Annotated in this window: 209 protein-coding genes, 1 tRNA gene, 1 other RNA gene and 2 pseudogenes (1 of these 213 only partly in view); 119 read left to right on the forward strand and 94 right to left on the reverse strand. The window is 69.5% G+C overall.

The window, feature by feature from the left end:
- Positions 1-167, forward strand: partial view of a 50S ribosomal protein L11 methyltransferase gene (locus ABLE93_RS00795; RefSeq protein WP_348837195.1) — the 3' end only. The gene continues 745 nt to the left of window position 1, outside the view; the window shows 167 of its 912 coding nt (coding positions 746-912); the start codon falls outside the window, past its left edge; it ends in the stop codon at positions 165-167.
- 12 nt (positions 168-179) lie between these two features.
- Here ABLE93_RS00795 and ABLE93_RS00800 read toward each other — a convergent pair whose 3' ends face one another.
- Positions 180-359: a hypothetical protein gene (locus tag ABLE93_RS00800; protein WP_348837196.1), complete on the reverse strand. Its 180-nt coding sequence runs from the start codon at positions 357-359 to the stop codon at positions 180-182.
- A gap of 216 nt (positions 360-575) precedes the next feature.
- Positions 576-1,085 carry a thioesterase family protein gene (locus ABLE93_RS00805; protein WP_348837198.1) on the reverse strand — a complete coding sequence of 170 codons (510 nt, stop codon included), beginning with the start codon at positions 1,083-1,085 and terminating at the stop codon, positions 576-578.
- A gap of 215 nt (positions 1,086-1,300) precedes the next feature.
- Here ABLE93_RS00805 and ABLE93_RS00810 point away from each other — a divergent pair, with 215 nt between their 5' ends.
- Complete coding sequence (locus ABLE93_RS00810) at positions 1,301-2,713, forward strand: FAD-binding oxidoreductase (RefSeq protein WP_348837199.1); 1,413 nt, start codon at positions 1,301-1,303, stop codon at positions 2,711-2,713.
- A 63-nt stretch (positions 2,714-2,776) separates the two neighbouring features.
- A complete protein-coding gene (locus tag ABLE93_RS00815) occupies positions 2,777-6,751 on the forward strand; it encodes an AsmA family protein (RefSeq protein ID WP_348837200.1) in 3,975 nt (1,324 codons plus the stop codon).
- 64 nt (positions 6,752-6,815) lie between these two features.
- Here ABLE93_RS00815 and ABLE93_RS00820 read toward each other — a convergent pair whose 3' ends face one another.
- The 6 genes from ABLE93_RS00820 to ygfZ form a co-directional block, all read right to left on the reverse strand.
- Complete coding sequence (locus ABLE93_RS00820; RefSeq protein ID WP_348837201.1) at positions 6,816-7,337, reverse strand: dihydrofolate reductase; 522 nt, start codon at positions 7,335-7,337, stop codon at positions 6,816-6,818.
- Positions 7,334-8,605, reverse strand: a complete 1,272-nt coding sequence (locus ABLE93_RS00825; protein ID WP_348837203.1) for a flavin monoamine oxidase family protein — start codon at positions 8,603-8,605, stop codon at positions 7,334-7,336. Before ABLE93_RS00825 ends, ABLE93_RS00820 begins: the two co-directional genes overlap by 4 nt.
- A gap of 19 nt (positions 8,606-8,624) precedes the next feature.
- Positions 8,625-9,203 carry an SspB family protein gene (locus ABLE93_RS00830; RefSeq protein ID WP_348837205.1) on the reverse strand — a complete coding sequence of 193 codons (579 nt, stop codon included), beginning with the start codon at positions 9,201-9,203 and terminating at the stop codon, positions 8,625-8,627.
- Positions 9,204-9,340: 137 nt separating this feature from the next.
- Positions 9,341-9,707: a transfer-messenger RNA gene (ssrA, locus tag ABLE93_RS00835) on the reverse strand.
- 99 nt (positions 9,708-9,806) lie between these two features.
- Positions 9,807-10,421, reverse strand: coding sequence for a DNA-3-methyladenine glycosylase I (locus tag ABLE93_RS00840; RefSeq protein ID WP_348837207.1), 615 nt, complete (start codon positions 10,419-10,421; stop codon positions 9,807-9,809).
- A 3-nt stretch (positions 10,422-10,424) separates the two neighbouring features.
- A complete protein-coding gene (ygfZ, locus tag ABLE93_RS00845) occupies positions 10,425-11,303 on the reverse strand; it encodes a CAF17-like 4Fe-4S cluster assembly/insertion protein YgfZ (RefSeq protein WP_348837209.1) in 879 nt (292 codons plus the stop codon).
- 76 nt (positions 11,304-11,379) lie between these two features.
- Here ygfZ and ABLE93_RS00850 point away from each other — a divergent pair, with 76 nt between their 5' ends.
- On the forward strand, positions 11,380-12,720 hold the full coding sequence (locus tag ABLE93_RS00850) for a dihydroorotase (RefSeq protein WP_348837210.1): 1,341 nt from the start codon (positions 11,380-11,382) through the stop codon (positions 12,718-12,720).
- Between the two features lie 849 nt (positions 12,721-13,569).
- Here the strand turns inward: ABLE93_RS00850 and ABLE93_RS00855 are convergent.
- A complete protein-coding gene (locus ABLE93_RS00855) occupies positions 13,570-13,791 on the reverse strand; it encodes a DUF2093 domain-containing protein (protein ID WP_348837212.1) in 222 nt (73 codons plus the stop codon).
- A gap of 75 nt (positions 13,792-13,866) precedes the next feature.
- Positions 13,867-15,309, reverse strand: coding sequence for an exodeoxyribonuclease VII large subunit (gene xseA / locus ABLE93_RS00860; RefSeq protein WP_348837214.1), 1,443 nt, complete (start codon positions 15,307-15,309; stop codon positions 13,867-13,869).
- A gap of 150 nt (positions 15,310-15,459) precedes the next feature.
- On the opposite strand from xseA, the gene purD reads away from it, so the two are divergent.
- The 4 genes from purD to ABLE93_RS00880 all read left to right on the forward strand — a co-directional run bounded on the left by purD (position 15,460) and on the right by ABLE93_RS00880 (position 18,475).
- Positions 15,460-16,725, forward strand: a complete 1,266-nt coding sequence (gene purD / locus ABLE93_RS00865; RefSeq protein WP_348837215.1) for a phosphoribosylamine--glycine ligase — start codon at positions 15,460-15,462, stop codon at positions 16,723-16,725.
- A complete protein-coding gene (locus ABLE93_RS00870; RefSeq protein WP_348837216.1) occupies positions 16,725-17,159 on the forward strand; it encodes an acyl-CoA thioesterase in 435 nt (144 codons plus the stop codon). The genes purD and ABLE93_RS00870 overlap by 1 nt, the downstream gene beginning before the upstream one ends.
- A gap of 69 nt (positions 17,160-17,228) precedes the next feature.
- Positions 17,229-17,804, forward strand: a complete 576-nt coding sequence (locus ABLE93_RS00875; protein ID WP_348837218.1) for a DUF1214 domain-containing protein — start codon at positions 17,229-17,231, stop codon at positions 17,802-17,804.
- Positions 17,801-18,475: a DUF1254 domain-containing protein gene (locus ABLE93_RS00880; RefSeq protein ID WP_348837220.1), complete on the forward strand. Its 675-nt coding sequence runs from the start codon at positions 17,801-17,803 to the stop codon at positions 18,473-18,475. Before ABLE93_RS00875 ends, ABLE93_RS00880 begins: the two co-directional genes overlap by 4 nt.
- Before the next feature lie 300 nt (positions 18,476-18,775).
- Here ABLE93_RS00880 and ABLE93_RS00885 read toward each other — a convergent pair whose 3' ends face one another.
- From ABLE93_RS00885 to ABLE93_RS00895, 3 genes are read right to left on the reverse strand one after another with little or no spacing between them, the layout of a single operon-like run.
- Positions 18,776-19,120: a DUF1491 family protein gene (locus ABLE93_RS00885; RefSeq protein ID WP_348837222.1), complete on the reverse strand. Its 345-nt coding sequence runs from the start codon at positions 19,118-19,120 to the stop codon at positions 18,776-18,778.
- Positions 19,121-19,133: 13 nt separating this feature from the next.
- A complete protein-coding gene (locus ABLE93_RS00890; RefSeq protein ID WP_348837223.1) occupies positions 19,134-19,829 on the reverse strand; it encodes a peptidoglycan-binding domain-containing protein in 696 nt (231 codons plus the stop codon).
- Entirely contained in the window at positions 19,826-21,292 is a 1,467-nt protein-coding gene (locus tag ABLE93_RS00895) for a sensor histidine kinase (RefSeq protein WP_348837226.1), read from the reverse strand. The genes ABLE93_RS00890 and ABLE93_RS00895 overlap by 4 nt, the downstream gene beginning before the upstream one ends.
- A 264-nt stretch (positions 21,293-21,556) precedes the next feature.
- On the opposite strand from ABLE93_RS00895, the gene ABLE93_RS00900 reads away from it, so the two are divergent.
- Together ABLE93_RS00900 and ABLE93_RS00905 are read left to right on the forward strand one after the other, a co-directional pair.
- Positions 21,557-22,048 (forward strand): DUF5330 domain-containing protein, encoded by a 492-nt coding sequence (locus ABLE93_RS00900; RefSeq protein WP_348837228.1) that lies wholly within the window; start codon positions 21,557-21,559, stop codon positions 22,046-22,048.
- Positions 22,049-22,184: 136 nt separating this feature from the next.
- A complete protein-coding gene (locus ABLE93_RS00905) occupies positions 22,185-22,607 on the forward strand; it encodes a SufE family protein (RefSeq protein WP_348837229.1) in 423 nt (140 codons plus the stop codon).
- Between the two features lie 32 nt (positions 22,608-22,639).
- On the opposite strand, the gene ABLE93_RS00910 is transcribed toward ABLE93_RS00905, so the two are convergent.
- The 3 genes from ABLE93_RS00910 to ABLE93_RS00920 all read right to left on the reverse strand — a co-directional run bounded on the left by ABLE93_RS00910 (position 22,640) and on the right by ABLE93_RS00920 (position 24,571).
- A complete protein-coding gene (locus ABLE93_RS00910; RefSeq protein ID WP_348837232.1) occupies positions 22,640-23,164 on the reverse strand; it encodes a hypothetical protein in 525 nt (174 codons plus the stop codon).
- Between the two features lie 87 nt (positions 23,165-23,251).
- Positions 23,252-23,380, reverse strand: a complete 129-nt coding sequence (locus tag ABLE93_RS00915) for a hypothetical protein (RefSeq protein ID WP_348837234.1) — start codon at positions 23,378-23,380, stop codon at positions 23,252-23,254.
- 192 nt (positions 23,381-23,572) lie between these two features.
- Positions 23,573-24,571 carry a GntR family transcriptional regulator gene (locus tag ABLE93_RS00920; RefSeq protein WP_348837235.1) on the reverse strand — a complete coding sequence of 333 codons (999 nt, stop codon included), beginning with the start codon at positions 24,569-24,571 and terminating at the stop codon, positions 23,573-23,575.
- A 279-nt stretch (positions 24,572-24,850) separates the two neighbouring features.
- Here ABLE93_RS00920 and ABLE93_RS00925 point away from each other — a divergent pair, with 279 nt between their 5' ends.
- Positions 24,851-25,921 carry an Ldh family oxidoreductase gene (locus ABLE93_RS00925; protein ID WP_348838444.1) on the forward strand — a complete coding sequence of 357 codons (1,071 nt, stop codon included), beginning with the start codon at positions 24,851-24,853 and terminating at the stop codon, positions 25,919-25,921.
- A gap of 197 nt (positions 25,922-26,118) precedes the next feature.
- Here ABLE93_RS00925 and ABLE93_RS00930 read toward each other — a convergent pair whose 3' ends face one another.
- Positions 26,119-26,913, reverse strand: coding sequence for an enoyl-CoA hydratase/isomerase family protein (locus tag ABLE93_RS00930; protein WP_348837238.1), 795 nt, complete (start codon positions 26,911-26,913; stop codon positions 26,119-26,121).
- 272 nt (positions 26,914-27,185) lie between these two features.
- On the opposite strand from ABLE93_RS00930, the gene ABLE93_RS00935 reads away from it, so the two are divergent.
- The 10 genes from ABLE93_RS00935 to ABLE93_RS00980 all read left to right on the forward strand — a co-directional run bounded on the left by ABLE93_RS00935 (position 27,186) and on the right by ABLE93_RS00980 (position 35,792).
- A complete protein-coding gene (locus ABLE93_RS00935; RefSeq protein ID WP_348837240.1) occupies positions 27,186-27,500 on the forward strand; it encodes a DUF2849 domain-containing protein in 315 nt (104 codons plus the stop codon).
- Positions 27,501-27,521: 21 nt separating this feature from the next.
- A complete protein-coding gene (locus ABLE93_RS00940) occupies positions 27,522-29,174 on the forward strand; it encodes a nitrite/sulfite reductase (RefSeq protein ID WP_348837241.1) in 1,653 nt (550 codons plus the stop codon).
- On the forward strand, positions 29,161-29,664 hold the full coding sequence (locus ABLE93_RS00945) for a DUF934 domain-containing protein (RefSeq protein ID WP_348837244.1): 504 nt from the start codon (positions 29,161-29,163) through the stop codon (positions 29,662-29,664). Before ABLE93_RS00940 ends, ABLE93_RS00945 begins: the two co-directional genes overlap by 14 nt.
- Before the next feature lie 5 nt (positions 29,665-29,669).
- Entirely contained in the window at positions 29,670-30,380 is a 711-nt protein-coding gene (locus ABLE93_RS00950; RefSeq protein ID WP_348837245.1) for a phosphoadenylyl-sulfate reductase, read from the forward strand.
- Between the two features lie 115 nt (positions 30,381-30,495).
- On the forward strand, positions 30,496-31,512 hold the full coding sequence (locus ABLE93_RS00955) for a sulfate ABC transporter substrate-binding protein (RefSeq protein WP_348837248.1): 1,017 nt from the start codon (positions 30,496-30,498) through the stop codon (positions 31,510-31,512).
- A 115-nt stretch (positions 31,513-31,627) separates the two neighbouring features.
- Positions 31,628-32,482 carry a sulfate ABC transporter permease subunit CysT gene (cysT, locus tag ABLE93_RS00960; protein ID WP_348837251.1) on the forward strand — a complete coding sequence of 285 codons (855 nt, stop codon included), beginning with the start codon at positions 31,628-31,630 and terminating at the stop codon, positions 32,480-32,482.
- Positions 32,479-33,402 carry a sulfate ABC transporter permease subunit CysW gene (cysW, locus tag ABLE93_RS00965; RefSeq protein ID WP_348837254.1) on the forward strand — a complete coding sequence of 308 codons (924 nt, stop codon included), beginning with the start codon at positions 32,479-32,481 and terminating at the stop codon, positions 33,400-33,402. Before cysT ends, cysW begins: the two co-directional genes overlap by 4 nt.
- Positions 33,399-34,442 (forward strand): sulfate/molybdate ABC transporter ATP-binding protein, encoded by a 1,044-nt coding sequence (locus ABLE93_RS00970; RefSeq protein ID WP_348837256.1) that lies wholly within the window; start codon positions 33,399-33,401, stop codon positions 34,440-34,442. Before cysW ends, ABLE93_RS00970 begins: the two co-directional genes overlap by 4 nt.
- Before the next feature lie 91 nt (positions 34,443-34,533).
- Positions 34,534-35,523: a patatin-like phospholipase family protein gene (locus tag ABLE93_RS00975; RefSeq protein WP_348837258.1), complete on the forward strand. Its 990-nt coding sequence runs from the start codon at positions 34,534-34,536 to the stop codon at positions 35,521-35,523.
- 83 nt (positions 35,524-35,606) lie between these two features.
- Positions 35,607-35,792: a hypothetical protein gene (locus ABLE93_RS00980; RefSeq protein ID WP_348837261.1), complete on the forward strand. Its 186-nt coding sequence runs from the start codon at positions 35,607-35,609 to the stop codon at positions 35,790-35,792.
- Between the two features lie 55 nt (positions 35,793-35,847).
- On the opposite strand, the gene ABLE93_RS00985 is transcribed toward ABLE93_RS00980, so the two are convergent.
- The gene (locus ABLE93_RS00985) at positions 35,848-36,831 is read right to left on the reverse strand and encodes a DMT family transporter (RefSeq protein ID WP_348837263.1); all 984 of its coding nucleotides are present in this window, start codon (positions 36,829-36,831) and stop codon (positions 35,848-35,850) included.
- Positions 36,832-37,090: 259 nt separating this feature from the next.
- Positions 37,091-38,125, reverse strand: coding sequence for a GTP 3',8-cyclase MoaA (moaA, locus tag ABLE93_RS00990; protein WP_348838447.1), 1,035 nt, complete (start codon positions 38,123-38,125; stop codon positions 37,091-37,093).
- Positions 38,126-38,330: 205 nt separating this feature from the next.
- On the opposite strand from moaA, the gene ABLE93_RS00995 reads away from it, so the two are divergent.
- The gene (locus ABLE93_RS00995) at positions 38,331-38,696 is read left to right on the forward strand and encodes a gamma-butyrobetaine hydroxylase family protein (RefSeq protein WP_348837265.1); all 366 of its coding nucleotides are present in this window, start codon (positions 38,331-38,333) and stop codon (positions 38,694-38,696) included.
- 89 nt (positions 38,697-38,785) lie between these two features.
- Here ABLE93_RS00995 and ABLE93_RS01000 read toward each other — a convergent pair whose 3' ends face one another.
- The 3 genes from ABLE93_RS01000 to ABLE93_RS01010 all read right to left on the reverse strand — a co-directional run bounded on the left by ABLE93_RS01000 (position 38,786) and on the right by ABLE93_RS01010 (position 43,568).
- Complete coding sequence (locus ABLE93_RS01000) at positions 38,786-39,958, reverse strand: acetyl-CoA acetyltransferase (RefSeq protein WP_348837267.1); 1,173 nt, start codon at positions 39,956-39,958, stop codon at positions 38,786-38,788.
- A gap of 65 nt (positions 39,959-40,023) precedes the next feature.
- A complete protein-coding gene (locus ABLE93_RS01005; protein WP_348837269.1) occupies positions 40,024-41,721 on the reverse strand; it encodes a formate--tetrahydrofolate ligase in 1,698 nt (565 codons plus the stop codon).
- Between the two features lie 107 nt (positions 41,722-41,828).
- Entirely contained in the window at positions 41,829-43,568 is a 1,740-nt protein-coding gene (locus ABLE93_RS01010; RefSeq protein WP_348837271.1) for a tetratricopeptide repeat protein, read from the reverse strand.
- Positions 43,569-43,769: 201 nt separating this feature from the next.
- On the opposite strand from ABLE93_RS01010, the gene ABLE93_RS01015 reads away from it, so the two are divergent.
- Positions 43,770-44,639 (forward strand): 4-(cytidine 5'-diphospho)-2-C-methyl-D-erythritol kinase, encoded by an 870-nt coding sequence (locus ABLE93_RS01015; protein ID WP_348837274.1) that lies wholly within the window; start codon positions 43,770-43,772, stop codon positions 44,637-44,639.
- A 22-nt stretch (positions 44,640-44,661) separates the two neighbouring features.
- Entirely contained in the window at positions 44,662-44,997 is a 336-nt protein-coding gene (locus ABLE93_RS01020) for a YnfA family protein (RefSeq protein ID WP_348838448.1), read from the forward strand.
- Between the two features lie 10 nt (positions 44,998-45,007).
- Here the strand turns inward: ABLE93_RS01020 and ABLE93_RS01025 are convergent, their stop codons facing one another.
- The 5 genes from ABLE93_RS01025 to ABLE93_RS01045 form a co-directional block, all read right to left on the reverse strand.
- Positions 45,008-47,725 (reverse strand): DUF2339 domain-containing protein, encoded by a 2,718-nt coding sequence (locus tag ABLE93_RS01025; protein ID WP_348837276.1) that lies wholly within the window; start codon positions 47,723-47,725, stop codon positions 45,008-45,010.
- Positions 47,726-47,890: 165 nt separating this feature from the next.
- On the reverse strand, positions 47,891-49,555 hold the full coding sequence (locus ABLE93_RS01030; RefSeq protein WP_348837279.1) for an NAD+ synthase: 1,665 nt from the start codon (positions 49,553-49,555) through the stop codon (positions 47,891-47,893).
- A 120-nt stretch (positions 49,556-49,675) separates the two neighbouring features.
- Positions 49,676-50,545 (reverse strand): S49 family peptidase, encoded by an 870-nt coding sequence (locus tag ABLE93_RS01035; RefSeq protein WP_348837281.1) that lies wholly within the window; start codon positions 50,543-50,545, stop codon positions 49,676-49,678.
- A 66-nt stretch (positions 50,546-50,611) separates the two neighbouring features.
- Positions 50,612-51,382, reverse strand: a complete 771-nt coding sequence (locus ABLE93_RS01040; RefSeq protein ID WP_348837282.1) for a tRNA1(Val) (adenine(37)-N6)-methyltransferase — start codon at positions 51,380-51,382, stop codon at positions 50,612-50,614.
- On the reverse strand, positions 51,372-51,590 hold the full coding sequence (locus ABLE93_RS01045) for a putative signal transducing protein (protein WP_510182955.1): 219 nt from the start codon (positions 51,588-51,590) through the stop codon (positions 51,372-51,374). Before ABLE93_RS01045 ends, ABLE93_RS01040 begins: the two co-directional genes overlap by 11 nt.
- Positions 51,591-51,736: 146 nt before the next feature.
- On the opposite strand from ABLE93_RS01045, the gene ABLE93_RS01050 reads away from it, so the two are divergent.
- Complete coding sequence (locus ABLE93_RS01050) at positions 51,737-52,744, forward strand: polyprenyl synthetase family protein (RefSeq protein ID WP_348837287.1); 1,008 nt, start codon at positions 51,737-51,739, stop codon at positions 52,742-52,744.
- Positions 52,745-52,822: 78 nt separating this feature from the next.
- Here ABLE93_RS01050 and ABLE93_RS01055 read toward each other — a convergent pair whose 3' ends face one another.
- Positions 52,823-53,248: a DoxX family protein gene (locus ABLE93_RS01055; protein ID WP_348837288.1), complete on the reverse strand. Its 426-nt coding sequence runs from the start codon at positions 53,246-53,248 to the stop codon at positions 52,823-52,825.
- A gap of 122 nt (positions 53,249-53,370) precedes the next feature.
- Here ABLE93_RS01055 and ABLE93_RS01060 point away from each other — a divergent pair, with 122 nt between their 5' ends.
- Positions 53,371-54,294, forward strand: coding sequence for a LysR family transcriptional regulator (locus ABLE93_RS01060; protein ID WP_348837290.1), 924 nt, complete (start codon positions 53,371-53,373; stop codon positions 54,292-54,294).
- 7 nt (positions 54,295-54,301) lie between these two features.
- On the opposite strand, the gene ABLE93_RS01065 is transcribed toward ABLE93_RS01060, so the two are convergent.
- From ABLE93_RS01065 to ABLE93_RS01080, 4 genes are all read right to left on the reverse strand, one after another.
- Complete coding sequence (locus tag ABLE93_RS01065) at positions 54,302-54,769, reverse strand: hypothetical protein (RefSeq protein ID WP_348837292.1); 468 nt, start codon at positions 54,767-54,769, stop codon at positions 54,302-54,304.
- A gap of 142 nt (positions 54,770-54,911) precedes the next feature.
- On the reverse strand, positions 54,912-56,153 hold the full coding sequence (locus ABLE93_RS01070; RefSeq protein WP_348837294.1) for an MFS transporter: 1,242 nt from the start codon (positions 56,151-56,153) through the stop codon (positions 54,912-54,914).
- Between the two features lie 221 nt (positions 56,154-56,374).
- Complete coding sequence (locus ABLE93_RS01075) at positions 56,375-56,908, reverse strand: Spy/CpxP family protein refolding chaperone (RefSeq protein WP_348837297.1); 534 nt, start codon at positions 56,906-56,908, stop codon at positions 56,375-56,377.
- A gap of 154 nt (positions 56,909-57,062) precedes the next feature.
- A complete protein-coding gene (locus ABLE93_RS01080) occupies positions 57,063-57,983 on the reverse strand; it encodes a metallophosphoesterase family protein (protein WP_348837300.1) in 921 nt (306 codons plus the stop codon).
- A gap of 214 nt (positions 57,984-58,197) precedes the next feature.
- On the opposite strand from ABLE93_RS01080, the gene ABLE93_RS01085 reads away from it, so the two are divergent.
- Together ABLE93_RS01085 and fae are read left to right on the forward strand one after the other, a co-directional pair.
- Positions 58,198-59,430, forward strand: a complete 1,233-nt coding sequence (locus ABLE93_RS01085) for a glycoside hydrolase family 2 TIM barrel-domain containing protein (protein WP_348837302.1) — start codon at positions 58,198-58,200, stop codon at positions 59,428-59,430.
- Between the two features lie 54 nt (positions 59,431-59,484).
- Positions 59,485-59,994, forward strand: a complete 510-nt coding sequence (gene fae / locus ABLE93_RS01090; RefSeq protein ID WP_348837303.1) for a formaldehyde-activating enzyme — start codon at positions 59,485-59,487, stop codon at positions 59,992-59,994.
- A 15-nt stretch (positions 59,995-60,009) separates the two neighbouring features.
- Here the strand turns inward: fae and ABLE93_RS01095 are convergent, their stop codons facing one another.
- Both ABLE93_RS01095 and ABLE93_RS01100 read right to left on the reverse strand, forming a co-directional pair.
- Positions 60,010-60,291 carry a hypothetical protein gene (locus tag ABLE93_RS01095; protein ID WP_348837304.1) on the reverse strand — a complete coding sequence of 94 codons (282 nt, stop codon included), beginning with the start codon at positions 60,289-60,291 and terminating at the stop codon, positions 60,010-60,012.
- A gap of 118 nt (positions 60,292-60,409) precedes the next feature.
- Entirely contained in the window at positions 60,410-61,732 is a 1,323-nt protein-coding gene (locus tag ABLE93_RS01100) for an MFS transporter (protein ID WP_348837305.1), read from the reverse strand.
- A gap of 221 nt (positions 61,733-61,953) precedes the next feature.
- Between ABLE93_RS01100 and fabI the strand changes: the two genes are divergently transcribed.
- Genes fabI through ABLE93_RS01125 form a run of 5 tightly spaced genes read left to right on the forward strand, consistent with a single transcriptional unit; the run spans position 61,954 to position 66,693 of the window.
- Positions 61,954-62,718 (forward strand): enoyl-ACP reductase FabI, encoded by a 765-nt coding sequence (gene fabI / locus ABLE93_RS01105; protein WP_348837308.1) that lies wholly within the window; start codon positions 61,954-61,956, stop codon positions 62,716-62,718.
- 49 nt (positions 62,719-62,767) lie between these two features.
- Positions 62,768-64,174, forward strand: a complete 1,407-nt coding sequence (locus ABLE93_RS01110) for a bifunctional enoyl-CoA hydratase/phosphate acetyltransferase (protein WP_348837310.1) — start codon at positions 62,768-62,770, stop codon at positions 64,172-64,174.
- Positions 64,171-65,370 carry an acetate/propionate family kinase gene (locus ABLE93_RS01115; RefSeq protein ID WP_348837311.1) on the forward strand — a complete coding sequence of 400 codons (1,200 nt, stop codon included), beginning with the start codon at positions 64,171-64,173 and terminating at the stop codon, positions 65,368-65,370. Before ABLE93_RS01110 ends, ABLE93_RS01115 begins: the two co-directional genes overlap by 4 nt.
- 10 nt (positions 65,371-65,380) lie before the next feature.
- Positions 65,381-66,034: a CoA transferase subunit A gene (locus tag ABLE93_RS01120; RefSeq protein ID WP_348837313.1), complete on the forward strand. Its 654-nt coding sequence runs from the start codon at positions 65,381-65,383 to the stop codon at positions 66,032-66,034.
- Between the two features lie 5 nt (positions 66,035-66,039).
- The gene (locus ABLE93_RS01125; protein WP_348838449.1) at positions 66,040-66,693 is read left to right on the forward strand and encodes a 3-oxoacid CoA-transferase subunit B; all 654 of its coding nucleotides are present in this window, start codon (positions 66,040-66,042) and stop codon (positions 66,691-66,693) included.
- 57 nt (positions 66,694-66,750) lie between these two features.
- Here ABLE93_RS01125 and ABLE93_RS01130 read toward each other — a convergent pair whose 3' ends face one another.
- Both ABLE93_RS01130 and ABLE93_RS01135 read right to left on the reverse strand, forming a co-directional pair.
- On the reverse strand, positions 66,751-69,168 hold the full coding sequence (locus ABLE93_RS01130) for a DUF3141 domain-containing protein (protein ID WP_510182956.1): 2,418 nt from the start codon (positions 69,166-69,168) through the stop codon (positions 66,751-66,753).
- Between the two features lie 169 nt (positions 69,169-69,337).
- A complete protein-coding gene (locus ABLE93_RS01135) occupies positions 69,338-70,225 on the reverse strand; it encodes a LysR substrate-binding domain-containing protein (RefSeq protein WP_348837314.1) in 888 nt (295 codons plus the stop codon).
- Between the two features lie 198 nt (positions 70,226-70,423).
- Between ABLE93_RS01135 and ABLE93_RS01140 the strand changes: the two genes are divergently transcribed.
- The 9 genes and pseudogenes from ABLE93_RS01140 to ABLE93_RS01180 all read left to right on the forward strand — a co-directional run.
- Positions 70,424-71,398 carry a TRAP transporter substrate-binding protein gene (locus ABLE93_RS01140; RefSeq protein ID WP_348837316.1) on the forward strand — a complete coding sequence of 325 codons (975 nt, stop codon included), beginning with the start codon at positions 70,424-70,426 and terminating at the stop codon, positions 71,396-71,398.
- A gap of 38 nt (positions 71,399-71,436) precedes the next feature.
- Complete coding sequence (locus tag ABLE93_RS01145; RefSeq protein WP_348837318.1) at positions 71,437-72,042, forward strand: TRAP transporter small permease; 606 nt, start codon at positions 71,437-71,439, stop codon at positions 72,040-72,042.
- Positions 72,039-73,301 (forward strand): TRAP transporter large permease, encoded by a 1,263-nt coding sequence (locus tag ABLE93_RS01150; RefSeq protein WP_348837319.1) that lies wholly within the window; start codon positions 72,039-72,041, stop codon positions 73,299-73,301. The genes ABLE93_RS01145 and ABLE93_RS01150 overlap by 4 nt, the downstream gene beginning before the upstream one ends.
- Positions 73,302-73,321: 20 nt before the next feature.
- Positions 73,322-74,695, forward strand: a complete 1,374-nt coding sequence (locus ABLE93_RS01155) for an NAD(P)H-dependent oxidoreductase (RefSeq protein ID WP_348837320.1) — start codon at positions 73,322-73,324, stop codon at positions 74,693-74,695.
- Positions 74,696-74,719: 24 nt separating this feature from the next.
- Positions 74,720-75,844, forward strand: a complete 1,125-nt coding sequence (gbd, locus tag ABLE93_RS01160) for a 4-hydroxybutyrate dehydrogenase (protein WP_348837322.1) — start codon at positions 74,720-74,722, stop codon at positions 75,842-75,844.
- A gap of 23 nt (positions 75,845-75,867) precedes the next feature.
- Positions 75,868-76,617, forward strand: a complete 750-nt coding sequence (locus ABLE93_RS01165; RefSeq protein WP_348837324.1) for an SDR family NAD(P)-dependent oxidoreductase — start codon at positions 75,868-75,870, stop codon at positions 76,615-76,617.
- A gap of 11 nt (positions 76,618-76,628) precedes the next feature.
- The gene (locus tag ABLE93_RS01170; protein ID WP_348837325.1) at positions 76,629-77,468 is read left to right on the forward strand and encodes a transketolase; all 840 of its coding nucleotides are present in this window, start codon (positions 76,629-76,631) and stop codon (positions 77,466-77,468) included.
- On the forward strand, positions 77,465-78,535 hold the full coding sequence (locus ABLE93_RS01175; protein ID WP_348837327.1) for a transketolase family protein: 1,071 nt from the start codon (positions 77,465-77,467) through the stop codon (positions 78,533-78,535). The genes ABLE93_RS01170 and ABLE93_RS01175 overlap by 4 nt, the downstream gene beginning before the upstream one ends.
- Positions 78,502-79,419 (forward strand): annotated as a pseudogene (locus tag ABLE93_RS01180) (NAD(P)-dependent oxidoreductase); the annotation flags it as partial. The gene ABLE93_RS01175 and the pseudogene ABLE93_RS01180, both read left to right, overlap by 34 nt.
- A gap of 60 nt (positions 79,420-79,479) precedes the next feature.
- Here the strand turns inward: ABLE93_RS01180 and ABLE93_RS01185 are convergent.
- Positions 79,480-79,662: a hypothetical protein gene (locus ABLE93_RS01185; protein ID WP_348837329.1), complete on the reverse strand. Its 183-nt coding sequence runs from the start codon at positions 79,660-79,662 to the stop codon at positions 79,480-79,482.
- Positions 79,663-79,812: 150 nt separating this feature from the next.
- Here ABLE93_RS01185 and ABLE93_RS01190 point away from each other — a divergent pair, with 150 nt between their 5' ends.
- Positions 79,813-80,184 carry a hypothetical protein gene (locus ABLE93_RS01190; protein ID WP_348837331.1) on the forward strand — a complete coding sequence of 124 codons (372 nt, stop codon included), beginning with the start codon at positions 79,813-79,815 and terminating at the stop codon, positions 80,182-80,184.
- A 28-nt stretch (positions 80,185-80,212) separates the two neighbouring features.
- Here ABLE93_RS01190 and rpsU read toward each other — a convergent pair whose 3' ends face one another.
- From rpsU to ABLE93_RS01210, 4 genes are all read right to left on the reverse strand, one after another.
- The gene (gene rpsU / locus ABLE93_RS01195) at positions 80,213-80,470 is read right to left on the reverse strand and encodes a 30S ribosomal protein S21 (RefSeq protein WP_348837333.1); all 258 of its coding nucleotides are present in this window, start codon (positions 80,468-80,470) and stop codon (positions 80,213-80,215) included.
- 224 nt (positions 80,471-80,694) lie between these two features.
- Entirely contained in the window at positions 80,695-81,201 is a 507-nt protein-coding gene (locus tag ABLE93_RS01200) for a YciE/YciF ferroxidase family protein (RefSeq protein WP_348837335.1), read from the reverse strand.
- Positions 81,202-81,279: 78 nt separating this feature from the next.
- Positions 81,280-81,678, reverse strand: a complete 399-nt coding sequence (locus ABLE93_RS01205; RefSeq protein ID WP_348837336.1) for a KGG domain-containing protein — start codon at positions 81,676-81,678, stop codon at positions 81,280-81,282.
- A 231-nt stretch (positions 81,679-81,909) separates the two neighbouring features.
- Positions 81,910-83,211, reverse strand: coding sequence for a hypothetical protein (locus ABLE93_RS01210; protein WP_348837339.1), 1,302 nt, complete (start codon positions 83,209-83,211; stop codon positions 81,910-81,912).
- A gap of 267 nt (positions 83,212-83,478) precedes the next feature.
- Here ABLE93_RS01210 and ABLE93_RS01215 point away from each other — a divergent pair, with 267 nt between their 5' ends.
- Together ABLE93_RS01215 and ABLE93_RS01220 are read left to right on the forward strand one after the other, a co-directional pair.
- The gene (locus ABLE93_RS01215; RefSeq protein WP_348837342.1) at positions 83,479-84,321 is read left to right on the forward strand and encodes an alpha/beta fold hydrolase; all 843 of its coding nucleotides are present in this window, start codon (positions 83,479-83,481) and stop codon (positions 84,319-84,321) included.
- 159 nt (positions 84,322-84,480) lie between these two features.
- Positions 84,481-85,065, forward strand: coding sequence for a L,D-transpeptidase (locus tag ABLE93_RS01220; RefSeq protein WP_348837344.1), 585 nt, complete (start codon positions 84,481-84,483; stop codon positions 85,063-85,065).
- A 91-nt stretch (positions 85,066-85,156) separates the two neighbouring features.
- Here the strand turns inward: ABLE93_RS01220 and ABLE93_RS01225 are convergent, their stop codons facing one another.
- The 5 genes from ABLE93_RS01225 to ABLE93_RS01245 form a co-directional block, all read right to left on the reverse strand.
- Complete coding sequence (locus tag ABLE93_RS01225; protein WP_348837346.1) at positions 85,157-85,363, reverse strand: cold-shock protein; 207 nt, start codon at positions 85,361-85,363, stop codon at positions 85,157-85,159.
- Between the two features lie 392 nt (positions 85,364-85,755).
- Positions 85,756-86,781 carry an ABC transporter substrate-binding protein gene (locus tag ABLE93_RS01230; protein WP_348837348.1) on the reverse strand — a complete coding sequence of 342 codons (1,026 nt, stop codon included), beginning with the start codon at positions 86,779-86,781 and terminating at the stop codon, positions 85,756-85,758.
- Positions 86,782-86,903: 122 nt separating this feature from the next.
- Positions 86,904-87,713, reverse strand: coding sequence for an ABC transporter permease (locus tag ABLE93_RS01235; RefSeq protein ID WP_348837349.1), 810 nt, complete (start codon positions 87,711-87,713; stop codon positions 86,904-86,906).
- A 2-nt stretch (positions 87,714-87,715) separates the two neighbouring features.
- The gene (locus ABLE93_RS01240; RefSeq protein WP_348837350.1) at positions 87,716-88,528 is read right to left on the reverse strand and encodes an ABC transporter ATP-binding protein; all 813 of its coding nucleotides are present in this window, start codon (positions 88,526-88,528) and stop codon (positions 87,716-87,718) included.
- 402 nt (positions 88,529-88,930) lie between these two features.
- Entirely contained in the window at positions 88,931-91,948 is a 3,018-nt protein-coding gene (locus ABLE93_RS01245) for a DNA translocase FtsK (protein WP_348837351.1), read from the reverse strand.
- Positions 91,949-92,213: 265 nt separating this feature from the next.
- Here ABLE93_RS01245 and ABLE93_RS01250 point away from each other — a divergent pair, with 265 nt between their 5' ends.
- The 6 genes from ABLE93_RS01250 (at position 92,214) to ABLE93_RS01275 (ending at position 100,666) form a co-directional block, all read left to right on the forward strand.
- A complete protein-coding gene (locus tag ABLE93_RS01250) occupies positions 92,214-93,041 on the forward strand; it encodes an ImuA family protein (protein WP_348837353.1) in 828 nt (275 codons plus the stop codon).
- A 52-nt stretch (positions 93,042-93,093) separates the two neighbouring features.
- Positions 93,094-94,530, forward strand: a complete 1,437-nt coding sequence (locus ABLE93_RS01255) for a DNA polymerase Y family protein (RefSeq protein WP_348838452.1) — start codon at positions 93,094-93,096, stop codon at positions 94,528-94,530.
- Complete coding sequence (locus ABLE93_RS01260; RefSeq protein ID WP_348837355.1) at positions 94,527-97,859, forward strand: error-prone DNA polymerase; 3,333 nt, start codon at positions 94,527-94,529, stop codon at positions 97,857-97,859. The genes ABLE93_RS01255 and ABLE93_RS01260 overlap by 4 nt, the downstream gene beginning before the upstream one ends.
- Positions 97,860-98,082: 223 nt before the next feature.
- Complete coding sequence (locus ABLE93_RS01265) at positions 98,083-99,123, forward strand: polysaccharide deacetylase family protein (RefSeq protein ID WP_348837356.1); 1,041 nt, start codon at positions 98,083-98,085, stop codon at positions 99,121-99,123.
- A 165-nt stretch (positions 99,124-99,288) separates the two neighbouring features.
- Positions 99,289-100,242 (forward strand): L-threonate dehydrogenase, encoded by a 954-nt coding sequence (gene ltnD, locus ABLE93_RS01270; RefSeq protein ID WP_348837358.1) that lies wholly within the window; start codon positions 99,289-99,291, stop codon positions 100,240-100,242.
- A gap of 127 nt (positions 100,243-100,369) precedes the next feature.
- Positions 100,370-100,666: a cysteine rich repeat-containing protein gene (locus ABLE93_RS01275; protein WP_348837360.1), complete on the forward strand. Its 297-nt coding sequence runs from the start codon at positions 100,370-100,372 to the stop codon at positions 100,664-100,666.
- A 6-nt stretch (positions 100,667-100,672) separates the two neighbouring features.
- Here the strand turns inward: ABLE93_RS01275 and putA are convergent, their stop codons facing one another.
- Positions 100,673-104,359: a bifunctional proline dehydrogenase/L-glutamate gamma-semialdehyde dehydrogenase PutA gene (putA, locus tag ABLE93_RS01280; RefSeq protein ID WP_510182957.1), complete on the reverse strand. Its 3,687-nt coding sequence runs from the start codon at positions 104,357-104,359 to the stop codon at positions 100,673-100,675.
- Positions 104,360-104,509: 150 nt separating this feature from the next.
- On the opposite strand from putA, the gene ABLE93_RS01285 reads away from it, so the two are divergent.
- The 3 genes from ABLE93_RS01285 to ABLE93_RS01295 all read left to right on the forward strand — a co-directional run bounded on the left by ABLE93_RS01285 (position 104,510) and on the right by ABLE93_RS01295 (position 109,764).
- The gene (locus ABLE93_RS01285; protein WP_348837362.1) at positions 104,510-104,995 is read left to right on the forward strand and encodes an Lrp/AsnC family transcriptional regulator; all 486 of its coding nucleotides are present in this window, start codon (positions 104,510-104,512) and stop codon (positions 104,993-104,995) included.
- Positions 104,996-105,923: 928 nt separating this feature from the next.
- Positions 105,924-107,774 carry a glutaminase A gene (glsA, locus tag ABLE93_RS01290; RefSeq protein ID WP_348837365.1) on the forward strand — a complete coding sequence of 617 codons (1,851 nt, stop codon included), beginning with the start codon at positions 105,924-105,926 and terminating at the stop codon, positions 107,772-107,774.
- A 1-nt stretch (position 107,775) separates the two neighbouring features.
- The gene (locus ABLE93_RS01295) at positions 107,776-109,764 is read left to right on the forward strand and encodes a CHASE2 domain-containing protein (RefSeq protein WP_348837367.1); all 1,989 of its coding nucleotides are present in this window, start codon (positions 107,776-107,778) and stop codon (positions 109,762-109,764) included.
- Between the two features lie 15 nt (positions 109,765-109,779).
- Here the strand turns inward: ABLE93_RS01295 and ABLE93_RS01300 are convergent, their stop codons facing one another.
- A complete protein-coding gene (locus ABLE93_RS01300; protein WP_348837369.1) occupies positions 109,780-110,460 on the reverse strand; it encodes a FecR family protein in 681 nt (226 codons plus the stop codon).
- Between the two features lie 194 nt (positions 110,461-110,654).
- Here ABLE93_RS01300 and ABLE93_RS01305 point away from each other — a divergent pair, with 194 nt between their 5' ends.
- Complete coding sequence (locus tag ABLE93_RS01305) at positions 110,655-111,452, forward strand: DUF2189 domain-containing protein (protein WP_348837372.1); 798 nt, start codon at positions 110,655-110,657, stop codon at positions 111,450-111,452.
- A gap of 15 nt (positions 111,453-111,467) precedes the next feature.
- Here ABLE93_RS01305 and ABLE93_RS01310 read toward each other — a convergent pair whose 3' ends face one another.
- Together ABLE93_RS01310 and ABLE93_RS01315 are read right to left on the reverse strand one after the other, a co-directional pair.
- Complete coding sequence (locus ABLE93_RS01310) at positions 111,468-112,661, reverse strand: NUDIX hydrolase (RefSeq protein WP_348837373.1); 1,194 nt, start codon at positions 112,659-112,661, stop codon at positions 111,468-111,470.
- A 196-nt stretch (positions 112,662-112,857) separates the two neighbouring features.
- A complete protein-coding gene (locus ABLE93_RS01315; protein WP_348837374.1) occupies positions 112,858-113,604 on the reverse strand; it encodes an SIMPL domain-containing protein in 747 nt (248 codons plus the stop codon).
- A gap of 156 nt (positions 113,605-113,760) precedes the next feature.
- Between ABLE93_RS01315 and ABLE93_RS01320 the strand changes: the two genes are divergently transcribed.
- Positions 113,761-113,836, forward strand: a tRNA-Ile gene (locus tag ABLE93_RS01320).
- 69 nt (positions 113,837-113,905) lie between these two features.
- On the opposite strand, the gene ABLE93_RS01325 is transcribed toward ABLE93_RS01320, so the two are convergent.
- The 3 genes from ABLE93_RS01325 to ABLE93_RS01335 form a co-directional block, all read right to left on the reverse strand.
- Positions 113,906-114,199, reverse strand: coding sequence for a GNAT family N-acetyltransferase (locus ABLE93_RS01325; RefSeq protein ID WP_348837376.1), 294 nt, complete (start codon positions 114,197-114,199; stop codon positions 113,906-113,908).
- A gap of 119 nt (positions 114,200-114,318) precedes the next feature.
- Positions 114,319-115,131 (reverse strand): glutathione S-transferase family protein, encoded by an 813-nt coding sequence (locus ABLE93_RS01330; protein WP_348837377.1) that lies wholly within the window; start codon positions 115,129-115,131, stop codon positions 114,319-114,321.
- Positions 115,132-115,275: 144 nt separating this feature from the next.
- Positions 115,276-116,217: a LysR family transcriptional regulator gene (locus tag ABLE93_RS01335; RefSeq protein ID WP_348837378.1), complete on the reverse strand. Its 942-nt coding sequence runs from the start codon at positions 116,215-116,217 to the stop codon at positions 115,276-115,278.
- Between the two features lie 125 nt (positions 116,218-116,342).
- On the opposite strand from ABLE93_RS01335, the gene ABLE93_RS01340 reads away from it, so the two are divergent.
- The 7 genes from ABLE93_RS01340 (at position 116,343) to ABLE93_RS01370 (ending at position 122,859) form a co-directional block, all read left to right on the forward strand.
- Complete coding sequence (locus ABLE93_RS01340; protein WP_348837380.1) at positions 116,343-117,398, forward strand: nitrilase-related carbon-nitrogen hydrolase; 1,056 nt, start codon at positions 116,343-116,345, stop codon at positions 117,396-117,398.
- Positions 117,399-117,512: 114 nt separating this feature from the next.
- A complete protein-coding gene (locus ABLE93_RS01345) occupies positions 117,513-118,259 on the forward strand; it encodes an ABC transporter permease (RefSeq protein WP_348837382.1) in 747 nt (248 codons plus the stop codon).
- Positions 118,256-119,098: an ABC transporter permease gene (locus ABLE93_RS01350; RefSeq protein ID WP_348837383.1), complete on the forward strand. Its 843-nt coding sequence runs from the start codon at positions 118,256-118,258 to the stop codon at positions 119,096-119,098. Before ABLE93_RS01345 ends, ABLE93_RS01350 begins: the two co-directional genes overlap by 4 nt.
- A complete protein-coding gene (locus tag ABLE93_RS01355) occupies positions 119,095-119,916 on the forward strand; it encodes an ABC transporter ATP-binding protein (protein WP_348837384.1) in 822 nt (273 codons plus the stop codon). The genes ABLE93_RS01350 and ABLE93_RS01355 overlap by 4 nt, the downstream gene beginning before the upstream one ends.
- A 47-nt stretch (positions 119,917-119,963) precedes the next feature.
- A complete protein-coding gene (locus ABLE93_RS01360) occupies positions 119,964-121,019 on the forward strand; it encodes an ABC transporter substrate-binding protein (protein WP_348837385.1) in 1,056 nt (351 codons plus the stop codon).
- 8 nt (positions 121,020-121,027) lie between these two features.
- Positions 121,028-122,086, forward strand: a complete 1,059-nt coding sequence (locus ABLE93_RS01365) for a phenylacetaldoxime dehydratase family protein (protein WP_348837387.1) — start codon at positions 121,028-121,030, stop codon at positions 122,084-122,086.
- 8 nt (positions 122,087-122,094) lie between these two features.
- Positions 122,095-122,859: a TSUP family transporter gene (locus ABLE93_RS01370; protein WP_348837389.1), complete on the forward strand. Its 765-nt coding sequence runs from the start codon at positions 122,095-122,097 to the stop codon at positions 122,857-122,859.
- 14 nt (positions 122,860-122,873) lie between these two features.
- Here ABLE93_RS01370 and ABLE93_RS01375 read toward each other — a convergent pair whose 3' ends face one another.
- The 4 genes and pseudogenes from ABLE93_RS01375 to ABLE93_RS01390 form a co-directional block, all read right to left on the reverse strand.
- Complete coding sequence (locus tag ABLE93_RS01375; protein ID WP_348837390.1) at positions 122,874-124,280, reverse strand: class I adenylate-forming enzyme family protein; 1,407 nt, start codon at positions 124,278-124,280, stop codon at positions 122,874-122,876.
- Positions 124,281-124,290: 10 nt separating this feature from the next.
- Positions 124,291-125,112: an enoyl-CoA hydratase/isomerase family protein gene (locus tag ABLE93_RS01380; protein ID WP_348837391.1), complete on the reverse strand. Its 822-nt coding sequence runs from the start codon at positions 125,110-125,112 to the stop codon at positions 124,291-124,293.
- Between the two features lie 20 nt (positions 125,113-125,132).
- Positions 125,133-126,365: an MFS transporter gene (locus ABLE93_RS01385; protein ID WP_348837392.1), complete on the reverse strand. Its 1,233-nt coding sequence runs from the start codon at positions 126,363-126,365 to the stop codon at positions 125,133-125,135.
- A 1-nt stretch (position 126,366) separates the two neighbouring features.
- Positions 126,367-127,578: pseudogene (locus ABLE93_RS01390) on the reverse strand (ABC transporter substrate-binding protein).
- A gap of 159 nt (positions 127,579-127,737) precedes the next feature.
- Between ABLE93_RS01390 and ABLE93_RS01395 the strand changes: the two are divergent.
- From ABLE93_RS01395 to ABLE93_RS01415, 5 genes are all read left to right on the forward strand, one after another.
- Positions 127,738-128,478, forward strand: a complete 741-nt coding sequence (locus ABLE93_RS01395; RefSeq protein WP_348837393.1) for a FadR/GntR family transcriptional regulator — start codon at positions 127,738-127,740, stop codon at positions 128,476-128,478.
- Between the two features lie 116 nt (positions 128,479-128,594).
- Positions 128,595-129,581, forward strand: a complete 987-nt coding sequence (gene acuI, locus ABLE93_RS01400) for an acrylyl-CoA reductase (NADPH) (RefSeq protein WP_348837394.1) — start codon at positions 128,595-128,597, stop codon at positions 129,579-129,581.
- A 335-nt stretch (positions 129,582-129,916) separates the two neighbouring features.
- A complete protein-coding gene (locus tag ABLE93_RS01405) occupies positions 129,917-130,525 on the forward strand; it encodes a nucleoside deaminase (protein WP_348837396.1) in 609 nt (202 codons plus the stop codon).
- A gap of 139 nt (positions 130,526-130,664) precedes the next feature.
- Entirely contained in the window at positions 130,665-131,984 is a 1,320-nt protein-coding gene (locus tag ABLE93_RS01410; protein ID WP_348837397.1) for a protease, read from the forward strand.
- A 128-nt stretch (positions 131,985-132,112) separates the two neighbouring features.
- Complete coding sequence (locus tag ABLE93_RS01415; protein WP_348837399.1) at positions 132,113-133,921, forward strand: amidohydrolase; 1,809 nt, start codon at positions 132,113-132,115, stop codon at positions 133,919-133,921.
- Positions 133,922-133,946: 25 nt separating this feature from the next.
- Here ABLE93_RS01415 and ABLE93_RS01420 read toward each other — a convergent pair whose 3' ends face one another.
- The 6 genes from ABLE93_RS01420 to ABLE93_RS01445 form a co-directional block, all read right to left on the reverse strand.
- Positions 133,947-134,210, reverse strand: a complete 264-nt coding sequence (locus ABLE93_RS01420) for a DUF1488 family protein (protein ID WP_348837401.1) — start codon at positions 134,208-134,210, stop codon at positions 133,947-133,949.
- A gap of 40 nt (positions 134,211-134,250) precedes the next feature.
- Positions 134,251-134,523, reverse strand: coding sequence for a hypothetical protein (locus ABLE93_RS01425; RefSeq protein WP_348837402.1), 273 nt, complete (start codon positions 134,521-134,523; stop codon positions 134,251-134,253).
- A 10-nt stretch (positions 134,524-134,533) separates the two neighbouring features.
- Complete coding sequence (locus tag ABLE93_RS01430; protein ID WP_348837403.1) at positions 134,534-134,659, reverse strand: hypothetical protein; 126 nt, start codon at positions 134,657-134,659, stop codon at positions 134,534-134,536.
- 202 nt (positions 134,660-134,861) lie between these two features.
- Positions 134,862-135,074 carry a cold-shock protein gene (locus ABLE93_RS01435; protein WP_348837405.1) on the reverse strand — a complete coding sequence of 71 codons (213 nt, stop codon included), beginning with the start codon at positions 135,072-135,074 and terminating at the stop codon, positions 134,862-134,864.
- A 275-nt stretch (positions 135,075-135,349) separates the two neighbouring features.
- Complete coding sequence (locus tag ABLE93_RS01440) at positions 135,350-136,870, reverse strand: aldehyde dehydrogenase (RefSeq protein WP_348837406.1); 1,521 nt, start codon at positions 136,868-136,870, stop codon at positions 135,350-135,352.
- A 19-nt stretch (positions 136,871-136,889) separates the two neighbouring features.
- Complete coding sequence (locus ABLE93_RS01445) at positions 136,890-137,543, reverse strand: GntR family transcriptional regulator (protein ID WP_348837407.1); 654 nt, start codon at positions 137,541-137,543, stop codon at positions 136,890-136,892.
- A 177-nt stretch (positions 137,544-137,720) separates the two neighbouring features.
- Here ABLE93_RS01445 and ABLE93_RS01450 point away from each other — a divergent pair, with 177 nt between their 5' ends.
- The 16 genes from ABLE93_RS01450 to ABLE93_RS01525 all read left to right on the forward strand — a co-directional run bounded on the left by ABLE93_RS01450 (position 137,721) and on the right by ABLE93_RS01525 (position 152,631).
- Positions 137,721-138,971 carry an ABC transporter substrate-binding protein gene (locus tag ABLE93_RS01450; protein WP_348837408.1) on the forward strand — a complete coding sequence of 417 codons (1,251 nt, stop codon included), beginning with the start codon at positions 137,721-137,723 and terminating at the stop codon, positions 138,969-138,971.
- Positions 138,972-139,208: 237 nt separating this feature from the next.
- The gene (locus ABLE93_RS01455) at positions 139,209-140,069 is read left to right on the forward strand and encodes a branched-chain amino acid ABC transporter permease (RefSeq protein ID WP_348837409.1); all 861 of its coding nucleotides are present in this window, start codon (positions 139,209-139,211) and stop codon (positions 140,067-140,069) included.
- Positions 140,066-141,058, forward strand: a complete 993-nt coding sequence (locus tag ABLE93_RS01460) for a branched-chain amino acid ABC transporter permease (protein ID WP_348837410.1) — start codon at positions 140,066-140,068, stop codon at positions 141,056-141,058. The genes ABLE93_RS01455 and ABLE93_RS01460 overlap by 4 nt, the downstream gene beginning before the upstream one ends.
- Positions 141,051-141,794: an ABC transporter ATP-binding protein gene (locus ABLE93_RS01465; protein ID WP_348837412.1), complete on the forward strand. Its 744-nt coding sequence runs from the start codon at positions 141,051-141,053 to the stop codon at positions 141,792-141,794. Before ABLE93_RS01460 ends, ABLE93_RS01465 begins: the two co-directional genes overlap by 8 nt.
- Positions 141,787-142,503, forward strand: a complete 717-nt coding sequence (locus ABLE93_RS01470; protein ID WP_348837414.1) for an ABC transporter ATP-binding protein — start codon at positions 141,787-141,789, stop codon at positions 142,501-142,503. The genes ABLE93_RS01465 and ABLE93_RS01470 overlap by 8 nt, the downstream gene beginning before the upstream one ends.
- Positions 142,503-143,324 carry an alpha/beta fold hydrolase gene (locus tag ABLE93_RS01475; RefSeq protein ID WP_348837416.1) on the forward strand — a complete coding sequence of 274 codons (822 nt, stop codon included), beginning with the start codon at positions 142,503-142,505 and terminating at the stop codon, positions 143,322-143,324. Before ABLE93_RS01470 ends, ABLE93_RS01475 begins: the two co-directional genes overlap by 1 nt.
- 96 nt (positions 143,325-143,420) lie before the next feature.
- A complete protein-coding gene (locus tag ABLE93_RS01480) occupies positions 143,421-143,621 on the forward strand; it encodes a hypothetical protein (RefSeq protein WP_348837419.1) in 201 nt (66 codons plus the stop codon).
- 478 nt (positions 143,622-144,099) lie between these two features.
- On the forward strand, positions 144,100-145,149 hold the full coding sequence (locus ABLE93_RS01485) for an ABC transporter substrate-binding protein (protein ID WP_348837421.1): 1,050 nt from the start codon (positions 144,100-144,102) through the stop codon (positions 145,147-145,149).
- A 14-nt stretch (positions 145,150-145,163) separates the two neighbouring features.
- Positions 145,164-145,955: an ABC transporter ATP-binding protein gene (locus ABLE93_RS01490; protein ID WP_348837423.1), complete on the forward strand. Its 792-nt coding sequence runs from the start codon at positions 145,164-145,166 to the stop codon at positions 145,953-145,955.
- Positions 145,955-146,722, forward strand: coding sequence for an ABC transporter permease (locus ABLE93_RS01495; RefSeq protein WP_348837426.1), 768 nt, complete (start codon positions 145,955-145,957; stop codon positions 146,720-146,722). The genes ABLE93_RS01490 and ABLE93_RS01495 overlap by 1 nt, the downstream gene beginning before the upstream one ends.
- A gap of 57 nt (positions 146,723-146,779) precedes the next feature.
- Positions 146,780-148,255 (forward strand): UbiD family decarboxylase, encoded by a 1,476-nt coding sequence (locus ABLE93_RS01500; RefSeq protein WP_348837429.1) that lies wholly within the window; start codon positions 146,780-146,782, stop codon positions 148,253-148,255.
- A gap of 37 nt (positions 148,256-148,292) precedes the next feature.
- Positions 148,293-148,823, forward strand: a complete 531-nt coding sequence (locus ABLE93_RS01505; RefSeq protein ID WP_348837431.1) for a TIGR02444 family protein — start codon at positions 148,293-148,295, stop codon at positions 148,821-148,823.
- A gap of 15 nt (positions 148,824-148,838) precedes the next feature.
- Positions 148,839-149,513 carry a UbiX family flavin prenyltransferase gene (locus ABLE93_RS01510; protein ID WP_510182968.1) on the forward strand — a complete coding sequence of 225 codons (675 nt, stop codon included), beginning with the start codon at positions 148,839-148,841 and terminating at the stop codon, positions 149,511-149,513.
- A 198-nt stretch (positions 149,514-149,711) separates the two neighbouring features.
- The gene (locus ABLE93_RS01515) at positions 149,712-150,863 is read left to right on the forward strand and encodes an FIST signal transduction protein (protein ID WP_348837437.1); all 1,152 of its coding nucleotides are present in this window, start codon (positions 149,712-149,714) and stop codon (positions 150,861-150,863) included.
- Positions 150,864-150,913: 50 nt separating this feature from the next.
- Positions 150,914-151,834 (forward strand): aldo/keto reductase family protein, encoded by a 921-nt coding sequence (locus tag ABLE93_RS01520; RefSeq protein ID WP_348837440.1) that lies wholly within the window; start codon positions 150,914-150,916, stop codon positions 151,832-151,834.
- 122 nt (positions 151,835-151,956) lie between these two features.
- Positions 151,957-152,631, forward strand: a complete 675-nt coding sequence (locus ABLE93_RS01525) for a VIT1/CCC1 transporter family protein (protein ID WP_348837443.1) — start codon at positions 151,957-151,959, stop codon at positions 152,629-152,631.
- Positions 152,632-152,648: 17 nt separating this feature from the next.
- On the opposite strand, the gene ABLE93_RS01530 is transcribed toward ABLE93_RS01525, so the two are convergent.
- The 8 genes from ABLE93_RS01530 to ABLE93_RS01565 form a co-directional block, all read right to left on the reverse strand.
- Positions 152,649-152,978: a 2Fe-2S iron-sulfur cluster-binding protein gene (locus ABLE93_RS01530; RefSeq protein ID WP_348837446.1), complete on the reverse strand. Its 330-nt coding sequence runs from the start codon at positions 152,976-152,978 to the stop codon at positions 152,649-152,651.
- A 23-nt stretch (positions 152,979-153,001) separates the two neighbouring features.
- On the reverse strand, positions 153,002-153,670 hold the full coding sequence (gene mtnC, locus ABLE93_RS01535; protein WP_348837449.1) for an acireductone synthase: 669 nt from the start codon (positions 153,668-153,670) through the stop codon (positions 153,002-153,004).
- A gap of 149 nt (positions 153,671-153,819) precedes the next feature.
- On the reverse strand, positions 153,820-155,643 hold the full coding sequence (locus ABLE93_RS01540) for a TRAP transporter large permease (protein WP_348838453.1): 1,824 nt from the start codon (positions 155,641-155,643) through the stop codon (positions 153,820-153,822).
- Between the two features lie 178 nt (positions 155,644-155,821).
- Positions 155,822-156,841, reverse strand: coding sequence for a TRAP transporter substrate-binding protein (locus ABLE93_RS01545; protein ID WP_348837452.1), 1,020 nt, complete (start codon positions 156,839-156,841; stop codon positions 155,822-155,824).
- A 28-nt stretch (positions 156,842-156,869) separates the two neighbouring features.
- Entirely contained in the window at positions 156,870-157,643 is a 774-nt protein-coding gene (locus ABLE93_RS01550) for an SDR family NAD(P)-dependent oxidoreductase (RefSeq protein WP_348837455.1), read from the reverse strand.
- 59 nt (positions 157,644-157,702) lie between these two features.
- Positions 157,703-159,103 (reverse strand): four-carbon acid sugar kinase family protein, encoded by a 1,401-nt coding sequence (locus tag ABLE93_RS01555; RefSeq protein ID WP_348837458.1) that lies wholly within the window; start codon positions 159,101-159,103, stop codon positions 157,703-157,705.
- The gene (locus ABLE93_RS01560) at positions 159,100-160,359 is read right to left on the reverse strand and encodes a ribulose-bisphosphate carboxylase large subunit family protein (RefSeq protein WP_348837461.1); all 1,260 of its coding nucleotides are present in this window, start codon (positions 160,357-160,359) and stop codon (positions 159,100-159,102) included. The genes ABLE93_RS01555 and ABLE93_RS01560 overlap by 4 nt, the downstream gene beginning before the upstream one ends.
- 35 nt (positions 160,360-160,394) lie before the next feature.
- The gene (locus ABLE93_RS01565; protein ID WP_348837464.1) at positions 160,395-161,189 is read right to left on the reverse strand and encodes an SDR family NAD(P)-dependent oxidoreductase; all 795 of its coding nucleotides are present in this window, start codon (positions 161,187-161,189) and stop codon (positions 160,395-160,397) included.
- A gap of 312 nt (positions 161,190-161,501) precedes the next feature.
- Between ABLE93_RS01565 and ABLE93_RS01570 the strand changes: the two genes are divergently transcribed.
- Complete coding sequence (locus tag ABLE93_RS01570) at positions 161,502-162,398, forward strand: LysR substrate-binding domain-containing protein (protein WP_348837467.1); 897 nt, start codon at positions 161,502-161,504, stop codon at positions 162,396-162,398.
- 35 nt (positions 162,399-162,433) lie between these two features.
- Here the strand turns inward: ABLE93_RS01570 and ABLE93_RS01575 are convergent, their stop codons facing one another.
- Genes ABLE93_RS01575 through ABLE93_RS01610 form a run of 8 tightly spaced genes read right to left on the reverse strand, consistent with a single transcriptional unit; the run spans position 162,434 to position 170,207 of the window.
- On the reverse strand, positions 162,434-163,369 hold the full coding sequence (locus ABLE93_RS01575; RefSeq protein WP_348837470.1) for a dihydrodipicolinate synthase family protein: 936 nt from the start codon (positions 163,367-163,369) through the stop codon (positions 162,434-162,436).
- A gap of 13 nt (positions 163,370-163,382) precedes the next feature.
- Positions 163,383-164,168 carry an SDR family oxidoreductase gene (locus ABLE93_RS01580; RefSeq protein ID WP_348837473.1) on the reverse strand — a complete coding sequence of 262 codons (786 nt, stop codon included), beginning with the start codon at positions 164,166-164,168 and terminating at the stop codon, positions 163,383-163,385.
- 28 nt (positions 164,169-164,196) lie between these two features.
- Entirely contained in the window at positions 164,197-164,898 is a 702-nt protein-coding gene (locus tag ABLE93_RS01585; protein WP_348837475.1) for a GntR family transcriptional regulator, read from the reverse strand.
- Complete coding sequence (locus tag ABLE93_RS01590) at positions 164,895-165,911, reverse strand: Gfo/Idh/MocA family protein (RefSeq protein WP_348837478.1); 1,017 nt, start codon at positions 165,909-165,911, stop codon at positions 164,895-164,897. Before ABLE93_RS01590 ends, ABLE93_RS01585 begins: the two co-directional genes overlap by 4 nt.
- Positions 165,911-167,062, reverse strand: a complete 1,152-nt coding sequence (locus ABLE93_RS01595) for an ABC transporter ATP-binding protein (protein ID WP_348837481.1) — start codon at positions 167,060-167,062, stop codon at positions 165,911-165,913. The genes ABLE93_RS01590 and ABLE93_RS01595 overlap by 1 nt, the downstream gene beginning before the upstream one ends.
- Before the next feature lie 7 nt (positions 167,063-167,069).
- Positions 167,070-167,951, reverse strand: a complete 882-nt coding sequence (locus ABLE93_RS01600; protein ID WP_348837484.1) for a carbohydrate ABC transporter permease — start codon at positions 167,949-167,951, stop codon at positions 167,070-167,072.
- Between the two features lies 1 nt (position 167,952).
- Entirely contained in the window at positions 167,953-168,906 is a 954-nt protein-coding gene (locus ABLE93_RS01605; protein WP_348837487.1) for a carbohydrate ABC transporter permease, read from the reverse strand.
- Positions 168,907-168,908: 2 nt separating this feature from the next.
- Positions 168,909-170,207, reverse strand: a complete 1,299-nt coding sequence (locus ABLE93_RS01610) for an ABC transporter substrate-binding protein (protein ID WP_348837489.1) — start codon at positions 170,205-170,207, stop codon at positions 168,909-168,911.
- A gap of 195 nt (positions 170,208-170,402) precedes the next feature.
- On the opposite strand from ABLE93_RS01610, the gene ABLE93_RS01615 reads away from it, so the two are divergent.
- Positions 170,403-172,112, forward strand: coding sequence for an IlvD/Edd family dehydratase (locus tag ABLE93_RS01615; protein ID WP_348837491.1), 1,710 nt, complete (start codon positions 170,403-170,405; stop codon positions 172,110-172,112).
- Complete coding sequence (locus ABLE93_RS01620) at positions 172,109-172,990, forward strand: amidohydrolase family protein (protein WP_348837492.1); 882 nt, start codon at positions 172,109-172,111, stop codon at positions 172,988-172,990. Before ABLE93_RS01615 ends, ABLE93_RS01620 begins: the two co-directional genes overlap by 4 nt.
- Here the strand turns inward: ABLE93_RS01620 and ABLE93_RS01625 are convergent.
- Positions 172,975-174,399, reverse strand: a complete 1,425-nt coding sequence (locus ABLE93_RS01625; RefSeq protein ID WP_348837493.1) for a mandelate racemase — start codon at positions 174,397-174,399, stop codon at positions 172,975-172,977. The genes ABLE93_RS01620 and ABLE93_RS01625 overlap by 16 nt on opposite strands.
- A gap of 28 nt (positions 174,400-174,427) precedes the next feature.
- Complete coding sequence (locus tag ABLE93_RS01630; RefSeq protein ID WP_348837494.1) at positions 174,428-175,282, reverse strand: IclR family transcriptional regulator; 855 nt, start codon at positions 175,280-175,282, stop codon at positions 174,428-174,430.
- 294 nt (positions 175,283-175,576) lie between these two features.
- Here ABLE93_RS01630 and ABLE93_RS01635 point away from each other — a divergent pair, with 294 nt between their 5' ends.
- The 6 genes from ABLE93_RS01635 (at position 175,577) to ABLE93_RS01660 (ending at position 181,107) form a co-directional block, all read left to right on the forward strand.
- Positions 175,577-176,620: an NAD-dependent epimerase/dehydratase family protein gene (locus tag ABLE93_RS01635; RefSeq protein ID WP_348837495.1), complete on the forward strand. Its 1,044-nt coding sequence runs from the start codon at positions 175,577-175,579 to the stop codon at positions 176,618-176,620.
- A gap of 12 nt (positions 176,621-176,632) precedes the next feature.
- The gene (locus ABLE93_RS01640; RefSeq protein WP_348837496.1) at positions 176,633-177,442 is read left to right on the forward strand and encodes a hypothetical protein; all 810 of its coding nucleotides are present in this window, start codon (positions 176,633-176,635) and stop codon (positions 177,440-177,442) included.
- Complete coding sequence (locus ABLE93_RS01645; RefSeq protein ID WP_348837497.1) at positions 177,439-178,278, forward strand: fumarylacetoacetate hydrolase family protein; 840 nt, start codon at positions 177,439-177,441, stop codon at positions 178,276-178,278. The genes ABLE93_RS01640 and ABLE93_RS01645 overlap by 4 nt, the downstream gene beginning before the upstream one ends.
- An 11-nt stretch (positions 178,279-178,289) precedes the next feature.
- Positions 178,290-179,114 (forward strand): ABC transporter permease, encoded by an 825-nt coding sequence (locus ABLE93_RS01650; RefSeq protein WP_348837498.1) that lies wholly within the window; start codon positions 178,290-178,292, stop codon positions 179,112-179,114.
- Positions 179,115-179,332: 218 nt separating this feature from the next.
- On the forward strand, positions 179,333-180,280 hold the full coding sequence (locus ABLE93_RS01655) for an ABC transporter substrate-binding protein (RefSeq protein ID WP_348837499.1): 948 nt from the start codon (positions 179,333-179,335) through the stop codon (positions 180,278-180,280).
- Positions 180,281-180,297: 17 nt separating this feature from the next.
- Positions 180,298-181,107 (forward strand): ABC transporter ATP-binding protein, encoded by an 810-nt coding sequence (locus ABLE93_RS01660; RefSeq protein WP_348838455.1) that lies wholly within the window; start codon positions 180,298-180,300, stop codon positions 181,105-181,107.
- A 500-nt stretch (positions 181,108-181,607) separates the two neighbouring features.
- Here the strand turns inward: ABLE93_RS01660 and paoC are convergent, their stop codons facing one another.
- From paoC to paoA, 3 genes are read right to left on the reverse strand one after another with little or no spacing between them, the layout of a single operon-like run.
- The gene (paoC, locus tag ABLE93_RS01665) at positions 181,608-183,821 is read right to left on the reverse strand and encodes an aldehyde oxidoreductase molybdenum-binding subunit PaoC (protein ID WP_348837501.1); all 2,214 of its coding nucleotides are present in this window, start codon (positions 183,819-183,821) and stop codon (positions 181,608-181,610) included.
- Positions 183,822-183,825: 4 nt separating this feature from the next.
- Positions 183,826-184,776, reverse strand: coding sequence for an FAD binding domain-containing protein (locus tag ABLE93_RS01670; RefSeq protein WP_348837503.1), 951 nt, complete (start codon positions 184,774-184,776; stop codon positions 183,826-183,828).
- A complete protein-coding gene (paoA, locus tag ABLE93_RS01675) occupies positions 184,773-185,465 on the reverse strand; it encodes an aldehyde dehydrogenase iron-sulfur subunit PaoA (protein ID WP_348837504.1) in 693 nt (230 codons plus the stop codon). Before paoA ends, ABLE93_RS01670 begins: the two co-directional genes overlap by 4 nt.
- 518 nt (positions 185,466-185,983) lie before the next feature.
- Here paoA and trxA point away from each other — a divergent pair.
- Together trxA and ABLE93_RS01685 are read left to right on the forward strand one after the other, a co-directional pair.
- Positions 185,984-186,472 (forward strand): thioredoxin, encoded by a 489-nt coding sequence (trxA, locus tag ABLE93_RS01680; RefSeq protein WP_348837506.1) that lies wholly within the window; start codon positions 185,984-185,986, stop codon positions 186,470-186,472.
- 123 nt (positions 186,473-186,595) lie between these two features.
- Positions 186,596-186,934: a Rieske 2Fe-2S domain-containing protein gene (locus ABLE93_RS01685; protein WP_348837507.1), complete on the forward strand. Its 339-nt coding sequence runs from the start codon at positions 186,596-186,598 to the stop codon at positions 186,932-186,934.
- 109 nt (positions 186,935-187,043) lie between these two features.
- On the opposite strand, the gene ABLE93_RS01690 is transcribed toward ABLE93_RS01685, so the two are convergent.
- Entirely contained in the window at positions 187,044-187,958 is a 915-nt protein-coding gene (locus ABLE93_RS01690; RefSeq protein WP_348837509.1) for a LysR family transcriptional regulator, read from the reverse strand.
- Positions 187,959-188,077: 119 nt separating this feature from the next.
- Between ABLE93_RS01690 and ABLE93_RS01695 the strand changes: the two genes are divergently transcribed.
- The 14 genes from ABLE93_RS01695 to ABLE93_RS01760 all read left to right on the forward strand — a co-directional run bounded on the left by ABLE93_RS01695 (position 188,078) and on the right by ABLE93_RS01760 (position 201,127).
- Positions 188,078-188,458 carry a Dabb family protein gene (locus tag ABLE93_RS01695; protein WP_348837510.1) on the forward strand — a complete coding sequence of 127 codons (381 nt, stop codon included), beginning with the start codon at positions 188,078-188,080 and terminating at the stop codon, positions 188,456-188,458.
- 37 nt (positions 188,459-188,495) lie between these two features.
- Positions 188,496-189,587 (forward strand): maleylacetate reductase, encoded by a 1,092-nt coding sequence (locus ABLE93_RS01700; RefSeq protein ID WP_348837511.1) that lies wholly within the window; start codon positions 188,496-188,498, stop codon positions 189,585-189,587.
- Between the two features lie 3 nt (positions 189,588-189,590).
- A complete protein-coding gene (locus ABLE93_RS01705) occupies positions 189,591-190,958 on the forward strand; it encodes an amidohydrolase family protein (protein ID WP_348837512.1) in 1,368 nt (455 codons plus the stop codon).
- A 9-nt stretch (positions 190,959-190,967) separates the two neighbouring features.
- Positions 190,968-191,885 (forward strand): NAD(P)-dependent oxidoreductase, encoded by a 918-nt coding sequence (locus ABLE93_RS01710; RefSeq protein ID WP_348837513.1) that lies wholly within the window; start codon positions 190,968-190,970, stop codon positions 191,883-191,885.
- Complete coding sequence (locus tag ABLE93_RS01715; RefSeq protein WP_348837515.1) at positions 191,882-192,763, forward strand: intradiol ring-cleavage dioxygenase; 882 nt, start codon at positions 191,882-191,884, stop codon at positions 192,761-192,763. The genes ABLE93_RS01710 and ABLE93_RS01715 overlap by 4 nt, the downstream gene beginning before the upstream one ends.
- An 80-nt stretch (positions 192,764-192,843) precedes the next feature.
- Positions 192,844-194,256: an FAD-linked oxidase C-terminal domain-containing protein gene (locus ABLE93_RS01720; protein ID WP_510182969.1), complete on the forward strand. Its 1,413-nt coding sequence runs from the start codon at positions 192,844-192,846 to the stop codon at positions 194,254-194,256.
- Positions 194,253-195,803 (forward strand): sugar ABC transporter ATP-binding protein, encoded by a 1,551-nt coding sequence (locus ABLE93_RS01725; RefSeq protein WP_510182958.1) that lies wholly within the window; start codon positions 194,253-194,255, stop codon positions 195,801-195,803. The genes ABLE93_RS01720 and ABLE93_RS01725 overlap by 4 nt, the downstream gene beginning before the upstream one ends.
- Positions 195,796-196,749 (forward strand): ABC transporter permease, encoded by a 954-nt coding sequence (locus ABLE93_RS01730; protein ID WP_348837517.1) that lies wholly within the window; start codon positions 195,796-195,798, stop codon positions 196,747-196,749. Before ABLE93_RS01725 ends, ABLE93_RS01730 begins: the two co-directional genes overlap by 8 nt.
- The gene (locus tag ABLE93_RS01735; protein WP_348837518.1) at positions 196,746-197,720 is read left to right on the forward strand and encodes an ABC transporter permease; all 975 of its coding nucleotides are present in this window, start codon (positions 196,746-196,748) and stop codon (positions 197,718-197,720) included. The genes ABLE93_RS01730 and ABLE93_RS01735 overlap by 4 nt, the downstream gene beginning before the upstream one ends.
- Before the next feature lie 98 nt (positions 197,721-197,818).
- The gene (locus ABLE93_RS01740) at positions 197,819-198,808 is read left to right on the forward strand and encodes a sugar ABC transporter substrate-binding protein (RefSeq protein ID WP_348837519.1); all 990 of its coding nucleotides are present in this window, start codon (positions 197,819-197,821) and stop codon (positions 198,806-198,808) included.
- A gap of 8 nt (positions 198,809-198,816) precedes the next feature.
- Positions 198,817-199,374 (forward strand): VOC family protein, encoded by a 558-nt coding sequence (locus ABLE93_RS01745; RefSeq protein ID WP_348837520.1) that lies wholly within the window; start codon positions 198,817-198,819, stop codon positions 199,372-199,374.
- A 19-nt stretch (positions 199,375-199,393) separates the two neighbouring features.
- Complete coding sequence (locus ABLE93_RS01750) at positions 199,394-199,681, forward strand: YciI family protein (protein WP_348837522.1); 288 nt, start codon at positions 199,394-199,396, stop codon at positions 199,679-199,681.
- Between the two features lie 36 nt (positions 199,682-199,717).
- Entirely contained in the window at positions 199,718-200,281 is a 564-nt protein-coding gene (locus ABLE93_RS01755; RefSeq protein ID WP_348837524.1) for an NADPH-dependent FMN reductase, read from the forward strand.
- Positions 200,282-200,491: 210 nt separating this feature from the next.
- The gene (locus tag ABLE93_RS01760) at positions 200,492-201,127 is read left to right on the forward strand and encodes a glutathione S-transferase family protein (RefSeq protein WP_348837525.1); all 636 of its coding nucleotides are present in this window, start codon (positions 200,492-200,494) and stop codon (positions 201,125-201,127) included.
- Positions 201,128-201,137: 10 nt separating this feature from the next.
- Here ABLE93_RS01760 and ABLE93_RS01765 read toward each other — a convergent pair whose 3' ends face one another.
- Both ABLE93_RS01765 and ABLE93_RS01770 read right to left on the reverse strand, forming a co-directional pair.
- Positions 201,138-201,887 carry a sulfite exporter TauE/SafE family protein gene (locus ABLE93_RS01765; protein WP_348837526.1) on the reverse strand — a complete coding sequence of 250 codons (750 nt, stop codon included), beginning with the start codon at positions 201,885-201,887 and terminating at the stop codon, positions 201,138-201,140.
- A gap of 84 nt (positions 201,888-201,971) precedes the next feature.
- Entirely contained in the window at positions 201,972-202,670 is a 699-nt protein-coding gene (locus ABLE93_RS01770) for an aspartate/glutamate racemase family protein (RefSeq protein WP_348837527.1), read from the reverse strand.
- Between the two features lie 350 nt (positions 202,671-203,020).
- Between ABLE93_RS01770 and ABLE93_RS01775 the strand changes: the two genes are divergently transcribed.
- The 9 genes from ABLE93_RS01775 (at position 203,021) to ABLE93_RS01815 (ending at position 212,621) form a co-directional block, all read left to right on the forward strand.
- On the forward strand, positions 203,021-204,634 hold the full coding sequence (locus tag ABLE93_RS01775; protein WP_348838457.1) for an ABC transporter substrate-binding protein: 1,614 nt from the start codon (positions 203,021-203,023) through the stop codon (positions 204,632-204,634).
- Positions 204,635-205,250: 616 nt separating this feature from the next.
- Positions 205,251-206,195: an ABC transporter permease gene (locus ABLE93_RS01780; RefSeq protein ID WP_348837528.1), complete on the forward strand. Its 945-nt coding sequence runs from the start codon at positions 205,251-205,253 to the stop codon at positions 206,193-206,195.
- 76 nt (positions 206,196-206,271) lie between these two features.
- Positions 206,272-207,159 (forward strand): ABC transporter permease, encoded by an 888-nt coding sequence (locus ABLE93_RS01785; RefSeq protein ID WP_348837530.1) that lies wholly within the window; start codon positions 206,272-206,274, stop codon positions 207,157-207,159.
- Positions 207,156-208,208: an ABC transporter ATP-binding protein gene (locus tag ABLE93_RS01790; protein WP_348837531.1), complete on the forward strand. Its 1,053-nt coding sequence runs from the start codon at positions 207,156-207,158 to the stop codon at positions 208,206-208,208. The genes ABLE93_RS01785 and ABLE93_RS01790 overlap by 4 nt, the downstream gene beginning before the upstream one ends.
- Positions 208,205-208,426 carry a hypothetical protein gene (locus tag ABLE93_RS01795; RefSeq protein ID WP_348837533.1) on the forward strand — a complete coding sequence of 74 codons (222 nt, stop codon included), beginning with the start codon at positions 208,205-208,207 and terminating at the stop codon, positions 208,424-208,426. The genes ABLE93_RS01790 and ABLE93_RS01795 overlap by 4 nt, the downstream gene beginning before the upstream one ends.
- Positions 208,423-209,865, forward strand: coding sequence for an amidase (locus ABLE93_RS01800; RefSeq protein WP_348837534.1), 1,443 nt, complete (start codon positions 208,423-208,425; stop codon positions 209,863-209,865). The genes ABLE93_RS01795 and ABLE93_RS01800 overlap by 4 nt, the downstream gene beginning before the upstream one ends.
- On the forward strand, positions 209,862-210,866 hold the full coding sequence (locus ABLE93_RS01805) for an ABC transporter ATP-binding protein (RefSeq protein WP_348837535.1): 1,005 nt from the start codon (positions 209,862-209,864) through the stop codon (positions 210,864-210,866). The genes ABLE93_RS01800 and ABLE93_RS01805 overlap by 4 nt, the downstream gene beginning before the upstream one ends.
- Positions 210,866-212,131, forward strand: a complete 1,266-nt coding sequence (locus ABLE93_RS01810) for a Zn-dependent hydrolase (protein WP_348837536.1) — start codon at positions 210,866-210,868, stop codon at positions 212,129-212,131. The genes ABLE93_RS01805 and ABLE93_RS01810 overlap by 1 nt, the downstream gene beginning before the upstream one ends.
- Positions 212,132-212,144: 13 nt before the next feature.
- Positions 212,145-212,621, forward strand: coding sequence for an ureidoglycolate lyase (locus ABLE93_RS01815; RefSeq protein ID WP_348837537.1), 477 nt, complete (start codon positions 212,145-212,147; stop codon positions 212,619-212,621).
- 587 nt (positions 212,622-213,208) lie between these two features.
- Here ABLE93_RS01815 and ABLE93_RS01820 read toward each other — a convergent pair.
- Both ABLE93_RS01820 and ABLE93_RS01825 read right to left on the reverse strand, forming a co-directional pair.
- Positions 213,209-214,429, reverse strand: coding sequence for an ABC transporter substrate-binding protein (locus ABLE93_RS01820; protein ID WP_348837538.1), 1,221 nt, complete (start codon positions 214,427-214,429; stop codon positions 213,209-213,211).
- A 41-nt stretch (positions 214,430-214,470) separates the two neighbouring features.
- Positions 214,471-215,757, reverse strand: coding sequence for a hydroxymethylglutaryl-CoA reductase, degradative (locus tag ABLE93_RS01825; RefSeq protein ID WP_510182959.1), 1,287 nt, complete (start codon positions 215,755-215,757; stop codon positions 214,471-214,473).
- Between the two features lie 225 nt (positions 215,758-215,982).
- Here ABLE93_RS01825 and ABLE93_RS01830 point away from each other — a divergent pair, with 225 nt between their 5' ends.
- Positions 215,983-217,434 carry an aminotransferase-like domain-containing protein gene (locus ABLE93_RS01830; protein WP_348837540.1) on the forward strand — a complete coding sequence of 484 codons (1,452 nt, stop codon included), beginning with the start codon at positions 215,983-215,985 and terminating at the stop codon, positions 217,432-217,434.
- A gap of 21 nt (positions 217,435-217,455) precedes the next feature.
- Here ABLE93_RS01830 and ABLE93_RS01835 read toward each other — a convergent pair whose 3' ends face one another.
- From ABLE93_RS01835 to ABLE93_RS01855, 5 genes are all read right to left on the reverse strand, one after another.
- Positions 217,456-218,262 carry an aldolase gene (locus ABLE93_RS01835; protein ID WP_348837542.1) on the reverse strand — a complete coding sequence of 269 codons (807 nt, stop codon included), beginning with the start codon at positions 218,260-218,262 and terminating at the stop codon, positions 217,456-217,458.
- A gap of 27 nt (positions 218,263-218,289) precedes the next feature.
- Entirely contained in the window at positions 218,290-218,997 is a 708-nt protein-coding gene (locus ABLE93_RS01840; RefSeq protein WP_348837543.1) for a TetR family transcriptional regulator, read from the reverse strand.
- Between the two features lie 101 nt (positions 218,998-219,098).
- Positions 219,099-219,998, reverse strand: coding sequence for a sugar phosphate isomerase/epimerase family protein (locus ABLE93_RS01845; protein WP_348837544.1), 900 nt, complete (start codon positions 219,996-219,998; stop codon positions 219,099-219,101).
- Positions 219,995-221,740 carry a hydantoinase B/oxoprolinase family protein gene (locus tag ABLE93_RS01850; RefSeq protein WP_348837545.1) on the reverse strand — a complete coding sequence of 582 codons (1,746 nt, stop codon included), beginning with the start codon at positions 221,738-221,740 and terminating at the stop codon, positions 219,995-219,997. The genes ABLE93_RS01845 and ABLE93_RS01850 overlap by 4 nt, the downstream gene beginning before the upstream one ends.
- Before the next feature lie 8 nt (positions 221,741-221,748).
- Complete coding sequence (locus tag ABLE93_RS01855; protein ID WP_348837546.1) at positions 221,749-223,872, reverse strand: hydantoinase/oxoprolinase family protein; 2,124 nt, start codon at positions 223,870-223,872, stop codon at positions 221,749-221,751.
- Positions 223,873-223,961: the final 89 nt, after the last annotated feature.

The following is a 223,961-nucleotide window of genomic DNA, read 5'->3' on the forward strand; positions in this document are numbered from 1 at the left end:
TGCTCGCGCCGGGCGGACGCATCGTGCTGTCGGGACTTCTGACCGCGCAGACGCCGGCCGCCCTTGCGGCCTACCGGGCGCGCGGCCTCCGGCTCGTCAGCCAGAGGCATATCGAGGGCTGGGCCACCCTCACCCTCGCCACGCGAACCGGACGGCCGCGCGGATGAGGGTTCGTCCCATCAGGCGATGGGATCGCGGCCGTTGAGGTGCACATAGCGGGCGAGCTCGCGCTCGGCCTGTTCGGTGCGCGCGGCGATCACGGCTTCCAGCAGGCGGGCGAAGAAACCCTTGGCGGGCTGGGAGCTCTGAGCCTTGGCGCTGCGGGCGATGGACTTTTCGGAATAGGTGACGGCGCTCATGGGAGGCCTCCTGCACTGGGGGCCGAGCGGCCCTTATCGCAGTGCAATATAGGCCCCACCGCAGCGCAGCAGAAGCAGCGTCAGGACATGCCAGACCTGCGCGGCATGCAAGGTTTAGGAATTGTTCCCATGCCGGCCCTGCGGGCCGCGAGGGGGAAAGTGCCGTGCCGCCGGGACCCGGCTGGGCGAAAGCCGCCTTGCCGGGCGGCCCGCCGATCACAAGCGCGAGGGCATGCCCACCCGGCGGCCGAGGCCATCCAGGGGCGGCAGGCTCGCATGGGCGGCGCGCATGGTGGCGATCCGCTCCAGGACGTCGTCCGGGAAGGGCACCACCCGACGCGTGCCGAGATCCACGTGCAGCATCATCTGCTCCGACGTGGCGGACACCCAGCCCTCGGTGGCATGATGCAGCGACTGGAAGAGGTGCAGCCGCTTCTCGTCATAGTCGATGAGCCGCAGCGTGACGCGCACCGGCGATTCCGGCGCCAGCTCGCGCAGGTAGCGGATGTGGGACTCGCCGGTGAAGAAGGAGGCGCGGCGGGAGCGGGCATAAGCCGGCCCGAGCCCGAGGAGGCACAGAGCCTCGTCGACCGCGCGGTCGAAGATGAGTGTGTAGTAGGCCACGTTGAGATGGCCGTTATAGTCGATCCAGTCGCTCTCCACCGTCATGGAGGAGGAGACGAAAGGCGCAAAGAACACAGGCTCAAAGTCGATTCGGTCCAGCATGGCCGCCTCGCTTCGTCGGTTTCGGAAATTGCCGCTTGTGAACGCACTGTGCCGTGCTAGGAGGCCTTCGTCACCCCCGAAAACGGGCGGGACCGCGAATCATAAAAGTCACTGTCAAGGCGAAATTGTTCCATTTGGGTTTGCAACTACCGCATCCGGCCGGCCGACGCCCGAGGACGTCCCGTCCGGCGCAGACAAAGGTTAAGGATTTGTAAATGCTTCCCGCAGCCGCGAATTCGGACCTCTCGCTCCAGCAGCGCGCCAACGATGCTGTCGAGCGCCTCCAGGCCACACTGGGTAACAAAGTCGTGACGAGCCGCGCGGTGCGCGAGCAGCACGCCAATGTGACCACTTATCTGCCCAACGAGCCGGCAGATGCAGTGGTTTTCGCCGAGTGCACAGAAGATGTGCAGACAATTGTGCGCACATGCGCGGAGCTAGGGGTCCCGGTCATCCCGTGGGGCGCCGGCACCTCGCTCGAGGGCCATGTGAACGCGCCCTTCGGCGGGATCTGCATTGACCTGTCGCGGATGAACCGGGTGCTGGAGGTGAACGCCGCCGACCTCGATTGCGTTATCGAGCCCGGCGTCACCCGCAAGCGGCTCAATGAGGATCTGCGCGATCAGGGCCTGTTCTTCCCCATCGACCCCGGCGCGGATGCCTCCCTGGGGGGCATGGTCTCCACCCGCTGCTCCGGCACCAATGCCGTGCGCTACGGCACCATGAAGGACAACGTGCTGTCGCTGAAGGTGGTGACCCCGTCAGGCGACGTCCTCACCACCGCCACCCGCGCCCGCAAGTCGTCCGCCGGCTATGATCTGACCCGCCTCTATGTGGGCGCAGAGGGCACGCTGGGGATCATCACCGAGATCACGCTGAAGCTCTACGGCATCCCCGAGGCGGTCTCCGCCGCGGTCTGTCCCTTCCCCAGCATCGAGGCCGCCTGCAACACGGTGATCGCTACCATCCAGAGCGGCATTCCCGTCGCCCGAATCGAGCTTCTGGACGAGGTGCAGGTCAAGGCCTCCAACGCCTATGCCAAGCTCGCCCTCGCCGAGACCCCTACCCTCTTCCTGGAATTCCACGGCACCGAGGCGAGCGTGCACGAGCAGGCGGACCGCTTCGGCGCCCTCGCCGCGGAGTTCGGCGGCGGCCCCTCGGTGTTCGCTGTGAAGCCCGAGGAGCGCTCCAAATTGTGGCAGGCGCGGCACGATGCCTATTGGTCGGTGCTGCCCATGCGGCCCGGCGCGAAGGCGGTGGCGACCGACGTGTGCGTGCCCATCTCCCGCCTTGCCGACTGCGTGATGGAGACCAAGCAAGATATCGTCGAGATGGGCCTCATCGCCCCCATCGTCGGCCATGTGGGCGACGGCAATTTCCACACCACCCTGATGGTGGACGTGAACGACCCGGATGATCTGGCCAAGGCCAAGCACTACATGAAGCGCCTCGTGGAGCGAGCGCTTGCCATGGGCGGTACTTCCACCGGGGAGCACGGCATCGGCCAGGGCAAGATGAAGTACATGGCGCCCGAGCACGGCGAGCCGGCCCTCGAAGCCATGCGGGCGCTCAAACGCGCGCTCGATCCTAAAAACATCATGAATCCGGGGAAGGTCGTCGCGATCTGATCGCATTCCCTGCGCATAGGACAATGGGCCCTGCTCAGGTCGGGGCGTCTCGGGGAGACAGGCGTGCAGGGCATTCTCATCAGCCTCGCCACGGCGGTGATCCTGGCCATCGGCGGCGCGTTCGCAGCGCCGTTCGTGGTCGACTGGAACCAATGGCGGGGCACGTTCGAGACCGAGATGGGCCGGGCGCTCGGCCTGCCCGTCGTCATCCGCGGGCCCATCGAGGCGGAAATCCTGCCCGCCCCCCGCATCGTCCTGCGCGACGTCACCCTCGGCGACGTGGTCTCCACCGGCGGCACGGTGCGCCAGCTGAAGGCCGAGCTGTCGCTCGGCGCGCTGATCCGCGGCGAGGTGCAGGCCACCGGCGTCACGCTCACGAAGCCGCAGATCCGTCTCGTGCTGGACAGCGCAGGGCGCGTCGCCATGCCCACCGGGGCCGGGCGCGCGGCGGAGCTTTCCATCGCGCGGCTCGAGGTGGAGGACGGCAGCCTCGACGTGCTCGATCGCGCCTCCGACCACCGCTTCACCATCGACGACCTCGACCTGAAGGGCGAGGCGCGCTCCCTCGCCGGGCCGTTCCGCCTCGACGGCGAGGTGCAGGCGGGTGAAGCGCGTTTCGCGCTGCGCTCCACCCTCGGCCGCATCGCCGACGACGGCACGGGACGTCTGCGCGTGGTGCTCGACGGGCGCACCCGCCCCTTCGGGCTCGACCTCGACGGCACGCTCAACGTGGCCGGCGCCAAGCCGCGCTTCGACGGCCGGGCCACCCTCTCACGCCACAGCGGCGACGGGCCCGAGGCCTGGCAGATCTCCGGGACGCTGAAGGCGAGCCCGGAAGCGGTCCTGGCGGAGAGCCTCGATCTCGCCCTAGGCGGCTCGGCGACGCCGGCCCAGCTCACCGGTTCGGCCCGCCTCTCCCTCGGCCGCGCCATCGGCCTCGATGCGGTGCTGAATGCCCGCAGCCTGGACCTCGACGCCATCCGCGCCGCCACCGGCCAAACGGACCCGGCTTCGGGCGGCGAGGCGGACGGCACCCCGGTCGCCTCCCTCACCCGCTTCCTCGCGGGCGTCGCCGCGCTTCCGGCGCCGGACATCGCCTCGCGCATCGGCCTCTCGGTGGATCAGCTGATGCTGGGCGGCACCATGGTGCGCGACGTGCGCGCCGACATTTCCGGCTCCGCCACGGGCTGGCGGGTGGACACCGCGGAGGCCCAGCTTCCCGGCAAGGCCGCGCTGCGGCTGTCGGGCACGCCGACGCGGGCCAACGGCGGCGGCGGCTTCGACGGCACCCTCGCCTTCTCGGCCGACGAGCCGGCAGTGTTCCTGCGCTGGGCCGCGCCCACCGCACCGCGGGAATATGTTGCTGCGGTGAAAGGTCCGGTGCGCATCTCGGGGCGCGTCTCCGCCGGGCCGGCCCGCATCGCGGTAGACAATCTCGACGCCACCTTCGCCGCCAGCCGTATGCGCGGTTCCGGCTCCGCGGCGCTGAGGACCGGCGCGCCGCCGAGGCTCGACCTGCGCCTGTCGCTGGACGGGTTCGATCTCGACCCGCTGGTGGCCGCGCTGCAGACCGCCTCGGCCGCCGTGGGCGGCGGGGCCGACGGCGCGGTGGTCATCGAGGGCCGCAACCTCACCCTCTCCGGCCTGCCGCTGCGCGGCCTCACGCTGGACGGCACCGCCACCGGCGGCAACTGGCGCCTCGCGCGCATCGTCATGGACGATCTCGCGGGCCTGCGCATCGAAGGCGCCGGGCGCATGGAGAATTTCTCCACCACGCCGCGCGGCGAGTTCAACATCTCTGCGTCCGGCACCAAGGCGGATGGGCTCGTCCCCGTCGCCCGCCTCCTCGCCGGCGAGCAGACCGCGCAGGTGCTGACCACCCTTCTGCCCATCGCCGCGCCGGTGAGGCTGACGAGCACCGTGGTGTGGGCCGAGGCGGGCGGCCGCAACGTGACCATCGCCGGCAACCTCGGCCAGATCACCGGCGACGTCACCTTCGCCCGCACCTCCGCCGGCGTCCCCTTGAGGATCGCGCTGAAGGCGGACGCGGCCGACGGCGCCCGCGCCCTCGCGGCCTTCGGCATCGAGGGCCTCGCCCAGAGGCTCGGCGCGGGGCACGCGGAGCTCTCCGTCGACCCCCTCACGGGCGACGAAGCCCAGGTGAAGGGCCGCCTGACCCTTGCCGACATGACCGCACAGGCCAACGGCACCGCCCGCATGGGCGCCAACGGCATGGAGCCCAATCTCGCGGTACGTCTCGACGGCGGCGACCTCGGCCGCATCCTGCCGCAGGCCTCCGCCGCCGCGGACGGCCCGGTGCCGGCCGCCCTCGCCTTCACCCTGTCGCGCAAGGGCGCGGCCTGGCGCCTCGCCGACATGGCCGGCTCGCTGGCGGCGGCGCCGGTCTCCGGCACAGTGGATTTCGAGCCTGGCCCGGTGCCCCGCCTGTCCGGCAAACTTGCCTTCGACGCGCTCTCCGTGCCGCGGCTGCTCGGCATGTTCGCCGCCCGCACCGGGGCTGAGCCTTCCGGCGCCCCCGGCACATGGAGCGCGGCGCGCCTTCTGCCGGAGGCGGTGGGGGGTGTCGGCCTCAATCTCGAGCTGAGCGCCGGCCGCATCGCCGTGCTCGGGCCCTACGTCCTCACCAAGGGCCGCCTCGTGCTGGTGAGCGACGGGACCGACCTCGACATGCGCGATCTCTCCGGCAGCCTGGGCGGCGGGCGCGCCGCCGCCTCGCTCCGGGTGCGCAGGCAGGCCGACACCCTCCAAGCGGACGGGCGGCTGGTGCTGGAGCAGGTGGACGCCGGCGCGCTTCTCGCTCCCACCGGCGCCCGCGCCCAGCCCAAGGGGCGCGTCAACCTGCTGCTCGACCTCGGCGGCTCGGGCCGCACCGTTCAGGCGCTGGTGCAGTCGCTCTCCGGTCAGGGGACCTTGGGCGTGCGCGATCTCGTCATCGACGCCGTCAGTCCCGGCGCGCTGGAGGCGGTGCTCGCCGAAGCTGCCCCGCTGGCGCCGCCGCCCGACGAACGCCGCACCGCGCAGATGCTCGACCGCGCCCTGGCGAAGGAGCCGCTGCGGCTGGCCTTCGCCGAATCCACCCTAGGCATCGTCAACGGCGTCGTCCGCCTCTCCCCCGCCCGCGCCACGGCCGACGGCGTGCGCATCGGCCTCACCGGCAGCCTCGACCTGTCGCGCCTGACCATGGACGCCGCCATCGACCTTGAGGGTACGGAAGGCGCCGGCGGAGTCCCCGGCGGCAACGTCGCCTGGCGCGGACCGCTGGCCAATCCCGACCGGAGGGTCGCGGCGCCTGCCGTCACCAGCGTCATCGCCATGCGCGCCATCGAGCGTGAGACCCGCCGGCTGGAGGAGCGCCAGCGCGGCAGCGCCGCACCGGCCGACCCGGCAACGCCCGCGCCCGCTTCGCTCCAGCCGACGCCGGCCACCCCTCCTCCCGCCGCGCCCGCCGCCGCGGTGCCCACGCGCCCGGCGACGCCGCCCCCGCCGGTCCAGAGCACCGCTCCCGCGGCCCCCGCCCCGGCAGTCCCTGCGCGGACGGCGCCGCCGCCCCAGACCGTGGCTCCCGCGCCAGCTCCGGTGCCCGCACCCGCACCGCCACCAGCACCGCCACCCGCGCAGGCCGTCGCGCCCGCGCCGCCCGCCGTGGTGCCGGTGCCCCGCGCGATCGATCGTCAGGACCTGCCTGCGCCCGGCTTCGGCCTGCCCAGCGCGCCGGGCACCGCCGGCACAGCCACGCCAGTGGACGTGCAGCCGGCACCGCCGCAGGCCCAACAGGCGAGCCCGTCGGATGCGCCTGCCGTGCGGCAGGAGTCGCGGGCAACGCCCGAGACCTCCACGCAGGACCCGGTCCGCCGACCGGCGGTGGTCCGGCAAACCCCGCCGCCCCGCCGCCCGGATCGACCGGACCGGCCCGAGCCCCCGCGCTTCACCCTGCCCGCCCCGAGCGAGGGCACGTTGCCGCCCACAAGCGGCTTCGGCGATCTGCCCCGCCCGCCCGGGCTCGTGGGCGCCCGCTAGGCGTGAAGATGGTGGGGAGTGTTGGCGGTGAGGAGCCGGCCCTGAGCCGCCACTCGCGACCGCCTCAGGGCCGAACCAGCGTCACATAGGTGAAGGCGGCTTCGTCCTTCTCGCCGCGCAGCGGTCCCTCCCGCCCGGCCTCGCGCCAGGCGCTCGGGTCATAGTCCGGGAAGCGGACATCGCCTTCGGGGGCCGCATGGACCTGGGTGAGATAGAGCGTGCGCGCCAGCGGCAGCGTTTCTCGGAACACCCGCTCGCCGCCGATGACCATGATGGCGTCGGCACCCATGGCATCCGCCGCCTCATCCGCCAGCGCTATGGCCTCCGCCAGCGTCGCGGCCTTCAGCACGCCCTCGGGCGGCGCGAAGCCGGGATCGGCGCTCACCACCACCGAGATGCGCCCGGGCAAAGGCTTGCCGATGGATTCGAAGGTGCGACGGCCCATGAGCAGCGGCTTGCCCCAGGTGAGGGCGCGGAAGCGCTTGAGCTCAGAGGGCAGCCGCCACGGCAGGCCGCCGGCCGTACCGATGACGCCGTTTTCCGACACCGCGACCACGAGCGCGAGGGGGTGCCGGGGCGCGATCATGCCGCCTTCTCCAGTTCAGCGATGACGGCGTCCGCGGCGGCAAGGCCCGAAATGCGGGCGCCATGGCAGGTGGAATAGGCCTCGCGGCCCAGCGCCTCGCCGGCGAAGGCGATGCGCGGATCGAACGGCTCATGCAGGCGCGCCCTCAAATGCGCCTTGCCCGGCAGCGCGCAGGAATAGGCGCCGCCAATATAGGGCATGCCGGCCCAGTCGGTGACCTGCGTGCGCAGGAGCCGGGACTTCAGATGGCCGCCGAAGGCGCCAGCGAGAACGTCGAGGGCGAAGTCCACCAGAGCCCCTTCCCCCTCCTGCGCCATGGCCCGCGCTTCGGGCCCCGCCACATGGACCAGCGCCGCCGGAGCGCCGCCGGGCCGCAGCAGCGCAGACGCTCCGGGCCGGGCGGGATCCGCGGGATCGACGAAATCGAGGCCCGAGCGCTCGCTCACCCCGAACACGTCCCCATCGAACAGCAGGGCCACCTTCTCGGCATATCCAAGCGGCAGGGCGGCGAAGGCCTCCGCCAGATCGGGCGGCAGGTCCGGGGCGAAGGCGAGCCGTCCCGCGGCGATGACGGCGGTGGGCACCGCCACCACCGCCGCGCGGCAGGTGAGCGCGCCCCGTGCGGTCTCGATCCGCAGCCGCCGACCGGAGCGATCGATGCGATGCACGGGACAGCCGAGGGTCACCGGCAGATCGCCGGCCACGGCGAGGACAAGGGCGCCGTAGCCGTCGAGCACGGGCCAGTTGTCTTCCGTGTCGTGATAATAGGCGAAGTCCACGGCCGATATCTCGGCCGGGCCCGCCGCCGACATCAGCTCCAGCCAGTGGCGCGCCAGCACGCTGTAGGGACCCTGATCGCCGGCCTGGGCGATGGCCGCGGCCGCGGAAATGTCGCGCCCCTCGCCACCGGCCGCATAGACCGCGTCGAAGATGGCATCCACCGTCTGGTCCGCCGCGTCTTTCTCCACCGCACTCGCCAGCCGGCTGCCCAGATACAACATGCGACGGGGCAGCCAATTGCCGTCGCCCACGCGCACGCCGTGGGCGGCGGCAAGGACGGTAAAGGGGTTATGCCGGGCGTCGTGCAGCCAGTGGCAGCCGAGATCGAAGGGCACGCCGAGGGTGTGGTGGTCGGTGGCGGCACGGCCGCCCGGGCTGTCCGCAGCTTCGAGGATCTCGAAGGCGATGCCCCGCGCGCGCAGACGCTCGCCGGCGGCGAGGCCGGCCGCGCCGGCCCCGATCACCACCACATCGGTTTCATGGGTCACGAAGGCTCGTTCCGGCGCGCTACTTCTTGTTGCGGAACACGTCGAGCTGCACCACCTGGGCGCCGCCCGCCGGGCGGTCACCCTCGCCCTCGCCCGCCTCGGGCGCGGGCGGCAGGACCGCAGCGCTGGCCATCGCCGGCTCGGAAGCGGCGCCGCGCGAGGGCTTGATGGGCGCGGGCGCATTGGCCGACCGGGGCGGCTCCATGGCGGTGTCGTCGCTCTCCTCCGCCTCGCTCTCGTTGGCGGCGATCTCGAACTGCAGGCCGAACTTCACAGACGGGTCAAAGAAGCCCTTCAGAGCGGAAAACGGCACGAGCAGCCGCTCCGGGATGCCGCCGAACGACAAACCGACCTCGAACGAGGTCTCGGTGACGATCAGGTCCCAGAACTGGTGCTGGAGGACGATGGTCATTTCCTCGGGATACTTCTCCCGCATGCGGTGGGAGAGGCGCACGCCGGGCGCGCGGGTGTCGAAGGAAATGTAGAAATGGTGATCCCCCGGTAGGCCGGTCTTGGCCACGTCGGTCAGCACGCGGCGCACCACGGAGCGCAGGGCCTCCTGGGCGAGAAGATCGTAGCGGATGTGATCGACCGTCATGAGCCCGCAGCACTTCCCCTCCGGCCTGATGGACTTTCAGGCTCCGGGCACCTTTCGATAACGAGCCCGCGGATTGGCCGCGGCCGAAAGGACGAACGAAGGAGCGCGCCTTCCCCCCTCCGGCCGGGCGGGAGGGAAGTGGAGGCTTCTGTTGCCAGGTGCCTCCGAACCCCGCCTATCCAGTGCTACCCGGTAGGACTTTGATTTCGATCGTCAAACCGCTCACGCGGCCTGAGCAACCGGAGCATAGTTGTCGTTGGCAACTATAAGTTTAGCCCGATAACGGCGGAACAATGCCGAGCGAAAGAATGCCCTTTACACCCTCGTCGATCCTATTTCGCCCCCGCCGGAACCCGCCCTCCGCGTTAGGAGAAAACGGGCTTTGGTGGAGGCGCCGGGTACCGCCCCCGGGTCCGAAAGGCTTATTCCGACACCTGTTTATCGCCATATCCGGCTTGCGCCGGCACAGGGAATATAGGCGCGGGCCGCCGGTGATGAAAGAGGCGCGCGCCAGAATGTCGGCCCCGTCCCCCACTTCGGAGCCATTCAACCGCGGCCGCGGCTTTTGCACTTCCGCCATTGGGCCCAAAGGCGGGGAAACGCTCAGGTTCGGGCGCAGTGGCAGCCGGCGAGATGGTCGTCCACCAGGCCACACGCCTGCATGGCGGCATAGACGATGGTCGGCCCGACGAACTTGAACCCCCGCGCCTTCAGCCGCTTGGACAGGGCGCGCGACTGCGGCGTCTCGGCCGCAATGTCGCTGATGCGCTTCGGCCGGTTCACCTGCGTGCGGCCCCCGACGCTGTCCCAAAGGAACTTGGCGAAATCGATGCCCTCGTCGCGCATGGCGAGATAGGCGCGAGCCGACAGCACCGCCCCTTCCACCTTCGCCCGATTGCGCACGATGCCGGCGTCCTGCATCAGCGCCTCGATCTTGGCCGCGTCGTAGCGCGCCATCTTCTCCGGCTCGAAGCCGTCGAAGGCGCGGCGGAAATTCTCCCGCTTGCGCAGGATGGTGATCCAGGAAAGGCCGGCCTGGAAGCCGTCCAGCAGCAGCTTCTCGAACAGGGCGCGGCCGTCCCGCTCCGGCACGCCCCATTCCGTGTCGTGATAGGCCATGTAGAGCGGATCGCTGCCGCACCAGAAGCACCGCACCACGCCGTCGGGATGGGTGACGAGCGGCGTGCGCGCCGCCCGCTCCGGTGCTGCATCCGCCACCGGTCAGGCGCCCTTGAACTTGCGGTCGAGCCCGCTGACCTTCTTCTCCCAATCGAGAGGGAAGGTCGCCCATTCCGGCTTGCGCAGCTCCACCTCCACGGCGCCTGCGCGCAGCGGGACGCCTTCGGCGCGGGCATCGGTGGCGCGGTCGAGGCGGACGGTGGCGATGCCCCGCCCTTCGGTAACGGAGGTGAGCTGGCCCACGCTCTTGTCCCCGGCGGTGATCTCCTGGCCCACCGCCAGCGGCGCGGCAAACAGCACCTCCACCAGCCGGTTGCGCGGCGTGGAGCGGTGCTCCATGCGACTCACCACCTCCTGGCCCACGTAGCAGCCCTTCTTGAAGTCCACGCCGCCGAGCTGGTCCATGTCGGCCTCGTGGGGGAAGGTGTCGCCATAGGCGAAGTCCGAGCCGCCGCGGGGAATGCCGAGGGCAATGCGGTGGGCTTCATAGGCCGCAAGATCGGCGGAGAGCTCGCCCGCCACCGCCGGCGGCAGCACGAGGCGCTGGCCGAGGCCGGGAAAGCGCGGATCGGCATAGAGCGGGCCACCCGGCGTCGCGCCGGCCTCGCCGAACACCCCGGCCACCGCAAGGTCGTCGGCCTTCTCGAACGCCACCTTGGCCCGCAGGCGATGGAAGATCAGCCGCTTGAGCAGGTCGTCCACCCGCTCGGCCGGGACGTCGAACAGGAAGACGTCCTCGCCTTCCTTGTAGAACAGGAAGTCGGAGATGATCTTGCCCTGCGGGGTGAGCAGCGCGCCGTAGCGGCTGTCGCCCACGGCCATGGTCTGCACGTTGCAGGTGATGACGCCGTGAAGGAATTTCGAGGCCTCGGGTCCGGAGGCACGAATGAGCGCACGATCGGTCAAATGAATGACGGGCATGGGGGCCGTCCTTGTCAGCAAAATAAAAAACAGATTTAAGGCCGCAAACCTGTCCCCATCAAGAGCGAGCCGCCCCATGTCCGTGACTTTCGATCTGCTGGTGAAGGGCGGCGCGGTGGCGACCCCCGCCGGCATTGCCGTTGCGGACATCGGCGTGACGGGTGGCCGCATCCGCGCCATCGGCGCCCTAAACGGCGCCAGCGCCGGCGAGGTGGTGGACGCGACGGGCCTCACCGTCCTGCCCGGCGTCATCGACACCCAGGTGCATTTCCGCGAGCCGGGGCTGGAGCAGAAGGAAGATCTGGAGACCGGCTCCCGCGCCGCCGTCATGGGCGGGGTGACCGGCGTGTTCGAGATGCCGAACACCATTCCCCAGACCACCAACCCCGCCGCGCTGGAAGACAAGATCGCTCGCGGGACAAACCGCATGCACTGCGACTTCGCCTTCTACGTGGGCGGCACCCACGACAACGTGAAGGACCTGCCGGAGCTGGAGCGCCTGCCCGGCGCCGCCGGGGTGAAAGTGTTCATCGGCTCCTCCACCGGCTCTTTGCTGGTGCCGGACGACGACGGCGTGCGCAACATCCTGAAGGTCATCCGCCGCCGCGCCGCCTTCCATTGCGAGGACGAGCCGCGCCTTCAGGAGCGCAAGGGCCTGCGCGTGCCGGGCGACGCCTCCTCCCACCCGGTGTGGCGCGACGAGATCGCGGCACTGACCGCCACCCGCCGCCTCGTCAACCTGGCGCGGGAGACCGGGGCGCGGGTGCATGTGCTGCATGTGACCTCGGCCGACGAGATGGAATTCCTCGCAGATGCCCGGGACGTGGCCTCGGTGGAGGTCACTCCCCATCACCTCACCATGGCGGCCCCCGAATGCTACGAGCGTCTCGGGACATTGGCGCAGATGAACCCGCCGGTGCGGGACGCGCGCCATCGCGACGCCCTGTGGGCGGCGATCTCGGCCGGCGTTGTGGATGTGCTCGGCTCCGATCATGCCCCGCACACGCTGGAGGAGAAGCAGAAGCCCTATCCCGAAAGCCCGTCGGGCATGACCGGCGTGCAGACGCTGGTGCCCCTGATGCTGGACCACTTGACGGCGGGGCGCCTGACACTCGACCGCTTCATCGACCTGACCAGCGCAGGCCCCGCCCGCCTGTTTGGCATCGCCGGCAAGGGGCGCATCGCGGCGGGCTACGACGCCGACTTCACCGTGGTCGACCTGAAGCGCCGCGCCACCATCACCAACGACTGGATCGCCTCGCGCGCGAAGTGGACGCCCTATGACGGCAAGGAGGTCACCGGCTGGCCGGTGGGCACCTTCGTCCGCGGGCGCAAGGTGATGTGGGAGGGCGAACTCACCGGCCCGTCCGCCGGTCAGCCCATCCGCTTCCTGGAGACCCTTCAGCCGCAGCGGTGAGCGCGCAGGACTGCCGCGTCGCGGATGCCGACAGCGCTCTCCAACGACCGTCGCCCCCGCCTCGACCGGAGGGCCGTTCCCACCCGGGGCCGGCACTCGGCGGAGGCATGGATGCTCCGGTCAAGCCGGAGCATGACGGCGGTGCGTGGGGCGGGAGCGGCGTTCGCTAAAGACCGTCGCCCTCCGGCTTGACCGGAGGGCCCATCTCCCCGCCCAGATCCGGCTTCCGGCGGAGGCATGGATGCTCCGGTCGAGCCGGAGCATGACGGCGGTGCGTGGGGCGGGAGCGGCCTTACCCAAAAACCGTCGCCCTCCGGCTTGACCGGAGGGCCCATATCCTCGCCCAGACCCGGCTTCCGGCGGAGGCAGGGATGCTCCGGTCGAGCCGGAGCATGACGGCGGTGCGTGGGGCGGGAGCGGCATTCTCCAACAACCGTCGCCCTCCGGCTTGACCGGAGGGCCCATGTCCCCGTCCAGATCCGGCTTCCGGCGGAGGCAGGGATGCTCCGGTCAAGCCGGAGCATGACGGCGGAGCATGGGGCGGGAGCGGCATTCTCTCACAACCGTCGCCCTCCGGTTTGGCCCGAGGGCCGATCTCCCCCGCCCAGATCCGGCTTCCCCCGGAGGCATGGGTGCTCCGGTTAAGCCGGAGCATGACGGCGGTGCGTGGGGCGGGAGCGGCATTCTCCAACAACCGTCGCCCTCCGGCTTGACCGGAGGGCCCATGTCCCCGTCCAGATCCGGCTTACGGCGGAGGCATGGATGCTCCGGTCAAGCCGGAGCGTGGCGGTGCTTTGAGGAGCACGAGAATGAGTCAGATCGCAGGGTTCCGGCGCGGCCGCCCGCCCGTCAGCCGACCGGGCGGTCCCGCACGCGGATCAGCACCGCCTCGGGGTCCACATAGGCTTCCTGCAGGTCGACGCTCCAGTAGCGCAGTTCGTCCAGCGGGATGGTCTGGCCGGTGACGGCGCAGCGCACGAAGCTGCCGGGCCGCAGGATGCGGAACTCACCATCGAGGTAGCGGACCTCCGCCTCGCCATGGGGCTCGGGGAAGCGTTCGAATCGATTCATCACCGGGTGGATGTCCTGAAACGGGATCTGGCTTCAAGATAACCCTTCGTTCCGCAACGCGAAAGAGGCGCCCCCTCAGGGATCGAACAGGGTCGGTCCCTCGACCTTCCGGGGTCGGCGGGCCGCGGGCCGGGGCGCCACGCGGGGCAGTGTCCCGTCCGGCGCGCCCGCCTGAACCTCCACCCGCCCGTCGGCAAATTCCAGACTGAGGGCTGCGCCCTCCGTCACCTCGGCCGCACGCCGTACCGCATGCCCCGATGCGTCGCGCACGAGGGCATAGCCGCGGCCCAGAACCTCCTTGTAGCTCAAAACCTTGAGCAATTGACCAAGCGTCCCGATCCGGGCCGCGCGGCGCTCGGTTGCCACCTGGAATGCCCGGCGCATCCGGCCTTCAAGGGCCCCGACGCGCTCGTCGCAGCGGCTGAGGCGCACCCTCAGCGCATCCGGCGACAGGCGCGCGCGGGCCGCGACGAGCCGCAGGCGATGGGCGGCGGCATTGGCCTTCAGCGCCCGCGGCAGGCGCTCGCCGGCAAGATCGAGCCGCTGGCGCGGCACCGCAAGCAGCGTCTCGGCCTGAGGAAGCAGGCGCGACAGGGAGCGGAATTCGGCGCGGCGGCGGTCGAGCAGGCGCAGCGGCGCAGCCACGAGCCGCGCCCCGAGATCCTCCACCGTGGCGATCAGTTCGGCGCGCACCGGCACCACCATCTCGGCGGCGGCGGTGGGCGTCGGGGCGCGCACGTCGGCGGCAAAGTCGATGAGGGTCACGTCGGTCTCATGGCCCACGGCCGATACCAGCGGAATGAAGCTGTCCGCCGCGGCCCGCACCACGGCTTCGTCGGAAAACCCCAGCAGATCCTCCAGCGCGCCGCCGCCGCGGGCCACCACGATCACGTCTGGCCGGGGAATCGCCCCGCCCTCGGGGAGCGCGTTGAAGCCGCGGATGGCGGCGGCGACCTCGGCGGCGGACGTCTCGCCCTGCACCCGCACCGGCCAGACCACCACCCGGAGGGGGAATCGGTCCGCCACCCGGTGGAGGATGTCGCGGATCACCGCCCCGGTGGGCGAGGTGACGACGCCCACGACGCGGGGCAGAAAGGGCAGCTCCTGCTTGCGGGCGGGATCGAACAGGCCCTCGGCGGCCAGCCGGCGCTTGCGCTCCTCCAGCATGGCCATGATGGCGCCGGCCCCGGCGAATTCCAGCGCCTCGACGACGATCTGGTAGCCGGACTTGCCCGGATAGGTGGTCAGCTTGCCCGTCGCCACCACCTCCAGCCCCTCCTCGGGCTTCAGCCGCAGGCGCTGGAACGTGCCCTTCCAGATCACCGCGTCGAGGCGCGCGCCGGTGTCCTTCAGGCAGAAATAGGCGTGGCCGGAGGAATGCGGCCCGCGGTAGCCGGATATTTCGCCACGCACCCGCACATGGCCATAGGCGTCTTCCACTGTCCGGCGCAGGGCGGCGGACAGCTCGGAAACGCTCCATTCCGGCGCATTGGCCTTGATGTCGGCACCATCGGTCATCGCAATGGGACTCACGGTATCGGGTGGCACAGCATAGCGGGAAGCCGCCTTATGCGGCGAGCGCAGAGCCCTGCCCCTTGTTTGCGCGGCCCCGAGCCGATAGGCGAAGGGGATGAACGACCAAGGCGCCGCAGTTTCGGGGGAGGCCGCATGAACATCCTGCTCCTCGGTTCGGGAGGGCGCGAGCACGCCCTCGCCTGGAAGCTGGCGCAGAGCCCCAACATGGGCCAGTTCTACGCCCTGCCCGGCAATCCCGGCATCGCCGAGTTCGCCGACGTGGTGGAAGGCATTCCCCTGTCCGCCCATGATACCATCGTGAAATGGTGCCAGGAGCACACCATCGACCTTGTCGTGGTGGGGCCCGAGGCGCCGCTGGTTGCGGGACTGGTGGATCGGCTCGCCGCCGCCGGGATCGTCGCCTTCGGTCCCACCGCCGCGGCCGCCCGGCTGGAGGGCTCCAAGCTCTTCACCAAGGAATTGTGCCGCGCCAACGCCATCCCGACCGCCGCCTTCGGCCGCTTCGAGACCACGGCGGAGGCCGCCGCTTATGTCCGCAGCCAGGGCGCGCCCATCGTGGTGAAGGCCGACGGGCTGATGGCCGGCAAGGGCGTGGTGGTTGCGCTCACGGTGGAAGAGGCCGTGGACGCGGTGGAGCAGGTGTTCGCCGGCGGCGGCACCGAGGTGCTGGTCGAGGAATTCATGGAAGGCGAGGAGGCGAGCCTCTTCGCTCTGGTGGACGGCGAGAGTGTGGTGTCTTTCGGCAGCGCGCAGGACCACAAGCGCGCCTATGACGGTGACCTCGGCCCCAACACCGGCGGCATGGGCGCCTATTCGCCCGCCCCGGTATTGACGGCGGACCTGGAGAGCCGGGCGCTGGACGAGATCCTCATTCCCACCGCGCGCGCCATGGCCGCCGCCGGCACGCCCTATCGCGGCGTGCTCTATGCCGGGCTCATGCTGACCGCCTCAGGCCCGAAGCTGGTGGAATACAATTGCCGCTTCGGCGATCCCGAATGCCAGGTGCTGATGCCGCGCTTCGCCGGCGATCTCGTGGAGGTGCTCCACGCCACCGCCACCGGCCGCCTTGCGCAGGTGACGCCGCAATGGTCGCAGGATTCGGCCATGACGGTGGTCTATGCGTCGCGCGGCTATCCCGGGCCCCATCAGGTGGGCAGCGCCATCGGGGGGATCGATGCCGCTGCCGCCCTCGAGGGGGTGCTGGTGTTCCAGGCCGGCACACGCCTGAAGGGCGGCGTTCTGGTCTCCAACGGCGGGCGGGTGCTGAACGTCACCGCCACCGGCGCCACGCTCGCCGCTGCGCGCGAGCGCGCCTATGCGGGCGTGGCCCAGATCGACTGGCCCGACGGCTTCTTCCGCAGCGATATCGGCTGGCGGGCGCTGGGAGCGCGCGGCTGATGAGCGCCCGCGAGAAGGCCCCCCTCCCCGTCCTCGACGACTTCCCCGTCAAGGCGGTGGACACCATCCGCTACGGCGACACGGACATGCTGGGCCATGTCAACAACGCCGTCTTCTCCACCTTCCTGGAAACCGGTCGCACGCGGCTCCTGCTGCATCCGCGCACGTTCGCGCCGCCGGGCACGGGTTTTGCGCTCGTTCGTCTCGTGCTCGACTACCGCGCCGAGATGCGCTGGCCCGGAGAGGCCCACATCGGCACCGGCGTGACCGGCGTGGGCCGCAGTTCCATCTCGCTGGCGCAGGCGATCTTCCAGGACGGCACCTGCATGGCGACAGGGGAGACGGTCATCGTGCTGTTCGATACCACCGCCCGGCGCTCCCTGCCCCTTCCGGACGACGTGCGGGCGGCCCTCGAAGCCCTCGCGATGCGCTGAGACCGCGCCGGCGGTTTTGCCCGCGCCGGCTTTGTGAGCTAGATAGGGGCCGACAGCCCTGGACGTGCCGTGCGCCTTCTGCCCCTCGCCTTCACGCTTCTCATCGCCACCATTCTCGGGCTCGGCGTCACCTGGTTTTCCGTGACGCATTCCCGTGGCCTGGACGTGGTGCGCTCGGGCGCGTGGGAGGGCTGGCCGCGGGCCGGCACCGCGAAGGCGGATCCCTATGCCCGCGCCGCCGTCGCCCGCTCCGGCGAGCTGCCGCTCGAACTTGCGGACGGCCTCATCTTCCTCGCCACGACGGACGACGCCGGCAATCCGCTGGACGGGCGCTGCGAGACGCGCATCGTCGGCATCCTGCCGCAGGCCCGCCTGTGGACGCTGACCCTCACCGACCAGGACGGCAACCTCATCCCCAACGATGCAGGCCGCTCCGGTTTCACCAGCGCCGAGGCGGTGTATCGCCAGGACGGCGCCATTGACGTGCGGCTGTCGCCCCGCGCCCGCGCCGGCAACTGGCTTCCCACCGGCGCGCGGCCGCGCCTCAAGGTGGCGCTCCGGCTCTATGACGCGCCCTTCTCCTTCACCTCGGGCGCGGCGGATGCCGCGGTGCTGCCGCGCATCACCCGGGAGGCCTGCCTGTGACGGCGCTCGGAGAATTGCGCGAGGAGGCGTCCGGCATCCTGTCCCGCCTCGGCCGGATGGCTGGGCGCATGGCGGGTCGGCTGCCGCAGCCACGGCTGCCACGGCTCTCGCGACCCCGCTTCGGGTCGCCGGGGCAATTGGTGCTGTTCGTCGCCTTTGCTGTGGTGCTGGGCGCCATCGCCCACATCGTCTCCATCCTCGCCATGCCGGCGCTGGCCGAGCGCAACGCCTACGCCCGCCTGTCCGAGATGATGGAGTCGAACGTCCTGACCATGCTGGCAGACCCCACGCCGCAGCAGCAGGTGCTGCCGACCATGGACCCGGCCTTCATCGCCGCCATCTGCCTCTATGACTTGTCGCAGGCCCCGCTCAAGGTCCGCGTGCCGGCCACGGCCGACTATACCTCCGTCTCGTTCTACACGTCGGAGGCGCTGGCCTTCTACGCGCTGAGCGATCAGGCTGCGGGGCGGGTGATCGAGCTGGAGCTGATGACGGCGAGCCAGAAAGCGGCCCTGCCGGAGGATGAGGAAATCACCGCCGCCGACCGGCTGGTGATCGAATCGCCTACCCGCGAGGGGATCGTGGCGGTGCGCGCGTTCGTGCGCGAGCGCGGTATGCGCGATCTGGTCCGCCGCCAGCTGGAAGCGGCCACCTGCGCGCCGTCGAACTGACCCTGACCGATCTCAGCGCCGACGGGAGGTGCCGTTCTGGGGCACCGGCCCGGGGGCTGTATCCGCGTGGCGCTCGATGCGCACCACGGGAAGAATCACGATGTCAGCGCCCTTTGTCCTGAGAACCGCGGCACCCGCGGGCGCCGCTGCGGCCTGGCGTCGGGCCGTCCGGGGATCAGGAAATGCAATGACAGTGCTCATGCCCTGAAACTCCGTCGAGAGCTGTGATCACAACGTCACTGGAGCCTTATGGTTTCGCAAAGCTTAACGGGGCGTTAACGCACCGAGCCGCCCGAGGTCCTAGGGGGCGGCGAGATCGAGGAAGTGGCGGCCGGCGCGATCCTCGATCTCGACGACGAAAATGTCGGGGTCGAACTTCATCTCCCGGGCGATCCGGGCGTCCGCATCCGCCTCGGGTCGGCCGGCCTCCACCACCACCGAGAATTTGCGGTCGGACGGATAGGATTCGTCAAAGGCGGTTTGCGGCGCGGGGCCGTAAAGGGCGGCTGTGCCGTCGAGCCGCGACACCTTCACGAAGATCGCCCCCGCCTCCTCGGCACCGCGCCGGACCACGACCGCATACGCCCCCTCCACAGCAGCGCGGCGGATGAGGGCGGCGACGAAGATGGCGCTCTTCAGCCGCATGCGGGGCGTGCCATCAGTTCACCGCCATGCCGGAGACCGCAGCGAGCTCGCGCACCACGCGGTCGGAAATCTCCCCGTCCGCCGGCAGGTTACGGTCACGCTGGAAGCGCTGCACCGCCGAACGGGTCGCCCCTCCCGGAAGGCCATCCACCTTGAGCGGTCCGTATCCCAGCTTCGCCAGGGCCTTCTGCACGGAGAGGATGCGTGGCGAGGCACCGATATCGGCCGGCGGGCGCACCGCGCCGGTCACGTCGGAGGCGGCGCTTAGGCTTGCGGGGGGACGGCGCGGCGGCGGCTCGCTGTGGGCATCGGCCACGGTTCGGCCGGCTGCGGCGGTCGCAGGCACCAGGGGCGCGGCGGTGCCCGTCACAGTGGTGCGGATGGAGAGATAGCCCAGCGAGCCCGTTGTGGCGCCCCCCGCCGGGGCGGGCTGGGTCGGAGTGCTGGGCGCCAGCGGCACCGTCGTACGATTGGTCTTGGCCGCGCTTTGTCCGATCCCGGCCGGCCGGGCTGCCGGCAGCGGCGCGCCGGGCGGAGGCGCCTGCAACAGCAGGATGTTGGCAAGGAAGGCGCCGGACCCCGCGATGGCGACGAAGGCGGCCGCGAAATCGAGCCGCCGCAACCGCCGCGCCTCACGCGCGCGGTCGTCCGCCGCCGGGTCGACGAACTGCTGGGCCGGAGCGCCCTCCATCACGGGTTCGAGCTTCATGCGGTCCTCTTCGTGCGTGTCTCGTCAAGGCGCGCCGGAAACTGCGCCACCACTCCCGCCTCGCGTTCGGCAAAGGCGGCGGGCGGCGCGCACGGCAGGCTTACCGAGACGCTGGTGCCCTTGCCGAGAGCGCTCTCCACCCGCACGTCGCCGCCGTGCAGCTTCACCAGCCCCTTCACCACTGCGATGCCGAGCCCGCTGCCGCGCGCCCGCTGGACGCAGTCCCCGGCCTGGAAGAACGGCTCGCCGAGGCGCGCCACGTCTTCCCGCCGCATGCCGGGACCGGTATCGCGCACGCGGATGACCAGTTCGGCGCCCTGCACGCGCACGCCGATCTGCACCCGGCCGCCCTCGGGAGTGAATTTCACTGCGTTGGACAGGAGGTTGAGGATGATCTGGCGCAGCGCCCGCTTGTCCGCCTCCAGGGACGGCAGCCGTGCCGCCAGCTTGGCCTTCACCGCCACGCCGGAGCGGGCGGCGTCGAGCGCCACCATCTCGGCGCAGCCGGTCACGAGGGCGGCGACGTCCACGGGCTCGCGCTCCAGCTCGTAGGCGCCGGCCTCCACCCGCGACAGGTCGAGGATGTCGTTGACGAGGCCGAGCAGGTGCTGGCCGCTTTCGTGGATGATGCGGGCGTAGTCGGCCTTGCGCGCATCGTCGAGCGGCGCCCCGGCTTCGGTGGCGAGCAGTTCGGAGAAGCCGAGGATGGCATTGAGCGGGGTGCGCAACTCGTGGCTCATGGCCGCGAGGAAGCGGCTTTTCGCGGCATTGGCCGCCTCGGCCTCGGCGCGGGCACGGGCGGCGTCATCGGCCTTGAGACGCTCGGCCTTCAGATGCTCGATCTGGGCGGCTTCCCAGGGCGCATTCCAGGCGCCGTGCCAGCTGATGCGAACACCGCCGCCGCGCACGAGACGGCAGCGGGCCTCGACGGAAAGGAAGGAGGGCGCGGCGTCCGACGGCCCGTCGCAGCGCAGGCGTACCTCGCAGCCGGTGGCCCGGCCCCGGGCGGCGGCCTGCACCGCCGAGAGGAAGGCAGGCCGATCGGCCACCAGCACGCGCTCGAACAACGCCATTCCGGCGAAGCTCTCGGCCGGCACCTCGGCGAAAGGCCCGGCCTTGGCCTCCACTGCCTCCACGTCGCCGTGGGGACCGTGGCGGGTGACAAGCAAGGTATCGTCGGGCATTTCGGCGCTGGCCCGCGCGGCGGCACGGGCGAGACCGCCGGCCACCGCGGCGAGCGCGACGCTGATGAAGCCGCTGGCGAGGAGCGCGGTGGCATTGAGCAGGCCGCCGGTGAGCAGGCCGGACACCTCGGCGACCAGCACGAGCGCGCCGCTGCCGAGGCCGACCAGGCCAATGGCGCTCAGCAGGACGCCGGTGACGCGCCCGAGCACAGCCAGACGCGGCAAAGCCTCGCGGCCCGTCTTCTCCGGGGCCGGAGCCGAGCGCAAACCGGCCGCCATATCGCCGCTCCCGAGGTGACCCACGTCTCCCCCTGTCAAGTGCCGTCTGCCGGGAGGTGGCGCGCGAAAGCCGGCTCCCGGATCGCAAAATCCTGCCACGGCGCCCTTTAAGCGAACGCTAAACCACCTGAGGCCGGGCGCCGTCAGCGTTAACGATGTATTGAAAAGTCCGGGCACGACGGCGCGCCGCCTGCCCACAGGGCGGCGGGGTTCTGGTACTCTTTCGAGACGAAAACCTTGGGTTCCGTATTCGTCGAGGGAGCCATGTTCTTCCTGTTGCGCCTCGTCTTCTGGCTCGGCCTCGTGCTGCTGCTCCTGCCGTTCGGCCTCAAGGGGAACGACGGGAGGGACGTGAGCGTGTTCGACGCGCTCGGAGCGGCGCAGGCGCTCTTTGCCGACCTGCGCGGCTTCTGCGACCGCCAGCCGCAGGCCTGCGCCGTGGGCGGCCAGATGGCCGGACATCTCGCCGAAAAGGCGCAGGTGGGCGCGAAATGGGTGTACGAGGCCATCGGCCGGCAGGAACCGCCGCCCGGCGCCGTGCCGGGACCGGCCCCGGCCCCCACTCAAGGCCAGAGCGGCGCGCTCGACCTGACGCCCCAGGACCTCATGCCCATGTGGGGCGGAGGCGATGCCGCCCGCCTCGTCGTGCCCCAGGGCTTCCAGCCGGCGACCCCCACAGCCGTTCCCGCTGGCGCGCCGGGCAGCCCGCCGGGATCTCAGGGCGTTCCGCCGCTGCCGCCGCGCCGGCCCGCCTGAGCGCTCCCGCGATCACGCGACGAATCGTAAATGGGGGGCATTTCTTGCCGGCTGTGTTATGCTGCAATGCAAGGACTTAACGTCGACCGGCGCCCTTTTGGCCGGGCGCCGTCCAAGCGGACGAGGAATTGGCCTCATGAATGCAGACGATCTCGTTGCCGATTTTGAATTTTTGGACAATTGGGAAGACCGCTACCGCCACGTGATCGAGCTCGGCAAGAAGCTGCCGGCATTCCCCGAGGCGGAGCGCAACGACACCAACAAGGTTCAGGGGTGCGCCAGCCAGGTGTGGCTGATCTCCCACGTGAAGAACCTGCCCACCGGAACCGTCATCGAGTTCGAAGGCGATTCCGACGCGCACATCGTGCGCGGCCTGGTGGCGGTGCTTCTCACGCTGGTGTCGGGCCGCACGCCCAAGGAGATCATGGAGACCGACATTCTTGGCGTGTTCCGCCAGATCGGCCTCGAAGGTCACCTGACGCCCCAACGCTCCAACGGCTTGCGCTCCATGGTGGAGCGTATCCGCGGCCATGCCCGCGCGGCCCTCGCCGCCGCCTGATTGACTGAGGGGCAGGTCGGGCCCGGCATCCGTCAGGCCGGCCTGACCTTCACCTCAGCCACCGCAAGGCGCCGGTAGAGCCGGCGTTGGCGGGCGATGGGCCACCAGTCATAGAGAAAGATCTCCATCGGCCGCCACAGCGCCACCCAGCCGAGGATGAGCAGACCTTCTGCCGCGAATCCGCCGAGCCGTTCCAGCGACGGCTCGCCGATCAGCCGCGCCAGCCCCAGGCACAACGCCAGCACCACGCAGCCGATGAGAAGGCTGATGCGGCCGACGCGGAAGAGCTCTCGCAACTCAAACGAAAGCGCCTGGGTGCGCAGCTCGAAATAATGCCGGATGGCCTCCGGCAGACCCTGAGCCTCGGGCGATGCGGCTTCGCCTGCGGGCAGATGGACAAGGATGGCCACCGCGGCGCCGGGCGGCAGCTCTCGCGCCCAGTCGACGATGAATGCCTCGGCGGCCTCGTCGAGGTCCCGCTCCCGGAAGGGAAAGGGATCGAGCATGTTGAAAAGCTGCGAGACCCGATCGACGCGGATCTCGATGACCGGGTTCATGGCGCCTCAGAGGGAAACGCGAACAGCTTCAGGCCGAGAGGGGCGAACAAGACGCGGAGCCGCTCGCCGAACCGGCAGCGGATGTCCTCAGCGGCGCGAGCGGCGGGCGCGCACGCGCACCGGTACCATCTGCCTCTGCCGCGCGGCGAGCTGCGTGAGCGCAACTGCGACGAGACCAGCAAGGGCGACAGCGGAACCGGCAACGAGGGATGACATCCTATCCTCCACCACCCGCCGGCAACCGAAGGTTCACGCCTGTAGCGAAGAACCCTGTGCCGGCGAAGGAAGCAATCTTAGCCCTCTTTGCCCGCAAAGCCACCCGGTCAGGTCAAGAAATATGCCGTTTCGGCAGCATTGGCCCGGTCACGGTGGTGTGAGCCAGCTCAGCGTCAACCACATTCCGTAACGTCATAGCGACGCGAGATAAGGCAACGGTCCGGGAGAGAAATCGCGGCGCACCCGGTCGAGCCGCTCGACGGCGCGGCCAAAGGAGCCTCGCAGATGGTCCCGCAGCGCATCAGCCGCGGCGTCCACCGCACCGGACGCCAGGCGCTCCGCCACGTCGAGATGCTCGCCGATGAAGGGCTCTCGCCCGTGATTCTGTGGCGTGCGGCTGTACAGGAAGGTCAGCGCCACCAGCAGTGTCTGGCAGGTGGCGAGCGCTTCCATGAGCGTGGCGTTGCCGCATTGGCCGAGCAGCGAGACGTGGAGCTCGCTCTCCAGCGCGCCGAGGCGCGCCGCATCAACCGCCTCGGGCCGCGCCGTTGCATCGAGCAGATTGGCGCGCAACGCTGCGATCGACTGGGGCGAGAGGCGGGGCGCTGCCAGCCGCAGCGCCGCCGGTTCCAGAATGGCGCGCATCTCGAACAGTTCGGCCACATAGGCCGGGGTCAGCGCCGGCGCATACCAGTGCAGGCGCGCATCCTTGCGCACGATACCGCGCTGGTTCAGCCGGGACAGCACCTCGCGGGCGACGGTGCGGCTGACGCCGTAATAGGCCGCGAGGTGATTCTCCACCACCCGGAAGGCACCGAGGGCGGTACGCGAGACCACCTCCTGCTCCACGTCCGCATAGATGCGCTGCCACGTGGATTCCGGCGCCAATTGGATCGGAGCGTCGCCCGGCGGGACGGCCTCGATCACCGCAAGGCCCGGCACGGGGCCGGCGAGCGATACCACCTCGAATCCGTGGCCCTCCGCCCGCCGCAGCAGGCCAGCGCGCTCAAGCCGCGCCAGCGCCTGCCGGGCCGGGGCGCGGGAGATCCCGAATCGCTCGGCGACGTGGGATTCCAGCAGCCGCTGACCCGGGGCCAGAGCGCCCGACGCGATCTGGGCAGCAAGGATGTCGAACGCCCGCTCGTGCAGCCTCGGGGCGATGCCGGCGACGGATGAGCGCCGTTCCGCCATGTCCCCCCTCTTTCCTTCGTCCGCCAATGCCTCTTGTCCGTCCATTGCGATCCGTGCAGCCCGCGCGCGTCAATCGGCAAACTGCCCCACGCGGCGGCAAATTCCAAGCTCCGCAATGGCTTGCTCGAGCTGTGCCCAATGCGCGCGCAGGGCGGGGTGCCAGTTTACAGAATATGCGTCCAATGAATACAAAGGACGCGATAGCAGGCCGGAGATTCCTGCCGGCCGCCCGAGGAAGCTGCATCCATGTCCCCTGCCCCCGTTGCAACCACCTCCCTGATGTCCAGCGCCGCGAGCCTGGAGCGCCATCGGGAGGAGGACCTTCGCGCCTTCTGCGTCGCCGCCCTCGCCGCGGCCGGCGCCGATGACGAGACCGCGCAAGCGGCGGCGCGCGCCATGCTGCACGGCTCGCGCTTCGGGGTGGACAGCCACGGCGTGCGTCTGCTCGACCATTATGTAACGGTCATCGCTGGTGGCCGGGTGAAGGGCCGGCCTGTACTGGATTTCCACGCCGGTGCCGCGGCGGTGGCGACCCTTGATGCAGGCGACGGGCATGGCGCCCGCGCCGCCTATGCCGCCATGGACTACGCCATGGACAAGGCCGCCCAGTTCGGCATCGGCGCGGTGGCCATCCGCAACTCCTCGCACTTCGGGGCGGCAGGGGCCTACGCGCTGGCGGCGGCGGAGAAGGGCTTCATCGGCCTCGCCTTCTGCAATTCCGACAGCTTCGTGCGCCTGCACGGCGGGGCCGAGCGGTTCCATGGCACGAACCCCATCGCCATGGGCGTACCAGTGGAGGACGACGAGCCATGGCTCCTGGACATGGCGACCAGCGCCATCCCCTATAATCGCGTCCTCCTCTACCGCAGCCTGGAGCAGGGCCTGCCGGCCGAGGTGGCTTCCGACGCGGTTGGCCACGACACCCGCGATCCGCATGCGGTGGAGATGCTGGCGCCCCTGGGCGGCGCATTCGGCTTCAAGGGGGCGGCGCTGGCAGGGGTGGTGGAGATCTTCAGCGCGGCACTGGCCGGCGCGCGGCTTTCGTTCGACATCGCGCCCATGGGCGGGCCGGATTTCGCGACGCCGCGCAACGTGGGCGCCTTCGTCATGGCGTTGAAGCCGGGCGCCTTCCTGCCGGAGGCGGACTTCGGCGCCGCCATGCAACGCTATCGACAGACCCTGCGGGCCTCGCGCGCGGCGCCGGGGGAAGGGGTGATGGCGCCGGGGGACCGGGAATTCAAGGTGGCGCAGGACAGGCGCCGTGGCGGCATTCCCATCGATCCGGCCACCGCCGAGGCGTTCGACAGGCTCGCCGCCCGCTTCCGGCTCCCCCGGCCGAAGCCGGTGTGACGCCGCAGGCTCAGCCGAAGACCACCGCCGTGACGATGACCCCGTAGGCAAGAAGGAAAAGAAGGCTGTCGCGCAGGACGCGGCCACGGATGGCGGTCATGGATTTCACTCTCCACTATTTCGGGTGAAATTATATTGAGAGTGAATTCAACAAAACTACAAAATTTATATGCGTTTTTGAAACGCGGAGGTGCGCCTCATTTCCCCTCGAACCGGGGCGGCCGCTTCTGCATGAAGGCAGCGACGCCATCGGCGAAATCGGCAGTTCCCGCGCTGGCGATGAAGGCATCGCGCTCCGCATGCAACTGATCCGCCAGGCTGTGGCTGAATGACGCGCGCAACAGATGCTTGATGCGGCCGTAGGCGAGGGTCGGCCCCTCGGCAAGGCGCTTCGCCAGGGCGTCGGTCTCCGCCGCCAGATCGGCTGCCGGCACGACCTTGTTGACGAGGCCGAGCCGCAGCGCCTCCGGCGCCTCGATGGTGTCGGAGAGGAGAGCGATCTCCATCGCCTTGCGCAGACCGACCACCCGCGGCAGCGAGAAGGTGGACGACCCATCCGGCGAGGTGCCGATGCGGGTATAGGCCAGCGTCATCTTGAGGTCGTCGGCGGCGATGGCGAGGTCGGCCGCCAGCGCCACCGATACGCCCGCCCCGGCCACGGCGCCGTGCACGCTCGCCACCACCGGAGCCGTCATGGCCGCGAGCGTGAGCATCGCATGGTGGAAGGGGTCGATGATGGCGGCGACCACCTTGGGCGCGTCGGGACCCGCCGCATGGAAGCGTCCCACGTCGCCGCCGGCGAGGAAGGCCCGCCCCTCCCCCGAGAGCACCACCACCCGCACACGCTCATCCCGCGCCGCTTTGTCCACCGCCGCGCTGAAGGCGAGGATCGTGGCTTCGTCGAGGGCATTCAGGACGTGAGGCCGATTGAACCGGATGCGCGCGACCCCGTCGGCGATGTCGAGGCGGACGGGGCTGTTCTCGGCGGTCATGGGCGTTCCTCGGCTTCGCCCGTGCGTCTGCACCGGGCCTGCGCGCAAGCTGCCAAAGGCAAGCCGCTCCCACAAGGCACCGGCCGAACATCCCGGCGGGCGGCTCCAGATTTAAAGTCTACTAAACTGATAGAATTTACACTTGCGTGAAGTGGGTATTTCTCTATTGCGCATTTTTCGTCGGTGATTTAGTTTAAGACACACGATAAAGCGGATTAAATAGCGCGTTTCCGGTGTGAGTTGATAGGCCGACGCGCGGAGCATTGCCGTTCATGACCTCGCCATTGCAGCGCAAGCTGAAGATCAGCGGTCCCACCGTCGTCACCGCCAACCGCCTCGCCGACGGCCTCGTCGTGTGGCTCACCCCGGCCGGCGGCTGGACCGCGACCCTCTCCGAAGCTGCCGTGGGAGCCACCAGCGAAGAGGTCTCCCGCCTGCTCGACATCGCTCACACCGACGAGAACACCGCCGTGGGGGCCTATCCCGCGCCGGTGCGCCTTGCCGGCGACGGCACGCCCGAGCCGGCCAACCTGCGCGAGCGCATCCGCGTCGCCGGGCCCACCATTTCCTTGCCCGGCGCCGCCTGACGCCGCATCCAGAGCCGCATCATGTATGTCTATGACGAGTTCGACCGCACCTTCCTGATGGAGCGCGTCGCCGAGTTCCGCGACCAGGTGGAGCGGCGCCTGTCGGGCGCCCTCAACGAGGAGGAGTTCAAGCCGCTCCGGCTGATGAACGGCGTCTACCTCCAGCTCCACGCCTACATGCTCAGGGTCTGCATCCCCTACGGCACGTTGTCGTCGCGCCAACTGCGGGCGCTCGCCGCCGTGGCGCGCAAGTACGACCGGGGCTACGGCCATTTCACCACGCGGCAGAACATTCAGTTCAACTGGATCAAGCTCGCCGAGCTGCCCGATGCCATGGCCGACCTCGCCGAGGTGGGCATCCACGGCCTGCAGACGTCGGGCAACTGCATCCGCAACACCACCACCGATCCCTGGGCCGGCGCGGCCGCCGACGAGGTGGCGGACCCGCGCCTCTATGCCGAGGTGATCCGGCAGTGGTCCACCCTGCACCCGGAATTCACCTACCTGCCGCGCAAGTTCAAGATCGCCATCACCGCGGCAAAGCACGACCGCGCGGCGATCCGCGTCCATGACGTGGGACTGCGCCTGCACAAGCGCGACGGCAAGACCGGTTTCGAGGTGATCGTCGGCGGCGGCCTCGGGCGCTCGCCGTTCATCGGCAAGACCATCCGCGACTTCCTGCCGGAAGAGGATCTGCTCTCCTATCTGGAGGCGATCCTGCGCACCTACAATCTTGGCGGGCGGCGGGATAATATCTACAAGGCGCGCATCAAGATCCAGGTGCACGAGGTGGGCACCGAGGAATTCGCCCGGCGCGTCGAGGCCGAATGGGCCGAGATCCGCGACGGCGCGCTGAAGCTGGACGACGCCGCCCTCGACGCCATCCGCGACCGCTTCGCCAATCCCGATCTCGAGGCGCTGGAGGACGGCCCGGCCGAGCTTGCGGCAGCCCTCGCCGACCCCGCCTTCGCCCGCTGGCACGCCAATTCCGTCGCCCCGCACAAGACGCGGGGCCACGCCATCGTCACCTTGTCGCTGAAGCCCGTGGGCGCCCCGCCCGGCGATGCGACGGCGGACCAGATGGACGCCATCGCCGACCTCGCGGACCAGTATGCCTATGGCGAGATCCGCGTCGCCCACGAGCAGAATCTGACCTTGCCCTATGTGCGGCAGAAGGACCTGCCGGCGCTGTGGGAAAAGCTCAAGGCCATCGGCGTCGCCACCCCCAACGTGGGGCTGGTGACGGACATCATCGCCTGCCCCGGCCTCGACTACTGCTCGCTCGCCAATGCCCGCTCTATCCCCATCGCGCAGAAGCTCACTGAGCGCTTCTCCGATGATGCCCGCATCACCGACATCGGCCGGCTGCACGTGAACATCTCCGGCTGCATCAACGCCTGCGGCCATCATCACGTGGGCCACATCGGCATTCTCGGTGTGGAGAAGAAGGACGAGGAATTCTTCCAGATCACCCTCGGCGGCAAGGGCAATTCCAAGGCCCGCCTCGGCGAGCTGATCGGCCCCGCGGTGCCGGAGAGCGAGATCGTGGACGTGGTGGAGCGGCTGGTGGAGACCTATCTCGACCTGCGCACCTCCCCGGCGGAGACCTTCATCGCCGCGGTGGAGCGCCTCGGCCTAGACCCGTTCAAGGAGCGCGCCTATGCCTCTCGTTAAGAATGGCGCGCCCGCCGAGGATCCCTTCGTCGCCGTCGCCGACGACGCGCCGCTGCCGGACGGGCCGGCCCTCATCTCCGCTGCCCGGCTTCTGGCGGAGGACGCGGCGCTTGCCGGCCGTAACGGGCCGCTCGGTGTCGTATGGCCCAACAGCCGCGATGTGGCGGAGCTTGCCCCCTTCCTGCCGCGGCTCGACCTGGTGGCGCTGGAATTTCCCAAATTCCGCGACGGCCGTGCCTACAGCCAGGCGCGGCTGCTGCGCGAGCGCCACGGCTTCAAGGGCGAGCTGCGCGCGGTGGGCAATGTGCTGCGCGATCAGGTGTTGCTCATGCTGAGGGCCGGCTTCGACGCCTTCGCCTTCGACAAGGACGCCGACGCCGCGGCGTTCGGGGCCGCCGCTTCCACCTATTCCGTCTTCTACCAGCCGACCGGCGACGGACGGACCACCGCGCGCGACGCTCGCCGGGCGCTGGCGAAGGCCGGAGGATGAACGACATGACCGCTCTTGAGCGCAGTGCCCCCCGCCTCGACGTCGCCGCCCTCGACGACCGGCTCCAGACCGCGACGCCGGTTCAGATCATCGCGGCGGGGCTCGACGCCTTCGCCGGCCGCATCGCCACCGTCTCCTCCTTCGGCACGGAATCGGCGGTGCTTTTGCATCTGATCGCGCAGGTGGACCGGTCCACCCCGGTGCTTTTCCTCGACACGGGGCATCTCTTCGCCGAGACCCTCGCCTATCGCGACGCCCTGGCGACCCATCTCGGCCTCACCAACGTGCAGACCTTCCTGCCTGATCCCGCAGCGCTGGCGGCGAGCGACAAGGACAACGGCCTGTGGTCGGACAATCCCGACGCCTGTTGCGCCCTGCGTAAGGTGGAGCCGCTGGCGCGGGCGCTCGCGCCCTTCGGCGCCTGGTTCAACGGCCGCAAGCGCTACCAGGCCCAGACCCGCGCGGCCATCGCGCTCGTGGAGCAGGACGGCGAGCGGGTGAAATTCAATCCGCTGGCCGCCATGGGCCGCGACGAGTTGGTCGGGTACATGGACGCCCATCAGCTGCCACGCCACCCGCTGGAGAAGCACGGATTCGCCTCCATCGGCTGCATGCCGTGCACCTCGCGGGTGAAGCCCGGCGAGGATCCCCGCGCCGGCCGCTGGCGCGGGAAGGCCAAGACAGAATGCGGGATTCACTTCGGCGAAGGGATTTGAATTTAATTCCATAGATTTTGTGATATATGGATTGACCGAAGGCGGAGCGGATGACATCGTTCGCTTCACAGGACGATCTGATCGTTATATCGGACGAACTCGCCGGAGGTTTCCCATGTCGTCTCGCCGCTCGCTCCTGCGCACCGGGCTCTTCGCGGCGGCTGCGCTCGCCCTCTCGGCTGGCGCCGCCTCCGCCGCGGACATCACGCTGCTGAACGTCTCCTACGATCCGACCCGGGAGCTCTATGTTCAGGTCAACAAGGCCTTCACCGAGCAGTGGATCAAGGCGCATCCCGGCGACACGGTGAAAATCAACCAGTCCCACGGCGGCTCCGGCAAGCAGGCGCGCTCCATCATCGACGGGCTGGAGGCGGACGTGGCGACCCTCGCCCTCGCCTATGACATCGACGCCATCGCCGAGCGCGGCATCCTCTCCGCCGATTGGCAGAAGCGCCTGCCGGACAATTCCGCGCCCTACACCTCGACCATCGTTTTCCTGGTGCGCAAGGGCAATCCCAAGGGCATCAAGGACTGGGACGATCTGGTGAAGCCAGGGATCAAGATCGTCACGCCCAACCCCAAGACCTCGGGCGGCGCCCGCTGGAATTATCTGGCCGCGTGGGGCTATTCGCTCAAGAAGACCGGCGGCGACGAGGCCAAGGCCAAGGACTTCGTGAAAGCCCTCTTCAAGAATGCCCCCGTTCTCGACACCGGCGCGCGCGGCTCGACCGTCACCTTCGTGGAGCGCGGCATCGGCGACGTGCTGATCGCGTGGGAGAACGAGGCCTATCTCTCGGTGAACGAGCTCGGACCCGACAAGTTCGACATCGTGACCCCCTCCCTTTCCATCCTCGCCGAGCCCCCCGTGGCGGTGGTGGACAAGGTGGTGGACAAGAAGGGCACCCGTGCCGTCGCCGAGGCCTATCTGAACTTCCTCTACACCCCCGCCGGGCAGGAGATCGCCGCGAAGAACTACTACCGCCCGCGCAATGAGCAGGTGGCCGCCAAGTTCAAGGACAAGTTCGCCAACGTCGAGCTCTTCACCATCGATCAGGTGTTCGGCGGCTGGCAGAAGGCGCAGAAGGCCCACTTCTCCGACGGCGGTGTCTTCGACCAGATCACCGGCAACTGACCCCTCCCCTTTCGTGCCGTCCGCGGCCTTCGCCGCTCGGGGATCTCCCGGGCGGCGAAGGCCGCGGTCATTGCGCCCCACGACGCCCGTGCGAGCCAAGCGTATAAATGCCCAAATGAGCGCAACTCCGACCCGCCTCGCCTTCCGCCAGCCGAGCGTGATCCCCGGCTTCGGCCTCACCCTGGGCCTCACCCTCACGTGGCTGGGGCTCATCGTGCTGCTGCCGCTGTCGGCGCTGTTCATCAAGACGAGCGAGCTCACCTTCGAGCGGTTCATCGCCATCGTCACGGCGGCGCGCACCCTGCACGCCCTTCAGGTGTCGTTCGGCCTCGCCTTCGCGGCGGCGCTCGTGAACGTAGTGTTCGGCGCCATCGTGGTGTGGGTGCTGGTGCGCTACGACTTCCCGCTGAAGAAGGTCGTCGACGCCCTCATCGACATTCCTTTCGCGCTGCCCACCGCAGTCGCCGGCATCGCCCTCACCGCCCTCTATGCGGAGAACGGCTGGATCGGCTCCCTGCTGGCGCCGCTCGGCATCCAGGTGTCGTTCACACCCCTCGGCATTCTCGTCGCCCTCGTCTTCATCGGCCTCCCCTTCGTGGTGCGCACCGTGCAGCCGGTGCTGGCCGACCTCGACCAGGAGCTGGAGGACGCCGCGGCGAGCCTTGGTGCCTCGCGCACCCAGACCCTGGTGAAGGTGGTGCTGCCTTCGGTCTGGCCGGCGCTGCTCACCGGTTTCGCCCTCGCCTTCGCCCGGGCCGTCGGCGAATACGGCTCCGTCATCTTCATCGCCGGCAATCTGCCGGGCGTGTCGGAGATCGCGCCGCTGCTCATCGTGATCCGGCTGGAGGAGTTCCGCTATGCGGACGCCACCGCCATCGCCACGGTCATGCTGCTGGCGTCCTTCGTGCTGCTGCTCATCATCAATCGCCTGCAGCGCTGGGCCGAGCTGCGCGGGAGCAAGCACGCATGAGCGCGCTGGGTGAAAGCGCCGGTCCGGCGGCGGAACGCGGCGCCAGCGAAGGCCTTCCGTCGGCGCTGGCGCAAGCGCATGCCTATGCGGCGCAGCACCGGCCAGTGCGCACCGAGCCGCGGGCCGTGCGCATCGCCCTCACCCTCGTCGCCCTCGCCTTCCTCACATTGTTCATCGGTCTGCCGCTGGTGGCGGTCTTCTACGAGGCGTTCAAGCGCGGCTGGCAGGCCTATGTGGCGGCACTCATCGAGCCGGATGCCCTCGCCGCCATCCGCCTCACCCTCATCGTCGCCGCCATCTCGGTGGTGGCCAATCTGCTGTTCGGGCTCGTGGCGTCGTGGTGCATCGCCAAGTTCGAGTTCCCCGGCAAGACCTTCCTCATCACCCTCATCGACCTGCCCTTTTCGGTCTCCCCCGTGGTCGCGGGCCTCGTCTATGTGCTGCTGTTCGGTTCGCAGGGGCTGTTCGCGGCCTATCTGCAGGCCTGGGACATCAAGATCATCTTCGCTTTGCCGGGCATCGTGCTCGCCACCATCTTCGTCACCTTCCCGTTCGTGGCGCGCGAGTTGATCCCGCTGATGCAGGAGCAGGGCACGGCGGAGGAGGAGGCGGCCATCTCGCTCGGCGCCTCCGGCCTCTCCACCTTCTTCCGGGTGACGCTGCCCAATGTGAAATGGGCGCTGCTCTACGGCGTGCTGCTCTGCAACGCCCGCGCCATGGGCGAGTTCGGCGCCGTCTCCGTGGTGTCGGGCCATGTGCGGGGGCTCACCAACACCATGCCGCTGCACATCGAGATCCTCTATAACGAGTACCAATTCGTCGCCTCCTTCGCGGTGGCGTCCCTGCTCGCCCTGCTGGCGCTCGTCACGCTCGTCGCCAAGACCATTCTCGAACACCGCCTCGCCGAGGAAGACAGATGACCATCGACGTCGTCGGCGTCACCAAGCGCTTCAAGACTTTCGCCGCGCTCGACAATGTGAGCCTCACCATCCGTACCGGCGAGCTGGTGGCGCTGCTCGGCCCCTCGGGCTCGGGCAAGACCACCCTGCTGCGCATCATCGCCGGGCTGGAGTGGCCGGATTCCGGCGAGGTGCGGTTCGACGGCGAGGACGCGCTCGCCCGCTCGGTGCGCGAGCGGAACGTCGGCTTCGTGTTCCAGCATTATGCCCTGTTCCGGCACATGAACGTGTTCGAGAACGTGGCCTTCGGCCTCCGGGTGCGACGCGGGGCGGACAAGCTGCCCGAGGCCGCCATCCGCGAGAAGGTCAACGAGCTGCTCTCTTTGGTGCAGATCGACTGGCTGGCCGAGCGCTACCCGGCCCAGCTCTCCGGCGGCCAGCGCCAGCGCGTGGCGCTGGCCCGCGCGCTCGCCATCTCGCCCCGCGTGCTGCTGCTCGACGAGCCCTTCGGCGCGCTGGACGCCAAGGTGCGCAAGGAACTGCGCCGCTGGCTGCGGCACCTGCACGAGGAACTCCCCGTCACCTCTGTCCTCGTCACCCACGACCAGGAGGAGGCACTGGAGCTGGCCGACCGCGTCGTGGTGATGGGCCACGGCAAGATCGAGCAGGTCGGCTCGCCGGCGGAGGTCTATGACAACCCCGCCACCGCCTTCGTCCACGACTTCATCGGCGAGACCATAGCCCTCCCGGGCGAGGTGAAGGGCGGCGCACTCTATCTCGGTGGTCATGCCCTGGGGCTCGACAGCCAGGGCGTCGCCGACGGCCCGGCCCGCATCCTCGCCCGCCCGCACGACGTGGACCTCGCCGACCCCGGCGCCACCCCCATATCGGGCAAGGTGCTGGCGGTGCGTACCTTCGGTCCCACCCGTCGGGCCGACGTGCAGCTTGCCGGCCGCGACGGACCAGTGGTGGTGGAAGCCGCCGTGCCGCACGGCCAGACGCTGGAGCCGGGCACGCAGGTTGGCCTGCGCCCCCGCCGCTACAAGGTCTTCGCCGCCTGAGGCGGATCGCGCGCCGAAGCCGCAACCGGAGCGGTTGCAGGCCCGCCGGGGATGGCCATAATTGTAGAGGGCCCTCCCACGGAGCTTCCCCATGCTCAAGGTCGCCATTGCCTGCCAGGGGGGCGGGAGCCATGCCGCCTTCGCCGCCGGCCTGCTGCACGCGCTGCTGACAGACCCCGACCCGGCCCACGCCTTCGAGCTGAAGGGCATCAGCGGTACGTCGGGTGGAGCCATGTGCGCGGCCCTCGTCTGGGCCGGCTTCGTGGCCGCCGGGCGGGAGGATGCCGACCGCCGCCTCATGGGCTTCTGGGAAACCCTGAAGGCGAACGACCCGCCGGATTTCTGGGCGAATGCGGTGAGCCAGATGTTCGCCGCCTTGCCCTTCACCTTCGAGGTCAGCCCCTATCGGGTGCCCGCCCCCGCGGCCGCCATCATGCGTGGCTGGCTGAAGGATCACCTGCGCCTCGAGGCCCTGCCGCCGCCGCGGCCGGACGAGCCGGAGCTGCTGGTGGGAGCCACCGACGTGCTGAGCGGCGACCGGGTGGTGATCGCCGGGCGGGAAGTGAATTACGACGCGCTCATCGCCTCGGCGGCGGTGCCCTTCCTCTACGAGGCGGTGCCGTTCCAGCAGTGGATGCTATGGGACGGATTGTTCAGCGTGAACCCGCCCATCCGCGACCTGGTCAAGCTCGACATCGACGAATTGTGGGTCATCCAGATCAATCCCCAACGCTCGCCCCTGCCGCGGCTCACCGCCGAGATCATCGACCGGCGCAACGAATTGTCGGGCAACATTGCCATGGCGCAGGAGCTGCACTTCGTCGACAAGATAAACCGTCTCATCGCCGAGAATGCCTTCACCCCCGAGGCCATGGCGAGCGGCAACTTCAGGACCGTGCAGATCCGCCTCGTGGAATCCGGACTGACCGACAAGAGCTATGCCTCGAAGCTGAACCGCGCGCCCTATTTCATCGATGAGCTGCTGAAGAAGGGCGCTGCGGCGGCGGGCGCGTTCTTCGACGATGGCTCCCTCTGGCCGCGGCCGGACGCGGTCAAGGGCAAAGCGGTGCGCATCGGCTGAGCGCCGTCGGCGCTTTTTCGCCATGGGCGCGTGCTTTCATTTCACGATCGCCGTCGCGGCGAAGACCTCAGGAGACGTCCACCGTGCCGCCGTTCCTCGTCGTCGCCCTCGGCGCCATCGGTGCTGCGGCGCTCGCCAAGCTGATCGTCACCGAGACCCGCCGCGTCAACGACGCCCTCGACCGCCGGCGCACCCCCACCGATGGCGACATGACTGCCGTGCCGCTGGAGCGCGACCCGGTCACCGGCGAATATCGGCCGCGCGGCTGAACCGCCCCGTCACACGGGGCGGTACCTTCCTTGATCTGAAGGATGGACGTGGGATTCAATCCCGCGGGGGCGCGCACGCGACGGCGGGCTGGCAACCCGCACCGCCCGCGACGGCAAGCTGGTCCTGCCGGCGGGCCGCGCGGCTCTTGGCGTGCTCGCTCTGGAGGGCGTAGATCCCAGCCCCGACTACCAGCACCATGCCGATGGTCGTCCAGGCGTCGGGCAGGTCGCCGAACACGAAGTAGCCCGACACCAGAGCCCCGAACACCAGCAGATAACGCAGCGGCGAAACCGACGCGATGGGCGCATTGCGGAAGGCGAAGACCAGCAGCAGCGACCCGATGGCGAAGGCGGCCCCCGAAGCGACCAGATAGAGCAGCACAAGGGCCGACGGCACCTGCCACGTTTCCCACAGGGCGAATACGGCCGAGGTGAGCGAGAGGACGATGGTGCCGGATAGGCCCACGATCGTGCCGGGAATTTGCGCGCCGATTCCGCGCGTGGCCACGTCGCGCACCGAGCCGGAGAAGGCGGCGATGAGCGGCAGCAGCGCGATGGCGCTGAAGGTTGCGGGATCCGGCCGGGTCACGATCACCGCGCCCATGAAGCCCACGGTGATGGCGCACCAGCTGCGCCAGCCCACCTTTTCGCCCAGCATGGGCATGGCCAGTGCCGTGGTGATGAGCGGCGTCGCCATGTAGATGGTGGTGGTGGAAGCGATGGGCATCACCGCCAGCGCCGCCACATAAACGAAGGTGGTGACGGTATCGAGTGAGGAGCGCAGCATCACGCGGCGCTGGAACGCATAGCGGATCGCCACCCAGTCCCCGGAGACGGCGACGAGGGCGAAGAGGAACACGCCGGCACCGAAGGAGCGCAGGCCCAGCGCCTCGCCCAGCGGGATTTCCCGCATGGCGAGCTTGAGAAGCGTATCGTTGGTGACGAACATCGCCATGGCCAGCGCCATGGCCGCGACGCCCTTGAGGCTCGAATGGGCCATGGCGGAGCGCGGGGCTGCGATCACCGGCTGGACGCTCATGGCGCGATGCTCCGGCAGAAGCGGCCAGCAACCGGTATGGCGGGCAATAGTCCGGCGCATACACGCGCCCGGGGCAGTCTCACGTCCGACCTCTTGGATTGCTCCAGCGGAACGGCCTCGTGCGCGCTCCTCATCCGTTGTTGGGGCAGATGTAACTGATTTCCGGTAAAGACGTTCTGCGCTTTGCGCGGGGGCTCGCGCGACAGCCCTTCTCCAACGGCATGGCGCCGCCACCTCTTTGCCGCAATCGAGAGACGGCTCAGCCGCCCGTCATGCTCATGTGGCGGCCCACCGCTGGCTGGCGGGTGGTACGGTCGATGACGAAATCATGGCCCTTGGGCTTGCGGAAGATGGCTTCGTCGATGGCCCGGTGCAGCAGCGCATCGTCCGCCGTGGCTCGCAGGGGTGCCCTCAGGTCCGCCGCATCCTCCTGGCCGAGGCACATGTAGAGCGTCCCGGTGCAGGTGACGCGCACGCGGTTGCAGCCCTCGCAGAAATTGTGGGTCAGCGGTGTGATGAGGCCGAGGCGTCCGCCGGTCTCCTTCACCTCCACATAGCGGGCGGGCCCACCGGTGCGATAGGCGATATCGGTAAGGGTAAAGCGCTCCTCCAGCGCCGCGCGCACGGCGGAGAGGGGAAGATACTGGTCCACCCGCTCCTCGCCCACTTCGCCCAGCGGCATCACCTCGATCAGCGACAGATCGTGGCCTTCGCCGTGGGCCCATTCCATCATGGACGCGATCTCGTGCTCGTTGACGTCCTTGAGCGCCACGGCGTTGATCTTCACCTTGATGCCCGCCTCCCGGGCAGCGTTGATGCCCTCGAGCACCTTGGGGAGGTCGCCCCAGCGGGTGATGGTGCGGAACTTGGCCGGATCGAGCGTGTCGATGGAGACGTTGATGCGCTTCACCCCGCACGCCGCAAGCTCTGCCGCATAGCGGGCGAGCTGGGAGCCGTTGGTGGTTACCGTGAGCTCGTCGAGGCGTCCGCTCTCCAGATGGCGGGAAAGGCTGCGGAACAGGGTCATCACATCCCGCCGCACCAGAGGCTCGCCGCCAGTGAGGCGCAGCTTGCGCACGCCGCGCAGCACGAAGGCGCTGCACAGGCGGTCCAGTTCCTCGAGCGAAAGGAGGTCCTGCTTGGGCAGGAAGGTCATGTGCTCCGACATGCAATAGACGCAGCGGAAATCGCACCGGTCGGTGACGGAGACGCGCAGATAGGTGACGGCGCGGCCGAAGGTGTCCACCAGCGGCCCAGCGGCTTCGGCCGTGGCGGCGCCTGGCCTGTCGATCAGATCCCTCGGAACGTTGCTCACCCGCACACTCCCTGGACAATCACCGGTGCCGGCTGGTCCGCCGGTCTGCACCCGCGGCCGCCATGCGGCAGTCGGCGGGCTTCGGCAGGTTCTCTATATATCGTATGCAAGAACGGGATGAACAGGCCCGGCGCCCCAACACGAAGGCGTGTGGCGCGGCCTTATCGCGCAATTGGAGAATCAAATGCCCGCCACTTCCGGCCCCTGGCCGACCGAGCTTCGCGTGGTGAACGAGCGCCACGCCCTTGCCGTCACCTTCGAGGACGGTGCCAAATTCACCCTGCCGGCGGAATATCTCAGGGTGGAGAGCCCGTCTGCAGAAGTGCAAGGCCATCAGCCGGAGGAGAAGATCACAGTGGCCGGCAAGCGGTCCGTGCGCATCGCGCAGGTGGAACCGGTGGGCAATTATGCGGTCCGCATTCAGTTCGACGACGGCCACGGCACAGGCCTCTACACCTGGGACCTGCTCTACAACTACGGGGTGAACCAGGACGAGAAATTCGGCGCCTATCTCAAGGCGCTGGAGGCACAGGGCCTGTCGCGAGGCTGAGACGCCGGCAGCCGCGGGATCCCCCGGGTTAAGCCGGGGGATCGGTTCCGTATTGATGCCTGGACGACGTGCCTAGGACCCCCGGGCGCTCACTTCACCCGTTCGAGGATCGACACGTAATTGGCGACGGCCGCGCCACCCATGTTGAAGACGCCGGCCATCTTGGCGCCGTCGATCTGCATGTCGCCGGCCTCGCCCATGAGCTGCATGGCCGAGAGGACGTGCATGGAGACGCCGGTGGCGCCGATGGGGTGGCCCTTGGACTTGAGGCCGCCCGAGGGATTCACCGGCAGCTTGCCGGTCTTCTCGGTGACGCCCTCGCGCACCACCTTGTAGCCCTCACCGGGCTTGGCGAGGCCCATCGCCTCGTACTCGATCAGCTCTGCCACGGTAAAGCAGTCGTGCGTCTCCACGAGGCTCAGGTCATCGAGCGAGATGCCGGCCTTTTCCAGCGCCTTGAGCCACGCCCGGCGGGCGCCTTCGAAGGCGATGGGATCGCGTCGCGACAGAGGCAGGATGTCGTTGGCCTGGGCGCGAGAGCGGAAGGCGACGGCGCGGGCAAGGCCCTCGGCCACGTCGGCTGAGGCGATCACCAGCGCCGCGGCACCGTCCGACACCAGCGAGCAGTCGGTGCGGCGCAGCGGGCCGGCCACATAGGGGTTCTTTTCGGAGATGGTGTTGCAGAACTCGAAGCCGAAATCCTTGCGCATCTGCGCATAGGGGTTCGAGACGCCGTTCTTGTGGTTCTTGGCGGCGATGCGAGCGAGCTCTTCCGAGCGGTCGCCGTAGCGCTGGAAATAGGTCTGGGCGATACGGCCGAACACGCCGGCGAAGCCGCCCTCGATGTCGGCCTCTTCCTTGCGATAGGACGCATTCAGGAGGATGTCGCCAACCTCGGCCGTGGGCTTGGCCGTCATCTTCTCCGCACCGACCACCAGCGCGATCCGGCCCTGCCCGCTCTCGATATAGTTGAGTGCGGAGTGGATGGCGGCGGAGCCGGTGGCGCAGGCATTCTCCAGCCGCATGGCGGGCACGTGGGCCAGCTCCGGCACCGAGAGGGCCGGCATGGCGCCCTGGAAGTCCTGCTTCTGGAAGCCGGCGTTGAACACGCCCACGTGGATGGAATCCACGTCCTGCGGCGAGACGCCGGCATGCTCGATGGCGGCGCCGGCGACGCGGCTCATGAGCGCCTCGGTGTCGGCGTCCTCGAGCTTGCCGAAGGGCGAGTGCGCCCAGCCCACGATGGCGGCCTTGGTCTCCATGATTGTCTCCCGGCGGCGTGACGCCGCATTGCATTGTCCCGTCTCACATAGGGAGCGGGCGGGCCTTATGACAGCCCGGCGATGAAGCCGTCCGGCATGACGAAGATGTCATGGGCGGCGGGGGCCGAGGGCAGGCCCGGCATGGTCATGATATCTCCCGCCAGCGCCACCACGAAGCCCGCGCCGGCGGAGAGGCGCACCTCGCGGATGGGCAGGACGTGGCCCGTCGGGGCATTGCGCGCGGCCGGATCGGCCGAGAAGGAATACTGAGTCTTGGCCATGCAGACGGGCAGGCCGCCGAAGCCCGCCGTCTCATATTCCTTGAGCCGCGCCAGGGCCGTGGAGGAGAAATCGACGCGCTCGGCGCGATAGATCTCCCGCGCGATGGTCTCGATCTTGGCCTTCAGAGGCAGCTCGGCGGGATAAAGGAAATCGAAGGGCCGCCGGCGGGCCAGGAGGTCCCGCACCGCCACGGCGAGGTGCTCGGCCCCCTCCCCGCCCCGAGCCCAGTGGCCGCACGGGAACACGTCGACGCCCATGGGCGCCAGCGCGTCGCGCACGGCGTTCAGCTCCTCCAGCGTGTCGCCGGTGAAATGGTTCAGGGCGACCACCACCGGCAGGCCGAACTTGCCGAGATTTTCCACATGCCGCTTCAGATTCTCGCAGCCGAGCGTGACCGCGGCCACATCGGGGCTGCCGAGCTCCTTGAGCGGCACTCCGCCGTGCATCTTCAGCGCCCGCACCGTCGCCACCACCACGGCGGCGGAGGGCACGAGGCCGGCCTGACGGCACTTGATGTCGAGGAATTTCTCAGCGCCGAGGTCGGCGCCGAACCCGGCCTCCGTCACCACCACGTCGGCGAGGCCGAGGGCGGTCTTGGTGGCCATCACGGAATTGCAGCCGTGGGCGATGTTGGCGAAGGGGCCGCCATGGACGAAGGCCGGCGTGCCCTCCATAGTCTGCACGAGGTTCGGCTGGAAGGCATCCTTCAGCAGCGCCACCATGGCGCCGACGCCGCCGAGTTCCTCGGCCAGCACCATGCGGCGGCCGCGGGTCTGGCCGATCACCATGCGCGACAGCCGCGCCTCCAGGTCCGCCAGGCTGTCGGCCAGGCACAGGATGGCCATCACCTCGCTCGCCACCGTGATGTCGAAGCCGTCCTCGCGCGGATAGCCGTTGGCGGGACCACCGAGGCCGATGGTGATCTGGCGCAAGGCGCGGTCGTTCAGATCCATCACCCGCCGCCAGCTGATGCGGCGCGGGTCGAGATCGAGGGCGTTGCCCCAGTGGATGTGGTTGTCGATCAGCGCCGAAAGCAGATTGTGCGCGGCGGTGATGGCGTGCAGGTCACCGGTGAAATGCAGGTTGATGTCCTGCATGGGAATGATCTGCGCGTGGCCGCCGCCGGTGGCGCCGCCCTTGGCACCGAACACCGGGCCGAGGGAGGGTTCGCGCAGGCAGATGGCGGTCCTGGTGCCGAGGCGGGACAAGGCGTCGCCGAGGCCGATGGTGGTGGTCGTCTTGCCCTCCCCCGCGGGGGTCGGGTTGATGGCGGTGACGAGCACCAGCTGGCCGCGGGGCTCTGAGACGGCACCGGCGATGAAGTCGAGGCCGATCTTGCCCTTGTGCGGTCCGTAGCGAAAGACCGACTCCGCCGGGATGCCGAGCCGCGCGGCCACCTCCTCGATGGGCAGCGGCGTGACGCTGGCGGCGATCGCCGCGTCGGAGGTGGGATCGAGCGGGCGGGCGGTTCTATCGTGCATGGATCAGTCCCCGGGCGGGCCGACCCTAGCGGCTCGGCCCGCGCGTGAAAAGCGCGGGGACGGCAAAAATGCTGTGCCTGCGAAGAGAGCCTTGCGCAGGCGGCGCGTCAGCCGCCTTTCTGCTGTTCCTCGGCCTTGCGGACGGGGGGCGGCTGGTCGACGGCGTCGAGCCCCCTGTCGATCTTCACCACGATCTTGGCGAGGTCATCGGCTTCCGGCTTCAGGTCGCGGGCGTGATTCCATTGGAAGCCCGCCTCCAGCCGCCGGCCCACCTTCCAATAGGCGTCGCCGAGGTGGTCGTTGATCACCGGGTCCTGCGGCATCAGCTCGATGGCGCGCTCCAGCTCCACCACCGCCTCCTCGTAGCGGCCGAGGCGGTAATAGGCCCAGCCGAGGCTGTCGACGATGGGGCCGTCGTCGGGTCGCAGCTTCACCGCCTTGCGGATCATGTCGAGGCCCTGGTCCAGGTTCATGCCCTGGTCCACCCACGAATAGCCAAGGTAGTTCAGGACATGCGGCTGGTCCGGGTTCAGCTCCAGCGCCTTCTTGAGGTCAGCTTCCGCCTGGGGCCAGTTCTTCGAGCGCTCATTGCAGATGCCGCGGAAATAGAACAGCGCCCAATTCGCCCGCGTCGGCGTGGGAATAAGGGCGATGGCCTTGGAATAGGTCGCGGCACACTCGGAAAACATCTTGCGCGTCTGCTGGATCTTGCCGAGCGCAACGATGGCCTCGATATCCTTCGGGTCGGCGGAGATCATCTTGTCGAGATGCGCGCGCGCCTCGCTGAATTTGTCGGTGGCGTCGAGATTGACCGCCAGTTGCACCTCGGCATTGCGCTTCAGCGGCGAGGTGTCGGGCACCGTCTCGTAGACCTCGATGGCCTTGGCCGGCTGCTTCAGCTGCTCGTAGAGGTCGGCCAGGGTCAGGCTGGCGAAGGGGTGCTCCGGATAGAGCCAGATGGCGAGCTGGAGATAGACCAGCGCCAGATCCTCGCCGCCCTGCCGGCCAAGAGTTGAACCGAGGCCATAGAGCACCTCGGAAGACCCTTCCTGGGCGGTCTTCACCAGCGGCGGCAGCGTCTTGCCCGCCTTCAGCTCCTTCACCGCCTGCTGCACGATGGGGTGGTTAGGCAGCTGCCGTTCGAAGGTGGTGTAGGCCGCGAGCGCAGCCTCGGCGCCGTCGTTGCGCGAGGCCCAGCGAGCGTAGGCGTCGATGGCGCGCAGCGAGCCGGGATCGGCCTTCATCGCCTGTTCGAGCCGCCGACCAGCCTCCTTCTTCTGGCCCGCCGCATCGAGGATGAGGCCGGCGTGCAGCTCCTTCATGGGGGCGTACCAGTCGGGGCCCTCCAGGCGGTCGATCAGCTCAACCGCACCCTTGGTGTTGCCGGACCCGTAAAAGGTCCAGGCCGCGAGCAGCGTGGCGGTGAGGTCGCCGATGGGGCCGCGCACCGAGAGCGCGAGATTGGTGCGGGCGGTCTGGTAGTGGGTCTTCTTGATGGAGCGCACAGCCAGCGCAAGCCGGGCGATGCGATGGGTGCGGTCGATCTTCACCATGCGGTCGGCGAGCTTCATGGACTCGTCGATCTGCCCGTCCATGAGCATGGCGAAGAAGGTGCGCTCGAGGATCTCCTCGTTGCGCGTGTCGAGCTTCATCAAATTGCGAAGATAGGTGACGGCGGCGTCCGAGTCGCGCTCCGAGCTGGCGAGCCGCGCGGCGAGATAATTGCCGGCCAGGGAGGTGTCGACGTCCGACAGCGCTTCGGCACGGGCCGGGCCCGAAGACAGATGGAGCACCGCAGCAAGGCCGGCCGCGAAGGCCACGGAGAAGAAGGGGCGTGCAGTCGTCACCGATCGTATGTCCTGAAATGCCGGCCCCTGGGGGCGTTGACGCGCCCAGATCCTAGGATACGCGAGATCCAAGCGGGGCGAGATGGCGTGAGGATGGCGGCTTTCCTGTGGCACCGCAAGTTACGTCCATTTCATGGGGTGCGGTACCGCGGCACGGCCACGCCTTGCGGCCCAGGTTGCGTCGCGGCATAAGCCCCCGTCATGGAAGCGATGCGCACCCGCGCTCCGGCGAAGATCAACCTGACCCTGCGCGTCCTCGGCCGCCGGGCCGACGGTTTTCACGATCTCGCGAGCCTGGTGGCCTTTGCGGGGGCCGCCGACCTCCTGGGTCTCGATCCCGATGCTCCCCTCTCCCTTACCGTCAGCGGCCGCACGGCGGCCGCGGCAGGGCCCGACGCGGACAATCTCGTGCTGCGCGCCGCACGCGCTTTCGCTGCCGAGGTTCCAGGCGCTCGACTTGGTGCGTTTCATCTGGAAAAGCGCCTGCCCGTTGCGGCGGGGCTTGGCGGCGGCTCGTCGGACGCTGCGGGGGCGCTGCGCCTGCTCGCCCGGCTGAACGGCCTAGCGCCCGGGGATCCGCGCCTGTTCGCCGCCGCCCGCGCCACCGGCTCCGACGTGCCGGTCTGCCTCGATCCGCGCGCGCGGATGATGGAAGGCGTGGGCGACCGCCTGTCGCCGCCCCTCGCCCTTCGGCCCCTGCCCGCCGTCCTTGTGAACTGCGGCGTGGCCGTGCCCACTGCGGGCGTCTTCCGCGCCCTCGGCCTGGCACCCGGTGCGAGGCTGGACGGGCCAGCCCATCCCACACCGCTGCCGGCGGAGCCGCTTGGCCTTTTCGCGGTGATCGCCGGCGTTCCGAACGATCTCGAACTCCCTGCCGTGACGCTGGCACCGCAGATCCGCCGGGCGCTGGACCTGCTGGCGGCGATGCCGGAAGCCCGGCTGGTGCGCATGTCCGGCTCGGGCGCCACCGTCTTCGCCCTCACGGACAGCTGCCGTTCCGCGGCAGCGCTGGCACGTCGCGTGCTTGCCGAAGAGCCCGACTGGTGGGTGAAGCCCACCGTGCTGAGGTGAGGCGACGGCCGGGACTTTCATGATGACGCTTCCGGGGCTGACCCTCGCCGCCTTCGTGCTCGCTGCCTTCTGCGAGATCGCCGGCTGCTTTGCCTTCTGGCACGTGGTGCGGCACGGCGGCTCGCCTCTGTGGCTCGGCGTCGGCCTCGCGAACCTTGCCGCCTTCGCCTATGCCCTCACCTTCGTGGAATCCGATGCCGCCGGGCGCGCCTTCGCGGCCTATGGCGGCATCTATATCGTCGCCTCCCTCGCCTGGCTGTGGGGCGTGGAAGGGGTGAGGCCCGACCGCTGGGACGCCGCCGGGGCGCTGATCTGCCTCGCCGGTGCGGCGGTGATCGTGTTCGGCCCCAGGGGCTGAAAGGCCCCGCTCAGGCGGGCGGCGGATCCTGCGGCAGGGGATCGGCCGACGCGGCCTTCTCGCGGCCCAACAGGCGCTGGTAGACCCAGCCCATGGCCACGAGCACCAGCCCAAGCCCGATGAACGAGACCGCCCGCAGCACGCCTTCCAGATCCGCCATGTCGGAGAGGAACACCTTGAGCACCGTCGCCACCATCACCGCCGCCGAGGCGAGGCGCAGGGTGCGTGAGCCACGCCATAGTCCCAGCGCCAGCAGCAGCATGCCGAAGACGAGCCACGCGGCCGACCAGGCGTACCATTCGCCGGAGGTGATCGCGTCGGGATCGAGCTCGGGCCCCTGGAACAGGCGGCTCACCTCGAACGTCACATAGGCGAGCCCCAGCACCACCGCCACCGCCCGCGCCGCGAGGCGTACCCGCGGGCGCGTGTCCGGCTGGCTCGCGGCGAAGGCGAGCGCCAGCGCCGCCGGAAGGGCATAAGCGATCAGCAGATCATTGAAGAGCGGCCCGCCCACCGCCTTGCCGGTGGCGAACGGATTGTTTTCCAGCAAGCCGTTGATGGCGCAGATGGCGGCGATGGCAGCCATGAGGTCGGCAAAGACCCGATAGAGCGCCCGCCCGGTTACGGCGGCGAGCCGCGCGAGGCCCACTGCATAGGCGCCGTAGACGCAGGCCAGCAGCCCGGTCTCGAACAGCAGCGTGCCCTGCGCATAGATGTCGCCGCCATGCGCGAGGTGGCGCACCTCGGTGGCGGCGAGCAGCACCGCGAACAAAAGGGCGAGGCATTCATGCACCCGCCGGCTCCAGTCGTCCTGCGCGCGCAGCAGGAAGCCGGCACCGGCAAAGGCTCCGGTAGGCACGCCATAGCCCCACAGCAGCCAGTTCAGGATGGGCGTCGCGCCCGGATCGCTGCCGGCGATCGTGGGCAGCCAGACGATGCGCGACAGTACGACGAGGCCCAGGGCGGCGGAGAATTGCCGCAATCCCGGCAGCGGGCGCAGGGTCGAGACCCAGGCGACGCCGAGGGCCGCGAGGGCGAGGCTGACGGTCAGCCAGCCCTTCTCCAGCGCGAAGGTGAGCGCGAGGGCGAGGCTCACCACCGCTGCCGCCGCGAACACCGTGGCGGCAAAGCGCGCCGCTGCACGGCCCACCTTCAGCAGCATCTCGGCCGCCAGGGTGAAGAGGAAGGCCAGCGCCAGCGCCAGCGCCGCGAAGGGCAGGCTGCGGTCGAGCTCGGTCAGCCGAGCATAGGCGGCCACCATCATCAGCACCGGTCCGACCGCCCCGGTCACTGCCCATCCGAGGGCCACGAGACTGCGCCCGCCGCGGCGCGCCCCGGCGACGCCGGCACCGAGCAGCAGCGCGCCCATGGCGAAGGCAAAGACGGTGAAATGGCCGATGGAGAGCCGCGCCGCCTCCGCCACTGCTCCGGCCATGGGCCCGGGGGGCGCCACCGTCGCGCCCGCAGGCGCGGGGAACACCCATTGGGTCAGGATGGCGGGCACCAGCAGCGCCACCGCCAGAGTCGCGAAGGTCATGGCCCGCGCACGCCAGGCGAGGCCGAGCACGCCCACGGCGGAGAGCGTGAAGACGGCGAGGGGCGTAAGGGCGACGTGTCCCGCCACGGCGGCGGCAGCGGTCACCGCGAGCGCGCCCACGGCGCCGGCGATGGAAACAGGCTCGGGCCGGTTTCCGGCCGGCGGCCCCCACAGAAGGCCCGGCGCCAGCAGCGCGGCCGTGAGCGCGAGCAGGACCAGGCCCAGCGCACCCGATGCGCTCACCGCCTGTGGCACGCCGAAGGCGATGAGGGTGAGGCCCCACGCCACCATGCCCGCGATGGCGAGCAGCGCCAGCCACGCCCAGCGCTTCACCCGCGCGACGCCGAGGGCGCTCGCGCCCACCACGGCGATCAGCAGCGCCACGCCCCAGGCATTGGGATCGGACGAGGTGATGAGGAACGGCGTCACCGCCGCGCCGACGAATCCCAGCGCCGCCAGCGCCGGACCATGCAGCAGCGCCGCCACCAGCGTTGCGACGCCCGTGGCAGCGAGCAGCAGGAAGGCGGCCTGCGGCGGGATCAAATGGTAGAGTTCGTAGGCCGCGTAGAGGCTGCCAAAGGCGGTCATCGTGCCGGCGGCGGTGAGCACGCTCGGCACGTCCGGCACGAAGCCGCGCAAACTGGTGGGGGGGGGCAGCGGTTCACGACGGTCGCGACGGCGCAGCCATTCGCCGCCGACGAGCAGCGCTGCCGCCAAGGCAAGGCCGAGGCCGATGCGGGCGGCGGGGCCGATGAGGTCCTGTTCCACGGCGAAGCGCACCAGGAAGACACCGCCCAGCGCCAGCGCAAGGCCGCCCACCCACACCGCCCAGCGGGCGCCGACCTTCTCCTCGAAGCCGGCCAGGCGCTCCTTCAGCTTGCCCGGCTCAAACGCCGGCACGGACGGCGGGGCGACAGGCAAGGGGGGTGGACGCGTCACGTCGCGGATGGGTTCGGGCGGCGGAGCGGGCGGGGCGGAGGGGGGCGGCTCGGCGAGGCGGGCGAGGGGCGAAGCGGGCCGCGGGGACGGCACCGGCGGCGGCACAGCAACGCCCATAAGGCCTTCCAGAGCCGCAACTTTTTCTTCCAGGACGCGGATCCGGCCACGGCTGGTCAATGCGATGACGAAGGCGATCAGGGTCATCACCGGAAAGGCGAGGACCACGAGAACGATAAGCGCCCACTCATCCATTGCCGCCACCCGGTTGGAGCCCGACGGCAGCCTAGCCGGAGCCGTGGCGGAGGGCTAGCGGATGAGCGCTAAGGGTCAAAAAACACTTGGGAATTTCGCCCGCCAGCATGGCGGTAGCCGGCTCACGACACAGCGCGCCGACCTCCCCGGCCCACCGCTCCGCGCCTACACCTCGCGGAAGCGGTTGGTGATGGGATAGCGCCGGTCGCGGCCGAAGTTGCGCCCTGTCACCTTCACCCCCGGCGCGGCCTGCCGACGCTTGTATTCGGCGATGTTCAGCAGGCGTTCCACCCGGGCTACGGTGGCCGAATCGAAGCCGTCGGCGGCGATGTCGGCAACCGAATCCTCTCGCTCCACCAGCCGCTCCAGAATCGCGTCGAGGATGCCGTAGGGCGGGAGCGAATCCTCGTCCTTCTGATTCTCGCGCAGCTCGGCGGTGGGGGGCTTGTCGATGAGGCGGTCGGGGATGACCACGCCGTCGGGGCCGAGGGCGTCGGCGGGCTTCCAGCGGTTGCGCAGGCGGGAGAGGCGGAAGACCTCGCTTTTGTAGAGATCCTTGATGGGATTGTAGCCGCCGTTCATGTCGCCATAGAGGGTGGCGTAGCCGGTGGACATCTCGGACTTGTTGCCGGTGGTGACCACCATGGAGCCGAACTTGTTGGACACCGACATGAGCAGGGTGCCGCGGACGCGGGACTGGAGGTTCTCCTCGGTCACGTCGCGCTGGGTGCCCTCGAACAGGGGGGCGAGGGTCTGCTCCAGACCCTCTACGGCGGCGGAGATGGGGACGATGTCGTAGCGCACGGCCAGGGCCTCGGCCACCGCGGCGGCGTCCTTCAGGCTGTCGTCGGACGTGAAGCGGTAGGGCAGCATGATGCAGTGGACCCGCTCCGGCCCCAGGGCATCCACCGCCATGGCCGCCACCAGCGCCGAATCGATGCCGCCCGAAAGGCCCAGCACCACGCCGGGAAAGCGGTTCTTGGTCACATAGTCCCTGAGGCCGACGACGCAGGCCGCATAGTCCGCCTCGTCGCCCTCGATGCGCTCGGCGAGATGGGCGCCGATGCAGCGCCAGCCAGTGTCGAAGCGCTGCCACTTCACCACCCGCACACGCTCGACGAAGCCGGGAAACTGCAGCGCCAGGAAGCGGTCGTTGTTGAGGGCGAAGGACGCGCCGTCGAACACCAGTTCGTCCTGCCCGCCCACCTGATTCACGTAGAGCAGCGGCAGGCGGCTTTCCACCACCCGCGCCACGGCCACATTCTCGCGCTCGGCATAGACCGAGCGGCGATAGGGCGAGCCGTTGGGGACGATGAGGATTTCCGCCCCGGTCTCGGCGAGGCACTCCACCACGTCGGCGCCCCAGATGTCCTCGCACACCGGCACGCCCAGCCGCACGCCGCGGAAGGGGATGGGGCCGGGCAGCGGGCCGGGGGAGAACACGCGCTTTTCGTCGAACACGCCGTAATTGGGCAGGTCCACCTTGTGGCGGACGGCGGAAATGCGCCCCTCCTCCAGCAGCAGCACGGAATTGTAGAGCCGGCCCTCCTCCACCCAGGGCGCGCCGATGAGCACGGCGGTGCCGTCCACCGTATCGGCGGCGAGGGTATCCACCGCATCCCGGCACGCCTTCTGGAAGGCGGGCTTGAGCACCAGATCCTCGGGCGGATAGCCGGCGATGAAGAGCTCGGGGAAGACCACGAGCTCCGCCCCCGCATCGCGGGCGCTCTCCCGCGTGCGGCGGGCGATCTCGAGATTGCCGCTCACGTCGCCCACGGTGGGGTTGAGCTGGGCGACGGCGATGAGAAGCGTATCGGCGGGCTCGGTCATGCTTTCGATGTAACCGCAGGCGCGCAAGGGGGGAAGCGGAAGAAACGGGCAGGCGCCGCATCTGCCTCATACTTCGTCATGGGCGGCTGCGACACGTCCGCGCCCTGCGGCGTGAAGCCGTCAGAGGCCGAGGCGGGACCACATGGCCCGCTCTTCCACGGCGGCAGCGGCACCCAGCGTCGCCTCGCGGGCAAGCGCGCCGGAAAAGCCCGAGGCGCGGCGCAGCAGGAAGCCGGAGGAGGCCGGCACCAGCTTCAGCTTCACATCGGTGCCGTAGCGCGCCTTGAGGATGCCCCGCACGTCGCCGAGCCCGTCCACCAGGCCGAGGCCCACCGCCTGTGTGCCGAGCCAGAACTCGCCGGAGAACAGGGCCGCGTCATCCTCCGCCAGCGCGTCGCCCCGGCGCGCGCGCACCAGATCGGCGAACACGGTGTGCAGCTCCTTCAACAGGGCATCCAGCCGTTCCACGTCCTCCGGCTGGGCGGGGCGGAAGGGATCGAGGGTCACCTTGCGCTCGCCGGCCGTATAGACGCGGCGCTCGATGCCGAGCTTTTCGATGGCCTTGTCGAAGCCGAAGCCGGCGGTCACCACGCCGATGGAGCCGACGATGGAGCAGGGATCGGCGAAGATCTCGTCCGCCGCACAGGCGATCATGTAGCCGCCGGAGGCCGCCGCATCCTCCACGAAGGCGAAGACGTGCTTCTCCTTCTCCTCCGCCAACGCCCGGATGCGGCGGAAGATGAGATGGGATTGAACCGGCGAGCCGCCGGGCGAATTGATGATGAGCGCCACTGCGGGCGCCTCCTTCATGCCGAACGCCTTGTCGAGGGCCTGGGCGACGCCGGCGAGGGACAGGCTGCGGGCGAACGGCGTCGTCATGCCGATGGGGCCGGCGAGCCGCACCACCGGCACCAGGGGCGCCTCGGAGCGCCATTTCTTCGGAAGGATGCCGCGGGCGCGGCGCGATAGGGAGGAGAGGAATTCGGCCATTGCAAAGATGTAGGCGGTCGCGGTGGCGCGCTCAAGGCGAGCCGACGCCGGCTGGCTTGACCCTCGTCAGCGCAGCGCCGCGCCGTCGCGCAGCACAGCCTCTGCCTCGGCCGTCGGCCGGCCGGCGGCGTCGGCCAGCACCAGCCCCGGCAGGATGGCGGGCGGCGTGCGCCGGCCCTTGGTGGCGCGCACCAGGAGGCGCACCGCCGCCCGATCGGCACGCGGATGGACCGGCAGGATCTCCGCCGCCCCGAACCGGCCGGCGAGGGCAGCAAGCAGCTCCGCCAGCGCCTCCGGCCGATGGATAAGGCAGAGGACGCCGCGCGCGGCGAGGCAGCGGTCGGCGGCGCGCACCCACTCCTCCAGCAGCCCCTCCTCCGCCATATGGGCGCGGGCGCGGGCATTGTCCGGCGAGGTGCGGTGGGCGGCCGTCGCGTTGAACGGCGGATTGGCCAGCACGAGGTCTGCCGCGCCAGCGCCCGGATGCGGCGGGCCAGACGGCCGCGCCAGCGCCGCCACGTCGGCCACCACCACGCTGGCGCGGCCGGCCATGGCATTCAGCGCGATATTGTCGGCGGCGAGAGCCGCAAGCTCAGCGTCGATTTCCACCAGCGTCGCCTGCGCCGCGGCAATCCGGGTGAGAAAGGCGAGGCCGGCGCTGCCCACGCCTGCGCCGAGGTCCACGGCGACGCTGCATGCGCCCGGCGCGAAGGCGGCGAGGAGCAGCGCGTCGTGCCCCACCCTGTGCCCGCTCAAGCTCTGGCGCAGCAGCAGCCGCCCGCCCAGCACACTGTCGGTGGAGCGCGCGCCGGCCTGCGGCTCAGCTTCAGTCGGCATCGCGCAGCGCCGCGCCGAATCCCGCCTCCTTCAGCAGGCGGCGGGCGCGCGTCACGTCCTCGTCCACCACCAGCAGGCGGCGGGGAAAGACGCCGATGGAGCCTTCCATGACGCTCATGTGGGCATCCGCGACCATGTGCCCGATGTCCGCGGCGGTCAGCAGAGCCTCGATGGCGCCGAGGAGAACGAGATCGTTGGTTCTCACCATCTCCTGCATCGTATACCACCTGCCCCAGAGGTCACGCAGGACCGGCGCCTTACCCGTCCGAGGGTGCTGCCGCGCGGCCGGAGCTTGCACGGCACCCATCCGCATCCCTATGGTGCGGCCCGAAGAATGACAAGCGGGAGCGTTTCTTGGCCCTCGTCCTTCCGTTCGAGCCCAATGAGCCGTCCATCGAGGCGCTGGTCGCCCTGGTGAAGCCGGACATGGAGCGCGTGAACGCCGTGATCCTGGCGCGCACCGGTTCCGACGTGGCGATGATTCCAGAGGTGGCCAACCACCTCATCTCCTCGGGCGGCAAGCGGCTGCGCCCGATGCTGACGCTCGCCTGCGCCGCCCTCGCCGGCTATCGCGGCGAAGGCCATGTGAAGCTCGCGGCCTCGGTGGAGTTCATGCACACCGCCACGCTGCTCCATGACGACGTGGTGGACGAGAGCGACATGCGCCGCGGCAAGCTCGCCGCGCGCAAGCTGTGGGGCAACGAGGCGAGCGTCCTGGTGGGCGACTTCCTGCTCGGCCAGGCCTTCAAGATGATGGTGGAGGTGGGCTCCATGACCTGCCTCGACATCCTCTCCACCGCCGCCTGCGTCATCGCCGAGGGCGAGGTGATGCAGCTCGCCGCCGCCAAGAACACCGCCACCTCCGAGGACGATTACCTCGCCGTCATCCGCGGCAAGACCGCCGAGCTGTTCGCCGCCGCCTGCGAGGTGGGCGCGGTGCTGGCCCAAAGGCCCAAGGCGGAGCTCGCGGCGTGCCGCTCCTACGGCATGAACCTCGGCATCGCCTTCCAGCTGGTGGACGACGCCCTCGACTATGGCGGCTCCCAGGCCAAGCTCGGCAAGAACGTGGGCGACGACTTCCGCGAGGGGAAGATCACCTTGCCCGTCCTCCTCGCCTTTCGCCGGGGCGACGAGAAGGAGCGCGCCTTCTGGCAGCGCTGCCTGGAAAAGGGCGAGGCGGACGATGCCGACCTCGCCCAGGCTATCGGCCTGATGACGCGCCACCGCGCCATCTCCGACACGGTGGAGCGCGCCCGCCACTACGGCGCCATCGCCAAGGATGCGCTGGCGCTGTTCCCCGGCGGGCCCGCCAAGGACGCGCTGATGGAGGCGGTGGACTTCTGCCTGTCCCGCGCCCACTGAGGCGGGGGCACGAACGAAAAGGCCGGCCCCTCGCGGAGCCGGCCTTTTGTTTGCGCGTCCGATCTTCGGCCGACGGCCTCAGGCGACGGCGGGACGGCGGGACGGGATGAGGGCGGCGGGCTTCAGGGCGAAGGCGCCCTCGCCGGCCAGCGCCACCACCAGCGAGGCAATGGTGAGGAAGGCGGGATATTCCCAGCCGCCGCCGGGAGCCGAGAACACCCAGCCGTTGGGCAGGTGGTAGTTCAGCGCGCCGAGCATGATGGGGATCAGCAGCACGGACACCTGCCGGGCATAGACGCCGGCGAGGATGAGGATGCCGCCGACGAGCTCGGCCGCGATGATCGGCAGCGCCAGCTGGGAGGGCAAGCCGATCTTGGCGAGGAAGCCGGCGAAGCCGGGCACGGTGAAGATGAAGACCTTCATCAGAGCGTGGGCGATCCACATGACGCCGAGGGAAGCGCGCAGGATGAAGAGGCCGTAGGGGGCGGTGCGGGTGTCAAGCATGGGAGTAATCTCCGGTTTGCGGTGACACGACATCTAGCCTTCGCGCTGACGCACGGCCATACTCATAAAAACCCGGTCTTGTTTGCACCGGTGCAATTCACAAAGCGCCGAGGTTTGGTCCGATGATTGCGTGGGATGATTTCCGCCTGGTGCGCGCCATTGCCGAGACCGGCACCCTGGCGGGCGCCGCGGAGCAGCTGAACGTCAACCACTCCACTGTCTTCCGCCGCCTCGGCACGCTGGAGGAGCAGCTCGGCGCGCGGCTGTTCGAGCGGGCGCGGGCGGGCTATGTGCCGACCCCCATGGGCGAGGAGATGGTGCGCCTCGCCGAGCGCATGGCCGACGAGGTGCTGGCGGTGGAGCGGCGCATCACCGGGCAGGACCTGCGGCCATCCGGCGAATTGCGGGTGACCACCAACGACACGTTGCTGGTGCACATGCTCACCCCGGTCTTCGCCTCGTTCCGCGCGGCCTATCCCGAGATCCGGCTCGACGTGGTGATCTCCAACCAGTCGCTGAGCCTGTCCAAGCGCGATGCGGACGTCGCCATCCGCGCCAGCGACCGGCCCGGGGACACGCTGGTGGGGCGGCGCATGGCGTCCATCGCCTGGGCCATCTACGGCAGCGCCGCGCATCGGCCGGACGCGCCGCTTGCCCTCTCCGACCTGCGCCAGCACGACTGGATCGGCTTTTCCGACAATCTCGGCACCATCCGGCCGGCCAAGTGGCTGCGCGAGCGGGTGGGCGAGGAGAAGCTGGTCTACCGCGTCAACACCGTGCTCGGCCTCGCCGAGGCGGCGGCGGCGGGCATCGGCCTCGCCCTGCTGCCGTGCTTCATCGCCGCGGTCACGCCCGGCCTGGTGCAGCTGATGGAGAAGCAGACCGAGCTGGAATCGGGCCTTTGGCTCCTGACCCACCCGGACATCAAGGCGACGGCGCGGGTGCGCACCTTCATGGAGCATGCGGGCCGCGAGATCGGTCGGATGCGCCCCCTCATCGAGGGGCGCGAGGGCCAGCCGCAGGCGGCGGAGGCGCCTGCCGGCTGAGGCGGGCCTATTCGGCGGAAGCTTCGGCGGTGCCGCGCTTGGTCTTGGCGCGGCGCGAGGCCACCTGCGGGCGGTCGCTGCCGGAGCTGACGAAGTCGCACCACATGGTCTGCACGCCGGCGAGCGAGCCGCGGAAGGAGTTGGTGCCGGTCTTCACCAGATCGAAGCAGGGCTCGAAGGTCATGCCCTTCACGAAGCCGCAGACATTCTCGCCGCGCACCCGCAGGGTGTTGGGCGGCAGGCGGACAAAGCGCGGCGCGTTATCGCGCAGCGTGATCATGCCGGCCACGGAGCCGTCGGGATAGACCCGGCCGGCACCCTTGGAGCCCTCGAAACAGTTGAACGAGAACAGGCGGCCGAGCACGAACTCGCGCGCCTGTTCGGCGGAAAGCTGCTGGGCGGCCGCGGGCGCCGGGGCGAGGGCCGCCGATGAGGCTGCGGCAAAGCCCAGAGCCGCGAGAAGGATGCTGCGCATGGCTTGTTCGCGATTACCCGTTTGATCGTCGTTCACGTTGCGCAGACACCACCGGTCGTTGTCAAGAGACGGAACAGCAGGAGAACACCCAAGGCGTGCGCCCGGCGCCGGATTTTCCGCCGCCGTGCCTTAACTGTCGCTCTCAGGCCGTTACCGCGCGATGAACAGGGCGCTCCTTGATGGGCAGATTGATGGCGGCCGAGGCGAAGGACAGCGCCACCGAGAGCCACCACAGCCACGCATAAGTTCCCGTCGCCTCGTAGATCTCGCCGCCGAGGTACACGCCGAGGAAGCCACCCACCTGATGGGAGAAGAAGGCGAAGCCGTACAGCATGGCCATGTAGCGCGTGCCGAACATCAGCATCACCAGCCCTGATGTGGGCGGCACGGTGGAGAGCCAGAGGAAGCCCATGGCGGCGCCGAACGCGTAGCAGCTGAGCGGAGTGATGGGCACCAGCACGAACACCGCGATGGCGACGCCCCGCCCGGCATAGATCCAGGCGAGCAGCCACTTGCGCGACACCCGGTTGGAGAGATAGCCGGCGGTCAGCGAGCCGATGATGTTGAACAGGCCGATGAGCGCGAGGGTGTAGGCGCCCACCGACAGGCTCATGCCATTGTCCACCAGGAACGCCGGCATGTGGACGGTGACGAAGGCCAGCTGGAAGCCGCAGGTGAAGAAGCCGAGCACCAGCATCACGTAGCTCGGATGGCGCAGGGCCTCGCCGAGGGCGGCGGAAATGCTCTGCTGCGGCGCATGGGCGGCGCTTGCCGAAGCCTCGGAGCTGCGGGTGGCGAGGGCGAGCGAGAACGGCAGCACGATGAGCATGGACGCGCCGAACACCAGCAGCGTCTCGTGCCAGCCGATGCTGTCCATCAGCCCGCGGGTGAGCGGCGGGAACAGGAACTGGCCGAACGAGCCGGCGGCGGTGGCGGCGCCGAAGCCCAGCGACTTCCACTCGTTGGGAAGCAGCTTGCCGAAGGCGGCGAGCACGAGGTTGAACGAGGCGGCGGACAGGCCGAAGCCCACCATGACGCCGGCGCTGAGGTGCAGCAGGCCCGGCGAGGTGGCGTAGGCCATCAGCACCAGCCCGGCGGCGTAGAGCACCGCGCCGGCGCACATCACCCGCACGGTGCCGAAGCGGTCGGCCACCGCCCCGGCGAAGGGCGATCCCAGGCCCCACAGCAGGTTCTGCACCGCCACGGCGAAGCCGAACACGTCGCGCCCCCAGCCGTATTCCTGCGACATGGGCAGGAGAAACAGCCCGAAGACCGAGCGGGGGCCGAAGGTGATGAGGGCCACCGCGCAGCCGGCAATGACGATGAGGATGACGGGAATCGCGCTGCGCCGGGTATCGGCGGGCGGCAGGGTCGTGGCGGACATGGGCGCAGCTCTGAATCGGGGTGCGCCGGTGGGCGCGAAGTCCGGCTTAGTTTACGAGCGGTCGCCGTCCTTAGGGAAATCAATAATCGTCAACAGACCCATGAACCCTTCTCATGTGTCATCGCCGCACCCGGGGCCGGGAAGCGGGCGCCCGCCGCGCTCAGACCACGCTGGAGCGCGGCCGGGCGGGCCATCCCGGCCCGCCCGGAACGCGATCGGGCTCAGCCGCGGCGCGGCCCCTCGTGGAAGCCGCGGTGACCGCCCATGCCCTTGAACTGCTGGCGCAGAAGGGCGTTGAGGCGCTGCTTCTGGTCGGTGTCGAGGGTCTTGTAGAGCGGATCGGCGGCATCGGCGATCTTGCGCAGATCGGTGGCGCGGGCATCCATGCGGTCGGCGGCGGTGCGCATGCGGGCGATGGGATCCACCGCCGTGTTCGCCTGGCGCGCGGCCTGCCGGTCGGCGCGGATCTGCTGCATGCGCTGGGCGCGCTCCTTGGCCACGTCCTTCAGCGTCTGCTCGACGCCCGGCCAGAGCTTCTCCTGATCGGGAGTGAGCTTGAGCGTGGTCTTCAGCGCGGCGATGCGCGCGTCGGTGAAGATCGCGCGGTCCTCGGGGCTCGGCTTCCAGCGGCCGGGACCGGACGAAGCCGCGTCGGTGGCGGCGGCGGGGCCGGCCGGCCCGTTGTTGGCGGCGTAGGTGACGGCGGAGCCGGCGAGGAGCGCGGCGACGGTGGCGGCAATGACGGCTCGTTTCATTTCAAGTCCTCCTCCAGGGGGTGAAGGAAGCATCGTCCGCAACGCTCTGAGCGGCAACTTAAAGTTCTGTAATCGACATCTTGTTACAAGTTGATAAAATTGAGAAAATTCTGAAATAAAGGGCCTTCGCCGCGTCGCTGTTCCGCCATGACTTTCACTGTGGCGCCGCACTTCCGACGAGCATTTGCCGCGTAAGGCTCTCAACCGCCGACTGACCCCTGCGATACCCCCGCCGTTCCATCTCGCAGTTCCACGCGCCGGGCTCTCCCGAGATGCGATAGAGGCAGTAGCCGCCGGCGCCGCGATCATCGTCCGGGCCGGCCGAAGCGGAAGGCACGCCGACGACGGGGATCGGACCATCCGCCGCCGGGATCTGGCCCAGCGAGCTGCGATGATCGTGGCCGTGGAGGACCAGTTCCACCCCCGCCCGCGCCAGCACCGCCCGCACCTGCGCGGCGTCCCGGAGGTCGCGGTGGAACGCCCGTTCGCCCACCGGCGGATGATGGATCATCACCACCCGGAACAGGCCTTCCGCCTTCAGCCGGTCCAGCAGATCGGACAAGCGGTTACGCTGGCTGCGGCCCACCTGGCCGCTGGCCAGGAAAACGGCCGTGGGAATGGCGGTTGAGACGCCCACCACCGCCACCTGACCGCGCCGGCGGACGTACGGGAAGGAGTCCACGTCCACCGGCGTGTTGGGATGTGTATCGTCGCCGGCAAGGAAAGGCGCCCACCGCTCCAGATGGTAGGCCAAGGCGGAGCGCACGTAGGCGTCGTGATTGCCCGGCACCACGCTGACCTTGTGGGGCGTGCCGAGGGAGGCGAGGAAGGTGGCGCCGGTGTCGAATTCCGCCGGCAGGCTCACGTTCACGAGATCGCCGGTGACGCAGATGTGGTCCGGCGCCTGCGCCAGCAGATCGGCGATCAGCGGCGTGAGGGTGGAGGCCCCGAAATTGCGCCGCCGCGCGCCGATCCAGTTCATCATGCCGAAGAAGCGCTTGCCCAGCAGCTCGGAAATCCGCGCCTCGGGAATCGGGCCGAGGTGGGGGTCGGAGAGATGGGCGATCACATACATGCGGCGGACCTCTCGGGCAGCGGGACGGCGGCGCTTATAGCAGATAATGGCCAACGTCCGGCCCCTGGGGCCCGGTGAGGGGCAACCTGCGCCCGGGCCCCGCGGCCGGAGCGCGCGCACGCCCGAGGAATGGGAATTGATGTTGCCGTCATCGGCCCGCACCGTTCATGCTGCAATGCGATTACAAGTCCACAGGCAATTGCGGGTTTCCTCCGTGCGTGCACTTCTTGCCATTGTGCTCTCCTTCCTCCTCCCTGCCCCCCTCCTCGCCGCCCAGGTGGCGGTGCGCGGCGCCGAGATCCTGGTGGACGGCAAGCCCTTCATTCCCCTCGGCGCCAGCGGCGAGGCGCGCTTTGCCGATCTCAAGGCGCTCGGCGCCAATGTGGTGCGCACATACGGCCAGGAGCCGGGCGAGATTCTCGACGCGGCGCAGCGCGCCGGCCTGAAGGTGATGGTCGGCTTCTGGCTCGGCCACCCGCGGCTCGGCTTCAACTATGCCAACCGCGCCGCGGTGGAGGCCCAGCTCGACGCGCTGCGGCACATGGTGGAGCGCTATCGCACCCATCCCGCGCTGCTCATGTGGGGCATCGGCAACGAAGTGGAGGTGGAGCTGCCGCCTGAGGAGGCAATGGCCGTGTGGCCCGCCGTCGAGGAGGCGGCGCGCCTGGTGAAGTCACTGGATGGCCAGCACCCCACCATGGCGGTGGTGGCCGAGGTGGGCATGGACAAGGCAGCGCTGGTGAAGCGCTACGCGCCCAGCATCGATGTGCTCGGCATCAACGGCTATGGCGACGGCCTCCTGACCGCACCCGCGCGGGCCCGCGCGCAGGGCTGGAGCGGCCCCATCGTCATCACGGAGCTCGGCGCCCTCGGCCATTGGGACGCCCCCAAGACGCCGTGGGGCGCGCCCATGGAGCCCACTTCCACCGAGAAGGCGACCCGCGTGCGGCGCTATCTCACCGCGGCGAAGCAGGCCGGCGCCGGCGTCATCCCCTTCCTGTGGGGCCAGAAGCAGGAGGTGACGCCCAGCTGGTATTCCCTCCTGACCCCGACGGGCGAATGGACCGAGACGGTGGAGGTTATGGCCGAGCTCTGGGACGGCAGCGTGCCTGGCGGCCCGAACCGGGCGCCGCGCGTTCTCGGCCTCGCCCTCGCCGGACCGGCCCGCTTCGGCACCGACGGCGAAACCCTCGTCCGCCTCGCCGCCACCGATCCCGACGGCGATCCCATCAAGGTGGAATGGCAGATCATGGCCGAGACCACCGCCCGGAGCGTCGGAGGCGATCCCGAGCCGGTGCCGCCGAGCTTCCCCGCCGGCCTGCACGACCCCTCGCCGTCCGGCGTGCGCATCTACGGCCTGCCGCCGGGGCGCTACCGGGTGTTCGTGGTGGTGCGGGACGGACGCGGCGCCGCCGCCACCGGCAACCTGCCATTCGAGGTTCAGTGACGCATTTTTTCCCGCCGACGCATTTCAGCACGCAGCGATAGTCTGGAGGTTTTCATGCCGAAGATTGACCGCCTCATGGTGGGCGAGGCCCTGGTGGGCGAAGGCAACGAGGTGGCCCATATCGACCTCGTGATGGGGCCGCGCGGCTCGTCCGCCGAGACCGCCTTCGTCAATGCCCTGACCAACAACAAGGACGGCTTCACCACCCTGCTCGCCGTGGTCGAGCCAAACCTGCTGGTGAAGCCCGCCACCGTGCTGTTCAACAAGGTGACCATCAAGGACGCCCGCCAGGCGGTGCAGATGTTCGGCCCCGCCCAATATGCGGTGGCCAAGGCCGTGGCCGATTGCGTCGCCGACGGCATCATCCCGCTGGAGGAGGCGGACGACATCTTCATCTGCGTCGGCGTGTTCATCCACTGGGACGCGGCAGACGATGCAAAGATCCAGGCGTTCAATCACGAGGCGACGCGCCTTGCCGTGAGCCGCGCCGTCACAGGCACGCCCAGTCCGGCCGAGGTGATGGCCCGTCGTGCCACCGCCCGCCATCCGTTCGCCGCCGACTGAGACGGCCGGGGGCCGTCAGTCCGCCGTGTCGTTGGAAACGCTGAGCGCCAGCCCGCGGCCGATCCAGGCCCCGGTGCCGGCAAGCCCCGCCCCGAGGATGAAGGCCAGCGCCGGCCAGTGCGCCGCAGCGAGGCAGAGCCCCACCAGTAGGCCGGAGACCGCGCAGGCCATGGCCACGACCAGGACGGAAGCGCGCTCGCGCGCGCTTGCATCCGCTGCCGCGAGGCTGTGTGCCGCCAGATGCCCCGGTTGTGCACCGGGGGGCGGGTACGAGCGACCCTTCATTTCGAATGCCACGATATTCCTCCCCCGCCGCCGATGTCCGGCGATCGTGTCGTTGAAGCGACAGTAAAGCAGAAAATACTTTCTCCTTCATCATCGACTTGGGCCAAGTCCCAAATTTCTCAGAAAACCCTCAGCGCGCCGCCGCTTCTGCCCGCGGCTTCAGGCGCCGGCGCAGGACCAGCGCCAGAAGCCCGGCGAGGAGGACGATGGCAGCCAGCGCCTCGAAGCCGGAAGAGAATCGGTCCGTCGCCTCCTTGATCCAGCCCACGAGATAGGGGCCGACGAAGCCGCCGAGGTTGCCGATGGAATTGATGAGCGCGATGCCGGCCGCCGCCGCGGTCCCGCGCAGGAACAGCGGCGGCACCGACCAGAACGGCCCGAGCGCCGCATAGATGCCCATCGAGGCGACCGACACCGCGGCGATGGCGAGCGCATTGGTGGGCGCGTGCACGCTGGCGATGAGCCCCACCGCGCCGAGGAAGGCGGCGCCCGCCACGTGCCACACCCGCTCGCGGCGGAAATCGCTGTGCCGGCCCCACGCCAGCATGGCGACCGCGCTCAGCGCATAAGGAATGATGAGGATGAGCCCCACCTGCGTCGGCGTGTAGCCCATGGCCCGCACGATCTGCGGCAGCCACAAGCCGATGCCGTAGAGCCCGACCACCAGCCCGAAATACACAAGGCTCAGCAGCAGCACGCGGGCATCGCACAGCGCCGGCCACAGGGCGTGGTGGGTCGCCCCCTCCCCCGCTGCCCCGTCCGCGTGGGTGGCGTGGTCGGCGGCGAGACGGGCGGCGATGGCCGCCTTCTCCTCATCGTCGAGCCAGGACGCCGTTTGCGGCCCGTCGGGCAGATGCACCAGCACGACGAGGCCGAGGGCGACCGCCGGCAGGCCCTCGATGATGAACAGCCACTGCCAGCCGGCGAGGCCGAGAAAACCGTGGGTCTGGAGCAGGAGGGCGGACAGCGGCGAGCCGACGGCGCTGGCGATGGGCACCGCCGCCATGAACAGCGCCACATAGCGTGCCCGCACCGACAGGGGAAACCAGTAGCCGAGATAGAGGATCATGCCCGGCAGGAAGCCCGCCTCCGCCGCGCCGAGCAGGAAGCGCACGATGAAGAACCCGGTGGGGCCGGTGACGAAGGCGGTGGCGGCGGAGATCAGCCCCCAGGTCACCATGATGCGGCAGATCCACAGCCGCGCGCCGACCTTCTGGAGCACGAGATTGCTCGGCACCTCGAAAATGAAATAGCCGATGAAGAAGATGCCGGCGCCCCAGCCGTACACCTCGGGGGAGAAGCCGAGGTCGGCGTTCATGGTGAGCGCGGCGAACCCGACGTTCACCCGGTCGAGGAAGCTCGCCACATAAAGCACCATCATCAGCGGGATGAGCCGCCGCACCGCCTTGGCGAAGGCCCGCGCCTCCACCCTCCCCGCTTCCGCCGCGTCCAAGGCCGCTCTCCCGCCACCGTGACCAGAGCTTGTGGCGGCGGCCGCGGCGAGCGTCAACGCTCCGGCGGCGGGCGGCGGGACAAAAGCCGCGCGCAAACGCGCGCAAAGCGGCGTTATAAAAGGGTCAGAGGCCTCATCTAAGAGGACGCCTCGCTGGCACAGCTTCCGGCCCGCCCCGTGCCTGAGCTAGGCTGCACGCACCTACCAACGGGGACCATTGCATGTTTTCGCTTGAAGGCCAGAAGGCGCTCGTGGTCGGCGTGGCGAACGACCAGTCCATCGCCTGGGGCTGCGCCAAGGCGTTCCGCGATCAGGGTGCCGATGTCGCCATCACCTATCTCAACGCCAAGGCAGAGCCCCACGTGCGGCCGCTCGCCGAGGCTTTGGGCGCAAGCCTGATCCTGCCGCTGGACGTGAGCGTTCCGGGCCAGCTCGAAGCCGTCTTCGCCGAGATCGGCGCGCGCTGGGGCCGGCTGGACACGCTGCTGCACTCCATCGCCTTCTGCCCGAAGGAGGACCTGCACGGCCGGGTGATCGACTGCTCGGCCGACGGCTTCGCCAAGGCCATGGACGTCTCGGTCCATTCCTTTCTGCGCATGATCCACCTCGCCGAGCCGCTGATGGGCGCCGGCGGCACCTGCATGACCGTGTCCTTCTACGGCGCGGAGAAGGTGGTGGAGAATTACAACATCATGGGCCCGGTGAAATCGGCGCTCGAATCCGTGGTGCGCTATGCGGCGGCCGAGCTCGGCGAGAAGCGCATCTCCGTGCATGCCTTGTCGCCCGGGCCGCTGAAGACCCGCGCCGCCTCCGGCATCGGCCATTTCGACGAGCTGCTGAACGCCGCCGCGGAGCGCGCGCCCACCCACCTCCTCGCCTCCATCGAGGACGTGGGCGCCTTCGCCGCCTTCCTGGCGAGCCGCGAGGCGGCGAACGTCACCGGCGGCGTCCACCAGATCGACGGCGGATACAGCATCATCGGCTGACCGCCGATCCGACCTCGCCCCGAACGCCACCGAGAAGGGACACGCCGCCATGCAACGCGAGAACCGGACCTTCGACGAGCTCACGGTAGGCGAAACCGCCGAGCTGAAGCGGGTCTGCACCGCGGACGACCTCTTCGTGTTCGCCTCGGCCTCGGGCAATTTCAATCCCATGCACCTGCCCGGCTACGACCTCGACCACGACGGCCGGCCGGACGAGGTGACGGCGCCGGGCATGTGGGTGGCCTCGCTCATCTCCGCCGTGCTCGGCACCATCCTGCCCGGCGCGGGCACGCTCTACCGCTCCCAGTCTTTCGAGTTCCTCGGGCGGGCGCGGGCGGGCGACGATCTGGTGGCGCGGGTGCGCGTCACCGCCAAGCACGACGACGGCACGGTGACCCTCGCCACCTCGGTCCATCGCGAGGAGGGCGAGGAGGAGCTGCTGCGCGGCGAAGCCCTCGTCACCGCGCCGAGTACCAAGCTCCAGTACGAGGAGCAGGACATGCCGGGGCTGGTGGTGCAGCGCCATCGCCATTTCGATGCGCTGGTGGCGCAGGCCGAGCCGCTCCCTCCCCTGATCGTCGCCGTGGTCGCCCCCGAGGAGCCCAACGCCCTGGGCGGGGCCCTCCTCGCCACCCGCCACACGCTCATCACGCCCATCCTCATCGGCGACGTCGGGAAGATCGCGGCCGCCGCCGCGGAGCTGGGCGAGAGCCTCGACGGCATCGAGATCATCGACATCGCCGATCATGCCGCCGCCGCCAACGCGGCGGTGGACCTCGTGGTGGAAGGCCGCGCCGCGGCGGTGATGAAGGGCCACCTGCATACCGACGAACTGCTGCGCGCCGTCCTGCGCAAGGAGAACGGGCTGCGCACCGGCCGCCGGCTGACCCACATCTTCGTCATGGACGTGCCCGGCGTCCCCCATCCTCTCCTCGTCACCGACGCGGCCATCAACATCCTGCCCGACCTCGCCACCAAGGTGGACATCGTGCAGAACGCCATCGACCTCGCCCTGTCCCTCGGCATCGAGCAGCCCAAGGTTGGGGTGCTCTCGGCGGTGGAGACGGTGAACCCGCAGATCGTCTCCTCGGTGGATGCGGCGCTGCTCTCCAAGATGGCCGAGCGCGGCCAGATCACCGGCGGCCTGGTGGACGGGCCGCTCGCCATGGACAATGCCATCAACGTCGCGGCGGCCCGCACCAAGGGCATCGTCTCGCCGGTGGCGGGGCGCGCGCAGGTGCTGGTGGTGCCCAATCTCGACGCCGGCAACATGGTGGCCAAGCAGCTGACCTACGTGTCCCACGCCGAGGGCGCCGGCCTCGTCATGGGGGCACGGGTGCCCATCATCCTCACCTCGCGGGCGGACAGCGCCAAGGCGCGCCTCGCCTCCTGCGCGGTGGCGGCCATCTACCACGCCCGCACCGCGGGCAAGACGCGCGCGGGAGGCGAGGCATGAGCCGGCCGGTCACCCTCACCCTCAATGCCGGTTCCTCCTCCCTCAAGTTCAGCCTCTACGACATCTCCGGCGAGCCGGCGCAACTCGCCGCCGGGCTGGTGGAGAACATCGGCAAGGCGCCGCGGCTGAAGGCGGACCTCGGCGAGGGCGAGGCGCGGGTCGCGCGTGAGCTCGACGCGGCGCAGGCCGCCGACCATCACGGCGCGCTTTCGACCGTGCTCGACCTGTTGCGGCAGACCTTCCCCACGGCCCGCGCCTCGGTCGTCGGCCACCGGGTGGTGCATGGCGGCCCGCGCTTCAGCTCGCCCATGGTCGTGACGGATGGGGTGATGGCCGAGCTTCGCAAGCTCGCGCCCTTCGCGCCCATCCACCAACCGCACAATCTCGCCGGCATCGCGGCGGCGCAGGCCGCCTTCCCCGAGGCGCTGCAGGTGGCGTGCTTCGACACCGCCTTCCACCGCCACCATCCCAAGGCCAACGACGTCTTCGCCTTGCCGCGCGAATATTACGACAAGGGCATCCGCCGCTACGGCTTCCACGGCCTGTCGTACGAGTATGTCTCGGGCGAGCTGAAGCGCATCGCGCCCCTCATCCATGCCGGGCGCGTGGTGGTCGCCCATCTCGGCAACGGCGCCTCCATGTGCGCCATCCTGGACGGCCGCTCGGTGGCCTCCACCATGGGCTTCACCGCGCTCGACGGCCTGCCCATGGGCACGCGCTGCGGCCAGGTGGACCCGGGCGTCATCTTCTACATGGTGCAGCAGGAGGGCCGCACCATCGACGAGGTGCGGGACATCTTCTACAACAAGTCGGGCCTGCTCGGCCTCTCAGGCATCTCCAACGACATGCGGGTGCTGGAGAGCGCCGGCGTGCCGGAAGCCAACGAAGCCATCGACTATTTCGTCTTCCGCATCCGCCGCGAGCTGGGCGGCCTCGCCGCCGCGCTGGGGGGACTCGACGCCTTGGTGTTCTGCGGCGGCATCGGCGAGAATTCCCGCAAGATCCGCCGCCGCATCTGCGACGGGCTCGACTGGATCGGCCTGGAGCTTGACCACGATCGCAACGACAGCAACGCTCGGGTGATCTCGACGGATTTCAGCCGGGCGCGGATCATGGTCGTTCCCACCAACGAGGAACTCGTCATCGCGCGCGCCGCACAGCGCCTGCTCGCCGAAGGGCAGGCGGCCACGGCCTGAGGAGGGGAACATGAGGAAGGCGATCCGGCCCGACGAAGCGGCCGCGCTCGTTCACGACGGCGCCACCGTGCTCATCGGCGGCTTCATGGGCGTCGGAACGCCCGAGCGCATGATCGACGCCCTCGTGGCGCGCGGCGCGAAGAACCTCACCGTCGTCGCCAACGACGCCGCCATGCCCGGCCGCGGCATCGGCAAGCTGGTGAGCGCCGGCGCCATCTCCCGGGCGGTGATGTCCCACATCGGCCTCAACCCGGAGATCCAGGCCAAGATGATCGCCGGCGAGGTGGAGGTTGAATTGGTGCCCCAGGGCACGCTGGTGGAGCGCATCCGCGCCGCCGGCGTCGGGCTCGGAGGGGTGCTCACCGCCACCGGCCTCGGCACGCCGGTGGAGGACGGCAAGCAGGTGATCGAGATCGACGGCAAGCGCTTCCTGGTGGAAAAGCCCATCCACGCCGACTTCGCGCTGATCGCCGCCCAGCAGGCCGACTATGCCGGCAACCTCACCTATTCGCTCACCGCACACAATTTCAACCCCATCATGGCCCTCGCCGGCCGCAGCGTGATCGTCGAGGCGGAGCTGATCGTGCCGGTGGGCGTGATCCCGCCCGACGCGGTGAAGACGCCGGGGGTGATCGTCGACCACATGCTTGCGAGGGCCGCGTGATGGGCATGAACGCCAAGGAAGTGATTGCCCGCCGGGTCGCACAGGAGATCAAGCCGGGGATGCTCGTGAACCTCGGCATCGGCCTGCCGAGCATGGTGGCAAACTTCATCCCCGCCGATTTCGGCGTCTATTTCCAGGCGGAGAACGGGGTGATCGGCCTCGGCGCCCGCCCGCCGGAGGGCATGGAGGATCCCCACCTCACCGACGCCGGCGGCAGCTTCGTCACGGCGGTGCCGGGCGCCGCCTCCATCGACAGCGCCATGAGCTTCGGCATCATCCGCGGCGGCCATCTCGACATGACGGTGCTCGGCGGGCTGCAGGTGGACGAGCGCGGCTTTCTCGCCAACTGGATGGTGCCGGGCAAGATGGTGCCGGGCATGGGCGGCGCCATGGATCTGGTGGCCGGCGCCAAGCGCGTGGTCGTCGCCATGGTGCATGCCGCCAAGGGCGAAGCCAAGATCGTGCCCACCTGCTCGCTGCCGCTCACCGCCCTGCGGCGGGTGAGCCTCATCGTCACCGAGATGGCGGTGATCGAGCCCACCCACGAGGGCCTGGTGCTGCGCGAGCGCGGTCCCGACGTGAGCGTGGACGACATCCTCGCCCAGACCGCCGCGCGCCTCATCGTCGAGGGCGACGTGCCGGAAATGCGCCTGGGCTGAGCCGGGGCTTGCGCCCCGGCGCGAACGTTCCGTGCATGCGTGCTTCCCGAAGGCCGCCTATTGGGCGGCTTGGGTCAGCGGCGCAAGGGGGTCCTCCAGCACGTCGAGGGTGGCGGGGGGCAGGTCGAGCACGGCGCGGAAGCGCTGGAGCATGGCGAGGGTGCGCGGCTCCATGTCCGCCAGCGCGCCGGGCACGAACTGCACCACCTCGGCCGCGCGACGCCGCTCCTCTGGCGTGCGCAGGAGATCGGGCAGGGTGTCGACGGCGGCGGCGCCGGCATATTCCACGATCAGGCTCTGCTCATGGATGATCTTGGCCCGCTGCGCCGCCGGCAGTGAGCGGAATGGCTCGTCCTTGGTCAGCACGCGGGCCGAGCGCTCGAGGCGGTCGCGCCGCACGGTGCCGCGGGCGTCGGCGAGCAGAATCAGCATGCGGATCACCGCCTCCACGAAGCCGCCGGACGCCACATGCAGCAGGGCCGACTGCACCTCGGGCAGGCCGATCAGCTCCTCCTTCGACTTGTGGGTGCGCTCGAAGTTGAAGTTGCGGCCGAACCAGCGCATCTGCGGCGTGGCGTAGATGCTGAAGAAGGCCATCTCGTACCACGCGTCGCGCAGGTCGCGCACGATGTCGAAGGTCTGCTCGAAGGCATCGGCCACCAGCTTCTCGGCGAGCACGAAGGGGTTGGTCTCCTCCGCCGGCCGCCGGGCCTGCGCGGTCGCCTCGGCGATGGCGGGCAGCGGCGCAAGCACCGGGTTGCGCGAGGACAGGGCCGCCCGCTGGAGTCGCAGCGGATGCATCTGGCGGCCGAGCTCGGCGCTCGCCCGCGTCACGCTCGCCTGCACCAGCGGGCGCATGAACACGTCGTAGAGCTCGGCCTGGAGCTCGGACAGGCGCTCCACCGCGCCGAACGGCACCTCATCCTGCCGCCCGTCGCCATAGCCGGGCAGATCGGACACCTTGCGCTCGGCGAAGGACACGGTGAAGCGCTTCTCATGGCCTTCGCCGGCCACGTCCTCGATCACCATCTCATAGAGGCCGGGCTGGAGCGCCTCGATGGTCTTCAGCGTGGAGGCCACCTCCTGATGCTCGCGCTTGGCGATGGAGGACGACACGAAGATGCCGAGGTGGCCGATGCTCTCGTGCACCATGTAGACGATGCGCTGGCCGCGGATGCGGATCTCGGTCTCGTCCGCATAGGCGTCCATGATCCAGTTGAGCGCCTGCTTCACCGGCGTGATGTTGTCGCCGTGGCTGGCGAAGACGATGATGGGCGAGTGGATCTGCTTCACGTCCAGCACGCGGCCGTGCTCCAGGCGCGCCTCGTTGCGGGCGAGCTTGTTGCCCACGAACAGCTCGCGCACGATCCACACGATCTCCGGCTCGTTGAGCAGGAAGAAGCCGGACCACCACTTCTCGAACTCCAGGAAGCGGCCGCGCTCGGTGTCCACCTTCTCGAACAGGTCGTAATACTTGCGGAACCAGGTGCGGCCGGGATTGAGCATCTCGAAGTTCAGCACCAGCCACGCGCCGTCGAAGACGCCGTCGCCATAGTCGGACCAGAACATGGGCTGGACCTGGCCGCCGAGCAGGCCGGCATTGTAGCGCATGGGGTTGGCCCCCACCTCGCCGGACCAGGTCTCCACCGGCGCGCCGTTCAGCACCAGCGGGCCGGTGATGTCCGGGTTGGAGGCGCCGAGGATCAGCGTCGCCCAGCCGCCCTGGCAATTGCCGATCACCACGGGCTTGGGCGCGTCCGGGTGGGTCGCCTGCACGTGGCGCACGAAGGCGGCCTCGGCGCGGGTGACGTCGGCCAGCGTCTGGCCCGGCTCCGGCTCGCGCCAGAAGGCGGTGAAATAGACCGGATGGCCGCCCTTCAGCGCGACGCCCACCTGGCTGTCGGCCTTGAAGCCGCCGATGCCGGCGCCGTGGCCCGCGCGCGGGTCGATGATCATGTAGGGGCGCTTCCACTCGAAGACCTCGACGCCCTCCGGCGGCCTGATCCTGAGCAGCATGTAGTTGCACGGCCGCGGCAGCTGGCGCCCGTCGACGGCGATGTCGTAGTCGTAGATCAGGACCGGCGGGCAGCCCGCCGCCTCGTGGGCAAAGAAGGTATCGCCGCGCTCGCGCAGGGCATCCGCCACCAGCACCGCGCGCTGCGCCCGGTCGAAGCCGTAGTTCGCCGCATCCTTGAGGATCGAGAACGGCGCCCGGCCCGGCTTGGTCACTTCCGCGACGATGCCGGTCAGCGCATTGAAGGTGGCGCGCAGGCGCTCGCCATGGGTCTGGGAGATGCTGGTGAAGTGGCGGCCCGCGGCCTTGGAGGTCAGTTCGCCCACCCCCGACCATTCGGACATCTGGGCGGTCAGCGCCAGCGCGCGGCGACGCGCGGTCCAGGCGTTGCCGTCGGTGACGGCGGCGAAGAAGGGGTTGATGTAGTCGCGGGGCAGGTTGGGCGAAGACAGGGAATCCAAGCGAGCCTCCATGGCGCGGCGACGCTGCTGCGCCGCCGCCGGCCGGAATGGGCGCCCGCGGGGCGGGGCACCTTTCGCGCCCATGCTACCGGCGCCGTGTTGCAGGCTTATGGTTGAGCTGGATCAAAATCTCAGAGCCGGCTCATCAACTGCCCCCTCCCCTGCCGGCTCAGCGGCGGGCGAGGGTTTCGCGCAGCCAGGCCATGAAGCGCTCCACCTTGCGCAGGCGCAGGTGGCGGTGGGGACAGACCAGCCAGTGGGCGCGCACCGCCACCGGCCGGGCGTCCGTCACCGGGCAGACCAGCCGGCCCGAGGCGAGCTCGCGATGGGCGAGCAGCGTGCTCTCGAAGGCCATGCCGAGGCCGTTGGCTGCCGCGTCCACCGCCATGTATGAGCGGTCGAACTGGAGGCCGGCGGCCGGCGCCGTGCGCTCGGGCAGGCCGTGAAGGTGGAAGAACTGGCTCCAGGAGGCCAGCGCCTTCACCGACTGGATCAACCGGAAGCCGGCGATGTCCCGCACGGTCAGAGACGGCTTGGCCAGGAGGGCCGGGCTCAGCATGGGCCGGAACTCGTCCTCCACGAGGGACTCCACATAGAATCCGGGCCATTCGCCCTGGCCGTAGCGGATCTCCAGATCCACCCCGTCGCGGTCGAAGTCGGTGGGCTCGTTGGTCGCGTCGAGGCGCACGCCGAGGTTTGGCTCGCGGGCGAGGAAATCGTCGAGCCGCGGCAGGATCCATTTGGTGGCGAAGCTCGGCGCGGCGCGCACCAACAGCACGTTGGCCGCCTTGTAGCCGCGCATGCGCCGCGTCGCGGTGTCCACCATGTCGAGGGCGGTGGAGATGCTCTCGAAATAGCGCTCCCCCGCCTCGGTCAGCACCATGCGCCGGTTCTGGCGCAGGAAGAGGGTGGTGGCGAGGTGGTGCTCCAGCAGGCGGATCTGCTGGCTCACCGCCGAGGGCGAGACCCCCAGCACCTCCCCCGCCCTCGTCACGGTTCCGTGCCGCGCGGTGGCGTGAAAGGCGGCGATGGCCTTGAACGGAAGGGGATAGTCCATGGCACCCGATCGTGAAGCTGGGCTAAACGATCGGGAGGGAAAACTTGGTTGTCAATGCCCTGCGCGGCCCCCTAGCGTGACATGGCAGGGGTAAGGGCTGCGCCAACGACCCGCCACTCGCACAAGCCACTTGCACGAACGGGCGCCAAAGACCCGCTCGGCCAATCAACCGGCATTTGCCGGACGGAGGATCGACCCATGAAGCTTGCCGTTCTCGCGGCGGTCGCCGCATTGGCTTTTGCATCTCCGGCGGCCCATGCCGTCACCCTCAAGCTCGGCCACAACGCCGCCCCCGGAAATCCCAAGGACGAAGCCTCGCTGTTCTTCGCCAAGCGGGTGGGCGAGCTCTCCGGCGGCAAGATCACGGTGCAGGTGGGCGGCAACTCGCAGTTCGGCGACGACGCCGAGATGCTCACCGGCCTGCGCCTCGGCACGCTCGACATCTCGGCCAACAGCCAGGGCCCCACCGCCGGCATCGTGCCGCAGTTCGGCGTCATCGGCCTGCCCTTCCTGTTCAAGACCCTGCCCGCCGCGTGGCAGGTGCTCGACGGCCCCATCGGCGACGAGCTGAAGACCGAGGCGGAGAAGAAGAATCTCGTCGTCCTCGCCTTCTGGGACAACGGCATCCGCCACATCTCCAACAACGTGCGCCCCATCACCAAGCCGGATGATCTCAAGGGCCTGAAGATCCGCACCCCGCCGGATCCGGCGACCATCGACACCTTCGCCGCGCTCGGCGCCAACCCGACGCCCATGAAGTTCTCCGAGCTCTACCTCGCGCTCCAGCAGGGCGTGGTGGACGGGCAGGAGAACCCGCTCATGAACATCTATTCGTCCAAGCTGTTCGAGGTGCAGAAATACCTCTCGCTCACCGGCCACAAATACGAAATGACCGTCTTCCTCATGAGCAAGCCGGTGTGGGCAAAGCTTTCGGCGGACGACAAGAAGATCATCCAGCAGGCGGCCACCGAGGCGCGCGACCTCAACCGCAAGCTCTCCGCCGCCTCCGACGAGAGCCTGCGCGGCAAGATCGAAGCCGCCGGCGTGAAGTTCAACGACGTGGACACCGCGCCCTTCCAGGCCATGGTGAAGCCCGTCTACGAGAAGTGGACCAAGGAGCAGGGTGACTTCGTCGGCCGCGTCCAGGCCGCCGCCAAGGCGGCGGGCATGTGAGCGGGGACGGCGGGAGCAAAGACAGGAAGAGCGCCGGCATGGACCGCGCCGCCCCCCTCGATCCGTTCCGGCCGGAGCGCGGACGCGCCCCGGCGGCGAGCGCGAGCTTCTCGCTCGCCCGCCTCTGCCGCGCCGTGGACGCCGGCATCGCCGCCGGCGCCCGCACGGTGATGGTGGCTGCCTTCGTCGCCCTGTTCGCCACCGTCACCATCGAGGTGTGCGTGCGCTACTTCACGGCCTCGAGCCTGCCGTGGGCGAGCGAGATGCCGGACCTCCTGTTCCCCTGGGCGACCATGGCGGGCATCGTGCTCGCCGCCCAGTGGGGCCAGCACATGGCGGTGGAATTCCTGCTCAGGATGATGCCCATGCCCGCGGTCCGCATCACGGCGGCTGCGGGGCACGCCATCGCCGCCGCCTGCTTCCTGTTCCTCGCATGGACCGGGCTGGAGGTGCTGGAGATCACCGCCGGCGAGCATATGCCGGTGACGCGCATCTCCAGCGCCTACGCCTATCTCTCCATGGTGCTGGGCTTCCTGCTGCTCGGCGTCACCTCGCTCACCGCCATCCCGCGGGCAATCGCGGCGCGCGATCCGCTCGCCTGCCGCACCCCGCCGTTCGACATCGAGGAAGGAGGCGCCGGATGACCCTCATCATGTCCCTCGCCTTCACGCTCCTGATGCTGATGGCGCTGCCGGTGGGCTATGCCCTGGTGATTTCCTCCACCGTGGCCATCGTGATCGCCGACGAGGTGCCGGCGACCGCGGCCTTGCTGAAGCTGTTCCAGCAGACGCAGAGCTTTCCCCTCATCGCCATCCCCTTCTTCATCCTCGCCGGCTCGCTGATGATGAGCGGGCGGATGGGCGATTATCTCGTCAAGTTCGCCGGCTCGCTGGTGGCGCGCTTCCGCGGCGGCCTCGGTCAGGCGAGCGTGGTGGGGGCCACCGTGTTCGGCGGCGTCTCCGGCTCCGCCGTGGCGAGCGCCTCGGCGCTCGGCGCCACCATGATCCCCTGGCAGCGGCGCGAAGGCTATCCCGCCCCGTTCTGCGCCGCCCTCAATTCCTCGGCGCCGATCATCGACCTGATGATCCCGCCCTCCATCCCGATGATCCTCTACGCGCTGGTCTCCAACGCCTCCATCGGCCAGCTCTTCCTCGCCGGCATCCTGCCGGGCCTGCTGCTCGCCGGCGGCTATCTGGTCATCTGCAACGTGGTGGCACGACAGAGAAACTTTCCCTATCGGCGGGAGCGCACCGACATGCGCGCCTTCCTGCGCGGGTTCCTGCTGGCCCTGCCCTCGGTGCTGATGCCGGTGTTCATCGTCATCACCTTGCGCTTCGGCATCGTCACCCCCACCGAGGTCTCCATCTTCGCCTGCATCTACGCGCTGGCTGTGGCGGGGCTGATCTACCGCGACCTCACGCTCCAGCGCATCTACAGGGGCCTGATCGTGGCCGGCGTCACCACCGGCGTCATCATGCTGGTGATCGTCGGCTCCGCCCCCATGGGCTGGATCATGACGTATGACGAGATCCCGGTGCGCTTCGCCCAGTGGGCCACCGAGACGCTCGAATACAAGTGGCTCATCATCCTCGCCATGAACGTGATGATGCTGGCGCTCGGCACCTTCCTCGACCTGCCGCCGGGCATCCTGCTGCTCGGGCCCATCTTCGTGCCGCTGGCGGCGCAGATCGGGCTCGATCCGGTGCAGCTCGGTCTGATGATGGTGCTGAACCTCGCCATCGGTCTCTACACCCCGCCGGTGGGCACCACGCTGTTCGTCTCCTGCGCCATCGCCAAGGTGCCCATGGGCGCGGTGATGAAAGACCTCATGCCCTTCTTCCTGTGGTCGCTGGCCGTGCTGCTGCTCATTTCCTACGTGCCGGCCCTCACCCTTCATTTCTGACGTTGCAAGGAGTTCGTCCCATGAATCTCGCCGCCAAGCTCCGCGCCCGCGCAGCCGAGGGCCGTCCCGTCCGGGTCGGCCTCATCGGCGCCGGCAAGTTCGGCTCCATGTTCCTGTCGCAGGTGCGCACCACCGTGGGCCTGCACCTCATGGGCATCGCCGACCTCTCGGCGGACCGCGCCCGGGCCGCCCTCGGCAACACCGGCTGGACCGCTGACGACGTGGTGGTCGCCGACTTCGACACCGCGCGCCGCACCGGCGGCCTCGTCATCACCGAGGATGCGGAAGCCCTCATCAAGGCCGACGGCATCGAGGTGATCGTGGACGCCACCGGCAGCCCCGCCGCCGGCCTCAAGCACGCGCTGATGGCCATCGCCGAACGCCGCCACATCGTCATGGTGACGGTGGAGGCGGACGTGCTGGCCGGCCCCCTCGTCGCCCGCAAGGCGGCGGAGGCCGGCGTCGTCTACACCGCAGCCTATGGCGACCAGCCGGCGCTGGTGTGCGAGATGGTGGACTGGGCGCAGGCCTGCGGCTTCAACGTGGTGGCCGCCGGCAAGGGCACCAAGTACCTGCCCTCCTACCACGCCTCCACCCCCGACGACGTGTGGGGGCACTTCGGCATCACCGCCGAGCAGGCGGCGCAGGGCGGGATGAACCCGCAGATGTTCAACTCCTTCATGGACGGCACCAAATCGTCCATCGAGATGGCCGCCATCTCCAACGCCACCGGCCTGAAGGCGCCGCGCGACGGCCTGCTGTTCCCGCCCTGCGGCGTCGATGACCTTGCCACCATCCTGCGCCCGCGCGCCGACGGCGGCGTGCTGGAGGAGAACGGGCAGGTGGAGGTCGTCTCCAGCCTGGAGCGCGACGGCCGCCCGGTGTTCCGGGACCTGCGCTGGGGCGTGTACGTGGTGTTCGAATCCGATCCCTCCGCGCGGGGCGACTATGCGCGCCGCTGCTTCCGCGAATACGGCATGGCGACCGATCCGAGCGGGCGCTACACCGCCCTCTACCGGCCCTATCACCTCATCGGCCTTGAGCTCGGCATCAGCGTCGCCGCCGCGGCGCTGCGGGGCGAGGCGACCGGCGCGCCCATCGGCTTCCTCTCCGACGCGGTCGCGGTGGCGAAGAAGGACCTGAAGCCCGGCGACATGCTGGATGGCGAGGGCGGCTACACCGTGTGGGGCCGCATCATGCGGGCGGAGGACTCGCTGGCGCGCGGGGCGCTGCCCATCGGCCTCGCCCACAAGGTGCGCCTCACCCGCGCCGTCGCCAAGGGCGACGTGGTGGGATGGGCGGACGTGGACATGGGCGACAGCGACACCGTGCGCCTGCGCCGCGAGATGGAGCGCGCCTTCGCCATCGCCCCCGCCCGCAACGCTGCCGCCTGAGCCGGCACGGAGACGCTATCGCTCATGTCCACCATCACCTACCTCACGCGCATCGAGTTCGGTTCCGGCGTACGCGCCATGCTCCCCGATGCGCTGAAGGACTTCGGCATCACCCGTCCCCTGGTGGTGACCGATGCCGGGCTCGTCGCAAGCGGGCTCGTGGAGCAGGTCACCCGCCTCCTGCCGCCCGATCACGTGATCTTCGACGGCACCCCCGGCAATCCCACCGAGGAGGCGGTGGAGAAGGCGCTCGACGCATGGCGGGACGGGGCCTGCGACGGCATCGTCGCGGTGGGTGGCGGATCGTCCATCGACCTCGCCAAGGGGGTGGCGCTTCTGGCCCGCCATCCCGGCCCGCTGGAGCAGTATGCCGCCGTGCTCGGCGGCCTGCCCCGCATCACCGCGGCGGTGGCGCCGGTAATCGCCGTGCCCACCACCGCCGGCACCGGCAGCGAGGTGGGGCGCGCCTCGCTGCTCACCCTGAAGGACGGGCGCAAGCTCGGCTTCATCAGCCCGCACCTCATTCCCAAGCTCGCCATCGTCGACCCGGACCTCACCCTCGGCCTGCCGGCCGGCCTCACCGCCGCCACCGGCATGGATGCGCTGAGCCATTGCATCGAGACCTTCCTCTCCCCGCGGGACAACCCGCCGGCGGAGGCCATCGCCCTCGACGGGGCCGGGCGCGTCATGCGCCACCTGCGCCGCGCCGTCGCGGCGGGCGATGATGCGACCGCGCGGCACGAGATGATGATGGCGGCGCTGCAGGGCGGCCTGTGCTTCCAGAAGGGGCTGGGGGCGGTGCATGCCCTCTCCCATCCCCTCGGCGGACTGAAGGCGCCGGCCCTCCACCACGGCACCCTGAATGCCGTGCTGATGCCGGCGGTGCTGCGCTTCAACGCCGGCCACGTGGGCGACAAATACGCCCGCCTCGCCGCCGCCATGGGCCTTCCGGCCGGCATGGATCTCGCCGATGCGGTGGCCGCGCTCTCGCGGGACATCGGCCTGCCCGCCACGCTCTCCGCCATGGGGACGCCGCGCGACGTGCTGCCCCGCATGGCCGAAATGGCGGTGATCGACCATTCCAGCGCAACCAACCCACGGCCGGCCGACGCCGGTGCCTATCTGGGCCTCCTCGAAGAGGCCTTCTGAGCGCAAAGGGGGAGGATTTCGCCGTGCTGCTCGAAGACAAGGTCTGTATCGTCACCGGCGCCGCCTCGCCGCGCGGCCTCGGCCTCGCCACGGCCCGGCTGTTCGCCGCCCATGGCGCGCGGGTGGTCATCCTCGATCTGTCGGCGGATGCGGCCGAGGACGCCGCGGCGTCCCTCGGCAATGGCCATCTCGGCCTCGCCTGCGACGTCACCGACAAGGCGCGCTGCCTGAAGGCGGTCGAGGAGGCCATCGCCACCTTCGACCGGGTGGACGTGCTGGTGAACAACGCCGGCATCACCCAGCCGCTGAAGATCATGGCCATCGCACCGGAGAATTACGACGCGGTGCTGGACGTGAATCTGCGCGGCACCCTCTACATGAGCCAGGCGGTGATCCCGCACTTCCGGGCGCGCCGCTCGGGCGCCATCGTCAACATCTCGTCGGTCTCGGGCCAGCGCGGCGGCGGCATCTTCGGCGGGCCGCACTACAGCGCCGCCAAGGCCGGCATCCTCGGCCTCTCCGGCGCCATGGCGCGCGAGCTGGGCGCCGACGGGGTGCGGGTCAATTCCATCACCCCCGGCCTGATCGAGACCGACATCACCCGCGGCAAGCTCACGCCGGAGATGAAGGCGAAGATCCTGGAAGGCATCCCCATCGGCCGGCTCGGGGCCGCGGAGGACGTGGCCAAGGCCTGCCTGTTCCTCGCCAGCGACCTCTCCTCCTACGTCACCGGCGCCGTGCTCGACGTCAACGGCGGCATGCACATCCACTGAGGAGCAGATCCATGGGCGAGATCGGCCACAACACGGCCCTCAAGGAGCGCGCCTACCGCATCCGGCGCAACGCCCTGCGCATGGGCGCGGTGCAGGGGCAGGGCTATATCGCGCAGGCCCTCGGCATCGCCGACGTGCTGGCGGTGTCCTATTTCCACGCGCTCAACTACCGGCCGGGCGAGCCGGAATGGGAGGAGCGCGACCGCTTCCTCCTCTCCATCGGCCATTACGCCATCGCGCTCTACGCCGCCCTGATCGAGGCCGGCATCCTGCCCGAGGACGAGATCGACACCTACGGCTGCGACGACAGCCGCCTGCCCATGTCCGGCATGGCGGCCTACACCCCCGGCATGGAGGTGACGGGCGGCTCGCTGGGCCACGGCCTGCCCATCGCCATCGGCATCTGCCTGGGGCTGAAGCGCAAGGGCTCCAAGGCCTTCTGCTACACGCTGTTCTCCGATGGCGAGCTGGACGAGGGCTCCACCTGGGAGGCCGCCATGTCGGCCGGCAGCCACGGCCTCGACAACCTCATCGGCATCGTCGACGTGAACAACATGCAGGCCGACGGCCCCTCCAGGGGCGTCATGAATTTCGAGCCGCTGGCGCCGAAGTTCGAGGCCTTCGGCTGGTTCGTGCAGCGGGTGGACGGCAACGACATGGCCGCTTTGGTGGCGGCCTTCGACGCCGCCCGCGCCCATGAGGGCAGGACGCCGCGCATCGTCATCTGCGACACCCGGATGGCCAAGGGCGTGCCCTTCCTCGAGGCGCGCGAGCGCAATCATTTCCTGCGCGTGGAAGCCGACGAATGGCAGAGCGCGCTCGACGTTCTGGATGCCGGGAGGCCCGCATGAGACGGTCGAAATACGAGCGCCCCGCCCATCTCTCCGGCGAGAGCGGGGGTCCGCGCCTCACCACCTCCGCGATGATCGCCTCGCTCGCCGCGCCCGGCCAGCGCACCCTCGCCGCCCCTTTCGGCGCGGCGCTCGCCGAGCTGGCGGACAGCCGGCCCGACATCGTCGGCATGACGGCGGACCTGTCCAAATACACCGACCTCCACGTCTTCGCGAAGGCCCATCCCGACCGCTTCTACCAGATGGGCATGGCCGAGCAGCTCCTGATGGCGGCCGCCGCCGGCATGGCGCGGGAGGGCTTCACCCCGTTTGCCACCACCTATGCGGTGTTCGCCTCGCGCCGGGCCTATGATTTCATCTGCCTCGCCATCGCCGAGGAGGAGCTGGACGTGAAGGTGGTGTGCGCCCTGCCCGGCCTCACCACCGGCTATGGCCCGAGCCACCAGGCGACCGAGGACCTCGCCATCTTCCGCGGCATGCCCAACCTCACGGTGGTGGACCCGTGCGACGCCCTCGACATCGGCCAGGCAACCCATGCCATCGCCGCCCACAAGGGGCCGGTCTATATGCGCCTGCTGCGCGGCAACGTGCCCCTCGTGCTGGACGAGTACGGCTACAGCTTCCAGCTCGGCAAGGCGCAGATGATCCGCGAGGGCGCCGACGTGCTGGTGATCTCGTCCGGCCTCATGACCATGCGGGCGCTGGAGGTGGCCGAGGCGCTGCGGGCCGACCGCATCGAGGTGGCGGTGCTGCACACGCCCACCATCAAGCCGCTGGACGAGGCGACCATCCTCGCCGCGGCGGCCCGCACCGGACGGCCGGTGGTGGTGGCAGAGAATCATTCGGTGGTGGGCGGGCTCGGCGAGGCGGTGGCGGGCGCGCTGCTGCGGGCAGGCGTGATGCCGGCCGCCTTCCGCCAGGTGGCCCTGCCCGACGCCTTCCTGGACGCCGGGGCGCTGCCCACCCTGCACGAGCGCTACGGCATCTCGGCCGATGCCCTCGCCGCCACCTTGAAGGCCACCCTCGCCGGCAGGCCGACCGCCGTTCCCGACCGGGCCGCCTCGTGAGCGCGCAGGTCGGCTTCGTCGGGCTCGGGGCCATGGGGATGCCCATGGCCCGCAATCTGGTGACGGCGGGATTTGCGGTGCGCGGGTTCGACCAGCGCGCCGGCGCCGCCACCGACCTCGCCGCCGCGGGCGGGGGAACGGCCGCTTCGGCGGCTGCCGCGGCGGCGGGGGCGGACGCCCTCATTCTCATGGTGGTGAATGCCGCCCAGGCGGACGACGTGCTCTTTGCCGCCGGTGCGCTCGACGCCTTGCCGGAGGGGGCAACCGTGATTCTCATGGCCACCTGCCCGCCGCGGCAGGTGGAGGCGCTGGCGGCGCGCGTGCTGGCCGCCGGCCGCCGCTTCCTCGACGCGCCAGTGTCCGGAGGCACGGCGGGCGCAAAGGCGGGCACCCTCTCCATCATGGCCGGCGGGCCGGCCGAGACCTTCGCCCGGGTGCGGCCCCTGCTGGCTGCGCTGGGCGACAAGCTGTTCCATGTGGGCGAGCGGCCCGGCATGGGCGCCACGCTGAAGACGCTGAACCAGCTTCTGTGCGGGGTTCACCTCGCCGCGGCGGCGGAAGCCATGGCGCTGGCGCGTAAGCTCGGCGTGGACCTCGCGCTGGCGCAGGAGATCCTCGGCGGCTCGGCCGCCGCGAGCTGGATGCTGCGCGATCGCGGCCCCCGCATGGGCGTGGACGACCCGCCGGTGACCAGTGCCGTGGATATCTTCGTGAAGGACTTGGGCATCGTGCTGCAGGCCGGCGCCGATGCCCGGGCACCTCTGCCGCTGGCGGCCATCGCTCACCAGCTCTTCCTCGCCGTCTCGGGCCAGGGGAAGGGGGCGCTGGACGACAGCCAGGTCATCCAGGCCTATGGCGGCGCGCCGCCCAAGGCAGAACCCTGAGCGCCACGCGCGGCGCGCCGGCCCTCCGGGAGAGGACCGTTCTGGCAGGTCGAGGAAAGACTAGAGGCCGCGGAGCTCGGATTCGCGGGCGACCCGCTCGAAGGCTTCCTGCTCGCTCTTCACGCGGTAGCTCGGCTCGCCCCGTTCGGGCGGCAGCTCCCGGATGACGCGAAAGCGCCCGGGCGGCGAGCGGAAGCCCACCACGAACTCGACCTGTGCATTCAGCTTGTATTTCGCTTGCATAGGCTCTGGTAGCACGAAAACATACGGCATAGCTCGAAAAATCGCGCAAGATCACGCGAATATTTTCGCCGTTCGCCGTTTCTACCAACCAAATTCGGCGAGATGTGCTAGGCGTGGGGCGGCTTCTCCACCGAAGCCAGAGGGCCCCATATGAAGACGCTTGGCGCGGCAACGTGCATTCTCTGGGCCGGGATCACCTGCGCCCAGGCCCTCACGCCCGACATGACGGTGGATTTTTCCTGGATCGGTACACGCCTTTGCTCGCCCACCCCGGTCAGCCCGGAGTTTCTGGTGCAGCACGCGCCTGAAGGCACGCACCGCCTGCGCTTTGCCCTGACCAATTCGGCCGGGCGCGAGCTCGGTGGCGCGGAAGTCGCCCTGCCGGCCGGCGGGGCGATCGCGAAAGGCACGGTGTCCTTCCGCCCGCCCTGCGTCGGGGGCATGTACACCTGGACGGTGGATGCGCTCGACGCCGGGGGCAAGGTGCTGGGCTCGGCGAAGCTCACCCGTCCGTTCTTCTGAAGATCGGACGGCGAGATTCGCCAAAGGCTCAGCGCGGTGCGGAGGTGGGGGCGGTCTTCTTCACCCGCGGCTTGGGCGCAGCGATGAGCCCTTCGCGCTGGGCCTTCTTGCGCGCCGCCTTGCGGCTGCGGCGGATGGCTTCATCATGCTCCCGCACGCGGCGCTCGGACGGCTTTTCATAAGCCCGGCGCTGCTTCATCTCGCGGAAGATGCCTTCGCGCTGCATCCGCTTCTTGAGAACCTTGAGTGCCTGCTCGACGTTGTTGTCTCTGACGAGGACCTGCAAAAGACTTCCAATCTGAAGGTCGCCACGGCTCCCCGGCCACAAGATGGCCGCTCGTCCGGGGCATGCCCGACAAAGCCGGGGTCGGGACCTTAGCCCAGATCCGGCGCGATGTCGCCTTTTCACGAATTGATGCCACACATGCCGTATCCCGGTGCCCCGCCGCCTTTGGGGCGGCAGGGACCGGGACGAAGGCGTGAGCCGGATCACCGACCCTTTGCGCGAGGCTACTCGGCCGCCCGCATGTTGAGCCGGGCTTCGGCGATGCGTGTCAGCTTCGCGTCGGCGGCCTTCTCCTCGTCGAGGTTGCGCTGGAGCACGGAGGCGCAGTCGTTGCGCCCCAGGGTGCGCGCCCAGGCGATGAGCGTGCCGTAGCGCGTGATCTCGTAATGCTCCACCGCCTGAGCGGCGGCCGCGAGTGCGGCGTCCAGGACCTCCTGGTCGGCGACCTCGCCGGCGATCTCCTCGGCTTCCTCGATGATGCCGTCGATGGCCGGGCATTTCACCGTCTTGGCCTCGACACCATGCATGCGGAACACCTCCTCCAGGCGCTTCACGTGGCCCTCGGTCTCGCCGAGATGGCTCTCGAAGCTCTGCTTCAGGGTGGAATTGGAGGCCTTCTCGATCATCGTCGGAAGCGCCTTCAGGATGCGCTTCTCGGCATAATAGATGTCGCGAAGGGTGTGGACGAAAAGGTCGTCCATGGAATGAATGTCCTTGGAAAAGAAGCCCATGGCTTGTCTCCTTCTATTGGTGTTGAGCAATGGCGCTGAGGGGAGGAGGGGCCGCACGAGGCGGCCGCTCCTCTGCGATCAGCGCTGGCCGCCCTTGCGGCCGGAGTCCGAATCGGACGGATTCAGGCCGGCTTTGCGGCCCGCATCCGCGGCTCGGTCGCGATCCTGGAAGCCGCCCTGCTGGCCGGCGGCATGATCCTGCTGGCTCTGCTGGCGGTTGCCATCCCTGGGATTGTCACCCTGCTGGCGGGCATCCGCGCTTTTCTGGCCGGCATCCGACCCATGGCGATCCTGGTTGCGGCCCTGGGCGACGCCGCCCTGCTGGCCACTGCCGTGATCCTTCTGGGTCTGCTGCCGGTTGGGATCCTGGCGGTTTTCTCCCTGCTGCCGGGCCTCGGCTCCCTTGCGGCCCGCTTCGGAGGCGCGTTCGCGGTCATTCTCGAAGTTACCGGAACCGCCATGCTGTCGATTGTTCATAGGAACGATCCTCGCGTTGGCCCCCCTGCCGAAACAACGGGGACCTTCCGGGATGGTTCCGAAATCAATTCTGGCCTGCGACAACTTGGGCTGCGCGATATCTATACTTAGCGATAGCCTCGCGGTGGCACCCACAAGCGCCAGCGATACAATAAGCGGATGCCCGAAGGTCAAGAATGCAGCGCGAAACGACCGGGAGCGCGGCGGTGGCCCTTCGCCCGCCCCGCCTGCTCAATTGTCGTCGGGGTGGGTGACGTCGTCGAGGGCGAGGTTGGCGCACGAGATGGCGCCGTCCGGCTCCTCGAAATCCGCCTGAGTGAGAAAGGCGCAGCGGCTGCCCTCGGCATCGGCGATGTAGGAGACGAGCCGCTGGGCGATGGTGGCCACCACGGCGGAATCGTCCACCGCCCGGAAGGTGTTGTCTGCCGGCGGCTGCGGCCCGGTCTTCTTCGCCGTCCGCAGGTCCGAGACGGCCGGAATCAGCGAGATGCTGGCGCCGGTGTCGGTGGCGGTGACGACGGGCTGCAAGAGCAGGGTGAACTGGTCCCAGTTGCCCCTGCCGAGCCGCGTCGCCTCGGCCTCGGCGGTGATGGTGGCCTTGTAGGCCGGCCCCGCCTCGCCCGGCACCACGGCGCCCGCCAGCTTGAACTTGCGCTGGCCGGGGATGGTCGCCTCCGGCGGCGCCCCCGAGAGGAGGCGCGACAGCATGGCGTCGCCATAGGCCTTCAGCTTGGCCTCGGACACCGTGTCGCCGTCGGCGATCTTCGGGCGGGACACCACAACGAGGGCCATCTCCCCGCACAGGGAGGGCAGCATCACCGCCGCCACCTGCGGCATCCGCCGCAACTCCTGAGCGGTGCGTACCTCGCTGCCGAGGGGCACCGCCACGTCGAAGCTGACGTCCTCATTGTCGCGCGCGGCGAGGCGCAGGCGGCTCCACACGTCCTTCAGCTTCGCCTTCACCGCGCCACCCTGCTGGGGCGTGACCACCACGTCCAGCTCCGCCAGAGCCGCGGGGGCGGCCGGCGTACGGACGAGCTCGGCGGCGCGCAGCGTCAGCGTCAGGCCGCCGTAGACCCGGCCGCACCAATTGTCCGAATCGTGCTGGAGCGCGAGCGCCGCCGCGGAAAATCCGTCCTCGGGACGAAACAGGCTGACCGCATCCAGCCCGGGAATGCTCGCCGCCTCCTCGAAGATGTGGTGAAGCCCGCGCTGGTTCTCGCTGAAGGCGAGGGTGTAGGTGTCGTTGCCTTGACCGATGGTCAGGCGCAGCGCGCCGTCGGCCAGCGTCCCGGACAGCGGCAGCGGAGCGCGGGGATCCCCCGCGGGCGGCGCCAGCGTGCCGGACACCTTGCCGCCTTGCACCTCCAGCGTTGCGATGGCAACCCGGTAGGGCTCGAAGAAGGGCAGGGCCAGCGCCATGTAGCGCTCCGTCGCCAGCGCCGCCTGAGGCACGAGCCCCGCCAGGGCGACCCCGGCGATCATAAGGCAACGGGCAAGATGGCCGGGCCGGGAGACGGGTGAGGTGGGCATTTGTCCGTCGCCTCCTGCGATGGGTCGCGATCGCCGCGCTATATAGCACCGGCGGATGGGCCGCCCAAGGCGATGCCCCAACGGGAGGCCAGCACCAAGGCCCGACAAGGGTCCAACATGGAGGCGTTGCCGCGTCCCGACCTCATCCCGAACGCGCTCTTTGCTTCCCCCGCAACCCAGCCCGCCCGCCTTTAAGGCCCGCGTGCGGGAATGCTAAAGCTCGTCTCCCGCCCTCTTGTCGGCCGCCTGCCGATGCCGGAACCCGCCATGTCTTCCATCCCTGCCGCCCGCGAGACACGTTCCATCGAGACGCCGGACGGCCTCACCATCGCCAGCACGGCCTTCGGGCCAAAGGACGGCCCTCCCCTCCTCTTCATCCACGGCTTTTCCCAGTCGAGCCTGTGCTGGACACGCCAGACCGCGAGCCCCCTGCTCGCCGATTGCCGCATCGTGACCTACGACTTCCGCGGCCATGGCGCGTCCGAGCGTCCCTACGATCCGGAGGTCTACCGCGCACCGAAGCGCTGGGCGGGCGAACTCGACGCGGTGATCCGCGGGTGGGACCTGCAGCGGCCGATCCTCGTCGGCTGGTCCTATGCCGGGCGCATCATCGGCGACTATCTGTCGATCCACGGCACCCAGGGCATCTCCGGCATCGTCTTCGTCGACGCCATCGTCTCCGGCGAGCGGCGCTTCTTCGGCAGCTGCAACCGCCTCATGCGCCTCATGTGCAGCACGGATGTAGAGGAGAACATTGCAGCCACCCGCACCTTCGTGCGGCGCTGCTTCGCCAATCCCATCCCCCAGCCGCTGTTCGAGCTGATGTTCGGCGTCAACATGCTGGTGCCGCCGCAGGTGCGCTCCGCGCTTTTCGGCCGCGAGATGCGCTACGAGGCGGAACTCGCCGCCATCGACGTCCCGACGCTGGCGGTCCATGGCGCGTTGGACGAGGTGATCGCCCCCGCCATGGCGGAGCATATCGCGCAGGTGGTTCCCGGCGCGCGGCTGGAGCTGTTCGCTGGCGTCGGCCACGCCCCTTTCCTGGAGGCGGCAGATCGCTTCAACGCCCTGCTGGCGGATTTCGCGGCCGGTATCGCTGCCCGTAGGTGAGCGTTGCCCGCGCGCCGCGCGGAGGGAAATACGCATCACACTCCCGTGGGGCGGGAACCTCGCCGCCACAAAGCGGTTGCAGTCTTGTCCATTTTGTGGCGACAAAACTGTATTCCCGAGGCCGTTGCGGCGTGCCTCTCCACAGCCGAGACGCAGACCATGACGTATCTGAGATCGCTTGTTCTCGCCGCCGTCGCAGCGCTCGTCGCGACCGGCACGGCACGCGCCGACGACCGCTACGACATCTTCAACTTCAACAAGATGTTCGGCGGCGGCAACATGGGAGTGGTCGGTAGCTCCTCGTCCATCGGCCGGCAGATGGTGTCCGTCGATCCGAAGTACGCGCCGGGCAACATTATCATCAACACCTCTGAGCGCCGCCTCTATTATGTCACCTCCCGTGGCCAGGCCATCCGCTATGGCATCGGCGTCGGGCGGCAGGGCTTCCAGTGGTCGGGCGTGAAGACGGTGAGCGCGAAGCGCGAGTGGCCGTCGTGGACGCCGCCGGCGCAGATGCTGCGTCGCCGCCCTGACCTGCCGCGCTATATGCCCGGCGGCATCGACAACCCACTCGGCGCCCGCGCCATGTATCTCGGCTCCAGCCTCTACCGCATTCACGGCTCCAACGAGCCGGAGACCATCGGGCAGGCGGTGTCTTCGGGCTGCTTCCGCATGACCAACGAGGACGTGGTGGATCTGTACAACCGCGTGCGCGTCGGCGCGACCGTGTACGTCCTGCGCTGAGGCTTCCGCCCCTTCAGACGCGAAAAGCCCGGGCGACCTTGCGGTCGCCCGGGCTTTTCTTTCGGTTCCCGTCCGGGGAGCCGACGGCGCGTCAGAGCGCTGCGATGTTCGCAGCCTTGCTCTTCCCGCGGTTGTCGGCGACGACGTCGAAGGACACCTTCTGACCGTCGTTCAGGCTGTACATGCCGGAGCGCTCGACGTCGGAGATGTGGACGAACACGTCCGGTCCGCCCTCATCCTGCACGATGAAGCCGAAACCCTTCTGGGAATTGAAAAACTTGACGGTACCCGTGGCCATCTGAGGCCTCCTGTGCGTGCGCCGCGCCGGCCTTGTGCCAGCGAAGCGCCAGTCGCCCCGGCAGCGCGCGACGCGAGGGTCGCCGCGCCGCGAGGCGTGGTTCAGGACGAGTTCATGTGGGAGGCTTTTGCGTCGCGGCCCGAAGGAAACGAAGAAGAGGCCGTTGACGAACTGTCCGCTCGGCTCGCCCCTCCGCATATCCATGAAATGGAACGCGGAGGAACGAACACCCCGTACCGCGGCAGGATCGGAGTACATCCGTCCGTCTCCCGAAAAGCGTCTGCGCGATTGACGCGCGTCGCTGTCCTCGGCTGGGGTTGAGCAAGAGATAGGCACCAATAGCGGCGGATCAAGGGCGGCGGCGGAGGTTTTTTCCACCGCCGCCGCTCATGTCACTTCGCGCCACCGGCCGCCTTGGTCACGAAGCGCGGGTCGAAGGTGCGGGGAAGATCGATCTTGGCGGCCTTCAGCTCGGGGTCGAACTCCACCAACATGGCGAGGGCGTTCTTCATTCCCTGCTCGGGAATGATGCCGGTCCTGGAATAGACCGGCAGGGAATTGGCCACCGCGTGGAGATACAGCGCCTTGTCGCCCAGCAGATATTCCTCCGGCACCACGGCGGCGACGTCCTCCGGCGTGGCGGTCTTCAGCCATTGGAGCGTGCGGTAGAAGGCGTTCACCAGCTTTTGCGTGGTGACGGGGTTCTGCTCGACGAAGTCGCGCTTCATGTAGAGCACGGCGGCCGGGTTGGCGCCGCCGAAGATCTTGTCGTTGCCCGCCTCGGTGCGGCTGTCCGCCAGCACCACCACGTCGCCGTCGTCTTCGAGCTTGGTGATGACCGGGTCGAGGTTGGACATGGCGTCGATCTCGCCGCGCTTCATCTGCGCCACCGCCGAAGCGCCACCGCCGACGCCGATGTAGGACGCGTCCTCGGGCTTCAGCCCGTCCTTCGCCATCAGGAAGTTGACGAAGAAATTGGTGGAGGAGCCCGGCGCGGTGACGCCGATCTTGGCGCCCTTCAGATCCTTCACCGACTTGATCGGCCGGTCCTTGCGCGCCACCAGCACGATGCCGGGAAAGCGCCCGAGCTCGATCACCGAGACGATGTCCTGCCCCTTGGCCTGCATGCGGATGGTGTGCTCGTAGGCGCCCGTCACCACGTCGATGGAGCCGCCGATGAGCGCCTGGAGCGACTTCGCCCCACCGCCGAAATCGTTGATGGAGACGTCCAGCCCCTCGTCCTTGAAGAAGCCCTTCCGCTCGGCGATGGTCAGCGGCAGATAATAGAGCAGCGGCTTGCCGCCCACCCCGAGGGTGAGCTTGGGCTTTTCGGCCTTGTCCGCCTGCTGCGCGCCGGCCGGACCGGCGAGGGCGAACGCCAGGGCGGCCATGGCCGCGCCGAGCTTGAGCATCTTCATTGGTTTCCTCCCGTTGGTCTCACGCCTGCGCGTGTCGTTTTCCAATGCGGTCCCCGACAACCGTCATTCCCCGGCCAAGCCGCGCCGTGAGGGCGGGGAAAATTGTCCGCGGCGGCGGTGTCTCACGCCTGGGCGGCCGGCGCGGGGCGCCAGACGAGGAGGCGGTTCTCGATGGCGCTCACCGCCGTGTCGATGATGATGACGAAGAGCGCCAGCACCATCATGCCGGAGAACACCCCGGTGACGTCGAAGACGCCCTCGGCCTGGTGGATGCGATAGCCAAGGCCCGCGGCCGAGCCGAGATATTCGCCCACCACTGCGCCCACCAGGGCAAAGCCCACCGCCGTATGCAGCGAGGAGAACATCCAGGTCAGCGCCGAGGGCCAGAAGACGTGGCGCATGAGCTGGCGTTCGCTCATGCCCAGCATGCGGGCGTTGGCGAGCAGCGTCGGGCTCACCTCCTTCACGCCCTGATAGACGTTGAAGAAGACGATGAAGAACACCAGCGTCACCCCGAGCGCCACCTTGGACCAGATGCCGAGCCCCAGCCACAAAGCGAAGATGGGCGCGAGCACGACGCGCGGCAGGGCGTTCGCCATCTTCACATAGGGGTCGAACACGGCGGCGATGAGCGCCTGGCGGGCGAACCAGAAGCCCACCAGCACGCCGCCCAGGGCGCCGATGGCGAAGGCCAGCAACGTCTCCAGAAGGGTGATGCCGAGGTGGTACCAGATGACCCCGGTGTAGAAATCCTTCCAGGTGCGCTCGAACACCGCGAGCGGCGTCGAGAAGAAGAAGGGGTCAAGGGGATAGAAAGGCTTGGCCGCGATCGCCGGGATCGTCAGCTTCACCGTGGAGCCGAAATGCCAGATGGCGATGAGCACCACCGCCACCAGAACCTGGAGGATGAGGAGAACGACGCGCCTGCGCATGGTCAGCTTGCCACCTCGGACTGCTGATAGCCCTTCACCACCTCGTCCTTGAGCGCGCTCCAGATCTCGCGGTGAAGATGGTGGAAGGCGCTCTCCAGCCGCACATCGATGCCGCGCGGGCGGGGGATGGGCACCTTCCACTGGCCGATGATGCGGGAGGCCGGGCCGGCCCCCATGATGACCACCCGGTCCGCCAGCGCGATGGCTTCCTCAAGGTCATGGGTCACGAACATCACCGCCTTGCGGTCGTGGCTCCACAGGTCGAGCAGCAGATTGCCCATGATCTGGCGGGTCTGGGCGTCGAGAGGGCCGAAGGGCTCGTCCATGAGCAGGATCTTGGGATCGCGGATCAGCACCTGGGCGAGGCCCACGCGCTTCCTCTGGCCGCCGGAAAGCTGGTGGGGATAGCGCTCGGCGAAGGCGGCAAGCCCCACGCGGGCAAGCCATTTGCGCGCCGCGGTGCGCGCCGCCTCGGGATCGGTGCCGGTGATGTCGAGGCCGATGGCCACGTTCTCCAGCGCCGTCTTCCACGGGAACAGCGCTTCGGCCTGAAAGAGATAGCCGGCCTTGCGGTTGAGCCCGGAAAGCGGCGCGCCGAAGATGGAGACCGAGCCCGACGCCGGCGTCAGCAGGCCCGCGGTGGCGTTGAGCAAAGTGGACTTGCCGCATCCCGTCGGCCCGACGATGGCGACGAACTCGCCGTCCGCCACATCGAGGTCCACCCCCTGCACCGCCACGAAGGGCCGGTCGGCGCTGCGGGCGCCGGGAAAGGCGATGGTGAGGTCACGCAGGCCCACCGCGCACGTCTGAGCCATGCGGCCTCCCAAGACCACGCTGAAGGGTTGCACCACTGAACGCCTCCCGATCCCGCGTTCTCACGCCCGTCCGGTTGCCCCGGATCGAGCCGACAAGGTAGCCGAGGGCGAGCCGGAGGCAAGGGCGGGCATCGGCGGCACGCCAAGGTACCGCTTGGCGGTGCGCGGCAGGTTCGGCGGTTGCCGGGTCGGACCCCCTCACCCCCACCCTCTCCCCCGGGCAGAGGGAGTCGGGCCGGCGACTAGCGGAGGGAGCGGTTCGCGAGCGGCGAGACGGCGGCATTCGCGCCGCCTCCCCCCAAGCCGCCCTGTCCCCTCTCCCCTTGCGGGAGAGGGCTAGGGTGAGGGGTGACACCGCCGAGGCGGGGAAGCGTCGCGGGCAGGACTGTGGCCGCGCCACCCTCACCCCGGACGCGAGAAGGTGAGGATGTCCCGTTTGCCGGCGTGGTTGGCGGGGCCGACGATGCCTTCGTTCTCCATCCGCTCCATCAGGCTGGCGGCCTTGTTGTAGCCCACCTGCAGGCGGCGCTGGATGTAGGAGGTGGACGCCTTGCGGTCGCGCATGACGATGGCCACCGCCTGCTCGTAGAGGTCGCCGCCGGCATCGGCCATGCCGGAGCGGTCGAACACCGCGTCGTCGTCCTCCTCCATCTCCTCGGCCTCGTCGAGGATGACGGCGTCGAGATAGTCCGGCCCGCCCTGGGCCTTGAGGAAGGCCACCACCTTCTCCACCTCGCCGTCGGAGACGAACGGCCCGTGCACGCGGGTTATGCGCCCGCCGCCGGCCATGAACAGCATGTCGCCCTGCCCCAGCAGCGTCTCCGCGCCCATCTCGCCGAGGATGGTGCGGCTGTCGATCTTGCTCGTCACCTGGAAGGAGATGCGGGTGGGGAAATTGGCCTTGATGGTGCCGGTGATGACATCCACCGACGGGCGCTGCGTCGCCATCACCAGATGGATGCCGGCCGCCCGCGCCATCTGGGCGAGGCGCTGGATGGCGCCCTCGATCTCCTTGCCCGCCACCATCATCAGGTCGGCCATCTCGTCGACGATCACGACGATGAAGGGCAAGGGCGAAAGGTCCATCTCCTGTTCCTCGAACAGGCTTTCCCCCGTCTCCTTGTCGAAGCCCACCTGCACGTTGCGGGTTATGACCTCGCCCTTCGCCGCCGCCTCGCGGACGCGGGCGTTGTAGCCGTCGATGTTCCGCACGGCGAGGCGGCTCATCTTCTTGTAGCGCTCCTCCATCTCCTTCACCGCCCATTTGAGGGCGATGATCGCCTTCTTGGGATCGGTGACGACGGGGGTGAGCAAATGCGGGATGCCCTCGTAGACCGAAAGCTCCAGCATCTTGGGGTCGATCATGATGAGCCGGCAGGCTTCCGGCGTGTGCCGGTAGAGCAGGCTCAGGATCATGGTGTTGATGGCCACCGACTTGCCCGATCCGGTGGTGCCCGCCACCAGAAGATGCGGCATGCGGGCAAGGTCGGCGATCACCGGCACGCCGCCGATGGTCTTGCCGAGGCACAAGCCGAGCTTGGGGTGGGTTTCGGAGAATTCCTGGCTGGCGAGCAGCTCGCGCAGCCACACCGTCTCGCGCCGCCGGTTGGGCAGCTCGATGCCGATGACGTTGCGCCCCTCCACCACCGCCACGCGGGCGGACACCGCGCTCATGGAGCGGGCGATGTCGGCCGACAGGCCGATGACGCGCGAGGACTTCACCCCCGGCGCCGGCTCGAACTCGTAGAGGGTGACGACGGGGCCGGGATTGGCGTCGATCACCTCGCCGCGCACGCCGAAATCGCGCAGCACCTGCTGCAGCATGGCGGAAGACTGGTCGAGGAATTCCTCGGACAGTTCATAGTCCGGCTCCACCAGCGGCGGCTCGCGCAGGAGGTCGAGGGGCGGCAGGCAATAGGGACCGTCGGCCGCGTCCGCCTCGGACCCGACCGGCGCGAGCGCCGGGACGGCCGCCTTGGGCGCAGCGACGGGGGGCGCCGGCGCGCGCGGCGCCGGGACGAGGGCCTGAGCCGCAGGCTGAGCGAGGGCGCCGAGGAAAGGCGTGCCGAGGAACTGGGCGCTGATGCTGTGCTGATAGGGTCGCCACATGGCGGCGAGCGGCTGCTCCGGCTCGAGATCGCCCGCTTCGTCCTCGGTCTCGAGGTCGTCAGTCTCGAGATCTTCGGCCGCATCGTCTTCGATCTCGGCCTCTTCGGCCGCGTCGTCTTCGCCTTCGGCGTCCTCCACCTCTAGCTCGTCGTCTAGGTCTTCCGCCTCCAGCTCCTCCTCCTCGCCTGAGGCTTCCTCTTCCTCATATTCGTATTCGCCGTCTTCCTCGTCCTCCTCCACGCCGTCGTCGTCGGACTCATCGTCTTCCGCTTCGTCCTCGGATGCGTCCGCGCCGTCCTCCACGTCCGCGTCGGCGTCGCTTTCTTCCGCGTCCTCTTGGTCTTCGTCCCAGGACTGGGAGAGCGCGACGGCGTCCTCGCTCGCCTCGTCTTCGTCCGCCTCGTCTTCGTCCTCCAGCAACGCGGCATCGCCGGCCGCGGCCGCGGAACCGGCGGTCTCTTCCCCGGCGGCTTCGTCGGCGTCGGCCTGTGCCGGATCGAGGTCCTGCTCTTCCGCCGGTCCGGGAGGCACGGCTGCGCGGCCCAGCACCACGAGGCGCAGCAGGCTCCACAGATGGGCCGGCACCTCCGCTTCGTCCACTTCGTCCGCTTGGGCGGCGGGCTGGACCTCCGGCAGGTCGGCCAGAGGCGCGGGAAGGTCGGTTGAAAGGGAGATGGGGGTCTCAGGATCGGGTTCGGGCAGGCCATCGGCCGGAGCCTCGTCCGCAAGGGCAGCTTCCGGCGCGGCTGCATCCAGCACCTGCGCCTCGGGGAGGTTCATGGCTGCGCTGGCGTCATGGGCCGGCGAAGCGGCGGCCTGCTCCATCTCCTCCGCCTCCGGCGCGCGGAGGGAGGACGCATGCGGCAGGAGGGCGGCGGACAAGGCCTCGGCCCAGGCGGGCGCGGCGGCAGGCTCCAGCGGAGCGAGCGGCTCCGGCGCCACGGGCGCCGCCAAGTCGTCGGCGGCCTCGAACAGGAAATGCCAGCCGCGGCTCGACACCTCCTGCACCGGCGCGGTGGCGGCCTCGCGCGGCCGCAGGAAATGGTCCGGCGTGCGGGTGAAGCGGGTGTTGGCGTCGAGGGTGAAGGGGCGCAGCCAGCTCGGGATCAGCTCCAGATCGAGCCAGCTGTGGGTCGGTGCCGTCCCCGCCGTCTCGAAGCTGAAGGGCTCCGCGGCGGGGTCATATTCCGGGATGCGCTCGTAGAAGGAGGGCAGGCCCCGGCTCTCGGTGCCGGCGTCCCGGCTGTCGCCGGGCTCCGCCTCGTGGGGAGGAAACGCGAAAGGTTTCGGAGGACGGTTGAAGGAAGGCATGTGATCCGAAATCCGCAGCACCGGCGCCGTTTCGACACATTTAGGCCCGGCCACGTTAAGGGGAGGTTTGCACCCCTTAACGGAGGTTTCTAAATACCTTGCCTGTGAATAACGGGGATGGATCGCCAGTGACCCCGGGCGCGCCGGCACCCTGAGGCCGCTCTCCCTCTCCGCCCCTAGAGGGACGTGTCCCCATCCGCAGGTGCGATTGACTTTTGCCCCTTCCGGAGTCCTTTCTAGAGAGAACAAAATAGGAACATTGACCGTGTCCCCCATGCATGGCCCGCGCGAGGATGTGACGGCGCTGCGGCGGCGCATCGTTGAGATGAAACGGTTTTCCGGCCTTCCGGAGACCGCCGCCCGGCCGCGCCTCCCGCTGGGGGAGCCCCTCGACGGGGCGCTCGGCGGTGGTCTCGCCCGGGGGGCGCTGCACGAGGCCTTCACCGCCGATCCGGGCCAGAGCGGAGCCCTGCTGGGCTTCGCCCTCGCCCTCGCCGCCCTTCCCCGACGCCCGGTGCTGTGGGTGCGGCAGGACATGGCGACGCTGGAGAGCGGCGAGATCCACGGCCCCGGCTGCGCCCAGTTCGGGCTCGATCCCGCCCGCCTCCTCCTTGTGGGGGCCGCCGATGCCACAGATACCCTCGCCGCCGCCGAGGAGGCGCTGGGCCATGCCGGCCTCGGGCTGGTGGTGGCGGAGCCGTGGGGGGAGGCCCGCCTCCTCGACCTCACCGCCACCCGGCGCCTCGCCCTGCGCGCCGAGCGCTCGGGCGTGCCGGTGCTGCTGCTCCGCCCGGCGGCGGACCCTCACCCCTCCGCCGCCACCACCCGCTGGCACGTGGCCGCCGCCCCGTCGCGGCCGGCGCCGGGGATGCCGGCCTTCTGCCTCGGCCCACCCGCCTTCGTGCTCGACCTCGCCCGCAACCGCCTCGGGCCCACCGGCCGCTTCACCGTGGAATGGAATGCCCATGCCCGCAGCTTCTCCCCGGCGCCTCGCCGCCCTCATCTTGCCGCGCCTGCCGACCGACCGGCTGCACCGCAGCTGGCGGGCGGCCCGCCGCGCCCCCTCCCCGGCGGCTGGCGGCACGCCGGCTGAGCCGCCGCTGGCGGTGGTGGAGACTCACGCCAACGCCCGCCGCCTCGCCGCGGTGGACGCGGCGGCGGAGCGCCTCGGCCTCGTCCCCGGCCTCACGTTGGCGGATGCGCAGGCCCGCGTGCCGCAGCTGAAGGCGGAGGCCGCGGACCCGGCGGCGGATGCGGCGCTGCTCGCCGCCGTCGCCTCCTGGTGCGAGCGCTGGACGCCCTTCGTCGGCCTCGCCCCGCCCCATGGCATCGTTCTCGACATCACCGGCTGCGCCCATCTGTTCGAGGGCGAGGCGCCGATGCTGGCGGCCATGGCGGCACGGCTCACCGCCACCGGCCTCGCGGCGCAGGGCGCCGTCGCCGGCACCGCGCGGGCCGCCCTGGCCCTCGCCCGCTGGCGCCCCGGCCTCGTGGTGCCGGCGGGTGGCGAGGCCGCGGCCGTCGCCCCCCTGCCGGTGGAGGCCCTCGGCCTCGACGCGGACACCGGCCGCAGCCTCGCCTATCTCGGCCTCGTGCGCATCGGCGACCTTGCGGACAAGCCGCGGGGCGCGCTCGCCGCCCGCTTCGGCGCCGCCTTGGTGGACCGCCTCGACGAGATCACCGGGGCGGCCTCGGCCCCCATCTCGCCGCTCAACCCCCTGCCCGCCTACGTGGCCGAGCGGCGCTTCGCCGAGCCCATGGGCGAGGAGAAGACCGCCCTCGCCGTGCTGGCCGATCTCGCCCGCGACCTCTCCGGCGTGCTGGAGCGCCATGGCGAGGGTGGGCGGCGCTTCGAGGCCGCCTTCTTCCGCAGCGACGGCGTGGTGCGCCGCATCGCCGCCGGCACCGCCGCGCCGCTGCGCGACGGCGCCCGCCTCGCCGCCTTGTTCCGCGAGCGCCTGTCGGCGCTGGCCGACCCCCTCGACCCCGGCTTCGGCTATGACGTGATCCGCCTCTCGGTGACGGCGGCGGAGCCCCTCGACGCCACCCAGCCCGGCCTCGGCACCGATCCCGCGGCGGCGGGGCTCGACCAGTTGGTGGACATCCTGTCCGCCCGCCTCGGCCCGCGCCGGGTGAGTTGCCTTGCGGCGCAGGACAGCCATCTGCCCGAGCGCGCGGCGCTGCGCCTTCCCGCCCAGAAGGGCTGGCGCGGCAGCCATGCTTTGGCCCTCGATGCCGGCCCGGGCTGGGACGCGCCCGCCCCCGAGGGGGCGCCCCTCGGACGCCCGCTCGCCCTCTTCCCCCGCCCCGAGCCGGTGGAGACGCTTGCCGAGGTGCCGGACGGGCCGCCCTTGCGCTTCCGCTGGCGCCGCGTGCTGCATGAGGTGGCGCGGGCGGAGGGGCCGGAGCGCATCGCCCCGGAATGGTGGAGCGCGCCCGACGCCGGCCTCTCCGGCGCCCTCACCCGCGACTATTTCCGGGTGGAGGATCTGGAGGGCCGCCGCTTCTGGCTCTATCGCGAGGGCACCTACGGCCGCGAGACGGCGGCGCCCCGCTGGTTCCTGCACGGGCTGTTTCCGTGAGCGCAGCGGCGGATATCCCGGCTTATGCGGAGCTGGCGGCGGCCTCGCATTTCTCCTTCCTGCGGGGGGCGAGCGCGCCGGCGCGGCTGGTGACCACCGCCGTCGGCCTCGGCCTGCGCGGCCTCGGCCTCGCCGACCGCAACACGGTGGCCGGCGTGGTGCGCGCCTACAGCGCGCTGGAGGAGCTGCGGACCCTCGACGAGGAGCTGGCGGCGGACGATCCCGAGGCACAGGCCAAGCGCCGCTTCGCCGCCCGCGCCCGCGCCTTCCGCCTGGTGGTGGGCGCCCGCCTCGCCTTCGGCGACGGCACGCCGGACATCATCGCCTATCCCGCCACCCGCGCCGGCTGGGGCCGGCTCTGCCGCCTGCTCACCCTGGGCAACCGGCGGGCGAAGAAGGGCGAATGCCACCTCTCCCGCGACGATCTTATCGCCGACACCGGCGGCCTCCTGCTCGCGGTTCTGCCGGGACGGGACGAGGGGATGGCGGGCGGGGTTTCCGCCGACCTCACCCTGCTGCTGCGCCAGCTCGCCGCGGCGGCGCCGGGCGCCGTCTGGCTCGCCGCCGCCATGCCTTTCTCCGGCGCCGACCGCCGCCGCCTCGCCGCGCTGCGGGCCTGCGCCGCCACCGCGGGCGTGCCGCTCCTCGCGGTGAACGACGTGCTCTATGCGACGCCGCAGGAGCGCGACCTGCAGGACATTCTCACCTGCGTGCGCACGGGCACCACCATCGCCACCGCCGGCCGGCGGCTGGAGGCCAATGCGGAGCGCCACCTGAAGGCGGCCGACGAGATGGCCCGCCTGTTCCGCGACGCCCCCGAGGCGCTGGCGCAGACGCAGGCGCTCCTTGCCCGCATCGACTTCTCGCTCAAGGACCTGAAGTACGACTACCCCGAGGAGCCGGTGCCGCCCGGCTGGACGCCGCAGGCGTGGCTGGAGGACCTGACCTGGCGCTGCGCCGCCGTGCGCTATCGCGACGGCGTGCCGGAAAAGGTCACCAACCTGCTGAAGGAGGAGCTCGCCCTCATCGGCCAGCTCCAGTACGCGCCCTATTTCCTCACCATCCACGACATCGTCCGTTTCGCCGAGAGCCGCGGCATCCTCTGCCAAGGGCGCGGCTCGGCGGCCAATTCCGCAGTGTGCTACGTGCTCGGCATCACCGCCGTGAACCCGGCCGACCACGACCTTCTGTTCGCCCGCTTCATCTCCACCGAGCGGCGCGAGCCGCCGGACATCGACGTGGATTTCGAGCACGAGCGGCGCGAGGAGGTGATCCAGCACATCTATGAGAAATACGGCCGCCACCGCGCCGGCATCGTCGCCACCGTCATCCACTATCGCCCGCGCAGCGCCATCCGCGACGTGGGCAAGGCGCTGGGCCTGACCGACGACATCACCGCCCGCATCGCCGCGACCCAATGGGGCAGCTGGGGCCGCGACATGTCGGACCCGCGCATCCGCGAGGCCGGGCTCGACCCCGACAACCCCTTCATCCGCCGCGCCGTGGACCTCGCCAGCCGGCTCATGGGCGCGCCGCGCCACCTCTCCCAGCACGTGGGCGGCTTCGTGCTCGCCCGCGAGCGGCTGGACGACATCGTGCCCATCGGCAACGCCGCCATGGCGGACCGCACCTTCATCGAATGGGACAAGGACGACATCGACGCCTTGGGCCTGATGAAGGTGGATGTGCTGGCGCTGGGCATGCTCACCTGCATCCGGAAGGCGCTCGACCTGATGCGCCTCCACGAGGGCCTCGACCTCGGTCTCGCCGACGTGCCGGACGCCCAGGCCGACGTCTACGAGATGCTCTCGCGCGGGGATTCCATCGGCGTGTTCCAGGTGGAGAGCCGGGCGCAGATCAACATGCTGCCGCGCCTCAGGCCGAAGGAATTCTACGACCTCGTCATCCAGGTCGCCATCGTGCGGCCGGGGCCGATCCAGGGCGACATGGTCCATCCCTACCTGCGCCGCCGCAACGGGCTGGAGCAGGTGGAATTCCCCTCCCCCGCCCCGGGCCATGGCCCGGCGGACGAGCTGCGGCAGGTGCTGGGCAAGACGATGGGGGTGCCGCTGTTCCAGGAGCAGGCCATGAAGCTCGCCATGGTCGCCGCCCGCTTCACCGACCGGGAGGCGAACCGCCTGCGCCGGGCCATGGCCACCTTCCGCAACCTCGGCACCATCCACGAGTTCGAGAGCCTGATGGTGGAGCGCATGGTGGCGCGCGGCTACGCCCGCGACTTCGCCCAGCGCTGCTTCGAGCAGATCAAGGGCTTCGGCAGCTACGGCTTTCCCGAGAGCCACGCCGCCTCCTTCGCCAAGCTCGTCTACATCTCCTCCTTCATCAAGTGCCGCCATCCGGCGGTGTTCGCCTGCGCCCTGCTCAACGCCCAGCCCATGGGCTTCTACGCCCCCGCCCAGATCGTGCGCGACGCCCGCGAGCATGGCGTGGAGGCGCGGCCCGTGGACATCAATTTCAGCCATTACGACAACACGCTGGAACGCAACGCCGGCGGCGCCCTCGCGCTGCGCCTCGGCTTTCGCCAGGTGGACGGCTTCCATGAGGAGTGGGGCGCACACCTCGCCGCCGCCCGCGGCGCCGGCTTCACCGGGGTGGAAGAGCTCGCCCGGCGGGCGCGCCTGCCCACCCGCGCGGTGCGGCTGCTCGCCGATGCCGACGCCTTCCGCTCCATCGGGCTCGACCGGCGGGCCGCGCTGTGGCACGCCCGCCGCCTGCCCGACGACGACGCCCTGCCCCTGTTCGCCGCCGCCGACGCCCGCGAGCTGGGCGTGGAGGAAGAGGTGGCGCTGCCCCGCATGGCGCGTGCCGAGCACATCGTCGCCGACTACCAGACGGTGCGCCTGTCGCTGAAGGGCCACCCCATGGGCGAGCTGCGCGACCATTTCCGCAAGGAGCGCATCCTTACCTGCGCCGCGACCTCGGCGCTGAGGGACGGCGCCTTCGCCCGCACCGCTGGCGTGGTGCTGGTGCGCCAGCGGCCGGGCAACGGCAAGGCCATCTTCATCACCATCGAGGACGAGACCGGCATCACCAACATCGTACTGTGGGAGCGCACCCTGGAGCACTTCCGGCGGGAGGTGATGGGCGCGCGCCTGCTGCTGGTGGAAGGGCGGGTGCAGAAGAGCCGGGAAGGGGTGGTCCATCTCATGGCCCAGCGCCTGTTCGACCGCACCGGCGATCTCGACCTGCTCTCGCGCGTGCGGCGCCCGCAGATGGACGTGGCGCGGGCGGACGAATTCGCCCACCCCCAGCACCCGCGCAAACATCCCCGCGACGTGCGGGTTCTGCCGAAATCACGGGATTTCCATTGAGTCCCAGGTCGGCCCAGCGCCGGGGCAAGACGTACCCCGCAACCGCCAACCTATTCTGCAGTGGTATCCGGCCCTATCCCGCGGCGCTCACGGGCGCGAATGGCGGTCGAATCCGGAAAAACCGGCGAAAAAAGCGACGCTCCACCCAAGCGCTTCACGATTTATCCACAAAAACGCGTGAGGCTCCAAGCCAGATGGATACAAAGGCCGGGGTGCCGCAGCCGTGAAACCGCTCCTTATCGTCACTGGCTTCGTGGCCGTCGCCGCCGTCGGCGCGGGCATGGCCATCAGCCCGCTCCTGTCCGCGCGGGACGACGGGCCGGCCACCACCCAGTCCATTTCCCAGTCCGCGTCCGACAAGGCCGCCCAGAGCGCCCCGGTGAAGACCGCCGCAGCGGCCCAGCCGGCGCCGCCCCCGGCGCCCGCCCCGGTCGCTGCGCCGCCTCCCGCGCCGGCGCCGCGCAAGAACTACACCTACAAGTCGTTCGAGGTGGACGGCAATTTCATCGCCCTCACCTTCGACGACGGCCCGAGCCCGGAAACCACCCCGCGGCTTCTCCAGATGCTGCGCGAGCGCAACATCAAGGCCACCTTCTTCGTGCTCGGCAACATGGTGGCCAAGCACCCCGAAGTGCTCAAGATGATCGCCGACGAGGGCCACGAGATCGGCAGCCACTCCTGGAGCCATCCGCAGCTCACCCGCATCAGCATGGCCTCGGTGGACAAGGAGCTGGGCAATACCTCGGAGGCCATCTTCCAGGCCACCGGCAAGCGTCCCATCTACCTGCGCCCGCCCTACGGCTCCATGAAGCCGTCGCTGCGCACCTACATCGAGGACAAGTACGGCCTCACCATCGTCAACTGGTCGGTGGACCCCAACGACTGGAAGAACCGCAACAGCCAGGCGGTGTATGACGCCATCATGGCGCAGGTGAAGCCGGGCGCCATCGTGCTGTCGCACGACATCTACCCCTCCACCGTGGACGCCATGCCCCGCGTGCTCGATGACCTTGCGGCCAAGGGCTACAAGTTCGCCACGCTGTCGCAGATGGTGGCCATGGACAAGCCGCTCAAGCCGCAGCTGGTGGCCGCTCTGCCGAAGCAGCCGGGCCAAGGCGGCGCGCAGAAGCCCAAGCCGGCCAATGCGGCCAAGCCCGATGCCGCCAAGCCGGCGGCGGGCGCCGCGCCCAAGCCGACCCCCGGTGCGGCCGCGCCGAAGCCCGCCACGGCTGCCGCCCAGCCGCGCAGCTCCGGCGTCTACTGATCCTCGCCCAACCCACCGAACGGCGCCCCTCGCGGGCGCCGTTTGCGTTTCCGGCGCGCCTTATCCGCTGCATCTGAAACGATTTGATCGGGCCGCGTCGCGGGCCTAGAACAAGCGCCTGGAAAAGCCCGCAGCCAAGCGGGCGGAAGAGGACGGGAGGCGGCCATGGCCGAAGAGACGCACACCGATGCCGGGGCCGCGGGCGGCTCCGGGACCACCACGAGCCGCGCCGGCGTGGTCGGGCTCGGTTCCATGGGCTTCGGCATGGCGCAGTCGCTGCTGCGCGCCGGCCTCGACGTGGCCGGCTGTGACGTGGGCGCAGCGGCGGTGGAGCGCTTCGTCGCCGCCGGTGGACGCGGGGCAGCCTCGCCGGCCGAGGCGGCCCGCGGCGCCGACATGGTGGTGAGCGTGGTGGTCAATGCGGCGCAGACCGAGGCCATCCTGTTCGGCCCCTCCGGCGTCGCCGAGACCCTGCCGGAGGGCGCGGTCTTCATCTCCTCCGCCACCATGGACCCGGAGATCGCCCGCAGCCTCGCGGCACGGCTCGAAGCCACGGGCCGGCACTATCTCGACGCGCCCATCTCCGGCGGGGCGCAGCGCGCGGCGGACGGCGCCCTCACCATTCTCGCCTCCGGCAGCCCGACAGCCTTCGCCCGCGCGAAGCCCGCCCTCGACGCCATGGCGGCCAAGCTCTACGCGCTGGGCGACGCCGCCGGGCAGGGCGCGGCGTTCAAGATGATCAACCAGCTGCTCGCCGGGGTGCATATCGCCGCCGCCAGCGAGGCCATGGCCTTCGCCGCGCGCCAGGGCCTCGACCTGAAGAAGGTGTACGAAGTCATCACCGCCTCGGCCGGCAACAGCTGGATGTTCGAGAACCGCATGCCCCACGTGCTCGACGGCGATTACGCGCCGCGCAGCGCCGTGGACATCTTCGTCAAGGACCTCGGCATCATCCAGGACATGGCGCGCAGCGCGAAATTTCCCGTGCCGGTCTCGGCGGCGGCGCTGCAGATGTTCCTCGCCACATCCGCCGCCGGCATGGGCCGCGACGACGACGCCTCGGTGGCCCGGCTCTATGCCCGCATCACGGGCACCCCCCTGCCGGGCGACAAGGCCTGAGCCAAGCGTTACATTTCGTCACCAATCGTCACGGCTCCGGAACGCCTTCGCAACCTTCGGAGTCGAGGTTGCGGACGCGCGGCCCCCCGCCGGCCGCGCCGATCCCAGAATCGAGAGGAATGTCCCCATGACCCTGCGCGCCACCCTCCTCGCCCTTCCGTTCGTCGCCCTCGGCCTTGGCGCGGCGCACGCGCAGACCGCCGCCCCGGCCACGCCCGGAGCGGCCGCGTCCCTCACGCCCGCCCAGGCCCAGGCGCTGCGCACGGCGTGCGAGGCGGACGTGAGCAAATTGTGGACCGGCATCCAGCCGGGCGGCGGGCGCATCATCCAGTGCCTGCGCGAGAAGCAGGAGCAGGTGAGCCCGCCCTGCAAGGCCTCACTCGGCGCCCTCGCCACCAGCATGCGCAAGCCGGCGGCGCAGTAGCGCCCGTCAGGACAGCGTCAGGAGGCCGGCATCCCCGCCGGCCGCGGCCGTGTTCACCGAAAGGCTCACCTCCTCAAGCAGGAGGTGGGCTGGATAGGCGAAGGGCGAGCAGGCGAGCGCGTCCGACGCGGCCGCGTGCACTGGTACCAGAGGCCCATTGCCCTGCGCCGCCAGCCGTTGAGCCAGCGCCGAGACCTGCCCCCCCTCACCCTCCACCAGAGCCGCCACCGCCCGATCCCTTCCATCGAGGCGGGCCGCCACCGTCGCCGGCATCCGCGCCAGAAGCTCCGCCCAGACCCCGGCGAGATCGGCCGGTGCCTCCACCCGTGCCCGATTGCCGGTGGCCAGGGCCGTGCCGATCTGGCGGATCAGCCCGGCTTCCGTCTGCGGCACGAGCAGCAGCGTCCCGCGCGGGCGCAAAGCGTAGGTGTTGCGCTCGCCCACCGGGCCGGGAAGGACCATGATACGCCCGAGCGGTACGGCACCGGCCAGGGCACGCGCCGCTGCGGCGTCGCCGGCTCGCCCCTCCCCCTCAAGCCAGTCGACGAAGGCGAGCGCCGCCTCGTCCGGCCTGCCCGCGCCAAGATCGAAGCCCGGCCCCGACACCAGCCGCGACAGATAAAGCGGCCCGCCGGCCTTCGGCCCGGTGCCCGACAACCCGCGCCCGCCGAACGGCTGCACGCCCACCACGGCGCCGATCATGTTGCGGTTCACATAGAGGTTGCCGGCCTCCACCGCGTGGGTAACTTCCGCGATGGTGGCGTCGAGCCGTGTGTGCAGGCCGAAGGTGAGGCCGTAGCCGGTGGCGTTGATGTCGGCGACAAGGCGGGCAAGATCCGCCCGCCGCCAGCGCACCACATGCAGCACCGGGCCGAACACCTCGCGTTGGAGGTCGGACATGGCGCCGATCTCGATCAGCGTCGGCGCCACGAAGCTGCCGTGCCGCGTCGCCTGTGGCAGCGCCACCCGATGGACACGATGGCCCCGCCCCGCCATGGCCGCCACATGCTCCTCGATGCCGGCCCTCGCCTCTTCGGTGATGACCGGCCCCACATCCACGCTGAGGCGGTCGGTGCGGCCGATCTCCAGCTCGGCCATGGCGCCTTTCAGCATGGCGAGGATAGGCTCGGCCACCTCCTCCTGCAGGCACAGCACCCGCAGGGCGGAGCAGCGCTGGCCGGCGCTGTCGAAGGCGGAGGCGATCACGTCCGCCACCACCTGCTCGGGCAAGGCGGAGGAATCGACGATCATGGCATTCTGCCCGCCGGTCTCGGCGATGAGAGGCACCGGCCGGCCGTCGGGCCCGAGCCGCTCCGCCAGCGTCGCGGCAATGCTGCGGGCAACGGCGGTGGATCCGGTGAACATCACCCCGGCCACCTGCGGCGCCGCCACCAGCGCCGCCCCCACCGCCCCGTCGCCGGGGAGAAGCTGCAGCACGTCCCGCGGGATGCCGGCGGCATGGAGCAGGTGCACCGCCTCGGCAGCGATCAGCGGCGTCTCCTCCGCCGGCTTGGCGAGCACCCCATTGCCCGCGGCCAGCGCTGCCGCCACCTGTCCGGTGAAAATGGCGAGGGGGAAGTTCCACGGGCTGATGCAGGCGACGGCGCCGAGCGGGCGATGTCCGGCGGTGAGGCGCGCCACGGCCTCGCCGGCATAATAGCGCAGGAAATCCACCGCCTCGCGCACTTCGGCCACCGCATTGGCGGCGCTCTTGCCCGCCTCGCGCATGATGAGACCCATGAGGCGGGGCATGTCCGCTTCCAGCGCCTGGGCGGCGACGAGGAGGGGTCTCGCCCGCTCCGCCGCCGCACGCGCCGCCCAGCCCGGCGCCGCGGCGCATACGGTGTCGACGGCACGCGCCACGTCTTTCGGCATCGCCTCCCGCACGAGGCCCACGCGGTCGCGGCGGTCGCCGGGGTTCAGCACGGCCCGCGCCGTGCCGCCCCCGCCGGCCGGCGTGGCGAGCCAGACGCGCGACGCGCTCGCCCTCAGGGTGTCCTCGAGGTCCGCCAGCACCCCATCGCTCGCAAGGTCGAGCCCGGCCGAATTGACCCGCGCACCATAGAGCGCGCGCGGGGCGGCGATATGGGGATGCGGCGCGCCCGGCTCGTCCATGGCGGCAACCGTCTCGGCCGGATCGGCGACGAGGGTCTCCACTTGCACCGACGGATCGGCAATGAGCCGCACGAAGGAGGAATTGGCACCATTCTCCAGAAGCCGCCGCACCAGATAGGCCAGCAGCGTCTCGTGGGTGCCAACCGGGGCATAGATGCGGCACGGACGCCCGAGCGGCTTCACCACCTGCTCGAACAGGGGCTCGCCCATGCCGTGGAGACACTGGAACTCGTAGTCGCCGTCCCGGAAGTGGGGTCCTGCCATCTCCAGGATGGCGGCGAGGCTGTAGGCATTGTGGGTGGCGAACTGCGGGAAAACCGCATCCCGCGCATCCAGCAGCTTGCGGGCGCAGGCGAGGTAGGAGACGTCGGTGTGCACCTTGCGGGTAAACACCGGGAAATCCTCCAGCCCCTCCGCCTGCGCGTGCTTGATCTCGCTGTCCCAATAGGCGCCCTTCACGAGGCGCACCATGATGCGGCGGCCGGTGCGCCGGGCCAGGTCGATGATGAAGTCGAGCACCGCCGGGCAGCGCTTGCCATAGGCCTGCACCACGAAGCCGATGCCGTCCCAGCCTGCGAGGTCCGCGTCATGGGCCAGGGCGTCGAGGAGGTCGAGGGAGAGCTCCAGGCGGTCCTGCTCCTCGGCGTCGATGTTGATACCGATGCCTTGGGCGCGGGCTTCGCGGGCGAGGACCACAAGGCGCTGCAGCAGCTCGGCCATCACCCGCTCCGCCTTGGCGCGCTCGTAGCGCGGATGGAGCGCAGAGAGCTTCACTGAGATGCCCGGGCCCGCATAGATGCCGCGCCCGGCGGAGGCGGCGCCGATGGCGGCGATGGCGTGGCGATATTCGGCGAAATAGCGGTCCGCGTCCGCCGCGGTCATCGCCGCCTCGCCCAGCATGTCGAACGAATGGCCGAAGCCCTGCGTGGCGCGCCGGCGGCTGCGCGCCAGCGCTTCCTCGATGGTGCGGCCCATGACGAACTGCTCGCCCATGCGGCCGATGGCGAGGTCCACCGCCCGACGGACGACCGGTGCGCCGAGGCGCCGGAGCACGCCCGTCAGCGCACCGCCGAGGCCCGCGTCATCCGCGCCGCCCACCAGTTGCCCGGTGAGGTACAGGCCCCACGTGGCGGCATTCACGAACAGCGCACGCCCGCCGCCCAGATGCGCCTGCCAGTCGCCCGCGCCGATCTTGTCGCGGATGAGTGCATCGCGAGTGGCGGCATCCGGAATGCGCAGCAGGGCCTCCGCCAGGCACATGAGCGCGACGCCCTCGCGGCTGGAGAGGTCGTATTCCTGGACCAGCTCCTCCACCACCGAGCCCCGCGGCCGCGCCCTGAGGCCGGCGACCAGGCTGCGCGCACGCGCCTCGGCCGCCGCCCGCGTCGCATCAGGCAGGTGCGCCGCCGGGAGCAGGGCTCTGACGCACGCCGCCTCCGGCGCGCGGGTCATCGCAGTGATCGCCGCCCGCAGCCGTCCGCGCGGTCCCGGTGCAGGGGAAAAGCCCTCGAAGGGCGGGGGCGGGACGACCGATGCTGCGGCAGCAGCCGGACGCCCGAGGACGGTGGAGCTGGCCATGGCGGGCACCTTTCTCAATTCCCGGCACGAGGGCACAGGCGGGGCGGCACTGGTTTCCAGGATACGAGAAACAGCTCAGGCGGTTTGATCGATGATCGCTCCATCTACTTACGTATTGACTTTATTTTGGGCCGACTGAAAATCAGAGTGATGGAAAAACAGGATTCACCTAGCCAAATCGACTTCCACCAGATCGACGCCTTCGATGCCCGCATCATCGCCGCGCTGGTGGAGGACGGCCGCATGTCGGTGACCGACCTCGCGGCGCGGGTCGGCCTCTCGCGCAGTCCCTGCCAGGCGCGGCTCAAGCGGCTGGTGGACGAGGGCTACATCCGCGGCTTCCGCGCCGTGCTCGATCCCCCGAAAATGGGGCTGGAGCACATCGCCTTCACCGAGGTGAAGCTCGCCGAGACAACGCAGAAAGCCCTCTTCGCGTTCAACGCGGCGGTGCTGAAGATCCGCGAGGTGGAGGCCTGCCACATGATCGCGGGCTCCTTTGACTACCTCCTGAAGGTCCGCACCCGCGACATCCGTCGCTATCGCGAGGTGCTGGGCGAGAAGATCTCCAGCCTGCCGTTTGTGGCGAGCACCTCGACCTATGTGGTGATGGAGCCGGTAAAGGACGACGGCGCCTGACGCGCGCGTCTGCGTGCGGCGGGGGTGGGCCGTACCATCAGCCGCCCCCTCTCCCGCCGTCACCCTCGGCTTGACCGGAGGGCCCATCGCCCGACTGGGCGCACCCGGCGGCGCCATGGATGCTCCGGTCAAGCCGGAGCATGACGGCGGTTGAAGCGGGTCGTTGGACGGATGGATGGCGTCGGTGCGCCCGATGGCCGGTCCTTCTCGCGCGTCGCCCCCTCCCCGCTCCCGCCTCCCCTCCACCACCGCTCCCCGCCCCTCACGCCGTCGCCCTCCGGCTTGACCGGAGGGCCCATCGCCGGGCCGGGCGCACCCGGCGGCGCCATGGATGCTCCGGTCAAGCCGGAGCATGACGGCGGTTGGAGCGGTTCGCCGGACGGATGGATGGCGTCGGTGCAACCGATGGTCGGTCATTCTCGCGCATCGCCCCACCTCCCCGCTCCGGCCCTCCCCTCGACCGCCGCCCCCCGCCTCTCGCGCCGTCGCCCTCCGGCTTGACCGGAGGGCCCATCGCCCGACTGGGCGCACCCGACGGCGCCATAGATGCTCCGGTCAAGCCGGAGCATGACGGCGGTTTGGAGCGGTTCGCCGGACGGATGGATGGCGTCGGTGCGCCCGATGGCCGGTCCTGCTCGCGCGTCGCCCACCTTCCCGCTTCGGCCTCCCCTCCACCGCCGCTCGCCGCCCCCCTCCCCGTCGCCCTCCGGCTTGACCGGAGGGCCCATCGCCGGGCCGGGCGCAGCCGGCGGCGCCATGGATGTTCCGGTCAAGCCGGAGCATGACGGCGGTCGCGGGACGACCCATGGGGCGCGCGCCGGAGAGGGCCCCGCCGTCTGCCTCGCACGTAGCCGTTTGCGCGCATGCGGCATTGCATCATGGCTCTGGTGGAGCTTCACTTGGGGCCGTATTGCCGGAGCCCACACCCTTGCCAGATCCCTTGCCTTCCCCCGCCGCCGCCGGCGCCGCGCTCGAGACGCCGCTGCTCAGCTTCCTTAAAGGGATACACGCCGATTTCGCCCGCATCGACGACGGCGAGGTGGCCTCCTACATCCCCGAACTGGGCAAGGCGGACCCGGAGCACTTCGGCATCGCTGTGGCGACCACCGACGGCCACGTCTACGAAACCGGCGACACGACCGTCCCCTTCACCATCCAATCGGTGTCGAAGGCGATGGTGTTCGCCCTCGCCCTCGACATGCTGGGATCGGAGCGGGTGGAAGGCGCCATCGGTGTCGAGCCCAGCGGCGAGGCGTTCAACTCCATCCGCCTCAGGGCCGACAACCGACCGTTCAACGCCATGGTCAATGCCGGCGCCATCGCCTGCTCGGGGCTGATCGCCGAGGCCGCCGGCGGCGAGGCCTTCGAGATGATCCGTACCGCCCTCGGGCGCTTCGCCGGGCGCGAGCTCGCCGTCGACGAGGCCGTATTCGACAGCGAGCGCTCCACCGGCGACCGCAACCGCGCCATCGCCTACCTCCTGCGCACCTATGGGGGCGTCAGCGGCGACGTCGACCGGCTGCTGGATGTCTATTTCCGCCAGTGCTCGGTGCTGGTCACCGCCCGCGACCTGGCGGTGATGGGGGCGACCTTCGCCAACCACGGGGTCAATCCGGTCACCGGCGTCACCGTCGCCTCCAATTATGCGGTGGCGCGCACACTGGCGGTGATGAGTTCGTCGGGCATGTACGACTTCGCCGGCGAGTGGATCTACCGGGTAGGCGTGCCAGCCAAGAGCGGCGTCGGCGGGGGCATCCTCGCGGCGCTGCCCTCCCAGCTCGGCCTCGGCACCTTCTCCCCCCGGCTCGATCCCCACGGCAACAGCGTGCGCGGCATCCGCACGTGCGAGGCCATATCGGAGGCGTTCGACCTGCACATGCTGTCGCGGCGGGACGACGTGCGCACCTGCATCGTCGCCGATTACGATTTCCGCACCGTGCCCTCCAAGCCCGGCCGACAGCCCCACGAGCAGGACATCCTCGCCGCCCGCTCCGGCGCCATCCGTGCCATCGAGCTGGCCGGCAAGCTCTCCTTCGCCTCCATGGACTATGTCACGCGCCGGCTCATGGCGCCGGCCAGCGTGCCGGAATTCCTCATCCTCAACCTGCATCGCGTCGCGACCATCACCGATGCGGGGCTGCGCCTGCTCACCGGCCTGCTGAAGGACCAGCTGCCGGCCGCCACCACCGCGGTCATTGCCGGGGTCGAGCCCGCCTCCCCGTTGGCGCCGCAACTCAAGGCGCTGAAGGACCAGGGCCTGCGCGTGCGCATTTTTCCCACCTACGACGCCGCGGTGGAATGGGCGGAGGACCAGGTGGTGTACCGCCACGGCGGCTTCTCGCGCATCGAGGTGGAGGCAGACCTCAGCCGGCAGGCTCTGCTCGCCGGCCTCTCGCCGCAGGAACTGGCCGACCTTGCGCGCCTCGGCACCCGCGTCGTGTTCCATGCCGGTACCCGCATCATCTCCGCCAACGAGCCGCCGGCGAAGGTCTATTTCCTGCTGCGCGGCATGGTGAGCGCGCGCACGCCCAACGACGTGCGGCTCTCCACCATGATCCCCGGCATGGTCTTCGGCGAGTTGGCGCTGATCGACCAGCCGCGCAGCGCCGACGTGTGGGCCGATACCGAGGCGGTCTGCGTGGAGCTGTCCGCCGACCAGTTCCGCGCCTTCCAGGAAACCCACGCGCGCGCTGCCGACCGCATCGTGCGCAACCTCGCCATCCTTCTGGCCGGCCGCATCCGCATGGCCACCGCCCGCATCGACATGCTGACGGGCTGACATGCCCCGCCCCGCGCGCATCGGCTCCGCCGTCCGCGTCCCCATCGGCCTCGCCGCGGGGGCGGGCGTCCTCGCCGGCCTGCTCGTGCTGTTCGCAACCGATCTCGGCGGCTGGCGCACCCGGCTTCGGGAGAGCACCCTCGACGCGGTGCTGCGCCTCGCCGGGCCGCCGGCGCCGGCGCCCCTCACCGTGGTGGACATCGACAGCGCCACCCTTGCCCGCCACGGCGCATGGCCGTGGAGCCGGCTGGCGCTCGCCCGTCTGCTGGACGCCGTGGTGGCGGGCGGGCCCCAGGCCGTGGCGGTGGACATCCTGTTCGCCGGGACCGACCGGCATTCCCCGGCCGCCGTCGCCCGCGACCTCGCGGCCGAGACCGGCCGGCCCGACATCGCGGCACTCGTGCCCTCCTTGCCCGATGGCGACACGGCCCTGGCGGCCGCGGTGGCGCGGCGGCCCACCGCCCTCGGCGCGGCGCTGGAGGAGGTGCCGACACCCGCCTTCGAACCTGTGACTCCGGTGCTGCTGGACGCGCCAGCCCGCCTCGCCGACCCCTGGCGTGCGGTCGGCGCCTCGGGTCCCCCGGCTGTTGTGCGCGAGGCGGCCCAGGGGCTGGGGGTGCTCGGCATCGAGAATGATCTGGACGGCCTCGTGCGGCGCGTGCCGCTGCTCGCGCTGGCGGGCGAGACCATCTTGCCGGGGCTGGCGGTGGAGGCGGCGCGCCTCGCCGAGGGGGCCTCGGCGCTGGTGGTGGATGGGGGCACCCTCGTCATCGGTGCCCATAGCGTGCCGCTCGGACCCGACGGACGGCTGCGCCTGCGCGCATCGTCCCCCGCCCATTGGCCGGCGCGCACCGTGCCCGCCCATCGCCTGCTGGAAGACCCGGCCGCGGCCGGCGCCCTCGCCGGCCGCATCGTGCTCGTCGGATCGAGCGCGGTGGAGGTGGGCGCCCTGCGCCGCACGCCGCGGGCCGAGGCGGCGCCGACGCTCCAGATCGAGGCGGACGCGGTCGCGACGCTGCTTTCCGGCGCCGGCATCGTGCGCGGCTCGGTCCTCGCTTTGGCGGAACTGGCGGCCGCCCTGGCTCTCGGCCTCGCGGCACTGGCGCTTGGGCGGCGGACCCGGCCGCTGGTGGCGCTGGCCGGCGGGGGCCTGCTGGCCTGCGCCTGGGCCGCCGGCGCGGGCGCGGCCGTGCTGGGGCTCAATCAGGCGGCCGACCCGGCCGGTCCCGCCCTCGTCGGCGCCGCCACCCTCGGCACCGCTTTGCTCGCCGATTTCATCGAGACCGAGCGGCGCGAACGCCGTCTGCGCCGCCGCTTCGAGCAGCATCTCGCCCCCGAGGTGGTGGCGCGCATCGCCGCCGATCCCTCCTCCCTGAAGCTCTCCGGCGAGGTGCGGGAGATCACCGCGCTCTTCACCGACGTGGAGGGCTTCACCGCCATGAGCGAGCGCGCTTCGCCGACCGCGCTGGTGGCCGCCCTCGACCGCTATTTCGATACGGTGGGCGAGATCGTGGTCGCCCATGGCGGCATGTTCGACAAGATCGTGGGGGACGCGGTGCACGCCTTCTTCAACATGCCCCTCGACCTGCCCGATCATCCGGCCCACGCTCTCGCCTGCGCCTGCGCCATCCGCGAGGCCACCGAGACACTACGACGCGAGCCGGGCTTCGCGGCGCTGGGCTTCGGCCGCACCCGCATCGGCATCGAAACCGGCCGGGCTGTGGTGGGCGACGTGGGCGGGCGACGCAAGCTCGACTACACCGCCCACGGCATGGCCATCAACATGGCCTCGCGCCTGGAGGCGGCCAACAAGGAGCTCGGAACCTCCATCTGCATCGGCCCCGGCGCCGCGGCGCGCCTGCCCGCCGGTGTCGTCCGCCGCGTCGCCGCCATCACCGTGCGCGGTGTGAGCCATGCGGTGGAGGTGCACGTCCCCGCCGCAGATCCGGGGCCGGATCAAGGACCCGCGGGAGTGCCCGACCCGGCGTGAGACAGCCAGGAGGCTCTACTGCGCCACCAGCGCGAGGGCGGCGCGAATGCGGGCCTCGCTCCAGGTCCGTGGCGGCGAGGGCGGCAGGCCCGGCATGCCGATGTCGGTGCCCTGCCCCGGCCCGAGCGCGACGGTCGTGCCACCGCCCGTGACCTCCACCGCGCCGCGCGCGACGAAGACCCCGAAGAGCCCCTCCACGGGGCCTGCGAAAAAGCGCGTGCCGCGCACCACCAGCCGGCCGTAGGGCGTATCCACCTGGCTGTCCGGCGCCGGCGCGCCCTCCGGCCGGTCGTACAGCATGGCGCCGCTGCCAAGGGTGAAGACGCCGCCGCGGTCCACCAGGAAGCGGTCGATGCGCAGGCGCGTGCGCCCGCCGAGCCGGACCTGCGTGGTGCGACCGAGCCGCATGGCGAGGCGGGCCGCCTCCCCCGTGAGGATGGTATCGCCGACGAAGAGTGCATCGCCTGGCGCCAGATTGACCGAGCGGCCGTCGCGCTCCGCCGTCCCCGGGCCTGTGACGGCCTCCACCGCGCCAGCGGGATCGGCTGCGTGCAGAGCGCCGGGCACAAGGCCGGCGGCCATGGCGGCCAGAAGTGCGCGGCGCGACAGCCGAACCGCCGCTCCCCCATTGGATAAAGCAGCGTTGGATAGAAGCGAGAGCGCGCGCGGCGCGGGCGCGCGGACAGGCTGAATCATGGTGGTCGCTCCGGGAGCCTTGGGCGCGCTGCGATCCCTCGCCATCGCATGCGGGCCGGTCGCTCAGTGGTGAAACCGCAGCTTCCAGCCGTCAAGAGCATTTCGGCGCGAACCTTGACCTGGGCCCCTTTACAAACCCCGGAGAGGCTCCCACGCTCGCTTTCAAGACCCGAAAGGGCCCGCGGGAGGTGGAGATGGCGGATATCGTGGAGCATCGGCCGCCGGCGGCGCCGACCATGCCGGTGGTGCGGGCGGTGACGTTCGCGGACATCAAGGCGGCGCTGCTGGCCGGGCTCTCGGATTTCGCGCGGGCGCCGGCGTTCGGCCTGGCTTTCGGCGGGCTCTATGCGGCCGGCGGCATCCTCATCCTCGCCTGCGTCTTCTTCTTCGATCTGGGCTATCTCGCCTATCCGCTCTTTGCCGGCTCGGTGCTCGTCGGTCCGTTCGTGGCGGCCGGGCTGTACGACGTGAGCCGGGAGCTGGAGGCGGGCCGCCGGCCCACGTGGCAGGGCGTGCTCGGCACCATATTCGACCAGCGCAAGCGCGAGCTGAGCTGGATGGCCTTCGTCACCATCTTCGCCTTCATCATCTGGATGTATCAGGTCCGCCTGCTGCTGGCGCTGTTCCTCGGCTTTGCCTCTTTCGCCAGCCTGCAGGACTTTCTGCGCGTGCTGTTCACCACCTCGGACGGACTCGGGTTCCTGGCCGTGGGCCATGTGGTGGGCGCGGCGCTAGCGCTGGGCCTGTTCTCCATCACGGTGGTTTCCTTCCCGCTGCTCATGGACCGGGACCTCGACGTGGTCACAGCCATGATCACCAGCGTTCAGGCGGTGCTGACCAGTCCTGGTCCCATGCTCATCTGGGGCGTGACAGTGGTCGGTCTGATCTTCATCGGCACGGCGCCGGCTTTCCTGGGCCTCATCTTTGTGCTGCCGGTGCTGGGGCATGCCACTTGGCATGTCTATCGCCGCGCCGTCGCTCCGGCGGCCTGACGCCTGCGTGCAGCCTCAGCCGGCCGCGCCATCCCGGCCCGGAGGGCGGGACTTGCCCTTGGCCTTGAGGTCGGCGGCCTTGCCGCTCGCGCCCTTGCCGGCCTTCTCGGCGCTGGCCTTCTGCTCACGCGCCTTGCCGCGCGCCTTCTCCTGACGCGGCTTGGCCTTGCCGGACTTATCCGGCTTGGTCTTCGTGCGGGCGAGCTGCTCCGCCGCGCCGCTCTCCCGCTCCGCCTCGTCCTGCGCCACCTTGTCCTGCGCCGCCGTCTCGCGCGCGGCTTTCGCCGGACCTGCATCCTTCCGGCCGCCCTTGGACTTACCCGCCTTGGCGACGGTCTGGCCGGAGACATCCTGCGAAGGTGTGGCCGAGCCCGACGACGCCACCGCGCCGCGCCCCGCCTTGAAAGCTGCCGCCTCCTGCGCCGGCATGCGCGCCTTCTTCGACTGCACCGCCTTGGCTTCTGCCCGAGCGCCCGTGGGGGCGCCGTTTTCCGGAGCCGTCCCCGCTACGTCCCATCCTGCCGCCAGACTTGCCTTGGCGCCCTTGGCGGCATCCGCGTCCGGCTTCTTGGCCGGCTTGGACTTCACGCCTGCCTTGGAGGTCGCCTTGACCTCGAAACCACCTTCCGGCGTGACGGCGGGCGCGGCGTCCGGCTTCACCTTCGGCTTGAGCCGTCCGCCCTCGCCATCCGCAGCGACGGCTGCAGCCTGCGGGCCGGCCTTGCGCTGCTTCTCCTCCCAGCGGCGGGCCATGACCGCGCCGAACGAGAGGATGAGTTCGGTGAGATCGGGCTCCTGCACCGCCGCAGCCGCCGTCTCCACCGAGAACCAGAAGCCGTAGCGCTGGAAGCGCTCGGGCCATTTCTGCAGCAGGCGCTTCACCTTGAAGGGAAAGACAAGGACGTCGCACAACACGGAGCGCGTGCCGATGCGCTTCTCGTAGCTGTACATGCCCATGGGCTCGCGGGCGACGACGCCGACGAGCCCCGCCTCCTCGTAGGATTCGCGCGCGGCGGTCTTCGGTGGGGTCAGGCCCTTGATGGGCCAGCCCTTGGGGATGACCCAGCGTCGGGTCTCGCGGGAGGTGATGAGCCGGATCTGGACCTCCCCGTCGCGGCGGACGCGATAGGGCAAGGCCGCATACTGGACGCGCCGTCCCGACGGCGCGCCTGCGACCGTGAGGTGGGGCCAGTCCGACGGAGGCGACATGAGGATTCCTGCGGCGAGAGGGGACGAGCGCCCGTACCTCTGTGTCGCCCAGGCACGGCGGAATCAGTCACCCTCACTGATCTATCACAAAGTCAGGCACGGCAACATCCGCCGCCGCCCCACCGTGGCACGCGCGGTCTACCTTTGCCGGCTCCGGCGGGGCCCAGGAACGCTCCGCCGTCGGGCGCCCGGCGCCCTACAGGGGCTCGGCCTCGTAGACCACCACGCTGCGCGCGCGCAGCTCGATTTCGCCGGCCTCCACCGGCACCGCCATGCGCTGGGCTTCGGCCTTCATCATCATCGGCGCCGGCATCACCGGGCTGTCGCTCTGCCCCTCGGGGTGGATGGAGGTGATGCGGGTCAGGCGCAGGCCCGCCGCCGCGGCGACGCTCTTCGCCTGCTCGATGGCGTTCTTCACCGCCGCCACCCGCGCCTCCCCTTCCAGCTTGCCCGGCTCCGCCAGGGTGAAAGAGAGGCCGGAGGCCTGATTGGCGCCCGACTGCACCACCTTGTCGAGCAGGGCGCCGAGCTTGCCCAGATCGCGCACCGTGACGCGCACCGCGTTGCGCACTTCGAAGCCCACCAGCTTGGGCGCCTCGCGGGACGGCCCCTGGGGATAGGACATCTGCGGCTGGAGCGAGAAATTGGAGGTGGCGATGTCGGCGTCGGCGACGCCGGCGGCCTTGAGCGCCGCAATGACGTCCGCCACCGCCTTCGAATTGGCGGCCAGCGCCTCGTCGGCGGTCTTCGCGGTGCTCAGCGTCCCGGTGGAGAGAATGGCCATGTCGGGCCGCGCGGTGAGCCGCGCCTCGCCGACCACGGTGATGGTCGCCGCCGCGGCGGGGACGGCAGCGACAGCCATAGCCAGGGCGGCCCAGGTGGCGAAGGCCGCCGCGGCGCGGGCCGGGGCGCGGACGGAGAGGCCGGCCGACGAATGAGCCATGGGATGTTTCCTTGTTCTTGTCCCACCGGGACGACGGCGGGAGACGACCGCGCGAACGCGGCGCCAATGCGGCAGACCTCGCCATCGCCCCCAGTTGTTCCGAAACGGCGGGATTGCTACAGCAGGACGACGGCGGCGCCGACGCACCGCCGCGCCGGGCCCGTAGCTCAATGGTTAGAGCCGACCGCTCATAACGGTCTGGTTGCAGGTTCGAGTCCTGCCGGGCCTACCAACCCTTCCACCCTGCGTACCGTGGCCGGTCGCTCGCTCCAAACGCGCCGAAAGCCTGCGTCCCGCCAGCCTATGCCAAGAGGTCGCTCCATTCGGGGTGGCGGCGGAATTGCGATGCCACGTAGGAACAGAGCGGGGTGATTTTCCGCCCCTGGGCTCGGGCGTCGGCGATCAATGCCCGCACCAGCGAGGCGGCGATGCCGCGGCCTTCGAAGGCGCGCGGGACGCCGGTGTGGGTGACGATCATCGTTCCGTCCGCGAGGCGGTAGGTCATCTCCGCCTCCGCACCGGGACCAAGGGGGATGAAGAAGCGGCCCGCGTTCGGGCCCTCCTCGCGCTGCACGTCACTGGCGGGATCGGCCATGTGTCCTCCGCTGGCATTGCCCCCCCTAGACCTATGGTCGACGCCCGGCAGCACAAGGGGGAGCGAACTCAGGGCCGCTCCGAAGCGGCATTCCCGGGTCCGGAAAAGCTTCCGCCGGCTCAGCCTGGAACGGGCCTGAGCATGCTGCCGATGAGCCGGAAGACATGCACTCGGGCCCAAATGTCGGCCGCGGCGAAGCTGGGGCGGCCCTGCATGTCGCTCCAAAAACGCGCGAGGACCGGCCGCCGGGCGATCTCGTCCCCGAGGCCGACGAAAGCCACGCGCGCGAGGAAGACGGTCCACACCACGTCGGCAAGGCCATAGGCCGGTGGCACGAGAAAGGCGCGGCCATCACGAAGGGCGTGCTCGAGGCGGTCGAGCAGCCCCATGGCCTCCGACCGCCGCCGCGCGTAAAGCTCGATCGCCGCCGCAGGATCGAACGTGCGCACACGCTCTGCGAACAGCGCGGCACGGGCCTCATACGGGCCTGAGAGGTCGGGATTTTCGGCGGCACGGGCGAGAAGGGTCCGCCGGATAGTTTCGAGATGCCGGGGAATGAGGATGCGCGCCAGCGGGTTGCGCGCAATCGCCGTGCCGAAGGTCAGTTCCTCGATGGGGAAGGCATAGTGAAGGTCGAGCCAGGTTTTCGTCTCGCCATCCAGCACCCCTTCGCTCACGCCGAGGCCGTATGCCGCGATGTCCCGGCTCTCGATGAGCACGCGATCTGACAGAACAAGCGTCGGCACCGTCATATGGGGATTGAGCCGCACATAGTCCGGCCTCTGCTGGCCCCTCCGGCGGAGGATGTCCATCAAGACGGGCTCATAGGCGACGCCGCCCTCTGCCAGCGCGAGGCGCGCGATCATCGAGTAGTAGGACGACGGTGCGTGATAGAGCCGCGGCTTGGCACCAGGCTGCGGAATATCCACCATCGGTTCGGCTCCACGGTAGGCCACGCCGAGGCGCGGCGCTGGGTCGACTGGCAAACATCCGGTCGGCCAGCGTCGGGATAACGATGGGTTCTACCCGGTGGTTGCGACCCATCTCACCTTGCGGGGTCGCGCAGGCCGCCTTTGCTAGCCGATCTTGCGGCTCTCGCTCTCGGTCTGGCTTTTGGACCAGTTCACCAGGAAGCCGCGCACGAAATCCTGGAAGGTCATGGTGAGGCGGCGCTTGGCGATGCGCTTGAGCGTCACCAGCACCACCTTCAAGGGCCGCACGCCGTCTTCCAGCTTCACGTTGGCGATCTGCGAGCCGTCGTAGGTGGTGGACAGGGCGGGCTTGAGATTGAGGATCGAATAGCCGAGCCCGTTGCCCACCAACGTGCGCACCGCCTCGAAGGACGAGGAGCGGAAGCGGATATTCGGCTCGAGCCCCAAGGCATAGAACAGGGACAGGAAGTATTCGCGCGTGTGGGGCAGGTCCATCAGGATCATCGGCTCCGCCGCAAGCTCCGCGAGCCGCACGCTGGCGCGCCCGGCAAGGGCGTGGTTCTGCGGCAGCACCACGAAGGCAGGCAGCGTCGCCATGGGCACCGCCTGGAACTGGTCGGAGAGGCCGAGATCGAAAGTGAGCGCGGTCTCGATCCGCCCGCTCCTCAGCCCGTCCAGGATCTCCTCCTGGTCGCCGATCTCGATATGGATGCGGATGTGGGGATAGCGGGCGGAGAACGAGCCCATGATGTTGGCAAACACCACCGGCGCGAGGTTGGTGAAGCAGCCTACCGTGAGCTCCCCTTCCACCGCGTTGCCGAGGGCGCCGGCGATGGTCTCGAATTCGTCCGCGTGGGCGAGCAGCCCGCGCGCCTCCAGCGCCACGATCTCGCCGGACGGGGTCAGCGCCAGCCCCTTGGCCGGCTTGCGCACGAAGAGCTGAAGCCCGACCTGCGCCTCGAACTCGCTGATGGTGGTGGAGACCGAGGCCTGGCTGCGGCCCAGCTTCTCCGCCGCGTTTGCGATGGTCTTGCACTCCGCCACCGTCACGAAGGTGCGCAGGGACCGCAGGGTAAAGCGGTTCATATTTTCCGAACCTCATATTCGGTTTCTTAGGTCTTTTCGAATGCTGCTCCCGCGATACGATGCTTTCAAGTGGTTCGCCGGCAAGCCGCCGGCAAGCGGTGCACAGGCCGAAGGAAGCATCTGGCATGAAAGGTTTTTCTGGGGCAGACGGCAGCCGCCGGACTGTGGTTGCTGCAGCGCACGTCACCGCGCCGCTGTTTGACCTGCGCGGCGGCGTCGCCAAGGCGGTGGCGGTGATCGCCGAGGCCGCGGCGGCGGGTGCCCGGCTGGTGGTGTTTCCGGAATCCTTCATTCCCGGCTTTCCGGTCTGGGCCGGACTCTACCGGCCCATCGACGCCCACCGCTTCTTCCGCCGCTTCGCCGAGAGCGCGCTCCAGTCGGACCGCGGCCCCATCGGCGAGATCGCGGCTGCGGCAGCCCGCCACCGCATCTTCGTCAGCCTCGGCTTTTGCGAGGTGTCGACCACCAGCCCCGGCTGCATGTGGAACGCGCAGGCGCTGATCTCCGACACGGGCGAGATCCTTAACCTGCATCGCAAGCTGGTGCCCACCTTCTACGAGCAATTGTCCTGGAACCGCGGCGACGCGGCGGGCCTGCGGGTGGTCGAGACCTCGTTCGCCCGCATCGGCGGCCTGATCTGCGGCGAGAACAACAACCCGCTCGCCCGCTACGTGCTCATGAGCGAGGGCGAGGAGATCCACTGCTCGTGCTATCCCGCCATCTGGCCGTTCCGCAATCCGCTCGGCGGGGCGCCCTACGACCTGAAGGACGCGATCCGCTTCCGCACCGCCGCCCATGCGTTCGAGGCCAAGGTCTTCTGCGTGGTCGCCGCCGGCGTGCTGGACGAAGCCACCATCGCTGCCGTGAGCGAGGGTGACGACGAGGTGGAGCGCATGATGCGGGCCTGCCCGCGCGCCTCCTCCATGATCGTCGGTCCCACCGGCGAGATTCTCGCCGACCGGCCATCGGACAGCGAGGGTCTCGTGGTGGCGGAGATCGACCTGGCGAGCCTGGTGGAGCTCAAGCAGCACCACGACATGGCGGGCTATTACAATCGCCATGAGCTGTTCTCGCTGCGGGTCCGGCGCGAGCGGCCGCGGCTCCTGGAGAGCATCAGCGAAGATGCGGCGGACCAGGGCGAAGTCGAGCCGCAGGCGCCCTTCGGCGCGGCGGCGGAATAGGAGGGCGCCATGCGAGCGCCCACCGTCCCTGTCCCCTCCGGTTCAGCGCCATCCGCGCCCGCGCCATCAGGCTCTTTCCGCTTCATTCGTCTTGCACGGACGGCCGCTCCGGCCTTGATCGGCGGCGGCGCCGTCCTCCTCTTCCTCCTCGGCTGGTGGATCTCGGCGCAGACGCTCGATCCCATGCGGGTGCCGCAGCCGGCCGACGTGTGGGACGCCGCCGTCCAGCTCGCCACCACCGGCTATGCGGGCGGCACGCTCATGGAGCACACGCTCCACTCCATCCGGCTGGCCTTCCTCGGCTTCGCGGTGGCGGCGGGCTCGGCGCTGCCCATCGGCCTCGCCATGGGCATGAGCCGGAGCGCCGAGGCGGTCTTCGGCCCCATCGTCGCCTTCATCCGCCCCATCCCGCCCCTCGCCTGGATTCCGCTCGCCATCATCTGGTTCGGCCTCGGCGACGGCGCGAAGATCTTCGTGATCTGGTTCACGGCCTTCGTACCGAGCCTCATCAACACCTTCACCGGCGTGCGCAACGTCGATCCCAACATCATCGCCGCCGCCCGCGTGCATGGCGCGGGCACCCGCAGGCTGCTTCTGGACGTCATCATTCCCGGCGCCGCGCCGATGATCTTCTCGGGGCTGCGCGTCTCGCTCCAGGCCTCGTGGATGGCGCTGGTGGCGGCGGAGCTGATCGGCGCCTTCTTCGGCCTCGGCCGGGTGCTGATGACGGCGGCGCAGGACATCTTTCCCGGCATGATCGTCGTCGCCATGGCCATGGTCGCCCTGTGCGGCGCCACCATGACGTGGCTGCTCGGCGTGATCGAGCGGCGCTGCCTGCCCTGGCTGAAGGTGACGCCATGAGCGTGGACATGCTCTCGAAAAGCGGCTCCCGCCCGCTGCGCCGCCGGCCCGCCCGGCGCTGGCTCACCCCCCGCCTGCGGCTGAGTCTGCTGTCCGCCGCGAGCATCACGCTGGCCCTCGGCGTCTGGTTCGCCCTCGCCTGGTCCGGCCTGCTGCCGAAGATGCTGCTGCCCTCGCCGTGGGACGTGGCGCAGGCGCTGGTGAAGAATATCGGCGTGCCCTTCGCCGGCGCGACGCTCCAGCAGCACCTTGTGGCGAGCCTTGGCCGCTTCTTCTCCGGCTTCGCCCTGGCCGTGGTCCTCGGCGTGCCGATGGGGCTGGCCATGGGGTGGTTCGCGCCCTTCCGGCACGCCATCGCGCCCTTCTTCGAGACCTTCCGCTTCATCGCCCCCCTCGCCTGGGTGCCGTTCGCCGCATTGTGGTTCGGCACGGGCGTGGGCGGGCCGATCCTCATCGTCTTTTCCGGCGCCTTCGCCGCCTGCGTCATCAACACCTTCCGCGGGGCGCAGACCGCCGACCCGCGGCTGATCGAGGCCTGCCGCACCATGGGGGCGAGCGATTACCGGCTGATCGTGGACGTGCTGCTGCCCTCGGCGCTGCCCTCCATCATGGCCGGCATCCGCGTGGCGGCGGCGCTGGGCTGGCAATCCCTCATCGGTGCCGAGCTGATCGTCGCCTCCTCGGGCGTCGGCTACCTGATCGTGCAGGGCCAGGGCGCGGTGGAGACCCCCATCGTGATGGCCGGCATGGCCACCATCGGCTTCATCGGTCTCGTGATCGACCTCGGGCTTCGGCAGATCGACGCCCGCATCGGGCGCAACTGGAGGGTGGGCGCATGAGCGGCATCGCATTCAACGACGTCACCCGCTGTTTCGAGCGCAAGGGCGGCACCTATCAGGCCCTCGAACCCGTCTCGCTCCATGTGCCCGATGGCGAGTTCGTCGCCATCGTCGGCCCGTCCGGCTGCGGCAAGACCACCCTACTGCGCCTCGCCGCGGGGCTCGACCATCCCACCACCGGCTCCGTCACCGTGGGCGGGCGGGCGGTGTCGGGGCCCGGTCCCGACCGGGCCGTCGTGTTCCAGCAGTTCGCCCTCCTCCCATGGAAGACGGTGCGCCAGAACATCGGCTTCGGCCTGAAGTGCCGGGGCATGGGCGAGGCCGAGGCCCGGCCGCTGGTGGACCGTTATCTCGCCACCATGCGCCTCGAAGGCCATGGCGACAGCTATCCCCACCAGCTCTCCGGCGGCATGCAGCAGCGCGTCGCCATCGCGCGCTCCTTCATCCTGGAGCCGGAGGTGCTGCTGATGGACGAGCCGTTCGGCGCGCTCGACGCGCAGACCCGCATCGAGATGCAGGAAGAGCTCATCCGCCTCACCGCGCGCCAGCGCCGCACGGTGCTTTTCATCACCCATTCCGTGGAAGAAGCGACCTATCTCGCCGACCGCGTGGTGGTGATGGCGGGACGCCCCGGCTCCATCCGCGAGATCATCGACGTCGCGGCCCTGCGCCAGTCGGAGCGCTGGGCCGAGCGCTCGGTGGAGGAAGTGATGGAGCTCGAATCCTTCATCCGCATCCGCACCCGGCTCTGGCGGCTCCTGCGCTCGGCGGGCGCCCCTGCGGAGGAGGCCACCGGCCGCCTCTCCATCGCCTCGTGACGCGCGCACGACACCGGACCTTCCAGGACATAAGGGGACAAAAGACCATGCCCAGTCGCAGCCCGACCCTCGCCCGCGCCTTCCTTGCCGCGGGGCTTGCCCTTGCCGCCGCGCTCCCGGCCACCGCGCGGGCGGAGACGGTGAACATCTCCTACCAGCCGGCCCTCTACTGGTCGCTGCCCTTCTACATCGCCACCGAAAGGGGCTGGTGGAAGGAGGTGGGCATCGAGCCCAGCTTCTCCACCTTCCCCGCCGGCCCGCAGCAGATCGCGGCGGCGCCGTCCAAGTCCTGGGACATCGGCGGCACCGGCTCGCCGCCCGCGGTGCTCGGTGCGGTGCGCTTCAACCTGCTCACCATCGCCCTTGCGGACGACCAGTCCGACACCGCATGGGTCGCCGCCCGCGCCAAGGATGCCGACGCCATCCTCAAGGATCCCTCCACGCTGAAGGGCAAGGAGATTCTGCTCACCACCAACTCCACCGGCCACTATGCCGCCGTGGCCTGCCTGAAGAAGATGGGCCTCGGCCCCAACGACGTGCGCGTGGTCAATCTCGGCCCGGCGCAGGCCATCGCCGCCTATTCCTCCGGCAACGGCGCCATCGCCGCGGCGTGGCCGCCCTTCTCCTACACGTTGCAGGAGAAGGCCGACACCAAGACGCTCTGCACCGGACGGGACGGCGGGGCGGCGGTAACTGCCGCCGTAGTGGTCCGCGCCGACTATGCCCAGGAGCATCCCGAGATGGTGGCGAAGGTGCTTGCCGTCTACCTGCGCTCCATCGCCTGGCAGAAGAAGCACCGCGCCGAGACGATGCAGTACATGAAGAAATTCTATCCCGAGGGTGGCACGACGCTCTCCGACCACTTCATCGAGATCGATTACGACAAGCGCCCCATCTACACCCTCGACGAGCAGCTCAAGCTGTTCGATCGCTCCAAGGGGCTGTCGGTGATGGACACGTGGCACACCGATCTCGCCGAATATCTGAAGTCCACCGGCACCCTGCAGAAGACGCCGGACGCCAAGGACTACATCACCGACAAGTATCTGAAGATGATCGCCGACGACCCCAAGCTCCGCGCCTTCGCCACAGATGCGAGCTGAGCCGCGCCATGTCGGAGCACCCGGAGCGCCTCTACCCCATGAACCGGCCGGCGGGACATGTCCCGCCGATCATCCGCTATTCCGCGCGCTTCGACCACGCGCCCGGCCACCTCGCGGTGCTGTTCGTGGGGATGGCGGGCGCGGACGACGCCCGAGCCGAGCAGGCCCTGGGGGATTTTCTCGCGGCGGCAGCGGCGGCGCCTTCAGCCCCCGCCTATCTCGATCGCGCGGCCTTCGTCGACGCGGAGGGGCGCCGCACCGTCATGGCAGCCCTCTATTGGCCCGACCGGGACGCCTTCGGCCGCTGGGTCGCGGTGCCGGACATCGCCGCATGGCGCGCGGGCCAGCGCGCCCTTGCCGAGGACCTTGCCCAGTGGTGGGAGCCGGTGAGCACCGTTCCCGAGCGGGCCGAGACCATCGCCTTCGCCGAATATCGCCGCGGGCTCTCCGCCTGCCCCTTCTCGCGCCTCGAGGAGATGGGAGAAACCGGCTATTGGGGCGCCGCGCGCGACCGCATTCCCGCTTCCGGCTGGGACCGGCTCGATGGCGCGGCGGTCCGGCTCGCCCCCCTCGCCGCGCTGCCGGCGGGACGCGGGCAAAGGCTCGCCATCCGTCCGCCGACAGGCCTCACGGTGATCCGCTCCGGCGTCTCCTGGGCCGCCTGTGGCGCCGAGCAGCGCGAGAGCTACGAACGCAACGTGCGGCCGAAGCTCGACGCCGGCATGGACTATCTGCGGGAGAATCCGGCGGAGACGGGATGCCCGGCGCTGCGGCAGGTGGTCCTCACCGATGCCGCCGGGCAGCCGCTGGAAGAAGCCTATTCCCTCGGTCTCTTCCTCTCCCTCCATCATCTGGAGACGTGGGCCAAGCACCATCCGACCCACCTTGCCATCTACCATCGCGCCATGGCCGAACGGCGCAAGTATCAGGAGGCGCTGGAACTGCGCACCTACAACGAGATCTACGTGCTCGACGGCGACGCCTTGGATTTCGAGTACGTCAACTGCCCGCCGTCCACCGGCCTGATCCCCTATTTCGAGGCCCGGATCCTCGAAGCTGCCGCCTGAAGCCACCCATGGCCCTCGATCCCCAGTTTGTCACCATGGCGCTCGTCCTGTCGCTGGTGGTGGCTGGCGCGGCGGTGCTGCGGGGCTTCACCGGCTTCGGCTTCGGCCTGTTCGCCATGCCCTTCGCGTCGGTGTTCATGGATCCGGCCCACGCGGTGCCGGTGGTGCTTATCCTGCAACTCGTCTCCGGCGCGGTGACCCTGCGCAGCGACCTTGCCGCGGTGGACCGGCGCAGCAGCGCCGCCATCACGCTGGCGGGCCTGCCCTTCGTCGCCGTGGGAGCCCTGCTGCTGCATCTGGCGCCGCAGGACGCCATTCGCCTCGTGGTCGGCCTTGTGACCATCGGCGCAGCTTTGGGGCTGGCTCTGGCGCCGCCCGTGCGCTCTCCCCGTCCCGCCCTTTCGGTGGCCTTGCTGGCGGGCGCATCGTCCGGCTTCCTTCAGGGGCTCGTCGCCATGGGCGGGCCGCCCCTCACCGCCTTCTATCTGCGCGGCTGGTTCGCCCCGGCAGCAGCGCGCGCGTCCATGACGTTGGTGTTCTCGCTGTTCTGCGCCGCGCCCCTGATGTTTGGCGCGCTGACGGGCCAGCTCGCCGGCCGCGACCTCACCCTCGCCCTGGTGCTTCTTCCGGCGCTGGTGCTCGGCACGCTGGTGGGAGGAGTGCTGTTCCGCCGCATTCCCGGCGGCCATCGCGCCGTGGCGTTGACCGCCCTGGTCCTCGTCGGTGCGATGGCGACGGTGCGTGGCGCCGCTTTGCTGATCGGCGCCCTGTAGGCGGCCTGCTCGGGCTATCCCGAGGTGCCCCGCACCAGATCCCGGATGCCGGCGCGCAGAGCCTTGCCGGTGGGGCCGGTGGGCAGAGCCTCCACCACATGAACGGCGTCGGGCACCTTGAAGCGCTCCGTCCGTTCCTTGCACCACGCCCGCAGGTCTTCGGGCGACGCGCTGCACCCGGCCTTCAGCACCACGGCCACGTGCAGGGCCTCGCCCAGCCGCGGATCGGGAACGCCCGCGCACAGCACCTGCCCCACGGCCGGATGGGCGGAGAGCATGAGCTCGATCTCCGCCGGCGCGATCTTGTTGCCGCCGCGCGAGACAATCTCCTTGATGCGGCCGATGATCTCCACCATCCCGTCCGGGCGGCGCCGGGCCACGTCGCCGGTGCGGAAAAAGCCCTCGCGGAACGCCTCGGCCGTGAGCGCGGGATTGTCCAGATAGCCGAGCATGCCGAAGGGCGAGCGCACCAGCAGCTCGCCCGCGTCGGGATCGGGCACGCCAGCCGTGCCCGCGGCGATCTCATAGGCGACACCGGGGGTCGGCCGGCCGATGGCGCCACGACCGGTGGCGGCGTCCTGCGGCCGCAGGCAGAAGTCGCAGGAGCCGGTCTCGGTCAGGCCGTAGAGATCGAACACGCCGGCCGAGGGCAGCTGGCGCTCGATTTCGCTGGAGAGATGCGCGCCCAGCCCCTCCCCTCCGGTAAGGATGGCGCGCAGGGCCGGAGCTTCCATCACGCCCTCCGCGAACAGGGTCCGCAGCATGGACGGCACGGTCGCCAGCACCGTCGTGGCCGGCAGGCGGGCGCGCAGCGCGGCCGGCGAGAACTTGCCCACCAGCGACAGCCGGGCGCCCGCCCGCAGCGACAGCAACATCACCCACAGGCCGAAGATGAAGATGAGCTGGAGCGGCAGCACCACCGTGTCGGCCGGCGACAGGCGCAGCAATTCCTGCAAGGCATCAAGCTTGCCGGAAAGCCGGTCATGGCCGAGCACCACGCCCTTGGGCTTGCCGGTGGAGCCGGAGGTGAACACCACCAGCGCAGCCCCCGCCAGCAGCGGCCGCTCCGGCGGGGGCGCATCGGATAACGTCAGCACCTGCCCGTCGGCCATCAGGAAGCGGGGGCGGACCTGCTCCAGCACCGCCGCCCGCGTGGTCTCGGCGGCCCCGGCATGAAGCGGGACGGCGACGCCGCCCGACTGCCAGATGCCGAACACGGCGGCAAGGTCGGCCGCGCGATTCGCCACCGTCACCACCACCGGCTCATCGGGCTTCAGGCCGGCCGCGGCGAGACGCGCGGCAAGGTCGGAGGCCGCCGCGGCGAGTTCGGCGGTGGTGGAGACGCCGCCGTCATCCTCGACCACGCCCGTCGCCGACGACAGGATGCCGGCGAGCGCGCCTTGTTGGCGGGCGGATGTCATCGCCGCCCCCTCACGCGCCGGGGCTGGGAAAGCGGCTGTCGCGCCAGGCGATGGCGGCCCTGAGGCCCTCGCGCCGCGCCACGTCGAAGAAGGCGATCTTGTCGGCGGAGCCGGCGCCCTCGATGGCGAGGTCGATCTCCAGCGCGCTCTCAAGCGCCTGGAGCAGCCCCTGCGTCTCCAGTGCCCGGTTGAGGGCACGCTTCGTCTCCTTGATGAGGCCAGGGTCCACCGCGGCGATGTGGCGGGCGATGCGCAGCACCTCGTCCTCAAGCCGCTCGGCGGCGACCACGCGGTTGATCATGCCGATCTCGGCCGCGCGCCGCGCGCTCACCCGGTCCTCGCCGAGGAGGATGATCTCCTTGGCGATCTTGGGGCCGACGATCCACGGCAGCAGCATCACCACGATGCCGGCGCCGAACTTCAGCTCCGGCTCGCCGAAGAAGGCGTCTTCCGAGGCAATGGTCATGTCGCACGCCAGCGCCAGCTCGCAGGCTCCGGCAAGGCACGGCCCGCGCACCATGGCGATGGTGGGCTTGGGGCAGTGCCAGAACCGCATCACCGTGTCGAAATCCTTGCGCAGCAGCGGCCGCCATTCGTCGACGCCGGCCGGCCGCGCCTCCATCTGCGCCTTCAGGTCGAAGCCGGAGGAGAACGCGCTTCCCGCCCCGCGGACCACCACCGCCCGCACGTTGGGATCGGCCTCGGCCAGGTCCATGGCGGCGGAGATCTCGCCCAGCATCTCCTGGTCGAGGGCGTTGGTGCGCTCGGGCCGGTTGAGGGTGATGAGCGCGACGCCGTCGAGGGTCTCGTACAGGATCTTGGAAAAGGTCATGGGGGCCTCGTCGGAAAACGTCAGCGGCGCCCGCCGGCCATGCTCGCCGCCTCGGGCTTCAGCCTGAGGCGCATCATCGCGAGGACGCCGAGGAAGGGGCCGATGGCGAGCATCAGGAAGGCGTAGCGCCAGCCGAGAAGGTCCACCGCGTAGGGGAGCAGATGGATGCTCACCAGCGTGATGAGAAAGCCGACGCAGGTCTGCACCGTCAGCATGGTGCCCACCAGCGAGCGGTCGGACAGCTCGGTCACCGCGGCGGAGAACTGGGCGGAATCGGAGATCACGGTGACCCCCCACACCAATGCCACCGGCAGCAGCACGAGGGGCGAAGCGCCGAACAGGAAGCCGATGCCCGCCGCGCACAGCCCGCTCACCGTCATGGAAAGGGCGGTGACGAAAGTGCGGCCCATGCGGTCGGCGAGGAAGCCGCCGCCCAGCGCCCCCACGGCGCCGATGGCCACAACGGCGAAGGTGGCAAGGCGCGGATCGAAGGGCGGCGCATCGCCGTAGCGGGCGGCAAAGCTCGCCGCCAGGAAGGCGCCGATCCACGCCCACATGGCGTAGAGCTCCCACATGTGGCCGAAATAGCCAAGATTGGCGAGGCGCAGCGCCGGCCGACGGAACGCATCGAGGGCGTTGGACAGGCGCAGGGGCGGTGCCTTGGCATGGTTGGGGCCGACCTTGGCGAAGCGGATGAGGCCCGCCGCGACCAGCGCGCTCGCGGCTGCCCCCGCCACCGGCGCCCGCCAGTCCAGACCGCCGAGGGCCGCCATGGCGTGGGGCGAGGCGGAGCCGAGGGTCAGCGCCGCCACCAGCATGCCGATGAGCAGCCCGAGGTCGCCCTTGGCCCAGGTGGCGGCGAGCTTCATTCCCACCGGATAGACCCCGGCCATGCACATGCCGGTGATGAACCGCAGGATCGCCACCGCCGGGTGGGTGGGCTCGAACAGCAGGATGGCGCCGTTGGCCAGCGCGGCTATGAGCGCCGAGGTGCAGAACAGGGTGCGCAGGTCCGCCCGGTCGGCCAGCGAGAGCAGCGCGCTCGCCAGCGTGCCGGTGACGAAGCCCGCCTGCACCGAGCTGGTGAGCAGGGCCTCCTGGAAGGGCGACAGGTCCCACTGGGCGCGGATGGCACCCAGTGAGGCCGTGGTCGCAAACCAGGTGGCCATGGCGGCCACCTCCGCGACCACGAGGATCGCGAGGGAAGCCGCCTTGCCCTGCACGCCCGCGGCGGGCTGCGCCGGCACCGCCATATTATCCGGCCTTCTTCAGCATGGGGCAGGCCTCCGGCGACATGGGGCGGAACGCCTCGTCGCCGGGAATGGTGGCGATGAGGGTGAGATAGTCGTACGGCCCCTTGGACTGCTCCGGCGTCTTCACCTGCCACAGATACATGTCGTGGATGGTGCGGCCGTCGGCGCGGATGTGGCCCTTGCCGAAGAGCTTGTCGTCCGTGGGCATCTGCTTCATCTGTGCGACCACGGCGCCGCCGTCGCGCGCCTTGGTCTTGTCCATGGCGGCGATGGCCTTCATCCAGTGCAGCGTGGAGGCGTAGGTGCCGGCCTGGTTCATGGTGGGCATGCGGCCGCCGTTGCGCGCGCCGAACGCCTTGCCGAAGGCGCGGGTGCCGTCGTTCAGGTCCCAGTAGAAGGCGTTGGTCAGCATCAGCCCCTACGCCGTCTTGAGCCCGAGGGAGTGGATATCGGACAGGAAGATGAGCAGGCTGACAAGCTTCTGCTTCTGCGACAGGCCGAACTCGGCCGCCTGCTTCACCGAATTGATGGTATCGCCGCCGGAGTTGGCCAGCGCCACCACCTTCGCCCCAGAGCCCTGCGCCTGGAGGATGAAGGAGGAGAAATCCGAGGTTTGGAACGGCGCCAGCGCATGGCCGAGCACCTGCCCACCGTTGGCCTTCACCACCTCGGCGGCGTCGCGCTCAAGGGCGTGGCCGAAGGCATAGTCCGCCGTGAGGAAATACCAGGACGTGCCGCCCTGCTTTATCATGGCCCGCGCGGTGCCGTTGGCGAGCGCCCAGGTATCGTACGTCCAGTGGATGGTGTTGGGGGTGCAGGCCTTGCCGGTGAGATCGGAGCTGCCGGCGCTGGCCACAAGGAACACCTTGTTCTTGTCGCGGGTGATGTCGGCCACCGCCAGCGCCACCGAGGAGGTGGGCACGTCCACGATGGCGTCCACCTTGTCGAGATCGTACCAGCGCCGCGCGATGGACGAGCCGACGTCTGCCTTGTTCTGGTGATCGGCCGAAACCACCTCGACCTTGAATCCGTGCGTCTCGGGCTTGAAATCCTCCACCGCCATCTGCGCGGCGGTGACTGAGCCGGACCCGGCGATGTCGGAATAGAGGCTGGACTGGTCGTTGAGCACGCCGATGCGGAAGGTGGGCATGTCTTCCGCATGGGCTGCGACCACGCATGTCAGCATGGTCGCCGCGGCGATGGCAGCGCGCATATCTCTCTCCCTGGCATTTATGTGCCGCGGCGTCTGCGTCCGCGATCGTCCCAACGAAAAGGCCCATTCCACTATTTGTCAAACAAATAATTTTTGGTTGATTTGACAGGTGAGTTCTGAGACCAAGGACTGGAGAAATCGCATCCGGACCCTTGCCCGATGGAACCCACCTACGGCCAGATCGTCACCACCAGCGCCGCCAGTCAGATCGCCGACCAGCTCCAGCAGGCGATCATGGACGGCCGGCTGAAGGTGGACGAGCGCCTGCCCACCGAGGAAGAGCTGGCGGCCCAGTTCGGCGTCTCCCGGCCGACCGTGCGGGAGGCGCTGAAGCGGCTCGCCGCGCGCCACCTCATCCGTTCCCGTCGCGGCCCCTCGGGCGGCACCTTCGTAACGGGCCCCTCGCCGGAGGAACTCGCCACGAGCCTCGGCACCTCTGTGACGCTGATGGTGGCGAGCGGCGGCATCACGCTGGAGGAAATGGCGACCGCCCGGCTGGAGATGGAGGCCGTCTGCTGCCGGCTCGCCGCGCAGAACCGCACGGATGCCCATCTCGCGGCGCTGGAGGCGGAGATCGCCATCCAGAAGACCGCCACCATTTCGGACCAGGATTTCTGTGCCTCGGACGTGCGCTTTCACCGCGCCGTGGTGGACGCGGCCGGCAATGCGCTGCTGCGTTTCCTGATGAACGCGGTGGTGGAAGCGCTCATGCCGGTGAGCAACATGATCATCTTCCGGGTGCGCGACCGCAAGGAGATCGTCTCCCACCACGAGCGCATGCTCGCCGCGCTCACCGCGCGCGACGGCGCCGCGGCTGTGGAGGCGCTCGGCGGCCTCGTGCTCTATATCCGTGCCCAGTACGCCAAGGCCGACGAGGCCCGAAAGGCGCGCCAGCCATAAGGGCGGCTCGCGCCGCGCAATGCCCCTGCCCCGTGCCTGCCCGACAGAGGGCCGGCGACCGACCGCCCGCCCTTAAGCGCGGGCGCCCAGCGACCCCAAGAACGAGGCGAACTCCCATGAGCACCGACACCTTCCAGGCCCTCATGGCCCGCAAGACCGAGGGCGGCCAGGCGGTCGCGCTGGAATCCATCACCGAGGCGGACCTGCCCGACGCCGCCGTGACGGTGGACGTGGAATATTCCTCCTTCAACTACAAGGACGGCCTCGCGCTAAAAGGCATGAGCCGCATCCTGCGCACCTTCCCCATGGTCCCGGGCATTGATTTCGCCGGGACGGTCCGCGCCAGCGCCGACCCGGCCTTTGCCCCCGGCGACAAGGTGGTGCTCACCGGCTGGGGTGTCGGCGAAAGCTGGTCCGGCGGCTTTGCCCAGCGCGCCAAGGTGAAGGGCGAATGGCTGGTGAAGCTGCCGGCGGGCCTCACCACCCGCCAGGCGATGGCCATCGGCACCGCCGGTCTCACCGCCATGCTCTGCGTGGATGCTCTTGAGCGCTACGGCATCACGCCGGGCGGTGACGTGCTGGTGACGGGCGCGGCGGGCGGCGTCGGCAGCGTGGCGGTGCGGCTCCTGTCGCGCCTCGGCTACAAGGTCAGCGCGCTGACCGGCCGCCGCACCGAGGAGGACTTCCTCAAGAGCCTCGGCGCCAGCGCCATCGTCGACCGCGAGACCTACGCCGCCGCCGGTAAGCCCCTCGCCGGGGAACGCTGGCACGGCGCGGTGGATACGGTGGGCGGCCAGATCCTTGCCAACGTGCTGGCCGCGACCGCCTATGGCGGCGCCGTTGCGGCCTGCGGCCTCGCCGCCGCCACGGACCTGCCCACCACCGTCTTCCCCTTCATCCTGCGCAACGTGGCGCTCCTCGGGGTGGATTCGGTGAACTGCCCCCTCGCGCGCCGCACCATGGCCTGGGAGCGCATCGCCGAGCTGCTCGACCCGGCCGACATCGAGGCCGTGACGCGCGAGGTCGGCCTCGACGCGTTGCCCGAGCTTGCCGACGACATCATCGCCGGGCGCGTCCGTGGCCGCACGGTGGTCCGCACCTAGCACCTGGGCAAGCGATGGACGCGCGGCACCGGCCTCGCGTTCATGGCCATCCGCGGCGAGGCCGGCACCGAAGCCGATATACCACATAACGCAAGGGGATGGCGCCCCAGCGCGCGCCGGTATCGACCGTGATTCGGCTCCCATCGGCACCGGCTGATGGGCGCGGAGGGGCAAGTATTCGCCGACACGATTTCGGCGAATCTCAGCATTTGCGCGGCCGCTTCCAAATCCATGATGCGACGCACCCCGGCGACGGGACTGCCGGCGCCCGTCGCGGCTTGTGGCCGTGCGGCGGCTGTGGTTCCCTGTTCCCGACACAGCATCGCGGAGCAAGCATGGCCCGGGGCCAGCAGGAGCGGACCGTCGGGTCGGCCGCAGCGCAGGCGCTGCCGACCCGCCGGGCAGCGCTGGCCGCGGTGGCCGGCGGAAGCGTTCTTGCGCTCTTGCCCGACGCTGCCCGTGCGGACGCCACCACCGGGCCGGCCCGCACCCAGGACGAAGGCTTCATGCGGGAGGCCCTCGCCATGGCGGCCGAGGGCGATACGCCGTTTGGCACGGTCATCGTCCGCGACGGGCAGGTGATGGCGCGGGGGCCGAACCTGACGCGCCGCCTCGCCGATCCCACCGCCCATGGGGAGATGGTGGCCATCCGCCGCTTCCTCGCCGCGCGGACGCCGGAGGAACTGAAGGGCACAACCCTTTATTCGTCGGGCGAACCGTGCGCCATGTGCATGGGCGCGATCCTGTGGTGCGGCATCGACCGCGTGGTCTACGGCGCCTCGACCCAGGACCTCGCCGCCCGCATCACCCGCCTGCCCATGCCGGCCCTGACCATCGCCACCGCCATGGCCCAGCAGGCGCCTTTCCTGAAGGTGGAGATCACCGGCGGCGTTCTGCGGGACGAGGCGCTGGCCCTGTTCGAAACGGTAAAGACCAAGCCATGAGGCGCCGGCCGAATATCGCGCGCCCGTCACAGCGAACTGGCGCAAATAATCCTGTCATCATGAGGCCATTCGTCATGGGAACATGCGACATGGCGGGACGCGGGCCGGGGTCAGGACCCGGGCGAGGAGCGCCGACGCCGTGATCGAACTTCTGCTCATCCTGTACGGCACCGAGACAACCCGGCGGCGATGGTGGGTGCTGGCGCTCGCCGGCGCGGTCTGGTTCGCCCTCGGCGCCTTTTTCTTCGCCAATGCGCTGATCGACGAATACCGCATCAATCCCATCTATTTCGCCATCCCCCTCGCCATCGATGGCGCGGCGGCGCTACTCGGCGGCCTCGGAATCACGGGGGCCGGCCGCGCGCTGCGCTTCAGCAAGGCCGCCATGTTTTTCGCCCTCGCCCTCATCGTGCTGGTGACGGCGGGACGCGCCGACATGGTGGTAGGGATTGCCGCCGGCGTCTTCCTCGTGGGCGATGCGTGCTGGCGGGCCGGCACGGTCTATCTCGTCCGGTTCGAGGGATGGCACCGGGCGATGCTCATCGCGGCGTTCGAATTCGTCATCGGCATCTGGTTCATCTCGCCCTGGCCCACCCACTGGCGCGGCTCCATCGGCGTCGACGTGGGGATGCTGTTGATGCTCTCCGCCGTCAACACCATTGCCTTCGCCATCCGCCTCGCGCGGCTGCCGCCCGGCGTTCCGTTCTCAAAGGCGGTGCGCGAGGGACTGCTCGACCCGGGCGCTGCGGAGCGGTCCCCAGACGCGGTGGACGCCGTCTCCCCCATCCTGACGGACGAGAGCAAGGCCCGGCGCGGATCGGTGATCGTCCACGTCTGGACACCCACCGGGGCCATCGCGCGTGTCGATCACGCCATCAGCCGTTATATCGCCGCCCACGATTCCAGCGGCACCATCTCCACCGGCCATGCCGCGCTGGAGATGGCGGACATCTACATCAGCCATTATCCGGCGGTGGAGATCGAGCGGTCGCCCGAGGACTTTCGCCGGGTGCTGCGGGCGACCCACGACAACGACGTGGCGGGCCGCTTTCTGCCGAGCCACGCCGAGGAGGTGGCCGACTGGTGCGAGCCCACCATGAACGTGCAGATCTCCGGGATCGACGAGGCCGCGCTGCGCCGCTTCTGGCAGCACTACAGCCGCAACACGACCTACAACCTCACCAGCCGCAACTGCTCCAGCACCGTCGCGGCGGCGCTGGATGCGGGGCTGGAGGGCATCTTCGCGCCCTATGCGCGATCGCCCTATTTCCTGCTCCGCCTCTGCTTCAGCCCCGAGCTTCTCGTCGCCACGCGGATGCGGCGCCGGGCGGCGTCGATGGCATGGACGCCCGGGCTCGTGCTCGATTACGCGCGGGCCCTGTCCTACATCGTCACCCTTCCGGAGCGGTTGCACCTCAAGACGCCCGAGCGGCCATCAGGGGAGCTGGCGATCCGGTGAGCCGAGGGCGAGATCGACAGGATTGCGTGCACCGGCGTCACGCGAATTTAACGTCCAGATGGTCAGTTTCGCCGACCTCACGACAGGTTTGACGCTGCAGAATTCTACGAGACAGCGGGAGCGACGACATGTGCATCAACTGCGATCTGAATGAGATTCTCGGCGGGTTCGTGAGCGGGCCGGTTGCGCCGGCCGCATCGGCCATGAAGCTCAACCGCCGCCGCTTCATGGGTGCGGCCCTCGCCTGCACCGCAGTTGCGGCCAACGGCGCCGTGCTGGCGCAGCCCGCCGACGGCGCCACCCTCATCCTGCGGGGCGGCAAGGTCTATACCCAGAATCCCGCGCAGCCCTGGGCCCAGGCGTTGGCGGTGAACGGCAAGACCATCGCCGCCGTCGGCTCCGATGCCGAGATCGACAAGCTCAAGGGTCCCGGCACAAAGGTGGTAGAGCTCAACGGCCGCCTCGTGATGCCCGGCTTCGTCGAAGGCCACATTCACCCCTTCCTCGGGTCGTTCCTCACCTCCGGCGTCGACCTGCAGGTGGCCGACCGCGAGGAGATGTTCAAGGTCATCGAGCGCCACGCGAAGGCCCATCCCACGGGCAACATCCGCGGCTTCGGCTGGCGGGTGGACATGTTCCCGCCCGAGGGGCCCACCCGGCAGGAGCTGGACCGCATCATTCCCGACCGCCCGGCCTTCTTCTTCGCCATCGACGGCCACAGCCTGTGGGCCAATTCCAAGGCGCTGGAGATGGCCAAGATCGGCAAGGACACGCCGGATCCGGTGCCCCGCTTCAGCTATTATGTGCGCGACGAGAAGGGCTATCCCACCGGCTACGTGCTCGAGGTCAACGCCGTGCTGGCGCTGGTCAATGCGGTGGAGAGCATCTCGCCCGCCGGCATGGCCAATCTGATGGAGGAGTGGCTTCCCAAGGCGTCCGCCGCGGGCATCACCTCCATCTTCGATGCCGGCGTGCCGCCCATCGGCGCCGACCAGGCGGCGGTGCTCTCCTTCTACACCTCCCTCGACAAGGCCGGCCGTCTGCCGTTCCGCGTTGTCGGGTCCTACATCGTGAAGTCGCCGCCCATCGACGACGCGGTGAAGGAGCTTCAGGAGGTGCGCAAGGCGGTGTCCTCCGAGCTCGTGGACATCTCCGTGATGAAGATCGTGGGCGACGGCACCCAGGAGGGGTACACGGCCTGGCTGGTCGAGCCCTATTCCGACAAGCCGGATTTCCGCGGCGCCTCGCCCTTCTCCGTCGAGGAGTGGATGAAACTGGTGGGCGACACCGATGCCGCCGGCTTCGATCTGCACATCCATGCGTGCGGCGACGGCACGGCGCGGGTGGCGCTCGACGCCATCGAGAAGGCCATCGCCACCAACCCGCAGCGCGAGCGGCGCCATACCATCGCGCATCTCGTCTACGTCACCGACGAGGACATCCCGCGCTTCGGCAAGCTGAAGGTGAACTCGCAGTTTTCCGCCAACTGGTTCTCCGCCGATCCCGACACCGCGGGCATCCTGGTCGATCGCTATGGCGAGCGGCAGAAGAAGCTCTACCGCGCCAAGTCCGCCCTGAAGGCCGGCGGCGGCATCTCGTTCGGCACCGACTGGCCGGCGGCCGGCTACTTCTCCACCTTCAAGCCGCTCGATTCCATTCAGATCGCGGTCACACGCCAGCTCATCGGAAAGGCCGACAATCCTGTGCTGGGGCCGCTGGACGAGCGCCTGACGGTGGCTGAGGCGGTGCATGCGGCGACGCTGGGTGCCGCCCGCCAGATCCGCCTGGAAAACAAGGTCGGAACGCTCGAGCCGGGCAAGTTCGCCGATCTCGTGGTCCTCGAGCGCAACATATTCGAGGGCGACGTGCACGACATTGCCGCGACACGGATCGACCTGACGCTGATGAACGGCAAGGCCGTCCACGGCACGGTGTGAGCCTCCGCCGGGTCAAAGCCGGCGTCTAGAAGTCCGCGGCGGACAGTCGGTTGAAGTTCTGCCGCCGTCGGGCATAGACGCCAGACGCCACGCGCTCGATGCGGGCGCGGTTCACGTCGAAGACCTGAAGCGAGGCCGCCTCGTCGTGGCCCGCCTTGGGGCTGAAGCGGTGCAGCACTTCCGCATCCACATGGAATGCGATCTCGAACGTGGAATCGTGCCCCCAGAAGGTGACGCACTGCCGTGCCGGATCAAAGATGCGGCTGGCGTTAGGGAAATGCAGCGGCATCGTTTCTCTCCGTGCTGATGACCGGCCTGGAGCGACGGCGTCAGCCGGCCTCCGATTGCTTGCGGTCCCGCGACAGGGCGTCCTCGAGGTCCGCGGCGTCGATGGACAGGCAGCTCGTGCGCCCTTCCGACGCGGAAACGGCGGGCGTGTAGAGCAGGGTCTGGACGCGCCTGTAGGCGAGGAAGGAGATGCCCGGAATCGGTTCCTCGTCGATCGCCACGCGATAGACGCCCGCCGGCAGAATGCCCTCGGTCCCGCGCACGCGGAACGGATGGGCGAACGTCACGGTGGTCTGCTGGGTTCGCACGTTCATCGCACCCCCCTCATTTCTTCTTGGGCGGCCCGAGCGAGACCGGCGATCCCTTGATGAAGGACGGGGCAGCCACAGGCTCCTTGGGTTTCTTCGGCTTCTTGGTCTCGCGATTGCCGCGCAATTGTCCCTTGGCCATGGAGGCCTCCTCCTCTGCGAGCGGATTGGTGCAGGCGCCGAAACGAAAAGCCCCGCGACCTCAAGGGCGCGGGGCGGCGGGGCGCCGGACGTTCACGGATTGGGACCGCTCCATCTCTTCCCCCAGGCGGCCGGTACATCCGCGGTCGGCCGGGAAGAAGCGATGGCTTGGCCCGCGGTTCAGGCCCGGCGGGCCGAATGGATCAGCTGAGATCCTGGAGCTTGTCGGCCGAGAGCTTGCCGCTCTTGGTATCGGTGACGAGCTCGAAGCTCACCTTCTGGCCTTCACGCAGATCGCGCATGCCGGCACGTTCGACCGCGCTGATATGGACGAAGGCATCGCTGCCGCCGGAATCGGGCGCGATGAATCCAAAGCCCTTCTGGGCGTTGAACCACTTTACGGTTCCCTCAGTCATGGGAAACCCTTTCAAATTTGGGATATAGCTTGCCGGGCCTTGCCCGGCCGTCGAATTTGCATTTTTCGAGCGCGAAATTTGGTTGGGCGCAGATCAGGGGCCGCGCGAAGCCAAGTCATCAGGCTTTCTATCGACAAAACCACTATGCGCCCGAATGCAAGTGATGGCAATTTTATTCGCGAGATAACACCAAATTCTATTGACCGGCCGGACAGCGAACAGCCGAAACGGATGCGCGAACCGGAGGATTTTTCCCTCCGGCTCGCGTGCGGCGTTCAATTCAGGCGCGGCTGCTGGGACGTGCCCTTGTACCAGTCGAAGGGCTTGTCCTCGGTCGAGACCATCACGGACTTCACGTCGAAATGGTCGTTGAAGCTCTCGATGCCGAACTCGCGTCCGATGCCGCTGTCGTCTACGCCGCCCCAGGGAGATGCCGGGTCGAGGCGGTGATGATCGTTGATCCAGACGATGCCGGCCTTCACCTTGGCCGCGACCCGGTGGGCGCGGTGCACGTCCCGGGTGCGGATGGCCGCCGCCAGACCGAAGGGGCTGTCGTTGGCGATGGCGAGGGCTTGCTCCTCGGTATCGAAGGGGATCACCACGGTGAACGGACCGAACACCTCCTCGCGGGCGATGCGCATGTGGGGCGCGACATCGGCGAACACGGTGGGCTCCACGAAGAAGCCGTTCTCGTGCCCCTCGACGATGCGGCGCTGGCCGCCGGCGACGAGGCGGGCACCGTCGTCATGGCCCGCCTGAACGAAGGAGAGCACGCGATCCAGCTGGCGCTGGGAAACCACCGGCCCGAGCTGGGTCTCCGCATCGCGCGGGTCGCCGATGCGGATGGCCTTGGCCTTGGCGGCGAGGCGCTCGACGAATTCGTCGTAGATGCCGCGCTGGACGATGTGGCGCGCCGCGCACACGCAGGTCTGGCCGGCGCCCACGAACGCGCCGAAGGCGGCATAATTCACCGCCTGCTCCACATCGTAATCGTCGAACACCATCACCGGCGTCTTGCCGCCGAGCTCCAGCGTCTGGTGGGCGAACACCCGCGCCGCCGCCGCGCCGGCGATGCGGCCGGCCTCGGTGCCGCCGGTGAGCACCAGCTTGTTGATGTCGGGGTGCTCGGCGAGGAATCGGCCGGAGGAGGCACCGACGCCATTCACCACGTTGAACACACCGGGAGGAAGGCCGTTGTCGCTCATCAGCTGGGCGAGGCGCAGGGTGGTGAGGGGGGTGTATTCGGACGGCTTGACCACCGTGGTGCAGCCCGATGCCAGCACCGCCGCGAGCGACTTGCACAGGATCATCAGCGGGTGATTGAAGGGCGTGCAATTGGCGACCACGCCGATGGGGGTGCGGCGGGTGTAGTTGAGATAGGGCCCCTCCACCGGGATCACGTCGTCGCGGCGGCTCATGGCAAGGCCGCCGAAATAGCGCAGGAAGTCGGGCAGGCGGCCGAGCTGGGCGCGGGTCTCGTTGACCGGGCGGCCGTTGTTCTGGGTCTCCAGCTGGTAGAGCTCGGGCAAGGCCTCCTCGAACGCATCGGCGATGCGGTTGATGAGGCGAACGCGGGCACGGATGGCCATGCCGCCCCAGGCGTCGCCCTGGAAGGCCGCGCGGGCGCTCTGCACGGCGGCCGCCACGTCCTCGCGCGTGCTGTCGGGAATGGTGGCGATCACAGCGCCGGTGGCGGGGTTGCGCACCTCCACAATGCCGCCGCCGATGCTCTCCACCTCGCGGCCGTCGATGAAATTGCCCCGCGCCGCGACGGCGACCTCGGCTTTGACGTTCATGGCGTTTCTCCGGTTGTTCTTAAAGGACGACGGCGTGGCGCGTCAGGGCCGCGACCACGCGCTTCTCGGCGTCGGCGATATGCTCCTTCAGCAGGCGGGCGGCCTTGCGTCCGTCGCGGGCCTGGAGCGCCTCGATGATGGCGACATGCTCGGCAATAAGACGGTCGGGATCGCGCCCCTGCATGGTGCCGATGCTGACCAGCACAAGCCGGTCCGCCTGGGCGACGAGGTCGGCCACCTCCTCGCGCATGCGCCGGTGCGGCGAGCACATGGCGACCGCTTCGTGGAAGGCACGGTTGTAGCGGATGAAGTCAGACTTTCCGGGGTCGAAGGTGCGGAAGGCGTCGAGGGCAGCCAGTGCCTTGTCGGACGCATGCCGGGCGGCATCGCCGGCGCAGGCGGGCTCCATCACCTCGCGGAAGCGGAAGATGTCGCGCGCGTCGGCCAGCGAGACCGGATTCACCCGGTAGCCCTGACGCGGCAGCACGGTAATGAGGCGCTCCTGCTCCAGCCGCAACAGCGCCTCGCGCACCGGCTGCTTGCTCACCTCGAAACGGGCCGCCAGCTCCTGCTCCCGCAGCTCTTCCCCCGGGGAGAGGCGGCAACCGAGGATCTCTTCCTTCAGGCGCGCATAGACCGCGTCCCGCAGCAGCCCGGGACCGGCAACGCTCATATCAGAGGCTGTTTCCCGATCGATCAGCATATTTCACAACCTCAGCCAGCGGCGCGCATCTTGTCCAGAATGACGCCAATCTGCAACGACAAAATCAGCCTTGACGCGGCATTTGCGATCTGCGTGAAATATCACAACAGAAAATTTTGCCGTCAAGAGCATCTCAGGGAGAGCGAAATGCCGAAGAGGATTCCCCGCCCCGCCGCTTGTGCGTGGCTCGCCGCGACTGCCCTCGCGGCGCTTGCCGCAGCGCCCGCGCTGGCGCAGCAGGCGCCCATCAAGGTTGGCTTCATGACCGTGCGCTCCGGCGCCCTTGCCGCCGGCGGCAAGCAGATGGAGCAGGGCATGGAATACTGCCTCGCCGAGCGCGGCGGCATGATGGGAGGCCGCAAGGTCGAGCTCATCACGGTGGACACCGCCGGCCAGCCCGCCACCACCAAGACCCGCGCCCAGGAACTGGTGGAGCGCGAGCGCGTCAACGCCATCATCGGCCCGCTGGCCGCCTTCGAGGCGCTGGCCATCGACGACTACATCCGCCAGGTGGGCGTGCCGGTGATTTCGCCCTCCGCCGCCGCCGAGGACCTCACCCAGCGCAAGCTGAACCCCTGGTTCGTGCGGGCCGTCGGCACCTCAGCTCAGGCCAACCACGCGCTCGGCGAATATGCGGCGAAGGAGCTGAAGCTGAAGCGCGTCGTCACCATCGGCGACGACTTCGCCTTCGGCCACGAGGCCACCGCCGGCTTCCAGCGCGCGTTCGAGGACAATGGCGGCAAGGTGGTGCAGAAGCTGTGGCCGCCGCTGAACGTCGCCGATTATGGCAGCTATATCAGCCAGATCCGCACCGACGTGGACGCGGTCTACGCCGCCTTCGCCGGCGGCAACGGCCTGCGCTTCCTCCAGCAATATGCCGAGTACGGCGCGCCGGTGAAGGTAATCGCCCAGATGACCACGGTGGACGAGGGCATCCTCAAGTCCATGGGCAAGGAGGCGGTGGGCGTCATCTCCTCCGGCTGGTACACCGCGACCCAGGACGTGCCCGGCAACAAGGAATTCGCCGCCGGCATCCGCGCCAAATACGGCGCCGACCCCGGCTATTACACGGCGGGTGCCTATGAGGCCTGCGCCTTCCTCGACGCGGCGGTCAAGGCCATCGACGGCAAGGTGGAGGACAAGCAGGCGCTGATGAAGGCCCTGCGCGCGGTCAAGCTGGACAAGGGGCCCTTCGGCGAGGTCACGCTCGACGAATACGGCAACCCCATCATGACCGTCACGATCCGCAAGACCGAGGAGAAGGACGGCCGGCTGCAGAACGTGGTCATCAAGACCTATCCGAAGGTGACGCAGTTCTGGACCTACGATCCGAAGGCCTTCCTCGCCGATCCGGTCTACAGCCGCGACTATCCGCCGGCCAAGAATCTGGGCAACTGACCTTCGGGACCTGACCGGCTCAAGCGTGTCTTGCCCCGGCTCGTCCGGGGCATCCGCTCCGCCGCTTCCCGGCTGCCTCAGTTCCAGCAACCGGCCCGGCCGCGCCGTGGATCCCCCGGACACGCCGGGGGATGAAGACCCGGTCGGTGGCCCCGCGCCCAACGCGGCAGGCGACGACCTCCCGGCCTTGCGCTTTTTCGCGAGGCTTCTCTCGTGCAAGCATCTCGAGGACCGAATATGGCCTTCTGGGTCAGCCAAAGCCTCAACGCCCTCGCCCTCGGCGGCCTTCTGTTCATGCTGGCCTCCGGCTTCAGCCTGATCTTCGGGCTGATGCGGGTGGCGAACCTCGCCCATGGCGCGCTGTTCATGCTCGGCGCCTATCTCGGCCTCGCAACGGTGAAGGCCGGCTTCGGCTTCTGGACCGCGGCCGCCGCATCCGCCGTGCTGGTGGGCCTCCTCGGCGGGGTGATCGAGCGCACGCTTCTGCGGCGCCTCGCCGGGCGCACCCTGCCGCAAGTGCTGCTGACGCTGGGCCTCGCTTTCATCATCGCTGACGCCTGCCTGATGGCCTGGGGCGGCGATCCCATGCGCCTGCCGCCGCCGCCCGAGCTTTCGGGGGCGGTGCGCGTCGGCGATGCCGTATTCCCGCGCTACCGGCTGTTCGTCATCGGCGCCTCGGCGGCGGTGGCGCTGGGCCTGTGGCTGCTGGTGGAGCGGACCCGCGCCGGCGCCATGATCCGCGCGGCGGTGGACGACGTGGGCATGGCCCGCGCCGTCGGCGTCTCCGCCTCCACCCTGTTCACCGCCGTCTTCTGCCTCGGCACCGCGCTCGCCGGCCTCGGCGGGGTTATCGGCGGGCCCATCCTCTCGGTCTATCCGAGCCTCGACCAGGACATGCTGCCCCTCGCCCTGCTGGTCGTCATCCTCGGCGGCGCCGGCAGCCTCGCGGGGGCATTCGTCGGCGCCTACGCCATCGGCTTCATCTACACGTTCGGACAAGTGCTCGTGCCCGACCTCGCCTATGTCATCCTCTTCCTGCCCATGATCGCCGTGCTCTCGGTGGCGCCCCAGGGGCTGTTCGGCCGGAGGCTCGGATGAGCGCCCGCGCCCTCCCCTTCGCGCTGGCGCTGGTCGCCATGGCCCTGGTGCCGCTGGTCTCCACATCGCCCTTCTATGTGAACCTCACGAGCCAGGTGGCCATCGCTGCCATCGGCGCCCTGGGCCTCAACGTGCTGGTGGGCCATGCCGGGCTGAACTCGCTGGGATTTGCCGTCTTCCCCGGCCTCGCCGCCTATCTCGTGGCATGGCTCTCCACCGTGGGCGGGTTCGATCCGGTGCCGGCCGGCCTCCTCGCCCTCGCCGGGACGCTGCTCGTGTCGGCAGGCTTCGCTCTGGTGGCGCTGCGCACCACCGGCCTCGGCTTCGTCATGATCACCATGGCCCTGTGCCAGATCGTGTGGGGCGCCGCCTATCGCTGGACATCGGTGACCGGCGGCGACAACGGCCTTTCCGGCATCGCTCGCCCCGGCGCCGGGTTGGGTCTGGAGCGGCCGGAAGTGTTCCTGTGGCTGTGCCTCTGCGTGCTGGCGCTGGCGCTGCTCCAGCTCGGCCGCTTCTTCGACAGCCCGCTCGGCGTCGCCCTGCGCGGCAGCCGCGACCAGCCGCGGCGGATGAATGCGGTGGGTTACGACGTGTGGCGCATCCGCTTCGTCGCCTGGATGCTCGCCGCCGCCTGGGGCGCCGCCGCCGGCCTGCTGTATGCTTGGTACCACCAGTTCGTCAGCCCGCACATGATGGCGGTGACGGCCTCCGCCGAAGTGCTGCTGATGGTGGTCGCCGGTGGGGCCGGAACGCTGGCCGGCCCACTGGTGGGCGCGGCACTCGTGGTGCTGCTGAAGAACCTCGCCTCCATCTGGATCGAGCGCTGGGTGATGCTGCTCGGCTTCACCTTCGTGGTCATCGTGCTGGTGGTCCCGGACGGCATCGTCCCCGGCCTCGGCCGGTTGAAGGGCGCGCTCAAGCGCATGCGGCCGGCGTCGGGTCCGACCATCTCAAAGCTCGTGCCCCGGGAGGGTGCCGATGGCTGAGCCGGCCCTGCGCATCGACGGCCTGTCGAAGCAGTTCGGCGGCCTGCCCGCCGTCTCCGATGTCAGCCTCGACATCATGAGCGGCGAGCGGCACCTGCTGCTCGGTCCCAACGGGGCGGGCAAGACCACCCTGTTCAATCTGGTGTGCGGCGATCTCACGCCGACCCGCGGCTCCATCCGCCTGTTCGGATCCGAGCTGGTGGGCCTGCCGCCGCGCAGGCGTGCCGCCTTCGGACTCGCGCGCACCTACCAGATCCTCACCCTGTTCCCGCACGAGACCCTGTGCCGGAACGTAATGCTCGCCCTCAACGGCCTGCGCCGCGAGAAATGGCGCGCATGGACCGCCTTCGGCACCGATGCCCGGCTGCGTGCCGAGGCGCTTGCCGTGCTCGACCGGGTGAAGCTTGCCGATCTCGCCGACCGGCCGGTGTCGCAGACCGCCTATGGCGATCGGCGCCGGCTGGAGATCGCCATGGCGCTCGCGCTCTCGCCGCGCCTTCTCCTGCTGGACGAGCCTCTCGCCGGCCTGTCGCGGGACGAGCGCGTAACGGTGCAGGCGCTGCTCGCGGAACTGCCAAGCGACGTGACGGTGGTGCTCATCGAGCACGACATGGATGTCGCCCTCGCCTTCGCCGAGCGGATCACGCTTCTCCATCACGGCCGCGTGGTCACCACCGGCAGCCGGGCCGACATCGCCGCCGATCCGCGGACCAGGGAGGTCTATCTCGGTGCCTGACGCCCTCGCCCTCTCCAACCTCTACGTCTATCACGGCGAGATCTGCGCCGTGCGGGCGCTGGAGCTGACGTGTGCCGAAGGCGCCGTCACGGCCCTGCTCGGACGCAACGGCGCCGGCAAATCCACCACCCTCGGCGCCATCGCCGGGCTCAACGACACCCGGCAGGGCCGCATCGAGCTGTTCGGCACGGCGCTCGCGGGCCGCAAGCCGGAGGCCATCTGCAAGCTCGGCATCGGACTGGTGCCGCAGGGCCGGCGGATCTTCCCGTCCCTCACCGTGGCCGAGCACCTCGCCATCGCCTATCGCCCGCCGCGGCACAAGGCGACGCGGGCGTTCGACGCGGAGGCGGTGGAAACGCTGTTCCCGCGGCTTCGGGAGCGGCGCCGGCAGTTCGCCGGCTCGCTCTCCGGCGGCGAGCAGCAGATGCTCGCCATCGCCCGCGCCCTCGTCACCAATCCGCGCGTCCTCCTCTTGGACGAACCGGCGGAGGGCCTCGCGCCGCAGATCGTCGCCGAGGTGGCGGACGCCATTTCCGCGCTGAAGGCGGCGGGGCTCTCCATCCTGCTGGTGGAGCACAATCTGCCGCTGGCGCTGCGGCTGGCCGACACCTGCGTGATCCTGTCCTCCGGCGAAGTGGTGTGGCGCGGCGCGCCGCAGGCTCTCGCCGGCGATCCCGACCTCATGGCCCACCATCTGGGAGTGCACTGATGCGCACCGCCAACAGCCGCGCCGGCGGCCTCACCGCTCACGTCACCGGCAACGGGCCGAGCATCGTCTTCCTGCACTCCCTGCTGTCCGACCGCGGCAGCCTCGAGCCGGTGGTACGTCTGCTGGCCGACGACTTCCGCCTGGTGCTGCTGGACCTGCCCGGCTTCGGTGGATCCCCGCGCGTGGGCGGCGGGCTCGACGGCCAGGCCGACGCGGTCGCCGAGGCGGTGCGCGTCCTGTGTCCGCAGGAGCGGCCCATCCTGTTCGGCAACGGCTACGGGTCCTTCCTCGCCCTCTCGACGGCGCTGCGCCATCCGGGGCTGACGCGCGGACTCTTCCTCGCCGGCTGCGGCGCGGCCTTCACCGAGCAGGGACAGGGCGCTTTCCGCTTCATGGCGGCGAAGGCGCAGGAGAGCGGGCTGGAGGCCATCGCCGAGACCGCCATGCGCCGCCTCTTCCCGCCGGAGATGGCGGCAAAGGTGCCAGATATCGTTGCGGAACGGCGCGCCAGCTTCGTGGCCACCGATCTCGAGACCTTCCGTGAAGCCTGTGGCCTGCTCGCCAGCCTGGACCTGCGCCAGCGCACGCGGGACCTGGACGTGCCGGTTTTCGCCTGCGCCGGCAGCCTGGACGAGGCGACGCCACCCGCCATGGCGGAGGAACTGGCGCGGCTGGCACCCCAGGGCACCTTCCACGAGATCGCCGCCTGCGCCCACGTGCCGACCCTGCAGGCACCCCAGGAGGTGGCGACCCAGCTGCGCCGCTTCGCCCTGGCCGCCACCGCGCCCACGGCGACTGCCGCAGCTGAACTCGCCCCCTGACGGCGCCCACGATCGCCTCCAGCGAAGGCTCACCAACGATGGCCCCGGCGGCGTCCCGCTGATACGCTGGCGGGCGCACCGGAAAAGGGATCACCGATGGAAGACGTGCCGGCAGAAGCTCCGCCGACGCCCAACCATCCGGAAGAGATGAAGGCCACGTGGGACCTCCGCGTCGGCAGGAGCATCCGGCTTCAGGGCGGCGCCCGCTGGACCCCGGCCGGCGTGATCACCGCCGGCATCGCGGCGTCGGCGGTCCTGCTGGCCCTCAGCGCGCTGGTTCGCGCCCGCCGGCTCTGAGCGCGCCACCGGACCACCGAACAACGTCGTTCCACCGCCCGGTTTTGACCGCCTGGGCCGCGTCATCCGGCCGTTCGGAAGGGACCGCGGCTACCATGACGGCAGGGCAACCGGACGCCGGCGGACGGGCGGACGGGAGACGACGCACCGTCAGACTGTGGAAGCGGCACGACCTGCCCGGCTCGCGCCGGTCGCTTCTCCGATGGGCAGTTTCCCGATAAATCGCATTTTCAAAGCACGCTGCCTGCATATCAAGCAGGCATATGGCTATTTCAAAGTCAAAACGGGGCAACTTGCTTTGCACCAACCGCTCCTGCTTGTCCCGCACCTGAATTTGGCTCGCTCAATACTGACTGGCCCCACATTTGCTCGACCTGCTGGCTCTAAATCCGTTGACCCAGCGAGATATAGTTTTTTCCGTGGTCAACAAGGCTTTGCGCCGATGTCCGGCGCATCTCCAACGCAGGCAGAGGGGCTTATGCAGACACGGCGAACTGCCCTGAAGATGTTGGGTGCCGGCATCATCGGTGCTCCCGCGATCGTCTCCTCCGCCGTGGCGCAGGGAATGGACAGCGTCACCTTGGGCGTTCCAGGGTCGGTGAGCGACGGCTCTTTCTTCGCCGCCATCCACAAGGGCTTCTTCAAGGAGCAGAACATCACCATCGTGCCGGCGGCCTTCCAGGCGGGTTCGCAGCTGGTGGCCCCCCTCGGTGCCGGGCAGGTGGATGCCGCCGCCGGCGCCACCTCCGCCGGGCTCTACAATGCCGTCGCGCGCGGCATCGACATCAAGATCGCGGCGGACAAGTCGTCCAACATGCCCGGCTATTGCTACATGGCGCTCCTGGTGCGCAAGGACCATGTGGATTCCGGCCGCTACAAGTCGTTCGCCGACCTGAAGGGCTTCAAGATCGCCGAGGCCGGCAAGGCCGGCGCGCCGGGCTCGACCCTCAACGAGGCGATGAAGAAGGGCGGGCTGACCTACGCCGACTGCGAGCACGTCTACAACATGCCCTACCCGGACATGGCCGCGGCGCTGCAGAACAAGGCGATCGACGCCGCCATCGTGACCGAGCCGTCCTCCACCCGCGCCCGCAAGCTCGGCGTGGCGGTGCGCTATCCCTCGGACCTTTTCTATCCGGTGCAGAATGTCGCACCGCTGCTGTGCAGCGGCAAGTTCCTGAAGGAGCGCAAGGAGGTGGCCGAGCGCTTCATGATCGCCTACCTCAAGGGCGTGCGCTTCTACAACGATGCGTGCAAGGACGGCCGCCTCGCCGGCCCCAACGCGGCCGAGCTCATCGACATCATGGTGAAGTATTCCGAGGTCAAGGACCCGGAAATCTACCGCGAGTCGACCCCGAACGGCGTCGATCCCAACGGCCGGCTCAGCATGGAGAGCCTCAACAAGGACCTCGCCTTCTACAAGGACCTCAAGCTGACCGCCGACACGGTCAAGGTCGAGGACGCCCTCGACACGTCCTTCATGGAAGCCGCAGTCAAGTCGCTCGGGCCTTACGTCCCCGCGAAGTGAGGCCGTCCACCGTCATGCAGGCCGTTGCTCCGAAGATTTCCATCGACGGCCTCAGCAAGGCCTTTACGTCTCGGTCGGGTACGGTCACCGCGCTCGACAGCATCTCGCTCGATATCGCACCCGGCACCTTCTGCGTGGTGGTGGGCCCCTCGGGCTGCGGCAAGACCACGCTGCTGCGCATCGTCTCCGGGCTGGAGGAGCGCACCTCCGGCCATTTCCACATCGCCCGCAAGGATCCGGGCAAGCCGCTCAATGCCATGGTGTTCCAGGGAGATTCGATCTTTCCCTGGATGACGGTGTGGGACAATGCCGCCTACGGCCTCAAGATGCGTGGCGCGAGCAACGCCGAGATCAAGGACGTGGTCGCCCGCTATCTCGACCGGACCGGCCTCAGCCGTTTCGCCGATTATTATCCCCACCAGCTGTCCGGCGGCATGCGCCAGCGCGTCTCCATCGCGCGGGCCTTCGCCAACGACCCGGAAGTGCTGTTCATGGACGAGCCCTTCTCCGCCCTGGACGAGCAGAACAAGCTGCTGCTCCAGGAAGAGCTGCTGCGCATCTGGGAAGAGGACAAGAAGACCGTCATCTTCATCACCCACTCGGTCGACGAGGCGGTGACGCTTGGCGACAAGATCGTGGTGATGACCGCCCACCCCGGCCGCATCAAGGCGGTGGTGGATATCGACCTGCCGCGGCCACGCAACATTCTCGAATTGCGCCGCGACCCCAAGTTCGGCGACCTCGTGTTCCGCATCTGGGAATATCTGCGGGCCGAGGTGGACCTCGCGCGCAAGGCGTCGCGCTGATGCGTCCTCTTCTGGAGCGTCACGGCGACCGGGTCATCTCGGTGCTCTCCCCCATCCTGCTCCTCGTGGTGTGGGAAATCCTGGCGCGCTTCCACATCATCAACCCGCTGTTCTTTCCCACCCCATCGAGCATCGCTGCCAAGTTCATGCAGCTCGCCGGCACCGGGGAATTGTGGGTCAACATCGGTGTCAGCCTGCGCCGGCTGTTCTGGGGCTTCGTCATCGGCGGGATTCCGGCGCTGGTGCTCGGCATCGTCATGGGCCTGTCGCGGCCGGTGCGGCTGTTCGTCAATCCCCTCGTCGCCTCCACCTACCCCATCCCCAAGAGCGCGCTGCTGCCCCTCGTGCTGCTGATCTTCGGCCTCGACGAGAATTCCAAGATCGCCATGGTGGCCATGGGCGTCTTCTATCCCGTGCTGATGAACTCGGTCACCGGCGTGCTTCAGATCCCGAGGATCTATTTTGACGTCGGAAAGAATTTCGGCGCCAGCCGGTGGAAGATTTTCCTCACCATCGCGCTGCCGGGCGCCGCGCCCTTCATCTTCACCGGCATCAAGCTGGGCGTGGGCATGGGGCTGATCCTCATCTCCATCGCCGAGATGGTCGGGGCCTCCAGCGGCCTCGGCTACATGATCTGGAACGCCTGGCAGCTCATGGACGTGGAGACCATGTACGTCGGGCTGTTCATCATCGCCTTCCTCGGCTTCGTCTTCTCGTTGTTTCTCGACGAGGCGGAGCGCTGGCTGCTTCCCTGGCGGCCCGCCTGACCGCGGACCCGCCTCCCCCGCTTCGCAAACATTCGAGGGCCGACTGAAATGGGCTGTATGGACCTGCGCCAATGGATCGACCTTCTCGCGCAGCAGGGCGAGGTCCACCGCATCACCGCGGAGGTGGACTGGGACCGCGAGATCGGCACGCTTTCGCGGAAAGTCCTGGAACGCGAGGGTCCCGCGCTCCTGTTCGAGAACATCAAGGGCTATGGCAACGCGCGCGGCCGCAAGGTGTTCACCGGCGGCATCGGCACGCGCAAGCGCCTCGCCCTCGCCCTCGGCTTCCCGAAGGACGCGACCAACGCCGAGATCGTCCAGTATGTGATGAAGAAGAACCAGGAACGGATCGAGCCTGTCCTCGTGCCCACCGGCCCGGTGAAGGAAAACATCGTCAAGGGCGACGACGTGGACCTGTTCGAATTCCCGGTCCCCAAGTGGCACTATCTGGAAGGCGGCCGCTACATCAACACCTACGCCTGCATCGTGACCCGCGATCCCGACACACGGGTGCAGAACGTCGGCATCTATCGCGGCATGGTGGGGCGCAAGAACTCCATCCCCACTTTGCTCATCAAGGGCGGCCAGCACTGGGGCCAGCACTTCGCCAAATATGCCGACCGCGGCGAGAAGATGCCGGTGGCCTGCGTCATCGGCTGGGACCCCATCATGGGCTTCCTCGCCGGCAGCCCACTTCCTGCGGGCGTGTGCGAGTTCGACGTCCTCGGCGCCTATCGCGACGAGGCGGTGGAAGTGGTCAAGTGCGAGACGGTGGACCTGGAGGTCCCCGCCAGCGCGGAGATCGTCATCGAGGGCTTCATTGATCCCGATCCGTCGAGCTACGAGATCGAGGGGCCGTTCGCCGAATTCACCGGCTACGTGTCCGATCTTCCGACACCCCGGCCGACCATCGACGTCACCTGCGTCATGCATCGCAACGATCCGATCCTGCGCGGCACGCAGGAAGGCAACATGCCCGGCTCCTACAGCGAGAATGCCGTGATCTCCTCCGCCCAGCGCGCCGGCATCGCCTGGAACATCCTGCGCTCCAATGGCGTGCCCGGCGTGCTCGACGTCTATGCCGATCCGGTCACCTGCGGCATCAACCTCTATGTGAAGATCCGCAAGCAGTTCCAGGGCCACGCCAAGCAGGTGGCGAACGCCCTGTGGGGCAACAGCGCCGGCCAGGGGCGCTACAAGCATGTTTTCGTCTTCGAGGACGACATCGACGTGACCAACTACCAGCAGATGGACTGGGCGATCGCCTATCGGGTCAACGCCGGTCACGGCGGCATCACCATCTTCCCCGAGACCTTCGGCCATGCGCTCGATCCGTCCACGCCGCTGGAAGAGCGCAACGTGGAGCAGCTCGGATCCGGCACCTGGAACCGCGTGCTGGTGGACGCGACCCGCAGCTGGAAGTCGCCGCGGCGACCGGAATGGAACAATGAGCGCTTTCCCCCCACCGTCGAACCCTCTCCGGCCGACGAGAAACTGGTTCTCGACCGCTGGAAGGAGTACGGGCTCGGGTGAACGCGGTCCGCTCGGGGACCGGCGACGCGGAGAAGGCATGAGCAAGGATCATATGGGCGATGACGCGGCGGCGGCGCTCTGGGCGTTCGCGCTCGCAGTCTATGGCCACCCTGGGGTGGGCGAGGCGTGCCTTGCCCTGCAGGATCGCCGCGGCGCCAACGTCCCGCTGCTGCTGTTTGTCCTGTGGCTCGGAGCCGAGCGCGGGGTGTGGCTGACCACGGGCGAGATCGAGGACCTCGGGCGGGAGGTGGAAGCCTGGCACGGCGAGATCGTGGGCGTCCTGCGCGCCCTGCGCCGGCGGCTGAAGGGCGGGCCCTTGCCAGCGCCCAATCCGCCGTCCGATGCCCTGCGCGAAACCATCAAGGCGGCCGAGCTTGCCGCCGAGCGCATCGAGCTCGATGCGCTGGCGGCCACCCGGCGCCGTTGGATCCAGACCACCGAACCCTCGCCGGATGCGGCCGCCGCCAATCTGGCCGCCATCCTCGCGACCCTTGGCGGTCCGCAGCCGGAAGAGGCGTGGGTGGCGGAAGCCGGCGAGACCCTGCGCGTGGCCGTGCGGGCGCGATGAGAAGGCCGCAGACCCATTCGCAGCGACAGGGAGGCCGGCGTGGCTGACAAACGACGACTGATCGTCGCCCTCACCGGCGCGTCCGGCATCGTCTATGGCGTCAAGGCGCTAGAGGTGCTGCGGGCGGTGGAGGACATCGAGACCCACGTGGTGATCTCGCCCGCCGCCGCGCGCACCGCCCTTGCCGAGCTGGATATGGGCCTCGACGCCATCAAGGCGCTGGCGGACCGGATATACAGCCACAAGGACATCGGCGCCTCCATATCGTCGGGCTCGTTCACCACCGTCGGCATGCTGGTGGCGCCGTGCTCGGTGAAGACCCTGAGCGGCATCGCCAACAGCTACAATGACGATCTGGTGGTGCGGGCGGCGGACGTGTGCCTGAAGGAGCGCCGGCGCGTGGTGCTGCTGTTCCGCGAGACGCCGTTTCACGCCGGGCATATCGACCTCATGGCGCGGGCCGACCGGAACGGCGCCATCATCATGCCCCCGGTTCCCGCCTTCTACGCCCGTCCGGCAACGCTGGACGACATGGTGACCCAGACCGTGGGCCGCGCGCTTGACCTGTTCGGGCTGCACCTTCCGTCGGTCAAGCGATGGACCGAAGAGCCCACGGAGACCGGCCCCGGCGAAGGCGAGGCGCCCGACGAACCGGCAGGCGGCGACGGAAAGTCCAACGGCGGGGCCTGAGGCCCCGCGCCACGGCTCGCACCAGCATGGCGGCACAGCCATTGCATCGGCTGTGGCCATGACATCTCAACCGTCGCTTTGCGACAATAGCGACCCGACAACGCTCGCACCGGCCCATTCGCGCGCGGCCGTCGTGCGGCCCGCCATGACGCCGGCGCGCTGCGCCGGGCGCCCTCTCATGCCTGCCGAAGCCCTCCCATGAGCCATTTCATCTGCGCCCATGCCGGCAATGCCGACTGGCAGCTCGCCCTCGGCTCCTGCTGGGCCGACGTGCGCATCAAGCTCCAGAACGCGCCGAAGCCGAATCTTGGCTGGTGCTATCTCACCGACCACTACACAAAGGCCGCCGGCAACATCCTCGAGGCGCTTCAGGAGCACATGCCCGGCGTCCATTGGGTTGGGACGGTCGGCGTCGGCGTCGCCGCCGAGGGGGTCGAATATTTCGACGAGCCGGCCATGGTCCTCATGCTGGCTGATCTGCCGCCGGCCTCGTTCAAGGTGTTTTCCGACCCCCGACCGCTCGATGCGGGGGCTGACGGCTTCGATGCCTTCACCGCCCTCGTCCACGCCGACGGCGGACGCCCCGACCTCCCGGCCGAACTGAAGGCCCTGAGCGATCGCACCACCACCGGTTATCTCTTCGGCGGCCTCTCCTCGGCCCGCAATCAGCCCCTGTGCTTCGCCGACGACGTGATGCTGGGCGGGGTATCGGGCGTCGCTTTCGGTCCCGACGTGCCAGTGCTGTCGCGCGTCACGCAGGGCTGCCAGCCCATCGGCCCGCTGCGGACCATCTCGCGGGCGGAAGGCAATCTCCTGGTGACGTTGGACGGTGCGCGGGCGCTCGACTGCGTGGTCGGGGATCTCGATCTCGATCCTGAAATTCCCGATCCCGAGCTGCGCCAGGAGCTGGCCCACACCCTGGCGGGCCTCATCGCCAGCGACGAGGACGTCTCCATCCGCCCAGGCCAGTTCGGCACCAACACCGAGGTGCGCCATCTGCTGGGCGTCGGCCGCAAGAGCGGAGTGCTGGTGGTGGCCGAGCAGATCAGCGCCGGCATGAAGCTCGCCTTCTGCAAGCGCAACGCCGATGCGGCCCGCCACGACCTCATGCGGATCCTCGCCGAGGTCAAGGGCCAGGCGGACGCTGCCGGCGGCATCCGGGGCGCGCTCTACGTGAGCTGCTCGGGCCGCGGCGGCCCACACTTTGGCGAGCCTCATGCGGAGTTCCAAATGGTGAGCAAGGCCCTCGGCGCCGTGCCTCTGGTGGGCTTCTTCGCCGGCGGCGAGATCGCCCGGCATCATCTCTATGGCTATACCGGCGTGCTGACGGTGTTCACCGGCGCGGCCTGACGGTGGGATCGTTCGCCCTGCCGGCAGGAAGAGCGCACAGGGACTTCAGGATGGCGGCACCGAAACGGAGCACGACGAAGGCGAGCCGGCCGGGGGCGCGGAAGGATGCGCCTGAGGCGGAGCGCGTCATCGTCTCCGCGGCCGGGGTCGCCCTGCCCCGCATCCTCTATGGCACCGCCTGGAAGAAGGAGCGCACCGCGGCGCTGGTGGAAGAGGCCCTGCGCGCCGGGTTCCGCGGCATCGACACCGCCTGCCAGCCCAAGCACTATCACGAGCCCGGGGTGGGCGAGGCGCTCGGTGCGGTCCTGGGCTCGGGTCCCGGAGCCACGCTGAAGCGCGCCGACATCTATGTTCAGACCAAGTTCACCCCGTTCCGCGGCCAGGACCCGGACAACGTGCCCTACAATCCCAAGGCCCGGCTCGCCGACCAGGTGCGGCAGTCCTTTGCCGTCTCCCTCGCCAACCTTCGCACCGACCATCTCGACGGTCTCGTGCTGCACTCCCCCTACCCGCGCGACCGCGACACGCTGACGGTGTGGTGCGCTATGGAGGAGTTGCACGACGCCGGCGGCGTGCGCCAGCTCGGCATCAGCAATTGCTACGAGCCGGATCGCCTGGAGCGGATCTACGACGCAGCGCGCATCAAGCCGGCGGTGGTGCAGAACCGCTTCTACGCCAAGACCGGCTTCGACCAGGAGATCCGCGCCTTCTGCCGCAGCAGGGGCATCGTCTACCAGAGCTTCTGGACGCTGACCGCCAACCCCGCCATCCTCGCGGCGCCGGCGCTCACCGATCTCGCCGCGCAGCTCGGCCGCACGCCGGCTCAGGTGTTCTTCCGCTATCTCACCCAGCAGGATATGGCGTGCCTCACCGGGACGTCCTCGCCCGAGCATATGGCGCAGGATCTGGCGATCTTCGATTTCCGCCTCGACAACGCCGCATGCGCGAGTATTGCCGCCCTGCTGCGGTGATGCGTGCTGCAAAGCTCGAAAGGGGTCCCGCCCTCAGCTAAGCTGGAGGTGCGCCCACACCGGGGCGCATGCCTCCACCCCGACCCGCATGCGCCGGCAAGGACCGGCCGAAAGGACCACGGATGCTGACGCCCGCGCGTGTCCTCGCTTCGCTCAAGGCCTCAATCGGCGACGTGGTGTTCGGCATGGAGGACGGCACCGTCTCCATCTTCGGGCTCGTCTTCGGCGTCGCCATCAGCACCAGCGACCCACACACGGTGCTGGTCGCTGGCGCCACCGGCGCGGCCGCCGCCGCGGTCTCCATGATGGCCGGCAGCTATCTCGATGCGGAATCGGTACGGGATGCCCGCCGGGCCCGGCGGGACGGCGCGCTGGATCCGCAGGCGGCAAGAACCGAGGCGGCGGCCATCACCCAGGCGCTCGCCCGCGGCGGGATGGCGCCGGGGGATGTCACCCAGGTGGCCGTCGCCCTCGCCCGCGCGCCGCGCGCGGTGGTCGGCCTGCGGAGCGAGCTCGCCGACGCGGATGACGGCGCAAGCCCCGCCTCGCACGCCTTCTGGATGTTCGTGTCGGACCTGTTCGCGGGCTTCACACCGGTGCTGCCCTTCGCCTTCCTGCCCATGGAAAGCGCCCGCCTCGTTTCCCTCGGCTTGACCACGGTACTGCTCCTGGCGCTTGGCATCGGCCGGGGGCTGGTGGGCAAGCGCTCCGTGGTTCGAGCCACGCTGGAGACGCTGGCGATCGCCGCCTCCGCCGCTCTCGCGGGCATCGCCATGGGCCACTTCCTGTCGTCCTGAGCGGCGGGCGACGGGGGTCAGAAAGCGCCGCCGTCGTCCGGGGCGATCACCACATGCATGCGCTCAAGCGCCGCCTCCACCTTTATCTGGCAGGACAGGCGGGAGGCGAGGGTGCGAAAGCGGCTCGTCCCCAGCATCCGGCTTTCGCCGGCACCCATGGGAGGCAGCATCACCCCGTCCGGTGGCGTGACGTAGACATGGCAGGTGGCGCACGCGCAACCGCCGCCGCACTGGGCTTCCACCTCGTCCAAACCCGCCTTGCGCATGGCCTTGAGCAAGGTCGCGCCGTCCCTGGCCGTGACTTCGACCACCGCGCCGCTGCGGGTCTCGACGGTGAAGCTCGCCATCTCTCGGCCTCCGCTCTTCGCGCTTAGGGAAGCGTCACGGACGCGAAATCCGCTGCATGGGGATGGGTGCCCCCGCCGCCCTCGCGCGCGATCCGGAGGGTCGAAAGGCCGGCCGCACGGGCGGCGTCGAGCTCGTCGTCACTCGCCGACAGCACCAGGATTTCCGCCGGCGGCACCGCCAGTTCGGCGGCGATGGCCTTGTAGGATTCCTCCTCGGTCTTCTGGCCCATCCGGGTGTCGAAGAAGCCGTCGAACACCGCCGCGTCCAGGCCGGCCGAGGCGAGCCACAGCTTTTGAGCCCGCTCCGAGCTGGCGGAATACGTGTAGAGGCGAAGGCCCGCATCCTTCCATGCCTGGAGGGCGGGAGCGGCATCGGGATAGAGCGAGGCGCTGAAGGCACCGGCCTCGTAGCCCTGCTCCCAGATCCGGCCGAGAATGACCTTGAGCGGCGTCGGGTTGCGCCCCTGCTTCATCCAGCGCAGCAGCAGGGCCTGGGCCTCGTCCACCTTCAGGGAGAAGCCGCCCATGAGGCGGCCCGCCTCCTCCAGCGCCTCCTCGATTTCCTCGTCCTCCTCGTTCGCCGCGATGAAGGTCCCGAGCCGGTCGCGGGCATAGGGCACCAGCGTCTCGCTGAGGAACGACAGGGGGCCCGCGGCGCCCTCGATGTCGGTCAGGATGGCACGTATGGTCATGCAAGAGCCCCCGGCGGCGCGGTGTGCGGCGTCGGACGACCCTCGATTGTCCGAAAGCCGCCACGCGCCGGCGCGTCCGCGCCGCGATCACGCCTTGACGGCAGGGGCAAGCACCGCGCGTGCCAGATGCCGCGCGGTGCCCGGCAGCCTCAGATCAGCCCGATGGAGATGGCTGGAATGAGCGCGATGGCGATGAGGCCGACAAACAGGGCCGCCAGATAGAACCAGATGGTTTGCATGGCCGTGTCCGGTTCCACCTTGCCGATGGAGCAGGCGATGTAGAAGCCGATGCCCACCGGCGGCAGGAACAGGCCGATGTTCATGGCGACCACGACGACCATGGAATAATGCACCGTGTCGATCCCCAGCGTCTTGGCGATGGGGAACATCAGCGGCGCCAGCAGGACGATGGCCGGCAGGCCCTCCAACAGGCAGCCGAGGATCAGGAAGGTCACCACCGTCACCGCCATGTACACCATCCAGCCGCCGGGCAGCCCCTGCATGGCGGTGGCGAGCACCTGGGCGAAGCCGGTCTGGGTCAGCGCCCAGGCCGCGGCCGATGCGGTGCCGAGGATGAGCAGGATCGCGCCGGTCATGGCGGCGGTCTCGATCAGCATCTTGTACATCTGGCCCATGCGGATGCCGCCATACAGCGTCATGCCGGCGATGAGGGCGTAGAGCACCGCGATGGTGGACACCTCGGTGGCCGTAGCGACGCCTTCCGTCACGGCGCCGCGCACCAGGAAGGGCAGAACGAGCGCGGGCGCGGCCACGGCCAGCGCCTTCCCCACCACCGCCATGGTCGCCCGCTTCACCCCCTCCAGCTTCTCGTGCCGCGCCTTCCAGCGCGCCGCCACCGCAAGGATGGTGAGGAGGAAGAAGGCAACGACGAAGCCGCTGGCGAACAGCGCCGCGATGGAGACGCCCGCCACCGAGCCGATGACGATGAGCACGATGGAGGGCGGCACGGTATCCGCCATGATGGCGCCGGTGCCGAGCAGCGCCACCATCTCCGAAGGCCGGTTGCCGCGCCGTTTCATCTCGGGGAAGAGCGCGGGGGCGACGGTCGCCATGTCCGACACCTTGGAGCCGGAGATGCCGGAGACGAGATAGAGCGAGCCCAGCATCACATAGGACATGCCGGCGCGCACGTGGCCCAGCAGCGAGGCGAGGAAATCGACGATCGCCTTGCCCATGCCGGTGGCGTCGAGGATGCACCCCAGCAGCACGAACACCGGCACCGACAGCAGGATCAGGCTCGACATGCCCTCGTCCATCCGGCCGACGATCACGGTGAGCGGCAGCTTGGTGGAGAACATGAGGAAGGCGAGCGTGCCCGCGCCGAAGCAGAAGCCGATGGGGACCCCGAGCGCCAGGCACACCGCGATCACTGCCACGAGCAGCACCAGAATGTTGGCCTTGCCCAGCACGGCGAACAGCGGCGTCATCAGGTAGAGCAGTGCGATGGCGGCGCCGACGATGGCGAACGCGACCAGCATGTCGCGCAACTGCGTCTCGCGTACGAACTTGGCGACCAGCACCACCAGCATCAGCGCCATGCCGAGGGGAATGCCGGCGACCCGATAGACCATGGGAATGTCGAGCGCCGGCGCGATGATGTCCTTCTCAAAATAGGCGTGCTCGACGGCCGAGGGCAGCAGGGCGGCGAGGAAGGCGCCCATCACCACGAGCCCGGTCGCTTCCATCACGCGCTTCACCGGCGGCGCCGCGCGGTTGACCAGTATGGCGAGGCGCAGGTGCTCGTTGCGGTCGATGGCGATGACCGCGCCAAGCATCACGATCCACAGGAAGATGAACGAGGCGATCTCGTCCGCTGCCGTGATGGGCGATCCCAGCACGTAGCGCCAGAACACCGCCGCGAGCACGAGGCCGACCAGCGCCACGATGAGCGCCGCGGAAAGCGCCTCGATGGGACGCATGAGGACGGCGAGGCCCGACGTGCGGCGAGCCATTCCGGGCTCGATGAGGCCGTCGTGGGCATCGAGAGCGTGGTCCATGTGTCTTCCTCCGGCGCCGATCCAAGGGCCGCTCGCCGCCCCCGGCGGCGGGAGGCGCACGGCTGCGGCTTCTGTTGTTCTGGTCGCGAACGACGCGCGGCGATCCCAGCCGCGCGCCTGGGTCTGCGTCGGTTCAGGCGAGCTTGCCGGTGGACTCTTCCAGCAGGGCCCAGGCCTCTTCGCCGAACTTGCCGCGCCACTCGGTATAGAAGCCGGCCTTGGACAGGGTCTGGCGGAAGGGTTCGGTGTTGACGTCGTTGAAGATCAGCCCCGCGGCCGCGAGGTCCTTGCGCAGCGCGATATTCTGCTTCGCCACGTCCTCGCGCTCGGCCATGCAATTGGCGTTGACGATGGTCGCCACCTTCTCCTGCAGCGCGGGCGGCAGCTGGCTCCAGGCGCGGCGATTGATGAGGAACCACCAGCCGTCCCACATGTGGTTGGTGACCGAGCAGTATTTCTGCACTTCATAAAGCTTCGCCGCGGAGATGATGGCCGGCGGATTCTCCTGGCCGTCCACCACGTGGGTCTGCAGCGCCGAATAGACTTCCGCGAAATTGAGCCCGGTGGGCGCCGCGCCCAGGGACTTGAACAGCGACAGCCACAGCGCGCTCACCGGAACGCGGATCTTGAGGCCTTTGAGATCGTCCGGCGTGGTGATGGGCCGTACCGAATTGGTGACATAGCGGAAGCCGTTGTCCCAGATCTTGTCCATCACAACGAGGCCACCCTTGGTGATCTGGCCCCGAAGGTGCGCGCCGAGCTTGCCGTCCATGGCATTCCAGAGCTGGCCATAGTCCTTGAAGGCGAAGCCGACGCCGGAGATGGCGGCTGAGGGGATCATGGTGGAGAGCACGTTGACGCCCGAGTTCAGGAAGCACTCCAGCGCGCCGGAGCGCAGCTGAGAGAGCATGTCGGAATCGGCACCCAGCTGGTTGTTGGGGAAGATCTGGAGATCGAACTGCCCGCTCGTCGCCTCGGCGAGCTGCGCCGAGGCCTTGCGCAGGTGGACGTTGAGCGGATGGTTCTCCGGCACGTTGGTGCCCACCTTGAAGCTGAATTCCGCCGCGTGGGCGAAGCGCAGCGGCAAAGCGGCGGCGACCGCCCCGCCGGCCGCGAGGGTGGCGAAGCGGCGTCGGCTGATGGAAAAGGTCATGGCGTCCTCCCGTTTGATTGTTGTCGGCTCAGGCGGAGGGGGCGGACTTGCCGCCCCGGAACATCAGGCCGGCGGCCCGGAAGCCGCCATCCACGTTGAGGGTGTGGCCGTGCACGTAGCGGCTCTCGTCGGAGGCGAGGAACACGGCGGCGTCCGCGATCTCCTCCGGCGTGCCGTAGCGCGTCATGGGAATGAGGTAGTTGTAGGCGGCGCGCGTCGGGCCATCGTGGGCGAACTTCGCCATCTCGGTCTCGATGGCGCCGGGCGCGATATTGTTGACGTTGATGTTGTGCTCGGCGAGCTCCACCGCCATCACCTTGGTGAGCAGCTCCAGCCCCGCCTTCGCCGCGCCGTAGGCGCCACGGCCGTGGCCGCCGCGCTGGCCGGACAGGGAAGCGATGTTGATGATCTTGCCGCCGCCGGCCTTCGCCATCTCCCGCGCGCAGGCCTGGGCCACCAGGAACGCGCCCGTCAGGTTGATGGAGATGGTGCGGTTCCACTCCTCGACGCCGATGTCGAGGAACGGCGTGTTGCCGCCGACCCCGGCATTGTTCACGAGGATGTCGACCCGGCCGTAGGCGTCAACGATGGCCGCCACCATGGCGTTGACCGAGGCGGCATCCGCCACGTCCACGCCGAGCGCGAGGCCGCGGCCCAACTTCTCCACCGCATCCTTCGCGCCCGCCGCGTTGACGTCCGCGATCACCGGGATCGCCCCTTCGGCCACGAAGGCCTTCGCCACCGCGAAGCCGATGCCGCGGGCGCCGCCGGTGACGAGCGCGATCTTGTCCTTCAGTCTCATGCGTCCTCCATGCGGGGTTGGCCCGCTTGTCGTTCCCGCGGGATCGCCCCGCTGATGGCTCAAGCCGCGACGCCGTCGCGGGCCCGAACGAAGAAATCGGCGGTGCCCACCTGCCCGCCCTTGAGCGCGATTTCGAGTCCGTCCCGGCCTGCCCCGGCGCCGGCCTGATGCGCGCGGCAGAGCGGCGAGCCCGGGGAGAGGGGGGCGAGCGCGGTCAAGGCATCGATGCCGAGCGCCGCGGCCGCCTGCCCGGACGTGTCCCCGCCGGAGATCACCGCGCGGCCGAGCCGCGCCTCGCGCACCACCGTATCCAGCACCCGGCCGAGGCCCGCGCCGATGCGGTCGTTCACCGCCTCCGTCGCGCTGCCGGAGGCGGCGACCGCCTCCCGCAACGCCGCGACGGCGGCGTCCTGTGGTCCGGCGGCGGTGTAGACGAGGGGATCGCGCCCCTCCGAGAGCGCCGCGAGGGCGCTGGCCGCCGCATCGGCCACCGCCGCATCGAATGCAGCCTCATCCACCGCCCGCGCCGCGTCGAGCCGGATCGGGGCAAAGCCGTGTTCGGCCGCGAAAGCGATCTGCGAGGCCGTCACGGGCGACACCGACCCCGAGACGACAGCAATGCGTGGCGCCGGCTTCGGTCCGGCCGGAGGGCTCGCCTCCGGCAAGAGGCCCGCGGCCCGCCAATGGGTGACGAGGGCGGTCTCCAGCCCCTGCGATCCCACTGTGAAGATCGGATGCGCGCCTTTCTCCCAGACGAGGCGGCCGGCCTCCGCCAGGGTTTCGGCGTCGAGCACGTCGATGAGCACCACCTGCGCGCCCTCGGCGAGTTCGGTGGAGAGGCGCGCATCGGCCTCGCCGCGCTTCATGGCGACGAAGTCGACGAGGCCGATCTTGCGCGCGGTCTGGCGGGCGAGGTGGACGGCGAGGTCGGCCTCGTCCATGGGCGTCACCGGATGGCGCGCCATGGTGGGGTGGCGGTCGAGCCGATAGCCCCGCGCCCTGCCCTTCTCCTGCGCGTTGGCGAAGAGATGGCCGAAGGCCTGGAAGCGACCCATGCCGGGCTCGCCCACCACCAGCGGAACGAAGCCGTCAAAGGTGCGCGCGGCGATGTCGATGGCCCGACCGATGGAGCCGATATGCGGCGCGGAATCGAAGGTGGAGCAGACCTTGTAGTGCACCACCGGGGCGCCGAGCCCCGCCAGCAGATCGAACACCGGCGGCAGATTCGCTTCCATCCAGTCAGGATCGCGGGCGCGGGCGACCCCGGCGATGCCGATGCCGCGATAGCCGGCGAAGGCCGCAAGCCGATCGGGCGGCGGCGGACCAAGGAACAGCACGCTCTGGAGCCCGGCGAAGGCGAGCGCCTCCATGGAGGCGGACGAGCCGGTGAAATCGTCGCCGTAGAAGGCGACGAGCGGCCCGTTGGGCAGCGGGCGGGAGGGCGAGGCCGGCGCGTTCATGCGGCCATTTCCAGTGCCCGCCCGAGCTCGGGGTGGCTGCGGGCATGCACGTCCAGCGGGATGCCGGCGACCGTGGCATCCCAGGCTTCTCGCAGGGAGCGAACGCCGGCCGCCGCGCCGTCGGGATGAGCCATGATGCCGCCGCCGGCGGTCATGATGAGATCCGTGGACTTCAGAGCGGCATAGGTGCCCGGCACCTGCCGCGCGGTCTGGCCGGAGGAGAACACCGGCATCACCGTGCAGGGCTTGTCCGCGAACATGGGGGTGAGGCACGTGCGGGCGGATTCGATGACGCTCTCGTCGCTCTCGGAGAATTTGTTGGAGAGGCCGTTGACGTGCATGTGGTCGGCCCCGGCGAGGCGCCAGATCTTCTGCCAGGCCACGTAGGACCAGCCGAGCAGCGGATGCCGGGTGAGATAGCCCCAGCCGTTGCGGTGGGCATGAATGGGCAGCTGCGCGAACCGCCCCAGCTCGATCATGCCGGCGAGGCCCACGGAGTTGAGGCTCGCCATGAGGCAGGTGGCGCCGTGGGCGATGAGCGTATCGTGCCGCCGGCGCATCTGCTCAAGATCGCCGGTGAGGTTGAAGGCGTACATGGTCTTCTTGCCGGTGCGGTCGGCCTCGGCCTCGATCACCCGCATCACCGCCGCCACCCGTTCGTCGAACGGGCAGGCCGGCCCGTCCGACTGCAACTCGTCGTCCTTGATGAAGTCGATGCCGGCTGCGCACAATTCCTTCACAAGGCGGGCGGTCTCGGCGGCATCGAAGCCCACGCTGGGCTTGATGATGGTGCCGATGATGGGCCGGCGCTCCACCCCGGCGAGCCGGCGCGTGCCCTCCACGCCGAAGCGCGGCCCGCTATACGCGGCGGCGAAGGCATCCGGCAGGCGGATGTCGAGGATCTTGAGGCCGCTCACGTCGCGCAGCTCGAACAGATTGCCAGCAACCGTCGCAAGAAGGTTGGGCAAGGAGGGGCCGAGCGTCGCCAGCGGCCAGGACATGGTGAGCCGCGCCCGGGTGACGCGCTCGCCGGGCCGTGTCGCACCGGCGGCGGGCAGGGAGCGGCCGGGCACATCCTCATCCAGGATTTCAAGCCGCTCCACCCGCGCCGCCGAGCGTGCCTTGAGCTCTGGCGTCTCGCCGGGGATGGCGACGAACGTGCCGCTGGACTGCTCGCCCGCGATCACCTCGGCCGCGCGTGCGGGATCGGCCGGGGTTTCGAGGAGATAGTCGGCTTCGATGCGGTCCAGAGGCATACGCAGGTCCTCGACAAAAAGGGTTTCGTCGCGCGTCAGGCGGCGCGGCAACTCAATCCACCGTCCACGGGCAGGCTGACGCCGGTGATGTAGGCGGCATCGTCCGAGGCGAGAAAAAGGGCGGCCTTGGCAATGTCCCAGGCCGTGCCCATCTTGCCGGTCGGACAGGCGGCGTCGCGGGCCGCGACCATCTCGGCCGCGTCCGCATACTGTCCGGAAATCTGTTGGAAGATCAGCGGGGTATTCATCAGCCCGGGCATGATGGCGTTCACCCGGATGCCATCGCGCGCATATTGCAGCGCGAGGCCCATGGTGAAGTTGTTCACCGCCGCCTTGGCGGCGTAATAGGCGGCGTAGGGATAGCCGGTGTAGCGCACCGCGGCGATGGACGAGACGTTGACGATGGCCCCGGCCTGCTGCGCCAGCATGTGCGGCAGGATGTGCTTGGTGGTGAGGAAGCAGCTCTTCAGATTGAGGTCGAGGGTGCGGTCCCACGCCTCCTCGCTCAGTTCCACCGGGCCGCCCATGGTGGCGTAGCCCACATTGTTGTGCAGCACGTCGATGCGGCCATGTGCGCCGACCACCTCTTCCACCAGCGCCTTCACGGCGTCCGACACGGTGACGTCGCAGGAATGGGCCGAGGCACGGCCGCCCTCGCCGGCGATGATGGCGACGGTCTCGGCCGCGGCGGCGGGATTGATGTCGACGCAGGCCACGTGCGCGCCGTTGCGGGCGAAGGTCACGGCGGTCGCCTTGCCGTTGCCCCAGCCCGGGCCGACCGAGCCGGCGCCGAACACGATGGCGATCTTGTCCTTCAGGCGGTCGTTCATGCTGTGACTTTCCTGTGCGGGTGAGAGAGCCTAAAACTCGGCGAGCGAACCCCGCTCACCGACCCTCCGGTGCGTGGACCGGTGCCGCCTGCTGCTTACACGGCCGGCGCCCCACCGCAACGCCGAAACGGCACTGCAGCAATGACGACATCGCTTTGCACGCGTCAGTCCAAGCGCAAGGCTGTTGCTGTTTCTGGCATTCTTCCACCCGATTTCTTGCTTGATTGGGCGTCAACCTATATGCCGGGCAAAACGGGTGAAATCTCAAATCGGCGCAGATAGCTGTGAGTTTTTCTCACACGTGAGAAGGAGATGTCCGCAGTGGCACCGCCCCGTCTGCCGCTCAACGCCCTGCGCGCCTTCGAGGCTGCCGCGCGTCTCGGCAGCATGTCCACCGCGGCTGTGGAGCTCGGCGTCACCCACGGAGCGGTCAGCCGGCATGTGCGGGAGCTGGAGGCGCAGTTCGGGTTGTCGCTGCTGCGGCGGCTGCCGAAGTCCGTGGCGCCCACCCCGGCCGGCGCGCAGCTGGCCGCCAATCTCGGCGAGGCGTTCGACCTGATGCGCCTCGGCGTCTCCCGCCTCGCGCCCTCGCCCCTCACCCTCTCCTGCTCGGCCACGATCGCCATGAACTGGCTGATCCCCAGGCTCGGTACGTTCAAGCGCGACCATGCCGACGTGGAGGTGCGGCTCAACATCAATTACGGCGAGGTGGATTTCGTGCGCGACGAGATCAGCGTCGCGATCCGCTCCAGCATGTTCCGGGCGCCGCACGAGGTGGTCATCCGCTCGCTGATCCGCGAGGAGATCGGACCCATCTGCCACCCGGACTATGCCGCCCGCCTCGGCCTCACGACGCCGGACGATCTCGCGGGCGCCCGCATCCTCGGCACGGCGACCCGCGCCGCGGCCTGGGGCGAATGGCTGTCGGCGATAGGCCGGCCGGGGCTGGAGCTACCGGCCCACGAGACCTACGACCATTTCTATCTGATGATCCAGGCCGCCGCATCGGGGCTCGGTGTGGCCATGGCGCCGCGCATCCTGGCCTCGGATGAGATCGCGCGCGGCCACCTCGTGGCACCCCTCGGCTTCGTCGACGGTCCGCACGAACTCAGCCTGTGGATCGCCCCGCACCTGCGCACCCGGAGCGACGTAAAGCGCCTCGCCGCATGGATCCAGGAGGAGATGACGCGGCAGGCGAGCGGAGCATGAGGCCCCGCCCATAGTTTCTGCCGGAGCAGCCGGGATCAGGCGATGGCCGCGGCCCGCGGATCGTGCCGGGCGAGGCGGGCGAGGAGATAGTCCACCTCCGCCCGCGCCGCCGCCGTGATCGCCGAGCCGGGCTTGCGCTGGGCGTCGGAGGCGATGAAGCCGCGCTTCATCAGCACATATTTGCGCACCGCGAGACCGACGCCCTGCTGCTGCTCGTAGCGCAGCAGGGGCAGATGGGCGTCGAACAGATCGTGCGCCGCGTCGCGCTCGCCCGCCTTCTGAAGACGAACGACGTCGCCGAGCATCTCGGGGAAGGCGTAGCCCGTCATCGCCCCATCGGCCCCGCGTTCCATCTCGAAGTCGAGGAACAGTCCGCCGTTGCCGGTGAGGATGGAGAGCGGCTTGAGCTTGCCCTCCTTCTGGAAATTCCGAAGGGCCGAGATCTTTTCCAGGCCCGGCCAGTCCTCATGCTTCAGCATCACGCAGGAGGGATTTTCCTCGACGATGCGGCGGATCACGCCAGGCGTCATCTGCACGGTGAGCGTGAGCGGATAGTCCTGGATCACAAAGGGGATGTCGGCACCGATGGCCTCGATGGCCTGGCGATAATAGCCGGTGATCTGGTCGTCGGTGCGCAGCGCTGGCGGCGGTGCGATCATCACACCGGCGGCGCCCTTGTCCATGGCGGCGCGGGCGAGCCAGCGCATGGCGGCAAAGCCCGGCGCCGAGACGCCGACGATCACCGGCAGCTGGCCGAAGCCGGCGATGAAGCGGGCGGTGACGGCGAGCGATTCCTCCGGTTCCAGCTTGGGCGCCTCGCCCATGATGCCGAGCACGGTGACGCCGGTGGCGCCGGCCTCCAGGTACTTGGCGATCAGGGTATCGAGGGAGCCCTCGTCGATCGCCCCGTCGGGGGTGAACGGCGTGGGAGCGATGGGAAACAGCCCGGAGGCAGTGGCATCGAGAAGCATGACGAGCCCGATTTCAGATGCTGGCGATGAGGCCGCCATCCACGCGGATGACCGAGCCGGTGAGATAGGAGGCTGGCGCGCTGGCGAGAAAGGCCACGACGCTCGCATATTCCTGCGGATCACCGTAGCGGCCCACCGGGATGGAGCCGGTGCTCTCGGCGGAGACCTCCTCCACCGTGCGGCCCTCGCGCTCGGCCTTCTTGGCGTCGAGGAACTTGATGCGGTCTGTGGCGATGCGGCCGGGCAGCACGATGTTGGCGGTGACGCCGTCGCGCGCCACTTCCCGGGCGAGGGTCTTGGACCAGCCGACGAGGGAGAGGCGCAATGCGTTGGAGATTCCAAGATTAGGGATGGGTGCAACAACGCCGGACGATGTGGAGGTGATGATCCGCCCCCATTTGCGCGCCCGCATGCCAGGCAGCACGGCATCGGTGAGGGCGATGACGGAGAGCACCATCTCGCCGAAGCTCTTCGTCCACAGGGCTGGGTCCTGCCCCGAGGCCGGCGTCGGGGGCGGGCCGCCGGTGTTGTTGACGAGGACGTCCACCGGGCCGAGGGCGGCTTCGATCTCCGCCACGCGCGCGGCGATGCCCGCGAGGTCGGAGAGATCGAACTTGAGGGCGAAAGCGGTACCGCCCTCGCCCGCGATGGTGTCCTGGACGCGGGCCAGCGCCTTTTCGTCGATATCGCCCAGCGCAACCTTCGCCCCCTCGCGCGCCAGCGTCGCGGCGATGGCGCTGCCGAGGCCGCCGCCGGCGCCGAGCACCAGCGCGGTCTTGCCCTTCAACCCGAGATCCATGACCTGATCCTTTCCTTGTCCCGGCGGCTCAATCGGCGATGCCGTGGGACGCATTCGCGCAGAGCGCGCCCTTGGCAGCGCGCTCCAGATAATCCGCCTTGCTGTATTGCATGTGATCGACGCACAGCTGCGCCAGCGCCCAGCTGTCGGTGCCCTGGAGCAGCTCGATCATGATTTCGTGCTGGCGCAGCGACAGTGTCAGGCCATCCCGGTCCGCGAGGTTCTTCGCCCGCATGGGGAGCGTGAGGCCCATATAGTCCTGAAGCGTCTGCACCAGATAGGGATTGCCGCAGCCCGAGAACAGCACGAGATGGAATGCGTCGTTCGTCTCGTGCATGCCGCGCAGGTCGCCGGTCTCGGCATGGCGGGCATAATCCGCCTGGATCGCCCTGAGCTGCTCCACCAGCGCCTTAGGCGCCGGCAGCGGGATCTTCAGGGCCGCCTGCCGCGTCAGCATCTCACGGACCTCGTAGATCTGGCGGACCTCCTCCGGCGAATAGGAGCGCACGGTGGCGCCCACGTTCTTCTCGCGCCGCACGATGCCGGTGCGCTCCAGCTGCACCAGAGCCTGCCGCACGTAGTGGCGCGAGGCCTCGTAGCGGGCCATCAGCGTGTCTTCCACCAGACGGGAGCCCGGAGCGAGGCGGCCGAAGATGATGTCCTCCTCGATGCGGCGCATGATCTCCGCCTGCTCGTCCACCCGTGAGGCGATAAGGGACGCCTCGCTCATGCCGCGCTCCTGCCTTCCTGCTCGAATCCCGACAGACGATAGCAATCCTCCACCAGCCGCAGGGTTTCAAGATTGTCCTCGGGTGCGGTCTCGAACGGCGCACCGCTGGCAAGGCACTCCACGAAATGGGCGATGGTCGCCGCGTAGGAGCCGAGATACGTCGCATCGGCGTCGTAGGAAAGCCGTTCCGGCTGCGACCCGCTGAGCTCAAGCGCGGTGCCGTCGAGACGGATGGCGCCCTCCCGTCCCACCACCAGAAGCTGATCGCGCTGCTGCGGGGGGGCCCCGTGTGCGGCGAAGGTGGCGAACACACTGACGCCGACGCCCGCCCCGCCCGAAAGGTGGATGACCGCGCCGTCCTCGCCCTTGAGCGCCGGCGAGGTGCGGGTCAATGCGGCCGCCTCGACCTTCAGGGGCCCGAGCAGCATGCGCAAGGTATCGAGATGATGGATCAACACCTCGGCCACCAGCATGCGGCTTTCCCCCGCCATGAAGGGCTGGCGCTCCAGCGCCGGCAGCCGGCCGTCCGCATCGGGCACCGTGCCGCTGGTCACCAGCGTCAGCGCCGCGCCCCGGACGGCGCCGATGCGCCCGTCGCGCAGCCATGCCGCCGCCTGGCGGTAATAGGCGCGGAAGCGCCAGTTCTCGTGCACCATCAGGCGCACCTGTCCGCCGATGTCGGCGACGAGGCGCTCCGCCTCGGCGAGCGTCGGCGCCAGCGGCTTCTGGCACAGGATGGGCAGACCGTGTCGGGCAACCAGCCGCGCCAGATCGGCATGGACGGCGCGCGGCGCGGCGATGTCCACCGCGTCGAGCCCGCCGGCCGCGAGCATCGCCTCGGCGCTGTCGAACACGGCAGGAATGGCGAAGGCCTCCGCGCGCTCGGCCGCCCGCGCTGAGGAGGGATCGGCGATGGCCACGACCCGCGCCTTATCGCCGATCTCCTGCCAGCCGCGCAGGTGATGCTGCGTGACCCAGCCGGCGCCGATGAGGCCGACCCTGAGCGGCGCCATCAATGGGTCCTCCGCTTCACCGCGGCGCTGACCACGGTGGCAGAATCTGCCGCTGGCGCGATGGCATCGCCGGTCTCGGCGTCAAACAGGTAGGCCGCCTCGGGGCGGAAGAACAACTCCACCTCCTGGTCGAGAAAGGCCTCCACCTGGCGCGGCAGGCGGGCGGTGATCTCCGTGCCGCCACCGATGTCCAGCAGAAGCAGAGTCTCGGCACCGAGCGGCTCGACCGCGACGGTGCGGCCGCGGATGGCGCCGACGGCCTCGCCCGCCGGCTTCTCCAGGCCGAGGTCCTCGGCCCTCACGCCAAGCGTCACGGTCTTGCCCGCATAGGTCGCCAGCGTCGCGTGGGACCAGCGGCCGAGCGGCGCGTCGAGGGCGGGGCTGGTGGCGCGGCGGTTCCCCGGCGAAAGCGTTGCCGGCATCAGGTTCATGGGCGGCGAGCCAAGGAAGCGGGCGACGAAGGTGTTGGCCGGCTGCCAGTAAACCTCCAGCGGGGCGCCGATCTGCGCGACCTTGCCGGCGTTCATCACGCAGATGCGCGTGCCCATGGTCATCGCCTCCACCTGATCGTGGGTCACGTAGATCATGGTGGAGCCGAGGCGGTTGTGCTGCTTGATGATCTCCGAGCGGGTGTTGACGCGCAGCGCCGCATCGAGGTTCGACAGGGGCTCGTCGAACAGGAACACCTGTGGCTCGCGCACCATGGCCCGGCCGAGCGCCACGCGCTGGCGCTGGCCGCCGGACAGCGCAGCGGGGCGCCGGGCGAGCAGCGGGGCGAGGCCCAGGATGTCGGCCACTCCCTTCACCCGCCGCTCGATTTCGGCCGCCGGAATTGCCCGACGCCGCAGGCCGAAGGCGAGATTGTCGGCGACGCTCATGTGCGGATATAGGGCGTAGGACTGGAACACCATGGCGATGTCGCGGTCCTTGGCCGGCACGTTGTTCACCACCCGACCGTCGATGGAGAGCGTGCCACCCGAGATGGTCTCGAGCCCGGCGATCATGCGCAGCGTGGTGGACTTGCCGCAGCCCGAGGGGCCAAGCAGCACCATGAACTCGCCGTCGGCGATATTGAGGTCGACGTTCTCCACCACGGTCGGCCCGGTGAGGCCATAGCGCTTGACGATCTTGTCCAGTCTGACGACGGCCATTTGAGCCTCACTTGATGGCGCCGGCTGTCATGCCGCGAATGAGTTTTTCGGAGAAGAAGACATAGGCGACGATCACCGGGATGACCGACACCATCACGCCCGTGGCGATCATTCCGATGTCCTGGAAATGGTCGCCCATGAAGGCGCGGATGCCGATGGGCAGGGTACGCTTGTCGGGATCGGTGATGAGCACGACCGCGAACAGGAATTCGTTCCACAGCTGAATGAAATTGAGGATCAGCGTGGTGGCGATGGCCGGCATGCCCACCGGCAGCACGATGCGCCAGAAGATCTCGAGGTCGCCGTAGCCATCCATCTTCGCCGCGTCGAACAGGTCCTGAGGAATGCGGGCGAAGAAGCCTTCAAGCAGATAGACGGTGAGCGGCAGCTGGAGCGAGACATAGACCAGGGCGAGGCCCAGAAGACTGTTGTACAGATTGTATTCCACCAGGATCTGATAGAGCGAGATCAAGGTGATCTGCGGCGGGAAGATGATGGAGGAGAACAGGACCGCATAGATCAGCCGGTTGCCGCGGAAGCGATAGCGCGCCAGCGCATGGGCCGCGGCTGCGCCGATCAGCGTCACCACCGCCACCGCACCCACCACCACGAGGGTGGAGTTCCAGAAATAGATGGCGAAGTCCGAATCCACCCAGGCCGAGCGGTACTGCTCCCAGTGGAAGGTACTGGGCCAGGCGTAGGGAGCAGCGCTGATCTCCGCCGTGGTGCGCACCGACATGGTGGCGAGCCACAGGAACGGACCCAGCGTATAGATGGTGTAGACGCCCAGCACGAAGGCGAGGGCGCCGCGGCCAAAGAAGCGCGGCAGGGGGCGCGGCGATCCCTCCGAGGGGCGCGGCCCGGCGTCGAGGACGGCGGTTTGGCTCATGTCAGTACTCCAGCCGGTCCTTGGACGCGAGCACGCGGTTGAGGATGAGGACGGAGGCGCACACCACCAGGAACCACACGGTGGCGATGGCGGAGGGATAGCCGAGGTCGAAGGTGTTCCAGTTGAACGCCCGCTTGTAGACGTAGGTGGAGACGGTCTCGGTGGCCCAGAGCGGCCCGCCCTGCGTCATGATCCAGACGAGGTCGAAGATCTTCATCTTGCCGATGAAGGCGAGGATGTAGAGGCTGAGCAGCGTCGGCCGCAGCATGGGGATGATGACGTAGCGCAGCTTCGCGCCCCAGCCGCAATTGTCGAGCTCGGACGCCTCAAGTACTTCGCGCGGCAGGGAATGGATGGCGGCGAGGCACACCACCATGTTGAAGCCGGCCCACTTCCAGGCGTGCGTGACGATGAGCGCGCCCAGCGCGAGGTTTGGATCGCCCAGCCATGAGGCCGCGAGGTCGCCGAGCCCGACCGCGCGCAGCATCACGTTCACGACACCCCAATCGTAATTGTAGATCCACATCCACAGGATCGCGACGACCACGTAGGACAGGAGGACCGGGGTGAACCACGCCACCCTGAGGAAGCGCGCGAAAGGCACGCCCGCGTAGAGGGCGAGGGCGAGGAGAAGACCCGTCGCGACATCGAGCACGGGCGCGATGAAAGACCAGATGAAGGTGTTGCGCACCGCGATCCAGAACGTCTCGTCGCCCATCAGCTCCACATAATTGGCGAGGCCGACGAAGGTCGTCTCCATGCCCTCGATGTGGAAGAAGCTGTCGAAGATGGTGCGGAAGGCCGGATAGGCCGTCAGCGCCGCGTAAACGATGAGCCCCGGGCCGAGGAAGATGGCCAGGACCAGCCGCGTCGCCCGACGCGGATCGGCGAGAACGGAGGAGGAAGCTTGCGCTTCCTCCCGGCTCTTGGGTTTCAGGGTGGCAAGGTCCGTCATTGTCACTTCTTGAGGCAGGCGGCGTCCATCTTGTCCGCCGCGTCGGCGACGCTGATGAGGCCGGCGGGGAAAGCGTTGTTCATGACCTGCACATAGGTTTCGGCGCACTTGGCCCGGTAGTGGAGCAGCGGTGTGCCGAAGAAGTACTGGACACCCGTGTTACGGGCATTGAGGTCCGTGAAATAGGCCTTGTGGGGGCTCTCGATCTTGTCCGGATCGGACTTGAGCCCGCTCTGCAGCGAAACCTGGCTCACCCACTTGGTGCCGTTGGTCACGTTGGCCATCGACTTCAGGAGCTTGCCGGCGCATTCCTTGTTCTTGCTGCGCGAGTACATGACGAAGCTGCCGGACACAGCCAGCGTCTTGCAGGTGGGGCAGGCGCCCTTGTCCATGGCCGGGAACTGCATGATGCCCAGCGGGAAGCCTTCCGGCATGCCGCCCTTCTCCGGCGACGCGAAGGCGCGGCCGGTGAACCAGCTCGGGTCGGGGAAGGTGAGCGCACCCGGCGTGTTATAGAAATAGAAGTGCGACTCGCCGAGCTTGAGGGTCGAGAAGCTCTTGGGATAGGCGCCGTCGTCCACGAGGCCCTTCACCCAGGTCATGACCTCCACCACCCGCGGGTCCTTGAACGACAGTTCACCGGAGAGGAGCTTGCCGTAGTCGTCTTTGCCGAGCTTGCGCAGGAGGCTCTCGAACAGCAGCTGGCCGCCCGGGAAGGGACGGTCGCCGACACCCTGCGACACAGGGGTGATGCCGGCGGCAACGCCCTTCTTCACGAGGTCGGCGAACTGGGCCTGGGTGAGCTGGTAAGAGGCGGGCACGTCGACGCCCACCTTCTTCACGAGGTCCTTGTTGTAATAGAGCTCCAGCGTGTACGCCTCCACCGGCACCGCATGCACCTTGCCCTTGGCGGTCCAGGCGGGCTTGGCCCAATCCTCAATGGCGGAAACATCGATGTAGTCGTCGAGGGGCTCGAGGAAGCCGCCGGCGAGGAACTCGGGCTGGTCCGGCTCCATGTAGAAGATGTCCGGCGCCTGGCCGGTGCGCACCGCCGACTTGGCCTGGGTGTAGATGTCGGCCTTGGGGATGAAGCTGAGCTTCACCTGGCAGGACGGATTGGCCGCCTCGAACTCCTGGACCCGGGCGGAGACCCAGTCCTTCTTGGCCGGCTCATCCGGCCAGTTGCTCCACATGGTGATCTGGGTCTGGGCGGAGGCGACACCCACCCCGGCGCCGAGCATTCCACCACACACGGCCAGCGCTGTAAGCGCCACCCTGCTTCTGTTGCGAAGACGTCCCATTCCGCTCCTCCCTGCTGCGTATTCTGATTTTGGCCGGAGAGTGCGGGCGGGGAACCATATTGTCAATAATATCTGCGAGAGAATCTCAAAACTGCCGGATGATACCGGACAAGACGCATTCATTATTGACAATAGGGAAGGGTGAGCCAATTGTCCGCTCAACGTCGGCGGATGATCGGCACAAGGAAGGCGAGGATGGCGCGCGGATTACGGAAGGGCTTGACGAGCTATGGCGACGACGGGTTCGCGCTGTTCCTGCGGAAAGCCTTCATCAAGGCCATGGGCTATTCCGACGACGCGCTGGAGCGCCCCATCGTCGGCATCACCAACACCTACAGCGACTACAACCCCTGCCACGGCAACGCGCCACAGCTCATCGAAGCGGTGAAGCGCGGCGTCATGCTGGCGGGTGCCATGCCCATGGTGTTCCCCACCATCTCCATCCACGAGAGCTTTGCCCACCCCACCTCCATGTTCCTGCGCAATCTCATGGCTATGGACACGGAGGAGATGATCCGCGCCCAGCCCATGGATTCGGTCGTCGTCATCGGCGGGTGCGACAAGACCCTTCCGGCGCAGATCATGGCGGCGGCGAGCGTGGATCTGCCAACCGTCGTGGTGCCCGTCGGACCCATGGTCGTGGGCCACCACCGCGGCGAGGTGCTCGGCGCCTGCACCGACTGCCGCCGCCTGTGGAGCGCCCACCGCGCCGGCGAGATTGACGAGGCCGAGATCGACACGGTCAACGGCCGCCTGGCCCCTTCCGTCGGCACCTGCATGGTAATGGGCACGGCCTCCACCATGGCCTGCATCACCGAGACGCTGGGCCTTTCCCTGCCCATGAGCGCCACCATTCCCGCGCCCCATGCCGAGCGTGTGCGTCTGGCCGAGGCGAGCGGGAAGGCGGCGGCGCGCCTGGCGGTGGACGGCGGCCCGCGGCCGAGCGATCTGCTGACGCCCGCGAGCTTCCGCAATGCCATGGTGGTGATGCAGGCCATCGGCGGCTCCACCAACGGCATCGTCCACCTGTCCGCCATCGCCGGGCGCACGCCCCACGCCCTGTCCCTCGACGTCCTCGACGAGATCGGGCGCGCCGTGCCGGTGCTGGTGGATCTGAAGCCGTCCGGCGCCCATTACATGGAGCATTTCCACCACGCTGGCGGGGTGCCCAAGCTGTTGGAGCAACTGGGTGACCTCGTGGATCTCGACGTCCCCACCATCACCGGCGCGCCGCTGAGGGCGAGCGTCGAAGCAGCCGAGGACGTTCCGGGACAGGATGTCATCCGTCCGCGCAGCAACCCCATCAAGCCGCAGGGCTCCATGGTGCTCCTGCGTGGCAACCTCGCGCCCGGCGGCGCCATTCTGAAGCAGGCGGCGGCCACCGAGCGGCTGCTTCAGCACACCGGGCGCGCGCTGGTGTTCGAATCGGTGGGCGACATGGCCAACCGCATCGACGATCCCGACCTCGACGTCACCGCGGACGACGTGCTGGTGTTGCGCAACACAGGCCCCAAAGGCGCACCGGGCATGCCGGAGGCCGGCTACCTGCCCATCCCCAAGAAGCTCGGCCGGCAGGGCGTGAAGGACATGGTGCGCATTTCCGATGCGCGCATGAGCGGCACCGCCTTCGGAACCATCGTGCTGCACATGACCCCCGAATCGGCGGTGGGCGGCCCCCTCGCGTTGGTGCAGTCGGGCGACATGATCCGGCTCGACACCGCCGGCCGGCGCATCGACCTGCTGGTGGCCGAGGAGGAGCTGGAGCACCGGCGCGCCGCCCTCCCCTCTGCCGGGCCGGAGCTGCCGGCGCGCGGCTATGCGCGGCTCTTCGCGGAGACCGTGCTGCAGGCTGACGAAGGATGCGACTTCGACTTCCTGCGCCGCCCGCGGACCGGCACGCCGTGAGTGAGCCTCCGCCGCTGTGCCTGCCGCCGCGTCCGGTGGATGCGGCACCGGCGGGGCGCGCGCTGCCGCGGGGGACCTGCGACACCCATATGCACGTCTTCGGCCCCCTCGGCCGCTTTCCGCTTTCCCCGACGCGCAATTACACGCCGCGCGAGGCGCGGCTGGCAGACTATCGCAAGGTGATGGACGCTCTCGGCATCGACCGCGCCGTTCTGGTGCAGCCCAGCGTCTACGGCACCGACAATTCGGCACTGATGGAAGCGCTGGCCTCAGACCCTGCGCGGCTGCGGGCCGTGGTGGTGGTGCCGCCAGCCATCCTTGATACAGACCTGGCCGAGCTCGACCGGATGGGGGCGCGCGGCATCCGCATCAACCGCCGCAATCCCGGCGGTCTCTCGCTCGATGATTTCGACAGCCTCGCCCAGCGGATCGCGCCGCTCGGCTGGCACATCCAGCTTCAGGTCACGCTCGCCACCGAGGCCGGGCTTGGCGCGCTGGTGCGCCGCTCGCCGGTCCCGGTGGTGCTCGACCATCTCGGATTTCTCACCCCCGGCCTTCCGCTCGAAAGCGGCCCGTTCCGCGACCTGCTGGAGCTTATGGCGGAGGGCAACATCTTCGTGAAGCTGTCGGCCCCCTACCGGCTCACTTACCTCTCCATTGCAGGACCTTACGCCGACCTCCTGCCCTATATAGCGGCGCTCGTCGCGGTGCGGCCCGACCGCCTGCTTTGGGCGAGCGACTGGCCGCATACCGAGATGTTCGAGCACATGCCCGACAGCCTCGACCGCGCCCTCCGGCTGGGGCTCGATGCGGCGGATGAGGCGACGCGGCACGCCATCTTCGTGGCCAATCCCGCCCGCCTCTACGGCTTCGTCTGATCGATCCCGGCCGGCGGAACGCCGACGGCGAAGCCTGGGCAATCCAGGGAACCGATGGCCAGCATGCCGCCGGAAATGAGCAACCGCGCGGGTTTGCCGGGCGTGCGGGCATAGAGATCCGGGTGGGCCTTTACGAAGGCGTCCTGCTCGGCGTCGGGGGCGAAGGACATGCCGTCGAGATAATGGTGGCCGTTCCGCTCCACATGGGTGAGGCCAAGCAGGGCAACCAACGCCAGATCCTGCTGGGTACTGATGCCGGCCCAGGTGCAAAGGTCCTCCGCGGAAAGGAAGAATCGCGACTCGCCCAATTCCGCGTTGCGCCTGGCGATGCGGGCGGCGTTGAGGATGGACTTGTAGAAGCCCTTGCAAGTCTTGCTGGAAACCCCGTTATATCCCAATGAGATGGCGCGAGGGAAGGCATCCAGGGTGGCGTCGGATTCGTCGATCATGACGGGCTTTTCGGCGGCCAGCAGGCCCACCTGCCGCTCCAACGCGACAGTGCGGCTGATGGGCTGCTCGATATAGAGAATGGACGCACAAAGCCGTGCCAATGCAGGCGTTTCGGCCATCCGCCGCCAAAGTTCGACGATGCCGTCCACGTCGGAATATTGCTCGTTGCCGTCGAGGGTCGCCCGGTATTCGCCGGCGGTGGCATCCAGCACGCCGGCGATGCGGGTGAGGCGATCGAGATCGGCCGCCATGTCGCCGCCCGCCTTCAGCTTGTAGTACCGGCAGCCGTAGGTTTTAACAACCTCTTCAAGGGTTTGCGGCAACCCGTCCGGCGGCCCTTCGCGCGGATCGGCGGCAGTGAGGGGATCCACCAGGCCCACCGTATGGCGCACTCCGATGGTGTCGGTAGGCTGCAGATGGGCCAGAAACCGGGGCAAGTCGAACCCATCGAGGTCGGGCGTGAGTCCAGAGGTGACGGTGATACCTGCCAGATTGCCGCGGATCATGGCGGCGAAGGACAGGCCGAGCATCCGCCCCAGGGCGTCAAGTATGGCGCGGTCCACCAGCGCCGGGCCGTAGGAGGCCACCAGCGGATTGAGCCCCAGTGCGGCGCACCGCGCCTGCTGGGCGCCATAGACCGCCGCCGAGAGTCCGAATGGCGTGTCGGCGCCAAGCGCGCCGTAGAGCTCCAGTGCCACCGCGAGCGACGTGCGCAGCTGCTCCACATTGTCGTCGTTGGAGAGCTCCGGGTTCTTATCGAACCATTTGGGCAGAAGGCATTCGGCGGCTATGCCGTGGGCGCTGCGCCCGTCCGCAGCCTCGATCCGCACCGTCAGCACGGCTTGGCGCGCCTCCCTCAGCGTGGCGACGCCGAAGCGGAACGGCATGCGCAGATGGGCCGCGCGCTCGCTCACGGCGGCCTCGGCCAGCCGCACCCGCGTCGGTGCGTTCGCACTCATGGATCTGCCTTTCAGAAGGGGGCTTGAGCTATTCCACCATGCGCGGGAAGGCACCGCTGCGGGCCCGCGCCTCCAGCGGCCAGGTCTCGCCCAGGCGTCGGGTGGTGGCCATCACGAAGGAGCCGCAGCTTTCCAGATCCGCCCGGCTCATGCGGTTGGTGGGGGCGGCAAGGCTCACCACGCCGACGCATTCCGGCGCGCCGCCCAGCGTCGAGGCGAGGATGGGCGCGGCCACCGCGCCGACGCCCAGCTCGTTCTCCTCATAGCTCAGGGCGAAGCCCCGGCGTGCCGCCTCCTCCAACTCCGCGCGGATGTCGGAAATGGAGGTCTTGGAATGGCTGGTGGAGGCCTCGATACCCTGATGCATCATGAGCTTGAGCGCATCGGCGAACGGCAGCGTGGAGAGCCAGGCCTTGCCGGTGGCGTGGGTGTGGAGGCCGATCTCCAGCGTGTAATTGGGGTCGATGCGCAGGGACCTTTTGCTTCCCGCAAAGGACTGCACCCACACGATGCGCTGGCCGCCCGGCTCGACGATGGCGAGGCGCACCAGCTCGCCGGTCTCTTCCGCCAACTGGCGCAAGGCGGCCGAGCACTGGTCCAAAAGGCGGCTGGTCTGCAGGTGGCGCAGGCCGAGGTTGCTGATGCGGTAGGTGAGGTAATAGCGCTGGGCCCGCTCGTCGCGCCACACGAGCATCTGCGATTCCAGCGTGTTCAAAAGCTTGGAAACGATGGCCTTGTTGAGATCGAGGTGCCGGGCGATCTCCGCCAGCGGCATGCCGTCCACGCAGTCGGCCAGCATGCCGATGATGTCGAAGGCGCGCTCTACCGAGACGATCGTCTCGTCGATCTTCTCCGGTCGGCTGCCGGCCGCAACTTTCGCCATCTCGATCACCTTCAACGCGCGACGCATCAACTGATAACGATGTTAGCCATGATTTGGAGCGTGGCAAGGCCGGAAGACCCGCAAAATCGACCACTAGCGGCAGAAATCACCCCTTGACTCCGACTTTCTACCTATCTAGCCCTATAAGTATGGGTAACGACGTTACCCGCTTAATGAGCAGGTCGGATCCCCGTGGCATGCGCCGTTCGGGGCAGTTCACCCGCCCTACCGGTGCGCGTGGACCACCTTTCCGGGTGCCGTTTCGAGACCTGTCGGCGACATGGGAGCGGACTTGTGAGTGAACGCCTGACCTTCGACACCGTGCCGGACCTCATCGAGACCGAGGAGCAGCTCGAGGAGTTGGTCTCCCGGCCCACCCAGGGGCTGGTGGACGACTTCGCCACCCTGGAGGGGGACATCATCGTGCTCGGGGTCGCCGGCAAGGTCGGCCCCTCCCTCGCCCGCATGGCCAAGAGGGCCGCGCCGGAGAAAAGGGTCATCGGGGTGGCCCGCTTCTCGGAGAAGGGCTCGCGGGAGGAGCTGGAAGGTTTCGGCATCGAGACCATCCGCTGCGACCTGCTGGACGCCGAGGCGGTGGCCGAGCTGCCCAAGGTGAAGAACGTGGTCTACATGGCCGGCAAGAAGTTCGGCACCAATGAGGACCCCTCCTTCGCCTGGGCCATGAACACCAATGTGCCCGCCACCGTCGCCTCGCACTTCCGCGACAGCCGGATCGTCGCCTTCTCCACCTTGTGCGTCTATCCGTTCGGCGTCGTCGCCCATAACGGCTGGGACGAGCGGGTGCAGCCGCGGCCCGTGGGCGACTATGCCAACTCTTGTGTCGGCCGCGAGCGGGCGTTCGAATACGGCTCCCACATCCATGGCACGCCCGGCCGCCTCGCCCGGCTGAACTATGCCATCGACCTGCGCTACGGCGTGCTGCACGACATCGCCAGCTGGGTCCATCGCGGCGAGCCCATCCCCATCCGCACCGGCCATGCCAGCGTCATCTGGCAGGGCGACGCCAATGCGCAGATCCTGCGCTGCCTGAAGCACTGCACGGTGCCCACCTCCGCCATCAACATCGGCGGCCCGGAGCAGGCGAGCGTGCGGGCCATCGCCCATGCCTTCGGCGAGAAGTTCGGCAAGGCGCCGGTGTTCGAGGGCGAGGAGGAGGCCACCGGCTGGGTCAACAGCACCTTCCAGGCCCAGCGGCTGTTCGGCTACCCCAACGTGCCGCTGGCCCGGATGATCGACTGGGTGGCCCATTGGGTGGAGATGGGCGGCCCCATCTACGGCAAGCCCACGCGGTACGAAGTCCGCGACGGCCTGTTTTGAGGCGCCGGCGCCATGACAAGCGACGCCCCCCATCTCGGCGAAGCCCTTGGCCAAGCCCTTGGCCAAGCCCTTGGCCAAGCCCTTGGCCAGGCCCTCGGCCCAGCCCTCGGCTTTATGGGCTTCTGGGCCGACATCGATGCGGACTACGAGCTCCGCTATCAGGAATGGCACAATTGCGAGCACATGCCGGAGCGCGTCTCCATCCCCGGCTTCATCGAGGGGCGGCGCTATCGCGCCCTCCTCGGCAGCCCGCGCTTCTTCATGTGCTACGTGACCACCGGCCCCGAGGTGCTGGGGAGCGAGGCCTATCTCGCCGCCCTCAACCGCCCCACGCCATGGACCAGCGAGGCGCTCACCCACTTCCGCAATCCGGTGCGCTCGCTCTATCGCAACCATTGCCGCGCGGGCGCCGTGGGGGGCTATGCCCCCTACATCCTCCAGCGCCGGTTCGACCATAAGGCCGATGCCGAAACGCTGGCGGGGATGGTTCGTGCGGTCGTGGCGGAGGACACGTCCGGCACGCTCTCGGGCGGTCTCTACGAGGTGGACGAAGCCATTTCCGGCATCATGACGGCCGAGCGCCGGATCTATTCCGGCGGGCCGGGACGCCAGCAATATCTCTTCACCGTGGAGGCCCTCGACCGCGACCAGGCGGAGGCGGCCGGGCGCCGGCTCGACGCCCTGCTCGCCGAGGGCGCGTCCGACATCAACCCCGGCCTCTACTGGCTGGAAAACCGCATCCAGGCCGCCGAACTGCGCCGGCCGGTGTCGCGCGCCGCCGCGCCCGCCGAGGCCCGCATCCCCGAAAGGCTGACCCCATGAAGCTCCTGCGCTATGGCGCGGCCGGCGCCGAAAGGCCCGGCCTCCTCTCCGCCGATGGCAGCGTCCGCGATCTCTCCTCGGTCGTCGCCGATATTGACGCCGCCCTCATCACCGATCCCGTTCGGCTGGACGCCCTGCGCGCGCTCGATCCCGCATCGCTGCCCGTCGTGGCCGGCGAAGTGGCGCTCGCGAGTCCGCTCGCAGGCATCGGCAAGATCGTCGGCGTCGGGCTCAATTATCACGACCACGCCCGCGAGTGCGGCCTTCCCATCCCCGGCGAGCCCATCCTGTTTCTCAAGGCCACCTCCTCTTTGTGCGGCCCCAACGATGCCATCCGCCTGCCGGAGGGCGCGGAGAAGACCGACTGGGAGGTGGAGCTGGGCGTGGTCATCGGCAAGACCGCCCGCAGCGTGCCGCTGGAGCAGGCGCTCGACCACGTCTTCGGTTATTGCATCGCCCACGACGTGTCCGAGCGCGCCCACCAGCTGGAGCGCGGCGGCCAGTGGACCAAGGGCAAGAGCCACGACACCTTCTGCCCCCTCGGCCCATGGCTGGTGACCGCCGACGAGGTGGGCGACCCGCAGACCCTCGACCTGTGGTGCGAGGTGGACGGGGTGATGCGCCAGCACAGCTCCACCGCCGACATGATCTTTTCGGTGGCCGAGATCGTCAGCTACGCCAGCCGCTTCATGACGCTCCAGCCCGGCGACCTCATCATCACCGGCACGCCCGCGGGCGTCGGCCTCGGACTGAAGCCTCCCACCTATCTGGCGCGCGGCGCCGAGGTCCGGCTCGGCATCGCCGGTCTCGGCCAGCAGCACCAGCGCGTCGTCTGAGGAGAGCGGCCATGACCGACACCACCATGCTTGCCACGGCGCGCACCAGCATCCTCTCCAAGCTGGCTAGCCCCGATGCGGTGCGCCCGCTGCTCCTCGTCGCGGTGATCCTGATCGGCTGGGATCTCGCGGTGCGCATCTTCCGCATCCCGCCCTATCTCATCCCCACGCCGACGCTGGTGATGGAGCAGGTGTGGGCGCAGGGTCCCCTGCTGCTGCGCGAGGCCCTGCCCACCCTCTACGCCACCCTCGGCGGCTTCCTGCTGAGCGCGCTGGTGGGCATTCCGCTCGCCATGCTCATCGCCTCCTCGAAGACGGTGGAGAGCTATCTCTATCCCCTCCTCGTCTTCTCCCAGAGCGTGCCGAAGATTGCGGTGGCGCCGCTGTTCGTGGTGTGGTTCGGCTTCGGCATCCTGCCCAAGGTCATCTCCGCCTTTTTGCTCGGCGTGTTCCCGGTGGTGGTCTCCACCGTCCTCGCCTTCAAGAGCGTGGACAAGGAGATGCTGGACCTTGCCCGCTCCATGCGCGCCGGCCCGCTGCGTACCTTCGTGCGCATCCGCCTGCCCCACGCCTTGCCCGGCATCTTCGCCGGGCTGAAAGTCGCCATCACGCTGGCGGTGGTGGGCGCGGTGGTGGGCGAATTCGTCGGCTCCAATTCCGGCATCGGCTATGTGCTGCAGGTGGCCAACGGCAATTTCGACCTGCCGCTCATGTTCGCCGCGCTGTTCGTGCTGTCCATGATGGGGGTGCTGCTGTTCATGGCGCTCGACGGCATCGAGCACCTGCTCATCCCCTGGCACGCCTCGCGCCGGCCCGACGGCGGCGACGGCAAATGACGACCAGGCCAAGCAACGTCCCTCATAAGACCAAGATCTGACAATCAGACCAAGAACAACCGGTGGAGGAAACCATGTTCCGGCAAGATCACGCTGCCCCGCGCCCGTGCGCCCGACGCGCGCAAGTCCCAAGTCCGAACGTTACCAGTTCGCCGGTCCGGCGGGCGCTCGTCCGCGGCCTTCTCGCCGTCGGCCTTGCCGCGGCGGCGCTGCCGGCCATGGCCCAGGCCCCCGCCAAGCCGGCGGAGAAGGCGCCGGACAAGGCGGTGCTCATGCTCAACTGGTACGTCTATGGCGAGCACGCCCCCTTCGTGCTCGGCCTGAAGAAGGGCTATTACAAGGAAGAGGGCATTGACCTTGAGATCCAGGAAGGCCGCGGCTCGGCGGTGACCATCCAGGCGGTGGGCGCGGGCACGGCCACCTTCGGCCTCGCCGACATCGGGGTGATGATCAAGGCCGCCGCCAAGGGCGCGCCCGTGAAGACCGTGGGCGTGCTGCTCCAGCGCACGCCGGGCGCGGTGGTGGCGCCGGAAGGCAAGATCAACGGGCCGAAGGACCTCGTCGGCAAGACCATCATGTTCACGCCCGGCGACGCCGTCACCCCCATCTGGCCGCTCTACCTCAAGAAGCTCGGCATCGCCGACGGCCAGGTGAAGATGGTGGCGGGCGACGCCCAGACGAAGCTCAACGCCGTGGTGAACGGCCAGGCGGACGGGCTCATCGGCTTCACCACCGAGCAGGGCGCCCGCCTGCCGGACATCATGAACAAGCCGGTGACCATGCTGCGCTACGCCGATGCGGGCGTGAGCCTCGTGTCGCTCGGCATCGTCGCCAACCAGGACACGCTGAAGACCCGGGCAGACATGGTGAAGCGCTTCATGCGCGCCACCACCCGCGCAGTCGAGGATGCCGAGCGCGACCCCAAGGCCGCCGTGGCCATCCTGCTGGAAGCCTATCCCAAGATCGGCCTGCCCGACGCGCAGCTGCGCAGCCTGCAGTATTCGCAGGCGCTCTATCGCTCGGCCGATGATCCCGGCGCCCGCCCCTTCCGCATGAAGACCGCGGTGATGGACGAGACCCTCGACATCCTCACCCAGTACGGCGGCCTTGAGCCGTCCCAGCGCGGCAAGGCGGACGATTACTTCACCCTGGAGTTCCTGCCGTGACGGCCACGCTGCACAAGATGAAGACCGAGAAGCCGGCGCCCCGCGCCGCCGGCGGCGGCGACCACATCGCCATCGCCGGCCTCACCAAGACCTACCGGACGCGGTCGGGCTCGGTGCCGTCCCTGAAGCCCATCGACCTGAAGATCTCCAAGGGCGAGTTCGTGGCCATCGTCGGCCCGTCGGGATGCGGGAAGAGCACGCTGCTGAAGCTGGTGGCGGGCCTCTTGCCGGCGACCAGCGGCTCCATCACCATCGGCGGCGTCGCGGTGCGCGAGCCGCCGGACGGGGTGGGCATCGTGTTCCAGAGCCCGGTGTTGCTGCCGTGGCGCACGGTGCGCGACAACGTGCTGCTCCAGGTGGAGATGCGCGGCCGGCCGGTGGCGCAGTATCGCGCGGCGGCCGAGCGGCTGCTCCACACTGCCGGCCTCGACGGCTTCGAGGATCGCTTCCCGTGGGAATTGTCCGGCGGCATGCAGCAGCGCGCCGCCATCTGCCGGGCGCTGGTGCACGACCCGGACGTGCTGCTCATGGACGAGCCCTTCGGCGCGCTGGACGCCATGACGCGGGAGAAGATGAACGCCGAGCTCCAGCGCATCTGGCACGCCACCGGCAAGACCGTACTGCTCATCACCCACTCCATCCCGGAGGCGGTCTTCCTCGCCGACCGGGTGGTGGTGATGTCGAGCCGGCCGGGCACCATCGAGGCCGTCTACGACATCGATCTGCCCCGCCCGCGCGACCTCCTGGTGATGGGCGAGCCCCGGTTCGTGCGCTACACGCAGGAGATCCGCAAACACTTCTTCGCCCAGGGCGACCTGGACCATTGAGGGGTTTGCGTGCTGCTTCGTTGTGGTCTCCACCGCCGTCGCCCTCCGGCTTGACCGGAGGGCGACGCCTGCGCCGGGCGCGAACGCCGAGCAAAGAGCCGGGCCGCCGCCTCTCGCGGCACGATGGGTGCTCCGGTCAAGCCGGAGCACGACGGCGGGAGAGTGGGCCGACGGTAGAAGATAAGTGGCCAGGACCGCTCGCCCCTTCCAGCCTCACCCAGCGCGGAGACACCCCACAGCGCGGAGAACACCGTCGCCCTCCGGCTGGACCGGAGGGCCCATGCCTGCGCCGGGCGCGAGCCCCGAATGGCGAGCAAGGAGCCGGGCCAACGGCTCCGGCGGCACGATGGGTGCTCCGGTCAAGCCGGAGCACGACGGCGCGAAGGGGGCGGAGCGCGCATAGGGATAGCACGTCCGCGAGAGCGCACAGGGCGCGCGCCCCTCACCTGACCCTCTCCCCGACGAGGAGAGGGAATGGCGCCGGCCAGCTCGAGGTCCGTTCACCCCACAGGCGGGAGGCGATCGAGGTATTTGTCGAGGGTGATGGGATAGTCCCGCACCCGGACGCCGGTGGCGTTGTAGATGGCGTTGGCGATGGCCGCGCCCACGCCGCACAGGCCGAGCTCGCCCACGCCCTTTGCCTTCATGGGCGAGGAGATGGGGTCCACCTCGTCGAGGAAGATCACCTCCTGGTGCGGCACGTCGGCATGCACCGGCACCTCGTAGCCGGCGAGGTCGTGGTTGACGAAGTAGCCGTGGCGCTTGTCGACGTGCAGATCCTCCATCAGCGCCGCGCCAACGCCCATGGTCATGGCGCCGATCACCTGGCTGCGTGCGGTCTTCGGGTTGAGGATGCGGCCCGCCGCGCACACCGCCAGCATCCGCCGCACCCGCGTCTCGCCGGTGGCGGCATCCACGCCCACCTCGACGAAATGGCTGGCGAAGGTGGACTGCTGATACTTCTTGGCAAGATCGCCGTATTCGATGGCGTCCTCCGCCACCATGCCGTCCGGACCCGCCGCCTCGCCGAGGGGAATGGAGCGGTTGCCGGCGCGCACGACGCCGTCGGTGAACTGCGCCTCCTGCGAATTGAAGCCGAGCTTCTGCGTCACCTGCTCGCGCAGCTTGGTGCAGGCGGCATAGACGCCGGAGGTGGCGTTGTTGGCGCCCCACTGGCCGCCCGAGCCGCACGAGGCCGGCAGGCTGGAATCGCCGAGGCGCACCACCACGCGGTCCATGGGCACGCCCATCATCTCCGCCGCCGTCTGGGCAATGATGGTGTAGCTGCCGGTGCCGATGTCGGTCATGGCGGTTTCCACCGTCACCGTGCCGGTCCTGTCGAGCCGAACCCGCGCGCCCGACTTCATCAGCAGGTTGTTGCGGAAGCCGGCGGCGACGCCCATGCCCACCAGCCAGCGGCCGTCGCGCACGTCGCCCGGCCGGGCATGGCGGCGGCTCCAGCCGAAGCGCTCGCCGCCGAGCCGCAGACATTCCGCCAGCTGGCGCTGGGAGAAGGGGCGCTCGGGGTGCTCGGGATCCACCTTAGTGTCGTTCAGGATGCGGAAGGCGATGGGATCCATCCGCAGCTTCTCGGCCATCTCGTCCATGGCGATCTCGAGCGCCATCAGGCCCGGCGCCTCGCCGGGGGCGCGCATGGCATTGCCCTCCGGCAGGTGCAGGGTGGCGAGCCGCATGGCGGTCATGCGATGGGCGCCGGCATAGAGCAGGCGGGTCTGGTTCACCGCCGTCTCCAGGCCGCCGTCCGGCTGGTCGCCCGACCAGCTCTCGTGCGCGATGGCGGTGATGCGCCCGCCCTCCTCCGCACCGATGCGGATGCGCTGGATGGTGGCCGGACGGTGGGTGGTGTTGTTGAACATCATCGGGCGCGGAATGGCCACCTTCACCGGCCGGCCCGCCGCCTTGGCGCCGAGCGCCGCCAGAACGACGTCGGCGCGCAGGAACAGCTTTCCGCCGAAGCCACCGCCGATATAGGGCGAGATGAGCCGCACCTTCTCCTTCGGCAGGCCGAGGGTGGTGGCAAGGTCGCTCACACCCCACTCGATCATCTGGTTGGCCGACCAGACGGTGAGGCTGTCGCCGTCCCACGCGGCGATGGAGGCGTGCGGCTCCATCATGGCGTGGGCCTGGTCGGGCGTCGTGTAGATGTAATCGATCTTCACCGGCGCGGCGGCGAAGGCGCCGTCGAAATCGCCGGTGGCGGTGTCGGCCGCGCCGCCCATGCCGTCGCCCTTCTTCGGCTTGACGGCGGAGGCGCGCGCTTCCTCCAGATCGTAGACGCCGTCCTCGCGGTCATATTCGACGCGCACGAGGCCGGCGGCGGTGCGGGCCTGCTCGAACGTGTCGGCCACCACCAGCGCGATGGCCTGGTGATAGTGGTCGATCTCGGGACCTCCGAGGAGCTTCGCCGTGTTGTGGTCGCCCTTGGCGAGCTTGCCGGCGCGCTCGGCGGTCACCACGGCGCGCACGCCATGCGCCGCCTCGGCGGCCGAGACATCGAGGGCGGTAATGCGGCCCTTGGCGATGGTGGAGACCACGAGATAGCCATGGGCGGCGTTGGGCGCCGCATCGTGCCGCTCGTAGGCATAGGGCGCGGTGCCGGTGGCCTTGAACGGGCCGTCGACCCGGTCCAGCGGCTGGCCGATGGTCTTGAGCTGGTCGATGGGATTTGTGGCTGCGGGCGTATCGAAGCGCATTGGCTTATCCCTTCGCTTCCGACAGGACCGCGCCGAGGGTGCGTTCCACCAGAGTGACCTTGAAGGCGTTGGCGGGCGTCGGCCGCGCCTCCGCCATGAGGCGGGCGTTCACCGCTTTGGCGCCGCGCGGCATCTCGGCTTCGGCTGCCTCGACCCGCCACGGCTTGTGGGCGACGCCGCCCACCGCCACGCGGCCTGAGCCGTCGCGCTGCACCACCACCGCGACCGACACGAGCGCGAAGGCGTAGGACGCCCGGTCGCGCACCTTGTGATAGGCGTGGGTGCCGCCCAACGGCTTGGGCAGGGTAACGGCGGTGATGAGCTCGCCGCTCTCCAGCCCCGTCTCGATGTGCGGCGTGTCGCCGGGCAGGCGGTGAAAGTCCGCCATGGCGATGCTGCGGGTCGAGCCGTCCGGCTTCACCGTCTCGACCGTGGCGTCGAGGGCGCGCAGGGCCACCGCCATGTCGCTCGGATGGGTGGCGATGCAATGGTCGCTGACGCCGATCACCGCGAGCTGGCGGGAGATGCCCTGGAGCGCCGCGCAGCCGCTGCCGGGGTGACGTTTGTTGCAGGCCTGCGCGGTGTCGTAGAAATACGGGCAGCGCGTGCGCTGGAGCAGATTGCCGGCGGTTGTCGCCTTGTTGCGCAGCTGGCCGGATGCGCCGGCCACCAGCGCGCGGGACAGCACCCCATAGTCGCGCCGCACCCGCTCGTCGGCGGCGAGGTCGGTGTTGCGCACCAGCGCCCCGATCTTCAGCCCGCCGTCGGCGGTCGGCTCGATACGGTCGAGGCCGAGGGTGTTGACGTCGATGAGATGGGCCGGCTGCTCGATCTCCAGCTTCATCAGGTCGAGCAGGTTGGTGCCGCCGGCGATGAAACGCGCGCCGGGGGTGGCGGCGGCCGCAGCGGCGGCTTCTGCGGGCGAGGTGGCCCGCTGGTAGGTGAAGGGTTTCATGCCCGTCGCTCCGCGACTTCGGTGATGGCATCGAGGATGTTGGAATAGGCGCCGCAGCGGCAGATGTTGCCGCTCATGCGCTCGCGGATCTCCTCGCCGTTCATCAACGGCGCCGCGGTGAGATCGGGGGTGACGTGGCTCGGCACGCCGGCGCGGATCTCGGCGACGACCGCCACCGCCGAGCAGATCTGCCCGGGCGTGCAATAACCGCACTGGTAGCCGTCGTGCTTCACGAAAGCGGCCTGCATGGGATGCATCGCATCCGGCGTGCCGAGACCCTCGATGGTGGTCACGGCGGCGCCCTCATGCATCACCGCGAGGGTGAGGCAGGAATTGATCCGGCGGCCGTCCACGATGACCGTGCAGGCGCCGCACTGACCGTGGTCGCAGCCCTTCTTGGTGCCGGTGAGGTGCAGGCTCTCCCGCAACAGATCGAGGAGGCTGGTTCGGGTGTCCACCTCCATCTCGCGGATCACGCCGTTGACGGTGAGCAACACCTGCGCACGCACCGGCGCGGCCGCTCCCGGCACCTGCCCCGCCATCGGGGCGGGGGCGGCGGGCGCGGCGCCGGCCCCAAGCGGGATGGCGCTGGCAATGGCCGTCGTGGCGCCCGCGATCAGCACGTCGCGGCGGCTGGGGGATGCATCGGAAGCCGAGGGATCCGACGGGGTATCGAGGGGACTGTCCATGGCTGGCTCTCGTCCTTTCGTCCGAGCGGGCAACCGAGGCCGGAAGGGCCCGAATTGCGCGACGAAGGCGACCGCTCCCGCGGGGCGCAGGCGGCGATCGGGCGTGGCTGTCATCGAAACCGCGGCCTGCCGAGCTGAACAGTCATCGGCGCAACCGACACGGTGTCACGGCGGTGGTAACGCGACGCACATTGGGGTGGTTCCAGGTTGGGTGCAACGCAACAGGACGCGAGCAGCCCGCCCGGGACCCCGGACGGCTCGGGGCGCGCAAGAAGCAGGGGCACGCCTCCGAGCCATTGAAATGCAAGGCTGCGCCAACTGACGACGACACCCTTGGTTGTACCGGGATGCGGCGAGGACAACCCTGAAATCGCGCCCCCCTCTGACCCGCATCACGCCGAAATGATCGCTTTGGTACGGGGCGCCGGTCCTCCGCCATCGCGGGTCGCAGCGGTCCTGTTCTTGCAGCGCACCGTCGAGCCGCAATGCCGGACGACACACGACACGAGGCCCGCGCCATGACCGATCACCCTGCGCGCACCGCACGCACCATCGCCTGCCCCGCCTGTGACGCGCTGGCGAAGCCGGAGGCGGGAGAGGACCCCAAGGGTCTCGTCTGCGCCGCCTGTGGCGGGGCGCTCTTCACCGGCCGGCCCATGGCGCTCACCGCGGAGCGCTTCACCGCCCACACCAGCGAGAGCGAAATCCCGCTCGTCATCGACTTCTGGGCGGACTGGTGCGGACCCTGCAAGACCATGGCGCCGGTGTTCGAGAGCCTCGCCGCGGAGTTCGAGCCCCACGTGCGCTTCGCCAAGGTGGATACGGATGCCGAGCGGGAGCTGGCGGAATATTTCCGCATCAGCACCATCCCGACCCTCAGCTTCATCCACAACCGGCGCGAGGTGGCGCGCGTCGCCGGCGCCATGTTCGCGGGAGACCTGCGCCGCTGGCTCTACGACGCCCTGTCGCGGGCGGAGGAGGACGTCGCCCCGGCTCCGACGCCCTGAGACGCGTCGCCTTTGCGACAATCCGGGCGCCGGAACGGCGCCTTGCACGTCTGGAACGGCTCCAGGGTGCTGGCCCGCAACTTGCTGAGAGGAGCTGACCTCCATCCGCAAGGGCGCACCGCCATGGCGTTCACGTTCGTCTGCCACACCACTGCCTTGAGCGAGGGGTCGATGGGCCTCTACCAGATCGGCAAGAAGAGCGTGCTGCTCGTCTGGCCGGCAGGAGGCGAGCTGAAGGCCTATCGCGGGCGCTGCCCCCATGCCGACATGCCGTTGACCGAGGCCACGTTCGACGGCACCACCCTCATGTGCCCGCACCACATGTGGGGCTTCGACTGCAACAGCGGCAAGTGCTCCACCCACCTCGTGCGCAACGCGCTCCACCCCTACGAGCTGAAGGTGGAAGGCGACGAGATCCAGGTGGACGTCGGCCCCGTGCGCCCGGCCAAAGCGCCGGCCTGACGGCGCGTCCCGAGCAAAAAAGTGCCGGCCTGACGGGCGCGGCCTCGGTGAAAACCCGCCGGCCCGACGGCGCGGCCTCGCCCAAGATCCGCCGGCCTGACGGCGCCGCTCAGGCGGACCAGATTCCGCTGTTGGAGGCCCGCCGCACGTAATTGACCAGGAAGTCGGTGAACACCCGGATCTTGGCCGGCAGCCGCTCGCGGTTCTGGAAGGCGATGTTCATGGTGAGCGTGGGCAGCTGCCAGTCCAGCAGCACCGCCTCCAGCCGCCCGGCGTCGATGTCGTCCTGAACGATGTAGAGCGGCTGCACCAGGATGCCGAGGCCGGAAATCGCCGCCTGCCGGATCACCTGGCCGTCGTTGCAGTCGAGGGCGACGGTGATGCGCACGGTGCGCTCCACCTCGCCCTTGGTGAGGCGCAGCGAGAACGGATCGGCGGCGAGGTTGTAGACCAGCATGTCGTGCCGCGCGAGATCCGCCGGCTCCTTCGGCCGGCCGCGCTCGGCGAGATAGGCGGGCGAGGCGGCGAGCACCCGGCGCATGCGGCCGAGCCGGCGCACGATGATGTTGGTGTCCGGCTCGTGCAGGCGGGTGCGGATGGCGACGTCGATGCCGGCCTCGATGAAGTCGAGATAGCGGTTGGCCACCGCGATGTGCACGTTGAGCTTGGGGTAGAGCGTGCGCAGCTCCGGCAGCATGGGCGCCAGATAGATGGTGGCGAAGGACAGGGAGCTGGTCACGCGGAGCAGCCCCTGGGGCGCCAGCGTGTGCTCGTTCACCGCCTCCTCCGCCTCGGCCAGCTCGGCGAGCAGCGTGCCGCTGCGCTGGTAGAATTCCTGCCCCGCCTCGGTCAGCCACAGGCGGCGGGTGTTGCGCTCCACGAGGCGCGCGGACAGGCGCTCCTCCAGCGCCGCGAGGTGGCGGCTGGCCGCCGCATTGGACATGCCCAGCGCCTCCGCCGCGCGCGTCAGGCTGCGCAGCTCCGCCGTCTTCACGAACAGCTCGATCTGGGTCAGGCGATCCATTTTTCCGATCCACGCAAAAGAGCGTTCCGAAATTTCGGGTTTATTTCCGCTGTCCGCAAGTCAACACTCCCGTCCAACGAAAGTCCAATAAGCCCCCCAAGGGGGTCGAGGAAACGCCAATGACGGGACCAATCCGGCACATCGTGATGTGGCGGCTGAGCGGCGACACGCCCGAGGCGCGCGCCGCCGCACGCCGCAAGGTCAAGGACGCCTTCGAGGGGCTGAGGGGCCGCATCGCCGGCCTCACCCTGCTCGAGGTGGGCCTCGACGTGAGCGGCGTCGACTACGCCTGCGACGTGGTGCTGGTGACCGAATTCTCCAGCCATGCCGCGCTCGAGGCCTATGCCACCCATCCCGAGCACCTGCGCGTCCGCCAGGAACTGACCGACCTGCGCATCGCGCGGTTCCAGGTGGACTATCTCGTCGAGCCGCCGCTGGACGCCGAGGCCGACGGCACCGCCGCCGCCCACCCCGCCCGAGAGCTGCTGGCGGGCGAGTGAGCCCGCGGCCCGCCGCCGAAGTGAGAGGGACGCCCTCATGATCGAGACCTTCACCTACGAGGCCCTGCCGATCCGCGTGCGGTTCGGGCGCGGCACCCTCGCCGAGGCCGGCGCCGAGGTGGCGCGGCTCGGCGCGGCGCGGGCCCTCGTCCTCACCACGCCGGAGCAGGCCGAGGCCGGCGCCCGGCTCGCCGGCGTGCTCGGCCCGCTCGGCGCCGGCGTCTTCTCCGGCGCCACCATGCACACGCCGGTGGAGGTGACGGACACCGCCCTCGCCGCGCTGAAGGCGGCGGATGCGGATTGCGTGGTCGCCCTCGGCGGCGGCTCCACCACCGGGCTCGGCAAGGCCCTCGCCCTGCGCACCGGCGTGCCGCAGCTGGTCATCCCCACCACCTATGCCGGCTCGGAGATGACCCCCATCCTCGGCGAGACACAGGACGGGCGGAAGACCACCATCCGCTCCCTGGACGTGCTGCCCGAGGCGGTCATCTACGACGTGGACCTCACCCTCACCCTGCCGGCCGCCCTCTCCGCCACATCCGGCGTCAACGCCATCGCCCATGCGGTGGAGGCGCTCTACGCCCGCGACCGCAATCCGGTGATTTCGCTGATGGCGGAGGACGGCATCCGCACCCTCTCATCGGCGCTGCCCATTCTGGTGCACGAGCCCGCCAACATGGAGGCACGCACCAAGGCGCTCTACGGCGCGTGGCTGTGCGGCTGCTGTCTTGGCGCGGTGGGCATGGCGCTGCACCACAAGCTCTGCCACACCCTCGGCGGCACCTTCAACCTGCCCCATGCGGAGACGCACACCATCGTGCTGCCCCATGCGGTGGCCTACAACGCGCCGGCCGCGCCCGACGCCATGGCCGCCATTACCCGCGCGCTGGGCGCGCCGGATGCGGCGCAGGGCCTGTTCGATCTGGTGCGGGCGCTGGGCGTGCCGCGCGCCCTCGCCGACATCGGCATGCCGGCGGACGGCATCGAGCGGGCCGCCGACCTGGCGGTGGAGAACCCCTACTGGAACCCCCGCCCGGTGACGCGCGACGGCATCCGCGACCTCATCGCCCGCGCCTTCGCCGGCGAGCGGCCGGTGGCGGCCGCGGGCCCCCGCGAGGAGGCAGCCTGAGCCATGGCGCGCCCCTCCCGCACCCTCTTCACCGGCGCCACCATCCTCACCATGGATGGCAGCGTGGGTGACCTTGCCGCCGGCGACGTGCTGGTGGAAGGCGGGCGCATCGCCGCCATCGCGCCGCAGATCGCGGCCGAGGATGCCGAGACGGTGGACGCGGGCGGGCGCATTCTCGTGCCCGGCTTCGTCAACGCCCACATGCACACCTGGCAGACGGGGCTGCGGAGCCTCGCCGCCGACTGGACCCTGCTGGAATATTTCCGCTGGGTGCACGCCGGCCTCGCCACCCGCTTCCGGCCCGATGACATCGGCATCGCAACGCTGGTCGGCGCGCTCGGCCAGATGGATGCAGGCACCACCACCCTCGTGGACTGGTGCCACAACAATCCCAGCCCGGACCACACTGACGCGGCGGTGGACGCCCTCGCCGAGAGCGGCATCCGCGCCGCCTTCTTCCACGGCTCGCCCAAGCCGGACCCGCAGCCGGGCGAGCCGCATTTCTCCGAGGTGCCGCACCCGCGCGGCGAGATCGAGCGGCTGCGGCGCGGGCGGTTCGCTTCCGCCGACGGTCTGATGACGCTGGGCCTCGCCATCCTCGGCCCGCATTATTCCACCATGGACGTGGCCCGCGCCGACTTCCGCCTCGCCCGCGAGCTGGACCTCGTCGCCTCCATGCACCAGGGCGGCGGCACGGCGAAGACGCCGGGCGGCTGGGAGACGCTGATCGCCGAAGGGCTGGTGGGACCCAAGGTCAACGTGGTGCACGGCAACGACCTCTCCGACGAGCTCTTCGCCCGCCTCGTGGACCTCGGCGCCTCCTTCTCGGTGACGCCGGAAAACGAGATGACGCAGGGCCACGGCTTCCCCGTCACCGGGCGGCTGCTGGCGCGCGGCGCGGCGCCCTCCCTCGGGGTGGACCTGGAATCCGTGCTCGCCGGCGACATGATGGGCGTGGCGCGCATCGCGCTCGGCATGCAGCGCGCCCTCGACAATGCCCAGAGCCGGCGCGACACCGGCGCCATTCCCGCCACCTCCACCGTGCGGGTGCGCCAGGCGCTGGAATGGATCACCATCGACGGCGCCCGCATGCTGGGCCTCGACGACCGCATCGGCTCCCTCGCCCCCGGCAAGCAGGCGGACATCACCATGATCGATGCCCGCGCCCTGCATCTGCAGCCGGTGCACGATCCGGTGGCGACGGTGGTGATGCAGGCGGGCCGCGGCGACGTGGAGGCGGTGATGATCGCCGGACGCTTCGTGAAGCGGAACGGCAAACTGCTGGCGCAGGGGCTGGACGACAAGCTGGCGCGGCTCGCCCGCTCGGGCGCACGCATCGTGGACGAGCTCGGCCTCGGCAAGGCGGCATAGGAGCGGATGATGGCAGACACCCAAACCCTCGGCTGGATCGGCCTCGGCAAGATGGGGCTTCCCATCTCCGGCCGCATCGCCGCCGCCGGCCGCGACATCTGCGGCTACGACCGCGACCAGCAGCGTATCGCCGAGGCCGCCGGCAACGGCGTCACCCCGGCCGCGACGCTGGCCGAGGCGGCCGGCCGCGACATCGTCTTCACCTCGCTTCCCGACGACAGGGCGCTGCGTGCCGTCGCCCTCGACGGGCCGCTGTTCGCCTCCATGCGCAAGGGCGCGATCCTGGTGGAGACCTCCACCGTGAGCCCGGGCGTGTCGGCCGAGGTGGCCGAGGCGGCGGAGGGCCACGGCATCGCCTATCTGCGCGCCCCGGTGTCCGGCAACGCCGCCATCGCCCACACCGGCAACCTCACCTGCTTCGTCTCCGGCCCGCGCGCCGCCTTCGACGCCTTCGAGCCGGTGGCCAAGGACTTCACCCGCGCGCAGAAGTATCTCGGCGTGGCCGAGGAAGCGCGCTACGCCAAGCTCGCCGTCAACCTGATGATCGCGGTGTCGGCGGCCATGATGGGCGAAAGCATCGTGCTCGCCCGCAAGGGCAACCTCGCCTGGCAGGACATCCTCGACGTGCTCACCAACAGCGCGGTGGGCTCGCCCATGGTGCACTACAAGGCGAAGAGCCTCGAGACGCGCGATTTCAACTCCACCTTCTCCTGCCGGCAGATGGCCAAGGACCTCGACCTCATCGTCGGCGCCGGCCACGCCGCCGAGATGGCCATGCCCCTCGCCACCCTCACGCGGGAGATCTACGGCGCAATCATCGGGCGCGGCGAGGGCGAGGCCGACTTCATCGCCACCGTGCGCCTCGCCGAGTGGCTCGCCGGCCTTGGCGAGCCCGACCTCGACAAGACCGACGGGAGGCACGCATGAGGAATTTCGACCAGTTCACCATCACGCAGGCCGTGCTGGAGCGCGTCGCCAACGCGCCCGACCCGCGCATCCGCGCCATCAGCGAGGCCCTCGTCCGCCACCTGCACGATTTCATCCGCGAGGTGCGCCCCACCCAGGCGGAATGGGAAGCGGGCATCAAGTTCCTCACCGACACCGGGCACATGTGCACCGGCACGCGGCAGGAATTCATCCTCCTGTCCGATACGCTCGGCGTCTCCATGCTGGTGGACGCCATCACCCACGACCACCAGACCGCGGTCACCGAGAGCACCGTGCTCGGCCCCTTCTACGTGGAGACCCCGCCCGAGGCGCCCTGCGGCACCGACATCTCCGGCACGCTGGCCGGCGAGCCCATGTACGTGTCCGGCACGGTGGCCACCGCCGACGGCACGCCGCTCGCCGACGCCATCGTGGATGTCTGGCACTCCGACGAGGACGGCTATTACGACGTGCAGCACGCGGGCGCGGACCTCGTGGCGCGCGCCCGCTTCCGCACCGACGCGCAGGGCCGCTTCCATTTCTGGTCGATCCGCCCGGCGGCCTATCCCATCCCGCACGACGGGCCGGTGGGCAAGATGCTGGAGGCGCAGGGGCGCCATCCCTGGCGGCCGGCGCACGTGCACTTCATGATCGACGCGCCCGGCCACGAGAAGCTCGTCACCCACGTCTTCGTCGCAGGCGACACCTATCTCGACTCGGACGCCGTGTTCGGGGTGAAGGATTCGCTCATCCGCACCTTCGATCCGCACCCGCCCGGCACCGCCCCCGACGGGCGCGAGATGGACCGGCCGTGGTGCGCCCTGGCTTATGATTTTCGCCTGAACCCCGTGTCGGAGAAAGCCTCGCGCGCCGCGTGACCCCTGAGCATTTTCCGCGTGCGTGAGAGCCCGGCGAACGGGCCGAAGCAGCGGAGGGAGGAAAAGCAATGTCTGCCCACATGCCCATCGGCCGCATGCCCATGGAGGCGGCTCTCGCGCGCCTCGCCGCCATCGTCGGCGACCGCGCCAGCATCGCCGCCGGTGTGCTCGCCGATCACGGCCGCAGCGAGGCCTACCACGCCGCCCGACCGCCGGACGTGGTGGTGTTCCCCGAGACCACCGCCGAGGTGCAGGCCATCGTCAACCTGTGCCGCGAGCTCGCCTTGCCCCTCGTGGCGTTCGGCGCGGGGACGTCGCTCGAAGGCAATGCGGCGGCGCTCAACGGCGGCGTCTGCCTGGACATGGGGCGGATGAACGCCGTCCTCGCGGTCCATCCCGAGGATATGGACGTCGTGGTCCAGCCCGGCATCACCCGCAAGCAGCTCAATTCCCAGCTGCGCGACACCGGCCTGTTCTTCCCCATCGATCCGGGGGCGGACGCCTCCATCGGCGGCATGACCTCCACCCGCGCGTCCGGCACCATGGCGGTGCGCTACGGCACCATGAAGGACAATGTGCTGGCGCTGGAGGTAGTGCTGGCCGACGGCCGGGTCATCCGCACCGCCCGGCGCGCCCGCAAGTCCGCCGCCGGCTACGACATGACCCGCCTGTTCGTCGGCGCCGAGGGCACCCTCGGCATCATCACCGAGGTGACGGTGAAGCTGCACCCGCAGCCCGAGGCCATCTCTTCCGCCGTCTGCGCCTTCCCGGACCTCAAGGCCGCGGTGGACACCGCCATCGCCGTCATCCAGTCCGGCGTGCCGGTGGCCCGCATCGAGCTTCTGGACGCGGTGATGATGCGGGGCATGAACCTGCACGCCAAGCTCGGCCTGCCCGAGGTGCCGCATCTGTTCTTCGAGTTCCACGGCTCCAAGGCCTACGTGGCCGAGCAGGCGGAGACCGCGCAGGCGCTGGCGGCCGAGTTCGGCGGCGAGGGCTTCCAGTGGGCGACGACGCCCGAGGAGCGCAGCCGTCTTTGGCAGGCGCGCGACAACACGCTCTATGCCGGCCTGGCCCTGCGGCCCGGGGCGAAGGCCATGATCACCGACGTGTGCGTGCCCATCTCGCGCCTCGCCGAATGCCTCGTTCAGACGGCGGCCGACATCGCCGAGAGCGGCCTCACCGCGCCGGTGGTGGGCCATGTGGGCGACGGCAATTTCCACCTCCTCGTGCTGCTCGATCCGGAGCGGCCGGAGGAGCTGGCCCACGCCAAGGCCTTCAACGAGCGCCTCGTGCACCGCGCCCTCGCGCTCGAGGGCACCTGCACCGGCGAGCACGGCGTCGGGATCGGCAAGATGGACTTCCTCGCCCTGGAGCTGGGCGAAACGGTGGACGCCATGCGGCTGGTGAAGCAGGCGCTCGACCCGCACGGCATCATGAACCCCGGAAAGATCTTCCGGCCTCTTCCTGCCAGCCACGGAGACGCGTCATGAGGGCGGTGATGCAGGCCACGCCTCGCCTCGAGCTGGCGGCTCCGCCGGCCACGCCCGGCACGCCCCTGCTGGAGCTGAAGGGCATCTCCAAGAGCTTTCCCGGCGTGCGGGCCCTCGACGACGTGTCGTTCGCCGTGTGGCCCGGCGAGGTCCACATGCTGCTGGGCGAGAACGGCGCCGGCAAGTCCTCGCTCATGAAGGTCATGTGCGGCGCCTACCAGGCGGACGCCGGCGAATACTTCCACAACGGCGAGAAGGTGGAGATCCGCTCGCCGGCCGACGCGCGGCGCTTCGGCATCGCGGTGATCTTCCAGGAATTCTCCCTCGTCCCCTATCTCGACGTGGCGCAGAACATCTTCCTCGGCCGCGAATTCCCCTCGCGCGTCCCCGGCCTCATGGACCGCCGCCGCCTCTATCGCGAAGCGCAGAAGGTGCTCGACCTGATCGGGCTCGACGTGGACCCGCGCACCAAGGTGCACGCGCTGGGTGTCGCGCAGCAGCAGATGGTGGAGATCGGCAAGGCGCTGTCCCAGGACGCCCGCATCCTCGTCATGGACGAGCCCACTGCGGCGCTGTCCGACCGCGAGACCGAGCGCCTGTTCGAGGTGATGCGCCAGCTTCAGGCCAAGGGCGTCGCCATCGTCTACATCTCCCACCGCATGGCCGAGGTGTTCGCCCTCGGAGACCGCATCACCGTGCTGCGCGACGGCAAGCTGGTGGGCCGCGCGCTGCCGGGCGAGACCACGCCGGACGAGCTGGTGCGGATGATGGTCGGCCGCAACGTGGACATGACCTATCCGCGCCGCTTCGCCACCGAACGCGGGCCGGCGGTGCTGGAGGTGAAGGGACTCGCGGCGCGCAACGGCATCCGTGACATCGACCTCACCGTGCATGCCGGCGAGATCGTCGGCCTGTGCGGGCTCGTCGGCTCCGGCCGCACGGAGGTGGCGCGTGCCATCTTCGGCGCCGACGAGGTGACGGCGGGCGAGGTGCGCATCTTCGGCAAGGTGAAGACCGGCGGGCCGGACGCCGCCGCCTTCGCCGGGGTGGGCCTCATCCCCGAGAGCCGCAAGACCGAGGGGCTGGCGCTGATCCGATCGGTGGCCGACAACCTCGCCGTCGCTGGCCTGCCGAAGCTCTTCCCCAACATGGTGTTCTCGCCCGGCAAGGCGCGCCGCTCGGCGGACGAGCTCATCGCGCGCCTGCGCATCGCCACGCCCTCGGCGAACCAGAACGTGGCGCTGCTCTCCGGCGGCAACCAGCAGAAGGTGGTGATCGGCAAGTGGCTCGCCGCCGGCACCCGCCTCTTCATCTTCGACGAGCCGACCCGCGGCATCGACGTGGGCGCCAAGTCCGAGATCTTCGCCCTCATCGACCAGCTGGTCGCCGAAGGCGCGGCGGTGCTGATGATCTCCTCCGAGCAGGCGGAGATCGTCCATGTGTGCGACCGCGCCTACGTGATGCGCGCCAAGCGCATCGTGGGCGAGCTCTCGCGCGCCGAACTGTCCGAGGAAAACATCGTCCGAATGGGGATGCACGATGAGTGACGCCGCCCTCTCCCGCGCCCCCGTGCGCCTGCCCGCGGTGCCGGGCGTCGCCGTCGCCCTCGCCGGCCTCGCCCTGCTGTTCGCCGTGGCGACGCCCGGCTTCCTCAGCGCCGGCAACCTTTCCAACATCATGGTGCAGTCGGTGATCCTGCTGCTCCTCGCTTTGCCCATGACGCTCATCATCATGACCGAGGGGCTCGACCTCTCCATGGGCGCGGTGCTCACCCTCGCCTCGCTGGTGCTGGCGCTGACGGTGGTGTCCACCGGCTCGCTGATGCTGGGGCTCGCCGGGGCGGTGGGCGTCGGCCTCGCCTTCGGCCTCATCAACGGCTGGCTGGTGGCCGGCCTCTCCATCCCGCCCTTCGTCGCCACGCTGGGCACCATGGGCGCGGCGCAGGGTCTGGCGCTCATCGTTTCCGACGGGCAGAGCGTGGTGGGCATCCCGCGCTTCGTGCGGCAGGCCTATTCCGGCGACGTTCTCGGCATTCCCAACCCGGTGCTCATCGGCGCCGGCTTCTATGCCCTGTTCCACGTGCTGCTCTATCACACGCGCTTCGGCACCTACATCTGCGCGCTCGGCGGCAACCGCGATGCGCTCACCCTCGCCGGCGTGAAGTGGAAGCGGCTGCTGGTGTCCGTCTACATGCTGGGCGGGGCCATGGCCGGCATCGCCGCCCTGCTGATGACGGCGCGGATGAATTCCGGCCACCCCACCGCCGCCATCGGCATGGAGTTCGACGCCATCGCGGCGGTGGCGCTGGGCGGCACCTCCTTCGAAAAGGGCAACGGCTGGATCTTCGGCACCCTCATGGGCGTGCTCACCGTCGGCGTGCTGCGCAACGGGCTGAACCTCATGGCCGTGCCCTCCTCGGTACAGGTCGCCTGCATCGGCGCCCTCGTCATCTTCGCCCTCTTCCTGGACGGCATGCGGAGCCACAAGTCATGAGCCTCGCCGGCGACATCTCCGCGGGCGCCCCCCGCATCCACCTCTCGCAGGACATGCGGCAGCTGATCTACCGGCTGCTGGCGGCGGGCCTGCTGTGCCTTGCGCTCAGCCTCGCCTCCGAGGCCTTCCTCACCGCCAACAACATCCTCAACGTGCTGCGGCAGGCGAGCCTGCTGTTCTTCCTCGCCTCGGGCCTGACGCTGGTGATCCTCACCGGCGGTCTCGACCTCTCGGTGGGCGCCAATATCGGCCTCTCCGCCTGCCTCGCCGCCACCGTCATCAAGGCCACCGGCTCGCCGGTGCTCGGCACCCTCACCGGCCTCGCGGCGGGCTGCATGGTGGGCATCTGCAATGGCCTGATGGTGGCGAAGCTGCGCATCCCCTCCTTCATCGCCACCTACGGCATGCTGTGGGTGCTGCACGGCGTGACCTATTACTACATGGGCGGCGAGACCATCCACGGCTTCCCGCCCGGCTTCCGGCAGATCGGCTCGGGCTATTTCCTCGGCATCCCCATCCCGGTCTATCTGATGGTGGGCTTCCTCGTGGCCGGCACGCTGTTCGCGCAACGCACGGTGTGGGGGCAGCAGATCTACGCCATCGGCGCCAATCCGCTGGCGGCGCGGCTCACCGGCATCCCGGTCGATCGCCGGCTGATCCTGGTCTACGCCTTCTCCGGCGCCATGGCGGGGGTCGCCTCCATCGTCTTCCTCGCCCGCCTCAATTCGGCGGAGGGCGACATCGGCGAGGCCATGACGCTCCCCGCCATCGCCGCGGTGCTCATCGGCGGCGCCTCCTTGTTCGGCGGGGTGGGGACGGTGTTCGGCACCTTCGTCGGCGCGCTCATCCTCACCCTGGTGCTGAACGGCATGAACCTGCTCGCGGTCAACGCCAGCTGGCAGCCCCTGGTGACGGGCGTGATCGTCATATTCGCCGTGTGGCTCGACATGCACGGCCGCAAGAAAGCCTGAAGCACAAGAAGGCCTGAAGCCCCTGAAGACGAGCCCGGGACAGGCTCGCCCCTTTGACCCGATGCGTAACCCAACCAATGAAGAACGGAGGAACACCCATGTCGAAGCTCAAGCTTCTTGCCGCTGCGCTCCTCGCCACCGCCACCGTCGCGGGCGGCGCGCAGGCCGCCGACGAGACCATCGCGGTCTTCACCAAGAACCAGACCAACCCCTATTTCCAGACCGTGCGCGTGGGCGCCGAGGTGGCGGCCAAATCCATGGGCGCCAAGGTGGTGCACTACATTCCCACCAAGCCGGATTCGATCCCCGAGCAGCTCAGCCAGATCGAGGACGTGATCATCAAGAAGCCGAGCGCCATCGTCTTCGTGCCGGTGGACTACAAGGCCATGGTGCCGGGCGTCGAGCAGATCAACGAGGCCAAGATCCCGGTGGTCAACGTCACCGACCGCTCCGCCGGCGGCAAGTTCCTCGCCTTCGTCGGCGCCGACGACTACAGCCTCGGCCTCGAGACCGGCCGCTTCCTGCTGAAGGAGATGGGCGGCAAGGGCAACGTGGTGATCCTGGAAGGCGTGAAGGGCTCGCTCACCAACATCGACCGGGTGCGCGGCTTCAACGACGCCATCAAGGAGAACAAGGACGTCAAGCTGCTTGCCAGCCAGCCCGGCAACTACCAGCGCCTGCAGGGCCTCCAGGTGATGGAGAACCTGATGCAGTCGCACCCTCAGATCGACGGCGTTCTGGCGGCCAACGACGCCATGGCCATCGGCGCCATCGAGGCGCTGGACGGCGCCAACCGCAAGGCCAAGGTGGTCGGCATCAACGGCACCAAGGAGGCGGTGGACGCCATCAAGACCGGCAAGCTCCTCGCCACCGGCGACTACAACGGCTTCGTGCAGGGCTGCATCGGCACCATGGTGGCCATCCGCGCCCTGCGCAACGAGACCATCGTCGGCGAGGTGGTGCTGAAGCCCACCGTGGTGAATTCCACCAACTACCAGCCCTACGACGTGCCGCTGGAGGCCCGCACATGCCCGAGCTGGGACCAGGCCGCCAGCATGGCCACCAAGGCCCCCACCAAGACCAACTGAGGCGCATCGTGACGCAGCTGGCGCCGCTCGCCTTCAACCATGCCGGCGTGACCGTGCCGGACATCTTCGCCGCCATCGACTGGTACGGCGAGGTGCTGGGCCTGACCCACATCATGGGTCCGCGCCTGCTGGAGGCGGCGTCGTCGGCGACGCACGAGACGCCGTCCATCTTCGGCCCGCGCTTTGCGCGGGCCTATCAGGCGCACCTGCTGACGGCGAACGGGACCGGCCTCGAGCTGTTCCAGTTCGTCGATCCGCCGGTGGATCCGCCCGATGGCGAGATGGCGTGGTGGCGGCCGGGCACCTGGCACCTGTGCTTCACCCATCCCGACGTGCCCGCCATGGCGGCGCGCATCGCCAAGGCGGGCGGGCGCCAGCGCATCCCGCCGGTGTTCTTCGTGCCGGGGCGGCCGTTCCAGCTCGTCTATTGCGAGGACCCGTGGGGCAACGTCATCGAAATCATCTCCCATTCCTATGCGGAGATATTCGCGAACTGGCCCCAGCCGGGTATGAGCGTGGCGCCGGTGTTCGTCGACCGCCCCGCGGCGGCGGCCACCGCGCCCTGATCCAATGTGAGGAACCAAGATGCTGTTCGCCATCCACGCGGTCGACAAGACGGGCGCCCTCGACACCCGCCTCGCCAATTACGAGGCGCACAAGGCCTTCCTCTCGGACACCTCGGCCCTCGGCGTCGCCATCGTGACGTCCGGCCCGCTGGTGGCGGACGACGGCACCACCATGATCGGCAGCCTATTCCTGGTGGAAGCGCCCGACCGCGCCACCGCCGAGGCCTTCAACGCCGCCGATCCCTTCTTCAAGGCCGGCATCTGGGACCGCGTGACCGTGACCGGCTTCATCCGGCGTCAGGGCTGAGCGCCCGCGCCCATCGCACAGCGGCGGAGACAAGACATGACGAGTGACAGGCGCCCGATCAAGGTCCTGGGCATTTCCGGCAGCCTCAGGGCCGGCTCCTTCAACACCGCCGCCCTGAAGGCGGCCATCGCCCTCGCCCCCGAGGGCATGACCATCGAGACGGCCGAGATCGGCGACCTGCCGCATTATAACGACGACGTTCGCCTCGCCGGCTATCCGCCCGCCGTGCAGCGCGTGCGCGACCAGCTGACCGCGGCGGACGCCATCCTGTTCGTCACGCCGGAGTACAATTACTCCATCCCCGGCGTGCTGAAGAATGCCATCGACTGGGCCTCGCGCCCGCCGAGCCAACCGTTCGACAACAAGCCGGTGGCCATCATGGGCGCGAGCGGCGGCGTGATCGGCACCGCCCGCGCGCAGTACCAGCTGCGGCAGATGCTGGTGTTCCTCAACGCCTTCCCGCTCAACAAGCCGGAAGTGATGATCGGCGCCGCCCAGACCAAGTTCGACGCCGAGGGCAACCTTACGGACGAGCCCACGAAGGACTTCATCCGCCAGCTCCTGACCGCCCTCGCCGACTGGACCGAGCGGCTGCGCTGACGCGGTTTCGCCTCCCCGCCCCCGGGCGGATCTTCCGGCGTGTCCGGGAGATCCGCACCGGGAAGAGGGCCAGCCCGCGGCGCAATTTCCCCGGCCTTCCCAGCTGTCAGCACGCACCACAGCGCCATCCGATCGGATAGAAGGAGGGACCGGCGCACCGCTTCGTGGCTTCGGCGCGGGCGGGCCGGCAGGGTTCGGCGGGAGATCGAGATGCTGAGGATCTGGGGACGCATCAATTCGGTGAACGTGGAAAAGGCGGTGTGGTGCGCGCAGGAGCTCGGCCTCCCGTTCGAGCGCATCGATGCCGGCCTCGCCTATGGCGTTGTGGACACGCCGGAATTCCTCGCCAAGAATCCGTGCGGCAAGGTGCCGTTGCTGGAGGACGACGGCTTCGTGCTGTGGGAATCCAATGCCATCGTGCGCTATCTCGCGACCTGCCACGGGCTCGGCACGCTGATGCCGCTGGATGCGCGCGAGCGGGCCGACGCGGAGCGGTGGATGGACTTCCAGCTCGGCACCATCGCCCCGGTCCTGACCCCGGTGTTCCGCGGCCTGGTCCGCACCCCGCTAAAGGACCGCGACTCGGCGCTCATCGCCCGCACGTTCGGCGAGCTGAAGGGCGCGCTTGCCGTGCCCGAGACCGTCCTTTCGGGCAGCGACTATCTTGCCGCCGGTCGATTCACCGTGGCGGACATTGCGCTCGGCGCGGCGGTGCATCGCTGGTTCAACCTGCCGCTGGAGGGCACCGGGCTGGAGCGGCCGGACCTGCCCGGCCTCGCCGCCTGGTACGCCCGCCTCAAGACCCGTCCGGCGGTTGCCGAACTGTGGGCGGCGCCGCTCAGCTGAGGCGCGGCGCTCAGAGCGCCGTGATGCCGTCGTAGACGAGCTTCACGCCGACCGCGGCGAGGATGAAATAGACCACGCCGAAGAAGCGGTCGGCCGGCACGCGGCGCACCAGCGCCACGCCGGCGAAGGTGGCGAGGATGGCCACCGGCAGCAGCACGGCGGAGGTGGAGAGATTCTCCGCCGACACCTGCCCGAGCGCGAGGAAGAAGGGCAGCTTCACCCAGTTCACCACGGCGAAGAAGGCGACGGCGGTGGCGGCGAACTGCTGCACGCCCAGCGGCCGGCGCAGCAGATAGATCATCAGCGGCGGTCCGCCGGCATTGGCGATCATGCTGGTGAAGCCCGACACCATGCTCCACAGCCCCGCGGAGATGGGACCCGCCACCCCCGGCGGGCGCTTCAGCCGCTTGGTGAGCACCTTGCGGCCCGCCTCGGCGATGGAGAGGAGGCCGATGCCCAGCGCCACCTCCGCATCCGACACCGACGCCGCCAGGAGATAGCCCACCAGGATGCCAGCCAAAGCGCCGGGCAGGGTGCGCATGAGCTCGGCGCGGTTCCAGCGCCGCCAGTAAGCGTAGAGGCTGACCACGTCCTGCACGATGAGCACCGGGAGCAGGATGGCGGCCGCCTGGATGGGCGACAGCACCAGCGCCAGCAGCGGCTGGGCAAGGATCGACAGTCCGGTGAAGCCGCCCTTGGACAGGCCCACGAGGATGGTGGCCGGGACGGCCGCGACATAAAAAGTGGGATCGACGATCAAGGGCGGGCTCTTCTCACGCCACGCCTATATCAGCCCGGCCCGCCGCGCACGACCCAAAAATCCGGCAGCCCCGCCCCTGCTGCGTCAGCCGCCGACGCGGCGGGACGGGCGGGGCAGCCGCGCGAGGGCCAGCGCCTGCTCGAAGCCGGCGACGAGGGAATCGAGCACCGGCACGGGCGCCGACGGCGCGATGGATGCGGCATAGCCGGCGAGAGCCGCGCCGCCGATGATGACCACGTCCGGGTCCTGCGCGGCGATGGTTTCGCCCACCACCCGCTCCACCGCCCACAGCCCGTCCTGATGACTGGCGGAGAGGGAAAGGGCATCGCCCGACACCACGCCGAAGCCGGCGCAGCGCGCGTCCAGGCCGGCGCGGCGCATCAGGTCGCGCAGCATGGGCGGCCAGGCCTCGCCCACGGTGACGATGGAGAAGCGCTCGCCGAGCTGGAGCGCGGTGAGGATGCTGGCCTCGGCCATGCCGGCGACGGGAAAGTCGTTCTCCGCCCGCAGCGCCTCGATGCCGGGCTCGCCGAAGCAGGCGTGGAGGCAGGCATCGAACGGCGCCCGACCGGACCCCCGCTCGCCGGCCACCGCGGCCCGCACCGCCTCCACCGCCGCATGCCCCGCGACCGCCGCCGCCGCCCGCGTGCCCACATAAGGCAGGCCGAATCCCGCGGTGGCGGCCACCAGTTCAACCTCCGCAGGGCAGCGCGCCGTGAGGGCGGCCACCATGCGGTCGGTGACGGCGGTGGTGGTGTTGGCGTTGAGGACGAGAAGTTTCAAGGCAGCCCCCGGCTGATGGCCCGGAGCGGAGAGAAGCACGCGCCACCGGGCCTGAAAAGCATCCCCGCCGCCGACACAAGCGGCCCGACGGGCGCCTGAGCATACCGGATGGCAGCGAATGCCCACGGAATGGGCACGATGATAATATGTTGACGATTTGGAGATGTTTTGGACCGCCTCTCACCTAGCGGCATCAGGCTTTCCGGCGCGCCGGACCCATGGCACGGCGGTTGCTAGCTGGTGGGCATCTCGCCGAAGAGGACTCGACGATGCCCCAGAACAACACGCGGTTCAGCCAAGGTCGCCGCCTGCTCCAGACGACTGCATTCCTGCTCGCCGCGGGGGGCGCGATGCTCGCGCCGGGGCTTCTCGCCTCCGGCGCTGCCGTCGCCGAGACCACGCTGCGCATCGGCATGACCGCTGCCGACATTCCGCGCACCCTCGGCCAGCCCGACCAGGGCTTCGAGGGCAACCGCTTCACCGGCCTCACCATGTACGACGCGCTGGTGAACTGGGACCTGTCCTCCGCCACCAAGCCCAGCGTGCTCATTCCCGGCCTCGCCACCGAATGGAAGGTGGACGATGCGGACAAGACCAAGTGGGTCTTCAAGCTGCGCCCCGGCGTGACCTTCCACGACGGCTCGCCGTTCAACGCGGACGCGGTGGTGTGGAACGTGGACAAGGTGCTCAACAAGGAGGCGCCTCAGTTCGATGCAAGTCAGGTGGGCGTCACCGCCTCGCGCATGCCCACCCTGCGCTCGGCCAAGAAGATCGACGACCTGACGGTGGAGCTGACCACCTCCGAGCCGGATTCCTTCCTGCCCTACAACCTCACCAACCTGTTCATGGTGAGCCCGACCCACTGGCAGAAGCTCTATGAGACCGCCGAGGGGGCCGACGCAAAAGCCAAGTCCGCGGCCGCCTGGACCGTCTTCGCCCGCAGCGCCTCGGGCACCGGCCCGTGGAAGATGGCCGCCTTCGTGCCGCGCGAGCGCCTCGAGCTGGTGAAGAACCCCACCTATTGGGACAAGAACCGCATCCCCAAGACCGACCGCATGGTGCTCCTGCCCATGCCCGAGGCCAACGCCCGCACCGCGGCGCTGATGGCCGGGCAGGTGGACTGGATCGAGGCGCCCGCGCCGGACGCCATCCCGCAGCTGAAGTCCCGCGGCTTCAAGATCGAGAGCAACGAGCAGCCGCACGTGTGGCCGTGGCAGTTCTCCCGCATCGATGGCTCGCCCTGGAACGACATCCGCGTGCGCAAGGCGGCCAACCTGTGCATCGACCGCGAGGGCATGAAGGACGGCCTGCTGGGCGGCATGATGGTGGCCGCCACCGGCACGGTGGAGCCCGGTCACCCCTGGCGCGGCTCGCCCACCTTCCAGATCAAATATGACGTGAAGGAAGCCCAGAAGCTGATGAAGGAGGCCGGCTTCGGCCCCGACAAGAAGCTGAAGGTAAAGACACAGACCTCGGCCTCTGGCTCGGGCCAGATGCTGCCCCTGCCCATGAACGAATACCTGCAGCAGGCGCTGGCCGAGTGCTATTTCGACGTGCAGCTCGACGTGATCGAGTGGAACACCCTCTTCACCAACTGGCGCAAGGGCGCCAAGGACCCCTCCGCCAACGGCTCCAACGCCACCAACGTGACCTATGCCGCCATGGACCCCTTCTTCGCCATGGTGCGCTTCCTCCAGTCGGGCATGGCGCCGCCGGTGTCCAACAACTGGGGCTACATCAACAATCCCAAGTTCGACGAACTGGTGAAGAAGGCCCGCAACGCCTTCGATCCCGCCGCGCGCGACGCGGCGCTCGCCGAGCTGCACGCGGCGTCCGTGGACGACGCCGCCTTCCTCTATGTGGCCCACGACGTGGGTCCGCGCGCCATGAGCCCGAAGATCTCGGGCTTCGTGCAGCCCAAGAGCTGGTTCGTGGACTTCTCCCCGGTGTCCATCGCGCCGTGAAGGCAGGGGCTTAGAGGAGCCCGGGGCCATCCCCACCGTCGCCCTCCGGCTTGACCGGAGGGCCCAGGCTTCCCCCGCCCCTACCCAGGGCGTCGGGTCGAGGGGAGAGATGGATGCTCCGGTCAAGCCGGAGCATGACGGCGGAGAGAGAAGCGCCCTCCGCCCCCTATGGGGAGGCGGGCGCCGAGGCGATGAGACGGATGACGGGGGACTTCCCTCCCTCTCCCCGTTCCCACCGTCGCCCTCCGGCTTGACCGGAGGGTCCATGCCTCCCCGGGGCACCGTGCCGAGCGGAGGCATGGATGCTCCGGTCAAGCCGGAGTGACGGCGGAGAGAGAAGCGCCCTCCCCCCTATGGGGAGGCGAGCGATGAGACGGATGACGAGGGACCCTCCCGCCCTGTCCCCGTTCCCACCGTCGCCCTCCGGCTTGACCGGAGGGTCCATGCCTCCCCGGGGCACCGTGCCGGGCGGAGAGATGGATGCTCCGGTCAAGCCGGAGCATGACGGCGGGAAACGGAAAGAGAAGCGCCCTTCGGCCCTCGCGGGCCGGGGGCAGACAACCGAACCGCGCGGTGCCGACGGCCCGCGTTCCATCGGCTTTCACAAGGTGGCCCCGTGCTGGTCTACATCCTCAGGCGGATCATCTACGTGATCCCCATCGTCATCTCGGTCGCTCTGGTGTGCTTCCTGCTGGTGCACATCACCCCCGGCGACCCGCTGGTGGCGGTGCTGCCGCCGGATGCCTCGGCCGAGCTCGCCGCCCAGCTGCGGGCGGCCTACGGCTTCGACCAGCCGCTGCCGGTGCAGTTCGGCCTGTGGATCTGGAAGGCGCTGCACGGCAATCTCGGCACCTCCATCGCCACCGGCCGCCCGGTGCTGAGCGAGGTGACGCAGGCGGTGGGCAACACCTTCTTCCTGGCGGTCACGGCCTCCGTCATCGGCTTCGTGCTCGGCATCTTCTTCGGCCTCATCGCCGGCTATTTCCGCAACACCTGGGTGGACAAGCTCGCCACCTCCATCGCGGTGGCCGGCGTCTCGGTGCCGCACTACTGGCTCGGCATGGTGTTGGTCATCGTGTTCTCGGTCTGGCTCAACTGGCTGCCGGCGGTGGGCATGGGCACCGGCGAATGGGCATGGGACTGGGCGCACCTGCGCCATCTCATCCTGCCGGCCGTCACCATGTCGGTGATCCCCATGGGCATCGTGACGCGCACGGTGCGCGCCCTCACCGGAGACATCCTCTCGCAGGATTTCGTCGAGGCGCTGCGCTCCAAGGGCCTGAGGGAAACCCAGGTGTTCCGCCACGTGGTGAAGAATGCCGCGCCCACGGCGGTGGCGGTCATGGGCCTCCAGCTCGGCTACCTGCTCGGCGGCTCCATCCTGATCGAGACGGTGTTCTCCTGGCCGGGCACCGGCTTCCTGCTCAATTCGGCGATCTTCCAGCGCGACCTGCCGCTGCTCCAGGGCACGATCCTGGTGCTGGCGCTGTTCTTCGTCTTCCTCAACCTCGTGGTGGACATCGCCCAGGCGGCGATCGACCCGCGCATCAAGAGGGCCTGAGCGTGAGCGCCAAGGCAGAGACCCGCGTGAGCCAGCCACAGGACATGGGCCGGACCGGCGCCGCCGGAGCGCGCGCATGAGCGCCGCCAGCGACGCCGCGCTCCAGGCGGCCCCGGTGCGCAATGCGCGCGGCTATTGGGCGACGGTGGCCCGCCGCCTCGCCCGCGACAAGGTGAGCATGGTCTGCGCCTTCGTGCTCATCGCCATCGTGCTCGCCGCCCTCTTCGCCCCGTGGCTCGGCCTCGCCGATCCCTACCAGGGCTCGATGATCCGGCGGCTTCGCCCCATCGGCACCCCCAACTATCCCCTCGGAACCGACGAACTCGGCCGCGACATGCTCGCCCGCCTCATCTATGGCGGGCGGCTCTCGCTGCTCATCGGCATCCTGCCCGTGGTGCTGGCCTTCGGCATCGGCACCTCCCTCGGCCTCCTCGCCGGCTATCTGGGCGGCAGGGTCAACACCCTCATCATGCGCACCATCGACGTGTTCTACGCCTTCCCCTCGGTGCTTCTGGCCATCGCCATCTCGGGGGTGCTGGGCGCCGGCATCGTCAATTCCATCGTCTCGCTCACCATCGTCTTCGTGCCGCAGATCACCCGCGTGGCGGAGAGCGTGACCACCTCGGTGCGCAACCTCGATTTCGTGGACGCGGCGCGCGCCTCCGGCGCCGGGGCCCTCACCATCATGCGGGTGCACATCCTCGGCAACGTGCTCGGGCCCATCTTCGTCTATGCGACCGGCCTCATCTCGGTGTCGATGATCCTCGCGGCGGGCCTCTCCTTCCTCGGCCTCGGCACGCGCCCGCCGGAGCCGGAATGGGGCCTCATGCTGAACACGCTGCGCACCGCCATCTACGTCAATCCGGGCGTCGCGGCGCTGCCGGGGGTGATGATCTTCGCCGTCTCCATCTGCTTCAACATGCTCAGCGACGGGCTGCGCAGCGCCATGGACATCCGCAATTGAGCACCGAGCCCCACCTCGAACCGCTTCCGGACCTCGGCGGACCGGCCCAGCCTTTGCTCGCGGTCAGCAACCTCACCAAGCACTTCCCCATCGGCGGCGGCCTGTTCGCCGAGAAGAAGACGGTGCGGGCGGTGGACGACGTGTCCTTCGCCATCGGCAAGGGCGAGACGGTGGGCATCGTCGGCGAGAGCGGCTGCGGCAAGTCCACCACCGCGCGCCTGCTGATGCACCTCATGCCGCGCACGGCGGGGGAGATCCTGTTCGACGGCCAGGTGGTGGGCCACAGCATGTCGATGAAGGAATTCCGCCGCGGCATGCAGATGGTCTTCCAGGACAGCTACGCCTCGCTCAACCCGCGCCTCACCATCGAGGATTCCATCGCCTTCGGCCCCAAGGTCCACGGCGTCGCCGACGGCGAGGCGAGGGTGCTGGCGCGCGAGCTGATGGGCAAGGTGGGCCTGCGCCCCGAGGTGTTCGCCGCCCGCTATCCCCACGAGGTCTCCGGCGGCCAGCGCCAGCGCGTCAACATCGCCCGCGCCCTGGCGCTGAAGCCGCGGCTGGTCATCCTCGACGAGGCCGTGTCGGCGCTGGACAAGTCGGTGGAGGCGCAGGTGCTGAACCTGCTCGGCGACCTCAAGCGCGAGTTCGGCCTCACCTATCTCTTCATCAGCCACGACCTGAACGTGGTGCGCTACATCTCCGACCGGGTGCTGGTGATGTACCTCGGCCAGGTGGTGGAGATCGGCCCGGTGGACCATGTGTGGGACGCCCCGGCCCATCCCTATACGCGGGCGCTGCTGGCCGCCATGCCGACATTGGACCCCGACCGGCGCACACAGGCGCCGCCCATCACCGGCGATCCGCCCAACCCCATCGACCCGCCCTCCGGCTGCCGCTTCCACACCCGCTGCGCCTTCGCCGAGGACGTGTGCGGCAAGGTGGGGCCGGCGCTCTCCCCCGCCGGGGGCGGCAGCCACCTCGCCGCCTGCCACATGGTCATCCCGGGGTCAGGCCACAGCCGTGCCCCCGCCGCCGGAGTTGCCGCATGAGCCGCCCGCTGACCGCCGAGGAGGCCGGCGCCATCGCCGCCGCCGCCGGCCTCGCGCTGAAGGCCGAGGACGCCGCCCGCCTCGCCCGCGCCATCTCGCCCGGCCTTGCCGCCTTTGCCCCCATCGCCGGCACCCTGCCCCTCGACCTCGAGCCCGCGACCTTCCTCAAGGTGCAACGGCCGGCGGAGCCGGTGCCCGACCAGGAGGACCCGCAATGAGCCTCTCCCTGCGCCCGTCCGCCGCCGCCCCGTCCGATCCCGCGCTGCTCACTTTGGCGCAGGCGGGCCTCGCCATCCGCGAGGGCGTCCTCTCGGCGCGGGAGGCGGCCGAGGCGTGCCTCGCGCGCATTGCCCGCCTCCAGCCGCGCCTCAACGCCTTCATCGCCATCGAGCCGGAGGCGGCGCTGGCCGCCGCCGATGCCGCCGATGCGGCGCTGGCGGCCGGCGAGGTGCGCGGCCTGCTGCACGGCGTCCCCCTCGCCCACAAGGACATGTTCTACGAGGCGGGGCGCATCTCCACCTGCGGCTCGAAGATCTGCGGCGAGACCGTCGCCACCACCTCCTCCACCGCGCTTGCCCGCATCAAGGCGGCCGGCACGGTGCGGCTCGGCAGCCTGCACATGGTGGAGTTCGCCTACGGCCCCACCGGCCACAACGTGCATTTCGGCCCGGCGCGCAATCCGTGGAATCCGGAGCACGTCACCGGCGGCTCGTCCTCGGGCTCCGGGGCGGCGGTGGCGGCGCGCCTCACCTATGCGGCGCTCGGCTCCGACACCGGCGGCTCCATCCGCATGCCGGCGCATTTCTGCGGCGTCTCGGGGCTGAAGACCACGGTGGGGCTGGTGAGCCGGTTCGGCGCCATGCCGTTGTCCTTCTCCCTCGACACCATCGGCCCGCTGGCGCGCACCATCGAGGATTGCGCCATCCTGCTCCAGCTCATGGCCGGCGCCGATCCGCTCGATCCCACCACCTCCGCCGCCCCGGTGCCGGACTATCTCGCCGCCGCCGAGGGCGACCTGAAGGGCGTGGTCATCGGCATCCCCGACGCCTTCTATGTGGACGATCTCGACGCCGAGGTCGCTCGCGTGCTGGACGAGACCATCGCCACGCTGAAGCGCGCCGGCGCGCGCATCGTGACCGTCGCCCTGCCCGACCAGAGCCAGCTCTCCGGCGCCTCGCAGATCGTGCTGAACTGCGAGGCCTCCGCCTTCCACAAATCCTGGCTGCTGTCGCGGCCGCAGGACTACGGCGCGCAGGTTAAGGCGCGGCTGGAGAACGGCTTCGGCATCCCGGCGGTGAGCTATCTGGAGGCCCTGCGCTGGCGCGGGCCGGCGCTCGCCGCCCATCTGGAAGCGGTGGCCGGCGTCGATGCGGTGCTGGCGCCCACCGCGCCCATGCCCGCCCCCACCATCGCCGAGACCGACGTGGGCGGCAGCCCGGATGCCGAGGCAATGATCCAGCGCATCACCCGCTTCACCCGGCCGGTGAACTATCTCGGCCTGCCCACGGCGAGCCTGCCCTGCGGCTTCACCCGCGCCGGCCTGCCGGTGGGCCTCCAGCTCATCGGCCGGCCGTTCGCCGAGGCGACACTGGTGCGCATCGGCGCCGCCTTCCAGCGCGAGACCGACTTCCACGAGCAGATGCCGGAGGAGCCATGAGCGTGCCCCCCGCCGCCCCGCCCGCCGCGGCGCCCGTCGTCGACGTGCGCGACCTCACCATCCGCTTCACCGGCGAGCGCACGGTGCACGCGGTCAACTCCGTCAGCTTCTCCCTCGCCCCCGGCGAGGTGATGGGCCTTCTGGGCGAATCCGGCTCGGGCAAGAGCGTGACCATGCGCGCGCTCATGCGCCTGCTGCCGAAGCGGCGCACGGTCATCTCCGGCAGCGTCAGCGTCGCCGGCGAGGACGTGCTCGCCATGGACGATGCCACCCTGTCGGACTTCCGCGGCCGCACCGTCTCCATGATCTTCCAGGAGCCGGCGCTGGCGCTCGACCCGGTCTACACCATCGGCCAGCAGATCGCGGAATCGGTCATGCGCCACGAGGGCGCGAGCCAGGCCGCGGCCACCGCCCGCGCGCTGGAAATGCTGGAGGTGGTGCGCATCCCCTCCGCCAAGCGGCGGCTCGATGCCTATCCCCACGAGATGAGCGGCGGCATGCGCCAGCGCGCCATGATCGCCCTGGCGCTCGCCTGCCGGCCCAAGATCCTGCTCGCCGACGAGCCCACCACTGCCCTCGACGCCACGGTGCAGATCCAGATCCTGCTGCTGCTGCGCGAGTTGCAGCGCGAGTTCGGCATGTCGGTGATTTTCGTCACCCACGACATCGGCGTCGCCATCGAGATCTGCGACAAGGTGGCGGTGATGTATGCCGGGCAGATCGTGGAGACCGGCAGCATCGGCGAGATCGTGCGCACGCCGCAGCACCCCTATCCGCGCGGGCTCCTCGCCTCCACCGTCCACGGCGCGACGCGGGGCGCCCGGCTGGAGACCATTCCCGGCACGCCGCCCTCCCTCGATACCAAGCCCGTCGCCTGCTCCTTCGCCCCGCGCTGCGCCTTCGCGCAGCCCCGCTGTACCGCAGCTCCCCCGCCTTTGGTCCATCTCGGACCGGGCCGCGACGTGCGCTGCATTCTGGCCGAACCCGCTTTGGTGAGCTGATGCGCGCGCCCGCTTCCAACCTGAGCGTCAACGCCGACCGCCTGTGGGACACCATCTTCGAGACCGCCCGCTTCGGCGGCACGCCAAGGGGCGGTGTGCGCCGGCTCGCGCTGTCGGAGGAGGACCGGCAGGTCCGCGACTGGTTCCGCGCCGCCTGCGAGCAGGCCGGACTGACGGTGACGGTGGACACCCTCGGCAACATGTTCGCGGTGCGGCCGGGCAAGGACATGAGCCGCCTGCCCTTCGGCATCGGCTCCCATCTCGACACCCAGCCCACGGGCGGCAAGTTCGACGGCGTGCTCGGCACCCTCGCGGCGCTGGAGGTGGTGCGCACCCTCAACGATGCCGGCATCGAGACCGAGGCGCCGCTGTGCATCGTCAACTGGACCAATGAGGAAGGCTCGCGCTTCGCCCCGGCCATGATGGGCTCGGCCGGCTATGTGGCCGACCTGCCCGTGGCCGACATCCTCGCCCGCACCGACGCCGAGGGGGTGAGCGTGGGCGCGGCGCTGGACGCCATCGGCTATCGCGGCCCGGCCGAGGTGGGGGCGCAGAAGCTCGCCGGCTTCCTGGAGCTCCATATCGAGCAGGGTCCGATCCTGGAGGCCGAGGGGCGACCCATCGGCGTGGTGGAGCACGGGCAGGGCATCATCTGGTACGACGGCCGCATCACCGGCTTCGAGAGCCATGCCGGCTCCACCCCCATGCGCCTGCGCAAGGACGCGCTGGCTGCGCTCTCCGAGATCGTCCTCGCCATCGAGGCGCTGGCCCTCGCCCACGCGCCCAATGCGGTGGGCACGGTGGGAGAGGCGGTGATCGCGCGGCCCTCGCGCAATGTCATCCCGGGCGAGATCGCCTTTTCCGCCGAGTTCCGCACCCCCGATGCCGGCATCCTCGATGCCCTCGACGCGGGGCTCCAGGCCAAGGTGCAGGAGATCGCCGCGCGGCGGCCGGTGGAGATCCGCCTCGACACCATCTGGCGCAAGGCGCCCACCCATTTCGATCCCGCCGTGGCCGGCGCGGTGGCGCAGGCGGCGGACAAGCTCGGCCTCAAGCACCGCCCCATGGTCTCGGGCGCGGGGCACGATTCCTTCCACATGGCGACCGTCATGCCTGCAGCCATGATCTTCGTGCCCTGCAAGGATGGCGTCAGCCATAACGAGCTGGAGGACGCCACGAAGGCCGATTGCGCGGCGGGGGCGAACGTTCTGCTGCACGCCGTGCTGGCCCTGGCGGGCGACGGCGGAAACGGCTTTGGCCAATGACGAGGTGACGCGCATGCCGGCTCCCCTCCCCCGCCCGCTCACGCCCGAAGGCTTCGCGCGCTACGGCGAGGTGCCGGCGGTGCCGGAAGCCGTCGGCATGCGCACGTCGTTCGACGGCGGACTGAAGTCGCTCCGGCCGGGCGTGCCGGCGAGCCTGTCGCTGATCCTCGCCAGCCCCAGCCTCGCGCGGCCGGTGCCCATCGGCATCATCGAACGCCATGTGTGGACGTCGCAGAGCTTCGTGCCCATGGCGCCGGTGCGATGGCTGGTGGTGGTGGCACCCCAGGCGGCGGACGGGGGACCGGACCTCGCGGCGGCGGAGGCCTTCCTGCCGGAGCCGGGGCAGGCAATCACGCTTCATCCCGGCACCTGGCACGCGCCCCTCACCGTGCTGGACGCCCCGGCCCCCTTCGCCATCCTCATGTGGCGGGACTATGGGCCGGACGACGAGGAGGTGCGCGAGATCACCCCCATCGGCATCGCCGTCTGAGCAAAAAGCCGCCGAACCGCCGCCCGCCGGAGGCGGAACGGCGGCCGGCGAGGCTGCGGGAGAGCCGCGGGGGAGATCGGAGGCAGGAGGATCGGCGGGGCGGGGCGGCCGGGAACCATGGTGCGTCGCCGCCGACGGCCCGGCCCCTCACCCTGCCCTCTCCCCGCCGGGGAGAGGGAACCCGCCCGTCATGCGTTCCCGGCCGAGCCATGGGCCCTCCGGTCAAGCCGGAGGGCGACGGTGGCGCCGCTGGGGCAAGCCTTGGCCGAGAACCGGCCGGCGCCCTCTCCCGCGGGGGAAGAGGGACCCCGTCCGTCATGCGTTCCGGGCCGAGCCATGGGCCCTCCGGTCAAGCCGGAGGGCGACGGTGGAGACCGTAAGCCGAGGCGACGGTGGGGCCGCAAGCCGGTGGGCTCGGGTGGACCCTCGGACAAGCCCTAAGACGACGGTGGGACGCCGGGGCAAGCCTTAGCGAAAGAACCCGCCGGCGCCCTCTCCCCGCAGGGAGAGGGGTGGGTGAGGGGTGACGCAGCCCGGGAGGTGTGACCCGGCCCGACGTCCCGGCCGACGCCGGCCGGATCAGATCGTCAGCTCTTCACCATCGGGCACTTGCCCTCGGCGAGGGGACGGAAGGCCTCGGCGGCGGGGATGGTCTCGATCTGGTTGTAATAGTCCCACGGCCCCTTGGACTGGTCCGGCGTCTTCACCTGGAACAAGTACATGTTGTGGATGTGCCGCCCGTCCGCGCGCACCTCGCCCTTGCCGAACAGCGGATCGTCGGACGGCATCTCCTTCATCTTGGCCACCACCTTCTGGCCCTCGGTGGTGTTGGCGGCGGCGGCGGCGCGCAGATAATGGAGCGTGCCGGAATAGACGCCCGCCTGGTTGGCGGTGGGGCGGCGGGCGTTCATCTGCGCCGCGAAGCGGTCGGCATAGGCACGGGTGCCGTCGTTCATGTTCCAGTAGAAGCCTTCGGTGAGGAACAGGCCCTTGGCCACCGGGAGGCCGAGGGAATGCACGTCGGTGAGCTGCATCAGCAGCGCCGCGAGGCTCTGGCCGCCGGCGATGAGGCCGAACTCGGACGCCGACTTCACCGAATTGATGGTGTCGCCCACCGCATTGGCGAGGGCCACCACCTTGGCGCCGCTGGCCTGGGCCTGCAGCACGAAGGAGGAAAAGTCGGAGGCGTTCGGCGGATGGCGCACGGCGCCGAGGACCTTGCCGTTCTCCGCCTTCACCACCGCCATGGCGTCGGCCTCCAGCGCGTGGCCGAAGGCATAGTCCGCGGTGATGAAGAACCAGGTGTCCTTCTTCGCCTTCAGCAGCGCCGCGGCGGTGCCGTGGGAGAGCGCCCAGGTGTCGTAGGTCCAGTGCACCGTATTGGGCGAGCACTTCTCGCCGGTGAGCAGCGCGGTGCCGGGGCCCGAGGCGATGAAGGCCACGTTGGTGCCGCGCACCGCCTCGGCCACCGCCAGCGCCACGGAGGAGAAGGGCACGTCGAGGATAGCGTCGATGCTGCCGTCGGCCACCCACTTGCGGGCGGCGGCCGAGCCGATGTCCGGCTTGTTCTGGTGGTCGAGGGCAATGACCTCCACCTCAATGCCCGGCCGCTCCTTCTTGAAATCCTCCACGGCGAGGCGCGCCGAGACCACCGAGCCCGTGCCGGTGGAATCCGAGCCGTTGCCGGTGAGGTCGGTGAGGACGCCGAGGCGGATCTTGTTCCCGGGGATGTCCGCCTGCGCCGGCACCAGCGCCGCGGCGAAGAGGGCAGCGCCCGCGAGGAGCGCGAGCGAGGTCTTCCTGAGCATGATCTTCTCCCTGTGTGGTTCTTGTTGTGAGTCCGCGCGGGTCAGCTCCCGCGTACCTCTTCGAGCACCTTCTGCGCCACGTCCATGCGCACGCTGGCGCGCTCGACAAGGATGCGGGCGACGCGGTCGACCTCCTCGCCCACGGCACCGGCCATCATGGCTATGTTCTGGGCGTGCAGGGCCATGTGGCCCTTCTGGATGCCGGTGGTGGCGAGCGCCTTCAGCGCCGAGAAATTCTGCGCAAGGCCCACCGCCGCGATGATGCGGGCAAGCCGCTCGGCGGTGGTGACGCCGAGGATGGCAAGGCACGCGCGCGCCGTGGGATGCACCTTGGTGGCGCCGCCGATGAGGCCCACTGCCAGCGGCAGCTCAATGGCGGCGGAAAGGTCGCCGTCCTTGTTCACCTCATAGGTGGTGAGCGAGGTATAGCGGCCCGAGCGGGCGGCATAGGCATGGGCGCCGGCCTCCACCGCGCGGGTGTCGTTGCCGGTGGCCAGCACCACGGCGGAGATGCCGTTCATGATGCCCTTGTTGTGGGTCGCGGCGCGGTAAGGATCGGCGGCGGCGAACTCATACGCGCTCACGATGCCGTCGCGCACCGCCTCGCCGCCGATGTCGGCGCACTTCCACACCGCGCGGGCCCGGGCGAGGCGGCGGTCGGCGAGATTGGAGAGGATGCGCAGATAGACCCGCCCGCCCGACCATTGGGCGATGGAGGGGGCGAGCTTCTCGGCCATGGTGTTCACCGCGTTGGCGCCCATGGCGTCGCGGGTGTCCACGATGAGATGGGTGACGACCATGGTGCCGGCGGGCGTGTCGAGGAGGCGCACCTCCAGGTCGCGGAAGCCGCCGCCGAGGGAGACCAGCACCGGATCGCACGCATCGCACGCGGCCTTGATCTCGTCGCGCTTCTCCAGGATGCGGATACGCGCGCCGGCCGGGTCCGCCACCTCCACGGCCTGCACCTGGGCGATCATCAGGTTGCCCGAGACCGAGGTGAAGAAGCCGCTGTCGTAATTCTGCTTCGAGGCGTTGCACACCGCGGCCACCACGGAGGATTCCTCCGTCGCCATGGGGATGAGCACGTCCTCGCCGTCGATCTTCATGTTGGTGGCGATGCCCACCGGAATATTCATGGTGCCGATGACGTTCTCGATGAGCTTGTCGGCGAGCACCGGATCGAGATTGCCCATGTTGGCGAGGTGGGCGACCTGCGCATCGTCCAGCCCGGCGAAGCCGGCGACGAGGTCGAGCCGCTCGCGCGGGCTTTTCTTGTGGAAGCCGGCGATGCGGGAGGAACGGTTCAAGCCGGCGGCGTCGGTCATCATCAGGCCTTCCTGTCAGTCACGCGCGGGCGCTGGGAAGGCGGCGGCAAGGCACGGCAGGGCGCAGGCGCGCGGCGGCCTTCAAGGGCCCACGGCATTCGGCGTCTCATCCCGCTGTCTTGTCGGCCGCTCTTGCATCGCGTCCGTTGCCGCGGACTTTCCGCCGATGGCAGGGGTACGGCAAGGAACACTTTGCGTCGGAAACGCGATCACCGTACCCTTCCATTCATGGGTACGATCGATCATGGCGCCGGCCTTGGCGCGCCGCAGGATGCCCCGGGCGCGGCCGACGCGGACGCGCTGACGCGGGCGGCGGCCATCGTGCAGCAGCTGTCCCGGCGCATCGACGCGGGACAGCTGAGGCCCGGCGAGAAGCTGCCGTCCATCCGCTCCGCATTCGCCGCCTTTGGCGTGTCGCGCAACACGCTGGTGGAGGCCTATGAGCGGCTCGCCGCCTCCGGCCGGATCGAGGCGCGCCCCGGCTCCGGCTTCTACGTGCTGCGCACCCGCGCGGCGCCGGTGCGCCCGCCCTCGGCCCCCGCGGTGGTGGAAGCGGTGGACAGCGTGTGGCTGCTGCGCGAGCAGCTGGAGCAGCATTACGACGTGCGCGTGGGCGAGGGCCGCCCGCCCCCCTCCTGGATGGAGGGTTCCGAGGTGGGGCGCTATCTCAAGCCCGTCAACCGCCCCGGCCGCCGCCCCTTCCCGGCGAGCTACGGCAGCCCCTTCGGCTTCCCGCTGCTGCGCGAGACTATTGCCGGCCTTCTGGCGGAGCGCGCGATCGCCGCCGATCCGGCACGGGTGCTGCTAACGCAGGGGGCCAACCACGCCCTCGACCTCATCGTCCGCCTGCTGGTGGAGCCGGGCGACGCGGTGCTGGTGGATTCGCCCGGCTATTATCCGCTGTTCGGCAAGCTGCGCCTTGCCAAGGCGCGCACCCTCGGCGTGCGCCGCACGCCGGACGGGCCGGACGTGGACGATCTGGTGCAGAAGGCCGCCCAGAGCGGCGCCAAGCTGTTCTTCACCCAGTCGCTGGCGCACAACCCCACCGGCACGTCACTGACCCCGGCGGTGGCCTACCGGGTGCTCCAGGCGGCGACCCGGCACGATCTTCTGGTGGTGGAGAGCGACCCCTTCGCCGACGTGTTGCCCGCCGCCCAGCCGCGCCTCGCCGCCCTCGACCAGCTGGAGCGGGTCATCCATGTGGGCACCTTCGCCAAGACCCTCTCGGCCAGCCTGCGCTGCGGCTATGTGGTGGCGTCGGCGGCCCTCATCGACCGGCTGGGGGCGCTGAAGATGGTGACCAGCGTGAACTCCTCCGGCTATGTGGAGCGCATCGTCCACGATCTCATCACGTCGGGCGAATACCGCCGCCATCTCAAGCGGCTGCGCGGCCGGGTGAGCGCCGCCACCGCGGCGGCCCAGGCGACGCTGGGGCGGCTCTCTTTGCCCATCTTCGGTCCGCCGGGGGGCGGCTTCTATCTGTGGTGCGCCCTGCCCGAGGGCCTCGACGACAGCGCCCTGTCGCGCCGCGCCGCCGAGCGCGGCATCCTCCTCGCGCCGGGGGCGGTGTTCCATCCCGATGCCGAGCCGCGCCACCCGGCCCTGCGCATCAACATCGCCTATGCCGACGACCCGCGCTTCGAGCGCTTCATGGCCGAGGCGCTGGACGAGGCGCGCTAGGCAAGCGCGCCGGCGCCACCGTCACGTGCGGAAGGCCGGCTCCTCGGCGTCGAGGATCCGCTTGATGCTTTCCAGATGAAGCCGGGCGGATTCGGCGTCGCCGTCGCGCATCTGGCGGGCGGTGGCCTCGGCGACCTCGGGCGCCACGGGGAGCACCTTGCGGCCCGTGGACATGGCGATGCACTGCACCTCGCAGGCCCGCTCCAGATAATACAGGTCGTCCCACGCCTCGGCGATGGAGCGGCCCAGTACCATGACGCCGTGGTGCTTCATGAAAACGATGTCCGCCTCCCCCACCGATCCGGCGATGCGGTCGCCTTCCGAGCTGTCGAGGGCAAGCCCGTTGTAGTCTTCGTCCACCCGCGTGCGGCCGTAGAATTTCAGCGCGGTCTGGCCGGCGTAGATCAGCGGATCGCCCTCCACCATGGTGAGCGCGGTGGCATAGGGCATGTGGGTGTGGAAGGCGACGCGGGCGCGCGGCACGTTGGCGTGCATGCGGGCATGAATGTAGAAGGCCGTCGCCTCCGGCACCCCCTCGCCCGCCACCACGTGGCCCTCATAGTCGCAGACGAGGAGATGCGAGGCGCGCAGCTCGGCGAAGGCGTAGCCGTAGGGGTTCACCAGGAAGAGGTCGTCGTGGCCCGGCACCACGGCGGAGAAATGGTTGCAGATGCCCTCGTGCATGCCGAGGCGCGCGGCGAAGCGGAAACAGGCGGCAAGGTCCACCTTGGCGTTCCACACCTCCTCCCCATCGAGGGGCGGGCGGTTCAGCAGCGGGGCATCGGCGGGCGCGGACGGCGGGGCGCCGGGGTGAAGGGCATGGGCCATGGGCGTCTCCTTGGGGTTTTGGGCGCGCTACCGCGCCTTTCGCGCCTGGGCTTTCGGGGCGGCCTCGGCTGAAGGAACAGCGGCGAGCGGCGCGGCATCGGCGGCGCCCGCGGTGAGATAGGCCATGGTCATCTCGATGATGTGCGCCTTGCGCCGGGCCAGGTTTTCCGGGCTCTTGAGGTCGCGGTCGAAGATCATGGACAGGGTGTAGCGGTTGGAGAGATAGAAATAGCCGAGCGCCGAGATGGAGATATAGAGCTCCACCGGGTCCACCCCGCTGCGGAACAGCCCGCGCGCCTCACCCTGCTCCAGGATCGCCTGGATGGTCACGGCGAGACGGCTGTAGAGCTGGCGGATGATGGGCGATTTCGCCACGTGCTTGCCGCGGTGGAGGTTCTCCGTGTTCATCATCACGATGACCTCGGGCTCCTCGATGAAGGTCTGGAACGTGCTCTCGCAGAGCCGCCGCATGGCCACCACCGGATCGAGACCCGCCAGCGGCACCTCCTCCTGGCGCCGGCGCATGGTCTCGTAGGTGCGCTCCAGCACCTTCACGTACAGTTCTTCCTTCGAGCGGAAGTGGTGGTAGAGCAAATTCTTGCTGATCTTTGCGCGCGCGATGATGGCGTCCACGCGGGCGCCGTCGTAGCCCTTGCGGGCGAATTCGGCCATGGCCGCCGCCAGGATCTTCTCCTGCGTGCCGATGGAATCGCGCTTGCGCGGCCTCTCGCTCACGTCCCTGTGTGCCCCCGGTCCCTCACCGCTCATCAGCACGCCCGGGGCGCGCGCCGTCAACTCCGGCGTGTCCCGACGGCGACGGGGGGCGGGGCGCGGGCTCATGGGGCGCGTCCACGCGGGGCGACGAAGGGCGCGCAGCGCTCGATGGAGATGCGCGTCACCTCCTGCGGGTCGCGCAGCCACCAGTCGAACTTGGAGAAGATCTCGATCTCGAACGGCCCGTCATAGCCGATGGCGTCGAGCAGCCGGCGATAGAAGGCGATGTCGATGACGCCGTCCCCCACCATGCCGCGGTCCTGGTAGACATCGCGGGTGGGGGTGAGCCAGTCGCACAGATGGAAGGTGAGGACGCGCTCCGGCCCCGCCTTGCGCAGGCCGGCCGGAAATTCCGGGTCCCACCAGCAGTGATAGAGATCGGCGACGATGCCGGTGCCCGCCCCCAGCCGCTCCACCAGATCAAGGCACTGGGCGAAAGTGTTGAGGCAGGAGCGCTCGGCCGCATACATGGGATGCAGCGGCTCGAGGCCCAGCGCCACGCCGGCGGCGCGGGCGTGGGGCAGGAGGGCATCGAGCGCCTCCTCCACCCGCCCACGGGCGGCGCTAAGGTCCTTCTCGCCGGCGGCGAGGCCGCCCGGCACCATCACCAGCGTCGCCGCGCCGATCTCGGCGGCGAGGTCGATGCGGCGGCGGTTCTCCTCGATGGCGCGCGCCAGCGCCACCCCGCCGGTGACGTTGACCCACTGGCTGGTGCACAGGCAGGGCACGAACAGCCCGGCATCGCGGATGACCCGGGCCGCAGCGGCCCCGCCCATCTCGTCGGCATAATTGGTCCACACGCCGATGCCGCCGACGCCGTGGCGCGCATAGGTCTCCACCGCCTCCTTCAGGCTCAGCGACCGGGTGGTGATCTGGTTGATGGCGAAGCGCGACAGGTCGGCGGAGGCGTCACCGTGCGCCGGGACCTCCGAGATGACGCTGTCGGGGACGTCGCGCGTCATGCCGCCGCCCGCCGCTCAGCCCTGAGTGCCGCGGTGGCGTCTGCGTCGAGGGCACCGTCGCGCACCACCACGCCGAAGCCGCTCGCGGCGAAGGCGGGGCTCACCTTGCCGTCCAGCACGTCCTCCAGAACCCGCGCCGGATCGCGCTCCAGCGGGTCGCCATAGCCGCCGCCGCCGGCCTGCTCGTGGCGGATGACGGCGCCGTGGAAGACGTTGCGCGTGACCTTGCTGGCAAGCAATTCCGGCGGCGCGCCCTGCCCTTCGCTCAGGAGATTGCGCGAAAGCGCCGCCGGCCCGCCGCCGAACAGGCCGTAGGGCGCATTCACGTAGCGGTCGGCGCGCAGCTGCATCACCGCTTCCGCCGCGGTGAGGCGATACTGGCGCACCACGCCCAGGCCGCCGCGGAACTCGCCGGCGCCGCAGGAATCCGGCCGCAAGGCGTATTCCTCGATCATGAGGGGATAGGTCGCCTCCATGATTTCCACCGGCATGTTGGACATGTTCTGCGACGGGTTGGTCACCGCGTCGATGCCGTCCCGCGTGGCGCGGGCACCGAGGGCGCCGTTGATCATGTCCACCACGATGAAGGGCTCACGGGTCTCCACGTCGTAGCCGCCGAGGCAGACGACGGAGTTGCCTCCCTCCCCGGCCGCCGCCACCCGCGCCGGAACGATGGAGGCGAGCGCGCCGAGCACCGTGTCCACCACCCGGTAGCCGGTGAGCGCGCGCGCCGCCACGGGCGCCGGGAAGTGCGGGTTCAGCACGGTGCCGAGCGGCGCCGTCACGTCGATGCAGCGGTAGACGCCGGCGTTGTTGGGCACGTCGGGATCGAGCACGCAGCGCACCGCCAAATAGGTGGCGGACTTCACGAAGGAGAGGGTGGAGTTGATGGCCCCCTTCACCTGCGGCGCCGAGCCCTCGAAGTCGACGCCGATCTGGTCGCCCTTCACGGTGATGGTGACGTGGATGGGAATCGGCTCGGTGGTGAAGCCGTCGCCGTCGATGAAGTCGGTGAAGCTGTAGGCGCCGTCGGGCCACTGGGCGAAGGCCTTGCGGGTGAGGCGCTCGCCATAGTCGAGGAATTCGGCGAGGAAGCCTTCCAGCATCTCCACCCCGTAGCGGTCCACGAGACGCAGGAACTCGCGCTCCCCGAGCGCGCAGGTGGCGAGCTGGGCGTCGAGGTCGCCGATGACGAGGTCGGGCAGGCGCACGTTCTTGGAGATGATGTCGAACAGCGTCTTGTTGCGCACGCCCTTGTCGTAGAGCTTCAGCGGCGGGATGCGCAGGCCTTCCTGGAAGATCTCGGTGGAATCCGAGGCGTTGGAGCCCGGAACGCGTCCGCCCACGTCGCAGTGATGGCAGATCACCACCGCATAGCCGATTTGCCGCGCCCCGGCGAAGATCGGCTTGAACATGAAGATGTCCGGCAGGTGCATGCCGCCGTCGTAGGGATCGTTGAAGATGATGACGTCGCCGGGGTGGAGGTCGTCGCCATAGTGGCGCTGCAACGCCGCCATGGCGTCGGGCACGGCGCCGAGGTGCAGCGCCACCGTTTTCGCCTGGGCGAGGATGCTGCCGCCCGCGTCGCACATGGTGGCCGAATAATCCAGCACGTCGCGCACGATGGGCGAGCGGGCGGTGCGCATGACCGTATAGGCCATGTCGTCCACGATGGATTCGAATGCGCTCTTCAGCACCGCGAAGGTGATGGGATCGAGCGGCTTGCGCGGGTCGGGGATCACGGCGGGCCTCACGCGAGGGTCAGGAGCAAATTGAGGTGGGCATCCATCTCGGCGTCGGCGCCGGGCGGGATCACCACCGTGGAATCCGCCCCCTCGACGATGGCGGGGCCGGCGAGGCGCGCAGGGCAGGCGCGGCGGTCGTAGACCGGCGTGTCCAGCGTGCCGCGCTCCGGACCGAAATAGACCTGCCGCACGCCCACCGGCTCCGGCACGGGGCCGTCGCGCCGGGCGTTGGTGCGGAAATCGAGCTTGCCGGGCCGCAGGCCGCGACCGACGAGGCGCAGGCTCACGGTCTCGATGGTGTCGTTGGAGACGTAGCTGTAGGTCGCCTGATAGGCGGCGAGATAGGCGGCCTTGAGCGCCGCGCGGTCAGGGCCGGGATAGGCCACGGCCAGCGCCATCTCCTGGCCGCGGAAGCGCAGGTCCATCTCCGGCGCCAGCGTGATGGCGTCCTCCGCAAGGCCTTCGGCCAGCAAGGCGGCGCGCGCCTCCACCCGCATCTCGTCGAGCAGCGCCTCCACCGTTTCCGCGTCGAGGGCGTCGAGCCGGCCGGGCAGCGGGCGGATGAAATAACGCTCCACGTCGCCGGCCAGCATGCCCATGGCGGTGAAGACGCCGGGCGAGGCCGGCACCAGCACCCGCGGCATGGCGAGCTGGCGGGCGATGTCCGCCGCATGCACCGGCCCCGAGCCGCCGATGGCGACGAGGGTGAAGTCGCGTGGGTCGACGCCGCGCTCCACCGTCACCGCCCGGATGGCGCGGGCCATGTTGGCGTTCACCACCTCGCGCACGCCGTGGGCGGCCTCGCGCACGTCGAGGCCGAACGGGGTGGCTAGGTCGCGGGCGATGGCCGTGCGGGCCGCCTCCACCGAGAGGGCACGCGCGCCCCCCGCGAGGGTCGCGGGCAGATAGCCGAGCACGAGATTGGCGTCGGTGACGGTGGGCCGCGCGCCGCCGATGCCGTAGCAGGCGGGCCCCGGATCGGCGCCGGCGGAGATGGGGCCGACGCGCATGAGCCCGCCGTCGTCCACGAAGGCGATGGAGCCGGCGCCGGAGCCGACCTCCGCCACGTCCACCGTCGGCACGCTCATCATGTAGCCGCCCGCCTTGATGAAGCGGCTGGGGGTGGAGATGCCGGCGCGGAACTCGTACTCGCTCACCCGCATCAGTTCGCCCGCATGGACCAGCGAGGCGGAGGCGGTGGTGCCGCCCATGTCGAACACCACGAGGTCGGAGATCTCCACCGCCGCGCCCAGCCGCGCACCGCCCACCACGCCGGCGGCGCGGCCGGAGGAGATGAAGAACACCGGCTTCTCCCGCGCCGTGAGCGAGGAGGCGAGCGCGCCGTTGGAATTGCACACCAGCAGCGGCGCGTTCACCCCGGCGGCGGCGAGGCCCGATTCGAGGCGCGTGAGATACTGCTCCAGCGCCGGGCGCACATAAGCGTTCACCACCGTGGTGGAGGTGCGCTCATATTCCTTCGCCTCGGGCAGAACGGACACCGAGCTCGTCACCTGAAGCTGCGGAAAGTGCTGCGCCAGCAGCTCTTCGGCCCGCTGCTCGTGCACCGGATTTCGGTAGGAGTTGAGGAAGCACACGGCGACCGAGACGATGCCCGCGCCCACCAGCGCGCCGGCGGCCGCAAGAAGCGCCGCCTCGTCGAGGGGCACCAGCACGCGCCCGTCGGCGGCGATGCGCTCGGGCACCTCCAGGCGGTGGCGGCGGGCCACCAGCGGGATCGGCTTTTCCCACTGCAGGTCGAACATGGAGGGGGTGCGCAACCGCCCGATCTCCAGCACGTCGCGGAAGCCCTGCGTGGTGATGAGGCCGGTCCGCGCGCCCACCTTCTGCAGCAGGGTGTTGGAGCCCACGGTGGTGCCGTGCACCACCTCGGTCACCGCGCCGGGATCGATGCCGGCGTCGGCGACGATGGCGGCGATGCCCTCCAGAACCGCGGCCTCCGGGGCGGCGGGCGTGGAGGAGACCTTGCGGTGGAAGACGCCGCCGCGACCGTCGGCGAGGACGAGATCGGTGAAGGTGCCGCCGATGTCGACGCCGATCCGCGCGCCCGAGCCCCTGGAGGACCCACCGGACCCGGTCGGGCCACGCTCCAGATCCAGTTCAATGCCCATGGCGCGCGCACTCCAATTATTGGACTAGATGGTTAGTTAGGCGCTCATGGCGCGTCAAGAGATGGGGACGCACAAAGAGTTTGCGGCAT

It is taken from the genome of Xanthobacter pollutisoli, from assembly GCF_040044995.1.
GTDB lineage: Bacteria > Pseudomonadota > Alphaproteobacteria > Rhizobiales > Xanthobacteraceae > Xanthobacter.

What these genes read in the sequence shown, in the direction of transcription:
- ABLE93_RS00800 (WP_348837196.1), bottom strand. Translation starts at nt 359, where the DNA reads ATGAGCGCCGTCACCTATTCCGAAAAGTCCATCGCCCGCAGCGCCAAG.
- ABLE93_RS00805 (WP_348837198.1), bottom strand. Translation starts at nt 1,085, where the DNA reads ATGCTGGACCGAATCGACTTTGAGCCTGTGTTCTTTGCGCCTTTCGTC.
- ABLE93_RS00810 (WP_348837199.1), top strand. Translation starts at nt 1,301, where the DNA reads ATGCTTCCCGCAGCCGCGAATTCGGACCTCTCGCTCCAGCAGCGCGCC.
- ABLE93_RS00820 (WP_348837201.1), bottom strand. Translation starts at nt 7,337, where the DNA reads ATGATCGCGCCCCGGCACCCCCTCGCGCTCGTGGTCGCGGTGTCGGAA.
- ABLE93_RS00830 (WP_348837205.1), bottom strand. Translation starts at nt 9,203, where the DNA reads ATGACGGTCGATCACATCCGCTACGATCTTCTCGCCCAGGAGGCCCTG.
- ygfZ (WP_348837209.1), bottom strand. Translation starts at nt 11,303, where the DNA reads ATGCCCGTCATTCATTTGACCGATCGTGCGCTCATTCGTGCCTCCGGA.
- ABLE93_RS00850 (WP_348837210.1), top strand. Translation starts at nt 11,380, where the DNA reads ATGTCCGTGACTTTCGATCTGCTGGTGAAGGGCGGCGCGGTGGCGACC.
- ABLE93_RS00855 (WP_348837212.1), bottom strand. Translation starts at nt 13,791, where the DNA reads ATGAATCGATTCGAACGCTTCCCCGAGCCCCATGGCGAGGCGGAGGTC.
- xseA (WP_348837214.1), bottom strand. Translation starts at nt 15,309, where the DNA reads ATGACCGATGGTGCCGACATCAAGGCCAATGCGCCGGAATGGAGCGTT.
- purD (WP_348837215.1), top strand. Translation starts at nt 15,460, where the DNA reads ATGAACATCCTGCTCCTCGGTTCGGGAGGGCGCGAGCACGCCCTCGCC.
- ABLE93_RS00870 (WP_348837216.1), top strand. Translation starts at nt 16,725, where the DNA reads ATGAGCGCCCGCGAGAAGGCCCCCCTCCCCGTCCTCGACGACTTCCCC.
- ABLE93_RS00885 (WP_348837222.1), bottom strand. Translation starts at nt 19,120, where the DNA reads ATGCGGCTGAAGAGCGCCATCTTCGTCGCCGCCCTCATCCGCCGCGCT.
- ABLE93_RS00890 (WP_348837223.1), bottom strand. Translation starts at nt 19,829, where the DNA reads ATGAAGCTCGAACCCGTGATGGAGGGCGCTCCGGCCCAGCAGTTCGTC.
- ABLE93_RS00895 (WP_348837226.1), bottom strand. Translation starts at nt 21,292, where the DNA reads ATGGCGGCCGGTTTGCGCTCGGCTCCGGCCCCGGAGAAGACGGGCCGC.
- ABLE93_RS00900 (WP_348837228.1), top strand. Translation starts at nt 21,557, where the DNA reads ATGTTCTTCCTGTTGCGCCTCGTCTTCTGGCTCGGCCTCGTGCTGCTG.
- ABLE93_RS00905 (WP_348837229.1), top strand. Translation starts at nt 22,185, where the DNA reads ATGAATGCAGACGATCTCGTTGCCGATTTTGAATTTTTGGACAATTGG.
- ABLE93_RS00910 (WP_348837232.1), bottom strand. Translation starts at nt 23,164, where the DNA reads ATGAACCCGGTCATCGAGATCCGCGTCGATCGGGTCTCGCAGCTTTTC.
- ABLE93_RS00915 (WP_348837234.1), bottom strand. Translation starts at nt 23,380, where the DNA reads ATGTCATCCCTCGTTGCCGGTTCCGCTGTCGCCCTTGCTGGTCTCGTC.
- ABLE93_RS00920 (WP_348837235.1), bottom strand. Translation starts at nt 24,571, where the DNA reads ATGGCGGAACGGCGCTCATCCGTCGCCGGCATCGCCCCGAGGCTGCAC.
- ABLE93_RS00925 (WP_348838444.1), top strand. Translation starts at nt 24,851, where the DNA reads ATGTCCAGCGCCGCGAGCCTGGAGCGCCATCGGGAGGAGGACCTTCGC.
- ABLE93_RS00930 (WP_348837238.1), bottom strand. Translation starts at nt 26,913, where the DNA reads ATGACCGCCGAGAACAGCCCCGTCCGCCTCGACATCGCCGACGGGGTC.
- ABLE93_RS00935 (WP_348837240.1), top strand. Translation starts at nt 27,186, where the DNA reads ATGACCTCGCCATTGCAGCGCAAGCTGAAGATCAGCGGTCCCACCGTC.
- ABLE93_RS00940 (WP_348837241.1), top strand. Translation starts at nt 27,522, where the DNA reads ATGTATGTCTATGACGAGTTCGACCGCACCTTCCTGATGGAGCGCGTC.
- ABLE93_RS00945 (WP_348837244.1), top strand. Translation starts at nt 29,161, where the DNA reads ATGCCTCTCGTTAAGAATGGCGCGCCCGCCGAGGATCCCTTCGTCGCC.
- ABLE93_RS00950 (WP_348837245.1), top strand. Translation starts at nt 29,670, where the DNA reads ATGACCGCTCTTGAGCGCAGTGCCCCCCGCCTCGACGTCGCCGCCCTC.
- ABLE93_RS00955 (WP_348837248.1), top strand. Translation starts at nt 30,496, where the DNA reads ATGTCGTCTCGCCGCTCGCTCCTGCGCACCGGGCTCTTCGCGGCGGCT.
- cysT (WP_348837251.1), top strand. Translation starts at nt 31,628, where the DNA reads ATGAGCGCAACTCCGACCCGCCTCGCCTTCCGCCAGCCGAGCGTGATC.
- cysW (WP_348837254.1), top strand. Translation starts at nt 32,479, where the DNA reads ATGAGCGCGCTGGGTGAAAGCGCCGGTCCGGCGGCGGAACGCGGCGCC.
- ABLE93_RS00970 (WP_348837256.1), top strand. Translation starts at nt 33,399, where the DNA reads ATGACCATCGACGTCGTCGGCGTCACCAAGCGCTTCAAGACTTTCGCC.
- ABLE93_RS00975 (WP_348837258.1), top strand. Translation starts at nt 34,534, where the DNA reads ATGCTCAAGGTCGCCATTGCCTGCCAGGGGGGCGGGAGCCATGCCGCC.
- ABLE93_RS00985 (WP_348837263.1), bottom strand. Translation starts at nt 36,831, where the DNA reads ATGAGCGTCCAGCCGGTGATCGCAGCCCCGCGCTCCGCCATGGCCCAT.
- ABLE93_RS00995 (WP_348837265.1), top strand. Translation starts at nt 38,331, where the DNA reads ATGCCCGCCACTTCCGGCCCCTGGCCGACCGAGCTTCGCGTGGTGAAC.
- ABLE93_RS01000 (WP_348837267.1), bottom strand. Translation starts at nt 39,958, where the DNA reads ATGGAGACCAAGGCCGCCATCGTGGGCTGGGCGCACTCGCCCTTCGGC.
- ABLE93_RS01005 (WP_348837269.1), bottom strand. Translation starts at nt 41,721, where the DNA reads ATGCACGATAGAACCGCCCGCCCGCTCGATCCCACCTCCGACGCGGCG.
- ABLE93_RS01015 (WP_348837274.1), top strand. Translation starts at nt 43,770, where the DNA reads ATGGAAGCGATGCGCACCCGCGCTCCGGCGAAGATCAACCTGACCCTG.
- ABLE93_RS01020 (WP_348838448.1), top strand. Translation starts at nt 44,662, where the DNA reads ATGACGCTTCCGGGGCTGACCCTCGCCGCCTTCGTGCTCGCTGCCTTC.
- ABLE93_RS01025 (WP_348837276.1), bottom strand. Translation starts at nt 47,725, where the DNA reads ATGGATGAGTGGGCGCTTATCGTTCTCGTGGTCCTCGCCTTTCCGGTG.
- ABLE93_RS01030 (WP_348837279.1), bottom strand. Translation starts at nt 49,555, where the DNA reads ATGACCGAGCCCGCCGATACGCTTCTCATCGCCGTCGCCCAGCTCAAC.
- ABLE93_RS01035 (WP_348837281.1), bottom strand. Translation starts at nt 50,545, where the DNA reads ATGGCCGAATTCCTCTCCTCCCTATCGCGCCGCGCCCGCGGCATCCTT.
- ABLE93_RS01040 (WP_348837282.1), bottom strand. Translation starts at nt 51,382, where the DNA reads ATGCCGACTGAAGCTGAGCCGCAGGCCGGCGCGCGCTCCACCGACAGT.
- ABLE93_RS01045 (WP_510182955.1), bottom strand. Translation starts at nt 51,590, where the DNA reads ATGGTGAGAACCAACGATCTCGTTCTCCTCGGCGCCATCGAGGCTCTG.
- ABLE93_RS01055 (WP_348837288.1), bottom strand. Translation starts at nt 53,248, where the DNA reads ATGCTTGACACCCGCACCGCCCCCTACGGCCTCTTCATCCTGCGCGCT.
- ABLE93_RS01060 (WP_348837290.1), top strand. Translation starts at nt 53,371, where the DNA reads ATGATTGCGTGGGATGATTTCCGCCTGGTGCGCGCCATTGCCGAGACC.
- ABLE93_RS01065 (WP_348837292.1), bottom strand. Translation starts at nt 54,769, where the DNA reads ATGCGCAGCATCCTTCTCGCGGCTCTGGGCTTTGCCGCAGCCTCATCG.
- ABLE93_RS01070 (WP_348837294.1), bottom strand. Translation starts at nt 56,153, where the DNA reads ATGTCCGCCACGACCCTGCCGCCCGCCGATACCCGGCGCAGCGCGATT.
- ABLE93_RS01075 (WP_348837297.1), bottom strand. Translation starts at nt 56,908, where the DNA reads ATGAAACGAGCCGTCATTGCCGCCACCGTCGCCGCGCTCCTCGCCGGC.
- ABLE93_RS01080 (WP_348837300.1), bottom strand. Translation starts at nt 57,983, where the DNA reads ATGTATGTGATCGCCCATCTCTCCGACCCCCACCTCGGCCCGATTCCC.
- fae (WP_348837303.1), top strand. Translation starts at nt 59,485, where the DNA reads ATGCCGAAGATTGACCGCCTCATGGTGGGCGAGGCCCTGGTGGGCGAA.
- fabI (WP_348837308.1), top strand. Translation starts at nt 61,954, where the DNA reads ATGTTTTCGCTTGAAGGCCAGAAGGCGCTCGTGGTCGGCGTGGCGAAC.
- ABLE93_RS01110 (WP_348837310.1), top strand. Translation starts at nt 62,768, where the DNA reads ATGCAACGCGAGAACCGGACCTTCGACGAGCTCACGGTAGGCGAAACC.
- ABLE93_RS01115 (WP_348837311.1), top strand. Translation starts at nt 64,171, where the DNA reads ATGAGCCGGCCGGTCACCCTCACCCTCAATGCCGGTTCCTCCTCCCTC.
- ABLE93_RS01120 (WP_348837313.1), top strand. Translation starts at nt 65,381, where the DNA reads ATGAGGAAGGCGATCCGGCCCGACGAAGCGGCCGCGCTCGTTCACGAC.
- ABLE93_RS01125 (WP_348838449.1), top strand. Translation starts at nt 66,040, where the DNA reads ATGAACGCCAAGGAAGTGATTGCCCGCCGGGTCGCACAGGAGATCAAG.
- ABLE93_RS01135 (WP_348837314.1), bottom strand. Translation starts at nt 70,225, where the DNA reads ATGGACTATCCCCTTCCGTTCAAGGCCATCGCCGCCTTTCACGCCACC.
- ABLE93_RS01140 (WP_348837316.1), top strand. Translation starts at nt 70,424, where the DNA reads ATGAAGCTTGCCGTTCTCGCGGCGGTCGCCGCATTGGCTTTTGCATCT.
- ABLE93_RS01145 (WP_348837318.1), top strand. Translation starts at nt 71,437, where the DNA reads ATGGACCGCGCCGCCCCCCTCGATCCGTTCCGGCCGGAGCGCGGACGC.
- ABLE93_RS01150 (WP_348837319.1), top strand. Translation starts at nt 72,039, where the DNA reads ATGACCCTCATCATGTCCCTCGCCTTCACGCTCCTGATGCTGATGGCG.
- ABLE93_RS01155 (WP_348837320.1), top strand. Translation starts at nt 73,322, where the DNA reads ATGAATCTCGCCGCCAAGCTCCGCGCCCGCGCAGCCGAGGGCCGTCCC.
- gbd (WP_348837322.1), top strand. Translation starts at nt 74,720, where the DNA reads ATGTCCACCATCACCTACCTCACGCGCATCGAGTTCGGTTCCGGCGTA.
- ABLE93_RS01170 (WP_348837325.1), top strand. Translation starts at nt 76,629, where the DNA reads ATGGGCGAGATCGGCCACAACACGGCCCTCAAGGAGCGCGCCTACCGC.
- ABLE93_RS01175 (WP_348837327.1), top strand. Translation starts at nt 77,465, where the DNA reads ATGAGACGGTCGAAATACGAGCGCCCCGCCCATCTCTCCGGCGAGAGC.
- ABLE93_RS01185 (WP_348837329.1), bottom strand. Translation starts at nt 79,662, where the DNA reads ATGCAAGCGAAATACAAGCTGAATGCACAGGTCGAGTTCGTGGTGGGC.
- ABLE93_RS01190 (WP_348837331.1), top strand. Translation starts at nt 79,813, where the DNA reads ATGAAGACGCTTGGCGCGGCAACGTGCATTCTCTGGGCCGGGATCACC.
- ABLE93_RS01200 (WP_348837335.1), bottom strand. Translation starts at nt 81,201, where the DNA reads ATGGGCTTCTTTTCCAAGGACATTCATTCCATGGACGACCTTTTCGTC.
- ABLE93_RS01205 (WP_348837336.1), bottom strand. Translation starts at nt 81,678, where the DNA reads ATGAACAATCGACAGCATGGCGGTTCCGGTAACTTCGAGAATGACCGC.
- ABLE93_RS01210 (WP_348837339.1), bottom strand. Translation starts at nt 83,211, where the DNA reads ATGCCCACCTCACCCGTCTCCCGGCCCGGCCATCTTGCCCGTTGCCTT.
- ABLE93_RS01215 (WP_348837342.1), top strand. Translation starts at nt 83,479, where the DNA reads ATGTCTTCCATCCCTGCCGCCCGCGAGACACGTTCCATCGAGACGCCG.
- ABLE93_RS01220 (WP_348837344.1), top strand. Translation starts at nt 84,481, where the DNA reads ATGACGTATCTGAGATCGCTTGTTCTCGCCGCCGTCGCAGCGCTCGTC.
- ABLE93_RS01225 (WP_348837346.1), bottom strand. Translation starts at nt 85,363, where the DNA reads ATGGCCACGGGTACCGTCAAGTTTTTCAATTCCCAGAAGGGTTTCGGC.
- ABLE93_RS01230 (WP_348837348.1), bottom strand. Translation starts at nt 86,781, where the DNA reads ATGAAGATGCTCAAGCTCGGCGCGGCCATGGCCGCCCTGGCGTTCGCC.
- ABLE93_RS01235 (WP_348837349.1), bottom strand. Translation starts at nt 87,713, where the DNA reads ATGCGCAGGCGCGTCGTTCTCCTCATCCTCCAGGTTCTGGTGGCGGTG.
- ABLE93_RS01240 (WP_348837350.1), bottom strand. Translation starts at nt 88,528, where the DNA reads ATGGCTCAGACGTGCGCGGTGGGCCTGCGTGACCTCACCATCGCCTTT.
- ABLE93_RS01245 (WP_348837351.1), bottom strand. Translation starts at nt 91,948, where the DNA reads ATGCCTTCCTTCAACCGTCCTCCGAAACCTTTCGCGTTTCCTCCCCAC.
- ltnD (WP_348837358.1), top strand. Translation starts at nt 99,289, where the DNA reads ATGGCCGAAGAGACGCACACCGATGCCGGGGCCGCGGGCGGCTCCGGG.
- ABLE93_RS01275 (WP_348837360.1), top strand. Translation starts at nt 100,370, where the DNA reads ATGACCCTGCGCGCCACCCTCCTCGCCCTTCCGTTCGTCGCCCTCGGC.
- putA (WP_510182957.1), bottom strand. Translation starts at nt 104,359, where the DNA reads ATGGCCAGCTCCACCGTCCTCGGGCGTCCGGCTGCTGCCGCAGCATCG.
- ABLE93_RS01285 (WP_348837362.1), top strand. Translation starts at nt 104,510, where the DNA reads ATGGAAAAACAGGATTCACCTAGCCAAATCGACTTCCACCAGATCGAC.
- ABLE93_RS01295 (WP_348837367.1), top strand. Translation starts at nt 107,776, where the DNA reads ATGCCCCGCCCCGCGCGCATCGGCTCCGCCGTCCGCGTCCCCATCGGC.
- ABLE93_RS01300 (WP_348837369.1), bottom strand. Translation starts at nt 110,460, where the DNA reads ATGATTCAGCCTGTCCGCGCGCCCGCGCCGCGCGCGCTCTCGCTTCTA.
- ABLE93_RS01305 (WP_348837372.1), top strand. Translation starts at nt 110,655, where the DNA reads ATGGCGGATATCGTGGAGCATCGGCCGCCGGCGGCGCCGACCATGCCG.
- ABLE93_RS01310 (WP_348837373.1), bottom strand. Translation starts at nt 112,661, where the DNA reads ATGTCGCCTCCGTCGGACTGGCCCCACCTCACGGTCGCAGGCGCGCCG.
- ABLE93_RS01315 (WP_348837374.1), bottom strand. Translation starts at nt 113,604, where the DNA reads ATGGCTCATTCGTCGGCCGGCCTCTCCGTCCGCGCCCCGGCCCGCGCC.
- ABLE93_RS01325 (WP_348837376.1), bottom strand. Translation starts at nt 114,199, where the DNA reads ATGGCCGATCCCGCCAGTGACGTGCAGCGCGAGGAGGGCCCGAACGCG.
- ABLE93_RS01330 (WP_348837377.1), bottom strand. Translation starts at nt 115,131, where the DNA reads ATGGTGGATATTCCGCAGCCTGGTGCCAAGCCGCGGCTCTATCACGCA.
- ABLE93_RS01335 (WP_348837378.1), bottom strand. Translation starts at nt 116,217, where the DNA reads ATGAACCGCTTTACCCTGCGGTCCCTGCGCACCTTCGTGACGGTGGCG.
- ABLE93_RS01340 (WP_348837380.1), top strand. Translation starts at nt 116,343, where the DNA reads ATGAAAGGTTTTTCTGGGGCAGACGGCAGCCGCCGGACTGTGGTTGCT.
- ABLE93_RS01350 (WP_348837383.1), top strand. Translation starts at nt 118,256, where the DNA reads ATGAGCGTGGACATGCTCTCGAAAAGCGGCTCCCGCCCGCTGCGCCGC.
- ABLE93_RS01355 (WP_348837384.1), top strand. Translation starts at nt 119,095, where the DNA reads ATGAGCGGCATCGCATTCAACGACGTCACCCGCTGTTTCGAGCGCAAG.
- ABLE93_RS01360 (WP_348837385.1), top strand. Translation starts at nt 119,964, where the DNA reads ATGCCCAGTCGCAGCCCGACCCTCGCCCGCGCCTTCCTTGCCGCGGGG.
- ABLE93_RS01365 (WP_348837387.1), top strand. Translation starts at nt 121,028, where the DNA reads ATGTCGGAGCACCCGGAGCGCCTCTACCCCATGAACCGGCCGGCGGGA.
- ABLE93_RS01370 (WP_348837389.1), top strand. Translation starts at nt 122,095, where the DNA reads ATGGCCCTCGATCCCCAGTTTGTCACCATGGCGCTCGTCCTGTCGCTG.
- ABLE93_RS01375 (WP_348837390.1), bottom strand. Translation starts at nt 124,280, where the DNA reads ATGACATCCGCCCGCCAACAAGGCGCGCTCGCCGGCATCCTGTCGTCG.
- ABLE93_RS01380 (WP_348837391.1), bottom strand. Translation starts at nt 125,112, where the DNA reads ATGACCTTTTCCAAGATCCTGTACGAGACCCTCGACGGCGTCGCGCTC.
- ABLE93_RS01385 (WP_348837392.1), bottom strand. Translation starts at nt 126,365, where the DNA reads ATGGCGGTGCCGGCGCAGCCCGCCGCGGGCGTGCAGGGCAAGGCGGCT.
- ABLE93_RS01395 (WP_348837393.1), top strand. Translation starts at nt 127,738, where the DNA reads ATGGAACCCACCTACGGCCAGATCGTCACCACCAGCGCCGCCAGTCAG.
- acuI (WP_348837394.1), top strand. Translation starts at nt 128,595, where the DNA reads ATGAGCACCGACACCTTCCAGGCCCTCATGGCCCGCAAGACCGAGGGC.
- ABLE93_RS01405 (WP_348837396.1), top strand. Translation starts at nt 129,917, where the DNA reads ATGGCCCGGGGCCAGCAGGAGCGGACCGTCGGGTCGGCCGCAGCGCAG.
- ABLE93_RS01415 (WP_348837399.1), top strand. Translation starts at nt 132,113, where the DNA reads ATGTGCATCAACTGCGATCTGAATGAGATTCTCGGCGGGTTCGTGAGC.
- ABLE93_RS01420 (WP_348837401.1), bottom strand. Translation starts at nt 134,210, where the DNA reads ATGCCGCTGCATTTCCCTAACGCCAGCCGCATCTTTGATCCGGCACGG.
- ABLE93_RS01425 (WP_348837402.1), bottom strand. Translation starts at nt 134,523, where the DNA reads ATGAACGTGCGAACCCAGCAGACCACCGTGACGTTCGCCCATCCGTTC.
- ABLE93_RS01430 (WP_348837403.1), bottom strand. Translation starts at nt 134,659, where the DNA reads ATGGCCAAGGGACAATTGCGCGGCAATCGCGAGACCAAGAAGCCGAAG.
- ABLE93_RS01435 (WP_348837405.1), bottom strand. Translation starts at nt 135,074, where the DNA reads ATGACTGAGGGAACCGTAAAGTGGTTCAACGCCCAGAAGGGCTTTGGA.
- ABLE93_RS01440 (WP_348837406.1), bottom strand. Translation starts at nt 136,870, where the DNA reads ATGAACGTCAAAGCCGAGGTCGCCGTCGCGGCGCGGGGCAATTTCATC.
- ABLE93_RS01445 (WP_348837407.1), bottom strand. Translation starts at nt 137,543, where the DNA reads ATGAGCGTTGCCGGTCCCGGGCTGCTGCGGGACGCGGTCTATGCGCGC.
- ABLE93_RS01450 (WP_348837408.1), top strand. Translation starts at nt 137,721, where the DNA reads ATGCCGAAGAGGATTCCCCGCCCCGCCGCTTGTGCGTGGCTCGCCGCG.
- ABLE93_RS01455 (WP_348837409.1), top strand. Translation starts at nt 139,209, where the DNA reads ATGGCCTTCTGGGTCAGCCAAAGCCTCAACGCCCTCGCCCTCGGCGGC.
- ABLE93_RS01460 (WP_348837410.1), top strand. Translation starts at nt 140,066, where the DNA reads ATGAGCGCCCGCGCCCTCCCCTTCGCGCTGGCGCTGGTCGCCATGGCC.
- ABLE93_RS01465 (WP_348837412.1), top strand. Translation starts at nt 141,051, where the DNA reads ATGGCTGAGCCGGCCCTGCGCATCGACGGCCTGTCGAAGCAGTTCGGC.
- ABLE93_RS01475 (WP_348837416.1), top strand. Translation starts at nt 142,503, where the DNA reads ATGCGCACCGCCAACAGCCGCGCCGGCGGCCTCACCGCTCACGTCACC.
- ABLE93_RS01480 (WP_348837419.1), top strand. Translation starts at nt 143,421, where the DNA reads ATGGAAGACGTGCCGGCAGAAGCTCCGCCGACGCCCAACCATCCGGAA.
- ABLE93_RS01485 (WP_348837421.1), top strand. Translation starts at nt 144,100, where the DNA reads ATGCAGACACGGCGAACTGCCCTGAAGATGTTGGGTGCCGGCATCATC.
- ABLE93_RS01490 (WP_348837423.1), top strand. Translation starts at nt 145,164, where the DNA reads ATGCAGGCCGTTGCTCCGAAGATTTCCATCGACGGCCTCAGCAAGGCC.
- ABLE93_RS01495 (WP_348837426.1), top strand. Translation starts at nt 145,955, where the DNA reads ATGCGTCCTCTTCTGGAGCGTCACGGCGACCGGGTCATCTCGGTGCTC.
- ABLE93_RS01500 (WP_348837429.1), top strand. Translation starts at nt 146,780, where the DNA reads ATGGACCTGCGCCAATGGATCGACCTTCTCGCGCAGCAGGGCGAGGTC.
- ABLE93_RS01505 (WP_348837431.1), top strand. Translation starts at nt 148,293, where the DNA reads ATGAGCAAGGATCATATGGGCGATGACGCGGCGGCGGCGCTCTGGGCG.
- ABLE93_RS01515 (WP_348837437.1), top strand. Translation starts at nt 149,712, where the DNA reads ATGAGCCATTTCATCTGCGCCCATGCCGGCAATGCCGACTGGCAGCTC.
- ABLE93_RS01520 (WP_348837440.1), top strand. Translation starts at nt 150,914, where the DNA reads ATGGCGGCACCGAAACGGAGCACGACGAAGGCGAGCCGGCCGGGGGCG.
- ABLE93_RS01525 (WP_348837443.1), top strand. Translation starts at nt 151,957, where the DNA reads ATGCTGACGCCCGCGCGTGTCCTCGCTTCGCTCAAGGCCTCAATCGGC.
- ABLE93_RS01530 (WP_348837446.1), bottom strand. Translation starts at nt 152,978, where the DNA reads ATGGCGAGCTTCACCGTCGAGACCCGCAGCGGCGCGGTGGTCGAAGTC.
- mtnC (WP_348837449.1), bottom strand. Translation starts at nt 153,670, where the DNA reads ATGACCATACGTGCCATCCTGACCGACATCGAGGGCGCCGCGGGCCCC.
- ABLE93_RS01540 (WP_348838453.1), bottom strand. Translation starts at nt 155,643, where the DNA reads ATGGCTCGCCGCACGTCGGGCCTCGCCGTCCTCATGCGTCCCATCGAG.
- ABLE93_RS01545 (WP_348837452.1), bottom strand. Translation starts at nt 156,841, where the DNA reads ATGACCTTTTCCATCAGCCGACGCCGCTTCGCCACCCTCGCGGCCGGC.
- ABLE93_RS01550 (WP_348837455.1), bottom strand. Translation starts at nt 157,643, where the DNA reads ATGAGACTGAAGGACAAGATCGCGCTCGTCACCGGCGGCGCCCGCGGC.
- ABLE93_RS01555 (WP_348837458.1), bottom strand. Translation starts at nt 159,103, where the DNA reads ATGAACGCGCCGGCCTCGCCCTCCCGCCCGCTGCCCAACGGGCCGCTC.
- ABLE93_RS01560 (WP_348837461.1), bottom strand. Translation starts at nt 160,359, where the DNA reads ATGCCTCTGGACCGCATCGAAGCCGACTATCTCCTCGAAACCCCGGCC.
- ABLE93_RS01565 (WP_348837464.1), bottom strand. Translation starts at nt 161,189, where the DNA reads ATGAACGACCGCCTGAAGGACAAGATCGCCATCGTGTTCGGCGCCGGC.
- ABLE93_RS01570 (WP_348837467.1), top strand. Translation starts at nt 161,502, where the DNA reads ATGTCCGCAGTGGCACCGCCCCGTCTGCCGCTCAACGCCCTGCGCGCC.
- ABLE93_RS01575 (WP_348837470.1), bottom strand. Translation starts at nt 163,369, where the DNA reads ATGCTTCTCGATGCCACTGCCTCCGGGCTGTTTCCCATCGCTCCCACG.
- ABLE93_RS01580 (WP_348837473.1), bottom strand. Translation starts at nt 164,168, where the DNA reads ATGGATCTCGGGTTGAAGGGCAAGACCGCGCTGGTGCTCGGCGCCGGC.
- ABLE93_RS01585 (WP_348837475.1), bottom strand. Translation starts at nt 164,898, where the DNA reads ATGAGCGAGGCGTCCCTTATCGCCTCACGGGTGGACGAGCAGGCGGAG.
- ABLE93_RS01590 (WP_348837478.1), bottom strand. Translation starts at nt 165,911, where the DNA reads ATGGCGCCGCTCAGGGTCGGCCTCATCGGCGCCGGCTGGGTCACGCAG.
- ABLE93_RS01595 (WP_348837481.1), bottom strand. Translation starts at nt 167,062, where the DNA reads ATGGCCGTCGTCAGACTGGACAAGATCGTCAAGCGCTATGGCCTCACC.
- ABLE93_RS01600 (WP_348837484.1), bottom strand. Translation starts at nt 167,951, where the DNA reads ATGAGCCAAACCGCCGTCCTCGACGCCGGGCCGCGCCCCTCGGAGGGA.
- ABLE93_RS01605 (WP_348837487.1), bottom strand. Translation starts at nt 168,906, where the DNA reads ATGACGGACCTTGCCACCCTGAAACCCAAGAGCCGGGAGGAAGCGCAA.
- ABLE93_RS01610 (WP_348837489.1), bottom strand. Translation starts at nt 170,207, where the DNA reads ATGGGACGTCTTCGCAACAGAAGCAGGGTGGCGCTTACAGCGCTGGCC.
- ABLE93_RS01615 (WP_348837491.1), top strand. Translation starts at nt 170,403, where the DNA reads ATGGCGCGCGGATTACGGAAGGGCTTGACGAGCTATGGCGACGACGGG.
- ABLE93_RS01625 (WP_348837493.1), bottom strand. Translation starts at nt 174,399, where the DNA reads ATGAGTGCGAACGCACCGACGCGGGTGCGGCTGGCCGAGGCCGCCGTG.
- ABLE93_RS01630 (WP_348837494.1), bottom strand. Translation starts at nt 175,282, where the DNA reads ATGGCGAAAGTTGCGGCCGGCAGCCGACCGGAGAAGATCGACGAGACG.
- ABLE93_RS01640 (WP_348837496.1), top strand. Translation starts at nt 176,633, where the DNA reads ATGACAAGCGACGCCCCCCATCTCGGCGAAGCCCTTGGCCAAGCCCTT.
- ABLE93_RS01645 (WP_348837497.1), top strand. Translation starts at nt 177,439, where the DNA reads ATGAAGCTCCTGCGCTATGGCGCGGCCGGCGCCGAAAGGCCCGGCCTC.
- ABLE93_RS01650 (WP_348837498.1), top strand. Translation starts at nt 178,290, where the DNA reads ATGACCGACACCACCATGCTTGCCACGGCGCGCACCAGCATCCTCTCC.
- ABLE93_RS01655 (WP_348837499.1), top strand. Translation starts at nt 179,333, where the DNA reads ATGGCCCAGGCCCCCGCCAAGCCGGCGGAGAAGGCGCCGGACAAGGCG.
- ABLE93_RS01660 (WP_348838455.1), top strand. Translation starts at nt 180,298, where the DNA reads ATGAAGACCGAGAAGCCGGCGCCCCGCGCCGCCGGCGGCGGCGACCAC.
- paoC (WP_348837501.1), bottom strand. Translation starts at nt 183,821, where the DNA reads ATGCGCTTCGATACGCCCGCAGCCACAAATCCCATCGACCAGCTCAAG.
- ABLE93_RS01670 (WP_348837503.1), bottom strand. Translation starts at nt 184,776, where the DNA reads ATGAAACCCTTCACCTACCAGCGGGCCACCTCGCCCGCAGAAGCCGCC.
- paoA (WP_348837504.1), bottom strand. Translation starts at nt 185,465, where the DNA reads ATGGACAGTCCCCTCGATACCCCGTCGGATCCCTCGGCTTCCGATGCA.
- trxA (WP_348837506.1), top strand. Translation starts at nt 185,984, where the DNA reads ATGACCGATCACCCTGCGCGCACCGCACGCACCATCGCCTGCCCCGCC.
- ABLE93_RS01685 (WP_348837507.1), top strand. Translation starts at nt 186,596, where the DNA reads ATGGCGTTCACGTTCGTCTGCCACACCACTGCCTTGAGCGAGGGGTCG.
- ABLE93_RS01690 (WP_348837509.1), bottom strand. Translation starts at nt 187,958, where the DNA reads ATGGATCGCCTGACCCAGATCGAGCTGTTCGTGAAGACGGCGGAGCTG.
- ABLE93_RS01695 (WP_348837510.1), top strand. Translation starts at nt 188,078, where the DNA reads ATGACGGGACCAATCCGGCACATCGTGATGTGGCGGCTGAGCGGCGAC.
- ABLE93_RS01700 (WP_348837511.1), top strand. Translation starts at nt 188,496, where the DNA reads ATGATCGAGACCTTCACCTACGAGGCCCTGCCGATCCGCGTGCGGTTC.
- ABLE93_RS01705 (WP_348837512.1), top strand. Translation starts at nt 189,591, where the DNA reads ATGGCGCGCCCCTCCCGCACCCTCTTCACCGGCGCCACCATCCTCACC.
- ABLE93_RS01710 (WP_348837513.1), top strand. Translation starts at nt 190,968, where the DNA reads ATGGCAGACACCCAAACCCTCGGCTGGATCGGCCTCGGCAAGATGGGG.
- ABLE93_RS01715 (WP_348837515.1), top strand. Translation starts at nt 191,882, where the DNA reads ATGAGGAATTTCGACCAGTTCACCATCACGCAGGCCGTGCTGGAGCGC.
- ABLE93_RS01720 (WP_510182969.1), top strand. Translation starts at nt 192,844, where the DNA reads ATGCCCATCGGCCGCATGCCCATGGAGGCGGCTCTCGCGCGCCTCGCC.
- ABLE93_RS01725 (WP_510182958.1), top strand. Translation starts at nt 194,253, where the DNA reads ATGAGGGCGGTGATGCAGGCCACGCCTCGCCTCGAGCTGGCGGCTCCG.
- ABLE93_RS01730 (WP_348837517.1), top strand. Translation starts at nt 195,796, where the DNA reads ATGAGTGACGCCGCCCTCTCCCGCGCCCCCGTGCGCCTGCCCGCGGTG.
- ABLE93_RS01735 (WP_348837518.1), top strand. Translation starts at nt 196,746, where the DNA reads ATGAGCCTCGCCGGCGACATCTCCGCGGGCGCCCCCCGCATCCACCTC.
- ABLE93_RS01740 (WP_348837519.1), top strand. Translation starts at nt 197,819, where the DNA reads ATGTCGAAGCTCAAGCTTCTTGCCGCTGCGCTCCTCGCCACCGCCACC.
- ABLE93_RS01750 (WP_348837522.1), top strand. Translation starts at nt 199,394, where the DNA reads ATGCTGTTCGCCATCCACGCGGTCGACAAGACGGGCGCCCTCGACACC.
- ABLE93_RS01755 (WP_348837524.1), top strand. Translation starts at nt 199,718, where the DNA reads ATGACGAGTGACAGGCGCCCGATCAAGGTCCTGGGCATTTCCGGCAGC.
- ABLE93_RS01760 (WP_348837525.1), top strand. Translation starts at nt 200,492, where the DNA reads ATGCTGAGGATCTGGGGACGCATCAATTCGGTGAACGTGGAAAAGGCG.
- ABLE93_RS01775 (WP_348838457.1), top strand. Translation starts at nt 203,021, where the DNA reads ATGCTCGCGCCGGGGCTTCTCGCCTCCGGCGCTGCCGTCGCCGAGACC.
- ABLE93_RS01785 (WP_348837530.1), top strand. Translation starts at nt 206,272, where the DNA reads ATGAGCGCCGCCAGCGACGCCGCGCTCCAGGCGGCCCCGGTGCGCAAT.
- ABLE93_RS01795 (WP_348837533.1), top strand. Translation starts at nt 208,205, where the DNA reads ATGAGCCGCCCGCTGACCGCCGAGGAGGCCGGCGCCATCGCCGCCGCC.
- ABLE93_RS01800 (WP_348837534.1), top strand. Translation starts at nt 208,423, where the DNA reads ATGAGCCTCTCCCTGCGCCCGTCCGCCGCCGCCCCGTCCGATCCCGCG.
- ABLE93_RS01805 (WP_348837535.1), top strand. Translation starts at nt 209,862, where the DNA reads ATGAGCGTGCCCCCCGCCGCCCCGCCCGCCGCGGCGCCCGTCGTCGAC.
- ABLE93_RS01810 (WP_348837536.1), top strand. Translation starts at nt 210,866, where the DNA reads ATGCGCGCGCCCGCTTCCAACCTGAGCGTCAACGCCGACCGCCTGTGG.
- ABLE93_RS01815 (WP_348837537.1), top strand. Translation starts at nt 212,145, where the DNA reads ATGCCGGCTCCCCTCCCCCGCCCGCTCACGCCCGAAGGCTTCGCGCGC.
- ABLE93_RS01820 (WP_348837538.1), bottom strand. Translation starts at nt 214,429, where the DNA reads ATGCTCAGGAAGACCTCGCTCGCGCTCCTCGCGGGCGCTGCCCTCTTC.
- ABLE93_RS01825 (WP_510182959.1), bottom strand. Translation starts at nt 215,757, where the DNA reads ATGATGACCGACGCCGCCGGCTTGAACCGTTCCTCCCGCATCGCCGGC.
- ABLE93_RS01830 (WP_348837540.1), top strand. Translation starts at nt 215,983, where the DNA reads ATGGGTACGATCGATCATGGCGCCGGCCTTGGCGCGCCGCAGGATGCC.
- ABLE93_RS01835 (WP_348837542.1), bottom strand. Translation starts at nt 218,262, where the DNA reads ATGGCCCATGCCCTTCACCCCGGCGCCCCGCCGTCCGCGCCCGCCGAT.
- ABLE93_RS01845 (WP_348837544.1), bottom strand. Translation starts at nt 219,998, where the DNA reads ATGACGCGCGACGTCCCCGACAGCGTCATCTCGGAGGTCCCGGCGCAC.
- ABLE93_RS01855 (WP_348837546.1), bottom strand. Translation starts at nt 223,872, where the DNA reads ATGGGCATTGAACTGGATCTGGAGCGTGGCCCGACCGGGTCCGGTGGG.